The following is a 222,521-nucleotide window of genomic DNA, read 5'->3' as shown; positions in this document are numbered from 1 at the left end:
GATCGGGGCCGGAACCACCGGCTCCGGCAAGGGTTCCGCGTCGTCGAAGTGGCGCCCGGCAGCGCCACTTCGACGACGTGACACCTTCTGCTCCCCCTACTCCTCCGGCGGGAAGACGGGTTCGCCCGTGGCGGCCAGGGTGATCAGGATGGCCTCCACCGGGCAGCCCTCCGCCGCCGTGAGGATCGGTTCGTTCGCGTCCGACTGCGCGGTGCGGGGGTGGGACTGGCGCGCCGAGTCCAGGACGAAGCCGTCCGGGGCGTGGTTCACGCACATGCCCGAGCCGATGCAGACCCCCCGGTCCACCTCGACCTGCCAGCGGTCACCCATCAGGCACCCGCCTCGTAGCCTGCCGGGAGGTGGATCATCTTGTGCTCCAGGTACTCGCTCAGCCCCTCCGGGCCGAACTCGCGGCCCACACCGCTGTTCTTGTAGCCGCCGAACGGGCCGAGCATGTCCAGGCTGAAGGTGTTGACGTTGAAGGTTCCGGTGCGGATCCGCCGCCCGAAGTCGATGCCGTGCTCGACGTCGCCGGTCCAGACGCTGCCGCTCAGGCCGAACTCCGAGTCGTTGGCCACCCGTACCGCCTCCGCCTCGTCCCCGTACGGGATCAGGCAGACGACCGGACCGAAGATCTCCTCGCGCGCGATCCGCATGGAGTTGTCCACGTCCCCGAAGAGGGTGGGCTCCACGTACCAGCCGCGGTCCAGGCCCGCCGGACGGCCGCCGCCCGACAGGACCTTCGCGCCCTCCTCCTGGCCGATCCGGATGTAGTCCAGGGAGCGCTGCTGCTGCCGCTGGGCCACGAGCGGGCCGAGCTGCGTCGCCGGGTCGAGCGGGTCGCCGACGACCAGCGCACCGGCCGCCGCCGCGAGGGCCTCGGCCACCTCCTCGTACCGGCTGCGCGGGGCGAGGATCCGGGTCTGGGCCACGCACGCCTGGCCGTTGTTCATCCAGGCCGCGGGCACGATCCCGGCGACGGCCGTGTCGAGGTCCGCGTCGGGGAGGATCACGGCGGCGGACTTGCCGCCGAGTTCGAGGGTGACGCGGGTCAGGTTGCGCGCGGCGACCTCCATCACGCGCTTGCCCGCGGCGACCGAGCCGGTGAAGGCGACCTTGTCGATGCCGGGGTGGCCGACCAGGTACTCGCTGACCTCGCGGTCGGCGGGCAGGATCGACAGCACGCCCTCGGGGAGTCCGGCCTCCCGCGCGATGTCGGCCAGGATGTAGGAGTCCAGCGGCGCCTCGGGGGACGGCTTGAGGATCACGGTCGAGCCGGTCAGCAGGGCGGGGGCCAGCTTGGCCGCCGCCACGAACTGCGGGACGTTCCACGGGATGACGGCGGCGACCACGCCCACCGGCTCCCGGCGCACCAGGATCGGCCCGAGCACGCCCTGGCGGTGCTCCTCGTACGGGTAGGCGCGCGCGACGGTGATCGCGGCGTCGTAGACCATCATCGGGCCGAGCGCCTGGGCGAGGACGCTCCAGGAGTACGGGGACCCGTTCTGGGAGCTGATCGAGCGGGCTATCTCCTCGTGCCGGACGGCGATGGCGTCCTTGATCCGGGTGACGACGGCGATGCGCTCGTCGAGCGTCATCCGCGGCCAGGGCCCCTCGTCGAACGCCTTGCGCGCGGCGGCGACGGCACGGTCCACGTCCCTCTTCGAGGCGTGCGGGACGGAGCCGATGACCTGCTCGGTGTGGGGGGAGACGATCCGGATCGTGTCGGTGCCCAGCGGATCCGTCCACTCCCCGCCGATGAACAGTTGTCCGTGTTCCACGAGCTCGGTCATGGCTGAGGCCTCCTGCGGCTTGGCGTTCCAGAACTGATACCAGTTCTAGTTCGAGGAGTCCACGGCCAGGACGGAACAGCAGAGAAGATCCAACGACTAGTCAGAAGGGCGTGAAAGTGGTCGACTTGGGCTACTACTGAAACACGTTCTCGTCAGAGGGCGGCGACGGGCGGAGGGCTCATGCCGGAGGACACGTCACAGGTCACCGATCACGGCGGAGGCGTGTGGGGAATCAAGGTGCCCATCCCCGACAACCCCCTCGGGCACACCCTCGTCCACGTCCTCGACACCGACCGCGGCCCGGTCCTCGTCGACACCGGCTGGGACGACCCCGAGTCCTGGGACACCCTCGTCGCCGGCCTCGCCGCACTCGGCATCGCCGTCGCCGACGTCCACGGCGTGGTCATCACCCACCACCACCCCGACCACCACGGGCTCTCCGGCCGGGTCCGCGAGGCGTCCGGCGCCTGGATCGCCATGCACGCCGCCGACACCGAGGTCGTCGTCCGCACCCGCGCCTCCGAGCCCGGCGTCTGGTTCGACTACATGAGCGCGAAACTCGCCGCCGCAGGAGCCCCCGAGGAGCACATCGCCCCGCTGCGTGCCGCCCGCGCGAGCGGCCGCATGCGGACCCTGCCCGGGCTGCGCGCCGCCGTCCCCGACCGGGAGATCGTCCCCGCCGAACTCCTCCCCCTCGCCGGGCGCCGGCTGCGCGCGATCTGGACCCCCGGCCACACCCCCGGCCACGTCTGCCTGCACCTGGAGGAGGCCCATCCGGCGAACCTGCCCGGCAACGGCCGCCTCTTCTCCGGGGACCACCTGCTGCCCGGGATCTCCCCGCACATCGGCCTGTACGAGGCCCCGGAGGACACCCGGGTCACCGACCCCCTCGGCGACTACCTCGACTCCCTCGAACGCATCGGCCGGCTGGCGCCCGCCGAGGTGCTCCCGGCCCACCAGCACGCCTTCACCGACGCACCCGCCCGCGTACGGGAACTGCTGGACCACCACGAGGAACGGCTGTCCGGGCTGTGGACCCTGCTCGCCGAACCGCTGACCCCGTGGGCGCTGGCGGAGCGCATGGAGTGGAACCGGCCCTGGGAGCAGATCCCGTACGGCTCCCGCAACATCGCCGTCTCGGAAGCGGAAGCCCACCTGCGGCGCCTGGTCAAGCAGGGCCGCGCGGAGGCCGTCCCGGGCACCGACCCGGTGACGTACCGGGCCGTGTGAGGACGCGGCGCGGCAGGTGAGGGGCCGGGGCGCGGCAGGTAAGGGCCGGAGCCCCCGGCGCCCCGGAGCCGGCAGGCTACGGGCCGGTAGAGTGAAGCCGTCGTCCACACTTCCGTACGGGGGGAAGCCGGTGCGAATCCGGCGCTGACCCGCAACCGTGACCCACTCCGGCACCGACCGGACGGGGAGCCGGAATGCCCCGTACCGGAAGTGCGCGGCTCGCGCCGCCGGATCCTCCGGCGGCCGGCACCGTCGAGGTAAACGGAGCCGGAGCCCGGTGCCAGTGCGTGCCCGCCTCCGGTTCCCCAGCAGGAGAGGCACCCTCCCCCATGAACGTCCGTCGCAGCGCAGCCGCGCTCGCCGCCTCCGCCGTGCTCTGCGTGGGTGTCGCCCCCGCAGCCCTCGCCGACACCGCGCCGCCCGCCTCTCCCTCCGCACCCCCGGTCATCCCCTCCGGGCTCTACGGCAAGGAGGACCCCATGTACGACGGCGTGTGGCGGCAGTCCTTCGCGCTGCTCGCCCAGGACACCGTGGGCGTCAAGCCCGCCGCGCAGGCCGTGCACTGGCTGGCCGGCCAGCAGTGCGCGAACGGCTCCTTCCCCGCCTTCCGCGCGGACACCGCCAAGGACTGCGACGCGACCGCGTACATCGACTCCAACGCGACGGCCGCCGCCGTACAGGCCCTGACCGCGGTCGGCGGCCACGGTGAGAGCGTCAAGAAGGCCGTCGCCTGGCTGAAGTCCGTACAGAACGAGGACGGCGGCTGGAGCTCCAACCCCGGCGGCGCCATGGACGGCGGCACCGACGCCAACTCGACCGCCCTCGTGATCAGCGCCCTGACCGCGGCCGGCGAGAAGCCCGCCGAGACCAAGTCGAAGGCGGGCAAGACCCCCTACGACGCGCTGCTCTCCTTCCAGCTGGGCTGCGCCGCCGAGCCGGCCACCGACCGGGGCGCCTTCGCGTTCCAGCCGGTCGGCGGCAAGCTGCTCGCGAACGGCGACGCCACGGCCGCGGCCGCACTGGCCGGCCTCGGCAAGGGCTCGGCCGTCGTCCCGTCCGGTACGGACACCCCCGCCGCGCCGCTGACCTGCCCGCCGGCGGGCACCGCCGACCCGGCGGCAGCGGCCCAGGGCGCGGCCGGCTACCTGGCCGAGGCCCTCAAGAAGGACGGCCACCTGACGGCCGTGACCCCGGGCTCCGACCAGCCGACCCCGGACACCGGCAACACCGCCGACGCGGTGATCGCCCTGGCCGCGGCCGGGCACAAGCAGTCGGCGGCGGGCGCGCTGGAGTGGCTCAAGGCCAACTCCGCCGAGTGGTCCAAGGGCAAGCCGGCCGCCCTCGGCACCCTGATCCTCGCCGCGCACGCCACGGGCACCGACCCGAAGTCCTTCGGCGGCACCGACCTCGTCGCCGCACTGAACGCGACGGGCCCCGCCCCGCAGGGCGCGGACACGGACGCGACGGCCGTGGAGAACGGGAAGGACGAGTCCTCCGGCGGCCAGAACCTCTGGTGGATCATCGGCGCGGGCGGCGCGGCCGGCGTCGGCATCGGCATCCTGCTGAGCGGCCGCCGGAAGAAGAACCAGCTCTGATGCGCCGCCGCCGTCCCGCTCTCGCCCTGGTTCTCTCCCTCGGGATCGTCCTGGCCGTGCTGGCCGCCGCTCCCGCGATGGCGGCGGGCTACCGCTACTGGTCGTTCTGGGACGGCTCGGGCGGCGGCCAGTGGTCGTACGCCACACAGGGCCCCTCGATGGCCCGCCCGGCGGACGGCTCCGTCCAGGGCTTCCGCTTCTCGGTGAGCAAGGACGCGGCGGCCGAGGCGGCCCGGCCGCGCGCCGCGGCCGACTTCGAGGCCGTCTGCGGGGCCACCGCACCGGCGGAGGGCCGCAAGCGGGTGGCGCTCGTCATCGACTTCGGCGTCCCCGCGGACGCCCCGGCGGGCGAGGCCCCGCCCCAGGAAGCCCCGCGCACGGCCTGCGCCCAGGTCCCCCCGGAGGCCACGGCGGCCGAGGCGCTGGCGGCGGTCGCGAAGCCGCTGCGCTACAACAGCGCGGCCCTGCTGTGCGCGATCTCGGGCTACCCGAGGCAGGGCTGCGGCGAACCGATGGCGGACACCCCGGCGCCGGGCGCGTCGGCGGCACCCGCCGCCGGGGCCCCGGACGACGGCGGCCCGTCGGCGGGCCTCCTGGCGGGCATCGCCGCCGTGGCCGCCCTCGCCGCAGCCGGCATCTGGCAGTCCCGCCGCCGCACCCGATGACGAACCCGACGCCGCCGGACCGGGCCGAGCCGGACCTGCCGGGCGCAGCCGCTGCGGCCCAGCCGGGCACGCCGGGCGAAGCCGAGGCGGGCGCGGCAGGCCCGGCCGACCCGGTCGAGCCTCGCAAGACCGGCCTGGCCCCACAGCGCGCGCCGCGCCCGTGCGCGGCGGGCGCAGCCGGGTCGTCGGCCGGACTCGGTGCGGTTCTGCCGGGCGGCGGTGGGCGGGCGGCGACGGCTGCCGACGGCACTCAGGCACCCACCGGCCCCGAGGCCATCCGCAGCCGGAGTGCGAACCGCACGGTTGGTGCGGGTGGGTACGCGGGCCGACCGCAGGTCAGGCGCACCCCCACCGGAGCCGCACGTGACGACGTGACCCCGGCCCGGCGGAGCCTGCCCGCGGCGCAGGGTCCGCCGCGCTGGTCGACGTACAAGAAAAGATGGCAGGCCCCGCTCGCCGGCCGGGCCACCGCCCTGCACGCCGGGGCCTGGTGGCTCTGGGCCCTCGGGCTCGCCACCGCCGCCTCCCGCACCACCAACCCGCTGCTCCTCGGACTGATCGTCGGCGTCGCCGGGTACGTGGTGGCGGCCCGCCGCACGGACGCCCCCTGGGCGCGTTCCTACGGGGCCTTCCTCAAGCTCGGCCTCGTCGTCATCGGCCTGCGCCTGCTCTTCTCCATGCTCCTCGGCTCCCCCGTCCCCGGCGCGCACACCCTCTTCACGCTCCCGGAGATCCCGCTGCCCGCCTGGGCGCAGGGCATCCGGTTCGGCGGGAAGGTCACCGCCGAGCAGCTCGTCTTCGCCTTCTACGACGGCGCGAAGCTGGCCGCCCTCCTCGTCTGCGTGGGCGCCGCGAACGCCCTCGCGAACCCGGCGCGGCTGCTGAAGTCCCTGCCGGCCGCCCTGTACGAGGCCGGGGTCGCCGTCGTCGTCGCCATGACCTTCGCGCCGAACATGGTCGCCGACGTGGTCCGGCTGCGGACCGCCCGCCGGCTGCGCGGCCGCCCCACCGGCGGGGTGAAGGCCATCCTCCAGATCGGCCTGCCGGTCCTGGAGGGCGCCCTGGAGCGTTCCGTCGCCATCGCCGCGTCGATGGACGCGCGCGGCTACGGCCGCACGGCGAGGGTCCCTCCGGCCGTCCGGCACACCACCAACGTCCTCACCCTCGGCGGCCTCCTCGGCATCTGCGCCGGCACGTACGGGCTGCTGGCCGCGCAGGGCGCCGCGTACGGGCTCCCCGTGCTCGGCATCGGCGCGATCCTGGCCCTCGCGGGCCTGCACCTCGGCGGGCGCCGGTCGGTGCGGACCCGCTACCGGCCCGACCGCTGGGGGCCGCGCGCCTGGCTGGTGGCCGGTTCGGGCGCGGCCGTCGCCGTGCTCCTCATCCGCGCGGGCACCGTCGACCCCGCCGCGCTGCACCCGGGCGTGGTCCCGCTGGTGGCGCCCACGCTGCCGCTGTGGCCGGCGGCGGCGATCCTGATCGGCCTGCTGCCCGCGTTCGTGGCACCCGTACCGCCCAAGGAGGCGTCGCTGTGATCCGCTTCGAGCAGGTGTCGGTCACCTACGAGGGCGCGGCCGGGCCCTCCCTCCAGGGCGTCGACCTGGTGATCCCGGAAGGCGAGCTGACCCTGCTGGTCGGCCCGTCGGGGGTCGGCAAGTCCACCCTGCTCGGGGCCGTCTCGGGGCTCGTCCCGCATTTCACCGGGGGCACGCTCCGGGGCCGGGTCACGGTCGCGGGCCGGGACACGCGCACGCACAAGCCGCGCGAGCTCGCGGACGTGGTGGGCACGGTCGGCCAGGATCCGCTCGCGCACTTCGTCACGGACGTGGTGGAGGACGAGCTCGCCTACGGAATGGAGTCCCTGGGCCTGCCACCTGCGGTGATGCGCCGCCGGGTGGAGGAGACCCTGGACCTCCTCGGCCTGAACGAACTCCGCGACCGGCCCATCGCCACGCTCTCCGGCGGCCAGCAGCAGCGGGTCGCGATCGGCTCGGTCCTGACCCCGCACCCGAGGGTCCTCGTCCTGGACGAACCCACTTCGGCCCTCGACCCGGCGGCGGCGGAGGAGGTCCTGGCGGTCCTCCAGCGCCTGGTCCACGACCTCGGCACCACCGTGCTGATGGCGGAGCACCGGCTGGAGCGGGTGGTCCAGTACGCCGACCAGGTGCTGCTCCTGCCGTCCCCCGGGGCGGCGCCCGTCCTGGGGCCCCCGGCGGAGATCATGGCCGTCTCCCCGGTCCACCCGCCGGTGGTCTCCCTGGGCCGCCTCGCGGGCTGGTCCCCGCTCCCCCTCTCGATCCGCGACGCCCGCCGCCTGGCCCCGCCCCTCCTGACCCGCCTGTCGGCTCCCGCCGGGGCCGCAGCACACCCCGCGTCCGCTCTGCCCGAGCCCAGCGCTCCCGCCGTCTCCCAGGGCTCCGCCCCGGACCCCGCGCCTCAAACGCCGGCGAGGCTGGATATGCGCCCCGCGCACCCCAGCCCCCTGGCCGAACAGCACCGCCCGACTCCAGCACTGCACCGTCCAACCTCGCCCCACCACCCAGCCTCGCCGCACCATCCAGCCCCTCCGGCGTTTGAGGAGCGGGGTCTGGGGCGGAGCCCCAGCAGCAGCGCGGCCGGGCTGCTTGCGCGGCTGCTGCGCCGGGGCGCGCCAGGCCCGACCCCCGCCCCCACCCCGACAGGGGGCCCGGCCCAGGTCCGCAACCTCGGCCTACGCCGCAACCGCAAGGACGTGCTCCGCGACATCGACCTCACCGTGGCGCCCGGCGAGACCATCGCCCTCATGGGCCGCAACGGCGCCGGCAAGTCCACCCTCCTCGCCACCCTCGTCGGCACGCTCGCCCCCACCACCGGCGAGGTGACCGTCGGCGGCCGCACCCCCCACCGCACGCCCCCGCCCGAGATGGTGCGCCGCGTCGGCCTCGTCCCGCAGGAGCCCCGCGACCTCCTCTACGCCGACACCGTCGCCGCCGAGTGCACCGCCGCCGACTCCGAGGCCGCCGCGGCCCCCGGCACCTGCCGCGCCCTGGTCTCCGCGCTGCTTCCGGACGTCCCCGACGACATCCACCCCCGGGACCTCTCGGAGGGCCAGCGCCTGGCCCTGGCCCTGGCGCTGGTCCTCACCGGCCGCCCGGCCCTGCTGCTCCTCGACGAGCCCACCCGCGGCCTGGACTACGCCGCCAAGGTCCGGCTGATCGAGATCCTCCGCGGCCTGGCCGCCGACGGCCACGCCATCGTCCTCGCCACGCACGACGTGGAGCTCGCCGCCGAGCTGGCCCACCGCGTGGTGATCCTGGCCGGCGGTGAGGTCGTCGCGGACGGCCCGACCGCCGAGGTCGTCGTCTCCTCGCCCGCCTTCGCGCCGCAGGTGGCGAAGATCCTGGCCCCGGGGCACTGGCTCACGGTGGGCCAGGTCGCCGCGGCCCTCGACGGGGCGGAGTCTCAGTGACCCGCCCAGCCCGTTCCACCCGCCCCAATCGCCCTGCCCGCCCCGTCCGTATCGGCCCCCGGGCCGCCGCCGCCCTGGTCCTCGTCACCCTCATCGGCATCGCGGCCTTCGGCTGGCCGCTCCTCGCCGACCGGCAGTCGGGCCTCGCCCACTCCCAGGACGCCCCCTGGCTCTTCGCCGCGCTCCTGCCCCTCCTCGTGGCCGTGGTCGTCGCGACCATCGCCGACAACGGCATGGACGCCAAGGCGGTGGCGATGCTCGGGGTGCTCGCCGCGGTCGGGGCTGCGCTGAGACCGCTGGGCGCGGGCACGGCCGGACTGGAGCCCATGTTCTTCCTGATGGTGCTCAGCGGCCGCGTCCTCGGTCCCGGCTTCGGTTTCGTCCTGGGCTCGGTGACGATGTTCGCCTCCGCCCTGCTGACGGGCGGGGTCGGGCCGTGGATGCCGTTCCAGATGCTGGCCATGGGCTGGTTCTCGCTGGGGGCCGGGCTGCTGCCGGGCCCGGAGAAGCTACGCGGCCGGGCGGAGCTGCTGATGCTGGCGGCGTACGGCTTCCTGGGCTCGTTCGCGTACGGCACGGTCATGAATCTGCAGGGGTGGGTGATCCTGCAGGGCATGGGGCAGGGCATCTCCTTCCACCCGGGGGAGCCGGTCGCCGCGAACCTGGCGCGCTTCGTCGCGTACTGCCTGGCGACCTCGGTGGGCTGGGACCTGGGCCGGGCGGCGCTGACCGTCGTCCTGACGCTCACGCTGGGGGCCACGCTGCTGAAGGCGCTGCGGCGGGCGACGCGCAAAGCCGCCTTCGACGCACCCGTCTCCTTCGACTCGGGGGCCGTCACCGGCCGCGAGCCTGCCCTCGAAAAGGGTACGAACAGTGGCGGAGGGTGAGATTCCGGGCCCTCGGCGGTGAGGCGCCCCACAGGACCCAGGTCACATACGAATCGGGATAGTCGACCGTAGAGGGCCCGCTCCGACCCCCCTCACACCTGCCCCCACGTGCACGGACGTTGATCGCGGCGGAGGGGTGCCGTTCCGCCCCGGCTGCGAGGCCGGCTAGTAAGCGGGGGCTTTGCCAGGCCGCCGGGCCATCGGTAGAACTGGATGAGTCGCCGGGCGGCACGGGTGCTTCACCCGCCGCCTGCGGATCCCCTCTCCACTGCGTGAGTGGTTCACGCATGTCTTCGGCATGCCGCGACCGCCCTTGTCCCCTTCGGAAGGTCAATCCGTGTCCAACACCGTCATCCGCCGCATCGCCGCTTCCAAGAAGGCCCTCGCGGGTTCCGTCCTCGCCCTGGGCGTCGCCGGTTCCATGCTTGCCGCGGTCCCCGCGCAGGCTGCCCCGATGAGCGCCAAGGCGATCGCGCAGCAGATGATCAAGGACCCGGCCCAGTTCGCCGCCTTCGACAAGATCATCTCGCACGAGAGCGGCTGGGACCACACCGCGACCAACGCTTCTTCCGGTGCTTATGGCCTGGCTCAGGCCCTGCCGGCGTCGAAGATGGCCTCCGCGGGTGCGGACTGGAAGACCAACCCGGCCACGCAGATCAAGTGGGGCCTGGACTACATGAACGAGCGCTACGGCAGCCCCGTGGGCGCCTGGAACTTCTGGTCCGCCAACCACTGGTACTAAACCACCAGCAGACATACGAAGGCCCCGGTGGCCGGCCTCCCCAGGTCCGGCCGCCGGGGCCTTCTGCATCCCATCCCACGGGGTTCAGAGGCGCCTGCGCGCACAGCTCACAGGCGCTGGATGATCGTGCCGGTCGCCAGCGCGCCGCCCGCGCACATGGTGATCAGCGCGAACTCCTTGTCGCGGCGCTCCAGCTCGTGCAGCGCCGTGGTGATCAGCCGGGCGCCGGTGGCGCCGACGGGGTGGCCGAGGGCGATGGCCCCGCCGTTGACGTTGACCTTCTCCAGGTCCTGGTCGAAGACCCGGGCCCAGCTGAGGACGACGGACGCGAAGGCCTCGTTGATCTCGACGAGGTCGATGTCCTTGAGGGACATCCCGGCCTTGCCGAGCACGGCCCGGGTCGCGTCGATCGGCCCGTCCAGGTGGTAGTGGGGGTCGGCGCCGACGAGGGTCTGGGCGACGATCCGGGCGCGCGGCTTGAGCTTGAGCGCGCGGGCCATCTTGCGGGAGGCCCACATCACGGCGGCGGCCCCGTCGGATATCTGCGAGGAGTTGCCGGCGGTGTGCACGGCGGTGGGCATGACCGGCTTGAGCCGGGCCAGCGCCTCCATGCTGGTGTCCCGCAGGCCCTCGTCCCGGTCGACCAGGCGCCACATGCCCTGCCCGGCGGCCTGCTCCTCCTCGGTCGTCGGCACCTGCACGGCGAAGGTCTCTCGCTTGAACCGCTCCTCGGCCCAGGCGATCCCGGCCCGCTCCTGGGAGAGCACGCCGAGCCGGTCGACGTCCTCGCGGCCGAGGCCCCGGTGGCGGGCGATCCGCTCGGCGGCCTCGAACTGGTTCGGGAGGTCGACGTTCCACTCGTCCGGGAAGGGCTTGCCCGGGCCGTGCTTGGAGCCGGAGCCCAGCGGCACCCGGCTCATGGCCTCGACTCCGCAGGCGATGCCGATGTCCATGACCCCGCCGGAGATCATGTTGGCGACCATGTGGTTGGCCTGCTGCGAGCTGCCGCACTGACAGTCCACCGTCGTCGCGGCGGTTTCGTACGGCAGGCCCATGGCGAGCCAGGCGTTGCGGGCGGGGTTCATCGACTGCTCGCCGGCGTGGGTGACGGTGCCGCCGACGATCTGCTCGACGCAGTCGGGCTGGATTCCGGTACGGGCCAGCAGCTCGCGGTAGGTCTCGCCCAGCAGGTAGGCGGGATGGAGGTTGGCGAGCGCGCCCCCGCGCTTGCCGATGGGGGTGCGTACGGCTTCGACGATGACGGGTTCCGCGGCCATGAGCTCGTCCTCTCCTGCACAGCGCCAGCGCGGCGGGCCGTCCCGGCGCCCCGCCCGAACTAGTACGCGTTCTAGTTCTCCCCGCAGTCTTATGACCTGGGGCCCCGCCACGCAAGGGTCTTGCACGCGCCCTGCACGGATTCCACACGCAACAGTTGGCGCCGCGACCCTTGTCACTTCTAGAACTCGTTACTACCTTCAAGCCAACTTCTGATGGGCCGTCAGACTTTGGAGTTGCCCCGATGACCTGTCCCGCGCTGCCCGAAGGCTTCGACGCCACCGACCCCGACCTGCTCCAAAGCCGGGTCCCCCTGCCGGAGTTCGCGCAGCTGCGGCAGACCGCACCCGTGTGGTGGTGCCCGCAGCGGCGGGGCGTCACCGGCTTCGACGACGAGGGCTACTGGGTCGTGACCCGGCACGCGGACGTCAAGTACGTCTCCACGCACCCGGAGCTCTTCTCCTCCACCACCAACACGGCGATCATCCGCTTCAACGAGCACATCCAGCGTGATGCGATAGATGCCCAGCGACTGATCATGCTGAACATGGATCCGCCGGAACACACCCGCGTCCGCCAGATCGTGCAGCGCGGCTTCACCCCGCGGGCCATCCGCGGGCTGGAGGACGCGCTGCGGGACCGCGCCCGGAAGATCGTCGAGGAGGCCCTGGCCGTTTCCGCCGACGGCAGCTTCGACTTCGTGACGCAGGTGGCGTGCGAGCTCCCGCTGCAGGCCATCGCCGAGCTGATCGGCGTACCGCAGAAGGACCGCGCCAAGATCTTCGACTGGTCGAACAAGATGATCGCCTACGACGACCCGGAGTACGCGATCACCGAGGAGGTCGGCGCGAACGCGGCCATGGAGCTCATCGGCTACGCGATGAACCTCTCCGCCCAGCGCAAGGAGTGCCCGGCCAAGGACATCGTCACCCAGCTCGTCGCGGCCGAGGGCCAGGGCAACCTCGGCTCGGACGAGTTCGGCTTCTTCGTCCTCCTCCTGGCGGTCGCCGGCAACGAGACCACCCGCAACGCCATCAGCCACGGCATGCACGCCTTCCTGACCCACCCCGACCAGTGGGAGCTCTACAAGGCGACCCGGCCGTCCACCGCCGCGGAGGAGATCGTGCGCTGGGCCACCCCGGTGGTGTCCTTCCAGCGCACCGCCACCCAGGACACCGAACTCGGCGGCCAGAAGATCAAGGCGGGCGACCGGGTGGGGATGTTCTACTCCTCCGCCAACCACGACCCCGAGGTCTTCGAGAACCCGGATGTCTTCGACATCACCCGCGACCCGAACCCCCACCTGGGCTTCGGCGGCGGCGGCCCGCACTTCTGCCTCGGCAAGTCCCTCGCGGTCATGGAGATCGACCTGATCTTCAACGCACTGGCCGACGCCCTGCCGGACCTCCGCCTGACGGGCGAGGACCCGCGCCGCCTGCGCGCGGCCTGGCTCAACGGCATCAAGGAACTCCGGGTCACCCACGAAGGCTGACCCGGCCCCAGGACGGCAGGGGCCCCCTCCACCCACGCCCCGGCCCCTGCCGCCCCCTGGAACGTCCAGCCCCGCCAGCACATCCCGGCTGCGCCGGCCAAATCCAGCCCCGCGCCCCAAACCAGCCCCGCCGCACCAAATCCAGCCCCGCCGGCGTTTGAGGCGCGGGGTCCGGGGCGGAGCCCCGATCTTTGAGCCCCGCCGGCGTTTGAGGCGCGGGGTCTGGGGCAGGGCCCCAGCAACGGCGCGGCACCCGTTCGAGTGGCGGGCAGGCCCGATCAGGGCGATCCTGACAGACAGCGGCGATCCAGCCGAAGGGGCGCCGGGGCCACCTATGCCCCGGCGCCCCTTCGGCCCGAAACAGGCCCGGCCGAACCCACGGGCGAGGCCACGCCCCCGGTGCCAAACTAAAGACATGGCCACGCTCAGCCAGTCCTTCCGGGGCCGGCTCGTGCGCCCCGGAGACCCCTCGTACGAAGAGGACCGGCGGGTGTGGAACGGCTCCGTCGACCGCTCCCCCGCCCTCATCGCCCACTGCACGGGCGTCGCCGACGTCATCGACGCGGTGCACTTCGCAGCCGGCGCCGGCGCCGCCTCCGGCCTCCCCCTCGCCGTCCGCTCCGGCGGCCACAGCTTCCCCGGCCAGTCGGTGTGCGACGACGGCATCGTCATCGACCTCTCCCCGATGCGCGGGATCCGGGTGGACCCCGAGGCCCGTACCGTCCGGGCACAGGCGGGGGTGCTCCTCGGCGAGCTCGACCGGGAGACGCAGGCGTTCGGGCTGGCCGTCCCGGCCGGGATCGTCACGCACACCGGCCTGGCGGGGCTCACGCTCGGCGGCGGCATCGGCTGGCTGATGCGCAAGTACGGGCTCACCATCGACCAGCTGCTCTCCGTGGACCTGGTGACCGCCGACGGAACGTTCCTGAAGGCGAGCGCGGACGAGAACCCGGACCTCTTCTGGGGCGTGCGCGGCGGCGGCGGGAACTTCGGCATCGTCACGGAGTTCGAGTTCCGCCTCAATCCGCTGGGGCCGGTGGTGCTGGCCGGGCCCGTGGTGTGGCCGATGGCCGAGTCGGCGCGGCTGATGCGCTTCTACCGCGAGTGGATCACCGACGTACCGGACGAGCTGACGACGGCGATCGTCCACCGCAAGGCGCCCGCCGTCGACTACGTACCGGCCGAGCTGCAGGGGCAGCCGGTGGTGATGGTGGTCTGCTGCTACGCGGGGCCCGTCGAGGAGGGGCAGGAGGTGCTGCGGCCGCTGCGCGAGTCCGGCACGCCGCCCGTCCTGGACCTGTGCGCACCCAAGCCGTTCACCGAGCACCAGGCGATGTTCGACCCGTCCTTCCCGCACGGACGCTGGTACTACTTCAAGTCCTGCGACGTCGACCGGCTCACCGACGAGGTCATCGACCGTACGGCCGAGCACGCGGCCCGGATCGTCTCGCCGCTCACCGCCTTCCCGATCTTCCAGCTCGGCGGGGCCATCGCCCGCGTCGGGGAGGACGAGACGGCCTTCGGCGGGCGCGGCGCCGGGCACACCTTCAACATCAACGGGACGACGGAGGGCGCCGAGGGCTTCGAGGCCGAGCGGACGTGGGCGCGCGGCCTGTGGTCGGCGCTCGCCCCCCACCACACCGGGGTCTACTCGAACTTCCTGATGGAGGAGGGCGAGGAGCGCGTCGAGCAGGCGTACGGGGCGGAGAAGTACCGGCGCCTGCGCGAACTGAAGCGACGCTACGACCCCGGCAACCTCTTCCGCCTCAACCAGAACATCCCGCCAGCCCCCTGAGGGTGCCGACGGGATGCGCCTGCGAGGTCAGACGAACGAGGTCCGACGAGCGACGTCCGGCGAGTGGCGTCCGGCCAGCGGCGTCCGGCCAGCGGCGTCCGCCTAGGAACTCCGCGCCCCGGCCCGCACCGGCTGCTCCTCGTCGATCCGGCGCTGCCCCGGCAGGCTCACCTGCAGCCTCCGCGGCCCGGACAGCACGTACACGAGCCCGAAGCCGGCGGTCACGACGACCGCGCCGCCCACCGCGTCCAGCACCCAGTGGTTGGCGGTGGCGACGATCGCGCACACCGTGATCAGCGGGTGCAGCGCCCCGAGCAGCTTCTGCCAGCCCTTGGGCGCCAGCACGACGATCACGATCCCGCACCACAGCGACCAGCCGAAGTGCAGCGAGGGCATCGCCGCGTACTGGTTGGAGATCGCGGTCATGGCCCCGTACGAGGGGTTGGCCAGGTCCTGCGGTCCGTGCACGGTGTCGATGAAGTCGAGGCCGGGCATCAGGCGCGGCGGCGCGAGCGGGTACAGCCAGAAGCCGACGAGCGCGAGGACGGTGGCCAGGCCCAGGGAGGCGCGGGCCCAGCGGTAGTCGCCGGGGCGCCGCCAGTACAGCACCCCCAGGATCGTCAGCGGGACCACGAAGTGGAAGGAGGTGTAGTAGAAGTTGAAGAACGCCTCCAGCCAGGGCGTGTTCACGACCGCGTGGTTCACGGCGTGCTCGATGTCGATGCCCAGGGCCCGCTCGATGCCGTGGATCTGGCTGCCGTTGCCCTCGGCGAGGGTCCGGCTGGTGGGCGCGGCGGCCCGGATGTGCGAGTAGAGCGAGTAGCCGACCCGTATCAGCAGGAGTTCCAGCAGCAGGTTCGGGCGGGACAGCACGCGCCGCCAGAACGGCAGCAGCGGCACCCGCTGCCAGCGGGCGGCGGCGGGCCGTCCGTAGGCGGTCGGCACGGGCTCGCGCCAGTACGGCGACGAGCGCGGCAGGAACGGCACCGCGCAGGCCGCGGCGAGCGCGGCGAGCAGCAGCACGTTGTCGCGTACGGGGGCCAGTGCGGCCAGGTTCGGCAGCAGCACGGAGCTCGGCAGGGTCAGGGCGAGAACCACGGCCACCGGCCACACGCGCCGGTCGGCGGCGTGCTTGCCCACCTTGCCGGCGACGGCGAGCAGCACCCACAGCAGCTGGTGGCGCCAGCCGGTCGGGGCCACGGCGACGGCCACGCAGCCGGTGACGGCGACGGCGAGCAGTACCTGGCCGTCGCGGGCGTAGCGGACCGCGCGGCGCAGGCCGAACCAGACGACGGCGCCCGCGAGGGCGGCGTAGAGCAGGATCTCGACGGGACCGCTCAGGCCGAGGCGCAGCAGCGCGCCGTGCAGGGACTGGTTGGAGAGGCTGTCGGGGGCCCCGCCGAGGCCGGTGCCGGCCAGGTGCTCGGCCCAGTACGTCCACGAGTCGCGCGGCATGGCCGCCCAGGACAGCGCGGTGGCTCCGGCGAAGGTCACGGCGGCGGTCCGTGCGGCGGGGCGGCGCCCGGTCAGCCACAGCAGCGGGGCGAACAGCAGCAGGGCGGGCTGCAGCGCGGCCGCGAGGCCCACGAGGAAGCCCGCGGGGCGGTCGCCGGGCACGCGGAAGACGGCCAGCAGCACCAGGAGCACGGGCAGGACGGCGGTCTGGCCCGGTGAGGCGGCCTCGCGGACGGGCAGCGAGACCATCATCAGGGCCGTCAGCACGGGCGCGGCGAGCAGCGCGGTGCGCCGCGGCACGGGATCGGGCAGGCCGCGCGCGGCGACGAGTCCGATGGCGGCGACGCACAGCAGCGTCACGCAGGTCCAGGCCACCTCCAGGGAGGGGGCGGCGAAGCCGACGAGCGGCTTCAGGACCAGCCCGGCGAAGGGGGTGCCGGAGAACTGGCCGGAGTCGTAGAGCGAGCCGGGGAGGGCGTCGGGAAGGTGCAGGCCGCTCAGCCACTCTCCGGGTGGCACCCGCAGTACCGCGGCCGCCTGTCTGACGGCGAGGGCGCCCGCGAGCGCCCACAGCAGGAGGCGTGCCGCCCCGAGCCTGCCGTTATCGCCTATGACCCCGGCATGTCCGTTCGCACCACTGTGCTCTGCCGCGTTAGCCACGCCTCGCCGGCCTCCCGCCCTGTTGACCGCAACCCTGACTTCGCCTGGCTGCCGCGCTCCATTACCCGCACGACGATATCTCCCGCGGGATACCTAGGATGGCTCCCATGAGCATCGTGAAGATCAACGCACTGACCGTCCCCGCCGAGCAGCGGGAGGTTCTGGAGCGGCGCTTCGCCTCTCGGGCCGGGACGGTGGAGGGTTCGGACGGGTTCGAATGGTTCGAGCTGCTGCGCCCGGTGGAGGGCACCGACCAGTACCTCGTCTACACGCGCTGGCGTTCGGAGGAGGACTTCCAGGCGTGGATGGAGGGGCCGATGAAGGCCGCTCACCAGGGCGGCGGCGCGGGCGGTGCGGGCGGCGGCGCGGGCTCCGAGGGCGGCGAGGGCGGCGGCGAGCGGCCGAAGCCGGCGGCTTCGGCGTCGACGGTGTGGTCGTTCGAGGTCGTGCAGCAGGCCGCGCCGAAGAAGGCCTGACCCGACCGGGGCGCGGGGCCCGTCGGGCCCGCGCCCCACCACGGCCGAGCGACTCGCCGGGTGTGTCAGCTCCAGAAGGCGTCTTCCTCGTCGATGTCCGCGGTGCACTGGTCGATGTCGGTGATCTTGTGGCCGACGATCGTGAAGAAGAGTCCTTCGCGGATCTCGATGCCGCGGTCGCCGCGGTCGCCTCGCGCCGTGTGGAAGCTCATCACGTGCCCGCGCCCGTCCGCCAGGACCGACTCCAGGTGGACCTGGAAAGTGCCCTTCGTCTCCTCGCCGAGCCGGCGGTAGAAGTCGAGGACGTTGTCCCGCCCCTTGTGGTGCCCGGACATGGGGTTGTTGCCGGGCACGTGGTGGATGACATCGGCCGTCAGCAAGGTGCTCATCGTCTCGAGGTCGCCCCTGCCGAAGGCCTCGTAGCCGCGGCGGACCAGGGCACAGTCGGGATGCTCTGACATGGCGTTTCACACCCTCCGGGTACGCGGGATTTGTCCTTTTTCCTATCATCGGCCCGGCGTTGTGGATATTCCACGCGGCAGATCCGCCGCGAACTCCACAATGACGCCATGAACACTCACAGCAACCAGCTCGGCGGCCATCTCGGCGGCCGGCTCGGCAACCACGTCGGCAACCACCTGGGCACCCACCTCGGCGACCGCGGCACGGCCGCCTCGTCGTGGACGGTGACCCCCGAACCGGTCACCTCCCGTGACGCCACCCTCCTGCGCCGCGCCTACTACGCCGAGGTCGCCGGCCGGTACTGGAAACGGCAGGTCACGGAGGCCGAGATCGACCAGGGGCTGCTGGACTTCCCGGACGGCGACCTGGACCCGCCGACGGGCCGGTTCGTCGTGGGGCGGCGCGGCGGCGAGCCGCTGGCGTGCGGCGGCCTGCGCCTGCTCGACCCCGTCACCGCCGAGCTCACCAAGGTGTACGTCGACCCGCGCGCCCGCGGTACCGGCGGCGGGGCGGCGCTGCTCGAGGCGCTGGAGGCGCAGGGCCGTGCGCTGGGCGCCGAGCGGGTCCGGCTGGACACCCGGACGGATCTCGTCGAAGCCCGCGCGTTGTACGCGCGCCACGGGTACGCGGAGATACCCGCCTACAGCTCGGGCCCGTATGCACAGCACTGGTTCGAGAAGCGCCTGGCCTGAGCTCTGCTGGAGCGTGTCGGCCGGCCCGTCAGGTGGTCCAGATGTCCAGCAGTTGGTTCGCCGCACGGAAATTGTCGGGTGAATCCGTGTTGCACACCACGGCGACCGCGGTGTTCCGGTCCGGGCTCACCTTGAAGGTGCTGTGGAATTGCTCCCAGTCACCGCGGTGCACCAGGCTCTTGTCGGGGAGCAGGAGGATGCCGGCCCCGTACCGGCCTGCTTCGATGCCGCGCTGACGCAGGACGTCGCCCACGCTCACCGCCCCCTCCGTGACTCCGGCGAGCAGTTCCGTTCCGCCGATGCGGCCGGTGCGGTAATTGTCGGCCCAGCGGACGAATTCCCCGGGAGTGGTCTGGACGGACCCGTCTCCGTACTGCTTCCAGGGGGAGGAATTGGGGGTGAAGGAGCCGTCCTTCTCGTCGTAGGACTTCGCCTTGCCGGGAACGTCCACCGCCGGGGACAAGGTCATGCGCAGGTGCAGCGGGGTGAAGAATTCCTGCTGGAGGAACGCGGGGAACGGCGTGCCGGTGACCCGTTCGACGACATGGGCCAGGAGGAGGTAGTTGGAGTTGGAGTAGGAGAAGCGCTTGCCCGGGGGATCCTCCGGCTGTGAGGCGAGGATGGCTGCGATCGCTTCCTGCTGGCCGGCCGGATCCGCCACCTCGATGCCCTTGGCCTCCAGCAGGTCCTGGTAGTCGGGAATGCCGCTGGTGTGACGCATCAGGTCGCCCAGGGTGACGTCCCGGGTCCAGGCGGGCGGGTCGTCGAGGAAATCGGACAGGGGGTCGTCCAGTGCGAGTTGGTGCCGCCCGGCCAGCAGAAGAGCGGCATCTGCGGTGAATTGCTTGGAATTGGATGCCATGTCGAAGACCGTCTGCGGGGTAATGGCACGCCCGGTCGCCAGGTCGGCTTTCCCTCTGCCCGCCTCCCAGACGACATCACCGCGTTTGCCGACCGCGGCCGCGCAGCCCGGCCCGCCGGCGGAAGGCACCAGCTCCTGGAGAACCGCCGCACTGCGTTTCTCCCGGTCGTCGCCGGCCGCGTAGGCCTGCGGGCCCATGACGCCGGACAGCGCGACCACCATCACCGCTCCGCACGCCGCACCCAACGGCGCCGTCCGATTCACGTAGACCACCTGCTTCCCTACCGTCGAGACTCCTCCGGCGGCCATGCCCCGCCCCGGCCCATCGTCAGTGCGCGGCGTGGTCCCGTCGCGGCGACGCGTCGTAGGGCTCCTCCGCATCGGATCCGCACAGCTCCGTGTTGATCTCCTGGACCAGCTTGACCAGGTCGGTCGGGCGGTCCGGCCCCCACCAGTCGCCGAGCAGCGCGGCAAGGGACTCCTGCCGGGCCTCTGCGAGCTTCGCGGCGCTCTCGCGTCCCCGGTCGGTCAGGACCAGCGCCAGCCCCTCCCGGGCGGCGAGCCCGCGCTCCTCGACCTGGCGGGCGGCGTCCGTGACGACCTTCAGCGGCACGTTGGCGCGCTCGGCGAGGAGGGCCGGCTCGGTGGAGCCGTACTTGTTGATCCGCAGCAGCAGCCAGCTGGAGGCGGGCAGCAGGTCGTAGCCCGCCTTCTCGGTGATCTTCTCGTAGACGTGGCGGCGGCCCTCGCGGGTGCCGAGCACCGACAGGGCGCGGGCGACCTCGTCGCGGGAGGAGCGATGCACCGGGTTGGAGGCCAGGGTCTCGGTCACATCGGGTGCGGTGACGGAGGTGCGGAGCTTGTCCTCCTTCAGGAAGCAGGCGATCACGAAGGCGACCAGGACGATCGGCACCGCGTAGAGGAAGACGTCCGTGATGGCGGCGGCGTAGGCGTCGAGCACGCGGGGACGCAGACCGGCCGGGAGTGCGGCGATGGCCCGCGGGTCGGCCTCCAGCTGCGTGACGCCGGCCCCGGCCGGCAGCTGGACGCCCGCGAGGGAGGCGGCGAGCTTGTCGTCGAGCCCGTTGGTGAAGACCGTGCCGAAGATCGCGACGCCGAAGGATGCACCGATGGAGCGGAAGAAGGTGGCACCGGAGGTGGCGACGCCGAGGTCGGCGTAGCTGACGGCGTTCTGCACGACCAGGACGAGTACCTGCATCACCAGGCCGAGACCGAAGCCGAAGACGAAGAAGTAGACGCTCATCTCCCAGGTGGAGCTGGTGCGGTGCAGCTGGTGCAGCAGGAGCAGGCCGATGGCGGTGACGCCGGTGCCGGCGATCGGGAAGACCTTCCAGCGGCCGGTGCGGCTGACGATCTGGCCGGAGGCGGTGGAGGAGATCAGCATGCCGATCACCATCGGCAGCATGTGGACACCCGACATGGTCGGCGAGACGCCTTGGACGACCTGGAGGAAGGTCGGCAGGTAGACCATCGCGCCGAACATCGCGAAGCCGACGACGAAGCTGATCGCCGAGCAGAGGGTGAAGGTGCGGATGCGGAACAGCCCCAGCGGCAGGACGGGTTCGGCGGCCTTGCGCTCCACGAACAGGAAGGCGGCGAGCAGGACGGCGCCGAGGACGGCGAGGCCGACGATCCGGGCCGAGCCCCAGCCCCAGGTGCCGCCGAGGGAGGCGATGAGGACGAGGCAGGTGGCGACGCAGGCGATGAGGAAGGTGCCGAGGTAGTCGATCGTGTGCTTGGAGGGGCGTGCCGGGATGTGCAGGGCGGCGGCGATGACGACGAGCGCGACGAGACCGATGGGGAGGTTGATGTAGAAGACCCAGCGCCAGGACAGGTGGTCGACGAAGAGACCGCCCAGCAGCGGGCCCAGCACGCTGGTCGCACCGAAGACGGCGCCGAAGAGGCCCTGGTACTTGCCGCGTTCGCGGGGCGGGACGATGTCGCCGACGATCGCCATAGACAGGACGATCAGTCCGCCGCCGCCCAGGCCCTGGAGGGCACGGAAGCCGATGAGCTGGGGCATGTCCTGGGCCAGCCCGCACAGTGCCGACCCGATCAGGAAGATGACGATGGCGTACTGGAAGAGCTTCTTGCGTCCGTACTGGTCGCCGAGTTTGCCCCAGAGGGGGGTGGCCGCGGTGGAGGCGAGCATGTAGGCGGTGACGACCCAGGCCAGGTGCGCCATGCCGCCGAGCTCGCTGACGATGGTCGGCAGGGCGGTGGAGACGATGGTCTGGTCGAGCGCGGCGATCAACAGGCCCAGCAGCAGGGCGCCGATGGAGACGAGGACCTCGCGGGAGGCGTGTTCGGTGGCGGGGCCGGACTTCTGCGGGCCGGAACCGGGGTCCACGGCATCCGCGGTCACATCCTGAGCCATCGATACCTCCTCAGGCCGGATCAACATCTCCATACTGAGCGGTGTGTCCGGTTATGGCCTCTCGGGCCGGTTGGGAGGGCCCCGGCGGGTCTGCATAATCGCAGGCAACAGCCAGGGAGGGAGTCCAGTGAGCGGTGAGCACTGTCCAGATTGCGGCGCTGTCGGCGCCGGCTGCGGGTGTGTGCCGGGTGTGGGTTTCAACCCCTTGCGCATCCGTCCGTACGTGACGCTGTCCGACCCGGGCGAGCGTGACCCCGACATGTCTCCGCCCCCGGTATCGGGCGTGGTCACCCCGGACCCCGGCCCGGTGCCGCCGCCTGCACCGGCATCGGACGACACCCCGGCGTACGGGATACCCGTGACGCCGGCAGCGGGACCGTGGCAGGACGGGCCGGCGGGGCGCGCCCCGTACCCGGCCGAGACGGCCCGGCTCCGGGCGATCCCGGAACCGGACCACATGTCCGGAGACGGCGGAGGGGGTGGGGGCGGGGGCGGGGGCCCGGAGAAGCGGACCGGCTCCGGTGCGCGCCGGCCGCTGGCGCTGCTGATCGGGGCCGCGGCGGTGGTCGCCCTCAGTGGGACGGCCATGGCAGTGTGGGTGCTGCCGAGCCCCTCGGGGAGCGACGCCGCCCTGGTCGACGCGAAGGCGCCGGCCCCCGCGGCGAGCGCCGCCCTGCCCGCGCCGTCCTCGTCCCCGACCCGGACCCCGGCCTCGGCCAGCCCGTCCGCTTCGGCCTCCCCGTCGCCGAGCGCCTCGAAGTCGGCGTCGCCGTCCCCGTCACCGAGCGCGTCCCGCTCGTCCGCGCCGCCGTCCGCGAGCCCGTCGCCCAGCGCGAGCCGCTCGTCGGCCCCGCCGCCGGCCTCGCAGGCCCCGATCCTGCGGTACGGGGACTCGGGTCCGGAGGTGGAGAAGCTGCAGCGCCTGCTGTCGGCGCAGGGTCTGTACCGGGGCAGGATCCACGGGAAGTTCGACTGGAGGGTGGAGGACGCGCTGTCGGAGTTCCAGTACGAACACGGCATCGACGACCAGGAGTGGGGCATCTACGGCCCCGTGACCCGCAAGGCGCTGGAGGGATAGGGAAGGGATAGGGAACGGACGGAGGGGAGGGACAGGGGGAGGGCAGGAACAGGGGAGGGACAGGGGTCACACCTCGGCTGGTGGCGCGGACCGCACTTTGTTTTGTATCGTGTAGGAACAAAGTGGTTCCGTCCTCATTCCCTGACCGGTGGACGGAACCACTTGTTCTCTTTTCCCGCCCCGTCTGGAGCCCCGCCGATGTCGGCCAGCACCACCACCGCACCCGTCGTCCTCACCGCCAGGGCCCTGCTCCTGGACATGGACGGCACGATCGTCAACTCCGACGCGGTGGTCGAGCGCTGCTGGCGCGACTGGGCGCTGTCCCACGGTCTGGACCCGCAGGAAGCCCTGAAGGTGGTGCACGGTCGCCAGGGCTACGCCACCATGGCCGTCCTCCTGCCGGACCGCCCGATGGAGGTCAACCACGCCGAGAACGCGGAGATGCTGGCCCGCGAGACCGCCGACACCGACGGCGTGGTCCCGGTCGCGGGCGCCCCGGCGTTCATGGCGGCGATCGCCGCCCTGCCGCACGCCCTGGTCACCTCCGCGGACGCCGCCCTCGCAACGGCCCGCATGACGGCCGCCGCCCTCCCGATGCCCGCGGTACGGGTCACGGCCGAGTCCGTCCAGGCCAGCAAGCCCGACCCCGAGGGCTTCCTCCAGGGCGCGGCCGCACTGGGCGTGGACCCGGCCGACTGCATCGTCTTCGAGGACTCGGCCGCAGGCATAGCCGCCGGCCGCGCGGCGGGCATGCGCGTGATCGGCGTAGGCCCCCGCGCCGCCGCCCACGCCCCGACAACCCACGTCCCGGACCTGACCCGCCTGTCCGTGACAACCACCCCGGACGGCACGATCCAGATCACGGTGGGAACGGGCCCGGAGGCCTGAGAGCTGGGGCAGGGCTTCGGGGTAGCGAAAGCCAGCGTGGCGGCCCCGCCCGAGCGTCCAGCGACGCCCGGCTGATGTGCTGCCGGCCGAAGCCCCCGCCCCCACCCTCTACTGCCCCACCCGCCCGTCGATGCGTTCCCGTAGGAAGTCCGCGTGGCCGTTGTGGCGGGCGTATTCCTCGATCATGTGGACCAGGACCTCACGGAGTTCCATCGGCTCGTCGCCCGCGCCCTCCGGTCCACCCGCGTCCCCGGTGATGTCCAGGCTGGGGGCCTGCGCGACGAGTTGTTCCGCGAAGGCGACCTCGGCTCGCCAGGTCGCCCATGCGTCCGCGACCACCGCCGGGTCGGCCACCGCGCCGGTGAACTCGCCCGCGGGGGCTTCCTCCGAGCGGTAGTGGCGGCGTACGTCCTGGCCCGCCATGACCTGCCGGAACCAGTGCTGCTCGACCCCCGCCAGGTGGCGTACGAGACCCAGGAGGGACAGGTTGGACGGTTCCACCGAGCGCCTCGCGAGGGCCTCCGCGTCGAGCCCCGCGCACTTGAGCTCCAGCGTCAGCCGCTGGTCGCGCAGGTAGCCGGCGAGTACGGCCCGTTCGCCCTGGAAACCCCCGTCGGTCCGGGCGTCCTCGTCGGGGTGGACGAACATGTTGGACCAGCCGAACTGCCGGTCCGATGAGGACGCCGGTACGGGCTGGGGCGCGGGCTGGGTGGCGGGGCCCGTGGGGGCGGCGGTGTCGGTCACGCGCCCGAGCGTGACCCGTACACGTACAGCACGCAATGGAATATCCCCCGCCGCACCGCCCGGTCCCAGACCCGGCCCCGGGCCCGCGCCCGCAGCGTCAGCCAGCAATCGCCTCGTACAGGGAGAACACGGCCAGGGCCGCCATCACCGCGGCCGCGATCTTGGTGATCAGTCGCAGCGGCACGTACTTCATCAGCGTGCGCCCGCCCAGGATGCCGATGCCCGCGACCGCCCACAGGGCCAGCACGGCGCCGATGCCGACGGAGACGGGGTCGTCGTACCGCGCGGCGAGGTTGGCGGTCATGATCTGGGTCAGGTCACCGAACTCCGCCACCAGGATCAGCATGAAGCCGGCCCCCGAGACCTTCCAGAAGGACTGGTCGGCGGGCGGCTTGACCTCCTCCTCCCCGTCGTCCTTCTTCAGGAGCAGCATGGCCGCGCCCACGAGGAAGAGGATGCCGACGACGGCCTGGACGAGGCGGTGCGGGAGCAGGGTGAGTACGCTGCCGGCGGCGATCGCGAGGGCGACATGTACGGCGAAGGCGGCGGCGACGCCCGCGAAGACGTAGGAGGCGCGGTAGCGCGTGCCGAGCATCAGGCCGGCGAGGGCCGTCTTGTCGGGGAGTTCGGCAAGGAAGACGACGCCGAAGGCGATCGCCGTGATGCTGAAGCTGAACACGGGGGTGGAAACCTCAATCGGTCGGGCAGGACGCCATCGGTACCGAGAGACCTGGGGTGTTTCAGGGGTCGCTTCGGCTCGGCGGCGCCCTGGCGTGCGTGTGCGCGTACGAAACGCGTCCACGCGGGGACAGGACACTGCGGCCGAAGGTCTCGCTGGCCGACCGCTGTGCGCGATCTGCCTCCGGGCGCCGGCTGGGGTGACCCAGCAGTATGTCGACGGTCCGGCGAAGAGCTACTCCCCTTCTGCTCCGAACAGACTACGCGACGCCCACGGCGGGCCGGAATGGGCCTTTGGTCCCGCCCTGACCACACGCCAAGCCCGCTCCAAGCCCCTCCAATCACACGCCAACCCTCCGGAACCTCAACTTCCATTTAAATCAGGGCCATTGCTCCACTTGATGTGACGTGCCCATGTCGCCACGCTGTCACCTGGCGCCCTTCCCCGCGACATCCGGCGCCGTCAGCATGGCCACGCCCCGCCGGGGTCGTACGGCCACACCCCCCGCACCCAGGGAGCCCTTCATGGCACTCATGTCCAACGTCTACGCGCGTCGAATTGGCGTGCTCGCATCAACTGCCGCCCTTGCCGCGCTCACCTCCCTCGTCAACGCCCCGGCCGCCCAGGCCGCCCCGCCCACCCCCATCAGCGCCTCGGCCGCCCGCGCGTACCTGGCCACGGTCACACCGAAGACCGAAGGATCCACCAGCGGCTACAGCCGCGACCTCTTCCCGCACTGGAGCACCGTCTCGGGCAGCTGCAACACCCGCGAGACCGTCCTCAAGCGGGACGGCGTGAACGTCGTCCAGGACTCGTCCTGCGCCGCGGTGAGCGGAAGCTGGTACTCCGAGTACGACGGGGCCACTTGGACCGTTGCCTCCGACCTCGACATCGACCACGTCGTCCCGCTCGCCGAGGCCTGGCGTTCCGGCGCCAACTCCTGGACCACCAGCAAGCGCCAGCAGTTCGCCAACGACCGCACCCGCCCGCAGCTCATCGCGGTCACCGACAACGTCAACCAGGCCAAGGGCGACCTCGACCCCGGCAAGTGGCTGCCCCCGCGGACGGCCTACCGTTGTACGTACGCACGGATGTGGGTCGACGTGAAGCAGTACTGGGGCCTGAGCATGGACTCGGGTGAGAAGACCGCCCTGGTCAACATCCTGAACGGCTGCTGACCCGAGTCGGCCGATCTTTCCCCCGCCAGGGGGAGGCGTCGCTCCCCCCTCCCGTCGTACCGTGATCGAAGGGGCTACGGAGGAGGGGGAGTTGCATGGCCGGACTGCGTCTGGGGCCACTGCTGCGCCACGTCGACTGGGACACGGGCGGATCGGCCACGATATGGGTCGAGGCGGACCGCCCGTGTACGGCCGAGGTGCGGTGCGCCGACGGGGCGGGCGGCAGTGTGCGCACCTTCCAGATAGCCGGTCACCACTACGCGCTGGTGCCGGTGACCGGCCTGACCCCGGGCGCGACGACGGCGTACGAGGTGCTGCTCGACGGCCGCCGCGTGTGGCCGCTGCCCGACAGCGGCTTCCCGCCGAGCACGATCACCGCTCCGGCGGTGGCGGGTCCCGGCCGGCCCGGGCCCGGGCTGCGCGTCACCTTCGGCTCCTGCCGGCAGGCCGCGCCGCCCGCCGGCCGGCACGGGCCGCACGGCGCGGACGCGCTCGACACCCTCGCGGCGCGGCTGGCGGCCGATCCGGAGGCGGTCCGCCCGGACGTCCTGCTGCTGCTCGGTGACCAGGTGTACGCCGACGCGCTGTCCAAGGAGACCCGGCAGTGGCTCGCGGCCCGGCGGGATCTGCGGGAGGCGCCCGGCGCCCAGGTCGCGGACTACGAGGAGTACACGCGGCTCTACTACGAGTCGTGGCTCGATCCGGAGATCCGCTGGCTGCTGTCGACCGTGCCGAGCCTGCACATATTCGACGACCACGACGTGATCGACGACTGGAACACGAGCGCGGCGTGGCTGGCGGAGATGCGCGCGACGCCGTGGTGGCGGGAGCGCGTGCTCAGCGGGCTGATGTCGTACTGGGTGTACCAGCACCTGGGCAATCTCTCGCCGTCCGAGCTGGCCGCCGACGAGCTGTACGGGGCGGTCCGGGGCACCCCCGACGGCACGGACGCGCTACGGGCCTTCGCGTCCGCGGCGGATGCCGATCCGAGCACGGTGCGCTGGAGCTACCGGCGCGACTTCGGCCGGACCCGGCTGCTGATGGTGGACACCCGGGCCGCGCGGGTGCTGGCCGAGGACGGGCGGGCGATGCTCGATCCGGCGGAGCAGCAGTGGCTCCGGGAGAACGCCCTCGCCGGGCACGGGGGTTATGACCACCTGCTGATCGGGTCCTCGCTGCCCTGGCTGATGCCGCCGCTGATCCACGATGCCGAGACGTGGAATGCCGCGCTGTGCCGTGGGGACCGGGGGCCGCGGTGGGCGCGGATCGGGGAGGATCTGCGCCGGCGCAGCGATCTGGAGCACTGGGCGGCGTTCCCGGCCTCGTTCGCGGCGCTGACCGATCTGATCGAGGAGGTGGGCACGGGGCCGCGGGCGCCGGCGACGGTGTGCGTGCTCTCGGGGGACGTGCATCACGCGTATGTGGCCGAGCCTCGAATACCGAGCACGGCGCGGGTGTTCCAGCTGACCTGTTCGCCGGTTCACAATTCCATCCACACCGCAGTGAAGTGGGGATTCCGGCTGGGCTGGTCGCGGACGGGCCGGTGGCTGGGGCGCGGTTTCTCGCTGCACGGGCGGACGGGGCGGCCGCCGCTGAACTGGCGGCGTACGGGCGGGCCGTGGTTCGGGAACCAGCTGATGACGCTGGCGCTGTCCGGGCGGTCGGCGCGGCTGCGGCTGGACCAGGCCCGGAAGAGGCGCGAGGGTGCCCGGCTGGTGACGGTGCTGGACCGGGAACTCACCGCGGCAGAGTAGGGGACCGGCCGACCGGGGCGTCACAGGCAGGGGTGACGGCAGGGTCGGCAGAGGTGGCGGAGTAGAGGGATCCGACGGGTTCGGAGGGGTTCGGGCGGGTTCGGTCTGTGGAGGCGGCTCGGGCAGCGGACCGCGATGGCGGTGGAGTTGACGCGGCGGCGGTGTGGCAACCGCCCCGGGCACCCGGGGTACGGGGGCCGGGCGTACGCTGTATGGCTGTCAGCCGCTCCTGCCGCTCCCCCGCGACGTCGCGGCGCTTCATGCCGCAGCACGTCAATCGGACTGGGGAGTCCCGCTTTGTTGGAGACGCTGGGGTCGCTGACCGCGAGCCCATGGATCTACGCCCTGGTGGCGGTGTCCGTCGTGCTCGACGTCTTCCTTCCGGTGCTGCCGAGCGGGGTCCTGGTGATCACCGCTGCCGCGGCCGCCGCGGCTGCCGGTGCGGCGGGACCCGTGCCGGTGCCCGCGCAGGTGCCGGACATCCTGCTCCTGCTCGTCATCGCCACGACGGCTTCGGTGCTGGGTGACATGGCCGCGTACCGGCTGGGCCGGCGCGGCGGAGCCCGGCTGGACCGTGCCATCGCCCGCTCCCGCCGGCTGACCCGGGCCCATGAGCGCCTCGGCACGGCCCTGGCACGCGGCGGCGGCGCCCTCGTGGTGATCGCCCGGTTCGCCCCGGCCGGGCGCTCGGTGGTGTCCCTGGGCGCGGGCAAGACGCAGCGCAAGGTGGCGGAGTTCCTGCCCTGGTCGGTCCTGGCGGGCATGGCCTGGGCCGGCTACAGCGTCGCCCTGGGCTACTTCGGCACCCAGTGGCTGGGCACCCAGTGGCTCGGCACCGCGCTCTCGCTCGTCGCCCTCTTCGCGGCGGGCGCCCTGGCGGCCTTCCTCGTCCGCCGCCCGACCGCGACGACGGCTCCCGCGGCGTAAGCCCGCTTCTCGCCCGTGGGCATCCACGGGCTGATGCCCACGGGCGGACGTTGCGGACATCCATGTGCACGACTTCCGCGGGCAAGGTGCCGTGGGCGGGCGAGCCGCCCGCCCACGCAGGACATCCACAGATCCGCAGATCCACAGAGGAGGGGCGACACCGTGAGCGGGACGCCCGTCCGCAAGGGCGTGTGCGCAAGGGGCCCGTGGCGCGGGAAGTCCGTGGCTCCCTCCCCCGGGCGGAGCAGTGGCTCACCCGTTCACCCGGCCCCGATCGCCGCCCCCGGCCAGGGCTCCTAGCGTCCAGAGAACGGTGCGCGATCGAATCCGGGTCATATCCGTGGCCCGGCCGCGCCGTTTCGACGAGCCGAGGAGTCCTCTCCATGCCCGCCACACCGCCCGCGAAGGCGCCCGCCGCACCGCCGACGGCAGCGCGCCGCCTGGTGACCGTCGCGGCCGCGGCCCTCATCGCCGCTGCCGCCGCTCCCGCCACCCTCGCGTACGCCGCCCCCTCCGCCACCCTCTCCCCCACCGCTGTCGCCCCGGGCGGCCGGGTCGCACTCAATGTCACGGGCTGCGGAACGCAGGTCGCCAGGGTCACGTCGACCGCCTTCGGCGAGGTCCGGCTGACCCCTGGCAACCAGGCCGCCGCCAACCTCATCGGCAGCGCCAACGTCTTCAACAACGCGAGCCTGGGCGCGCACCGTGTCCTCTTCGAGTGCGGTGGCCCGGGCGGCGAGAGCGTCACCCTGTCTCTGCAGGTCAGCTCGGGTGCGGCTCGTGGCGGTACGGGCGGCAGCATCGGTTCGATGAGCCCCGGGCAGATCGCCGTCGGCGGCGCCCTCGCCGCGGGCGCGCTCGGCGCCGGGGTCTGGGTGCTGCGGCGCCGCGCCACGAGGACCGGGACCGTCTAGGCGGCGTAGGCCGGGTCCGTAGGCCGGGTGCTGGTTACGCCGGGGCGGCCTGGCCCCGTACGTGCACCCCGTCGAGCAGCGCCGCGGTGGCCTCGGCGACGGCGTCCACGGCCGCGTCGAACACCTCGCGGTTGTGCGCGGCCGGCACCCGGAACCCGGACACCTTCCGTACGTACTGCAGGGCGGCGGCGCGGATCTCCTCCTCGGTGGCCTTCTCGGGGATGGCGGGCGGGCGCAGGGTCTTAATGGAACGGCACATACCCCTACTATCCCGCTGCCGGCGCAGCTCGACCCCGCCCGGTTTCATGATTCGGGCCGCCGCCGGGGCGGAGCTGATGCGTAGGTGTCGGGCCGAATCTAGACTGGCGAAGTCATGAAAAGTCACCAATTGAGGGAGACTCGCACCATGGCCAAACGAGGCAACAAGCGTCGGGCCCGCAAGAAGAAGAAGGCCAATCACGGCAAGCGCCCCAACGCCTGAACCGCCCCACCGAAAGACCCCCGACCGCCACCGGCCGGGGGTCTTCGCACGAACCGGCCCCGCACTCCTCCGCCGCCGTCCTCCACGGGCTCCTTCACGTACTCCCTTACCCGGATGGCCCAGGGGTGTCGGACCGTTCCAGGAGTTCCAGAGCGCGGTTGTGGACCGCCCCCACACCGTGACAGTCGCGATCCACGGCACCCCTCCCCTCCGCGGAGACTGCCCTGTCAAGTCACGAAATCCGGCGACATGACCTGCCGGGCGTGCAACGGGCTTACTGGAATCTCCCAGCTCGACCCATTCCCACAGAAGGAGAACTCTTATGATCCGCACTTCCCGGAAGCAGCGTTTCACCATGCTGGCCGTTTCGGCCGCGCTCGTCGGAGGAGGCGCGCTGCTGCCCACCAGCGCATTCGCCGCCACGACCTCGCACACGAACGAGGTGACCAGCGTCGCGGCCAGTCACTTCGACTACGCCAAGGGCGACCACGGCGGAAAGAGCAAAAAGAACAAGTACGGGAAGAAGAAGAACAAGGGCAACAACAGGCCCAAGGACGTAGAGAACATGCCGGGCTGCAAGTACTTCAAGAACAAGGTGTACTGCGAGCACAAGCCGGAGCCCAACCCGGCCCCGGAACCCGCACCCGCACCCGCACCGGCGCCCGCCCCCGCACCGGGTACGGACACCCCTCCGGCCCCCGCCCCGGCACCAGCACCCGCCCCGGGCACGGACACCCCGCCGGCCCCCGGCCCCGAGACTCCTCCCGGTACGGATACGGACACCCCGCCGCCCCCGGGCACGGACACTCCCCCGGCCCCGGAAACCGAGACCCCGCCCGACACCGGCACGGGCACGGACACCCCGCCGGCCCCGACCGAGGGCGAGCACTAGTGCCGGACACCACGGCCGCCCCCTGAAGTCCTTCAAGAAGGCCCCCGACCGATACCGGTCGGGGGCCTTTCACCTGCCCGGGCGGGATGCGAAGGCGGACGTCACGCCGCCGCCGGCCCCGACCACTTCCCCCGCGGCTTGGCGGCCTTCCTCTCCTCCTCCCGCCGTCCTCGCCTGGTCCATTTGCCCTGGTGCCGCCAGCACCGGGACGTGCCCTTCAGCGTCAGGTTGGAACAGCGCTTTCCGCCCTCGACGGGCCACCCGCACTTCCCCTGCTTCCACTCGGTCAAGAGAACCCCCAACAGTCGCCGCTCATCCGCTCGTCCTCTCGGACCACCAGGATGGGCGGCGCCGGAACGGGCGCGGAGAGCGCACGCTCGGCGCCCTGCGACAGCCCCGGGGCAAGAAGGAACGACAGCTACGCCCAACCCCCTCCCGCGAGCCTGCCCACCCACCCCCGGACACCTACCGACCTGCGATGACACCCCGCAGGGGGACATGCAGCACGGCACATCCACCAGTGCTCCCGGCGTGGCAGACACGACGAGAGCCCCCCACCGCAAACGGTGGGGGGCTCTCACAGATGGGCCAGGACGCTTCCTGAGCCTCGGCGACGTGGCCCTCACCCGCCGCCCGCCGGCTCACACCCGCCCATGTCCAGCCGGAACGGCGGGTACTCGTCGGTCATGAGGGACGCGTAGACGAGCACCCGCAGCGTCCAGCGCACCAGGCCCATGAGCAGGTCGAACAGACCCCTCGGATAGCTCCCGGTGCACGTCAGGATCACCACCGCGACGAGGGTGAGCAGACCTATGAGACCGGAGGAGAACGGGCTGTAGTCGTCGAGGTACCGGTACGCCTTCCAGCCACTCGTGAGCATCAGCGTGATCACCAGCACCTGCGGGATGACCAGCAGCCACTTGACCAGGACCAGTCCGCGGGACAACCGCTCGGGATAGACCATCCCGACACGGATCGGGTAGCCGGGCACGTCTTGGAGGGTGAACGGCGGATACGCATCGGTGCCCATCACCGATGAGCAGTAGTAGCTGACGCGCATGGTCCACCGTATGACGCCGACATTGAAATCGAAGAGCCGCCGTGGATAACTGCCGGTGATGAGGATGCTGAAGAACGCGACGATGCTCAGCAACAGGAACGCGATCTGCAGGAAGAACAGAACGATGTAGTGCGGAATGGCAAGGATCCATTTCACCAGCCACTTCCATCGGGTGAGCCGGGGATCCAGCGTCGCTTCGACGCACAGGGGATGGGCGGGAGCAGGGAACATCGCTGCCACGTCCTTTCGCGCGGGGATGGGGAAGGTGCCCCGCGCATCGGCCATTGCAGACAGCGCACACGGGCCACCACCGGCTCCGCATGAGCCGTATCGCCATTACGCCCCGGCGACCGAACCGCGTCATGACCCGAATGTCCGTGGCAGGAAAACACGTGACTTGACGACCGAACCGACACCAGCCCCCATGACCGACGCGCGCCGTGATCGACGGGCGGGGCTTCATGCTGGTGGGCTCAGCACGCACGGTCAGCCGTGGATGTCAGCTCCGCGCCCGGCTCCACTACAACGACCGGGCGCCCTCACTCGTCGTCGCAGCGCTCCAGGACCAAGGCCACGGAGCCGTCCTCCAGACCGTTGCCGTCTTCAAGGTGCAGGTGACTCCCATCGCGCACCCCCTCCCCGGCAAGCACGAGCAGATGCCCTGCAAGCGTCCTGAGACCGGCCGCATTCGCCTCGATCACGACCTCTCCCCCGAGGGCCCGCACCTCGATCCGCGCGTCCGCCTCCCACGTGAAGACTTGCCCGACACCATCGGTCACGGCCGTAACTCGGGTGCTCTCAACGGGTGCGCTGCTGGATCCAGATGTCATGAGGACCATCATCCCGCACCGCGCATCTCACTCGTTCCGCTCGTTCTCGCATGGGGAACGCGTCCTCAGAGCTCGATTCGCTCCCTCGCCACGGTGTCGGCAGGCTCTCCGTATCGCAGCACCACGTGCGCCGGCCGAAACGGAAGCGCGCGCAAGCCAGGCTCCATCACCCGGTAGAGAGCTTCCGCATCAGGACCGTAAGCAAAGATCACAACTTCACCCCCGCCGAACTCATCGCCATCGACCTCGCCGACACCGGCAGCCTCGACCGCCGCCCCCATGGCCCGCTCGGCTTCGAACACCAGCGACCACTGGTCAGGCTCGCCGCGGTCGTCGCCGCCCAGCGTGAAGCGGGCGATCACAGCGTGCTCTGGGTCTGGCTCCGGCAAGTCAAACAGTGCGTCCTGCATGCCAGCACCCTCCCACTCGGCACTGACAGTCAGGCCCCTGGTCCGGGCGACGAGCGCGGGCCCGAGGAGGCCGGCAATCCGCTCGATGGCGTCACTTCAGACGTTCCGTGCTCAGGAAATTCGACTCCCACTTCACTTCACACGAACGGCCCCTGACCAGGCGAAACGGTCAGAGGCCGCGCTGCGGGTGCGGGCCTAGTCGCGTCAGCAGCAGCGGTCGCAGTAGTCCACCCATGTTCGCGCGGTCGCTGTACTTCACCGCTGTACCAGCAGCGAGCCGGAGCGGACGGCTCTCAGGAGAAGAGCGTCCAAATGATCACGGCACCGATCGCGGCGACAGCCACGGTACCGACGAGCAAAGCGCCGGGAGGCGTCGCAACGAATGCCCCGGCCGTCTGCACCACAGCGACAAGCGACGCTCCAGCGCCTATAGCGACTTCCTTGATCATTTTCTGGTTCTCGGGCTTCTTCGCCCACTCAGCGACGAACGAGGCGGCTTCTCGCCCCAGCTCGTTCGCGAACCCCTTACCGAACTCCCCAGCCATAGAGCTTGACATGAAGAACCTCCTTTGCAGCCCTCTACCCGCGTCGGCACCGTCACAACGGGGCGCGAAGTAGTGCGAAGGCGCACTCAAGCGCGCGGGTCGGTGGCGGCTCCACGTCGGGCCAAGCTCTTTGACCGGCCGAGTACGACTGCGACTGACCCGACTGCGGGGCTTCAACCACCACACGCCCCGTAGGCGCCGTGCCAGGCCTCCGTCATGTGCTCATGTTGGCGTCAGTGCCCGATGCCAGCCGGCGCCGGCACCCCCCAAATCCCGTTGCCCGCCCGGCGGATCGCCAGGAGTCAGCCGTCCCGGCTCAGGACCGCCCCGGCGACGGACACGCTATGACTCCCGCCGGGGTACCGCGCCTGCGCGCGATGGAGATCCCGAGGCAGCCGTAGACCGCGGTCACGATGAAGGTCCATGCCCGCAGAGCGAGGCGATCGGGCAGCGGCGCAGTAGTCCGAATGTGGATGCAAAAGGCCCCCGACCATTGCTGGTCGGGGGCCTTTTCACTGGTGGGCGCGGACGGTTTCGAACCGCCGACATCTGCTTTGTAAGAGCAGCGCTCTACCCCTGAGCTACGCACCCGTGGATGAGTGGACAGCCTACATGGCGTGCACGCCCCCCACGCAAACCCGTTGCCGTGGGGGAGAATGGATCGGGGCATGGCGGACGCGGTACGGGAGAGGGATTGTGACAACGGCATCCCGGCGGTGGTTCGGTGGGCGGGACGAGAGTCGGCGGGCGGATGCGCAGGCGGCGAAGGATGCCGCCGCCGCCGCGTTCTACGAGCTGGATACGGCGCAGCGGGATCTGCGGATCTCGATCGAGACGATCGCCGCTGCGGACGGGTCGCCCGCCGCGCGGCAGGCGACCGAGGGGTTCGCCGCGCTCGGGCAGCGGATCGACCAGGTCAGCCATGTCTACATCGAGGCGGTCGACGCGCACGATCTGGACCGGCCCGAGCTGGAGGGTGCCGTGGCGACGCGGGCCCGGGAGGAGCTGACGCGGGCGCGCGACGAGCTGGTGCGGGTCAAGGGGGAGCTGGACCGGTTCGCGCAGGGGCTGCAGCCGCTGCTGGACAAGGCCGAGACGCAGCTCGCGCGGGTCGCGCCGGCTCGGGAGCGGGCGCGGGCCGCGCTGATCGGAGCCAGTGACGCGCTGGACGCCGTACGGGCCAAGGGCATGCGGGCCGATGATCTTGCGGCGCGGCTGGCGGCGCTCGGTCCGGAGCTGACCAAGCTGAACCAGGGTGCGGCGCAGCACGGGGTGCAGGAGACGGTGCAGCGCGCCGACCGGATCCTGCGCGACGCGGAGGCGATACGGGCCGAGGTGGCGCGGTTGCCGGAGCGTGCGGCGGAGATCGACCGGCGGCTGGTGAGCCTGCGGACGCGGGCGCAGGCCTTGCGCAACCGGGCGGACCGGGTGGATCCGGTGCTGAGCGAGTTGCGCCGGCGGTTCAGTGCGGCGTGCTGGCAGGACCTTCAGCACGTGCCTGACCAGGCGGTACGGGATGTCGCCGAGGCGGAGGACCGGCTCAAGGAGGCCGGCCGGGCGCGGGACGAGCAGCGCTGGGCGGACGTGGGGGTGCTGATCGAGGCGGTCCGCGGCTCGCTGGACGCGACGGACGAGGCGGTTTCGGCGGCGCAGGACCGGCTGACGCGGCTGGAGGCCGTGGCCCGGGATCCGCAGGCGGAGGTGGACCGGACCCGGTTCGCGATCCGGGACGCGCAGCGGCTGGCGATGGCGGGCCGCAGTGTGCCGGATCCGCGGCACGCCCGGCCGCTGGACGATGCGGTGGCGCGGGTGGGCCGGGCGCTGGAGGGGCTGGAAGGCCGACACCCCGACTACTGGGCGTTCCTCCATGAGATGGAGGACGTACGGGCTGCCGTGAACCGGGTGGTGGGCGGGATCCGGGCCGAGCGGGGGCAGGGGTAGGTAGCGGACCGGGGCAGGCATGCGGGTGGGCAGCGGAAGTGGCCCCGTTTGTTTCGTGGCGTCCGGCGGCGGATGCTGGGAGGTGCCGGGAACGGACCAGAGGAGGGCACCATGGCTGCCCACACCTTCCACAAGCCCCCTACGCCAGCGGCCCAGGAGCCGGGGCCGTACGTGGCCCACGCGGCGTACGGGTGCACCGAGCCGCATGAGCACTACGCGCCCTACGTGGCTCACGAGCCCGATCCCGATGCCCCCGCTCCGCCGCGCCTCGCCGACACGGTCTCCCGGCGCATGGAGCGCGCGCTGCATCCCGTCAATGCCCGCCTCGACGACCACCTGCCCGCCGATCACAAGCTCGGCAAGGTCTACCGGGTGGGCGCCGGCCTGACCGGGCTGCTGCTGATCGTCTTCGGCGTCCTCGGGCTCGTCAACCAGATCGGGTTCTTCGACACCGGCGGGGACACGGTGCTCGCCCTGAACACCAACGGAGCCCTCAGCGTCCTTTCGATCTGCATCGGCGCGCTGCTGGTCGTCGGGATGGTGATCGGCGGGACCTTCGCCTCCACGCTGAACATCGTGCTCGGGGTGGCGTTCATCGCGAGCGGGTTCATCAATCTCGCGCTGCTGGACACGGGGCTGAACTTCCTGGCCTTCGAGATCCAGAACGTGCTGTTCAGCTTCGTCGTCGGCGTGATGCTGATGTGGTTCGGGATGTACGGGCGGGTGGGCAGCGCACTGCCGCACGACAATCCGTACTGGCGTGCCCGCCACCCCGAGCAGGCGGCCCGGGAGGACCGGGCGCGGCGGGCTCAGGGGGCCGCACGGCACTCACCCGTGGCGCACGGCCGCTGCCCGTAGCCTCGCCGCAGGGCACATAGCCGCGCCATACGTACGCAGCCGCGCCGTACGTAGCGCGCGGCAGCCGGGCCCGCTTAGCCTGTGCGCATGCCTCGATACGAATTCCGCTGCCGGACCTGCGACGACACCTTTGAGGTCAGCCGGCCCATGGCCGAGTCCTCCGCACCCGCCGACTGCCCCTCCGGGCACGCCGACACCGTGAAGCTGCTGTCCGCCGTCGCCGTCGGCGGGACCAGCAGTGCCCCCGCGCCCGCGATGGGTGGCGGCGGGGGCGGCTGCTGCGGTGGCGGCGGCTGCGGCTGAGCCCGGGCGGGAACGGGAACGGAAACCGGAACGGGAACGTCAGCGCTTGCGCGAGAGGGTGAGGCCGTCCGAGATCGCCAGGAGGACGGACTCCATGCGCGGGTCCGCCGCGACGTGCTCGTTGTAGGCGCGGACGCCCGCGGCCGCGCCCGTGGCCGACTCGTCGAGAACGGTGCCGTGGTAGAGCGTGTTGTCCGTGACGATCAGGCCGCCCGGACGCAGCCGCGGCACCAGCTCCTCCCAGTAGTCGATCTGGCTCTGCTTGTCCGCGTCCACGTAGGCCATGTCGATGTGGGGTTCGGTGGGCATCGCCCGCAGGGTCTCCAGGGCCGGTGCGATCCTCAGCTCGATGCGGTCCGCGACGCCCGCCTTCTCCCAGGCCTCCCTGCCGTACGCCGTCCACTCCTCGGAGACGTCGCAGGCGATGAGGCGGCCGTCGGCGGGCAGGGCCTGGGCCATGGACAAGGCCGAGAAGCCGGTGAAGGTGCCGACCTCGACGATGTGGCGCGCGCCCGTGAGCCGGACCAGGAAGGCCAGCAGCGGCCCCTGCTCCTCAGCCGACTGCATTCCGGCGACGTCGGGGAACTTCGCGTACGTCGTCGCCACCAGCCCCCGCTGGACCGCGTCCAGCGGGGGGTTGTGGCCGAGCACGTACTGGTAGAGCTCGTCCGTGATCTTGGTGCTGTTGCCCTTGGTCATGCGCCCAGTCTGCCGAGTCGGCCCGCCTCACGGGTGAACGCGCGGAGTATTTCCTCACCGGCCAGGACGCCCGCCGTGGTCAGGGCCGTCACCGAAGGCGCGATCCAGGCGGCGTCGGCCAGTTCGCCGTGGCCCGGGCGCCAGCCCGCGTCCGCCGCCAGCAGCAGGTCCGCGTCCAGCAGCGAGTCGCCGGCGGCGAGGGTGGTGGTCGCTCCCGTCCGGCGGGCGACCTCGTGCATCGCGGCGCTCTTCGTGAGCGGACGCGGGACGGCGTAGATCTTCCGGCCCTGGAGCGACACCGACCAGCCGCGCGCGTCGGCCCACTCCGACAGGGCCTTCACCCACTCGTCCGGGACCAGGGCCCGCTCGACGACGAGGTACGCGAAGAGGTCCTCCGCCACCCGGGCCTTGCGCAGCCACGCCGGGTCGGCCGTGGCCAGCAGGTGCTGGTGGACCTCCTCCAGCGGGGCGCACTCCCGGGCCAGGCGCGCCGCGACCTGCCGCCGCCAGTCCCGGTCCGGCACCCCGTCGACGAGCAGCTGCCCGCCGTTGGCGCAGATCGCGTAGGGGGCCGGGCGGCCGGGGAAGCGGATGCGCTGGTACTGCTTGCGGGTGCGGGTGGTGGTGGGGACGAAGACCACCGTGGGGTCGGCCGTCAGCTCCGTCAGCAGTCCCGCCGCCGTCTCGGTCATGTAGGACAGCGGCTTGCTCTCGTGGACCTCGACGCACAGCAGCCGCGGGGCCACCGGGTCGGGCATGGTCAGGCCGAGGGCGGCCGTCGAGTAGATGAGCGTACGGTCGAGATCACTGGCTACGAGGACAGTCACTTCGAGGCCACAGCCTTTCCGTCGGCGCCGGTGGCACCGCGCGTGAATCGGGGGTGGATGAGTCCTACGCAGGTGTAGGGAAGCCCGTCGACTTCTTCCACCGGGACCCCGCGCTGCTCGGCGAGCAGCCGTACGTGGTCCAGGTCGGCCCCGGCGCCGCGCTGCGCCAGGATCTTCCACGGCACCCGGCGCAGCAGCACGCGGGTGGTCTCGCCGACGCCGGGCTTGACGAGGTTCACGTCGTGGATGCCGTACTCCTCGCTGATCCGCTCGACCGCCGCCCAGCCCTCCCAGGTCGGGGTGCGGTCGGCCGCGAGCAGTTCCTTGACCTCTTCGTCGACGGCGTCGGCCACCTCGTCGAAGTGGGCGGCGACGGTGTCGACGAACGCGACGGAGACGTCGGCTCCGGCCAGCTCGCGGTAGAACTTCCCGCCGTGGAAGTCGTCGGGACCGACCAGGTCGGACCTCAGAACCGTACGCGAGATGAGACCGGAGACGGTGGAATTGAGACAGGCGGAGGGGATCAGGAAGTCCTCGCGGGTGCCGTACGTGTCCACGCACGAGCCCGGGTCGGCGAGGACCACGATCTCCGGGTTGAAGCCCTCGAACGCGGCGAGGGCGTCGCGCAGCTCGCGGGTGATGGCACCCTTGCCCGTCCAGCCGTCCACGAAGACGACGTCGGCGGGGTCGTGGTGGGCGGCGAGCCAGCGCAGGGCGTTGGCGTCGATGCCGCGGCCGCGCACGATGGAGACGGCGTAGTGCGGCAGGTCGAGGCCGTGCCGGGCCTGGGCCCAGCGGCGCATCAGGACGCCCACCGGGGTGCCGGCGCGGGCGAGGGAGACGAGGACCGGGGAGGGGGAGCGCTCGGCGAGGACGGTCTCGGTGACGGTGCCGACGGCCCGGGCGATGCGGGCGGCGGAGGCCGTGAGGGCGCTCTGGTAGAGCTCCTGGTACTGGGGGGACGGCTGGTACTCGACGGGCAGCGATTCGGCGTAGTGGGCGCCGCCCGCCTGGATGGCCTCCTCGCGCTCCTCGGTCGGGGCCTCCAGCTCGACGTCGGAGAAGTCCTGGAGCAGCCAGCCGACGTCCTCGGGGGCGTACGAGGAGAAGGCGGGGCCGCGCAGGGGCTCGGGCATGATCGGCTCCTGCCGCTCGGATGTGCCGGACGTTCCGGACGTGCCGGATGCTGCCGATATCGCTGATGTGCCGGGGGTGTACGACGGGACGACGGCCAGTACGACGCGGCCGGTGTGCGGGGCGAGGGCCGTGAGCAGCCCGTCGTGGAGTTCGGGGGTGTCGCCGGCCGAATCGACGACGGCGACGACGGTGTCGAAGCCGGCGCCCGCGACGTTGTAGGCGTAGCGGTCGCCGGGGCCGTCGGCGGGAGCGTCGTGGGCCGGGAAGACCAGCCGGGTGCGGATGGCGTAGCCGGGGTCGTCGACGGCGAGCACCGGTGAGCGGGTGGTGGTGGAGAAGCGGACCTCGCGGGCCGCGCCCGTCTCCTCCAGGGCCTTGGCGAGGCGCAGCGGCGCGTACATCAGCTCTTCGTTGCCGAGTACGAGGATCCGGCCGGGTTCGTCGCCGAGCGCGGCGGTGAGCCGGCCGGCCATGTCCGGCAGGGCCGCCTCCAGTGCCGTGCGGTGGGCGGGGGTGAAACCGTGGCGGCCGCCGTCGGGGAGCCCGGAGGGCCAGTTCAGCTCGACGCGCGTGACCGGCTGCGGGCCGTCTGCCGGGGCTCCGCCCCGGACCCCGCTCCTCAAACGCCGGAGGGGCTGGATGCGTGCCTCGTGTTCTTCGACCAGGGCCTGGCCCTTGGCCAGGACGCCGTCCGGGAGGGAGACCGTGCCCGAGGCGAGGGCGATGAGGTCCACCCGGGCGCCCAGCTCGGCGGCGAAGGCGGTGAGCCGGTCGCGGTCGGCCGGGGAGCGCATGTCGACGAGGGCGACGACCACGTAGTGCGGGCGGGGATGGCGGGCGTGCAGGTCGCGGATGGTGTTCAGGACGGTGTTGCCGGTGGAGAACTCGTCGTCGACGAGGACCAGCGGACCGCTGCCCGCGAGCAGCCGCGGGTCTTCCGGCAGCAGCAGGTGCGAGGTGGCGTGCGAGTGTGCCTCCTCGAAGCCGCCGGCCGGCTCCACGCCCGGCACGGGCCGGCGGGTGGAGTGCAGGTAGGGGGCGCTGCCGAGGCCGTCGGCCACGCAGTGGCCGAGCCCGGTGGCGGTCTCGGCGTAGCCGAGGACCACCGCCGTGGCGGCCCCGTCCTCGCCGAGCAGCGCCCGGACACGTTCGCCGAGCCCGTACCCGGCGGCGTACACCGTCTGCGGGGACTGCGGGACGTGCTTGCCCAGCACCTGCGAGACGAGCAGGTGCGCCCGCTTGGGGTTGCGCCTCAGGGCCAGCCCGAGCAGCTCCGTCAGCCGCGGACCCCCTTCGGAGTCCTCCAGGCTGACGCCCAGCCGCTCCGCGACCCAGGTACCCGACCACACTGCTTCGATCGTCTTGCCTTTCCTCGTCGTCCGCGCGTCCGCCGGCGGACGCGCGTCCCTTTCCAAGGGCCTGCTCACACCTGGAGCCCGGCCGTGAGGAGGTCGACGAAGCCGACCTCCTCCTTCGCCACGCCGAAGACCTCGGCGCGCAGCATGGTGCGCTCGGCCCAGGCCCGGTGGGGCTTCACCTCGTTCATCTTGTTCGTGTAGGCGGAACGCATGACTCCGCCGCCGCCGCGCTCCGGGCGCAGGATGTCCTGGGCGTCGCAGAACTCCTCGTGCGAGACCACGGACAGTGCGTGCACGGGCGTGACGTGGGCGGGGTGGATGCAGGTCTTGCCGAGCAGCCCGTTGGCCTTGTCGAGTTCGATCTCGCGCAGCAGGCCGTCCAGGTCGTGCTCGATGAGGGCCGTGCGCAGCTCCTCCACGCCCTCTTCCAGGAAGGGGCTGCGGCGCAGCTGGGGCTTGAAGAGGCGCTGCTGGCTGCGGAAGTACTCCCAGACGGGGCCGGTGACGGTGAAGCCGGTGCCGTCGGCGCGGCTGAGGACGTTCACGACGTCCGCGATCACGCCGGCCACGATCTGGACGTCGTAGGCGGTCATGTCGGGGGTGCGGCGCAGTCCGTAGGCCGAGCAGAAGTCGGTCACGCCGAGCCGCAGGGCCAGGACCCGCTCGCGGTGGCTGTTGACCGTGCGGGAGATGCCGGCGAGGGCTTCGACGCGGGTTTCGAGGTGCAGGAGGTCCGGGGTCTCCAGGACGGGCATGGCATACAGCCGGGACAGTCCGCTCACGGCCTCCGCCTGGGCGACGGCTTCGAGGAAGGCGATTCCGCGGCTCTCGTCGAACTTCGGGAGTACGAATCCGGCCAGGCGCCGCACCGAGCCTCCCAGGCGGCGCACCAGGTCGGGTATCTGCTCGGGCGTGCGGACGCGGATGAAGAGGAGCGGGAGCTCCGCTTCGCCGGTGCCGAGCTCGGTGAACTGCCGGACGAGGTTCTCCTCGGCTCCGGAAACATCGGCGTCGCTGATGGAATCCTCCAGGCAGAGGACCATGGAGACGACTCCGCGGCCGGCCTGCTTGCGGATGTCCGCGGCGAGTGCGGGGCGGGTGGCCGGGCTGTAGAGGGTGGCCCCGAGGGCGGCGGCGAGGACGCGGGCGGGTGAGGCTCCGGTGAATTCCGCCGGTTCCTGGTGGAAGAGGTCCTTACGGACGGTGGGCGTTATGTGCCCAAAGTGACGCATGTGCTTCCCCCGTACTGCCTCGGCGGCCCAACTGGCATGGCCGGTAATAGTACGTACGAACGTGAGTCAAGAGTTCCTCAAGCACATGAAGTTCAGGTAACCCTCTTGCACCATGCCCAGGTCTCTCGTTCGAGACAAGGCCCTACGGGGGGCCGCATTGTCCCGCTCCACCCCGGGAGGGCAGGATGACGTGCATGACGCACGCGATGCAGAAGGGCTCGAACATCCCGGTGGCCCCCGTGGCGGTCCGGGCGGTGCTGCGCTGGACCGGCGGCCCCGATGTGCCGGACGTGGACGCCTCCGCGCTGCTCGTGGGCCCGGACGGCCGGGTGCGTTCGGACGAGGACTTCGTCTTCTACAACCAGCCCCGGCACCCCTCGGGGGCCGTCTGGCGCCTCGGCAAGAAGCAGATCGGTGACGCGATCACCGACGCCGTCCAGGCGGACCTGCGGACGGTGACGCCGACGGTGGACCGGATCCTGGTGGTCGCCTCCGCCGAGGACGTCCCCTTCGAGCGGGTCCACGACCTGCGGATCCTCCTCTACGACGCCACCGCGACCGGTGGCTCCGAACCGCTGGCCTACTTCGACGTACGGCCCGAGACCGGCGCCGAGACCGCGCTGATCTGCGGGGAGCTGTACCGCCGGGGCGAGGGGTGGAAGTTCCGCGCACTGGGCGAGGGCTACTCCGACGGGCTGGTGGGCCTGGCCACCGACCACGGGATCTCGGTCGACGAGAACGCCGCCGAGGCCGCCGCGAGCCCTGCGACGGGGCCCACCTCCGAGCAGACGACGGCGATGGCCCCGCCGGCTCCGCCCACGCAGGCCCCGCCGGCCGTCCAGCCCGCCTACGGGTACCCGCAGCCAGTGTCCCCGGCGCCGGTGCCGGGTCCGGGCGGCGATCCGTCCTTCCGGCTGCCGGTGCAGGGTCCGCAGTTCATCCGCCGCTGAGCCGGTACCGCCCCAGCGGCCACGCCGCCGGGGCTCCGGTCAGCCCTTGGTGCTCTTGTAGCCCCGCCCCCACTGGAGCCCCCAGCCGTACAGCCGGTCCAGCTCGGCCTGGAACCCGTACACGAACTTCACCTCGCGCCGCACGACCAGCTCGCCCTTGACCTTCTCCAGGGAGACCACCGCGCAGGAGCGGGCCTGCGGGTGCCGCTCGTCCAGCGGGATCTCGATCCGCGGCCCCGTGACGGGGAAGAGGGTCACCATGGCGTGCGTCCGGTCGAAGGCCGGCGTCTGGTCGTAGATGTAGACGAAGACCAGCAGCCGCTTGATGTCGTCGGCGTGGTCGAGATTGACGTAGAGGGTCTCCCCGGAGGCCGAACCGAACCGGTCGTCCCCGCTGAGCTTGACGAACGGCGGGTCGTTGAGGTCGCCCAGCAGGTTCCCCAGCGGCTGTACGGCGCCGCGGGTGCCGTCGGTCAGCTCGTACAGGCAGCCCATGTCGAGGTCGACGTTGACCATGCCCTGGGTGTGCGCCTGCACCATGTCCGGCTTGAACAGTTTGAACGGGTGCCGGAAGAGCTGGCCGCTCTGGCCGGAGCGGCCGCCGATGTCCGAGGTGCGCATGCGCCAGGACAGATTGACGCGCAGATTGCCGTGGACGGCCCCCTGTTTGGTGAGCGACACCGTCGGGTGCCGCTTGGTCAGCTCGATCGCGTTCGACGAGGCGCTGCCCGACTGGAACTGCACGGCGCGGCTGCCCATGATGCCGTCGAAGAAGCCCATCCCCCTACCCCCCTGATCCCCTGGTCCCCTGATCCCTGTGGCGCCTGCGGAAGCGGGGCGGCCCGCCGGGTCCGTGGACCCGGTGGACCGCCCCGCATTGGAGCGTTCCGCATTACCGCCGCGGTCATGCCTCGGCGGTGGAACCCTCCAGTTCCAGGCGCTTGTTGCGGCGCACCGAGGACCAGAAGGACCATCCGATGAGCAGCACGCCGATGAGACCGGTGATGATCTCGTTGATCTCGTACTGGATGGTGATGAGCAGGATCACGGCGAGGGCGCCGATGGCGTAGTGCGCGCCGTGCTCCAGGTAGACGTAGTCGTCGAGGGTGCCCTGACGGACGAGGTAGACCGTCAGCGAACGGACGTACATGGCACCGATGCCGAGGCCGAGGGCCATGAGCACGATGTCGTTGGTGATGGCGAAGGCGCCGATGACCCCGTCGAAGGAGAAGGAGGCGTCGAGGACTTCGAGGTAGAGGAACATGAAGAAGGCGGCCTTGCCGGCCATGGCGACGGCCGAGACGGGCTTGCCGGTCCTCTTGGCCTCTTCCTCCGCCTCGTGCTCGGCCTCCTCCTCTTCCTCGAGCTTGTTCTCGAAGTAGCCGGAGAGGCCGCCGACGATCATGTAGGTGATCAGGCCGAGGACGCCGGAGATCAGGACGGTCTGCGCCTTGTCCACGTGGATGCCGCCGTGCTGGTGGGCGTTGGCCCCGACGGTCATGGAGGCGATGACCAGGACGATCAGCGCGATGCAGGCGGACAGCATGTCGATCTTGCCGAGCTTGGCGAGCGGACGCTCCAGCCAGGCGAGCCACTTGATGTCACGCTCCTCGAAGATGAAGTCGAGGAAGATCATCAAAAGGAACATGCCACCGAACGCGGCGATGGACGGGTGCGCGTCGGTGACGAGCTGCTCGTACATCTCCTTGTCGTTGATGGCCAGTTCCACGGCCTCGATGGGCCCGATCTTGGCGCTGATCGCGACGATCACAACGGGGAAGACCAGTCGCATACCGAAGACCGCGATGAGTACGCCGATGGTGAGGAAGATCTTCTGCCAGAAGGCATTCATCTTCTTCAGGATTCCGGCGTTGACCACCGCATTGTCGAAAGACAGCGAGATCTCGAGGACCGACAGGATCGCCACGATGCCGAAGGCCTGCCACCCCCCGTAGAACACCGCTGCGACCAGACCGAGCGCAGTGATTGCGAACGACCAGCCGAAGGTTTTGAGAACCACTGGCACCCCATCGTCTTGTACGGCTTTACGAAACGTTGACCCCGAAGTCTAGAGCGATGCCCCTGAGCCCCGACGCGTACCCCTGCCCCACCGCTCGGAACTTCCATTCGCCCCCGTACCGGTAGACCTCGCCGAAGATCATCGCGGTCTCGCTGGAAGCGTCCTCGGAGAGGTCGTAGCGGGCCAGTTCCTGTCCGTCGGCCTGGTTCACGACGCGAATGAAGGCGTTGCTGACCTGGCCGAAGCTCTGCCGACGGCTGTCCGCCTCGTGGATGGAGACCGGGAAGACGATCTTGTCCACCTGGGCCGGCACCTTGGTCAGGTCGATGATGATCGACTCGTCGTCGCCGTCACCCTCGCCGGTGAGGTTGTCCCCCGTGTGTTCGACGGAGCCGTCGGGGCTCTTCAGGTTGTTGTAGAAGACGAAGTACTCGTCCCCCAGCACCCGGCCGCTGTTGCACAGCAGCGCGCTGGCGTCGAGGTCGAAGTCGGCTCCCGTGGTCGAGCGCGCGTCCCATCCGAGACCGATCAGCACCCTGGTGAGGTTCGGTGCGGCCTTGGACAGGGAGACATTGCCCCCCTTGGCGAGTGTGACACCCATGTTGTGTTCCTCCCCGACGACGGTGTGGCGATGCGATGTGGCGGTGTGGCGGTGCAGCGGTGTGGCCGTTCATGTGTACGGCGATGTGGTGAACCGCGTCCGGCGCCGTACACACAGTGCACGGCGCCGGACGGATGGACTGCTCGGGGTCAGACGTTGACGCCGAAGTCCTGCGCGATGCCGCGCAGGCCGGAGGCGTAGCCCTGGCCGATGGCACGGAACTTCCACTCCGCGCCGTTGCGGTACAGCTCGCCGAAGACCATGGCGGTCTCGGTCGAGGCGTCCTCGGAGAGGTCGTAGCGGGCGAGCTCGGTGTTGTCGGCCTGGTTCACGACGCGGATGTACGCGTTGCGGACCTGGCCGAAGCTCTGCTGGCGGCTCTCGGCCTCGTAGATCGAGACCGGGAAGACGATCTTGGCCACGTCGGCCGGAACGCCGGCGAGGTTGACCTTGATCGCCTCGTCGTCGCCCTCGCCCTCACCGGTGGTGTTGTCACCGGTGTGCTCGACCGAGCCGTCGGGGCTCTTCAGGTTGTTGAAGAAGACGAAGTTCGCGTCGCTGGTGACCTTGCCCTGGTCGCTGGTCAGGATCGCGCTGGCGTCGAGGTCGAAGTCGACGCCGGTGGTGGTGCGAGCATCCCAGCCCAGACCGACGATGACCGCCGTCAGGTTAGGCGCGGCCTTGGTCAGCGAGACGTTGCCGCCCTTGCTGAGGCTGACTCCCACGGGTCCTCCATTGGGTTCTGTGTGGGGCGGTGCCCCGTCGTGCGGTTGCTACCGGATCAACGTTTCGATCCTAGTGACGGGTTCCCGCCCGTAAGCGGTTTTCGCAGGGAACTGCGCGTACTGGCCCTGGCAGACTCGCTCAGAGGCTGTCGAGCGCCTTGATGTACTCGTTCAGGTCACGTGCGTCGGGCAGACCGTTGACCACGGTCCAGCGCACCACGCCGTCCTTGTCGATGACGAAGGTGCCGCGGACCGCGCAGCCCTTCGCCTCGTCGAAGACGCCGTACGCGCGGGAGGTCTCCCCGTGCGGCCAGAAGTCCGACAGCAGCGGGTACTCCAGGCCCTCCTGCTCCCCGAAGACCCGAAGGGTCGGCACGGAGTCGTTGGAGACCGCGAGGAGCTGCACGTCGTCGTTCTGGAAGCGCGGCAGCTGGTCGCGCAGCTCGCACAGCTCGCCGGTGCAGACTCCGGTGAAGGCGAAGGGGTAGAAGAGCAGCACCACGGCCTTCTCCCCCCGGAAGTCGGAGAGCCGCACGGTGGCGCCGTGGTTGTCCTTGAGCTCGAAGTCCGGGGCCTTGTCGCCGACCTCGATCGCCATCTGTCGCATCCCTTCGTTCCTGCATCACTGCGTTGGGCTGTTCGGGTGAGACACAGCTTAGGGCGGCCGGAGCCGGTGAACGCGTACACCCCGCCGACCGGGGCCGACGGGGTGTACGAGATGTCCTCGAAGGACGCTGCTCAGCGCTTCTTGGCGGCAGTCTTGGGCGTCACCAGCTTGGTGGCGGCCCACTCCTTGCCGACGGGGGCGCCCTTGGCCAGCGAGAGACCTGCGGTCTCCGCGGCTTCCTGGATGTCGCTGGCCTCGACGTAACCGGGACGGCCCGTCTTGGGGGTCAGCAGCAGGATCAGTGCGCCGTCCTCGATCAGCTCGGTGGCATCGACCAGTACGTCCGCCAGATCGTCGGCGTCGGGTTCCTCTCGGAACCACAGCAGTACGGCGTCCGCGACGTCGTCGTAGTCCTCGTCGACGAGTTCGCCGACGAGCTCCTCGACGACATCACGGAATTCCTGATCGACGTCGTCGTCGTAGCCGATCTCCTGGACCACCTGTTCGGACTGGAAACCCAGCCGGGCGGCCAGGCTCTCCGCGTGGTCCGCGGTCGCGCTCACGGGGTGCCTCCTGCTCATGTTCGGTGAATGTCTTCGGCGGCGCGCGTACGCGCAGCATTGGGCGTAGTCCACACGGGCGCGGCGGATCGCGCAAGTACCCGGCCGCCGAGACCGTCGAAACGGTGACGATTGCGGCCGTCTCGCCGCAACTTTCAGCCTTCCCGTGTGGACCTCTGGTGATTCATCCCACACCATTCCAGCTCATTCGGCATCATCGGCGGCCCTCGACTGCTTTCCTACCTGTTTGAGCGACGGACGGTCTCCCGGGGCCGGCGCCCGGCTCGGGCGTAAGATCGCGTTTTGTCCGGACCCGCCACCGATCTTCCGGCCATTACCCGGTGGTAAAGATGAAGATTTCGGTCGAGCGTAAGAGCATGGGAGGCGCCGCACCCAAGGCACGACTCCCCCGACAGCGAAGGAACAGCGTGGCTTCCGCATCCGATCGCAATCCGATCATCATTGGCGGCCTGCCGAGTCAGGTCCCGGACTTCGATCCGGAGGAGACGCAGGAGTGGCTCGACTCCCTGGACGCCGCAGTCGACGAGCGGGGACGTGAACGCGCCCGCTACCTGATGCTGCGGCTGATCGAGCGGGCTCGCGAGAAGCGCGTGGCCGTGCCCGAGATGCGCAGCACGGACTACGTCAACACGATCGCCACCAAGGACGAGCCGTTCTTCCCCGGCAACGAGGAGATCGAGCGCAAGGTTCTGAACGCCACCCGGTGGAACGCGGCCGTGATGGTCTCGCGCGCCCAGCGTCCCGGGATCGGGGTGGGCGGCCACATCGCCACCTTCGCCTCCTCCGCCTCCCTCTACGACGTGGGCTTCAACCACTTCTTCCGGGGCAAGGACGAGGGCGACGGCGGCGACCAGATCTTCTTCCAGGGCCACGCCTCCCCCGGCATCTACGCCCGCGCCTACCTCCTGGACCGGCTCTCCGAGCAGCAGCTCGACGCGTTCCGCCAGGAGAAGTCGAAGGCCCCGTACGGCCTTTCCAGCTACCCGCACCCGCGGCTGATGCCGGACTTCTGGGAGTTCCCGACCGTCTCGATGGGCCTCGGCCCGCTCGGTGCGATCTACCAGGCCCGGATGAACCGGTACATGGAGGCGCGCGGGATCGCGGACACCTCCAAGTCCCACGTTTGGGCGTATCTCGGCGACGGCGAGATGGACGAGCCGGAGTCGCTCGGCCAGCTGTCGATCGCCGCCCGCGAGGGCCTGGACAACCTGACCTTCGTGGTCAACTGCAACCTGCAGCGGCTCGACGGCCCGGTGCGCGGCAACGGCAAGATCATCCAGGAGCTGGAGTCGCAGTTCCGCGGGGCCGGCTGGAACGTCATCAAGCTGATCTGGGACCGCTCCTGGGACCCGCTGCTGGCCCAGGACCGCGACGGCATCCTGGTCAACAAGATGAACACCACCCCGGACGGGCAGTTCCAGACGTACGCCACCGAATCGGGCGCGTACATCCGTGAGCACTTCTTCGGGGACGACCAGCGGCTGCGCGCGATGGTCGCGAACATGACCGACTACCAGATCCAGCACCTGGGCCGTGGCGGGCACGACCACAAGAAGGTCTACGCGGCGTACGCGGCGGCCAAGGCCCACAAGGGCCAGCCGACGGTGATCCTGGCGCAGACGGTCAAGGGCTGGACGCTCGGCCCGAACTTCGAGGGCCGCAACGCGACGCACCAGATGAAGAAGCTGACGGTCGACGACCTCAAGCGCTTCCGCGACCGCCTGCACATCCCGATCACCGACCAGCAGCTGGAGGGCGGGGCGCCGCCGTACTACCACCCGGGCCGCAACTCCCCTGAGATCCAGTACATGCACGACCAGCGCAGCTCGCTGGGCGGCTACGTGCCGACCCGGGTGGTGCGCGCCAAGCCGCTGGAGCTGCCCGGCGACGCGACGTACGCGGCGGCCAAGAAGGGCTCGGGCCAGCAGTCGATCGCCACCACGATGGCCTTCGTCCGCATCCTGAAGGACCTGATGCGGGACAAGGAGATCGGCAAGCGGTTCGTGCTGATCGCGCCCGACGAGTACCGCACCTTCGGCATGGACGCGTTCTTCCCGAGCGCCAAGATCTACAACCCTCTGGGCCAGCAGTACGAGGCGGTCGACCGCGACCTGCTGCTCGCGTACAAGGAGTCGCCGACCGGCCAGATGCTGCACGACGGCATCTCGGAGGCGGGCTGCACGGCCTCGCTGATCGCCGCGGGTTCGGCGTACGCGACGCACGGCGAGCCGCTGATCCCGGTCTACGTCTTCTACTCGATGTTCGGTTTCCAGCGCACGGGTGACCAGTTCTGGCAGATGGCCGACCAGCTGGCGCGCGGTTTCGTCCTCGGCGCGACCGCCGGGCGGACCACCCTGACGGGTGAGGGCCTGCAGCACGCCGACGGTCACTCCCAGCTGCTGGCCTCGACGAACCCGGGCTGCGTGGCGTACGACCCGGCCTACGGCTACGAGATCGCGCACATCGTCCAGGACGGTCTGCGGCGCATGTACGGGCCGGAGGCGGAGGACGTCTTCTATTACCTGACCGTCTACAACGAGCCGATCCAGCACCCGGCCGAGCCGGCGGACGTCGACGTGGACGGCATCCTCAAGGGCATCCACCGGGTGTCGCGGGGCACCTCCGGCATCGTCGGGGCGCAGCTCATGGCCTCGGGCGTGGCGGTGCCGTGGGCGCTGGAGGCGCAGCGGATCCTGGCCGCGGAGTGGAACGTCCGGGCGGACGTCTGGTCGGCGACCTCCTGGAACGAGCTGCGCCGGGAGGCGGTCGAGGCGGAGGAGCACAACCTGCTCCACCCGGAGGAGGAGCAGCGCGTTCCGTACGTGACGCGGAAGCTGTCGGGTGCGGAGGGGCCGTTCGTGGCGGTCTCGGACTGGATGCGGGCGGTCCCGGACCAGATCTCGCGCTGGGTGCCCGGCCCGTACACCTCGCTGGGCGCGGACGGCTTCGGTTTCGCGGACACGCGCGGCGCGGCCCGGCGCTTCTTCCACATCGACGCGCAGTCGGTGGTCCTGGCGACGCTCACCGAGCTCGCGAAGACCGGTCAGGTCGACCGTTCGGTGCTGAAGCAGGCCGTCGACCGGTACCAGCTGCTGGACGTGGCGGCTGCCGACCCGGGCGCGGCGGGCGGAGACGCCTGACGCCTGCGGCGGGCCCGGCGGGGTGAGGGCGGGCCGTACGGTCCCGGTCCGCCCCGCCTCCCGCGCACGGCGTGCGGTCCCGCGCGGGTCCCGGCTCCGGCCGGGGCCCGCGTTTCTTTACGCGTTGCTTACGATGCTCGGCATGAAGGAACCCTCCCGTCAGGTGCAGTGGGAACGCCGTACGCAGGCTCCGCTGCTGGTGCTCGCCGTGGCCTTCGCCGTGGCGTACGCCGTGCCCATCGTCGCCCCCGACGCGACCTCGGACGTGCACCGGGCCTGCTCCCACGTGGAGTGGCTGGTGTGGGGTGCCTTCGCCCTCGACTACCTGGTGCGGCTGGGCCTCTCGACGAACCGCAAGCACTTCGTCCGGACCCACTGGCTGGACCTGGCCGCCGTGGTGCTGCCGCTCGTGCAGCCGCTGCGGCTGCTGCGGCTGGTCGCCACGCTGATGCTGGTGGGCCGGCGGGCCCGGATGGCCCCGCAGATCCGGCTGACGACGTACGTGGCCGGGGCGGTCGTGGGGCTGCTGATGTTCGGCTCGCTGGCGGTGCTGAGCGTGGAGCGGGACGCCCCGGACGGGAACATCAGGAACCTGGGCGACGCCGTGTGGTGGTCGTTCACCACGATGACGACGGTCGGGTACGGGGACCACTCACCCACCACCGGACTCGGCCGGGTCCTGGCCGTGGGCCTGATGCTGTCGGGGATCGCCCTGCTCGGTGTGGTGACCGCCAACATCGCCGCCTGGTTCATCTCCCGCTTCGAGCGCGACGACCAGGTGGAGCGGCTCCAGCTGGCGGCCATCCGGGAGCTCCGTGAGGAGGTGCGGGCGCTGCGCGGCGAGGTCGCCCGGCTGGGCGGCACGGCGGCCACGGCGGGGGCCGGGGCCGCGACCGGCACCCCGACCTCGCCCGCGACCGCGCCTGCGACCGCGCCTGCGACCGCGACCGCGCCTGCGACCGTGACCGCGCCCGACCAGCCGAGCGCCCCGGCGCAGCGGGAAGCTACCTCTCCCACACCTTGAACGCCCGCACCTGGTAGGGCGACTGGGGCAGCCAGACCCCGTCGCCCGGGTAGGTCTGGAACTCGCCGGTCTCCGCGCACTCCGCCGACTGGTACGTGGTCACCGGCCGCCCGGTGCGGTTGCTCAGCGACTGGGCGCTGGTCCCGGCGGGCAGCGCGGTGCAGCTGTCGACGGCCAGGGTGCTGAGCTCGTGGGTCCGCTTGGTGCCCTTGAACTCCGGTTTCGCCCACAGGCACAGCTGCCCGGTCGCGCAGGCCCCGAGGGCCGGCGGGCCCGCGGCCTGGGCCGTGGTGACGGTACTCGGGATGAGGGCGGTGAGGGCCAGGACGGTCGCGGCCAGGACGGTGGTGACGCGCGTGGTTCCACACGTACGCATGACGGGTCAACTCCTTGTGGACGGCGGGCGCCCGGACCGATTCCGGGGCCTCGCAGACACCACGCTGACCTGCGGTGACGGGCGGGCGGAAGGGGCCCCGGGCGGGTCCACCCGGATAGGCGACGGCCCCGCCGGAACCGTCCGGCGGGGCCGTCGTACGTACGGAGTTGACGCTTCCGGGAGCTGTCGGAGCGCGCCCGCGCCCGCCCCGGCAGGGGTGGGGCCCCGGACGGCGGCCGACCCGAACGTGTCATGCGCGGCCGGCCGCACGCACGGGCCCGGGACGGCGGAACGGCCCTTCGCAAACGGCTTAACGCGACGGTCGCGGCCCGCCGGTCACCGGTACGCTGACCGCCCACTCGGCGTCGGAAGGGAGCCCCGGAGTGATGATCGACGAGCGGTCGGCGCCGGCGGCACCGGTGCCCGGACTGCGGGAACGCAAGAAGCGCCGCACCCGGAACGCGCTGCTGCGCGCCGCGCTGCGGCTCTTCCTCTCCCAGGGCTACGAGCGCACCACCGTCGACGAGATCACCGACGCCGTGGACGTGTCCCAGCGCACCTTCTTCCGCTACTTCGCCAACAAGGAGGAGGTCGTCTTCGCCGTCCAGGATCTGACCGAGGCGCACTTCGTCGCCTCCCTGCACGCCCGGCCGGCCGCCGAGGGCCCCCTGGAGGCCATGCGGGGCGCGGCGCTCGCCGCCTGGGACACCGTCGAGGAGGCCCTCGCCGACGTGGTCCCGGTCGACCTCTACATGCGCAGCTACCGGCTGATCGAGTGCACCCCGGCCCTGCTCGCCGTCCACCTGCGGCGCTCCACCGAGCTGGAGGAACGGATCTCCCTGCTGATCGCCGCCCGCGAGGGCCTGGACGTGGACGCGGATCCGCGGCCACGGGTGGCCGTCGCCGCGTTCTGCGGCGTGATGCGGGTCACGGGGCGGCTCTGGGGGCAGGGGGAGGACACCAGCGTGGCCGCGATCCGGCGGCTGACGGAGGCTTACCTCGACCGCATCGGCCCGTCGCTGGCCGCGAGCTGGCGTCCGGAGGCCGCCGGGGCCTGATCGCCGGGACTCCCCGGGGAGTTGTAGCGGATCACCCGCGTTCCGTAAGGGGTCCCACGGTCGGCCGTGAGTCCTGTCACCCAGGGCGCCACGGCCGGTGGAGGTCTCCTACGCTGGTCCCAGTGAATCTGTCCGGCCTCGCCCATCCCCCCGTCCCAGGCGCCGACCCGCGCCCTGCCGCCCTGCGCGCACTGCTCGCGCTGGCGGTGGTCTTCATCATGCTGGCGACCACCGGCTGGACGGCCGTGCACCGGCCCGAGGGGGGCACCCCACTGCGGGCCGCCGCGCTCCAGGCCTGGGCCAAGGCCAGGATCGACGGCCGGCCGGTACCGCCCGCCGACGCCCCCGTACGGACGGTGGCCCGGTACTTCGCGGCTCTCGACGGGGCGCAGCGGGCCCGGCTCGCCGACGGCTATCCCTTCGTCGTGGGCAACCTGGAGGGGGTTCCGGTCGCCACCCGCTACCGGGCCAACCTGCACGGCCTGGAGCATGCCCGCGGGGTCGAGGACGCCCGGAGCCGGGACGTGTCCCTGACCCCGGCCGACCGGGCGGAGGCCATCCGGCGCTCCCACCGCTTCGCCTCGCTCGCCGCCCCCGGACGACAGATCCTCGCCTTCGATCCGACCGGCGGCGGCCGCGTGGCCGAGGTCTTCGGTGACCTCGACCGGGCCCGCCGGGTCTCGGTGATCGTGCCCGGTGTCGACACCGACGCACTCACCTTCGAGCGCACCCAGCGCCGCCTGACCTCACCCGTCGGCATGGCCGAGTCCCTGTACGCGGCGCAGCGCGCGGCGGCGCCGGACGGCCGGACGGCGGTGATCGCCTGGGCCGGCTACACCGCGCCCGCCGGGGTGGGCATGGACGCCGCCACGGGCCGGATGGCCGTCGAGGGTGCGGTCCGGCTGAAGGCGCTGACCACGTCCCTGCCCGGGGGCTCGGGCGTGGCGCTGTTCTGCCACAGCTACGGATCGGTGGTGTGCGGGGTCGCCGCGCACGAGCTGCCGGCCCGGGTGACGGACGTGGTGGTGGCGGGCAGCCCCGGGATGCGCGCTCCGAACGTCGAGGGCCTGCGCACCTCGGCCCGGGTCTGGGCGACGCGGGACGAGGGCGACTGGATCGCGGACGTACCGCACCTGGAGGTCGGCGGGGTGGGTCACGGCGCCGACCCGGTGTCCCCGGAGTTCGGGGCGCGGCTGCTGTCCTCGGCCAGGGCCCGGAGTCACACCGGCTATTTCGCGCCAGATACGGACTCGGTGGAGAACTTCGCCAAGATCGGAACCGGCGCGTTCGCTTCCGTTGTCTGCGCGACCGGGGACGACGCCTGCCGACGTGGAATTTCCGGGACAGAGGCGGACCGACGCGCGTAGAGGCGCGAAAAACGGGCCCGGCACCGAGGGGCGACGCGCGGGGGCGCCGCCCTTTACGATGTGCCGCATGGGTGACGTACTGGCCGGAAATCATGCCGTCTGGGAGTTCGACTCGGACTCGGTGCTCATCCGCTTCTCACGGGGGATACGAACGCCGAGAGTGCCGAGGCTCCTGCACGCCCTCGGATCGCGCCGGATCCCCTTCGAAGCGGTGTCCGAGGTGACCGTGACCGCCGGGAAGCGGGACACGGTGGTTCTGCGTGCCGTCCCGCGGCCGGGCGCGGATCCGCTGATCGAGGCCGCCGCCGGGCAGCTGAAGGAGAACTGCGACCCGTACCGGCTGGTGCTGCCGGGCGACCGGGCACCGCACGCCGCCGCTTTCGCGGACGCCCTGCGGTCCCGGCTGGGGCCGGATACCGCCGAGCCGGCCGACCGCTTCCTGGTCGAGGCGGCGCAGCCGCCGGTCCACCTGAAGGCGTTCGACGCCCGGGTGGACTTCGACGGATCGGCGGTCACCTTCCACTGGTCCCGTACGGGTGCCACCGGCACCAAGTGGAAGGCCGGCGACCAGCGCGTCCCGCTGGCCTCCCTCACCGGCGTCGAGTGGTGCTCCCCGGAGGGCCCGGGCGGCCACCTGAGGCTCCACGTGCGGGACACCCCCTCCGATCCGCGCCCGGACCACGACCTGACGGCTGCCGTCTTCGGCGTGGGCTACGGGGCGGTGCACGAGTCGCTGCCGTTCGCGGCCGCGGTCCTGGCCGCGGTGCGCGGCCGCGCCCGGGTCGGCGCCGTGAACTCGGTCCCGGCGGCCCGCACCGGCGGCGACCGGATGCGGCACCTGGACGAGCTGCACAGTGCGGGGCTCCTCACGGACGCCGAGTACGTGGAGCTGCTGGACCGCTTCCGGTCCTAGGGGGACCTCACCAACACGCCGGGCACAGGGGCCCGTTGACATCGTCCGTTCCGTGCAGCACCCTTTCACTACTTAACTAGTGAAAGGGTGCTGCACGTGCTCGAGTACCGCATCGACCGGCGCAGCGGCATGGCCACCTACCTGCAGATCGTCCACCAGACCAAGCAGGCCCTGCGCCTTGGCCTCCTGGAACCGGGCGACAAGCTGCCCACCGCGCGCGAGGTCGTCGAGGCGACGGCCATCAACCCGAACACCGTGCTCAAGGCCTACCGGGAACTGGAGCGCGAGGGCCTCGTGGAAGGGCGGCGGGGCATGGGCACCTTCGTACGGAAGTCCCTGGGCAGCGCCCCGGCCGACTCCCCCCTGCGGGCGGAACTGGCCGACTGGGCACGGCGCGCGCACGCCGCCGGGCTGGAACGGGACGACGTGGCCGCGCTCTTCACATCGGTACTGGACCAACACTTCAAGGGGGAAGACACGTGACGGACGATCCGGTGATCGAGGCGTCCCGGCTCGGGGTGCGCTACGGACGGCGGCGCGGCTGGGCGCTGCGCGACTGCTCCTTCCAGCTGCCCGCCCGGCGGGTCTGCGCGCTCGTAGGCCACAACGGAGCCGGCAAGTCGACCCTGCTGGCCCTCGCGGCGGGACTGCTCCGGCCGACCGAGGGAACCATCGACGCGCCGCCGCGCGAGGAGACGGCCTACGTGGGCCAGGACAAACCCCTCTACCCGCAGCTGACCGTCGACGAGACCCTGCGCATGGGCCGCGAGCTCAACCCGGGCCGCTGGGACGCGAAGAGCGCCGAGCGGATCGTCGATGAGGGCGGACTCGACCGCGGTGCCAGGGTCCGGACCCTCTCGGGCGGCCAGCGCACCCGGGTCGCCCTGGCCCTCGCCCTCGGAAAGCGCCCCGCCCTGCTCCTGCTGGACGAACCGATGGTCGATCTCGACCCGCTCGCCCGGCACCGGCTCATGGGGACGCTGATGGCCGACGCCGCCGAGAACGGCACGTCCGTGGTGATGTCCTCGCACATCCTCACCGAGCTGGAGGGCGCCTGCGACCACCTGCTGCTCGTCGACGGCGGCCGGATCCGCCTCTCCGGCCCCGTCGACGAGGTCGTCGCGGCCCACAGCCTGCTCACCGGGCCCGCCACGGCCCTCACCGACCTCGCCGTGCACACCGTCGTCGAGTCCCGCACGGCGGGCCGCCAGCTGACCGCCCTCGCGAGGCTGAGCGGCCCGGTCGACACGGACACCTGGCACACGGCCCACCCGTCCCTGGAGGAAGTCCTGCTCGCCCACCTGCGCTCTCCGGACGCTCCGGCCCTCACCATCCGTCCCTTCGCCGCCGAGGGGGCTCGAGCATGAGCGTGCCGATCTTGAAGGGCCCCCGCTGGGTCACGGTCCGCCAGCACCGGCGCGCCCTGTGGGCGCTGCCCGCCGCGGTCGCCGCGAGCCTCGCCGTCGTCAGCGCGCTGCGCTGGTGGGCGGGCAACCCCGCCCGCCTGCTCTGGACCGTCCCGGACGGCCCGCTGCGGGTGGCGATGGACTACGGCGGCAAGGGGATGCTGCTCCTGCCCCTGCTGGTGGGGGCCTTCGTCGCCGGCCCGATGGTCGCCCGCGAGCTGGAGAGCGGCACCTACCGCCTCGCCCTGACCCAGTCGACGACACCGAGGGCCTGGCTCGCATCGAAGATCACGGTGGCGGCGGCGGCCGCGGTGGCCTGCTCGATCGCCCTGGCCGGGGTCTACCGGCTCGGCTGGGCCCCGCTCGAAGGCACGTACCGGTTCTCGTGGGCGGACCGGGGCCCGTACGAATCGCTCGGCACGGTGCTCGTCGCGTACTGCCTCCTGGGCGTGGCCGTCGGAGCCCTCGTCGGCCAGCTCGTACGGCGCACGCTCGCCGCCATGGCGGTCACCGGGCTCGTCACCGGCCTGGTGATGGCGGCGCTCGGCGCCCTGCGGTGGTCCTTCCTGCCCGTACGGACCGTGACCGGGCCGACCGCGGGAGGGCCGCCGTTCATCGGCGACGCCCTCATGATGGACCTCGGACTCACCACGGCCTCGGGCGGGCGCCTGCCCGAGTGGGCCTGCTTCGAGCGGACCCACAACCTCAGCGGGTGTCCCGACGACCTGAACGTGACCGGGTGGTACGTCGACCACCACCCGGCCTCGCACTACTGGCCGACCCAGTCCATCGAGACGGCGGCGGTCCTGGCCCTGGCCGCCCTCGCCCTCTGGGCGGCCTTCGCGGTCCTGCGCACCCGGTTCCGCTGAGGCGCACCCGACGCCCGGGAGACCCGCTCCTAGCCCTCGCGGGCCTCCGAGGTCGCGCTCATGTCCGGGTAGCGGTCGCCCGCGACCTGGGCGGCGATCGGCTCCAGGCGGGCCAGCTGCGCCTGCGTGAGGGTGATCCGGGTCGCGGCGGTGTTCTCGCCCAGCCGGCCCGGCTTGCGGGTACCCGGGATGGGGATCACGGTCAGCCCGTGCACCTGCGCCCGCTGCTGCACCCAGGCCAGGGCGATCTGCGCCGGGGTCGCCCCCAGCTCCCCGGCGATCTCCCGGACCGGGGCCAGCAGCGCCGCGTTGGTCTTCGCGTTCTCGCCGGTGAACCGCGGCTGGTGGCGCCGGAAGTCGTTCTGCGACAGCTCCGCGGTGGCGTCGGCGAAGGCGCCGGTCAGGAAGCCCCGGCCCAGCGGGGAGTACGGCACCAGCGCCACGCCCAGCTCCGCCGCCGCGCCCACCGCGCTGCGCTCCACGCTCCGGCTGAAGAGCGACCACTCCGACTGGAGCGCCGCGATCGGGTGGACGGCGTGCGCCTCGCGCAGTTCGGCGCCGGTGACCTCGCTGAGCCCGAGGTGGCGCACCTTGCCCTCCCGCACCAGCTCCGCCATGGCGCCGACCGACTCGGCGAGCGGCACGGCGGGGTCGCGCCGGTGCATGTAGTAGAGGTCGATGACGTCCACGCCGAGGCGGCGCAGGCTGTCCTCGACGGCCCGGCGGACGTACGCGCGGTCGTTGCGCACGCCCCGGTAGGCGGGGTCGTCGGTGCGCTCTATGGCGAACTTCGTCGCCAGGGTGATCTCCTCCCGGTGCGCGGCCACGAACGTGGCGAGGAACTCCTCGTTGCGCCCCCGCCCGTAGATGTCCGCGGTGTCGAAGAGGGTGACCCCGGCGGCCAGCGCCGCGTCCAGGGTCGCGCGGGCGGCCGCCTCGTCGGTGTCCCCGTAGAACTCGCTCATGCCCATGCAGCCGAGGCCCTGGACGCCGACCAGCGGGCCGCCCTTGCCGAGTTCGACCTGGTCGATCTTCGTGGCTTCCGTCATGGCTGTGCCTTCCCCGAGTAGATGTCGATCTTGTAGTCCAGTACGGCCAGCGCGTCCGTAAGCTCCGAGATCCGCGCCCGCACCTCGTGCCGCGTCCGCTCCAGCAGCTCACGGCGCTCCCCGACGGTGTGCGCGCCCTCACGGACCAGTTCGGCGTAGCGGACCATGTCCGCCACCGACATCCCGGTGGCGCGCAGCTTGCCCACGAAGGCCAGCCAGTCGAGGTCCTTGTCGGTGAAACGCCGCTGTCCCGCGTGGGAGCGGTCCACGTGCGGCATCAGGCCGATCCGCTCGTACCAGCGCAGGGTGTGCTGGGTCAGACCGGTCCGGGCCTCGACCTCGCTGATCGTGTACCGCGTCTGCGTCAGGCTCTGGCTCATGACCCCACGCTAAAACCCTGGAGTGCACTCCAAGCAAGTAGGCTCGGCCGCATGGAGAGCATGGAGGCCGGCAACGGCATGGAAAGCCTGCGGATCATCGAGACCTGGCCGGTGGACACGGCCGCGGCGGCCGTCGTACGCGCCGACGGGAGCCTCGCCGGCGCCCACGGGCCCGTCGACCACCGCTTCGCGCTGGCCTCCGTCACCAAGCCGCTCGCCGCGTACGCCGCCCTCGTCGCGTACGAGGAGGGGGCGATCGAGCTGGACGAGCCGGCCGGCCCCGAGGGGTCGACGGTCCGTCACCTGCTCGCGCACACCAGCGGCCTGGCCTTCGACGAGCACCGGGTGTCGGCCCCGCCCGGCGAGCGCCGGCTGTACTCCAACGCCGGATTCGAGGTCCTCGGCGACCACATCGCCAAGGCCACCGGCATCCCCTTCGCGGAGTACGTGCACCAGGCGGTCTTCGAGCCGCTGGGCATGGAGCGGACCACCCTGGAGGGCTCGCCCGCCAAGGACGGCGTCTCCACCGTGTCCGACCTGCTGCGCTTCGCCGCCGAACTGCAGGCTCCCCGGCTGCTGGACGTCCGCACGGTCGCCGCGGCCACCTCCGTCGTGCACCCCGGGCTCAAGGGCGTCCTGCCGGGGTACGGGCACCAGTCCCCCAACGACTGGGGCCTCGGCATGGAGATCCGCGACGGCAAGTCCCCGCACTGGACGGGCCTGTCCTCCTCGCCCCGCACCTTCGGCCACTTCGGCCAGGCCGGCACCTTCCTGTGGGTGGACCCGGACGCGCGCGCCGCGTGCGTGGCGCTGACGGACCGCGCCTTCGGCCCGTGGGCCGTGGCCGCCTGGACCCCGTTCACGGACGCGGTCCTGGCCGAACTGCGCGCGGCCTAGGGCAGTTCCCAGATCAGCAGTTCCCCCGGGGACCCGGCGGTGATCTCCAGGTCCCGCTCGGCGGTGATCCGCACCGAGTCCCCGGGGCCCAGTTCCTGCCCGTCCAGGCGCAGGTCGCCGCGCACCACGTGCAGGTACACCCGCTCCGCCGCCGGCACGGCCACCCGCTCGCCTGCGCCGGGCCGCCGCACGTGCAGGACGGCGCCGGCCGCGGGGACCTCGTAGGGAGTGCCGTCGGCGATGTCCCGGACCACCTCGTACGAGGGATCGCCGCCCGCGGCGAGGGGCGCGAGCCACATCTGCACGAAGCGCAGCCGTCCGGCGCCGTCGTTGCGCTCCACGTGCCGCGCGCCGGACCCGGCGCTCAGCCGCTGCACGTCCCCGGCCCGGACCAGGCCCTTCTCGCCGGTGCTGTCCTGGTGGGTGAGCTCTCCCTCGACGACCCAGGTCACGATCTCGGTGTGACTGTGCGGGTGCTCGTCGAATCCGGCGCCGGCGGCGAGGACCTCCTCGTTGCAGGCCAGGACGGGGCCGAAGCGCAGATTGTCCGGGTCGTAGAAGGACCCGAAGGAGAAGGCGTGCCGGGTGGTGATCCCGGCGGCCGGGTCCCCGCCCTCGTAGCGGTCGGCGCCTCGGCGTACATCAATCATGGGGGCCACGGTAGACCCAGTCGCGGCACGGGGTCGCGGGCCCGGCCCGGTACCGGACTCCGCGCACCCGTCCCGATAAGGCAGTCTTGTCACGTGCCCCAACCCGAACGTGAGCATTCCCCCGCCACACACGCCGCGCATCCCGCTCCCGCCCATCCGCACACCGCGACGCTGCGCCGACTGGAGAAGTCCTCCGGCCGGCTCGCCGCCAACGCGATCGCGCGGATGGACGAGACCCTGCCGTGGTACCGGGCGATGCCACCCGAGAACCGGTCCTGGATCGGCCTGGTGGCGCAGGCCGGCATCGCCGCGTTCACCGAGTGGTTCCGGCACCCGGAGACCCCGCAGGCGATCTCCACCGACGTGTTCGGGACGGCTCCGCGCGAGCTGACCCGGGCGATCACCCTGCGCCAGACCGTCGAGATGGTCCGCACCACGATCGAGGTCATGGAGACCGCGATCGAGGAGGTGGCGGCTCCCGGCGACGAGCAGATCCTGCGCGAGGCGCTGCTCGTGTACGCCCGGGAGATCGCGTTCGCGACGGCCCAGGTGTACGCGCAGGCCGCCGAGGCGCGCGGGGCGTGGGACGCCCGGCTGGAGTCCCTGGTCGTCAACGCGGTGCTGTCCGGCGAGGCCGACGAGGGTGCACTCTCCCGGGCGGCGGCGCTGGGCTGGAACTCCCCCGAGCACGTGTGCGTGGTGCTCGGCACCGCGCCGGAGGGGGACAGCGAGCTGACGGTGGAGGCGATCCGGCGCGCGGCCCGCCACCACAAGCTGCAGGTCCTCACCGGAGTGCTCGGGGACCGGCTGGTCGTCATCGCGGGCGGCAGCGACAACCCGATGCAGGTGGCGAAGTCGCTGATCGGGCCGTTCGCGGCCGGTCCGGTGGTGGCTGGCCCGGTGGTCTCCGACCTGCTGAACGCGACGAAGTCGGCGCAGGCCGCGGCGGCCGGGCTGAAGGCCTGCACGGCCTGGCAGGACGCCCCGCGTCCGGTTCTTGCGGACGATCTCCTGCCGGAACGCGCGATCGCCTCCGATCCCGCTGCCAGGGAACAACTGGTGGAGGAGATCTACAGACCACTGGAGGAGGCCGGGTCTGCGCTGCTGGAAACGCTGAGCGTCTACCTGGAGCAGGCGAGCAGCCTCGAAGGGGCGGCACGGATGCTGTTCGTGCACCCCAACACGGTGCGCTACCGGCTGCGACGTGTGACCGACGTCACCGGGTGGTCACCCTCCGATGTCCGCTCGGCGTTCACGCTGCGAATCGCCCTGATTCTCGGGCGTCTGGCCGACGGCGATCTCCAGTCCTAGACTTTTGTCGGACATCAACAATTACCCCGACGGTTCTTCGTCCCTGTCCCCACGGGCGGCCGGGACCATCCACAAGAGAGAGTGTGAGGGTGCTCGTACTCGTCGCTCCCGGCCAAGGCGCTCAGACGCCCGGCTTCTTGACTCCCTGGCTCGACCTCCCCGGTGCCGCTGACCGCGTCGCCGCCTGGTCCGACGCCATCGGGCTGGACCTTGCCCACTACGGCACGAACGCCGACGCCGACGAGATCCGCGACACGGCCGTGGCCCAGCCCCTGCTGGTCGCCGCGGGCCTGCTGTCCGCCTCGGCGCTGCCGGCTGCCCCGACCTTCGGTGCCGTCGCGGGCCACAGCGTCGGCGAGATCACCGCCGCCGCCTACGCCGGCGTACTGTCCGAGGCCGACGCGCTGTCGTTCGTCCGGACCCGCGGGCTCGGCATGGCCGAGGCCGCCGCCGTCACCGAGACCGGCATGGCCGCGGTCCTCGGCGGTGACCGCTACGTGGTCGTCGCCCACCTGGAGAAGCTGGGCCTGACCCCGGCCAACATCAACGGCGCGGGCCAGATCGTGGCCGCCGGCACCATGGAGCAGATCGCCGCTCTGGAGGCCGACAAGCCCGAAGGCTCCATGAAGGTCGTCGCCCTCAAGGTCGCGGGCGCCTTCCACACGCACCACATGGCCCCCGCGGTGGCCACGCTGGAGAAGGCCGCCGAGGCCCTCTCCCCGGCGGACCCAGTGCTGAAGTACGTCTCGAACAAGGACGGCCTTGTCGTCACCACGGGCGCCGACGTCGTCGCCCGCCTGGTCGGCCAGGTCGCGAACCCGGTCCGCTGGGACCTGTGCATGGAGACGTTCGCCGAACTGGGCGTCACGGGGATCATCGAGCTCTGCCCCGGTGGCACCCTGACGGGTCTGGCCAAGCGCGCGCTGAAGGGCGTACCGAGCGTGGCTCTGAAGACCCCGGACGATCTCGACAAGGCCGCGGCGCTCGTCGCCGAACTGACGGCCTGAGAGAAGGAGCCCACACAGCATGTCCAAGATCAAGCCGGCCAAGGGCTCCCCGTACGCCCGCATCCTCGGAGTCGGCGGCTACCGCCCGACCCGCGTGGTGCCCAACGAGGTCATCCTCGAGACCATCGACTCCTCCGACGAGTGGATCCGCTCCCGCTCGGGCATCGCGACCCGCCACTGGGCCTCGCCCCAGGAGACGGTCGCCGCGATGTCGGTGGAGGCCTCGGGCAAGGCGCTGGCCGATGCCGGTGTCTCCCCCGAGCAGATCGGTGCCGTGATCGTCTCGACGGTCTCGCACTTCAAGCAGACTCCGGCCGTCGCGACCGAGATCGCGCACCGGATCGGCGCGGTCAAGCCCGCCGCCTTCGACATCTCCGCGGGCTGTGCCGGTTTCGGCTACGGTCTGACCCTGGCCAAGGGCATGGTGGTGGAAGGTTCGGCGGAGTACGTCCTCGTCATCGGCGTGGAGCGGCTCTCGGACCTGACGGACCTGGAGGACCGCGCGACGGCCTTCCTGTTCGGCGACGGCGCCGGCGCCGTGGTCGTCGGTCCCTCGGCCGAGCCGGCCATCGGCCCCACGGTGTGGGGTTCGGAGGGCGACAAGTCCGACACCATCAAGCAGACCGTGCCGTGGGACGAGTTCCGCACCAAGGACACCGCCGAGAAGTTCCCGGCCATCACGCAGGAGGGTCAGGCGGTCTTCCGCTGGGCCGTCTTCGAGATGGCCAAGGTGGCCCAGCAGGCGCTCGACGCCGCCGGGATCACCGCGGATGACCTGGACGTCTTCATTCCGCACCAGGCGAACATGCGGATCATCGACTCGATGGTGAAGACTCTGAAGCTGCCGGAGCACGTCACGGTCGCCCGTGACGTGGAGACCACCGGCAACACCTCGGCCGCCTCGATCCCGCTCGCCATGGAGCGGCTCCTGGCGACCGGAGCGGCGAAGAGCGGCGACACCGCGCTCGTCATCGGCTTCGGGGCGGGACTCGTCTACGCCGCGACGGTCGTTACCCTCCCCTAGGGCCGGGATCCACATCCCGGTCCTGTTCTACCCAGTTACCCAGAGAAGGAGCGCCACATGGCCGCCACGCAGGAAGAGATCGTCGCCGGTCTCGCGGAGATCGTCAACGAGATCGCGGGCATCCCGGTCGAGGACGTCCAGACCGAGAAGTCCTTCACCGACGACCTGGACGTCGACTCGCTGTCCATGGTCGAGGTCGTCGTCGCCGCCGAAGAGCGCTTCGACGTCAAGATCCCGGACGAGGACGTCAAGAACCTCAAGACGGTCGGCGACGCCGCGGACTACATCGCGAAGCACCAGGCCTGAGCCTGACGAGCGTTTGTCGCCACCTGGCGGTGGCGCCGTGACAATTCAGCACCCCCTGAGACGTGGAGAAAGAATTCCTGTGAGCCCGACCAATCGCACCGTGGTCGTCACCGGTATCGGCGCAACCACTCCGCTGGGTGGCGACAGCGCTTCGACCTGGGAAGGTCTGCTTGCCGGCCGTTCCGGCGTGACGCCCCTGGAGGGCGAGCGCTTCGCCGAACTCCCGGTACGCATCGCCGCCCGTGCCGCCGTGGACCCGAGCGAGGTCCTGCCCCGGCCGCTGGCCCGCAAGCTCGACCGCTCGGCGCAGTTCGCCGTCATCGCGGCGCGCGAGGCGTGGGCCGACGCCGGCTACACCGCCCCGGCCGGCGAGGACGAGAAGATCCGCCCCGAGCGCCTGGGCACGGTGATCGCCTCCGGTATCGGCGGTGTCACCACCCTGCTCGACCAGTACGACGTACTGAAGGAAAAGGGTGTGCGCCGGGTCTCCCCGCACACCGTCCCCATGCTCATGCCGAACGGCCCGTCGGCCAACGTCGGCCTGGAGGTCAACGCCCAGGCGGGCGTGCACACTCCGGTCAGCGCCTGCGCCTCCGGCGCCGAGGCCATCGGCTACGCCGTCGAGATGATCCGTACCGGCCGTGCCGACGTGGTCGTCGCGGGCGGCACCGAGGCGGCGATCCACCCGCTGCCCATCGCCGCGTTCGCCAACATGATGGCGATGTCCAAGAACAACGAGAACCCCGAGCAGGCCTCCCGTCCGTACGACAAGGGCCGTGACGGCTTCGTACTGGGCGAGGGCGCGGGCGTCGTGATCCTGGAGTCCGCCGAGCACGCCGCCGCGCGCGGCGCCCGGGTCTACTGCGAGGTGCTGGGCCAGGGTCTGTCCGCGGACAGCCACCACATCGCGCAGCCGGAGCCGACCGGCCGCGGTGTCGCGGCCGCGGTGCAGAACCTGCTCGACAACACGGGTCTCGACCCGGCCGAGCTGGTCCACCTGAACGCGCACGCCACGTCGACCCCGCAGGGCGACACGGCCGAGCTGAAGGCCCTGCGCAAGGTGCTGGGCGACGACCTCGACCACATCGCGATCTCCGCGACCAAGTCGATGACCGGTCACCTGCTGGGCGGCGCGGGCGGTATCGAGACCGTCGCGACCGTGCTGGCGCTCTACAACCGGCTGGCCCCGCCGACGATCAACGTCGACGAGCTCGACGAGGACATCGACGCGGACATCGTGCGCGGCGAGCCCCGCAAGCTGCCGGCCGACGGCCCGATCTCCGCGATCAACAACTCCTTCGGCTTCGGCGGTCACAACGTCACCCTGGCGTTCCGCACCGTCTGATCCCGTACCGCACGGCGAAGGGCCCCGCACAGCGACTGCTGTGCGGGGCCCTTCGCGTCGTACGGGTTCAGACCACCTGGTGGAGCCAGCGGACCGGGGCGCCCTCGCCCGCGTAGCGGAAGGGCTCCAGTTCGTCGTCCCAGGGCTTGCCGAGCAGTTTGGAGATCTCCGCCTCCAGGTCGGTCTCGCCGCGTGCGGACCGGGCGAGGGCGGCGCGCAGCCGGTCCTCCGGGATCAGGATGTCGCCGTGCATGCCGGTGACGGCGTGGAAGATGCCGAGCTCCGGGGTGGAGCTGTAGCGCTCGCCCTCGGCGTTCGCGCACGGCTCCGCGGTCACCTCGAAGCGCAGCAGGTGCCAGCCGCGCAGCGCGGAGGCGAGTTTCGAGGCGGTGCCCGCTTCGGCCTGCCAGGAGAACTCGGCTCTCCAGGTGCCCGGGGAGGCGGGCTGCCTGATCCAGTCGAGGTTCACCCGCACCCCGAGCACGCCCGCAACAGCCCATTCCACATGCGGGCAGAGCGCGCGCGGTGCGGAATGCACGTACAGAACTCCACGTGTCGTCACCGGGACCTCCAGTGGTGGACGAGGTCGGGAATAAACTCCAGAAAACGGACAGTATGTGACGTGATGTAATGTAACGGAAATTATTTGACATTGCGCTACGGGACCTGCGGCCGAAACGCCACGGGAAAAAGCTACCGTGCGCCAGGGGTCATGGTGTGACGTACGGTCGCTACAAGACCCGTAAACACAGAGCTTTCACTCAGCAGGACCCCCCGAACGATGAGGGGGCGACAAGGAGGAGCCCTTCCCATGCGCACCACCGCTCCGCGCCGCCGCGCGCGCCGGATCCTCGCGGGCGCGGGTGCGGCGGCCGTGCTGCTGGCCGGCACGGCGACGGGGTGCAGCTCGGGCGGGTCGCACGGCGAGGGCGAGCGGGGGGCGCAGGCCGCTCCGCGCTGGAACACGGCGCCGGCCTCGGTCGCGGCCGTGGGCGACTCCATCACACGCGGTTTCGACGCCTGTTCGGTCCTGGCCGACTGCCCGGAGGTCTCCTGGGCCACCGGGAACGACCCCGCGGTCCGCTCCCTCGCCGCCCGGCTGCTCGGGGACGCCGAGGCGCCCTCCCGCAGCTGGAACTACGCGGTGACCGGCGCCCGGATGGCGGACCTGCCGGGGCAGCTGACGGGGGCCGCCGCACACAAGCCCGACCTGGTCACGGTCATGGTGGGCTCGAACGACGCCTGCCGGCCCACGGCTTCGTCGATGACGCCGGTGGCGGAGTTCCGGGACGGGTTCGAGAAGGCCCTCGCCGGGCTCCGGGCCGCGTCCCCCTCCTCCCAGGTGTACGTCTCCAGCGTGCCGGACCTCCAGCGGCTGTGGGAGCAGGGCAAGGACCTCCCGATGGTGCGGCAGATCTGGAAGCTGGGCATCTGTCAGTCGATGCTCGCCGACCCGCTGTCGGCGGCGACGGGGGCGACGGCCCGTCGCGAGCAGGTGCGGGCGCGGGTGGTCGAGTACAACGAGGTGCTGCGCGAGGTCTGCGGGAAGGACGCGCTGTGCCGCTACGACGGCGGGGCGGTGTTCCAGTACCCCTTCGCGGCGGATCAGTTGAGCCGCTGGGACTGGTTCCATCCGGGCAAGGACGGGCAGGCACGGCTGGCGGAACTGGCGCACCGCCAGGTGACGGCTGCCGAACCGCCACGTTGACGCCACTGTGCACGGAGGGTCCGGGGGTGAGGGTCAGGCCTCGCCCCCGGACCGGCTTTCAGGGGTGATTCAGGGGTGATTTCCAGCCATTTCCGATGGTTACGGTGTGTTACGCGATGTCGAGCGTGGCCGTCAGCCGCGTGTCACCGTGCGAGTGGCTCGCGCGGACCTCGTAGGCACCGCCGATCCGCTGCCAGTCGGAGGCCTCCTGGTCCCAGATCTCGAAGGCCCGGGCGGGCAGGTCGATCACGGCCTCGACGGTCTCGCCGGGTCCCGCCGTGACGCCCGCGAAGGCCGCCAGCCAGCTTGCCGGGCGCTCCACAGTGTCGTCGACCGGGGCGAGGTAGACCTGGACGACCTCGCGGCCGGGCCGGGTACCGGTGTTGGTGAGGCGGACCCGGACCGTGTCGGCGGTGGCCTCCAGGGACTCGTACGCCCAGTCGGTGTAGCCGAGGCCGTGCCCGAAGGGGAAGGCGGGGGCCACGCCGTGCTTCTCGTAGGCCCGGTAGCCGATGAAGAGCCCCTCCCGGTACTCCAGGCGCCCCTCGGTGGGGACGACTTCGGTGACGGGCGCGTCCGCGAACCGCGCGGGCCACGTGGTGGGCAGCCGCCCGCCGGGCTCCGCGTCGCCGAGGAGTACGTCGGCCAGCGCGGCCCCGCCCTCCTGCCCGGGGAACCAGGTCAGCAGCACGGCGGCGACGTCCTCGCGCCACGGGAGCTCCACCGGGGAGCCCGCGTTGACGACGACCACGGTGTTCGGGTTGACGGCGGCGACGGCGCGCACCAGGTCGTCCTGGCGGCCCGGGAGCGTGAGGTCCTGCCGGTCGAAGCCCTCGGACTCCACGCGCTCGGTGGTGGCGACGACCACGACGGCGGTGTCGGCGGTGCGGGCGGCGGCCACGGCCTCGGCGATCAGCTCGTCGGCGTCGCTCCGCGGGCCGAGGTGGAGCAGCGAGAACATGATCGCCTTGAGCGGCAGCGCGGACACGTCGGGGACCTGGTAGGTCAGCGACACCTCGACGGGCTCGCCCTCGGTGACGATGACGCGGGCGCGCTCGCTGGGGGCCCCGAAGAAGGCCTCGAAGGGGTCGGCCTCGTTGCCCATCTCCTGGACGCCCTCCCAGAGGGTCCGCCCGTCGACCGCGAGGCTGAAGGCGCCCAGTCCGCGGGTGCCGAAGGCGTGCTCGCCGCTCTCGCGCGGGAGGAACGTACCGGTGACCTCGATGCTCGCCATGGTCTCGTACGTGGCGCCGGCGGGCAGGTCGTCGCCGATCCACTGGACCTGGCCGGTCGGCAGGCTGCCCTCGCCGACGACGGCGCCGGAGGCGTCGCGGCAGACGGCGCGGAGCTCGAAGCCCTTGTCGGCGGGGACCAGTTCGTCGGAGGGGTCGGCACCGACGGTGAAGGTCAGGGCGCCCTCCGGGAGGGCGGCGGTGAGGCCGTCGAGCGGGGAGACGATCCGCTCGGGGAAGACGGTGGCGCTGCCGCCGCCGAGGACGCGGGCATCGCGGGCCGCGGCGCCGGAGAGGGCGACGGTGCGGCCGGCGGAGGCGTCGAGCGGCAGGGCGGCCCTTCCGCCGGGCGCGGTCTCGTTGCGCACGAGGACGAAGCCGCGGGCGGCGAGCTCGCGGGCCAGCGCCTGCCCGTCGACCGGGGCCGGGGCGGTCTCGACGACGGCGGGCGCGCCCTCCAGGGCTCCGACGCGGGCGGCGAGGCGCAGGACGTTGCGCACGGCGTCGTCGACGAGGGACTCGGAGACCTCCCCGGCACGGACCGCCTCGGCGAGGGCGGGTCCGTAGACGGTGGTGGGGCCGGGCATGGCCACGTCCAGGCCGCCTTCGATGTCGCCGGTGGTGGAGCGGGCGGCCATCCAGTCGGAGACGTTGTACCCGTCGAAGCCCCATTCGCCGCGCAGGACTTCGTTCACCAGGTACCGGTGCTCGGTCATCGTCGTGCCGTTGACCTGGTTGTAGGCGGTCATGATGCCCCACGGGTGGGCGTTCGCGACGATGGCCTCGAAGGGCGCCAGGTACAGCTCGCGCAGCGGGCGCGGCGCGATGACCGAGTCGACGGTGAACCGGTCGGTCTCGGCTTCGTTGCCGACGAAGTGCTTGACGGTGGTGCCGACCCCGCCGTCCTGGACCCCGTTCACGTAGCCGCTGCCGACGGCCCCGGTGAGGTACGGGTCCTCGGAGTAGCACTCGAAGTGGCGGCCGCCGAGCGGGGAGCGGTGCAGGTTGACGGTGGGTGCGAGCAGGACGTGGACGCCCTTGCGGCGGGCCTCCTGGGCGAGGAGCCGGCCGGCGCGGCGGGCGAGCTCGGGGTCCCAGGCGGCGGCGAGCGCCGTCGGGGAGGGCAGGGCGATGGACGGGTCGTCGGCGGTCCAGCGCACGCCGCGGACCCCGATGGGGCCGTCGGACATGACCAGGGACTGCAGCCCGATCTCCGGGATCGCGGGCAGCGACCACATGTCCTGCCCTGCCAGCAGTCGGGCCTTGGTGTCGAGATCGAGCTTCCCGAGCGCCACTTCGACGACGCTGGTGCGGACCTGATCGGCATCGGTCACGGCCGTGCCTCCTCGTTGAGTGCGGTGGTGCGGTGCGGTGCCCCCATCGTGGACCCGTTACCTGTTGAACGGTAGGGTTCGTAATCTTTTCGTGATATCAAGATGACGTACGGTCCTGCTGGCAGGAGTCGTACGGGAAGGGGTGGCGGGGCGATGGTCAGGGCGAGGAGCGAGGAGCGCCGCGGGGAGATCGTCCGCGCGGCCGTCGAGGTGATCGCGGAGCGCGGCTACCGGGGCGCGTCCCTGGGCACGGTCGCCGAACGCGTGGGCCTGACCCAGCAGGGGCTGCTGCACTACTTCCCGACCAAGGAGGCGCTGCTGGTCGCGGTGCTGGAGGAGCGCGACCGCTGGGACACCGGCGGCGGCTCGCGCGCCGCGGCCGAGACCTGGCGCCTCGACCTGCTGGCCTCGCTGGTGGAGTACAACGCGATGCGCCCGGGCATCGTGCAGACCTTCTCGGCGCTGCTCGGCGAGAGCGTCACCGACGGGCACCCGGCACGGGAGTTCTTCACCGAGCGCTACGCCCAGGTCCGTGCGGAGATGGCGGCGGTGCTCCGCGCCGAGTTCGGCGACCGCCTCCCCTCGGGCCTGACCCCGGAACAGGCGGCTCCGCTGCTGACGGCCGTCATGGACGGCCTCCAGTACCAGTGGCTGCTCGCCCCCGAGTCGGTGGACATGCCCGCCGCCTTCCGCTCCTTCCTGGCCCTCCTGCGGGGCCCTGCGGACTCCTAGCGGGCGGTCGGGGCTAGGGCGGGCCGAGCAGCGGGTCGTGGACCGGGCAGGACGGCCGGCGGCGGGGCACCCGGTAGTACGCCCGGTCGCGGAGCCGGCCCGTCCAGGGCCCCGCGGTGGACGGCCGTTTGACGAGGAGGTGCCGGCTGCTGCCCGCCTCCAGGTGCCCTCGGTACTCGCCCAGCAGCGGGTCCACCGCCCCGAGGAAATCCCGTATCTGATCCTCCACCAGGCAGAACGGGCAGTCCGGGCCGGGCGGCAGGTGGAACTGCCGGCCCTCCGGCCGGGCGTCGTTGCCGAAGGCGGTGAGGACCAGCGCGCCGGTGTACGTCACGCACACGCCCATCACCTGGGGCCCCTCGGAGCCCGCCACGTGCCCCACGAGCTCCCGGAAGCGGGCGGTGTCCACGCGCTCGATGCGTTCGAGCGCGGTCCGGGCCGCGGCCACGATGTTGACCACGGCCGCCACCAGGGAGACCGCGACGACCGCCGGCACCGCCCACGGCGGCCCGTCGTCCCACAGCAGCCACAGCATTCCCGCGTTCAGCACGACCATGAAGGCCACGGCCGCCCGCAGACCCGCGCCGGACGTCCGCACGACGCGGTACGCGAGGACCAGGAAGGCCCCGGTGAGGACGGGCTGGACCCAGTCGGGGGCCGTCACCAGGCTGAACCGTCACGTCGCATCGGATACCCCCCGCACGCCGGAACCGTCGACCGCGCTGCGTGAGCGCGTCGTTACAGCATCCCTCCGCCCCGCCGGTACGTCGACCCCCCGGAAGGGCCCGGGCACCACCCGGCTGGCATCCTCGGCCGAATGAAGATCGCCGCAGCCCAGATGACCTGTGTCCCCGCCGATGTCCACGCCAACGTCGCGCGGGCCGCCGCTCTCGCCGCCGCGGCCCGCGAACAGGGCGCCGCACTGGTGGTGTTCCCCGAGTTCACGCTCACCGGTTACGAACCGGACGCGCTGGCGGCCGACCCCGGCCTGTGGACGGCAGCCGACGACCCGCGCCTGGACCCGCTGCGCTCCGCCGGCATCGCCACGGCCGTCAACGTCGCCCTGCCCACCGCCGGCCCGCGCCCCGCCATCGCGACGCTGGTGCACGACGCGGACGGCGCGCACGTGACCACGTACGCGAAGCAGCACCTCTTCCGGCACGAGCAGGACGTCTTCGCGCCCGGCACGGGCGACGGGCGCTTCGAACTCGGCGGGATCCGCTTCTCCTTGGGCATCTGCTACGACAACCACTTCCCCGAACTGCCCGGCCGGGGCGCGGCCGACGGCTGCCGGGTGCACCTGGCGAGCTCCCTGTACGGGACGGGCGACGGGATCGGCGAGCGCGCCACCGTGTACCCGGGGATCGCGAAGGAGCACGGCCTGTACGTGGTCCTCGCCAACCACGTCGGCCCGGCGGGCCCGTGGACCGGCTGCGGCCGCGCGGCCGTGTGGGCCCCGGGCGGCTCCCTGCTCGCCGAGGCGGACGACCGTACGCCGTCGGTGGTGACCGCCGAGGTCGGCCCCGCCGCCTGACGTGGTGTGCGGGCCAGGCGGGGTGCGCGTGGCGGGCGGGGTGCGTCAGGCGGTGCTTCAAGCCGTGCTTCAGGCCGGCTCGGGCACCTTCACCTCGCGGTCCGGACGCGGGGCGTCGAGGTCCGGGAGCTGCGGCGCGGCGGCCTTGCGGTCCGAGACCAGGGCGGGCACGACGAGGGCGAGGGCCGCCACGGCGTACACACCGGTCCAGAAGACCCAGCCGCCGGGCGGGGCCCAGTGCGCCGAGGTCGGCACCCACGAGGCCTTGTTGCCGACGGCGAACCGGCGCAGCGTCCAGTAGAACGCCGCCACGTTGGCCAGCGCCAGGCCTCCGACGCAGAGGCCGACCAGCCGCCGCCAGGGGAAACCGCGGGCGGGGACGCGCGTGGCGCAGATCAGCACGGCCATCAGCGGCAGGCCGACGGCGAAGGGCAGCAGGTAGCGGCCCTGCCACACCATGCCGATCCGCTCCGCCTCCGAGGCCTGCGCGGCCACCGGCACCATCACGATGGCCACCAGCATGCCGACCACCGCCAGCACGTCCCGCTTGTGGCCGTAGACCAGGGCCAGCGCGACGAGCGTCGCGAGCACCCCCATCCACACCAGGTACAGGAGGGCCGGGCCGGGGGTGTCCAGCCAGCCGAAGAAGCCGACCATCTGCTTGATGTACCAGTCGGTGTTGCCGAGGGTGCGCTTCGCGGCCACGCCCGCGGTGAGCGAGTCGGGGATGTCTATCTTCGAGCGGTCCGGGTGCCTCGCCGCCCAGTACAGCGCACCGGCCGTCGCCAGGCCCAGCAGGGCCGTCCAGAGCCACAGGGCCTTGCGGCGCAGCACGGATCCCAGCACCCCGCGCCGCTGCGTCAGCAGCAGGCAGAAGACCACCGCTCCGCCGAACCAGATCAGTCCGAGGGGCCGGATGTTGATCAGGACCAGGCCGCCGGTGCCCAGCCTGGCCAGCCGCCGGTTCAGCAGCACCGGGTCGGGTGACAGGACGATCGACAGCAGGGCCGTCCACACCAGGATCCCGGCGGCGATCTCGCCGCCGCTGGGGTTGAGCATGCCGGACATGTAGAGCGTCATCGGCGTGGTGGCGGCGAGGACGCCGAGCACGGCCAGCGAGCGGCGCCGCCATTCGGCGGCCGTGACCACCGCGCTCGCCAGCAGGGCCGAGCAGAGCAGCGCCGACATGAAGCGCATGAGGTACAGCCCCTTGGGGCCGTCGGCGAGCAGGCTGGGCCAGCCGGTCGCCAGGTAGTACGCCGGGTGGTAGCGGCCGGCCGCCGTGGGGACCTGGACGATCTTCTCGGAGTCGCCGAGCGAGGGCGCGCAGGACGCGGGCTGGGACTGGCGCCACGCGTAGCACTCGTGCACCGTGGCCAGGTTCCCGTACCACTCCGGGAGCTGCATCCCGGCCTCGGCGAACTGCCCGTCGATTCCCGCCACCCGGTGCGGGACCATCACCAGGGGTCCGCTGATCTGGCCCCGGGCGGCGGCCGCGGCACGGATGAAGTGCGCGTGTTCGTCGGGCGAGCCGCCGATGGGGCTGGCGGCGGACCAGGAGCCCGTGAGCGCGAAGAACAGCGCGAACGAGATCAGCCAGAGCCGCCTGGGTGTGCCGGCGGACCAGTCGGCCAGCCGCGTCAGTGCGGAGTTCATCGGTTCCCCCGGGTCATCGGATGAAGCTCAGCCAGCTCTGGTCGCCGTCCTTGGAGCAGGTGCCGCCGGGCGCGTACTTCGGGCAGCTGCCGTCCTGCTCCGTGATGGTGTGCGAGACCCACGGCAGGATTCGGTACGTGTTCTCCTTGGCCGGCATGTAGCGGTCGGCCATCGAGGAGGAGACGGTGCCGAGGAGCAGCAGCAGGGCGCACAGGGCTCCGATCACCGCGCCCTCGCGGCCCGGGAAGCCGGTGCCTTCCGTGGTGCTCGCGGATTCGGCGCGGCGCGCGGCCATCCGCTGCGAGACCAGGTGGACGACCAGTGCGCACAGCAGCAGCCCGCAGTAGAGGAGCTGGTTGTTCGTGCGGGTGTAGAGCTGGACGGTCTGCGTCTCGTACATGTGCGAGGCGATGTACATGCGCATCACCCAGGCGCTGATGAACATCGCGGCGACGGTGACCACCATCGGCCTGCGGATGCCCAGCCAGATCGCGGCGCCGAGGCAGACGAAGGTGACCAGGGCGAACAGGCCGACCCCGCCGTACTCGCCGGGCGGCGGCCACTCGCCGACCTTGCCGGGCATGTCCGTGCGCCACATGAGGTAGTACGCCGGGTCGGTGAAGTTGTCGAACCGGAAGTTGTAGTCCTTGGTGGTCTGGCCCTCGGTCAGCATGACCGCGAGGTAGCGGCCGGCGACCACGAGGAAGGCCCCCAGGGAGGCGCCGAGGAAGGCGGCGCCCTTGAGCCGGCCGAGCCGGCCGGTCCGCCACGGGAAGTACAGCAGCGCGGCGAACAGGACACCGGCCGCGCTCCACAGGAACCAGCCCGAGTAGGTGAGGAACAGCACGCCGAGCAGCGCGCCGAATCCGGCCCCCTTGAGCAGGAGCGGCCGCCAGCCCTGCGTGCCGCTGCGGCTCAGCGACACCACCATCGCCACCAGGACCGGCACGAGCACCACGAGCACGGTCTGGCTGTACGGCTTGTACGCGTCGATCAGTGCGAAGGCCGGGGCCACGCCGAAGGCGAGGGCCCGGACCGGGCCGAGCAGCATGCGCCAGCAGAGGTAGACCAGCGGCCCGAAGGCGGCGGCGCCGAGGATCTGGAGGTCCTTGAACGCGTACGCGGTGTTGCCGCCGCGGAACCACTCGGCGTAGTAGCCGAGGGTGTAGAGGGGGGCCGGCGGGTAGACCGGCGAGCCCGAGGGGCGGCCGTTGGCGACCGCGTGGGCCCACTCGACGATGCGGCCGCTGTCGCCGTTGAGGCCGAACATCGGCCAGGGCGTCCCGTGGAGGGCGACGACCGCGCCGGCCGCGACGAAGCCGCTGGCCAGGCCCGCGAGGGCGGCGGCAGCGATCCGGGCGGCCAGGTCGAAGTGCCGGCCTCCCCGCAGCCGCATGGCCAGCGCCACCGCGCCGATGAACAGCAGACCGACGAGCGCGAACCGCAGCTGGATCGCGGCGAGGCCGCTGACCTGCGCGATCCGGTCCAGGGGGTTGAGCTTGAAGCGGACGGCCAGCAGCGGGAGCACGAGCGCGGCGCCGAACGCGACGACGGCTTCGAGGAGCAGGAGCGTGCCGCGGGAACCGAGACCGCGCCGGACGGCGGGTATCGGGCGGTCGGGCGCGGCCGGTCCGCCCGGGGGCAGCACGGCGACCGTGCCCTCGGTACTGACTGTCACTGCTGTGTCCCTACTGCTGGTCGGTCCTCGGCCCGGTGGCCGGTCGTGGCTCGGCAAGCCGCTGCCCGGCTCCGGGCTTCTCCCCGAAGCTGCGGGCCGGGGCGGACTCAAGGGCAGTGGGAGACGGCCTCGGCACTTGCTGCCGCCATGCATACTACGGGCCCACCGGGGGGTGACGGAGGCCGGTGGCTGATCACGAGTCGGCTACGCGGAGTCCGGTAGCAGATGCTTTGTACCCCACTCCCCCAGGGACTCCAGGGCCGCGTTCAGGCTCTGGCCCAGCGGGGTGAGGGAGTACTCGACGCGCGGCGGAACCTCCTCGTGCACCTCGCGGTGGACGATGCCGTCCGATTCCATCTCGCGCAGCTGCGCGGCGAGCACCTTCTCGGAGACGCCGGGGACGAGCCTGCGCAGTTCGCCGAAGCGGCGTCTCGGGCTCTGCTCCAGCTCCCACAGGAGCGAAACCTTCCATTTGCCGTCGATCACCGACATCGCCGCGGCGATCCCGCAGTGATCGGCACCGGGCCTTCGTGTCACCGCCATCGCGCACCCCTCCCCACCTGTTCGCTCACCTTGGGGTAACCACCCACTCCAAAGTGCGTACTTGAGCGCCTCACAGCCTGCCAGCAGGCTAAACGCCATGACTGACAACACACCTCGGAACTCGCTCACCCTGCTCGGACTCGGCGACATGGGCACCGCCCTCGCCCGCACCTGGCTCGCCGCCGGACACCGGCTCACCGTCTGGAACCGCACCGCCGCCAAGGCCGGGGCACTGGCCGCCGAAGGGGCCACCGTCGCCGCGAGCCCCGCCGAGGCCGTCGCCGCGAACGGGCTCGTCGTGGTCTGCCTGCTGGACGACTCCTCCGTCGGCTCCGCCCTGGACGGCGTCGACCTGACCGGCAAGGACCTGGTGAACCTGACCACCGGCACCCCGGCCGAGGGCCGGGCGCGGGCCGCCTGGGCCGAGGAGCGCGGGGCCCGGTTCGTGGACGGCGGGATCATGGCCACGCCGAGCATGATCGGCGCGCCCGAGGCCGGCGGGTACGTCTTCTACAGCGGCTCGCGCGCCCTCTTCGACACCCACCGGACGACCCTGGAGGTCCCGGCCGGGGCCCGTTTCGTCGGCGAGGACGCCGGTCACGCCGCCCTGCACGACGTGGCGCTGCTCAGCGCGATGTGGGGGATGTTCGCCGGCATCTCGCACGCCTACGCCCTGATAGAGGGCGAGGACATCGCCCCGAAGGACCTGGCTCCGCTGCTGTCCGAGTGGCTGGGCGCGATGGGCTTCTTCATCGGCAACGCCGCCGAGCGGCTGACCTCGCGGGACTTCACCTCGGGCGTGGTGTCCAACCTGGCCATGCAGGTCACGGGCACCGGCACGATGCTGCGCACCTCCGAGGAGCAGGGCGTCAGCACCGAGCTGGTCTCCCCGTACGTGGACCTGCTGCGGCGCCGGCTGGCCGCCGACCCGGCCGCGCACGGCGGGGAGGACACGACGGGGGCCATCCTGCTGCTGAAGCGGTAGCGGGCCCGGGCCGCGGCCCGGCGGTTACGAGTACGCGGGCGGCGGCGGTCCGAAACCCGCGGGAGCGGTTTCGGCAGCCGGAGCCTCGTCGGTACGCAGGAGGTCGCGCGCCATGAGGGTGGCCCCGGCCACCGCGCCCGGCATGAGGAACACCGCGACCAGCGGTACCAGGAACGACAGCACCAGCGGCACCCCGAAGCCGAGCACCAGCATCCGCCGCGACCGCAGCAGCTCCAGCCGCTCGGGCAGCTCCACCTTGCGCCGCTGCAGGGCCACGGCGGTGAGCTCCTGGGTCAGGAAGTACCCGGAGACGCAGAACCCGAGCGCCGGGACCACGGTCTGCCCGATCACCGGGATGAAACCGAGGGCGAAGAGCAGGATCCCGTACAGGAGCACCCTCGCGAGCACCTTCACGCTGTCCCGTGCCGAGATCCACAGCTCCAGCCAGAGCGGCAGCCCGGACTTCGGGACCTCGCCGCCCTCGCTGCGGTCGACCTGCTCCGAGAGGGACTCGTAGAAGGGCTGGCCGATCAGCAGGGTCACGGCGGTGAAGGTGATCACCGCGAGGAAGAGCCCGAGGCCGAAGACCAGCGTGGTCAGGAAGCCGCGGAAGAGCCCGAGCCACGGCTTGGACCAGTCGTCGGCGAACGGGGTCGCCCAGGCGGTCAGGTCGTCGGCCCCGTAGCCGAGCCCGATCAGCGCGCCGGCGTAGAGGACCAGCGAGACGAGCCCGGGCAGCAGCCCGAAGCCGAACCACCGGCCGTGCCGGAACACCCATCGCTGTCCGGCCAGCAGATACCGGAAGCCCCCCGCAAGATCGCGCATGGGGCCAGTTTACGGCTGCGGTCCACGGCGAAGGCCGCACCCCTGACGGGGTGCGGCCTTCGCTGAGCGGTGCCGGATCAGACGGCGAGCTCAACGGTGATGTTGCCGCGGGTCGCCTTGGAGTACGGGCAGACCTCGTGGGCCTTCTCGATGAGGTCCTTGGCGGTGGCGGCGTCCACGTTGGGGATCACGGCGGAGATCTTGACGATCAGGCCGAAGCCCTCGTCGTTCTTGCCGATGCCGACCTCGGCGGTGACCGTGGAGCCGGAGATGTCGGCGTTCACGTTCTTGGCGACGACACCCAGGGCGCCCTGGAAGCAGGCGCTGTAGCCGGCGGCGAACAGCTGCTCCGGGTTGGTGCCGGCGCCGCTGCCGCCGAGCTCCTTCGGCGGGTTCACGACGACGTCGAGCTGGCCGTCGTGGGTGGCGACGCGACCGTCACGGCCGTTCTCGGCGGTGGCTACGGCGGTGTACGCGACGTCGGACTGCTGGATGGACATGTAAGGAAATCCTCCTGGTAATCGCCGCGACTCGCGCCCACGGTCACGACGGTGTGCAGTGAGCCTAACCGGTGAAGGAAACGATCATCTTTCCGGTGTTCTCGCCGCGCAGCATGCCGAGGAAGGCGGACGTCGCGTTCTCGACGCCCTCGACGACCGTCTCGTCGTACCGGAGCTCACCGGAACGCAGCCATCCGGCGACGTCCTGGACGAACTGCGGCTGCAGGTCGGCGTGGTCGTTGACGAGGATGCCCTGGAGCCGCAGCCGCTTGCCGATGACCTGCATCAGGTTGCGCGGGCCGGGGGCGGCCTCGGTGTCGTTGTAGCCGGCGATCGCGCCGCACAGGGTGGCCCGGCCGTTCACGTTCAGGGAGGAGATGGCAGCCTCCAGGTGGTCGCCGCCGACGTTGTCGAAGTAGACGTCGATGCCCTCGGGGGCGGCGTCCCGCAGCTGCTCGGCGACGGGGCCGTTCTTGTAGTTGAAGGCGGCGTCGAAGCCGTACTTCTCTGTGAGCAGCGTCACCTTCTCGTCCGAGCCGGCGGAGCCGATGACCCGGGAGGCGCCCTTGATCTTGGCGAACTGGCCGACGAGGCTGCCGACCGCACCGGCCGCGCCGGAGACGAAGACGGCGTCGCCCTCCTTGAAGGAGGCGACCTCGAAGAGGCCGGCGTAGGCGGTCAGGCCCGGCATGCCGAGGACGCCGAGGTAGGCGGAGAGCGGGGCGAGCGAGGCGTCCACCTTGACGACGTGCGCGGCGTCGAGGTCCGCGTACTCGCGCCAGCCCAGCATGTGCAGGACGTGGTCGCCGACGGCGAAGCCCTCGGCGGCGGAGGCGACGACCTCACCGACGGCACCGCCCTGCATCGGCTCGTCCAGCTGGAACGGCGGGACGTAGGACTTCACGTCGTTCATCCGGCCGCGCATGTAGGGGTCCACGGACATGTGGAGGTTGCGCACGAGAATCCGGCCGGCGGCGGGCTCCGCGGACACGGGGACCTCGCGCAGGGCGAAGTCCTCGGCCACGGGCCAGCCCTGCGGGCGACGGACGAGGTGCCACTCGCGGCTCACGGCGGGGATCTCAGACATGGGGCGCTCCTCGTAAGAACGAATTTGCTTCACTAGGTGAAACAACCATGCGCCTGGATATTTCATGTTGTCAAGTAAATGGGTACGCTGGTTCCATGCCCAGTCGTCGCACAGACCCAGTGACCGTCGAGGTCGTCGAGCTCATCGGCGACGTCGTGGCCCGCTACCACATGGAGTACGAGCACGCGGCCGCCAGCCACCAGCTGACCGGCGCGCAGGCCAAGGTGCTGAACATGCTCTCCCTGGAGCCGACGCCGATGCGCCGCATCGCCCAGAAGCTGAGGTGCGAGCCCTCGAACGTGACCGGGATCGTCGACCGGCTGGAGACCCGCGGCCTGGTCGAGCGCCGCCCGGACCCGGCCGACCGGCGGGTCAAGCTGGCCGCGCCCACCGAGGAGGGGCTGCAGACCGCGGAGCGGCTGCGCGAGTCGCTGGACTTCGCGCGCGAACCGCTGGCCGGACTGTCCCCGGCGGAGCGGGCGATGCTGCGGGACCTGCTCAAGCGGATGCTCGACGGGTAGGGGCTCGGAGAGCAGGGGGCCGGGAGCAGGGGGCCGGGAGCAGGAGGCCGGACGCCTCTGGTCAGTCGCCCCAGCAGAGCATGCCGAGGAAGCCGCAGTCCTTGGTCGGCGTGGGCGAGGGCTTCGGCGGGACCGGAGGCGGCGGCGTCTGCGTGGTCCCGGTGATGCTCTGGGAGGGCCGGCCCGACGTACTGGGCTGTACGGATCCCCCCGGGCCGGGGGTGCCGGAGGCCGGCCCGGACGTCGCGGGGGCGGGGGCGGAGGGGCTCGGACCCGGCTGGGTGACGCCCCCGGAGGGCGCCCCGGACCCGGACTTCTTGGTGCCCGCGGGGGCGGCCTTCGTGGTGGTCTTCCCGGACCCGGTGGGCGCCCCGGCCGTCGGCGCGTCCGGCAGCGGGGCGGGCTGCTGCGGGCCGTCGTCGGTCAGCACCACGGTGGCGGCCCGGTCGGTGCGCTGCCCGTCGGTGGCGATGTGGGCCACCGCCAGCGACCCCCCGAGCGCGACCGCCAGGCCGAGCCCGATGGTCAGGACGGTCCGGCGGCGTCTGCGGTGGGTGGCCCGGCGGCGCGCGCCCTGCCTGCGCTCGTTCGGCGCCGACAGCACGACCAGCGAGTCGGCGTACACGTCGGCCAGCACCGGCGGCGGCTCCGCTGCGGGCGCCACGGGGGCGGCCTGCGCGGCGGCGGGCGCGGCGGGTATCAGGTACTCGGCGGGCGTTCCGCATCCGGCGCACGCCAGTGCGCCGTTGAGGTGCCTCCGGCATGCGTGGCAGTAGTTCATGGCGCCCGCAGGCTACGTGGTGAGCGGCAACATCCGTATTCCGAGAACGTAAGGATCCTGTGTGGAATCGTTGCTTCCATGACTTTCTTCGGTCCGGCGGCCTTCCAGTTGGTGCTGTTGCGGCGGATGTCGGATTTCCAGCCGGAACTCGCCGACGAGGCCCGCCGCCGGCTCGGCGCCTCGCTCGCGGACCAGCGGGAGGCCAACAAGCACTGGCAGGCGATGGTCCGGTCGCCCCGCTCCCGAGGCGCCCTGGCCCGGTACCGCTCGGTGCTCGGACCGGCGGAGTCCGCCGAGCGCCGCACGATCGGCGATCTGGAGTGCGAGGCCCTGCTGTGGCCGCTGCCCCTCTGGCCGGACCTGCGCTTCGAGGTGCTGGCCGCGCCGGACGGGGCGGTGTGGAACGAGTGGCTGGTGCGGGCGCCGGGCGCGCGGGGGCCCGTACTGGAGACGCCGGACGACCTGCGGCCCTGGTCGGCGACGGTCGACGAGGTGGCGCGGGCCTTCGCCCCGGTCCGGCCGATGGAGGGCACCGCCCCGACGCGCTGGCGCCTCGCCTTCGCCGCGCGGGGCAGGCCGTGCGTGGCGGAGTTCACGTACGGCCTGCTCCAGCGGGTCGCGGTCGAGGGTGCTTAGTCCCGTACGGGTTCAGGAGGCGAGGAAGGCGCGGACGCCCGCCGAGGTGCCGTCGTCGCCGAGCAGGTCGTTGTGCTTGAGGCAGCCGACCGGGGTGTTGGCGGCGCCGGTCAGCGGCACGCTGTCGTCCGGGTTGACCACCTCGTCGCAGTTCGACCAGAAGGTCGCGTACTTCACCGCGCCCGGGGTCTCGTCCCCGCCGTTCAGGTTCTTCACCACGTACGACCCGGGGGTCATGTCCCGGCAGGCCTGGTCCCACAGGGCGCAGGCCCACGCGGTGGAGGTGCCGCGGTTGGGGCCGGCCAGCGACACCCAGTGGTCCACGGTGGCCGTGCCGCCGCCGAACTTCACGTACCAGCGGCTCACGAGCGAGCCGAAGGAGTGCGCGACGACGTCGACGCGGGCGGCTCCGGTGTCCCGGCGGACCTGGTCGACGTAGGCGGCGAGCCGCCCGGCGAGGACCTCGTTGACGGACTGGTGGGTGTCGTAGCCCCAGGAGAAGAGCTCGGAGTCGGCGTATCCGGCGGCGCGCAGGTCCCCGCGCAGGGCTCCCCAGACGCCCGGATCGGCGTTGTAGCCGTGCACGAAGATCACCGGATTGCGCGATGACGCCTGGTCAGAGGCGGGGGCGGGGACCCGGTCGGCGGCATGGGCCGAGATCGGCGCCGTCAGCGCCAGGCAGAGCGTCAGGAGTGCCGGCAGTCTCTGTCGGGCCGTCAGCATCGGGTCCCCTTTACCTTGTTACGCGTGAGTAGCGCGTGCGGTGCGGGCATGGTGCTGCCTGTCGGTACAGAAATCCACCCCCATGCAGGCGCGCCGCACCCCCGGCCGGAGCAGCCCAACAAGCGGTGAGACCCATATGTCCGAGATGATATGGAAAGTGACCGGCATTTCCGCCGGTCCTCTTGCGTCAGCGCTCTCGGGAGGATCTGCCGTGACCGTCAGTCTTGAGCAGTTGCGCCGCTGCCACGTCGCCGTCGACCTGGGGGCGGCAAGGACCCGCGTGTACGTCAAGGGCGCCGGCCTCGTGGTCGACGAGCCCAGCGTCGCCGCGGTCAACACGCGCACCGGCGCGCTCATCGCCGTCGGAACCTTCGCCGAACGGATGACCGGCCGCACGCCCGACTACATCCGGGTCGTACGCCCCGTCTCCGGCGGCACCGTCGTCGACATCGAGATGGCCCAGCGGATGCTGCGTCACCTCCTCGGCGAGAAGCTCCGGCGCGCCCTGCGCCGCAAGCCCCGGCTGCGGGCCGCCGCCTGCACCCCGCACGACGCGGACCCGCTGGCCCAGCGGGCCACCGTGGAGACCCTCGTCGGGCTCGGCGCCCGCCGCGTCGAACTGGTCGACACCCTGATCGCGGCGGCCGTCGGCTGCGGACTGCCCGTGGAGCAGCCGACCGCGACGATGATCATGGTGTGCGGGGCCGCGGCCACCCAGGTCGCCGTCCTCTCCCTCGGCTCGATCGTCACCGCGGAGCGGATCCCGGTCGGCGGCGAGGCCATCGACCACGCGGTCGTCCAGCACCTGCGGCACGCGCACGAGCTGATGCTGCCCAGCCAGGCCGTCCGGCCGCTCCAACTGGCCCTGCACGGCAACGGCATCACCGACGAGGGGCCGGCCCACACCCTGATCCACGGCCGCGACGTGGCCACCGGACTGGCGCGTTCCGTCCACGTGGACACCGCCGCCGTACGGGACGCCATCCACACGCCGCTGACCGCCGTCCTCGACGGCATCGGCAAGGTGCTGCGGGACTGCCCGCCGGACCTGGTCGCGGACCTGACGGACCGGGGGATCATGATGGTGGGCGGCAGCGCCCTGCTGCCGGGCCTGGACCAGATGCTGCGGGACGCCACCGGAATGCCCGTCGCCATCGCGGAACGGCCGGACGTGTGCGCCGTACTCGGTCTCGGCGCGATGCTCGAAGGGAAGATCGCCCCCATGGTCCTCAACCCGCTGGCCGAATGACGGACTCCGGGCAGGAGCCCGAGGAGGACACGAGGTTCGAAGAGGAGTCCGACAAGGAGTTCGACGAGGAGGGCGCGAGCCTCCCGGTGCTGCTGGATGCCGTCCTCAGCGTCGGCTCCGAGCTGGAACTGCAGGCCACCCTCCAGCACATCGTGGACTCGGCGACCGAGCTGTGCTCGGCGCGGTACGGCGCGCTCGGGGTCGTCGACCCCGAGCGCGCCCGGCTGACCGAGCTGTTCACGGCCGGTCTGACCGAGGCCGAGCGGGCCGCGATCCCCCGCTTCCCGGACGGGCGCTCCGGGCTGCTCGGAGCGCTCATCAGCGACCCGCGCCCGCTCGTGCTGGACGACCTCGCCCAGGATCCCCGGGCGGCCGGTTTCCCGCCGGGGCACCCTCCCATGCACAGCTTCCTGGGCGTCCCGATCCGGGTGCACACGGAGGTCTTCGGCAATCTCTACCTCACCGAGAAGCGCGGCGGCGGCCCCTTCACGGACGAGGACCTCGCCCTGGTACGGGTGCTGGCCTCGCAGGCGGGCATAGCGATCGGCAACGCCCGGCTGTACGAGACCGCGCGCCGCCGGGAGCGCTGGATCGACGGCGCCGCCGCGGTAACCACGACCCTGCTGGCCGGACGCCCCGCGGCCGACGCCCTGATGTGCGTGGCCGAACGGGCCCGGCTGCTCGCGGACGCCGCGGCCGGCGTGGTGCTCCAGCCGACCCCCGAGGGCGGCATGGAGATCGTCGCCGCCTCCACCCACGGGGACCCCGGTGACCTGGTCGGCACCGCGATCGCCCCCGGCAGCCCGGTCCTCACGCAACTCCTCGGCGGCGAGCCGGTCTTCATCGAGGACTCGGCGACGGACCCCCGGATGACCACCCACGTGCGGGAACGTTTCGGCCCGAGCATGATGCTCCCCCTCCAGAGCGGCGGCCAGCTGATCGGCACCCTGGCCCTGCCGCGCGCCCGGGGCGGCCCCCCGTACGACGCGGTGGACCGGCTGCTCGCCTCGCAGTTCGCCTCCCAGGCCGCACTGGCGCTCGTCCTCGCGGACGCCCAGCACGACCGGGAGCAGCTCGCCGTGTACGAGGACCGCGACCGGATCGCGCGGGACCTGCACGACCTGGTGGTCCAGCGGCTCTTCGCCACCGAGATGATGCTGGAGAGCACCCGGCGGCGCGCCGCGAACGCCCCGTCCGGAGACACGGTGGGCGAGGAACTCGGCCACGCCGTCGACGAACTGGACTCCACCATCCAGGAGGTCCGCACGGCCATCTTCGCCCTCCAGCAGCCGCCGACCGAGGCCCCGACCACCTTCCGGGGACGGGTCCTGCGCGAGACGGGCGGGGCGGCCGTCCTGCTCGGCTTCCAGCCGTCGGTGCACTTCGCGGGCGCGGTGGACGCCCTGCTGCCGGACCCGGTCGCGGCCGACCTCCTGGCCTCCCTCCGCACCGCCCTGGCCGCGGCGCACCGGCGCAGCGGGGTCACCTCCATCGAAGTGGTGGTGGACGCGACCCCGTCCCGGGTCCGCCTGACGGTGGCGGACGACGGGCGTACGGAGTCGGGCACCCGGGGCACGTCGGTGACGTGGGAGTCGGCGCTGTAGGAGGCCTGGCGGGGCGGGGGCTGGGGCGGGGGCTTACGTCTGGCCGGGGCGCTTGGCCGCGCGGAGGGCGAGCCGGGTGTTGGACTGGGCCACGCCCGCCTCCCGTTTCAGCCGGCGGAGCAGCCCGTCGAGGGCGGCGGGGTCGGCGGCCCGGGCGCGTACGAGGTAGTCGTGCTCGCCGGTCACGTGCACGGCCTCGGTGATCCCCGGGAGCCTGGCGACCTGCCGCTCGAACTCCTCGTTGGTCGTGTCCTGGCGCAGGGTGACGTCGATGAAGACGACGAGCCCGCCGGCGGTGTCGGCGGCCGGATCCACCACGACGGTGAACCCGCGGATCACCCCCTCCCGGCGCATCCTCCGCACCCGGTCGGCGGTGGCGTTGGCACTGAGGCCGACGCGGACGCCGAGGTCCCGGTACGAGATCCGCGCATCCTGCTGCAGGATGCCGAGGATTTCCCTGTCGAGGCGGTCCATACCGCGATTCTCGCAGCCGGGCCCGGTATTCGCGCGCATCCGTCGGGTACCGGGGCCGACCCTCGCCCTATGAGCGAACTGATGACACCGGCCCTGGCGGGCGCGGTCGCGGGCCTGGGCGTGGCGATGCCGATGGGGGCGATGAGCGTCCTGCTGCTCCAGGAGGCCATGCGGCACCGCCGTACGGCGATGGCCGCGGCCGCGGGCATCGCCGTGGTCGACCTCGGCTACGCGGCGCTCGCCACCGCCGTCGGCCCGTGGGTGGCCTCGTACGTCTCCCCGGTGGAAGCCTGGGTCCGCCTGATCTCGGCCGCCATCCTCCTCACCATCGCCACCCACGGCCTCTCCACTTCAACCCGCCCAACCCCAGCCCTGCCGCAACCCCCGGCTCCACCGACACCTCCAGCCCCGCCGCCACCTCCAGCCCCTCCGGCGTTTGAGGAGCGGGGTCCGGGGCGGAGCCCCGGCAGCGGCGTCGCGCCCGGCACGGGAACCCGCACGCACCCCGCAGCCAAGGCATTCGCGCGCTACCTCGGCCTCACCGCCCTCAACCCCACCACCGCCCTCTACTTCGCCGCCCTCACCACCGCCCAGGGCGCCACCCTCCGCACCGGCCCGGCCGGAGCCGCCTTCCTCCTCGGCGTCGGCGCGGCCTCGCTCCTCTGGCAGCAGGCCCTCGTCGTCCTCGGCTCGCTCGCCGGCACCCGCATCTCCGACACCGCCCGCGCCTGGACCTTCCGCCTCGGCTACGGCCTGGTCGCCGCCTACGCCCTGAAGATCGCCTTCCCCCTCCCGTCCCTCGGGTGACCAGGCCCCGCGGGACGGCTCGGAGCGGCCCGGGGGTGACCTGCGGGTGCCCACGGGGCGATGCCGGATACGGCGCCGCGGCCCTGTTCCCCCCGGTCCGCCCCCTGGCCGCCCCCCTGCCCCTGCGCAGCGCCCCTCGCGGCCGGCACCGCACCCCCTAGGGTGACCCCGTGACGACGACCCGCCTCTCGGCCCGCGCGGCCATCGCCTCCGTGACCGACCCCGGCAGCTTCGCCGAACTCCCCGCCCTCCGGCGGGAGTCCCCCGCCGACGGCCCCCTGGCCTGGACCGGCTACGACGACTCCCGCGCCCGCGCCGCCGACCGCACGGGCGAGCACGAGTCCGTCGTCGTCGGCACCGCCCTGATCGGCGGCCACGAAGCCACCGTCGTCTCCTTCGAGTTCGGCTTCCTCGGCGGGTCCCTCGGCGAACGCACCGGAGACCGGCTCGAAGCCGCGTACATCCACGCCCGCGCGCACCGCCTCCCCCTCGTCTCGCTCATCGCCACCGGCGGCTCCCGCATGCAGGAGGGCATGCTCGCGCTGACCCAGCTCCAGCGCGTGGCCCGGCAGAGCGTCCTGACGCGGGCCGCGGGCCTCCCCCAGCTGGCCGTCCTGCGCGATCCGACCACCGGCGGCGGCTGGGCCACCCTCGGGGCCGGGGCCGACGTCGTCCTCGCGCTGCCCGGTGCCCAGGTCGGCTTCGCCGGCTCCCGGGTGCGCCCGGCCGACGCGGATCCGGCTGCCTACTGCGCCGAGGGGCAGTTCGCCGCCGGTCACGTGGACGCCGTGGTCCCCGCCGCCCATCTGCCGGGCACCCTCGCGAACTGGCTCCGCGTCCTGGCCGCGCCCCGCTCCGGCGGGCCGGTCGAGCCGCCGGCCGCGCTGGCCGACGTAGCTCCGCCCGCCACCGGCTGGGACGCCGTACGGCAGGCCCGCGACCCCGGCCGGCCGCGCGCCGAGGCGTACCTGGACGCGTACTTCGACCTCCGCCTGCACCTCTCCGGGGACCGGGCCGGCGGCACGGACCCGGGCATGCTGTGCGGTTTCGGGCTGCGGGAGGGCCGGGCCGTTGCCTACGCCGCCCAGTGCGGCACCGCCACCCGCCCGGCGGGCTACCGTACGGCCGCCCGCGTCATCCGCCTCGCGGACCGGCTCGGCATCCCCGTGCTCACCCTGGTGGACACCCCGGGCGCGGCCAACGACGCCGCCGCCGAACACGCGGGCGCGGGCGCGGCCATCGCCGACACCTTCGCGGCGCTGGCCGGCGCCTCCGTCCCCGTCACCACCCTGCTGATCGGCGAGGGCGGCTCGGGCGGCGCCCTCGCCCTGGCCGCGCCGGGCAACACCTGGGTCACCCCGGACAGCTACTTCTCGGTCATCGCCCCGGAACTGGCCGCGGCCATCCTCAAGCGCCCCCCGTCGGCCGCCCCGGCCACCGCGGACCAACTCCGCATCCGCCCCCAGGACCTGGTGGCCCTGGGGGTCGCCCGCGGCATCGTCGGCGTGAAGCAGGGTTAGCGGTTCCGGCGCGCCGGCAGCCGGACGTCCATCCGGTACAGCCGCGTCACCTGCTGCGCGAGCTCGTTGTCGTCGCTGACCAGCAACAGCCGTACCCGCCCGGGACCAGTGTGGTCGGTCACCACCATGCCCTCGACGTTGTCCACCAGCGGGTGGTTCTGCGGGAGCTTGGACGGCGCCCCGAGGGTCGGGCAGGCGTCGAAGTCCCCGAGCGCGGTCTTGCGGGCGACCCGCAGCCCCGGCCCCTCGGCCAGCGCGTCCACCTTCGAGGTGTCCGTCGCGCCAAGCGGGTCGGCGACGTACAGCCGTGCGGTGATCTTGAACTGCTGGGTGAAGCCCCCCTCCAGGACGATCAGCCGGCCGTCGCGGGTCGGCGCGAGCTCGACGAGGCCGTGCCCCGCGTCGACCGGGTAGGCGTACTGGCGCCCGAGCCGGAACTCACCGTTCCGGCCTCGCTCCCAGGTCTGGATCCGCTGGAGGGTGCGCCCCTGCGCGTCCTTGCCGTCGCCTGCCAGCGGCCCCTCGACGCCCGCGACCAGCGTGTGCCCTCCGGGCAGCAGCGTCAGCGACTCGAAGGTCTGGTTCACGGTGGCCCGCCCCTGCGGCGCGAGCCGGAACGCGTCCGGGACCGGGAGCACGCCCAGCACCTTCCCGTCCCGGCCGTAGCGGCGGATCGCGGGGGCGAACTCGTCGGTGACCAGGTAGGACCCGTCCCGGTCGACGACCACGCCCTCCGAGTCGACGGCCTTCCCCGCGCCGTCCGTGAGCGGGAGCCGCGCGGTGGCCCGGGCGGCCGGGGTGTCCCCGCGCCCCACCTTCAGCGAGTAGAGCGCCGACCGGTCGGAGACTCCCGCGACGGTGCCGTCCTTGTCGACCGCGAGGCCCGAGATGCCCCCGACGAGACCCCCGTCGAGCGTGGTCTTGTCGAGCGCGTCGGAGTAGCCCGCGACGGAGAGGTACGGCGAGCAGGACTGGTTCTCCTTCGGGGCCGCGACGGCGGGCGGCACGAGCATGCCGGAGAGCGCGGCGGCGGCTGCCGCGGTGGTGGCGAGCGTACGAAGGCGCATGTGGCCTTCCTCCCGAGGATGGACCGAGGGCGAGTACGAGGACTTCTGAACTGCCATATGACTATTCGAAAGAAATCGGAAGGTCCGGCAACGAGACCGCAACGAACCGGCCAACTCGGCGCCACACCCCCTGCCCGGACGACAGCACCCGACACGACGAACACCGGTTCCGCGGGCGCCTCTTGCACGCGCGGAACCGGTGGACGCCGTTCGCTCAGGAGCCCGTCACCACTGGCCGGTGAGGGGGGTGTCGCCGGGGACCCCGAAGCGGACGCTGTAGATGACGGTGTCGGAATCCTTGCCCGCACCGACGAAGTCCGAATTCGCGGCCTGATAGACACCGACCTTGTCCGTACCGTCCCCGTTCCAGTCACCCTTGATCGGAACATCACCCGGGTTACCGAACTTGACCTGGTGATGCACCGGCGCACTCGTCTGAGAATCCGTCAGATAGAACGTCTGATCCGAACCCCGATACACACCAACGGTGTCCTTGCCATCACCGTTCCAGTCACCCGTCATCGGAGTGTCACCCTCGACACCCATCTTCACCGCATACGCAGCAACACGATTGTCATTGCTCAGATAGAACGTCTGATCCGCCGGGTGATACACACCGATCGTGTCCGTACCATTCCCGTCCCAGTCACCCACCAACGGAACGTCCCCGGGATTCCCGTACTTCACCGACACCGCAACCGTGCCGTTGTCATTGCTCAGATGAAACGTCTGATCCTCCGGACGGTACACACCAAACGTGTCCTGACCATCACCGTTCCAATCACCCGTCAACGGCTTGTCACCCGGCACCCCAAAACCAGCCCACCCATACAAACCACCACTACGATCCGCCACATAGAACTTCGCCTCATCCGACCGGAACACACCCGCATTCGTCGGCTTGGCGTCCTCGATGATGTTCTTGTAGCGGTAGGGGACGTAGGAGCTGGCGTTGTTGAAGTAGGCGTAGGGGATGACGCGGCGCACGGCGTGCGGCGGCGTCTGCTCGATGCCGATGTAGGACGTGTGGGAAGAGTCGGTCCACTGCTCGAAGATGGTGACGTGCGAACCGCGCTCCGGGTTGGAGGGGTTGTGGAAGAGCAGCATGTCGCCCTTGCGCAGCTCGTCCTTCGATATGCGGTCCGCGAAGGTGTCGAGGCTGCCGGTCCAGGCGCTGGTGCCGAGGTTCCAGGCCATGGAGACCAGGCCGGAGCAGTCCGTGCGGTAGCCGTCGCGGTAGTTGTTCATGCTGTACGGGACCTTGGCGTCGACCCAGGTCTTGGCCCGGGCGATGACCTCGCTGCGAGTGACCGGAGCGGCGGCGCTCTGCGCGGCCGCCGCGCCGGAGAAGGTTCTCTTGCCGGCCCCCTCGGTCTTGAGGGGCTCCGGCTTGCCCTGCGGACGCTCGACGTCCGCGGCGGACGCGGCCGCGGCCGCCGCGACTGCGGCGGCGGACGGCGAGTCCAGCTGAGCGGCGTTGGCGTGGACGGGTGCGGAGGCGAGGACGGCCGTGGCGATGGAGAGGGCCACGATGGCGCCGGTGGCGCGGGCCACGTTGGACTTGCTGGGCATGAAGTCTCCTGGAAGGCATGGCGGATCGACGCGCCGGCCGATGGGCCTCGGCGCCGTTGGAAGAGCGAGGGAAGGAAGCGGAGGAAGGAAGCGAGGGAAAGAAGCGGGAGAAAGGCAGGCCGGCCCTCGTGGGGCGGACGGACCGCTGTGTACGGGGCCTCGCTCAGCGGTGGAGCGTGACGGAGTAGCCGTGCGTGCCGGTGCCGCCCGAGGCGAGCATGTCGGTGACGAGGCGGCCGGCCTTGGCCTGTGCGATGTCGGTGCTGGGGGCGCGCATGTAGAGGACGATCCCGATGCCGTCCGGGCCCGTGCGCGCCCGGACGTGTTCCATGCCGCACTCGGGTGTGGCGTGGGCCCACAGGGCGTCGACCAGGGTGTGTGCCTGACTGTCGGTCGGCGGGGCTCCTCCCGTCGGCATCAAGGTGAGATGGACGGGCAACACTGCGGGGTCAGTCCCAGCCGATGCCGTTGTCCGACGCGCCCGCCGCGGACGCGGACACCGTCGCCCGGGCCGGGATCACGTCCCAGCCGATCCCCGTCGGGCCGGTCACCGCCTGGGCGGCCGCCACGCCGGACAGGGCCGAGGTGACGAGTACGGCGGTGAGCAGGCGGGCGGTCGTGGACATGACTGTTTCCCCCAGTGGTGGCGTGCGCAGGAAGTTCGGGACCCGGCGTCGGCGCCGTGGCCCCCGGGTCCGGCCGGGAGTTGCCTCCCCCGCCTTTCCGGTGAGCACTATCCTGCCGACCCCGCAGACCCCCGGGAAGCCGATCCGGACGTCAGCATTAGGACTGGCCGCATCAGGACGCGGACCCTGCCGACCTGCGGCGATGCCCCTACCGGACCTCCTGGCCGCCTTTGCGCCCGCGCTCCTGTCCGTGGCCGGGCGAGGGTCGGCCGCCAGGCGGCCGGCCACCCGCCCCGGCCGGCCGCGGCATCGCCGTGGCACCCCCGCGGGGCAACTGCCCGTAGGCCGCGGCGACCTTGAGCAGCCATGCGACCTCCTCGGCGGGTGTCCTGCTGTCCGCCAGGGGCGGCGCGGCGGCCCGGCCCTGGTCCGGCTCCTCGTGGAGCACCGAGAACAGCCACTCGGCCTCCGCCCGGGCGGTCGGCACACCGCCCCCGAAGGGAGCCTCGTCGGCCGCCTCCGCGGGGCGCTCCGCCACGGTCGCCGCGGACCGGTCTCGAAGGACGAGGCAGGCATCGCGGATCTCGAAGGCCCGGTGGGCCACGTCGAGCGTGCGGTCGCCGGCGACGAACAGATCGCGCGTCCGGCCCATGCGCGGTCCGAAGGCCACCGACGGGACGGCGTGCAGCAGGTCCGACCACAGCTGATGCAGCCGCCACAGCGCGTACTGGTCGCGGACGTAGCGGACGAGCGTTCTCAGCGGCGGCAGGCCCACGCCCACGACGATCAGGAGGAGGGATATCACCGGAAGGATCTCGGAGAGGGCATCGGGGGTCCCGCGCCCCGGGACGTCCGGTCGGCTCTCCTGGCGGGCGAGGAACACCACCCGGTACAGGGTGTAGACGAGCCCCATCGCGCCGCCGCCGGCCAGGCACACGACTCCGGTGCGCAGGAGACCCGCGGGCACGCTGTGGCGGTTCGACCAGAAGAGTTTCGCCGACAGGGCTGTGGCGGTACCGAGGTAGACGTAGACGATGCCCTCGTACAGGCGCACCGCCGGGTCGCCGAGGTGGGCGTCGGTCACCCGGCTCGGTGGAGCTCCGGGGTCGTGCTCGAAGAAGAAGACGAACAGTACTGTGAGGGCCAGTGCGGCGGCCGCCACGAAGACGAGGCGCAGCCACGCGGCCGCCGCCCGTCGCGGTCCGCGGCCGTGGACCGCGATCACGTATTCCACGACGCAGTAGTTCGACGCCAGCCCGGCGAGGTGTTTGACCAGCACGGACAGGTCGGGCGACCCGGTGAGGCTCCGGATGAGGTGATCCACCTCGGGCGGTCTGGTCGTCAGCGCGACGGCGATCGCGGCGAGGAAGCCCCACAGGAACCGGGAGGCGCGCGTGCCGCCGAAGGCGGAGGGCGCGCGCCAGATCACCATCGTCCACATGAGGGCGGGCAGGGTGAACTGGTAGATGGAGTACATCAGTTGCCCCGCCAGCGGCGCAGACGGCGTACCGGGTGGGCGAGACTGGTGGCCAACCGGCGCGAGGAAGGGGTGCCGACCCGGTCGGCGCCGGCGAGGTCGGCCAGGAGCACGGCGATCACCTCGGCCTCCTGTTCCTCGACAGAGGCGAAGTTGGTGCGCGCGGCGCCGAGCGTCCGGACGACGAGGTCCGGGGTCAGCTCGGAGAGTGCCTGCGCCAGCTGGGCCAGTTCGACGTTGTGGGTGTGGCCGCACAGGACGTGGCCGAGTTCGTGGAGCTTGATCAGATCCTGGTGGGCCGGACTGGTCTTCTGCTCGTAGAAGATGACGTCCAGGCTGGGCAGGCCGATCCACGCCCCGCACGGTGAGGCGAACCCGAGTTCGGGCAGCGGCTCCATCACGATCGGACGTCCGCGGTGACGGGCCAGCGCGTCCCGGAAGGAGTCGACCGTGAACGGGTCGGGCAGCTCGATCTCGGCCAGGATGCCCTCGCACCGCCTTCGCAGACCCCGCGGTACAGGCATGGCGGCAGCGAATCCTTCGGTCAGCGGTAGGTCAGCGGTCCGTGCGACGCCCTCAGACTACTAACGATCGCTCTCAGCAGCCGTCTTGGAATGCGCGGGCGGTGGCGCCGCCGTCCCCGGCCGCCTCCGCCTCGAGCGCGCTCAGCCGGTCCGCGAGCGCGGCCAGCATGTGGAGGCTGTTGTCGGACAGACCAGAGGCGCGTTGGGCGAGCCCGATGACGCCGGCGTTCCCGGCGGCCGCGCGGATGTTCGCCAGCGCGTCCAGGGCGAGCAGCTGCTCGTCCACGACAGCGGCCTTGGCGTCGTCGAGGAAGTAGGTCGCCCCGCAGCGGATCCCGAACGCGAGTCCCAGCCAGTCCAGGGTCTCCACGGTGGGGTTCGGGGACTGGCCCTTCTGCGTGGCGGCCTGGTGCAGATTGCGGATCGTGTCCCGGGAGATGACGCTGCGTCCGGCGATCCGGTTGACCCGGTCGGCCAGCTCCCGGTAGGCGGGCGCCTTCCCGCCCGCCCGGGCGGCCTCCTGGGCGATCAGCCCGTCGAGCCGCTCGGAGATCTTGTGAGCGCGGTCGGGTAGCGGTGCCGGGTACTCGCGGCCTCCGCCTGCTCCTGTGTTCATCCCAGCCGACTCCGATCCGTCGGGAAAATACGATACCCGCAACCATGCTGGCGATTTTACTAGCGGCACCATCCACCGCCCATTGCGAGTGGGTTGGGACACTTTCTGGCTGGAAGTCGTCAGGTTGTTTGGTGCCTTGCAGGGTGGACCGTAGGCTCGTGGCGATTCAAATCGTCGCATGGCCGGGGGGCTGAGCGGATGCTTGACGTGCTGGGGCTGGACCGCGGGGTGGAAGCTGTGTACCGGGCGATGCTGGCCCATCCGGAGGGCAGCGTGCAGGATCTCTGCGACCAACTGGGCGTGCCGGAGAGCACGGTGCGCGACGCCCTGGACAAGCTCGCCGACCTCAGACTGCTGCGCGCCTCCCGGGATGTCCTGGGCGAGATGCGGCCGGTCAGCCCCGAGCTCGGCCTGGAGCTCCTGCTGCGACGCCAGGAGGAGGAACTCCTGCGCCGGCGGCAGGACCTCGAACTCGGCAAGGCCGCCGCCGCGCTGGCGATCGCCGAGTACGCCGACCTGCGGCCGGCCACCCGGACCGCGACCAGCGAGCGCCTGATCGGCCTCGACGCCATCCAGGCGCGGCTGGAGGGCCTCGCACGGGAGATGTCCGGCGAGTGCCTCTCGGTGATGCCCGGCGGAGCCCAGTCGCAGGCCAGCCTCGACGCCTCCAGACCCCTGGACGACGCGGCCCTGTGCAGGGGGATCTCCATGCTGACGCTCTACCAGGACAGCGTGCGGCACGACCCCGCCACCCTCGCGTACGCGCGGTGGATGACCGAGCGCGGCGGCATGGTGCGCACCTGCCCGACGCTCCCGCCGCGCATGCTCGTCTTCGACCGCCGGGTCGCCGTCGTGCCCATCGACCCGGCCGACACCAAGCGCGGCGCGATCTGCATCAGCGAAGCCGGGGTCGTCGCCTCCCTGGTCGCCCTGTTCGAGCAGACGTGGCACTCCGCGGTCCCGCTCGGCGCCGACCGCTCCAAGGACGCCCGCACCGGGCTCAGTACGTCCGAGCAGGAACTGCTCACGCTGCTCGCGTCGGGACTCACCGACGAGGTCGCGGGGCGGCGGCTCGGCATCTCGGCCCGCAGCGTGCGGCGGCAGATGGCGGGGCTCATGGAACGCCTGGACGCGTCGAGCCGGTTCGAGGCCGGGCTGAAGGCGGCCCAGCGCGGCTGGCTCCGCTGACGAACCGCGCCGGGCTGATCCCCACGTGCCGCCCGAAGTGCCGTGTCAGGTGCGCCTGGTCGTAGAAGCCCGCGGCCGTCGCCACCTCGGCCGGCCGCATCCCCGCCAGCAGCAGCCGCCGCGCCAGCGCCACCCGCCGCCCGGTGAGGTAGGCGTGCGGCGGCAGCCCGTACGCCGTCCGGAAGCTCCGGATCAGGTGGGTGGGGTGGACGTGCCCCAGCTCCGCCGAGGCCTCCTCCAGGCCGATCCCCTCGGTCACGCGCGCGTCGAGCAGCTCGCGCAGCCGTACGGCGAGCCCGGCGCCCGGAGCCCCGTACGCCGCCGGCGCGCGCCCCGCGAGCCACCGGTGCAGCCGTTCCCGCACGAAGGCCAGCCGCGACTCGGCCTCCAGCCGCTCGACCGCCCCGGCCGGCAGCTCCGGCGTGCCGAGCGCCCGGTGCAGGCCGTGGACGCGTTCCCGCAGGGCCGGGTCGAGCAGCAGGGGGGCGTCGACGGCGGCGCCGGTGAGGCTCTCGGGCAGGACGAAGGCGTCGAGGTAGAGGTTGCGCTTGCGGAAACCGGCCTCGGTGACGGTCCGCCCGTCGTGGACCACCCCGGGCGGCAGCAGGATCACGGAATCCCGGACCCCGGCGCCGTGCCGCTCGCGATCCAGCGCGAAGTCGACCCGCCCGCCGTCCAGGATCATCAGCGTCCAGGTGTCGTGGACGTGCGCCGGATAGGCGTGGTCGGTGAACCGGGCGTGGAAGACCTCGGCGATCCCCGGGACCGGCGGCTGCCAGGCGGAGACGGTGCTGCGCGGACGTATCGCGGGCATGTCAGGAACGTACAAGACCGCCCGCGCTCGCTCCGGCAGGCTGCCCGCATGACGACATACAAGGTCAACATCGCCGAGAAACTGGCCGGTTTCACCGAGCAGTGGGCCCCGCGCCGCATCGCCCGAGTCAACGACTACGAGGTCAAGGCCGCCAAACTGCAGGGCGAGTTCGTGTGGCACAGCCACGAGGACACCGACGAGCTCTTCCTGGTGGTCGGCGGCACCCTGACGATCCGCTTGCGCGACGGGGACGTGGTGCTGGGGCCCGGCGAGATGTACGTGGTCCCGCGGGGGGTGGAGCACTGCCCGGCGGCGGACGAGGAGGCGTCGATCCTCCTGTTCGAGCCCGCGGGCACCCCCAACACGGGCACCGCCGGCGGCTCCCGCACCCGCGCCCCGATCGACGCCTAGCCCGTCTCCCGCCACTGGGGTCCACCCCAGCCCCCGCGCCTCAAACGCCGGAGGGGCTGGATAGTGCGGCGAGGCTCGAGGGTGCAGCGGGGTGGAACAGCGCAGCTCAAAGATCGGGGCTCCGCCCCGCACCCCGCTCCTCAAACGCCGGAGGGGCTGGATAGTGCGGCGAGGCTGGATGGTGTGCGGCGGAGTGGGAGGGCGCGGCGGAGTGGGAGGGCGCGGCGGAGTGGGAGGGCGCGCTCAAAGATCGGGGCTCCGCCCCGGACCCCGCGCCTCAAACGCCGGCGAGGCTGAAGTTTGCCGGGGGCGGGTGTGTGCAGGGGCGCTCCCCGCAGGGCGTCGAACACAAGGTGCCCCGGCCCGCCGACCCCCCGACACGTTCGACGCCCGAGGAGACGCACCGGAACACACCCGACCCCACCCGCACCGGCGCAGCCAACCGGCCCGGCCCGGCCCGGCCCGAGCGGCGCAGCCAACCCGTACAACCGGCCCCCGCCCGTACGGCCCAGCGGTCACAGCGACAAGGCGGTCGCAGCGGCTACGCCTGCGGCGACCTCGCGTCGTACCGGGCGAAGTTCCGCCATCGCAGTGCGAGCAGGCCCAGTACGAGCACGCACGCCAGCCCACCGCCCGTGACGGCCACGGTCGGGGAGGTCAGGTCGGCGGTGCTGCCGGCGATGAAGTCCCCGAGCCGGGGCCCGCCCGCGACGACCACGATGAACACGCCCTGGAGGCGGCCGCGCATCTCGTCGGGCGTGGCGGCCTGGAGCATCGTGCTGCGGAACACCATCGAGACGGTGTCCGCGGCCCCCGCGAGGGCCAGGAAGAACAACCCGAGCCACAGGTTCCGGGTGAGTCCGAACACGGCGATGGCCAGTCCCCATCCGGCGACGGAGAGCAGGATCGCCAGCCCGTGCCGACGGATGCGGCCCTGCCAGCCGGAGAACAGCCCGCCCAGCAGCGCCCCGGCGGCGATCGCGGCCACCATCAGGCCGACCGTCTTCGCATCGCCGCCGTACCAGAGCACGGCGGCGGCCGGGAACAGCGCCTTCGGCTGCGCCAGCACCATGGCGGCCATGTCGGTGAAGAAGGTCATCCGGATGTTCGGCCGGGTCCCGAGGAAGCGCAGTCCGTCGACGACGGAGGCCCTCCCCCGCGCCTCCTCGCCGCGCTCGGGCTTCATCGACGGCAGCCGCCACATCGCGTAGAGGGCGGCGGTGAAGGTCACGGCGTCGATCAGGTACGCCCACTGGTAGCCGCCGAGGGCGACGATCAGCCCGCCCAGCGCGGGCCCGACCATCGTCCCGAAGGTCATGGTCACGGAGTTCAGGGCATTGGCGGCGGGCAGCTGCTCGGCCGGCAGCAGCCTCGGGATCATGGCGGACCGCGCCGGTCCGGTGAGCGCCCCGCACACCGCCTGGAGGGCGACGACCCCGTACAGGAACCAGACCCGGTGGTAGTCGAGCAGCGCGGCCCCGGCCAGTGCGACCGACAGCGCGGCGGCGCCGAAGGAGCTGTAGAGGCCGAGCTTGCGCCGGTCCACGGTGTCGGCGATGGCGCCGCCGTAGAGCCCGAAGACGACGAGCGGGACGAGCGAGAAGAGTCCGACGAGCCCGACGGAGAAGCTGGACCCGGTGATGTCGTAGACCTGGAGCGAGATCGCGAGGGCCGTCATCGCCTGGCCGACCCAGGAGATCGTGCCGCCGACCCACAGCCGCCGGTAGTCCGCGGACGTGCGCAGAGGGGTGAGGTCGGCGAATATTCGCCGCCGGGGGCGGGTGGGAGCGGTCGTCGGGGGCACAGGTGATCTTAACCGCCGGCCGTCCGGCGCTCCGAGGGGATATTCCGGGGCTTCACACACCGGCAACAGTCGCCCCTCCCGGCCCCGCGGTCCCGCCACGGATGGCCTCTTGCCGGTAACTCGCCACTATCACCGGACATTTGACTGAATCGACGTGCGCTCCTCACCTCGTGTTCAGCTCATGATGAAAAGACTCGTATGTCCAGGGAGGCGTAGTGATCGAACCTGGCAACAGCACCACGAGCACCGGCAGGACGCAGAACACGGTGCGCCCCACCGTCCCCCTCACCGTCGGCGTCGAGGAGGAGTTCCTGCTCGTCGACCCCCGCACGTTCCGGGTGGTCCCCGCCGCCCCGCTGGTCCTCGCGACGGCCGGCGGGCTGCCGGGCGAGCTGCACCCCGAGGGCACCCGCTACCAGGTGGAGATATCCACTCCGATAGCCCACTCGGCGGCTTCGCTGCGCGCCGAACTCGCCGCCCTGCGACGCACCCTCGGCCGGGCGGCCCGCGCCCACGGCTGCCGGCTGCTGGCCGCGCCCTCGCCGGTGGTCGCCGTGGAGGGGCCGCTGCACCTGACCGACGACGAGCCGCGCCAGCGCGAGCAGCACCGCCGCTTCGGCGCGCTCACCGACACGCTGGTCAGCTGCGGCCGCCACATCCACATCGGCACGCTCGACGTGGACACCGCCGTGGCGGTGTCCAACCGGATCAGACCGTGGCTGCCGACACTGATCGCCCTGGCGGCCAACTCGCCGTTCTGGGGCGGGCGCGACACCGGTCACGCCAGCTGGCGGGCGATGGCCTGGTCCGGCTGGCCCTCGGCGGGGCTGCCGCCGCACTTCACGTCCACGGCCCACTTCCGGCGCTCGGTGCAGACCCTGCTCGGCTCCGGGGCGGCCCTCGACATCAAGATGGTCTATTGGGACCTCCGCCCGTCCGGGCACTGGCCGACGCTGGAGATCCGGGCGCCCGACATGTCCCCGAACATCGACTCGGCCATCCTCCAGGCCGAACTGGCCCGCGCGCTGGTCTCCACGGCCCTGCGCGAGATCGACGAGCACCACCCCGAGCCGGCCGTACGGGACGACGTACTGCGCCTCGCGCGCTGGCGGGCGGCGCACGACGGACTGGAGGGCTTCGGGCTGGACCCGTACACGGGCACGGAGCTCCCCGCGGCCGACCTCGCGGAGGCCCTGCTGGACCTGGTCGCACCGGACCTGGCCGCCGCCGGCGACCTCGACCACGCGGCCAAGACCCTGGCCGGCCTCCTGCGCGACGGCTCGGGCGCCCATCGCCAGCGCGTGGCCTTCGCCCGCCGCCAGGACCTGACGGACGTCCTGCGCCACCTCGCGGACGAAACGGAGGACTTCTAGCCGGCGCCGGAAGCCCCCGGAGACGCCCGGGCCGCAGGAGCGACCGGTTTCTGCACCTGCGGCTCGCAGGAGGACGGGCGGGCCCGCCCGCCACGGAGCAGCCGCTGTCCGGTCGACAGTGCGGCGGGTCGGCCTTCCGGGCCCATGGGCGGCTGGGACCATGCGTCCATGTCATCCCGGGCAGGCACGACCGAGAGTTCAGCGAAGGCGGGAGTCGTCCTGTTGACGCTCGCGTCCGGTCAGTTCCTGATGGCGCTCGACAGCTCCGTCATGAACGTCTCCATCGCCACCGTGGCCGAGGACGTGGGCACGACGGTGACGGGGATCCAGGGCGCGATCACCGCCTACACCCTCGTGATGGCGATGTTCATGATCCCCGGGGGCAAGGTCGGGGCGCTGATCGGCCGCAGACGGGCGTTCATGATCGGCTGCTGCATCTACGGGGCCGGCTCCCTCACCACGGCGCTCGCGCCGAACCTCACCGTGCTGCTGCTGGGCTGGGCGTTCCTGGAGGGAGTCGGAGCCTCGCTCATCCTCCCGGCGATCGTCGCGCTCGTCGCCGGCAACTTCGCCGTCGAACGCCGCCCCGCCGCTTACGGGCTCGTCGTGGCGGCAGGGGCGATCGCGATCGCGGTGGGACCTCTCATCGGCGGCATCGCGACGACGTACTTCTCCTGGCGGTGGGTCTTCGCCGGGGAGGTTCTGGTGGTGCTCGCCATCCTCGTGCTCGCGCGCCGCGTCGCGGACGCCCCGCCGGGTGAACGCCGGAGCATCGACTTCGTCGGCGCCCTCCTCTCCGCGCTCGGGCTCGGGACCTTCGTCTACGGCGTGCTCCGATCGGACGAATGGGGCTGGTTCCAGCCGAAGTCCGATGCCCCCGCGTGGCTCGGGGTGTCCCTGACGACGTGGCTGATGCTGGCGGGTCTGGCGCTGCTCTGGCTCTTCCTCCGCTGGGAGGCGAAGGTCGTCGAGCGGGGCGGGGATCCCCTCGTCGATCCCGGGATGTTGCAGAACAGGCAGCTCACCGGCGGCCTGACGATGTTCTTCTTCCAGTACCTCGTGCAGATGGGTGTGTTCTTCGTCGTCCCGCTCTACCTGTCCGTCGCCTTGGGCCTGTCGGCACTGGAGACCGGGGCCCGCCTGCTGCCGCTGTCGGTGAGCCTGCTGGCGGCCGCGGTCCTGATCCCGCGCTTCCTCCCGGACGTCTCGCCGCGGCGCGTGGTGCGGCTCGGCATCGTCGCTCTGCTCGCGGGAGCGGTGGTCCTGATGGCCGCGCTCGACCTGGACGCCGGTGCGGAAGCCGTCACCGTCCCCCTGCTGCTGATCGGGCTCGGCATGGGGGCGCTGGCGTCCCAGCTGGGGTCGGTCACCGTGTCCGCGGTGCCGCAGGCGCAGAGTGCGGAGGTCGGCGGCGTGCAGAACGCCGTCACGAACCTCGGCGCCTCGATCGGCACGGCACTCGCCGGATCGATCATGATCGCCGCGCTCACCACCTCCTTCCTGACCAACATCGCGGCGAATCCGGCGGTCCCGGACAGCGTCACGAGCCAGGCGACCGTGCAGCTCCAGAGCGGCGCACCGTTCCTGTCCGACGCCCAGCTGGAGACCGCCCTCGACGAGGCCGGCACGAGCCCGGAGGTGTCCCAGGCGGCACTGGACGCGAACGCCGAAGCCCGGCTCGACGGCCTGCGCGCGGCGCTCGCCATCCTGGTCCTCGCCGCGCTGATCTCGCTGTTCTTCGTCCATCGGATCCCGTCGGCCCAGCCGCGCTCGCCGGAGCCGTAGCCACCGCCCGCGTGCGCCAGGTCCCGCACTGTCCGGGGAGCCCGGCACCGCCCGTTGCCGGAAACGCCGAAGCCGCAGGTGCAATCGTTTCTGCACCTGCGGCTCGCAGTGGGGCGGGTGGGACTCGAACCCACGGCCGACGGATTATGAGTCCGCTGCTCTAACCGGCTGAGCTACCGCCCCTTCACGGCGTGGCGCGTACACGTGTGCGCGCCGTCTGCCGCAGCATAGCCGCTCATACGATCTCCTGCCTCGGATGCCTCGCATGATCGGCTTCGCCTGTTCAGAGAGACCGCGCTGAGGGCTGCCCGGTTCCCAAATGGGTCAACAAAGAAAAGAAGAGGACCCCGTGGGGCCCTCTTCTTCTTCCTTGCTCCCCCGGCTGGACTCGAACCAGCAACCCTCCGGTTAACAGCCGAATGCTCTGCCAATTGAGCTACAGGGGACTGCGCTCCCCCGACTGGACTCGAACCAGTAACCTGCCGGTTAACAGCCGGCTGCTCTGCCAATTGAGCTACAGGGGATTGCTGCGGTGCATCGAACAGCCCACCTCCGGCCTTGCCGGGGGGCGAGTGCCCGTTGCGAGTCATAGATTAGCGCAAGCAGGGGGGTGCTCCGCCAATCGGTATCGACAGCAGGCCGGGCACCACACGACGAAGGGTGGCAGGCATGCGGTACAAGGTCACGTTCCTGGTCGGACTGGCCCTCGGGTACGTGCTCGGAACCCGGGCCGGGCGCGAGCGCTACGAGCAGATGAAGAAGTCCGCTCGCGAGTTCACGCAGAACCCGGCGGTGCGCAATGCCGCCGAGACCGCGGGCCACACCGGGCGCGAGTACGCCGGCAAGGCCTTCGCCGTGGTGAGCGAGAAGGTCGGCGACGCCGTGCCCGCCTCGCTGGCCGGGCGGGTGCGCGGGCTGCGGGACCGGTCCGGGGCCGGCGAGGACGACTGGGGCACGAGCAACACCTGAGGTGTCCGAAGTCCGCGGCGCGGGGTTCCCGGGACCTGTGAGGTTCCGGGGGCTCCGGAACGGTCGAGACGGGCCCCGCGTGCGGCAGAATCCTCCACATGGGGATAGTCGCCGGGCTGGACAGCTCTTCCGCCTTCACACGCATCGTCGTCTGTGACACCGAGACCGGCGCCGTGCTGCGCCAGGGGTACGCCCCCCATCCGCAGCCCGCGGGCGAACCCGACGGCGCGAACCCCCACGAGACCGATCCGCAGGCCTGGCTGCTCTCCCTCGGCGAGGCCGCCGGCGGCGGGCTCCTCGAAGGGGTCCAGGCCATCGGGGTCTCCGCACAGCAGCACGGCCTGCTGCCGCTGGACCCGCAGGGCGGCCTGGTGCGCCCCGCCCTCGTCGGCAACGACAAGCGCCCTCAGGTCGCCGCCGCCGACCTCACCGAGGCCCTCGGCGGCCGGCACGCCTGGGCCGAGGCGGTGGGCTCGGTCCCGCACGCCGCACAGCCGGTCGCGAAGCTCGCCTGGCTCGCCCGCACCGAGCCCGAGGCGGCCCGCCGGATCGCGGTGCTGATGTCCCCGCACGACTGGCTGGTCTGGCAGCTGCTGGGCCGTCCGGCCCGGCGGACCACCGACCGGGGCGGCGCCTCGGGCACCGGGTACTGGTCGGCGGCCTCCGGATCCTGGCGCCCCGACCTGGTGGAGCTGGCGCTCGGGCACCGTGCGCTGCTGCCCGAGGTGCTCGGCCCGGCCGACGCCGCCGGGACCACGCCCGAGGGGCTGCTCATATCCGCCGGCACCGGAGAGACGATGGCCGCCGCGCTCGGGCTGGGGCTGGCCCCCGGCGACGCGGTGGTCTCGCTCGGTGCCTCCGGTTCGGTGATGGCGGTGCACCACGAGGCGCTGTCGGAGCCGGGCGGGCTGATCACCTCCCTGGCCGACGCCACCGGCATGCACCTGCCGGTGGTGAACACCTCCAACGCGGTACGGGCCCTGCGCGGCACCGCCGAGCTGCTCGGCACCGATCTGGAGGGGCTGTCCGAGCTCGCGCTGAAGTCGACGCCGGGCGCGCACGGCCTCGTACTCCTGCCGTACCTGGAGGGTGAGCGGACGCCGAACCTGCCGCTCGCCGCCGGGACCCTCACGGGGCTGCGGCGGGACTCCATGAAGCCGGAGCACCTGGCCCGGGCCGCCTTCGAGGGCATGCTGTGCGGGCTCGTGGACGCGCTGGACGTGCTGCGCTCGCGCGGCGTAGAGATCCGCCGGGTGTTCCTGCTGGGTGCGGCGGCCGAGCTGCCCGCCGTACAGGCCGCGGCTCCGGGGCTGTTCGGGACGCAGGTCGTCGTACCGGCGCCGGCGGACTACGCGGCGCTGGGCGCGGCGCGCCAGGCGGCCTGGGCGCTCGGGGTGGCGCAGGGCACGCTGGCCCCGCACTCCCCGCCGGTGTGGCCGGGGCCCTCGGCGCAGGTCTTCGAACCGGGCGAGGAGTTCCCGGCGTGGCAGGGGGTGCGCCAGCAGTACATCGCGACGCGGGAGCAGATCCACCCCGGGGCCTTCTAGGGGGCGCGCACGGGGGCTCGGCCCTGGGGTCCAGGGCCCGAGACCGGTGGCCTACTCCTTTTGACCGGCCTTTGCGAAATCCGGTGGGGATCGATGGGCCGGTTGGCCCAAGATGGGGTGAACCCCCTCGATCATGCCGACCGGAGCCTGCGCGTGCTCATACGACTTCTGCGGACCCATCTGGGTGCGTACCGGAAACCCATCGCGGTGCTGGTCCTGCTGCAGCTGCTGCAGACCAGCGCCAGCCTCTACCTGCCCACGCTGAACGCCGACATCATCGACAAGGGCGTCGTCAACGGCGACACGGGCTACATCCTGCGCTTCGGCGCCCTGATGCTCGGCGTCTCCCTCGTCCAGCTCGTCTGCAACGTCGGAGCCGTCTACTACGGCGCCCGTACGGCGGCGGCCTTCGGCCGGGACGTCCGCGCCGCCGTCTTCGACCGCGTGCAGAGCTTCTCCGCGCGGGAGCTCGGCCAGTTCGGCGCCCCGTCCCTGATCACCCGTACGACGAACGACGTCCAGCAGGTCCAGATGCTGGTGCTGATGACCTTCACCCTGATGGTCTCGGCTCCGATCATGTGCGTCGGCGGCATCGCCATGGCGCTGTCGCTGGACGTGCGGCTGTCGGGCGTGCTGCTCGCCGTGGTCCCGGTGCTCGGGATCTCGGTCGGCGCCATCGTCTTCAGGACGCGGCCGCTGTTCCGCCAGATGCAGGACCGTCTGGACACCGTGAACCGGGTGCTGCGCGAGCAGATCACCGGCAACCGGGTGATCCGGGCCTTCGTCCGCGACGACTACGAGAAGGACCGTTTCCGCGAGGCCAACGCCGACCTGACCGGCGTCTCGCTGGCCTCCGGCAAGCTCCTGGCGTACATGTTCCCCACGGTCATCGTGGTCGTGAACATCTCCAGCGTCGCCGTCATCTGGTTCGGTGCGATGCGCGTGGACAGCGGCGGCATGGAGATCGGCCAGCTGACGGCCTTCCTCGCCTACCTGATGCAGATCGTCATGGCCGTGATGATGGCCACCTTCATGTTCATGATGGTGCCGCGCGCCGAGGTCTGCGCCGAGCGCATCCAGGAGGTCCTGGACACCGAGTCCAGCGTGGTGCCGCCCACCGACCCGGTGCGCGAACTCGCCCGCCGCGGGCGCCTGGAGCTGCGCGGCGCGGACTTCCGCTACCCGGGCGCCGAGGCCCCGGTGCTGCGCGGGGTGGACCTGGTGGCCCGCCCCGGCGAGACCACGGCGGTGATCGGCTCCACCGGAAGCGGCAAGTCCACGCTACTGGGCCTGGTGCCGCGGCTGTTCGACGCGACCGGCGGCGAGGTGCTGGTCGACGGGGAGGACGTACGCCGGCTCGACCCGGAGCTGCTGGCCCAGACGGTCGGCATGGTTCCGCAGAAGCCCTACCTGTTCTCCGGAACCATCGCCTCCAACCTGCGCTACGGGCGCCCGGACGCGAGTGACGAAGAGCTGTGGCAGGCGCTGGAGGTGGCGCAGGCCAAGGAGTTCGTGTCCGCGCTGGAGGGTGGCCTGGAGGCCCCCGTCACCCAGGGCGGAACCAACGTCTCCGGCGGCCAGCGCCAGCGCCTGGCCATCGCCCGCACCCTCGTGCAGCGGCCGGAGATCTACCTCTTCGACGACTCCTTCTCGGCCCTGGACTACGCGACGGACGCGGCGCTGCGCGCAGCACTCTCCCGCGAGACCGAGGACGCGACCGTGGTCATCGTCGCCCAGCGGGTCTCCACGATCCGCGACGCCGACCGGATCATCGTCCTGGACGAGGGCCAGGTCGTGGGCGAGGGACGCCACCACGAGCTGATGGCCGGCAACGAGACCTACCGGGAGATCGTGCTCTCCCAGCTGACGGAGGCGGAGGCCGCATGAGCGGGCCCGGAGGACGGATGATGACGGGACCGGCGAGCCGGTCCATGGACTTCAAGGGCTCGGGCAAGCGGCTCCTGCGCCAGCTCGCGCACGACCGGGCCAAGATCTGGGGCATGGTCGCGGCCGTGGTCGGCAGCGTCGGCTGCGCGGTGGTCGGCCCGAAGATCCTCGGTGAGGCGACCGACCTGGTCTTCGCCGGGATCGTCGGCCGGGAGATGCCGGCCGGGATCACCAAGCAGCAGGCGCTGGACGGTCTGCGGGCCAAGGGCCAGGACGGCATGGCGGACATGCTCGCCGGCACCGACTTCACTCCGGGGCAGGGCATCGACTTCGGCGCGGTCGGGGTCGTCGCGCTCTGGGCGCTGGTGGTCTTCACCCTGGCCGGCCTGCTGATGCTGGTCGCGACACGGCTGTCGAACCACGTCATGAACGGCACCGTCTACCGGATGCGCGAGGAGCTCCAGGCGAAGCTGTCGCGGCTGCCGCTGTCGTACTTCGACCAGCAGAAGCGCGGCGAGGTGCTGAGCCGGGCCACCAACGACATCGACAACATCGGCCAGACGCTCCAGCAGACGATGGGGCAGCTGCTGAACTCGCTGCTGACGATCGTCGGCGTGCTCGTGATGATGTTCTGGATCTCGCCGCTGCTGGCGCTGGTCGCGCTGGCGACCGTGCCGCTGTCGGTCTACGTCGCGGCGAAGATCGGCAAGAAGTCGCAGCCGCAGTTCGTGGCGCAGTGGAAGACGACCGGGGCGCTCAACGCCCACGTCGAGGAGATGTACTCGGGGCACAGCCTGGTCAAGGTCTTCGGCCGGCAGAAGGAGTCCGCGGCCGTCTTCGCCGAGCAGAACGAGGCCCTCTACCGGGCCTCGTTCAAGGCGCAGCTGGTCAGCGGCATCATGCAGCCGGTGATGTTCTTCATCTCGAACATCAACTACGTGCTGATAGCCGTCGTCGGCGGGCTCCGGGTCGCCTCGGGCACCCTGTCGATCGGTGACGTGCAGGCCTTCATCCAGTACTCGCGGCAGTTCTCCATGCCGCTGACGCAGGTCGCCTCGATGGCGAACCTCGTGCAGTCCGGTGTCGCCTCGGCGGAGCGGGTCTACGAGCTGCTGGACGCGTCGGAGCAGGACGCGGACGCCGATGTCCCGGAGCGTCCGGAGGAGCTGCGCGGCCAGGTCACCTTCGACAAGGTGGCCTTCCGCTACGAGCCGGACAAGCCGCTGATCGAGAACCTCTCGCTGTCGGTCGAGCCGGGTCACACCGTCGCGATCGTCGGCCCGACGGGTGCCGGCAAGACGACGCTCGTGAACCTGCTGATGCGGTTCTACGAGGTCACGGGCGGGGAGATCGCCCTCGACGGGGTGGACATCGCGAAGATGACGCGCGAGGAACTGCGCGCCGGCATCGGCATGGTGCTCCAGGACACCTGGCTGTTCGGCGGCACCATCGCGGAGAACATCGCCTACGGGGCCTCGCGCCAGGTCACGCGCGCGGAGATCGAGGAGGCGGCGCGGGCCGCGCACGCGGACCGTTTCATCCGCACCCTGCCGGACGGCTACGACACCGTCCTGGACGACGAGGGCGCGGGCGTCAGCGCGGGCGAGAAGCAGCTGATCACCATCGCCCGGGCGTTCCTGTCGGACCCGGTGATCCTGGTGCTCGACGAGGCGACGAGCTCGGTGGACACCCGTACCGAGGTGCTCATCCAGAAGGCGATGGCGCGGCTCGCGCACGGCCGTACGTCCTTCGTGATCGCGCACCGGCTGTCCACGATCCGCGACGCGGACGTGATCCTGGTGATGGAGAGCGGCTCGATCGTGGAGCAGGGCACGCACGAGGAGCTGCTGGCGTCGGACGGTGCGTACGCGCGGCTGTACGCGGCGCAGTTCGCGCAGGCGGTCGTCGAGGTCGAGTAGCGCGGGCGGCCGTCGGGGCCGGGGGCCCGGGCCGGTGGGGGGGCGCCTTCCGGGGCGCCCCCTGCCGCACTCAGTCCAGGTAGCCCCTGAGCTGGTCGGCGAAGGCGTGGTCGCGGAGCTTGTTGAGGGTCTTCGACTCGATCTGGCGGATCCGTTCGCGGGTCACGCCGAAGATCCGGCCGATCTCCTCCAGGGTCCGCGGCCGCCCGTCGGCGAGCCCGTAGCGGAGCTGGACGACCTTGCGTTCGCGTTCGCCGAGGGTCGACAGGACGGCTTCCAGGTGCTCGCGCAGCAGGAAGAACGCGGCCGATTCCACGGGGGAGGCGGCGTCCCCGTCCTCGATGAGGTCGCCGAGGGCGACGTCGTCCTCCTCGCCGACCGGCGCGTGCAGGGAGACCGGCTCCTGGGCGAGGCGGAGCACTTCCATGACCCGCTCGGGGGTCAGTTCCAGGTGGACGGCGACCTCTTCGGCGGTGGGCTCGTACCCGCGCTCCTGGAGCATGCGGCGCTGGACGCGCACGACGCGGTTGATCAGCTCGACGACGTGGACGGGCACGCGGATGGTCCGGGCCTGGTCGGCGAGGGCCCGGGACATCGCCTGCCGGATCCACCAGGTGGCGTAGGTGGAGAACTTGTACCCGCGGGCGTAGTCGAACTTCTCGACGGCCCGGATGAGCCCGAGGTTCCCCTCCTGCACGAGGTCGAGCATGGTGAGCCCGCGGCCCACGTAGCGCTTCGCGACGGAGACGACGAGCCGCAGGTTCGACTCGATGAGCCGGCGTTTGGCCATCCGCCCCATGACGACGAGCTTGTCGAGGTCCAGGGCGAGCCGGGAGTCGAGGTCGGGGGTGTTGCCGAGCTTCTCCTCGGCGAACAGCCCGGCTTCGACGCGCCGCGCGAGGTCCACCTCCTCGGCGGCGGTCAGCAGGGGGATCCTGCCTATCTCGCGGAGGTACTGCCGGAACAGATCGGCGGAGGGCCCCGCTCCGCCCCCGCCTTCGCTGTTGCTCCGCCTGCGCGGCGCGGGCACCGGATCGATCAGCTCCAGTACCTCGGGCTCTTCGTCCACGGCCTTGGCCTCCGAGGACTCGCTCACGTTCACGGTCAGGGTCCGGGTCTGCACGGGGGCGACCTCCAGGGCTCCGAGGACGGGGGCACCGCCCTCAGTGTGGGGTACGACACATCGCGGCCACGAGGGGCGTGCGAGCACTTTCTGAGCCCCCTACGTAACGGATGGTTACCCCTGGGCGGGAACCCCGATGCGGATCGGACGCATGTCCGAGATGACCGGCCCCTGTCCGAGTACGCAACGACCTCCGCGGACGCCCGGTGATCAGGCCGGCTCCACGCGGACCGCGCACACCTTGAACTCCGGCATCCGGGAGACCGGGTCGAGGGCCGGGTTGGTCAGGGTGTTGGCGCGGCCCTCGCCCGGCCAGTGGAAGGGCATGAAGACGGTGTCCGCGCGGATGGTGTCGGTGATCCGGGCCGGGGCCACCGCGCGGCCGCGGCGGGAGGTCACGGCGAGGGGGCTGCCGTCGACCGCGCCGATGCGGGCGGCGAGGCGCGGGTGGAGTTCCACGAAGGGGCCCGGGGCGGCCGCGTTGAGCTCCTCCACCCGGCGGGTCTGGGCACCGGACTGGTACTGGGCGACCACGCGCCCGGTGGTGAGCAGCACCGGGTAGTCCGCGTCGGGGACCTCGTCGGCGTCGCGGTGGGAGACGGGGACGAAGCGGGCCCGGCCGTCCTCGGTGGGGAAGCGGTCCAGGAAGAGCCGCTCGGTGCCCGCGGAGCCCTCGGGGCAGGGCCAGAAGACGCCCTGCTCGGCCTCGATGCGGGCGTAGGTGATGCCCGAGTAGTCCGCCGGGCCGCCGGCGGAGGCCCGGCGCAGTTCCTCGAACACCTCCTCCGGGGAGGTCGGGAAGCCCTTCTCGACGCCCATGCGGGCGGCGAGCCCGTGGAGCACGTCCAGGTCGCTGCGGACGCCCGCGGGCGGGGTCAGGGCGCGGCGGCGCAGCAGGACGCGGCCTTCGAGGTTGGTGGTGGTGCCGGTCTCCTCGGCCCACTGGGTGACCGGGAGGACCACGTCGGCGAGGGCCGCCGTCTCGGAGAGGACGACGTCGGCGACCGCGAGGAAGTCCAGGGAGCGGATGCGGTCCTCGATGTGGGAGGCGCGGGGGGCCGAGACCACCGGGTTGGAGCCCATCAGGAGCAGGGCCCGGACGTCCGTGCCGAGGGCGTCGAGGAGTTCGTAGGCGCTGCGGCCGGGGCCGGGGAGGTCGTCGGGGTCGACGCCCCAGACCTCCGCCACGTGCGCGCGGGCCGCGGGGTCGGTCAGCTTGCGGTAGCCGGGGAGCTGGTCGGCCTTCTGGCCGTGTTCGCGGCCGCCCTGGCCGTTGCCCTGCCCGGTGAGGCAGCCGTAGCCGGAGAGCGGCCGACCGGCCCGGCCGGTGGCCAGGCAGAGGTTGATCCAGGCGCCGACGGTGTCGGTGCCCTTGGACTGCTGCTCCGGGCCGCGGGCGGTGAGGACCATGGCGGATTCCGGGGCGCAGAACATCTCGGCCGCCGCGCGGAGCTTGGGGACGGGAACGCCGGTGATGCGTTCGACCAGTTCCGGCCAGTGCGCCATGGCGGCGGCCCGGGCCTCCTCCCATCCGGTGGTGCGGGCGGCGATGAACTCCTCGTCGGTGCGGCCTTCGGCGACCACCAGGTGCAGCAGGCCCAGGGCGAGCGCGAGGTCGGTTCCCGGGCGCGGGGCCAGGTGCAGGTCGGCCTGGTCGGCGGTGCGGGTGCGGCGCGGGTCTATGACGATCAGGGTCCCGCCGTTGGCCTTGAGCTCGGTGAGGTAGCGCAGGGCGGGCGGCATGGTCTCGGCCAGGTTCGAGCCGACGAGGATCACGCAGCCGGTGCGCGGGATGTCCTCCAGCGGGAAGGGCAGCCCGCGGTCGAGCCCGAAGGCCCGCTGGTGCGCCGCTGCGGCCGAGGACATGCAGAACCGGCCGTTGTAGTCGATCTGCGAGGTGCGCAGGGCGACGCGGGCGAACTTGCCGAGCGCGTACGCCTTCTCGTTGGTGAGCCCGCCGCCGCCGAAGACCCCGACCGCGTCCGGGCCGTACGCGCGGCCCGTGCGGGCGAGGCCCTCGGCGACGGCGTCGAGGGCCTCCTCCCAGGTGGCCGGCTCCAGCTGCCCGGCGTGGGTGCGGACGAGCGGCTGGGTCAGACGCACCCGGGAGGAGAGCAGGGCGGGGGCGGTGCGGCCCTTGCCGCACAGCGCGCCCCGGTTCACGGGGAAGTCGCCGCGCTCCTCCACCGTCACGCCCGCGCCGCCCGGCTCGGGGCGCAGGTTCATCCCGCACTGCAGCGCGCAGTACGGGCAGTGCGTGGCGGTGGCGGCGGTGGCGGCGTCCGACGGGTGCATGACGCCAGCGTGAGTCGGTGGTGTTACGCCGGCCGCCACCCCGCGTTACGAGTCGGGGTGCTCTGCCTCAGCGGCCCGCCCCGGCCGCGGTGAGGCCCGGCCCGGGCCCGCTGTCCCCGGCTCACCCGCTCGCCGGCCCACCACCTCACTGGCCGGTGAGGTACTTCACCGTCAGGCCCGCCGTCCAGCCGCCGTCGACGGCGAGTTCGGCACCCGTCATGTAGGCCGCGGCGTCCGAGAGCAGGAAGGCGACCGCGGCGGCGATCTCCTCGGGGGCGCCGACGCGGCCCATCGGGGTGCCTGGGTAGTTGCCCTCGCCGGCCTGGATGCCGATGGGGGCGGTCATCGGGGTCAGTGTCATGCCGGGGTGCACCGAGTTCACGCGGATCCCGGCCTCGGCGAGTTCGACCGCGCCGATCTTCGACAGGCCGCGCACGCCCCACTTGGAGGCTCCGTAGCCGGCGGTGAGGGCGAGGCCGGTCAGGCCGGCGGCGGAGGAGATGTTGACGATGGAGCCGCCGCCGTTCGCGCGCAGCAGCGGGACGGCCGTCTTGATGCCGATGAACACGCCGACCAGGTTGATCTCCACGACCCGGCGGAAGTGCTCGACGCTCTCGTGCTCCAGGAACTGGCCGGTGCTGATGCCCGCGTTGTTCACCAGGCCGTCCACGCGTCCGAACTCGGCGACCGCGTACTCCAGCGCCGCCCGCCAGTCCTCCTCGCTGGTCACGTCGTGCCGCAGGAACCGCGCCGCCCCGCCGAGCTTCGCGGCCGTCGCGGCGCCCTCCGCCTCCAGCACGTCGGTGATCAGCACCTTGCCGCCGCCGTCCACGACGGCCTGCGCGGCCGCGGCGCCCAGGCCGCGGGCCCCACCGGTGATGACGACGACCTTGCCGCTCAGATCCACAACAGCCACGGCTGCACACCCCTGACGCTCGTACGGACGGACGGACGGACGGACGGACCGGACCGGACCGGACCGGCTCCCGTATATGACTATTCGAAATAGCCGGTGCGCGCGTCAGTCTGCCAGAGCGGCCAGCGCCCGCGACACCCCCTGCTCCTTCGGTCCCAGGAACCGCGGGGCGGGCTTGAAGGCCGCGTCCAGCGCCGCCTTGCCGGCCGCGAAGACCTCGCGGGTCTCGCCGTAGTACCAGGTGGCGTCGTGCACGTCGGCCACCCCGACGCCGTACGAGTCCAGGCCCGCCGCCTGGCAGAGGGCGACGGCCCGCCGGATGTGGAAGCCCTGGGTGACCAGCACGGCCCGCTCGACCCCGAAGATCTCCTTGGCCCGCACGCAGGAGTCCCAGGTGTCGAAGCCGGCGTAGTCGCTGACGATCTGCGTGTCCGGCACCCCCTGCGCCGTGAGGTACGTCCGCATCGCGTTCGGCTCGTCGTACTCGGTGCGGCTGTTGTCCCCGGTGACCAGTACGACCTTGACCTTGCCGGTGCGGTACAGCTCGGCGGCGGCGTCGAGCCGGTCGGCCAGGTACGGCGTGGGCCGGGTCCCGAGCAGGCCGGCCCCGAACACCACGGCGACCTCGGACGCCGGTGCGTCGGCCGTGGTGTGCAGCCGGTCGGCGGCCACCGCGTGCATCCACGCCGAGGGCAGCAGCGCCAGCACGCAGCCCGCCATGACGGTCTGCACCGCCAGCCTCCGGGTCCGTACGGTGCGCAGCGCGGCCGCCGTCCGGCTCCACGTGACTCTCGGCAGGCGCGGTCCGCGCATCATCCATCCCCTGGTGTCTCGACTGCTGGTCCCCTGGTCAGGACGCCGCGCGGGGCCGCTTGGTTCGCCCGGCCCGCCCGGTGCGGACCCGCCCGGCCCCCGGCGCAGGCGCTCCCGGCTGCCCGGCGCAGGCCTGCGCGGCCGCCCCACAGCCGTGCGGCCGGGTCTGTGAGCACCCGGCAAACACCCGTCACCCCCGCGCAACGCACCGGCAATGTCCGGCGCGCAGGATCGGTTCATGACGGAGCCGGTGCACCCTCCCGAGTTTCCCGCCCTCCCCTTCGACAGTGCGGCCGAGCTCCTCGGCCGCATCACCCTCCAGCTGGGCACCCAGCTCAGCGGCCTGCGCCGACCCGGAGTCCGCCCATGCAGCCCACCCTCGTCGCCGTGGCCCACGGCAGCCGTGACCCGCGCGCCCTGCACACCGCCCTCGCCCTCCTCGAACGGGTCCGCGAGCTCCGTCCGCGGCTCGACGTCCGGCTCGGCCACATCGAACTGAACGAACCGCTGCTCGACTCGGTCCTCGGGGAGCTGCACGGGTCGGCGGTGCTCGTCCCGCTGCTGCTCGGCCGGGGGTACCACGTCAAGCGCGACCTGCCCGCGGCCGCCGCCCGCGCCACGCACCTGCGCACCCGCATCGCCGCCCCGCTGGGCCCGCACCCGCTGCTCGTCGAGGCCCTGTACGAACGGCTCGTGGAGGCCGGCTGGACCGCCGGCACGGCCGTGGTGCTCGCCGCCGCCGGCTCCCGCGACCCCGACTCCGCGGCCGACACCCGCCGCACCGCCGCCCTGCTCGCCGAACGCCTCGGCGGCGTCCCGGTGGTCCCCGCCTACGCCTCCGCCGCCGCGCCGAGCGCCCCCGAGGCGGTCCGCGCCCTGGCCGCCCGCGGCCACCACCGCACCGCCGTGGCCTCGTACTTCGCCGCTCCCGGCCGGTTCGCCGCGCAGACCGCCGCCGCGGCGCCCGACCTCGCCGCCGCCCCGCTGGGCGACCACCCGGCCCTGGCCCGCCTCTTGCTGCGCCGCTACGACGAGGCCCGTGCCCGGCGCGCGCGGCCCGCCCTGCCCGTGCGGCCGGAACTCGTCTCCGCCTGATCCCGGTTTGTCAGTCATTCCGGTTACCGTCTCTTCCATGGAAGGCACCGCGCACGCCCCCGCAGACGACCACGACGACCTCTACGACGCCTCCGCCACCGAACGCTGGGCCGCCGAGCCCGACAAACGGCCCGGCCGGACCGCCTTCCAGCGCGACCGCGCCCGTGTGCTGCACTCCGCCGCGCTGCGCCGCCTCGCCGGGAAGACCCAGGTCGTCACCCCCGGCACCCGCTCGTACGACTGGGACGCGAGTCCCCGTACCCGTCTCACCCACTCCCTGGAGTGCGCCCAGGTCGGCCGGGAGCTCGGCGCCGCGCTCGGCTGCGACCCCGACCTGGTCGAAGCCGCCTGCCTCTCGCACGACATGGGCCACCCGCCCTTCGGTCACAACGGCGAGGAGGCGCTCAACGAGTTCGCCAAGGACTGCGGGGGCTTCGAGGGCAACGCGCAGTCGCTGCGCCTGCTGACGCGGCTGGAGCCCAAGCGGTTCGTGCCCGACCCGGCGAGCGGCGAACTCGTCAGCGTCGGCCTCAATCTGACCCGGGCCTGCCTGGACGCCGCCACCAAGTACCCGTGGGCCCGCGGGGACCACCCCACCGACCCGGGCTCGGTGAAGTTCGGCGCGTACGAGGACGACCTGCCGGTCTTCGCGTGGCTGCGCCGCGGCGCGCCCGCGGACCGCAAGTGCTTCGAGGCCCAGGTCATGGACTGGGCCGACGACGTCGCGTACTCCGTCCACGACTTCGAGGACGGCCTGCACGCCGGTCACCTCGACCCCAACCTCCTCTTCGCCGAGCCCGAGCGCACCGCGATCTGGCGGGTCGCCATCGGCCGCTACGTGCCCGCCGACACCGAGCCGGAGGAGCTGCGGGCCGCCCTCGACCGGCTGATGGAGGAGGAGTGGTGGCCGCACGGGTACGACGGTTCGGCCGTCGCCCAGGCCCGGCTGAAGGACGCCACGAGCCAGCTGATCGGCCGCTTCTGCCTGGCCGCCGAGGGCGCCACCCGTGAGGCGTACGGTTCCGGCCGCCTCACCCGGTACGGTGCCGAACTGGTGGTCCCGCGCGAGGCGCGCAACGAGTGCGCGGTGCTCAAGGCGGTCGCCGACCTGTACGTCATGCAGCGCGACGAGCAGGAGCGGATCCGCGCCGACCAGCGCATCGTCCTGGCCGAACTGGCGGAGGCGCTCAGCGCCCGGGCTCCCGAGGGGCTGGACCCGCAGTTCCGGGCGATCTTCGACGCGGCCCCGGACGACAGGGCCAGGAAACGGGCGGTCATCGACCAGATCGCGTGTCTCACCGACGCATCCGCCCGTTCCCTGCACGCACGTCTCACGCGGCGCACCCGACGCGCCGAAGGGTGAGCCGATCGAGCCACTCCCCCTTCACGCGGCAGGCTCAGTGCGGGACGCTCGCATGTGGTCGCATGTGGCGGAGAGGTTATGAGGAGGCATCAGGTGGTCGACGCACACCGGACATTCGTCATCGTCGGCGCAGGGCTCGCCGGAGCGAAGGCGGCCGAAACGCTGAGGTCCGAGGGGTTCACGGGGCGGGTGATCCTGATCGGCGACGAGCGCGACCATCCGTACGAACGGCCCCCGCTGTCCAAGGGCTACCTGATGGGCAAGGAGGACCGGGAGAGCGTCTTCGTCCACGAGCCGTCCTGGTACGCGGCCGCCGACGTCGAGCTGCACCTCGGCCAGCCGGCGGTCCAGCTCGACCGGGACGCCAAGAAGGTGGTCCTCGGCGACGGCACGGTCCTGCACTACGACAAGCTGCTGCTGGCCACCGGCGCCGAGCCGCGCCGCCTGGACATCCCCGGCACGGGTCTCGCCGGGGTGCACCACCTGCGGCGCCTCGCGCACGCCGAGCGGCTGAAGGGGGTCCTCGCCGGACTGGGCCGGGACAACGGCCACCTGCTCATCGCGGGCGCCGGATGGATCGGCCTGGAGGTCGCCGCCGCGGCCCGCGGGTACGGCGCGGAGGTCACCGTGGTCGAGCCGGAGGCCACCCCGCTGCACGCGGTGCTCGGCCCGGAGATCGGCCGGCTCTTCGGTGACCTGCACGCCGATCACGGGGTGCGGTTCCACTTCGGGTCGCGGCTGACCGAGATCGTGGGCCACGACGGCATGGTGCTGGCCGCCCGTACGGACGACGGGGAGGAGCACCCGGCGCACGCGGTGCTCGCCGCGATCGGGGCCGCGCCGCGGACCGCGCTCGCCGAGACCTCCGGGCTGGCCCTGGTGGACCGGGAGCACGGCGGCGGGATCGCCGTGGACGAGTCCCTGCGCACCTCCGACCCGGACATCTACGCGGTCGGGGACGTGGCCGCCGCCCACCACCCGGTGCTCGGGACCCGGCTGCGGGTCGAGCACTGGGCCAACGCGCTGAACGGCGGTCCGGCCGCCGCGCGGTCGATGCTGGGCCACGAGGTCAGCTACGACCGGGTGCCGTACTTCTTCTCGGACCAGTACGACGTGGGTCTGGAGTACTCGGGGTACGCGCCGCCCGGCGGCTACGACCAGGTGCTGATCCGCGGCGACGCGGGCAAGCGGGAGTTCATCGCCTTCTGGCTGTCCGAGGGGCGGGTGCTGGCCGGGATGAACGTGAACGTGTGGGACGTCACCGACCAGATCCAGGCGCTGATCAGGTCGAAGGCGCCGGTGGACCGGGAGGCCCTTGCGGATCCGTCGGTTCCGCTCTCCTCGCTGATCGGAGGCTAGGAGCCACCCGGGGGGCTGACGGGATTGCCGGCGCCCGGCCGTAGACTTCACGGGTGGCTGGACGGATCAACGACGACGACGTGAAGGCGGTACGGGACGCGGTCCCGATCGACGCCGTGGTCTCCGAGTACCTCCAGCTGCGCAACGCGGGCGGCGGCAACCTCAAGGGCCTCTGCCCCTTCCACGACGAGAAGTCCCCGTCCTTCCAGGTCAGCCCCAGCAAGGGCCTGTACCACTGCTTCGGCTGCCAGGCGGGCGGGGACACCCTCGACTTCGTCATGAAGATCGACCACCTCTCCTTCTCGGAGGCCGTCGAGCGCCTGGCCGGCCTGGCCGGCATCACCCTGCGGTACGAGGAGGGCGGCTACACCTCCGGCACCAGCGGCCGCGGTGACCGCATCCGGCTGGTCGAGGCGCACAAGGCCGCCGCCCAGTTCTACGTCGACCAGCTCGGCAGCCCCGAGGCGGAGATCGGCCGCAAGTTCCTCGCGGAGCGCGGCTTCGACCAGGCCGCGGCCGCGCACTTCAGCGTGGGCTACAGCCCGGCCGGCTGGGACCACCTGACCCGCTTCCTGCGCGGCAAGGGCTTCACCGACAAGGAACTGATCACCTCCGGGCTCGCCCAGGACAGCCGCAGCGGCAAGCCGATCGACCGCTTCCGCGGCCGGCTGATGTGGCCGATCCGCGACATCAGCGGCGAGGTGGTCGGCTTCGGCGCGCGCAAGCTGCGCGACGACGACAACGGACCGAAGTACCTGAACACGCCGGAGACGGCGATCTACAAGAAGTCCCAGGTCCTCTACGGCATCGACCTGGCCAAGAAGGAGATCGCGAAGACCTCGCGGGCCGTGGTGGTCGAGGGCTACACCGACGTGATGGCCTGCCACATGGCCGGGGTCACCACCGCGATCGCCACCTGTGGCACCGCCTTCGGCGGGGACCACATCAAGATCCTGCGCCGGCTGCTGATGGACAACGCCACCGCCGAGGTGATCTTCACCTTCGACGGTGACGCGGCGGGCCAGAAGGCGGCGCTGCGCGCCTTCGAGGACGACCAGAAGTTCGCCGCGGAGACCTCGATCACCATCGCCCCCGGCGGGATGGACCCCTGCGACCTGCGCCTCGCGCAGGGGGACGCGGCCGTGGCCGGCCTGGTGGAGGCCCGGACGCCGCTGTTCGAGTTCGCCCTGCGGCACATCGTGTCCCGGCACAACCTGGAGAACCCGGCGGGGCGGGCGGCCGCGCTGGCCGAGGCCGCGCCGGTCGTCGCGAGCATCAAGGACCTCTCGATCCAGCACGAGTCGGCGGTCCAGCTGGCGGGGATGCTGGGCATCCTCGACGAGCCGTTCGTCGTCAAGCGGGTCGCGCAGCTGGCGCGGTGGGCCCGGGACCGCGGCAACCAGCCCCCGCAGCAGGGCCGCGGCCGCCCCCAGGAGCCGGCCCCCGCCGCCGCGCCGCCGGCCGGTGGCGGACCCGCCCTGAACCTGCGCAGCCCCGCCCACCGCACCGAGCGGGAGCTGCTCAAGCTGGCGCTGCAGCGGCCCGCGCTGGTCTCCCCCGCGTTCGACGCGTACGGGATCGACGAGTTCACCGCCCCGCCCTACGCCGCGGTCCGCCAGGCCATCCAGGACGCGGGCGGCGCCTCGCAGGCCGGCGACGACTACCTGGCCCGGGTCCGCGACGCCGCCCCGAACGACACCGTCCGCGCGATGGTCACGGAGCTGGCGGTGGAGGCCATCCACGCCAAGACGGTGGACGAGGTCTATGCCGGGGTCCAGCTGGTCCAGGTGCGCCTGCGCGCCGTCGACCGCCGGGTCCTGGAGATCCAGGGCGCCATGACCCGTCTGAGCCCGCAGGCCCCGCCGGAGCAGCACGCGGCGGTCCAGGAGGAGCTGTGGGTGCTCCAGCAGTACGGTCAGCGGCTGCGCAACCGCGGCGCCGAAGGCCTCTGACCGGGGCTACGTGGCGGACGCGCCCCGGCGCCTGAACCAGTCGCCGCTCGGTATCTCGCTGCCCGATTCCCGCAGGTCGCGGGCGAGCAGCGGGGCCGCCAGATAGACCCAGGCCCGGACCGGGGTGCCGTCCGGGCGCAGGGCCGGGCGGGCGATCCGGTCGTAGACGTTCCCGGGGCGGCCCGGGCCCCCGTACTCCTCCAGCACGTCCAGCGCGGCCAGCAGCTCCCCGTACGCACCGGGCGCCGGCGTGATCAGCTCGCCGACGACGGCCGAGCCGGGCCGGTGGACCGCGTACGGGTATCCGGGGCCGTCGTAGAGCACCGCGTCCGGGAGGGTGGCGGGCTCCTCCGAGGCCGTGCGGCCGCGCAGGAACAGGCCGTGGTTGACCTCGCCGGGGCGCAGGGTCCCGTAGACGAAGAACGGGAGCGGGGCGGTCGGGTCTTGTGGCCGTTCGACCGATGTCACGGGGCCCTCCCTCGGGGTAGGGCGCAGCCTCCGCCGGCCGGGCCGAAGGTCCCGACTTCGCTGCGCCCCACCACCGTACGCACCGCTGTTACACAACCTCCCGGTGCCCGTGACCCGTGCCGTCTAGCGTCGGCCTCCTCCCCCTCCCACCTCACGGTTCTGCGCCCATGACACCTTCGTCCCGCCGCCCGCTCGCCGCCCTGCTGTGCGCCTGCGCACTCGCCGTCGGCGGCTGCGCCGCGCCCGGCGGCGGGCTCGGGACCGGCACGCCCGCGCCGCCCGTGTCGGCCCAGCCGCACCCCGAACCGCTGTGGCCCGCCTGGGCCTCGGCGCCCGGCGCGGCGGTGGGCCGGCAGGAGCCCGCGCCGACGCCGTTGAAGAACGCGCCCGAGGTGGGGGCGGACGGGCTCCTCGGAGTGGACCCGGCGGAGGTGGCGGGCGCCGACCCGCGGATGCGGCCGTACCTCGGCAGTGGCTCCTCCCTCCAGGAGCCGGGCCGGGCCGGCGTCCGGCCGCCCGTCCACCGGGACCTGACGGGCGACGGGCGGCCGGAGCTGATCGTCGCCGCCGACACCGCCACCGGCCGGTCGGCGCTGAGCGTCTACTCGGTGGTGGGCGGCCGGATCGTCTCCGTGCTGTTCACGATGGGCCGTCAGCTCGCGGCCGAGACCATCGGCCCCGACCTGCTGGTCCGCATCGCCGCCGACGACGGCTCCGAACAGGCCGTCCGCTACCACTGGAACGGCGAGCGGATGACCGTGGTCAACGACGAGCGCCGGTTCCGCAAGTCCGGCCCGCGCTGCGACCCCGAGGAGAGCCCGGCGCCCGCCGCCGCGCCCTGCTGCGCCACCACGGACGGGCGGAGCGCCCCGTGAACCGTGTGAGCCCCGGGGGCCCCGTGAGAGCTGTTCTGGCCAGCTGCCGGCGTCTCCCGCAGGCCCTCGGCCTGCGCTGGAAGATCGCCATCCTGCTCGCCGTCGGCTGCTCCCTCGTCGCCGTCGCCATCGGGATCCTGATCCACGGGGCGCGCGCCCGCCAGATCGGCGACGCGGCCCGCGCGAGCGCCACCGCCCAGCTGATCAGCGTACGGAAGGTGTACGAGCTGACCGGCCGGCTCGACGCCGACAAGGTCGGCGAGGCCGACGCCCGGATCGACTGCCCGCAGCTGCCGGCCCCGCTGCGGACGGAGGCCCTCGCCGGGCAGCGCTCCACCTACCTCGACATGTCCGGCCCGGACCCGGTGGTCTGGGCCGCCCGGCCGGTCGGCGGCGAGCACGTGCTGTCCGTACGCCTGTCGCTGGCCGACGAGCGCGCCGAGCTCGCCGAACTGGACCGGCAGCTGGTGGCGTACGGGGTCTCGGTCGTGGCGCTCGCGGCGACGGGCGGGGCGCTGATGGCCAGCCGGCTGAGCCGGGACCTGCGGACGGCGGCGGAGACGGCCCGCCGGATCAGCGCGGGCGAGCTGGACGCGCGCATCGGGCCGCCGGGGGCGCCGGGCGCGCGGGACGAGGTCGCCGAACTGTCCTCGGCGGTCGACACGATGGCGGCCAGTCTGCAGCAGCGGCTGGAGGCGGAGCAGCGGTTCACGGCGGACGTGGCGCACGAGCTGCGGACCCCGCTGACGGGGCTGCACACCGCCGCCGAGCTGCTGCCTCCGGGACGGCCGACGGAGCTCGTCCGGGACCGGGTCGCGGCGCTGCGGACGCTGACCGAGGACCTGCTGGAGGTGGCCCGGCTCGACGCGGACCGGGAGGAGCCGCAGTGGGAGGCCCGCCGGCTGGGGCCGCTGGTGGAGTCGATCACGCGGCGCTCCGGGGTGGCCGCGGAGGTCATCGGCGCGCAGGGGACGGACCTGGTGCGCACCGACGTACGGCGGCTGGAGCGCATCCTGGCGAACCTGCTGGCCAACGCCCGGCGGCACGGCGGGGGGCCGGTCACGGTGACGGTGTCGGGGACGGCCGTGACGGTCCGGGACCAGGGCCCCGGTTTCCCGGAGAAGCTGCTGCGCGAGGGACCGCAGCGGTTCCTGACCGGCGCGCCCGAACGCGGTCAGGGCACGGGGCTGGGCCTGACCATCGCCCTCGGTCAGGCCCACGTGATCGGCGCCCGGGTCACCTTCGCGAACCCGCCGCCCTCGGGTGCCTCGGCGACGGTGGCGCTCCCGCCGGCCTGAGCGGACACCGGCCCGGCCGGCGCCGGGTGCGGGCCGGCCCGCGCCGGCCCGCACCCGGCGGGAGTCACCCGGACGGCGCGGACGGCCCGGATGGCCGCACGACCCGCCTTGACCTGCGGATACGGCTCGCGCGCGGACCGCGTACGGGCACACCTGACGGGACATCAGCAGGCGGGCGACGGGCGGGCCGGGTTATCTCGGAGGCACGACCCCGTGTCTTCAGGAGAGTCCCCATGCGCCGACGTACCGCACACGTGCTGACCGCGACCGCGCTGACCGCCGCCGCGTTCACCGGGCCGGTCGCGGGCGCGGTCGCCGCCGTGGACCTGGGCATGGTGGGCTTCGCGCCCGGGGACTTCGCCCGGCTGGAGGTGTGGCCCAAGTCCGCCGCCCCCGGCGCCACCGTCACCGTGAACACCACGGCCTGCGGGTCCGGCAGCCACGCCGAGGGCGATGCCACCACGGTCGGCGGCGGCCGGTTCAAGCTGGTCCCGGGCACCCACAAGGAGGTGGTCGTGGGGCAGTTCCAGGTGGCCCACGGCACCCGGGCCGGCACCTACGGCATCGGCGCGACCTGCGCGAACGGCAAGTTCGCCACCGGCGACCTCGTCGTCACCGAACGCGGCCCGCAGGGCCACGTCAACACCGGGGTGGGCGGTGGCACGACCACCACCACGAACCCCGCCAAGATCGCGGCGGGGGCGGCCGTACTGGCCGTCGCCGCCGTCGGCGGTACCTGGCTCCTGCGTCGCCGGGCGAGCGGCACGCGGAGCTGACGGACGCCCACCGCGGCTCCGGCCGCGGTCCGACCGGTACCGTCCCCCGTCGCCCGCCCCGCGAGGTCCCCCCCGTTCGCGGGGCCGGGCGACGGCCAGTCACCCCGAAACGGAAGCCGAGGGGGTACACATGGGTGGCGAATTCGGTGGTGCCCGGGGCCCCGGCCGGCAGCCCTGGCCCCCACCCGCCGACCGCCCCGGATCAGGCGCGCGGCCCCCGGCCCGGGCCGTCCGCACCCCGACCGCCCGCCACGGGGGACTCGTCGCGCTCGCCGCCTGCATCGGCATCTGGCTCGTCACCAGCGGTTCCCGGGAGCCGGTCGGGCCGCCGCTGCCCTCCCCCGCCGAGGCCCTGACCGCAGCCGGAGTCGTGGGCCCGGGCATCGCCCCGCTCCCCGGCTCCCCGCCCGGCCGGATCCGGATCCCGTCCATCCGGGTCGACGCCCCGCTGACCGGACTGGGCCTGGAGCGGAACGGCAGCCTCGAAGTGCCGCCGCCCGACCGGCCCGACCTGGCCGGCTGGTACCGCGAGGGCACCACCCCGGGGGCCACCGGCACGGCCGTCGTCGCCGGGCACGTGGACGACGCCGCCGGGCCCGGGGTCTTCTACCACCTGGGCGCGCTGCACCGGGGGGCCGCGATCGAGATCCCGCGCGCGGACGGCCGTACGGCCGTGTTCACGGTCCACGCGGTCGAGGTCTACGACGCCAAGGCCTTCCCCGACACCCGCGTGTACGGCCCCTCGGCGCGGGCCGAGCTGCGGGTGATCACCTGCGGCGGCGGCTTCTCGCCGCGCACGGGCTACCGCGGCAACGTGGTCGTCTTCGCGCACCTCACCGGGACGTACTGAGGACCGGTCAGCCCCACTGCTCGAGGCCGAGCTTGACCACCAGCGCGCCGACCACCGTCAGCAGCACCCCGCGGACGAAGCCGCTGCCCTTCTTGAGCGCCATCCGGGCGCCGACCATGCCGCCGGCCAGGTTGAAGACCGCCATCAGCGCGGCCAGCTGCCACAGCACCATGCCCTGGTAGGCGAACATCGCGAGCGCCCCCGCGTTGGTGCAGCAGTTGACGATCTTGGCGGTCGCGGAGGCGGTGACCAGGTCGAGGTGGAGCAGCGCCGTGAGCGCGAGCACCAGGAAGGTGCCGGTGCCGGGCCCGATGAGGCCGTCGTAGAAGCCGATGCCGAGGCCGGCGAGCCCGATGGCGAGCAGCACCCGCTGCCGGCTGACGGGCGCGGTCGAGGGGGCGGTGCCGAAGCCCGGCTTGAAGATCACGACGCCCGCGACGATCACGAGCACGCCCATGATCAGCGGCCGGAGCGCGTCCTTGCTGATGCCGCCGGCGAGTGCGGCGCCGCCCATCGAGCCGGCGAGCGCGGCCAGGCCGATGCGGACGGCGAGCTTCACGTCCACCGGGGCCTTGCGCACGTAGGTGACCGCCGCGCCCGCCGTGCCGACGATGGCCACGGCCTTGTTGGTGCCGAGGACGGTGGCGGGGTGGGCGTTCGGCAGGCCGAGCAGGAGCGCGGGCAGGAGCAGCAGGCCCCCGCCGCCCACCACGGCGTCGATCCAGCCGGCCGCCGCCGCTGCCACGCACAGGACAATGATCATGGTCGTTGATATGTCAGGCACGAGATGACCCTATGGAGCTGTCAGGTGCATGGGCCATCAATCCCCGGAAACTTGCGCAAAGGTTGAGCTTTCCCGGGCCGGCACCCGGTCCGGGGCCACCGGAGCCGCCGGGTTCACCGTCGCCGTGAGCACGGTCGCGGCCAGCACGCTGGCCGCCCCCAGCCCCGCCGCCAGGCGCCGCGCCGGCGGTACGGAGGCCAGTGCGGCCAGCCCGGCCCGCACCGCCGAGGGCGTACGGGGCTTGCGGTGCCGGGCCGCGGCCGGCGCCTTGGCCCCGACGGGTACGGACAGGGCGACGTGCAGCGGGTGACGCATGGGGCGGTGACTCCTCGGGGAACGCCGGACGGAAGATCAGAAGCTGAAGCACTCGGAATGGATGCGTCCGGCCGGCACCCCGGCCCGCAGCAGCGCCGCCCGGGTCGCCTCGGCCATCCCCGGCGGCCCGCACAGGTACACGTCGTGCTCGGTCAGCTCCGGCACCAGCGCGGCCAGCGCCTGCGGAGCCAGCGGATCGTATGCCGCGCCCGACGGCCCCAGCAGGTAGTGCAGCCCCGCCCGCCGCTCGGCGGCGATGGTCTCCAGCTCGCTGCGCAGGACGAGGTGCTCCTCGGCCCCGGCCCGGTACAGCAGGGTGATGTCCCCGGGACCGCCGGGCAGCGTCTCGAACAGCGCCCGCATCGGGGTGATCCCGACCCCGCCCGCGATCAGCAGCACCTTGGTCCGGGTCCGCCGGGCGGCGGTGAGCGCCCCGAACGGCCCGGTGGCGAGGACCCGCGTGCCGGGGCGCAGCCGGCGGATCCGGCGGGAGTGGCCGCCGAGCCCCTTGACCGTGATCCGCAGGGCGTTCCCGCGGACCGGCGCGGACAGCGAGAACGGCAGGGCGGTGTGCCACAGCCCCCGCTGGAGGAACCGCCAGCGCAGGAACTGGCCCGGCTCCGCGCGCAGTTCCGCGAGGTGCTCCCCGTACATGACGACGGAGACCACCCCGGGCCCCTCCACCCGGACGTCCGCGACCCGCAGCGCGTGCCGCAGGGCCTGCCGTACGGGGACCACGGCGCGGTACCAGACCAGCAGCACGGCGACGACGGTGTGCGCGAGCGCCCAGAACCAGGCGGCCGCGGCGAGATCGGGCCCGGCGAGCTGGTGGCCGAAGGCGAGGGCGGCGGCGAGGTAGACCAGCAGGTGCACCCCGCGCCAGGTTTCGTGCGACACCCGGCGGCGTACCGCCCGGGCGGAGGTCACACCGACCGCGGCCAGGAGGACGGTCCCGGCCGCGGCGGCGGCGAGCGCGGGGTAGCCGAGCAGCTCCCGGACGGCGGAGACCACGTCGACACCCTCGTGCACGGCGTATCCGAGCAGGGCGAAGAGCCCGTGCCCGAAGCAGAGGAGGAGCACGTACCGGCCGCCGAAGGCGTGCCAGCGGGCGAGCCGGTCGGCGCCGACCCCGTGCTCGACGGCGGGCACCCGGGCCATCAGGAACAGCAGCACGAGGACCCCGTAGCCGGCGAGCAGACCGGTCAGGTGCGCGGCGGTGGCGAACAGCGCGTCGGGCCGGGCCGAGGGCCGCACCTGCGCCGCCCAGAGCAGGGTCACCACCCCCGCCCCGCCCAGCATCCCGCGCCTGACCCGCACCGCCGCATCTCGCATACGGAGCACGCTAAGGGCCCGGACCGCCGCCCTGATGATCCTTAAGTCGGCCTTGAGGAAGGCCTCACCGACCCTTAACCCCGGCGCTGAGGTCGGCGTTCCGTCCGGGTAACAACAGCGATGCGGAGGGGAAACAGCGGCCGCGCACGCTCGTGCCATGACCTCGAATCAGCGTGTGGTGGTGATCGGCGGCGGCCTCGCGGGCCTGCGACTGGCCGCGCGCCTGACCGGTGCGGCGGAGGTGACCGTCCTCGGCGAGGAGCCGCACGTCCCCTACAACCGGGTCCTGCTCGCGGAGGTCCTCGCCGGCCGCTACGCGCCGGAGGTCACCGCCCTCCCGGCGCCCGGCCCGGCCCTGCGCCGGGGCGTCCGTGCGGTACGGATCGACCGCGCGGACCGGACCGTGCTGTGCGACGACGGCACGGTGGCGCAGTACGACACGCTGGTGCTGGCCACGGGTTCGAACGCGGTGCTCCCGCCGCTGCGCGGGCTGTTCGAGCCGGAGGGCCGGGACCTCCCGGACGGGGTCCACGCGTTCCGCACGATGGACGACTGCCTGGCCCTCTCGGCCGCCGTACGCCCCGGAGTGCGGGCGGTGGTGATCGGCGGGGGCCTGCTGGGCGTCTCCGCGGCCCGTGCGCTCGCCGCGCGGGGGGCGGTGGTGGTCCTGGCCCAGCAGGGCGAGCGCCTGATGGAACGCCAACTGGACTCCGACGCCTCCGCCCTGCTGGCCACGCACCTGACCGACCTCGGCGTGGAAATCCACACGGAATGCCGCGTCCGCGGTCTGATCACATCTGACGCACCGCTGCCGGGGGCTCTGCCCCCGGACCCCCGCGCCTCAAACGCCGGCGAGGCTGAAATTGCAGGCGAGGCCGGGCAAAATCCAGCCCCTCCGGCGTTTGAGGAGCGGGGTCCGGGGCGGAGCCCCGGCAACGGCGCCGCACGGGGGCCGCGGCGGGTCACCGGGGTCGAGCTCGCCGACGGCTACCGGCTGGAGGCCGATCTCGTCGTGCTCGCCTGCGGCGTCCGCCCCCGCGTCGGCCTCGCCAAGGCCGCCGGCCTCGACGTCCGCACCGGCATCGTGGTCGACGACCACCTCCGGACCAGCGACCCCCGCATCCACGCCATCGGCGACTGCGCCGAGCACGCCGGCCAGGTGTACGGCCTGGCCGGCGCCGCCCTGGAGCAGGCCGACGCCCTCGCCTCGGTCCTCACCGGGACCCCCGCGCGCTACACCGGCACCCGCGCCCTCACCCGCCTCACCCTCGGCGGTGCCGAGAACCGCTCCCTGGACCTCGCCGCCTTCGGCGAGACCACCCCCCGCCCCGGGGACGACGTGGTCCGCCTAGCCGACGCCACCCGCGGGACCTACCGGAAGGTCGTCGTCCGCGACGACCGGCTCGTCGGCGGGGTGCTGCTCGGCGAGCTCTCCACCGTGGGCGCCCTCGCCCGCACCTGGGAGGGCGACGAGTCCCCGCACGACCTGTTCCACCTGCTCACCGACGACGGAGGCCACTGACATGACCGAGCCCCTGCCCACGATCGTGCTCATCGGGCACGGCATGGTCGGCCAGCGCTACCTCGAAGCGCTCGCCGAGCGCGGAGTCACCGCCACGCACCGGATCACCGTGCTCTGCGAGGAGCCCCGGCCCGCCTACGACCGCGTGCACCTGACCTCGTACTTCTCCGGCAGCACCGCCGAGGACCTGTCCATGACCCCCGCCGGGTTCATGGAGGAGCACGGCATCGCCCTCCACCTCGACGACCCCGCCGAGCACATCGACCGGGCCGCCCGTACCGTCACCTCCCGCTCCGGGCAGGTGTTCCCGTACGACGTGCTGGTCCTGGCCACCGGCAGCTATCCCTTCGTGCCGCCCGTCCCCGGCAAGGACGCCCCCGGCTGCTTCGTCTACCGCACGATCGAGGACCTCCTCGCGATCGAGGAGTACGCCAAGACCCGGACCAGCGGCGCGGTCGTCGGCGGCGGGCTGCTCGGCCTGGAGGCCGCCGGCGCCCTGCAGGGGCTCGGCCTCACCACCCGCATCGTCGAGTTCGCCCCGCGGCTGATGCCCGTCCAGGTCGACGAGGGCGGCGGCGCCGCCCTGCTGCGCACCATCGAGTCCATGGGCCTGACCGTCCACACCGGGGTCGGCACCCAGGAGGTGGTGACCGGCGAGGACGGCCACGTCAGCGGCATGCGGCTGTCCGACGGCTCCACCGTCGACACCGACCTCGTCGTCTTCTCCGCGGGGGTCCGCCCCCGCGACCAGCTGGCCCGCGACTCCGGGCTGGACGTCGGCGAGCGCGGCGGCATCGCGGTCGACGCCCGCTGCCGCACCTCCGATCCCCACGTCTACGCCATCGGCGAGTGCGCCCTCGCCGTCGACGGCCGGGTCTACGGCCTGGTCGCGCCCGGCTACGAGATGGCCGAGACCGCCGCCGAGGACCTGCTCGGCCGGGAGAAGGAGTTCACCGGCGCCGACCTCTCCACCAAGCTCAAGCTGCTCGGCGTGGACGTGGCCTCCTTCGGTGACGCCCACGGCAACGCCCCCGGCAGCCTCGACGTCGTCTGGTCGGACTCCCGCTCCGGCGTCTACAAGAAGCTGGTCGTCTCCCCCGACGGGGTCCTGCTCGGCGGGGTCCTGGTCGGCGACGCGGACTCGTACGGGCTGCTGCGCCCGCTCACCGGCAGCGTCCCGCCCGTCGCCCCCGAGCAGCTGGTGCTGCCCGCCGGGGTCGGCGCGCCCGTCGCGCTCGGCCCGTCCTCGCTCCCCGACCACGCCGTGATCTGCTCCTGCCACAACGTCACGAAGAAGGCCATCGCCGCCTGCGCCACCCTCGCCGAGGTCAAGAAGTGCACGAAGGCGGGCACCGGCTGCGGCAGCTGCGTCAAGGTGATCGGCCAGCTGCTGCCGGCCGCCGCCGACAAGGGGCTGTGCGGCTGCTTCCCGTACACCCGCTCCGAGCTGTACGAGATCGTCCGCACCCGGCAGCTGACCTCGTACGAGGAGATCCTCGACGGCCACGGCCGCCCGGAGGCCCGCGGCGGCGACGGCTGCGAGGTCTGCAAGCCCACCGTCGGCTCGATCATCGCCTCGCTCGCCCCGACCCTCGGCGCCAGCGGCTACGTCCTGGACGGGGAGCAGGCCGCCCTCCAGGACACCAACGACCACTTCCTGGCGAACATGCAGCGCAACGGCTCGTACTCGGTCGTCCCGCGCATCCCCGGCGGCGAGATCACCCCCGACAAGCTGATCGTGATCGGCGAGGTGGCCCGCGACTTCGGCCTCTACACGAAGATCACCGGCGGCCAGCGGATCGACCTCTTCGGGGCGAGCGTGGACCAGCTCCCGCGGATCTGGGCGCGGCTCGTCGACGCCGGGTTCGAGTCCGGGCACGCGTACGGGAAGGCCCTGCGGACGGTGAAGTCCTGCGTGGGGCAGACCTGGTGCCGCTACGGGGTCCAGGACAGCGTCAGGATGGCCATCGACCTGGAGCTGCGCTACCGGGGCCTGCGCGCCCCGCACAAGCTGAAGTCGGCGGTGTCCGGCTGCGCCCGCGAGTGTGCGGAGGCGCAGAGCAAGGACTTCGGCGTCATCGCGACGGCGAGCGGCTGGAACCTGTACGTGGGCGGCAACGGCGGGGCCACCCCGCGCCACGCCGACCTGCTGGCCCAGGACCTGTCGGACGCGGAACTGGTCCGCCTGATCGACCGCTTCCTGATGTTCTACATCCGCACCGCCGACCGGCTGGAGCGGACCTCCACCTGGCTGGAGCGGCTGGAGGGCGGTCTGGCGCACCTGCGGGACGTCATCGTGCACGACTCGCTCGGGCTGTGCGCGGAGCTGGAGTCCCTGATGGCCGACCACGTGGCGCACTACCGGGACGAGTGGGCCGAGACGCTCCAGGACCCGGAGCGGCTGCGCCGGTTCGTGTCCTTCGTGAACGCGCCCGGCGCCCCCGACCCCACCGTGAAGTTCGTCCCCGAGCGCGACCAGGTCAAGCCCGACCTGGCCGTCCTGACCATAGGAGGTGCCGTCCGATGACCGTGGAACTGCAAGTGGCGCAGGGCTGGCTGACGGTGTGCGAGCTGTCCTCGCTGGTCCCCGGGCGCGGAGTGGCGGCCCTGCTGCCCGACGGGACCCAGGCCGCGGTGTTCGTCGACCGCGCGGGCCGCCCGTACGCGATCGGCAACCAGGACCCCTTCACCGGGGCGCACGTGCTCTCGCGCGGGCTGGTGGGGGCCGTGGCGGGCCGGCCGTTCGTGGCCTCGCCGCTGCTGAAGCAGCGCTTCGACCTGGAGTCGGGGCGCTGCCTGGACGACGAGGAGGTGGCGGTCCGGACCTACCCGGTGCGGACCGCCGCGACCTCGTGACCCCGTGGTCCGGGGCGGTCAGCCCTGGACCACGGACGGGTCCATCCACATGATCTCCCAGGTGTGGCCGTCGAGGTCGTCGAAGGCGCGGCCGTACATGACGCCGTGGTCCTGGGCGGGGCGGGGCTCGGTGGCGCCGGCCGCCAGGGCCCCGTCCACCAGCTCGTCGACGGCGGTGCGGCTGGGGGCGCTCAGACAGAGCAGCACCTCGGAGGTCTTCGTGGCGTCCGCGATCTCCTTGTGGGTGAAGTCCTTGTAGCGGTCCTCGGTCAGGAGCATCGCGACGATGGTGTCGCTGATGACCATCGAGGCGCAGTTCTCGTCGGTGAACTGGGCGTTGAAGGTGTAGCCCAGCTTGCCCCAGAAGGTCTTGCTGGCCTCCAGGTCCTTGACCGGCAGGTTGACGAAGATCATGGTGGCGGACATCGAGGTCCCTCTTCTCTCGGGTGCGGTGCTCGGTGCGTGCTGTTCGGTGCTTTCGGGAGGTAGACCGCGGGGCCGGGAGAAACTCATCGCTCCCCCGAGAAGTTTTTTCCGTACGCCCACCACGGCACGGCCGGAGGATTGAACGTCGAGCGGTCGCTCGTGCGTAATGAGGAGTTGGCGCCCCGGCAACTGGCGCCTCCTAGGTTCCTCGACGCGTGCGACCCCGCGCTCGACCGGGTGCGGGGGCCTTCCTCCCACAGGAGTGACCGTGGAACGTCGTACCTTCCTGCGCGGCGCCGTCATCGGCTCCTCGGCCGCCGCCTTCGGCGGCACGTTGATGCACGGCGCCGCCTACGCGGCACCCGCCCAGCCCGGCGCCGGCCCCTACGGGGCACTCGGCGCCGCGGACGCCAACGGCATCATGCTCCCCAGCGGCTTCAGCAGCCGGGTGATCGCCCGCTCGGGCCAGACCGTCAGCGGCACCTCGTACACCTGGCACAACGCCCCCGACGGCGGCGCGTGTTTCGCCGACGGCTCGGGCTGGATCTACGTGTCCAACTCGGAGATCAACCCCTCCGGCGGGGCGAGCGCGGTGAAGTTCAACTCGTCCGGCACCGTCACCGGCGCCTACCGGATCCTCTCCAACACCCGGCAGAACTGCGCGGGCGGCAAGACCCCGTGGAACACCTGGCTGTCCTGCGAGGAGGTCGACCGCGGCTTCGTCTACGAGACCGACCCGTACGGCGTGAACGCGTCCGTACAGCGCCCCGCGATGGGCCGCTTCAAGCACGAGGCGGCCGCCGCCGACCCGGTGCGGCAGGTGATCTACCTGACCGAGGACGAGTCGAGCGGCTGCTTCTACCGCTTCATCCCGACCACCTGGGGCAACCTCTCCTCCGGCACCCTCCAGGTCCTCAAGGCCGGCACCGCCACCTCGGGCTCCTTCACCTGGGCCAACGTCCCCGACCCGGACGGCTCGCCGACCGCGACCCGCAGCCAGGTGTCCGGCTCGAAGAAGTTCAACGGCGGCGAGGGCTGCCACTACGCCAACGACACGGTCTGGTTCACCACCAAGGGCGACAACCGCGTCTGGCAGCTCAACCTCACCAACAACACGTACGAGCTGGCCTACGACGACTCCCTCGTCCCCGGCGGAGCGGCCCCGCTGACGGGCGTCGACAACGTCACCGGTTCCTCCTTCGGCGACCTGTACGTCGCCGAGGACGGCGGCAACATGGAGATCTGCGTGATCACCCCGGACGACGTGGTGGCGCCCTTCCTGCGGATCACCGGCCAGTCCTCCTCGGAGATCACCGGCCCGGCCTTCTCCCCGGCCGGCAACCGCCTCTACTTCTCCAGCCAGCGCGGCACCACCGGCAGCTCCTCCGCCGGCATCACCTACGAGGTAACGGGCCCCTTCCGCACCTAGAACCCCGCCGCACCACTCCAGCCCCGCCGGCGTTTGAGGCGCGGGGTCCGGGGCGGCGCCCCGGCAACGGACCCGCACAACCGGCCGCACCCCCACGGGCAACCCCGCAGGGGTGCGGCGGCCACCGTCACGAAGCCACGGCCCCGCCCTTCAGCAGCGCGGCACCCAGCGGCGTCACCGTGTGCAGCACCGCGTTCCCCCGCCGCAACGTGGTGACCAGCCCCGCCTCCCGCATCACACACGCGTGCTGACTCGCGGAGGCCAGCGAGACCCCGGCCCGGCGGGCCAGCTCACTGGTGGTCGCCCCGTCCCCTATGGCCCGCAGCACCACCGACCGGGTGTGCCCGACCAGCTTGCCGAGGGTGCGCTGGCGCTGCTCCTCCACGGGCCGCGCCGCCTCACCCCCCGCCGGCGCCGAGGCCAATTGCGCCGCCGCCGGATAGACCAGCACCGGCGGCAGCTCCGGATCGTGCAGCGTCACCGCGGTGCGCCGGCAGAAGAACGACGGCTGGAGCAGCAACCCGCGCCCCCGCAGCCGTACGTCCCGGTCCACCGGGTAGTCGCATTCCAGCACCGGCGCCCGCCAGCGCAGCATCGGCGGCAGCGAGGCCAGGAGTTCGTCCGCGCCCCCGTCCAGCAGGGCCCGGCCGCGCGCGGCCCGTTCGGCCTCGATCTGGGCCTGGATATGCGTCCAGTACGGCTCCACGGCCGCCCGGTGGTACGCGCGCAGCTCGCCCATCAGCCTCGGCAGGTGCTTGGCTCCGCCGTCCATGAACTCCCGCAGGCGCGGCGTCATCGCCGCACCGGCGGCCAGCAGCTTCAGCTCGTGCCGCATGCGCTCGGGACGGATCCCGCGCAGCGCGTCGAGGCCCACGTCCCACCCGTACTGCCCCTCCACAGGGGTCAGGAAATCGGGAAAATAACCACGGCTCGGTATGAGCATACCGAGCGTGCGTGTTTCACTATTCAACCTGCTCCGGGTTTCCGTACGCCATTCACCGAACAACCGGGCATCGCGCCGGTCTCTTAAGCGGTGAAAGCTGAGAATCGTTTCCCACAACGCATCGGGACGCCCTGCCATCCGTACGCGTGCCAGGTCCACTCCAGTGAAATGGATACGCAGCACCGAACCCCCACCTGTGCAACCGCAATCCCCCCGCCCCATGAGTATGCACGCCGTCACACGTGGTCACCACGCCCTTTCGGCCACAGTTGAAACCCCTTTCGGCAGGGGCGTGACAACCGAAATCCTGTACTCCGCCGGGCACACTCCGATGCGACCGAAACGCTCCGTGAAGGCCGTGGGGGGCTTTGCGGGGCCTGGCGGTCGGTCGCACCGGGAAGCGCCGACGTGCCCGGCAGAATGACAGCGGCGGTGGACGGGTGGGGATCCGTCCACCGCCTGCTGGCGTAAAGATTTGTTGAACAACGGAAATAGGCGCGCCCGCCGCCGGGCAGTCAGGGAACCCGGGGGCAGGCGCGGTCTATGGGAGCCCTTGGCAGGGCCGGGGGTCAGCGGCTGTCGCTGCCCTTCGCCTCGGCGGCCGCGCGACCGGCCTCCAGGCGCGCCACCGGAATCCGGAAGGGCGAGCAGGAGACGTAGTCGAGGCCGACCTCGTGGAAGAAGTGGACGGACTCGGGGTCGCCGCCGTGCTCACCGCAGACGCCGAGCTTGAGGTCGGGGCGAGTGGCCCGGCCCAGCTTGGCCGCGTGGCGGACGAGCGAGCCGACGCCGTCCTTGTCGATGGTCTCGAAGGGCGAGACCCCGAAGATGCCCTTCTCCAGGTACGCGGTGAAGAAGCTGGCCTCGACGTCGTCGCGGGAGAAGCCCCACACCGTCTGGGTCAGGTCGTTCGTGCCGAAGGAGAAGAACTGCGCGGCCTCGGCGATCTGGTCGGCGGTCAGCGCGGCGCGCGGCAGCTCGATCATCGTGCCGATGGTCAGCTTGAGGCTGGTGCCGGTGGCGGCCTCGACCTCGGCGATGACCGCGTCGGCCTCGTCGCGGACGATCTCCAGCTCCTGGACGGTGCCGACGAGCGGGACCATGATCTCGGCGCGGGGGTCGCCCTTGGCGTTCTTGCGCTCGGCCGCGGCCTCGGTGATCGCCCGGACCTGCATCTTGAACAGGCCGGGGATGACCAGGCCGAGGCGGACGCCGCGCAGACCCAGCATCGGGTTCTGCTCGTGCAGCTTGTGCACGGCCTGGAGCAGGCGCAGGTCGTTCTCGTTCGCGTCCTGGCGGGACTCGGCGAGGGCGACGCGCACCGACAGCTCGGTGATGTCGGGCAGGAACTCGTGCAGCGGCGGGTCGAGCAGGCGGACGGTGACGGGCAGACCGTCCATCGCCTCGAACAGCTCGACGAAGTCCTTCTTCTGCAGCGGCAGGAGGGCACTCAGTGCCTCCTCGCGCTCGCCGTCGGTGTCCGCGAGGATCAGTCGCTCCACCAGTTCGCGGCGCTCGCCGAGGAACATGTGCTCGGTGCGGCACAGGCCGATGCCCTGGGCGCCGAAGCGGCGGGCGCGCAGCGCGTCCTCGGCGTTGTCGGCGTTGGCGCGCACCCGCAGGCGGCGGACGCGGTCCGCGTAGGCCATGATCCGGTGCACGGCGGCGACGAGCTCGTCGGCGTCGTCGGCGCCGGCGTGCATGCGGCCCTCGAAGTACTCGACGACCGGGGACGGTACGACGGGTACCTCACCCAGGTACACCTTGCCGGTGGAGCCGTCGATGGAGACGACGTCGCCCTCTTCGATGACCGTGTCGCCGACCGTCATGCGGCGGCGCTTGGTGTCGACGTCGAGCTCCTCGGCGCCGCAGACACAGGTCTTGCCCATGCCGCGGGCGACGACGGCCGCGTGCGAGGTCTTGCCGCCGCGCGAGGTCAGGATGCCCTCGGAGGCGATCATGCCGTCCAGGTCGTCCGGGTTGGTCTCGCGGCGGATCAGGATGACCTTCTCGCCGGAACGGGACCACTTGACGGCCGTGTAGGAGTCGAAGACGGCCTTGCCGACGGCCGCGCCCGGGGAGGCGGCGATGCCGCGGCCGAGCAGGGTGGTCTTGGCACCCTCGTCGAAGCGCGGGAACATCAGCTGCGCCAGCTGGTGACCGGTGACGCGCTGGAGGGCCTCGGCCTCGTCGATCAGGCCCTGGTCCACGAGCTGGGTGGCGATGCGGAAGGCGGCGCCGGCGGTGCGCTTGCCGACACGGGTCTGGAGCATCCACAGCTGGCCGCGCTCGATGGTGAACTCGATGTCGCAGAGATCCTTGTAGTGGGTCTCCAGCGTCGTCATGATCGTCATGAGCTGGTCGTACGAGGCCTTGTCGATGGCCTCCAGGTCCGCGAGCGGCACGGTGTTGCGGATGCCCGCGACCACGTCCTCGCCCTGGGCGTTCTGGAGGTAGTCGCCGTAGACGCCCGCGTGGCCGCTGGCGGGGTCGCGGGTGAAGGCGACGCCGGTGCCGGAGTCGGGGCCCAGGTTGCCGAAGACCATGGAGCAGATGTTGACCGCGGTGCCCAGGTCGCTCGGGATGCGCTCCTGGCGGCGGTAGAGCTTGGCGCGGTCGGTGTTCCACGAGTTGAAGACGGCCTCGACGGCGAGGTCCATCTGCTCGCGGGCGTCCTGCGGGAAGGGGCGGCCGGCTTCCTTCGCCACGATCTTCTTGAAGCGGGTGACCAGCTTCTTCAGGTCGGCGGCGTCGAGGTCGGTGTCGACGGTGACCTTCTTGGCGGCCTTGGCCTCGTCGAGGGCGTCCTCGAAGAGCTCGCCCTCGACGCCGAGGACGGTCTTGCCGAACATCTGGATGAGGCGGCGGTACGAGTCCCACGCGAAGCGCGCGTCACCGGCCTGGGAGGCAAGGCCGGTCACGGACTCGTCGGAGAGACCGATGTTCAGGACGGTGTCCATCATGCCGGGCATCGAGAACTTGGCGCCGGAGCGGACGGAGACCAGCAGCGGGTCGTCCGACTGTCCGAGCTTCTTGCCCATCTTCGCCTCGAGGGCCGCAAGGTGGGCACTGACCTCTTCGCGCAGCGCGGCCGGGGCCGTGCCGCTCTCGAGGTAGACCTTGCACGCCTCGGTGGTGATGGTGAAGCCGGGAGGGACCGGCAGACCCAGGTTGGTCATCTCGGCGAGGTTGGCTCCCTTGCCGCCGAGAAGGTCCTTGAGGTCGCGGTTGCCCTCGGTGAAGTCGTAGACGAACTTCTGATCTTTGTTTTCCGACACGGGTCTCGACTCCTCGAGGCTCGGTGGCTGCCCTGACGGCCAGGAACATACCCAGATCGAAGGCTTCTGGGTACGTCCACTTGGTCGTCATACGGCTGTAACCACCCGTGCGCCAGCAGATCGAAAGTAACTCATGGGTAATCAGAAAGTACGAACAGCCTTCACCTCTCGAAGGATGAGGGGGCTCTTGAGGCCTGATCACGCTCGGATGAGCGATCATCGATCCATTTGCGTTCAAGAGTTGAACGCACAAAGGGTGGCACCCAGTGCCACCCTTTGAAAGTCTTACCCGTGACTTTAGTGCTCATCTGAGCGAAACCCTTCCCATGCGTGGCGTATATCACGCGCCACGGAGGGCGATTTGTCAGCCTCCGGAGGTGTCCAGTTCAGCGTCCTCGCTCACACCCGCGCAGTCGTACGGGTCCTTCAGCCAGCCGTCCGGCAGGACAACTCGGTTGTTTCCGGACGTCCGGCCGCGTGGCCCGTCCGCACTCTCCGGCCATGCTTGATCCAGATCGAGCTCGCTCAGATGAGCGTCCAGCTCGGCCAGGGAAGAGGTGACCGCGAGCCTCTTGCGCATCTCGGAGCCCACCGAGAAGCCCTTGAGGTACCAGGCCACGTGCTTACGGAAGTCGATCACCCCGCGCGCCTCGTCGCCGATCCACTCCCCCAGCAGCTGTGCGTGCCGGTGCATGGTGGCCGCGACCTCGCGCAGCGTCGGCTTGTGGAAGTCCTCCGGGCGGCCCTCGAAGGCCGCCACCAGGTCGTTGAACAGCCACGGCCGCCCCAGGCAGCCGCGGCCCACGACCACGCCGTCGCAGCCGGTCTCGCGGACCATGCGCAGGGCGTCCTCGGCGCACCAGATGTCGCCGTTGCCGAGCACCGGGATCTCCGGCACGTGCTCCTTGAGCCGCGCGATGGCGTCCCAGTCGGCGGTGCCGCCGTAGTGCTGGGCCGTGGTGCGCCCGTGCAGGGCTATGGCGGTGACCCCCTCCTCGACGGCGATCCGGCCGGCGTCGAGGTAGGTGAGGTGGTCGTCGTTGATGCCCTTGCGCATCTTCATGGTCACCGGCAGGTCGCCGGCGCCCGCGACGGCCTCGCGGAGGATCGCGCGGAGCAGGTTGCGCTTGTACGGGAGGGCCGAGCCGCCACCCTTGCGGGTGACCTTGGGGACCGGGCAGCCGAAGTTGAGGTCGATGTGGTCGGCGCGGTCCTCTTCGACGATCATCCGGACGGCCTTGCCGACCGTCGCCGGGTCGACCCCGTACAGCTGAATCGAGCGGGGCTTCTCGGTCTCGTCGAAGTGGATCAGCTGCATGGTCTTCTCGTTGCGCTCGACCAGGGCGCGGGTCGTGATCATCTCGCTCACGAACAGCCCCTTGCCGCCCGAGAACTCCCGGCAGAGGGTACGGAACGGGGCATTGGTGATGCCGGCCATGGGCGCGAGCACCACCGGGGGCTGCACGGTGTGCGGGCCGATCGCGAGAGGCGGAGGGAGCGTGGTCATCCGCCCATTGTCCCGCATGCCGAGGGGGTGGGGCAGACGTAGCATCGGCGGCATGATCGAGTCGAGTCCCCGGCAGCGCATGCTCGTCCTGGCGATCTGCTGCATGAGCCTGCTGATCGTCAGCCTCGACAACACCGTCCTCAACGTCGCGCTGCCGTCGATGCGCCGTGAGCTCGACGCCTCGGTCGCGGGGCTGCAGTGGACCATCGACGCGTACACGCTGGTCCTGGCCTCGCTGCTGATGCTCGCGGGCTCCACGGCCGACCGGATCGGGCGCCGCAAGGTGTTCGTCGCCGGCCTGCTGGCCTTCACGGCCGGTTCCCTGCTGTGCTCGCTCGCCCCCAGCCTCGGCTGGCTCATCGTCTTCCGGATGGTGCAGGCGATCGGCGGCGCGATGCTCAACCCGGTGGCGATGTCGATCATCACCAACACCTTCACCGATCCGGCCGAGCGGGCCCGGGCCATCGGCGTGTGGGGCGCGGTCGGCGGCGTCTCCATGGCCGCGGGGCCCCTGATCGGCGGAGTGCTCGTGGACTCCGTGGGCTGGCGCTCGATCTTCCTGATCAACCTGCCGATCGGTCTGGCGGCGCTCGTGCTGACCCTGCGCCACATCCCCGAGTCCCGGGCGGCCCGGCCGCGGCGTCCGGACCCGGTGGGTCAGGTGCTGGTCATCGCGCTGCTCGGCAGTCTCACGTACGGGATCATCGAGGCCCCGGCGGCCGGCTGGCGCTCGCCGCTGATCATGGGGTGCGCCGTGGTGGCGGTGGCCTCGCTCGTGGGGCTGCTGGTCTACGAGCCCCGGCGCGAGGATCCGCTGATCGATCTCCGGTTCTTCCGGAGCGCGCCCTTCAGCGGCTCGACCGTGATCGCCATCAGCGCCTTCGCCGGACTGGCCGGCTTCCTCTTCCTGAACACGCTGTACCTCCAGGACGTACGGGGGCTCAGCGCCCTGCACGCCGGGCTCTACATGCTGCCGATGGCGGCGCTGACCGTCCTCTTCGCGCCGCTGGCGGGGCGGCTGGTGGGCAGCCGGGGGCCGCGGATCTGCCTGCTGATCGCGGGCGTGGCGATGGCGGCGAGCGGGCTGCTGTTCGCCCTGTTCGAGGCCGAGACGTCCAACCCGCTGCTGTTCACCGGGTACGTGCTGTTCGGGCTCGGCTTCGGCATGGTGAACGCGCCGATCACCAATACGGCGGTATCGGGGATGCCGCGCTCCCAGGCGGGCGTCGCGGCCGCCATCGCCTCGACCAGCCGGCAGACCGGCGGCACCCTGGGCGTCGCGGTCATCGGCTCGGTCCTGGCGGCGGGGCTGGCCGGCGGCTCCGACTTCTCCGGGGCGGCCCAGCCGGCCTGGTGGATCATCACGCTGTGCGGGCTGGCGGTGCTGGTCGTGGGTGCGGTGACGAGCGGGAGCTGGGCCCGCGCGACGGCGGAGCGCACGGCCCGCACCCTGGAGGAGCCCGCCGCTCCGTCCGCGGCCGCGGGTTCGCCGCGCGCCTGACCGCCGGCACGGCCGCGCTCCTGGCCGCGATCCCGGCCGCGCGTCTGGACGCGCGGCCGGCCCGTACGGCGCCTACTCGCCGCAGCTGAAGTCCTCGGCCGAGGTGTTGACCCGGTCGAGGAGGCCGCGCAGGAGCTCGCGCTCCTGGTCCGACAGCCTCGCGAAGATGCCGCCTTCGACCTCGTCGAGGGCGGCGTTCGTCTTGTGCAGGGCGGCCTCCCCCGCGGTGGTGATGGCCACGTTGTGACGGCGCCGGTCGGCCGGGTCCCGGCGGCGTTCCGCCAGGCCGTCGCCCTCCAGGTCGTTCAGGATCCCGACGAGCACGCTCGGGTCCACCTCCAGCCGCTCGGCGAGCGCCCGCTGGCTCATGGGCCCGCCCTCCAGGTGCATCAGCGTCATCGCGTGCCGCGGGGTGAGCCCGGCGGCGCTGAGCGCCCTCTTCATCCGGGTCTGGGTGACCGATCCGTGCCAGGCGAGCAGCAGGCCCAGCCGCTGCGGGGGGTGCGATCCGTCCTGATCTGCCGTCATGGTCCACATCGTAGCAATCGAGAAATGATTGCGCTGGAGATATCGTTGATGGTATTCAATGGTTTCACATCACCGATCGTTGGAGTTCTTCATGTTCATCGCCTACGCCGTCGTCGGCGGCCTGCTCGCCCTCGCCCTGACCGCCTCCGCCACCTTCACCCTCCAGCGCAACGACCAGATCGTCGCCAGCATGCAGAAGGTCCAGGTCCCGGACGCGTGGCTGCCGCGGCTGGCCGCCCTCAAGGCGGCCGGCGCGATCGGTCTGGTCGCCGGGCTCTGGGTGACGCCGCTCGGCGTGGCCGCCGCCATCGGCGTGACCCTCTACTTCATCGGCGCGGTCATCAGCCACCTGCGCGTCAAGGACTACGAACTCGCACCCGCGGCCGTTCTCGCCCTGGTCGCGGCGGCGACCCTGGCCCTGCGGATCCTCTCGTGACACTGACGGGTGACAGATATTGAAATCTGTCACCCGTCATGCCATTCTCGTTTCATGACGAAGAACGAGAACACCCAGACGACCACCCTCGGCAGCACCGGCCCCTCCGTCTTCCCGCTGGGGCTGGGCTGCATGGGGATGTCCGCCCTCTACGGGGAGGCCGACCGCGCCGAGTCCCTCGCGACCATCCACGCCGCCCTGGACGCGGGCATCACGCTGCTCGACACCGGCGACTTCTACGGCATGGGCCACAACGAGCTGCTGATCAGCGAAGCCCTGCGCACGGCGCCCGCCGCGGCCCGCGAGCAGGCGCTGACCAGCGTGAAGTTCGGCGCGCTGCGTACGGTGGAGGGCGGGTTCACCGGCTATGACGGGCGCCCCGCGGCCGTGAAGAACTTCCTGGCCTACTCGCTCCAGCGGCTCGGCCGGGACCACATCGACATCTACCGGATCGCCCGCGTGGACCCGGACGTGCCGATCGAGGAGACCGTCGGGGCCATCGCCGAGGCGGTCCAGGCCGGGCACGTGCGCCACATCGGCCTGTCCGAGGTCGGCGCGGACACCCTGCGCCGGGCCGCCACCGTGGCCCCGATCTCCGACCTCCAGATCGAGTACTCGCTGATCTCCCGCGGCATCGAGGACGAGATCCTGCCGACCGCCCGCGAGCTCGGCATCGGGATCACGGCGTACGGAGTGCTCTCCCGCGGCCTGATCAGCGGCCACTTCACCCGCGACCGCGCACTGGCCCCGGGCGACTTCCGCGGCATGAGCCCCCGCTTCCAGGGCGAGAACCTCGACCGGAACCTCGACCTGGTCGACGCCCTGCGCAAGGTCGCCGCGGACAAGGGGGTGAGCGTCGCCCAGACCGCGATCGCCTGGGTGCTCGCGCAGGGGCCCCGGCACGGCGTCGACATCGTGCCGCTGGTGGGCGCCCGGCGCCGGGACCGGCTCGCCGAGGCACTGGGTGCCATGGACATCACGCTCAGCCCTGCCGACCTGGCCGCCGTCGAAGAGGCCGTGCCCGCCGGGGCCGCGGCCGGAGAGAGGTACCCGGAGGCCCAGATGGCCCACCTCGACAGCGAGCACTGAGCTGACGGTACGGTCGTACCCATGCCCCCCGCTGCCGCCGAGCCCCTGACCCCCGAGCGCATCCTGGAGACCACCGAGGAGGTGCTGCGCCGCTTCGGCCCCACCAAGGCGACCGTGGTGGACGTGGCACGCGCGCTCGGTGTCAGCCACGGCAGTGTGTACCGGCACTTCCCGTCGAAGGCGGCGCTGCGGGAGGCCGTCACGGACCGCTGGCTCGCCAGGAGCGTGGTCCTGCTGGAGGAGATCACCTCGGCGCCCGCCGAGAGCGCCCCCTCCAAGCTGGAGGCGTGGCTCGGGGCGCTGTTCGAGGCCAAGCGCCACAAGGCGGGCGCGGATCCGGAACTGTTCGCCACCTACACCGTGCTGCTCGCCGAGAACAGCGGCGTGGTGGACGCGCATCTGGCCGAGCTGATCGACCAGCTGGCCCGGATCATCGCGGAGGGTGTCGCCGCCGGGACGCTCGCCGCCGAGGACGTGCCGGCCGCCGCCCGGGCGGTCTTCGACGCCACCGGCCGCTTCCACGACCCGCAGTACGCGGCCGACTGGCTCTCGCCCACGATCTTCACGGAGTTCGAGGCGGTCACCACGCTGATCATCCGGGGCCTGCGCGCCTGACCGGACCCGGCCCGGTCTGTCCGGAACCAGTCGGTCCGGAGAACTTGATGATCATTTGGGGCACGCTCGTCTTGTCCATGTCATCTCGATGTCCCTACGTTCCCCCTACCGCACTTCATCAGGCACGTTCCAGGGGGAACCTTGTCCACCCACGTAGCACGACCCGCGCCTCCCGCCCGCTCGGGGGCCGCGACCGCCATCGGCTGGATCCTGACCATCGGCCTCAACGTGGTCGCGCCGATCCTCACGTACAACACACTGGTCGACGACCACGGCTGGAGCGAGTTCTCGGCGCTGCTCCTCAGCAGCGCGTGGCCGGTGCTCGACAGCGCCATCAGCATCGCCTGGCGCCGCAAGCTCGACGAATTCGCCGTGGTCACCCTGGTGTTCATCGTGATCACGGCCGGGGTCTCGCTCGTCGGTGACCCCTCGGCGCGGGCCCTGCTGGTCAAGGACTCCGCCGTGACCGGGCTGTTCGGGCTGCTCTGCCTGTCGACGCTGCTGGCGCCGCGTCCGCTGATGTTCTACTTCGGCCGCAAGTTCGCCACCGACGGCACTCCCGAGAGCACCGCCTGGTGGAACGGCCTGTGGCAGTACGAGGGCTTCCGGACCACGATGACCCGCATGACCCTGGTCTGGGGCGTCGCCTACGTCATCGAGGCGGCCGTCCGCATCGCCCTGGCGTACACGCTGAGCACCAAGACCATGGTGACCCTCAGCCCGGTCATGATCTACGGGGTGCTCGGCGCCCTGGGCGTGTGGACCGCCCTGTACGGCAAGCGCTCCCAGGCGGAGGGCGAGCGCCGGGCCGCCGAGACCGCCGCGGCGGAGGCCGGGGGCTCAGCCGCCTGACCCGCCGCGAAGACGAAGGCGAAAGACCGGTGGCCCGGTGCGCTCGTCGCGCACCGGGCCACCGGTCTTCGTGCGTCCTGACCTAGCAGCCGAGCAGGCGGCTGCCGAGGTAGCTCTGGATCTGGTCCAGGGAGACGCGCTCCTGCTTCATGGTGTCGCGCTCGCGCACGGTCACCGCGTTGTCGTCCAGGGTGTCGAAGTCGACGGTGACGCAGAACGGCGTACCGATCTCGTCCTGGCGGCGGTAGCGGCGGCCGATGGCGCCCGCGTCGTCGAACTCGATGTTCCAGAACTTGCGCAGGTCGGCGGCGAGGCCCTTGGCCTTCGGCGACAGCTGCGCGTTGCGGGACAGCGGCAGGACGGCGACCTTGATCGGGGCCAGGCGCGGGTCGAAGCGCATCACGGTGCGCTTCTCCATGACGCCCTTGGCGTTCGGGGCCTCGTCCTCGACGTACGCGTCGAGCATGAAGGCGAGCATGGCGCGGTTCACACCGGCCGCCGGCTCGATGACGTACGGGGTGTAGCGCTCCTTGGTCTCCTGGTCGAAGTACACGAGGTCCTGGCCGGAGGCGGCGGAGTGGGCCTTGAGGTCGAAGTCGGTGCGGTTGGCGACGCCTTCGAGCTCGGAGAACTCATTGCCACCGAAGTTGAAGCGGTACTCGATGTCGGCGGTGCGCTTCGAGTAGTGGGACAGCTTCTCCTTCGGGTGCTCGAACCAGCGGATGTTCTCCTCGCGGATGCCGAGGTCGCGGTACCAGTTCCACCGCTCCTGCATCCAGTACTCCTGCCACTGCTCGTCCTCGCCCGGCTTGACGAAGAACTCCATCTCCATCTGCTCGAACTCGCGCGTGCGGAAGATGAAGTTGCCGGGGGTGATCTCGTTGCGGAAGGACTTGCCCATCTGCGCGATGCCGAACGGGGGCTTCTTGCGCGCGACGGTCTGCACGGTGGCGTAGTTGGTGAAGATGCCCTGGGCGGTCTCGGGGCGCAGGTACGCCTTGGAGCCGGTGTCCTGGGTCGGGCCGAGGTGCGTCTCCAGCATGCCGGAGAACTGCTTGGGCTCGGTGAACTGGCCCTTCACGCCACAGTGGGGGCAGTTGATGTCGGCGAGGCCATTGGCGGGAAGGCGGCCGTGCTTGGCCTCGTACGCCTCTTCAAGGTGGTCCGCGCGGTGCCGCTTGTGACAGGCGGTGCACTCGGTCAGCGGGTCCGAGAAGGTCGCGACGTGGCCGGAGGCCACCCACACCTCGGGGGCCAGGATCACGGACGAGTCGATGCCGACGATGTCCTCACGCCCGGTCACCATCGCCTTCCACCACTGGCGCTTGATGTTCTCCTTGAGCTCGACACCCAGCGGGCCGTAATCCCAGGCGGCCTTGGAGCCGCCGTAGATCTCACTGCACGGGAAAACGAAGCCACGGCGCTTGCTCAGGCTGACGATGGTGTCGATCTTGTCGGCGGCCACGGTGCTCTCTTCATTACGAGGACGAACGGCGAAGTCTTTAGGTTACCGGCGCCCGCACCCCCCCTTTCAAATCGGATCCCCCTCCACGGCCGCCCGCCCGGCCTCCCCACCAGCGTTTTTGACAACCGTTTCCATTTTTGATGAAAATGGATGTCATGAACGTACGACGCCTCATACCCACCGCCGCTCTTGCCGGAGCCGTCGCCCTCGGCGCCACGGCCCTCACCGCCTGCTCCGGAGCCGGCGCGACCGGCAGCAAGGACGGCAAGCTCGGCGTGACGGCGTCGTTCTATCCGCTGCAGTTCCTCGCCGAGCAGATCGGCAAGGAACACGTGAAGGTCGACGTCCTGACCAAGCCCGGTGTCGAACCGCACGACCTGGAGATCACCCCGCGGCAGACCGCCCAGCTCGGCGAGGCCGGCGTGGTCCTCTACCTCAAGACCCTGCAGCCCGCCGTCGACAAGGCCGTCGCCCAGTCCGGCGTGAAGAACGTCGTCGACGCCGCGACCCTCACCAAGCTGGAGGCCCACGCCGCCTCCGGCCACGACCACGGCAGCGAGCCGGGCCACGGCGAGGAGGGCCACGCCCACCAGGACGGCGACGAGCACGCCGGGGAGGCCGGCCACGACCACAGCCACGGCGAGGCCGGCACGGACCCGCACGTCTGGCTCGACCCCGCCAAGTACGCGGAGATCGCCAAGGGCGTCGGCGCCGCCCTGGAGAAGGCCGACCCGAACCACGCGGCCGACTACAAGAAGAACACCGACGAGCTGGTCGGCAAGCTGACCGCGCTGGACACCGAGTTCAAGGACGGCCTGAAGAACACGGCCTCCCGGACCTTCATCACCACCCACTCCGCCTTCGGCTACCTCGCCGAACGCTACGGACTGGACCAGGAGGGCATCTCCGGCGTCGACCCCCAGTCCGAGCCGAGCCCGGCCCGGATGAAGGAGCTCCAGGAGATCGCGAAGAAGGAGAACGTCTCCACCGTGTTCTTCGAGACCCTGGCCAGCGACAAGACCGCCAAGGTCCTCGCGACGGACACCGGTCTGAAGACCGACGTCCTCGACCCGCTCGAGGGAATCTCCGACAAGTCCCAGGGCGCTGACTACTTCGAGGTCATGCGGTCCAACCTGAAGAACCTCCAGAAGGCACTCGGTAGCAAGTGATGGCAGTAGCAGCATCGGAGGCGCGAGCCATGCAGTCCACGCCCCGCCCGGCGGACGACCAGCCCGTCATATCCCTGCGCGGGGCCACGGCCTCGCTCGGCTCGCGCCCCGTGCTGCGCGGGATCGACCTCACCGTCCACCGCGGTGAGGTCGTCGCCCTGCTCGGCGCCAACGGCTCCGGCAAGTCCACGGCCGTCCGCGCCGTGGTCGGCCAGGTCCCGCTGACCGACGGCGACCTGTCGCTGTTCGGAACGGAGTTCAAGCGCTTCCGGGACTGGTCGCGCATCGGCTACGTCCCGCAGCGCACCACCGCCGCCGGCGGGGTCCCCGCCACCGTCCGCGAGGTCGTCTCCTCCGGCCGGCTCGCGCGCACCCGCTTCGGGCTCCTGCGCAAGGCCGACAAGGCAGCCGTCGAGCGCGCCCTGGCCCTCGTCGACATGGAGTCGCACGCCGACGCCTCGGTCGACGCCCTCTCCGGCGGCCAGCACCAGCGCGTCCTCATCGCCCGGGCCCTCGCCGTCGAACCCGAACTTCTGATCATGGACGAGCCGATGGCGGGCGTGGACCTCGCCAACCAGGAGGTCCTCGCGCACGCCCTGCGCGAGCAGGTCGCCGCCGGCTCCACCGTCCTGCTCGTCCTGCACGAGCTGGGCCCGCTGGAGCCCCTGATCGACCGCGCCGTCGTCCTGCGCGACGGCTGCGTCGTCCACGACGGCCCGCCCCCGGAGGCCGTGGGCCAGCACGCCCTGCCCGGCCACGACCACGTACACCCCCACGCGGCGCACGACGCCGGGCCCCTGCGGACGGGACTGCTGAGCTGATGGACATCCTCGACTACGCCTTCATGCAGCGGGCCCTGATCGCGGCCGCCCTGGTCGGCATCACGGCCCCCGCCATCGGCACGTACCTCGTCCAGCGCCGTCAGGCGCTCATGGGCGACGGTCTCGGCCACGTCGCCATGACCGGCGTCGCCCTCGGCCTCGTGCTCCACACCAGCCCGGTCTGGATGGCCACCCTCGTCGCCGTCCTGGGCGCCGTCGGCATGGAGCTCATCCGCGCCCGCGGCAGGACCAGCGGGGACGTGGCCCTCGCCATGCTCTTCTACGGCGGCCTGGCCGGCGGCGTCATGATCATCAACCTCGGCGGCGGCCAGACGGCCAGCCTCCTGGGCTCCATGTTCGGCTCGATCACCACGGTCGCCGCCGAGGACGTGACCGCGATGGCGATCCTCGCCGCGTTCGTCCTCGCCGTCGCCATCGGCCTGCGCAGGCAGCTCTTCGCCGTCTGCCAGGACGAGGAGTTCGCCCGGGTCACCGGCCTGCCCGTGCGCGCCCTGAACCTGCTGATCGCCGTCACCGCGGCGGTCACCGTCACCGTCGCCATGCGCATCGTCGGCCTGCTGCTGGTCAGCGCGATGCTGGTGATCCCGGTCGCGGCCGCCCAGCGGCTGACCCGCAGTTTCGCCACCACGCTGGGGCTGGCCATGGCCATCAGCGTGACCGTCTCCCTGACCGGCACGGCCGCCACCTACTACATGGACGTGCCCTCGGGCGCGACGATCGTCCTGCTCGCGATCGGCGTCTTCATGGTGATGACGGCCCTCTCCGCTCCCCTTGCCCGGCGCCGGGCGAAGGCGGCCCGCGCCGCCGAAGAGGTGTGCACGCGGGACGACGTAAAGGTCTAGGGGCCTCGACCGCCTGGCACAATGGCGGCAGGCCGATACGAGGAGGAACCGGTGGCGACTGCGCCTGGCGAGATGAATACCGCGCCAGTACGAGGGCGATCCACCCGGCAGCGGGCGGCCGTGGCCGCGGCGCTGGACGAGGTGGACGAGTTCCGCAGCGCCCAGGAACTCCACGACATGCTCAAGCACCGTGGCGATTCCGTGGGCCTGACCACCGTCTACCGCACCCTCCAGTCCCTCGCGGACGCCGGCGAGGTCGACGTCCTGCGGACCAGCGACGGCGAGTCCGTCTACCGCCGCTGCTCCACCGGGGACCACCACCACCACCTGGTCTGCCGCAAGTGCGGCAAGGCGGTCGAGGTGGAGGGCCCGGCCGTGGAGAAGTGGGCGGAGTCCATCGCGGCCGAGCACGGCTACGTGAACGTGGCCCACACGGTGGAGATCTTCGGCACCTGCGCCGACTGCGCCGCCGCCGCGTAGCGGCTCAGAGCCGCCGCAGGTTCCGGGCGTGGATCTCCCGGGCCCGGTCCAGCTCGGCGTCGGTCAGGGCGGCGCGCTTGGGCAGCCACAGCACCGCGCCGGTCTCCTTCACCAGCAGGACGAACAGGTTCCGGGTCTCGCCGAACCCGGCGCACCAGTCCCACGCGACCTCGCCCGAGGTCCCGTCGGGCAGCCGGGTGACCACCCCCGTGTCGGAGAGCGTGCAGCGGTACTCGGGGTACCGCGCCGCCTGCCGGTACATCCGGTGCGCCCGCCAGTCCAGGCTCAGGTAGGCCCCGTACCAGCCGACGGCGGGCACCAGCACGGCCAGCGACGCCGTCTGCTCCACCGGAATGCCCCGGGCCGCACCCAGCGCTGCGGGCACCAGGGGCAGCCCCAGCCACAGGAGCAGCCAGATGCGGCCCCGGAACGTCTTGCGGATCCGCCATCTCAGCGCCTCTCGGGCATCGCCGGGGCGGGGGCGGTAGTAGACCTCGACCGCCCCCGGGCCGGCGCCCCGCACCTCGCCTGTCGTGTTCATGACGGCAGAGCGTACCCGCGGGTCAGCCCGGTTCAGCCCGTCGGGCCCTCGGGCTGGTTGGGGACGGCGCCGCCGAAGCGGCGGTCGCGCTGGGCGTACTCCAGGCAGGCCGCCCACAGGTTGCGCCGGTCGAAGTCCGGCCACAGCACGTCCTGGAAGACCATCTCGGCGTACGCGCTCTGCCAGAGCAGGTAGTTGGAGGTGCGCTGCTCCCCGCTCGGGCGCAGGAACAGGTCCACGTCCGGCATGTCCGGGTAGTACATGTACTTCGCGAAGGTCTTCTCGTTGACCTTCGACGGGTCCAGCCGGCCGGCCGCCACGTCGCGGGCGATCGCCTGCGCCGCGTCCGCGATCTCGGCGCGGCCGCCGTAGTTCACGCAGAAGTACAGGGTCATGGCGTCGTTGTCGACGGTCTGCTCCTGCGCGATCTGGAGCTCCTGGACGACCGACTTCCACATCTTCGGCATGCGGCCGACCCAGCGGATGCGGATGCCCAGCTCGTTCATCTCGTCGCGGCGGCGCCGGATGACGTCGCGGTTGAAGTTCATCAGGAAGCGGACCTCGTCGGGCGAGCGCTTCCAGTTCTCCGTCGAGAAGGCGTACAGGGAGAGGTTCTTGACGCCCATCTCCAGGCAGCCCTTGAGCACGTCGAGCACGACGCCCTCGCCGACCTTGTGGCCCTCGGTGCGCGGCAGACCGCGCTCCTTGGCCCAGCGGCCGTTGCCGTCCATGACGACCGCCACGTGGTTCGGGACGAGCTCGCCGGGGATCTTCGGCGGGCGCTCACCGGACGGGTGCGGCTCGGGAACCTTGTACTCGCGGCGAGAGCGCCCCAGAATCCCGCGTCGTGCCATGTGCCCAGCTCCTATTTCTCGACATATCGCAGGGAGCGTAGCCCGCGCTCCAGATGCCAGTGCAGATAGGCGGAGACCAGCCCGCTGCCCTCCCGCACGTGACGCGCCTCGCACGCGTCGGCATGCCCCCAGTCGCCCGTCAGCAGGGCGCTGAGCAGGGCGATGGCCTCAGACGAGGGTACGACGCTGCCGGGCACCCGGCAGTCCCCGCATATGACCCCGCCCGCGGCGACGGAGAAGTGCCGGTTGGGGCCGTGGATGCCGCACTTCGCGCAGTCGTCGAAGCTGGGCGCGTAGCCGTTGACGGCGAGGGAGCGCAGCAGGAAGGCGTCGAGGATGAGGTTCGGTTCGTGTTCGCCGCGCGAGAGCGTGCGCAGGGCGCCGACGAGCAGCAGGTACTGCTGTACGGAGGGTTCGCCCTCGTTCTCGGTGAACCGCTCGGCGGTCTCCAGCATCGCGGTGCCGGCGGTGTAGCGGGCGTAGTCGGTGACGATGCCGTTGCCGTACGGGGCGATGATCTGGGTCTGGGTGCAGAGCGGGAGGCTGCGGCCGATCAGTTCGCTGCCGCGGGCGAAGAACTGCACGTCGGCGTGGGAGAAAGGTTCCAGCCCGGCGCCGAACTTGGACTTCGTACGCCGGACCCCGCGGGCGACGGCCCGGACCCGGCCGTGGCCCCGGGTGAGCAGCGTGATGATGCGGTCCGCCTCACCCAGCTTCTGGGTGCGCAGCACGATGCCGTCGTCGCGGAACAGACTCATGCGCCCATTGTCGCCTGTGCGGGCACCCGCGCGGGGACAGCAATGGCCCCTCGTCCGGACCCTGGTCCGGACGAGGGGCCACCACCCCTTGGGAGGATCAGCCGGCGGAGGACGTCTCGCTGTCTTCCGCCTTCTCGGTGCCGGCCGCCTTCTCGGCGCCGGCCGGGGCGGCCACGGGCTGGGCGGGCAGCTCGGCCTTGGGGGCTTCGGCGGCGCCGTGGGCGTCGTCCTTGGCCAGGCCGTTGAAGACCAGGTTGAGGACGATGGCGGCCGTGGCACCGAGGGTGACACCGCTGTTGAGGAGCGAGGCGAGGTCCGCGTCCATGTACTTGGTGAAGAAGACCGGGACGGTCGCGGGGAGCAGGGCGAAGGCGAGGGAGACGCCGACGATCAGCGCGTTCTTCTCCTCCTTGAGGTCCACCTTGGCCAGGGTCTGGATGCCGGCCAGGGCGACCATGGCGAACATGACGGTCGCGGCGCCGCCGAGGACTCCGTGCGGGACGGAGGCGACGATCGCGGCGGCCTTGGGCAGCAGGCCCAGGATGATCATGAACACACCGGCGGCGACGACCACGAACCGGCTCTTCACCTTCGTCATCCGCACCAGGCCGACGTTCTCGGCGAAGGCGACGTACGGGAAGGAGTTCAGGACACCGCCGAGGGCGGTGGCGGCGCCGTCGGCCCGCAGGGCGCGGGCCACGGTCTCGCTGTCGACGTCCTTGCCGACGATGTCGCCGACGGCGTAGGTGTCACCGGTCGTCTCGACCATGGTGATCAGCATGACGATGAGCATCAGGACGATCGGGAACCACTCGAACTTCGGGACGCCGAAGTGGAACGGGGTGGTGACACCGACCCAGTCGGACTTGCTCACGTCGCCGAACTTCGCGTCCCCGAGGAGGAAGGCGACCCCGGTGCCGACCACCAGGCCGAGCAGGATCGAGATGCTGGAGAGGAACTGCTTGCCGAGCTTCATCAGGATCAGGATGAAGAGCATCGTGCCGCCGGCGTAGGCGAAGTTCTTCGGGTCTCCGAAGTCGGGGCTGCCGAGGCCGCCGGCCGCGTCGTTGAGACCGACCGGGATCAGGACGATGCCCAGCACCGTGATGACCGTGCCGGTGACGACCGGCGGGAACAGCCGCATGACCGCCCGGAACGCCTTGGCCGGCAGCCAGGCGAAGGCGAAGGTGGCGATGCCGGCGGTGATGACCGCGCCGTAGATGACCAGCAGGGCGGCGGTTCCACCGCCCGCGCCGAGGCCGATGGCGATCATCGGGGACACGGCGGTGAAGGTCACGCCCTGGATCAGCGGCAGGCGCGCACCGATCCGGCCGATGCCCCAGGCCTGGATGATCGAGGCGATGCCGCAGGTGAAGAGGTCTGCGTTGATCAGGTAGACCAGCTGTTCAGGGCTCAGCTTCAGCGCGTTGCCGACGATGATCGGGACGATCACCGCGCCGGCGTAGAAGGCGAGTACGTGCTGGAAGCCGTACAGCGCGAGCTTGGGGAGGGGGAGCACCTCGTCGACCGGGTGCGTGCTCCGCTCTCCATCGGTGGAAAGCCGGGCGGCGACACGTGCCATCTCTGCCTTGCCCTTCAAAAGGTAGGTAACTGAGAGGAATCTCTGGTTATCCCTGGCCGGAGTGGGTCGCTATCCCGTTTTCCGCCAGGGTTGTCAGTACGTTCACGCGAATCGAAGCCCGACTGTGTTACCGGCCGCGTCTCCCCGTGTGACCGGAATTGAACGCCTGTGGGGACGCTCACAGATATCGTCGACTTCCACAAAGTGTTGAGGCTTGGCGATCTTCGCTTTGGAGGGTTCTCCCATGGCGCACAGCGCATCGGCGGAGTATGGCCAGATTCTGCCGAGATGTCCGTTCCGGATGCGCGACTGCGAATACCACCCGCCGCGACCAGCCAGCGCACGGTTCACGTCATTCCGTGGCGCAAATCTGAGCGCATGATTCCGGCCACTCGGTTGGGTGATCCACCGAGCGCTGAGGGTGCGCCTCCGCCCATTGCACGAGCGCCGGCGGAACTCGGTTCACGTGCGCGAAGCCGGATCGTTACCGGAATTCGCCGCAGTTCGTACGGATTCCGGTATGAGTTGTACGGTTTCCGGGACATGCTCCCCCCGCGAGAGGAGAGGGGGTCAATTCCGGAGCGCCGCGGACACGATCGCGGCCGCCGCCGAAGCCGCCGTGATCACCGGCTCCGGGGAACGGTTCGCGCGGCCGAGCATGAAAGCCCCTTCCAGGAGGGCGATCACCGAGGTCGCCGTGGCCCGCGCGGAGTCGATGCCGCAGGAGGCGTAGGAGCCGGCCAGGGCGTCGATCCAGGAGGCGAACACCTCCGCCGTGGCCCGCCGCAGGCCCTCGTGCGTACTGGCCACCTCCAGGGCGACCGTGGCGATGGGACACGGGTCGGCGAAGTCCAGCGACTCCAGGGTCGCGGCCGCGCCCAGGAAGGCCTCGCGGGTGGCGTCCACGGGATCGGGTGCCGCACCCTCGCCGAACAGCTCCCCGATCAGGGCCAGATAGGCCGCCCCCGAGGTGCGTACGACCTCCTCCCCCAGCTGGGCCTTGCCGCCCGGGAAGAAGTGGTACGCGGATCCGTACGGGGCCTCGGCCGTCGCCACGATCTGCTTCATGCCGGTGGCCGCGTAGCCCTGGCGCCGGAACAGCTCGGTCGCCGCGGTCAGGATGCGGGCTCTGGTATCGCCTGTCGTCGTCATCACGGCTAGCCTCTCACTAGATCGGTCTATCTAGAACCTGTCCAGTGGGGGAAGCGTGCCTGTCATCGAGCTCACCTCGGGTGTCATCGACTACACCGACACCGGCGCGGACCCGGCGCGCCAGACCGTCGTCCTCGTCCACGGGCTCGGCTTCGACGAGTCCCTGTGGCAGCCCGTCGTGGCGGACCTGCGCGCGGACTTCCGCGTCGTCGTCCCCGTCCTGCCCCTCGGTAGCCACCGCCGCGCCATGCGCCCGGGCGCCGACCTGTCCGCCCACGGGATCGCAGCCCTGCTCGCCGAGTTCATGGACCGCCTCGACCTGCGTGCGGTCACCCTCGTCCAGAACGACGCCGGGACCGCCCAGCTCCTCGTCGGCGACCACGACGACCGCATCGGCCGCCTGGTCCTCACCTCCTGCGAGGCGCTCGACAACTACCCGCCGGGCGTCCAGGGCCGGACCCTGCAGGCCGCCGCCCGCGTCCCGGGCGGGGTCTTCCTGCTCCTGCAGTCCTTCCGGTCGCCCTTCCTCGCCGGCCTGCAGAGCTCGCTGGGCGGCATGGCCAAGCGGCCGATCCCGCACGAACTCGTCCGCCGCTGGTACCGCCCCCTGCTGACCGATCCCGCCGTCCGCCGCGACTTCACCGCGTTCCTGCGCAGCACCCGCAAGGACACGTACCTGCGGGCCGCCGAACGGCTGCGCTCCTTCGACCGTCCGGCCCTGGTCGCCTGGGGAGCGGAGGACCGCATGATGCCGCCCGAGACCGGCCGCCGGCTCGCAGGTCTGCTGCCGCACGGCCGGTACGAGGAGATCCCCGACGCCCGCACGCTGATCCCGCTGGACAACCCGGCGGGCCTCTGCACGGCTCTGCGCCGGTTCATCGCGCAGACGCCCCTCGCCGGGGCCGAAGGCACCCCCTGAGCCCCTTAGGGCGCGCGCACCGCCGACAGCAGCCGCTCCACCTCGTCCGCGTCGATCCGCAGCGCCGCGCCGACGGTGGCGAGCACCTCGCGCTCGGCCGGGGTGTACGGGCCGTCCGCGAGCGCGATACGGGCGCCCTGCAGCAGGATCGACTCGCGGCCCGGGCCCGCCAGGTGCGGGGCCAGCGGCTCCAGGGCCTCGTGGAGCTCTATCGACAGCGCGGCCCCGCAGCACTCCGGGACGTCGTACAGCCCGAGCCGGCCCTCGTCGGTGGACAGGGCCTCCACGAGGGACTCCAGCTGTTCCTCGGTGCAGTCCGGGAAGCCCGCGGCCCGTACGGCGCCCACCGCGGCCTCCAGCGCGCTGCGCGAGGCCGTCCCGCCCGCGGTCAGCACGGCCAGCGCGACGGTGTGCACGGCGTCGCGCAGCAGGGCCGTGAAGCGGGTGGTGGTCAGGTGGTCCAGGACGTCGGTGTCGAAGCGGGCGCGGCAGCCCTGGCACTCGACGACGGGCCCCGCCTGCCCGCGCGGCAGCAGCGGCACCCCGACGACGGTGAACCGGCGTCGCCCGGTGCGCCTGCGGTAGTTGCGGTCTCCACCGCAGGCGGGGCAGAAGAACTCCCCGTCGCCCACGGTGCTCCAGGTGGTACGGATGCCCCAGACCGTCAGCTTCCGGCCGTCCCCACCCCGAACTGGCAGCACGTCGCACCTCCGTAACTCCCCCGTCGCCCCGCGGGCACGGGAGGGACCACCACGGCAGCATCGCCGGGTTGGCGTGATGTTAGCCACATCGGTGAGGATGCGTCAGTCGTGTGACAAGACAACATGTGCCGGGGCGCGCACTTGGCCGATCTGCGCCCCCGCGCCCGCCCCCGTCCTCCCCGTGCTCCCGTCGCGCTCCCCCTAAGGTCGGCCGCATGAACGAGAAGTCCTGTCTGGTGACCGGCGCCGCGAGCGGGATCGGCCGGGCCACCGCCGTGCTGCTGGCCCGTTCCGGGGCCAGGGTCACCGCGGCCGATATCAACGGCATCGGGGTGGAGTCCCTGCGTACGGAACTGGCCGCCGAGGGGTGCGCCGTCACGGCGGTCGCCGGTGACGTGTCCGATCCGGAGGCCAACCGCGCGATGGTCGCCGCCGCCGTCGAGGCGTACGGGCGCCTCGACGTCGCCGTGGCGAACGCGGGGGTGCTCCCCCTTTCGGACGTACGGGAGACCAGTCCGCAGGACTGGGACCACGTCATGGCCGTCGACGGCCGGGGCATGTTCCTGACCTGCAAGTACGCCATCGAGGCGATGATCTCGCAGCCACGGCCCGGCGGGGCGCTGGTCTGCGTGTCCTCGATCTCGGGGGTGGCCGGGCAGGCGCGCCAGGCGGCGTACGGACCGGCGAAGTTCGTCGCGTCGGGGCTGACCAAGCACCTCGCGGTGGAGTGGGCCGCGCGCGGGATCCGGGTCAACGCGGTGGCACCGGGCACCATCCGTACGGAGCGGGTGATCGCTCTGAAGGACGAGCCGGGCGGGCCGGAGTACCTGGAGGAGATCGCGGGGGCGCACCCGATGGGCCGGCTCGGCGAGCCGGAGGAGGTGGCCCGGGTCATCGCCTTCCTGGCCTCCGACGCGGCCTCGTTCGTGACGGGCGTGGTGCTGCCGGTGGACGGCGGCTACCTGGCCCGCTGAGCCCGGAACGACGCGGCCCCGCCCCTCCGGTAGGAGGGACGGGGCACACGTACGGGCGATGGGCTGCGGGGGATCAGCGGCCCGCGCGGTTGACGGCGGAGATGACCGCCTTCAGGGAGGCGCGGGTGGTGTTGGCGTCGATGCCGATGCCCCACAGGACGCGGCCGTCGATCGCGCACTCGATGTACGAGGCGGCCACGGCCGAGGCGCCCTCGCTCATGGTGTGCTCGGTGTAGTCCAGCAGGCGGGCGTCGATGCCGATGCCGGCCAGTGCGTCGAAGAAGGCCGAGATCGGGCCGTTGCCGGTACCGGCCAGGACCATCTCCACGCCGTCCACGACCGCCTCGACGGTCAGCGTGTCCGTGCCGTCCTTGTCGGTGGCCGTCGAACCGGAGCGCAGCTGGATCCGGCCCCACGGGTTCTCCGGGTTGGGCAGGTACTCGTCCTGGAAGACCGACCAGATCGCCTTCGGCGTGACCTCGCCGCCCTCGGCGTCGGTCTTGGCCTGGATGATCCGGGAGAACTCGATCTGCATGCGGCGCGGCAGGTCCAGCTTGTGGTCGTTCTTCAGGACGTACGCGATGCCGCCCTTGCCGGACTGCGAGTTGACCCGGATGACGGCCTCGTAGGAGCGGCCGACGTCCTTCGGGTCGATGGGCAGGTACGGAACCGCCCACTCGATGTCGTCGACGGTCTTGCCCTGGGCGGCCGCATCGGCCTCCATGGCGTCGAAGCCCTTCTTGATGGCGTCCTGGTGGGAGCCGGAGAAGGCGGTGTAGACCAGGTCGCCCGCGTAGGGGTGGCGCGGGTGGACCTCCATCTGGTTGCAGTACTCGCTGGTGCGACGGATCTCGTCGATCTGCGAGAAGTCGATCTGCGGGTCGATGCCCTGGGAGAACAGGTTCATGCCCAGCGTGATCAGGTCGACGTTGCCGGTGCGCTCGCCCTGCCCGAACAGGCAGCCCTCGATGCGGTCGGCGCCGGCCATCAGGGCCAGCTCGGCGGCGGCGACGGCGGTGCCGCGGTCGTTGTGCGGGTGCACGGAGATGCAGACGTGCTCGCGGCGGGTCAGGTTGCGGGCCATCCACTCGAAGCGGTCCGCGTGCGTGGACGGCGTGGAGCGCTCCACGGTGGCGGGCAGGTTCAGGATGATCTCGCGGCCCTCGGCCGGCTGCCAGACGTCACAGACGGCCTCGCAGACCTCCAGGGCGAAGTCCAGCTCGGTGTCGGTGAAGATCTCCGGGCTGTACTGGTAGCCGAAGGTGGTCTCCGGGCCCAGCAGCTTCTCGGCGTACTCCATGACCAGGCGGGTGCCGTCGACGGCGATCTGCTTGATCTGCTCCTTGGAGCCGCGGAAGACGACCCGGCGGAAGGTGGGCGCGGTCGCGTTGTACAGGTGCACGGTGGCCCGCTTGGCGCCCGCCAGGGACTCCACGGTCCGCTCGATCAGGTCCTCGCGGGCCTGGGTCAGTACGGAGATGGTGACGTCGTCCGGGATCGCGCCCTCTTCGATGATGGAGCGCACGAAGGCGAAGTCGGTCTCGCCGGAGGACGGGAAGCCGACCTCGATCTCCTTGTAGCCCATGCGCACCAGCAGGTCGAACATCTCGCGCTTGCGGGCGGGCGTCATCGGGTCGATCAGCGACTGGTTGCCGTCGCGCAGGTCGGTCGACAGCCAGCGGGGAGCCTTGGTGACGCGGGCATCGGGCCACGTGCGGTCCGGGATGTCCACCTGCTCGTACGAGCCGTACTTGTGGATCGGCATCCCGGAGGACTTTTGGGTGTGGGTCGCGTTGGTGATGGGCGTGGGGCGACCGACAAAAGGCTGCTGGCTCATGGCGTTGGGCTCCTCGCGTGTCCGCGTGTAGTTCGCTGGAACGGCCGACGGCGGTCGTAAAAACCGCAACACCAAACTCCGCGGGGAGGGGGCCGGCCTACGACTACAGACCCTCGCCGCGGCAGCTAAGGAGAAGCAGCCCGAAACGCATGATGGGCCGAGCCTAGCCGAGCCGCGCGGTGACGCGAGGACCTGTTTCAGTATGCAAGACCCGGGCGTCCGATTTGCACCAAATGTGAGCTAAGCCTCTTTCAAAGCACCCGGGTCAGGGCGATCCGTCAATTCGGCGCCACCACTTTCAGACAAGCGAATGAATCATGGTCGCAGGTAGTGACACCGCCATGACTCACTGCCACATTGCCGGGCATGGATGCCTCCCACGCTCGCCGCCACCCCGTCTTCTGCACCGTCGTGCCGCCGCACCTCCTCGACAAGGCCGCCCTGTCCGGGGACTCGCGGCGCGCCGATCTCGCCCAGCGCACCCTCGAACGCGACTCCCTGCTGCGCACCCGGCGCCGGGTCACCGCCGTCCGCGGGATCGTGCCCACGCTCGGTGCGCCGGCTTCCGACGCACCGGACCGGACCCTCTACGACGCCCAGCACCGCACCCAGCTGCCCGGGAAGAAGGTCCGGGGAGAGGGCGATCCGCTGAGCAAGGACGCCACCGTCAACCGCGCCTACGCGGGGCTCGGCGCGACGTACGACCTGTTCCTGAAGGGCTTCGGGCGGCGCTCGATCGACGATGCCGGGCTGCCGCTGGACGCCACCGTCCACTACGGCGAGGACTACAACAACGCCTTCTGGGACGGTCAGCAGATGGTCTTCGGCGACGGGGACGGGGACCTCTTCCTCGACTTCACCGTGTCGGTGGACGTCATCGGGCACGAGCTGGCCCACGGGGTCACCCAGTACACGGCGAACCTGAGGTACCGCGGGCAGTCGGGCGCCCTCAACGAGTCGATGTCCGACGTCTTCGGCTCGCTGATCAAGCAGTACTCGCTGGAGCAGACGGCCGACCAGGCCGACTGGCTGATCGGGGCCGGACTGCTGGGGCCCAACGTGACCGGGGTCGCGCTGCGCTCGATGAAGGCGCCGGGGACCGCGTACGACGACGACGAGCTCGGCAAGGACCCGCAGCCCGCCACGATGGACGACTACGTGAACACCCACAGCGACAACGGCGGGGTCCACATCAACTCCGGCATCCCCAACCACGCCTTCTACATCGTGGCGACCGAACTGGGCGGCAAGGCCTGGGAGCGGGCCGGGCAGATCTGGTACGACACCCTGACCGGCGGGGAGCTCGCCTCGAACGCCGACTTCGAGGACTTCGCCCGGCTCTCGACGGCGGCGGCCGTGACCCGGTACGGGGACGGCGGCGCGGAGCACCAGGCCTTGCAGAAGGCGTGGTCCGCGGTGGGCGTCCCGCTCGCGGGGTAGACCGCTCCCATGCGCATTCAGGTGGTACGGACGGGCGGCTTCGCGGGCATCGAGCGCCGGGCCGAGGTGGACACCTCGGGCCGGCCGGACGAGGACGAGTGGCGGGCCCTGGCCCAGCTCGCGCTGCGGCCCGGCCCGCCGAGCGATCCGGCGGACCGGGTGCGGGACGGTTTCTCGTACCGGATCACGGTGGACGGGCGGACGGTCTCCTGCGCCGAGCCGGGCCTGTCGGAGGCGCAGCGGACGCTGATCTCGCGGGTCCTGAAAGAGGGTGCCTGAGCAGCACCGTTTTGCTTGGATGTCCGGATGACCGACCACATGATCGATTCGACGCTGTCCGAGCTGGAGCGGTACTACGACACGGTGCCGCGGGTGGGCGGGGCGCGGGCCGAGGACTTCGGCCCGCTGACCCTGTTCGTCCAGGAGGGCAAGGGCTGGCCGTACTACGCGCGGCCCGTGCTCGGCGGCTCCGGCGACGCGACCGCCACCGCCACCGCCACCGCGGAGGACGTCAAGCGGGTGCTGTCCCGTCAACGGGAGCTCGGGATCCCCGAGGCGTTCGAGTGGGTGGCCGAAACCAGCCCCTCGCTGCGGGCCGCCGTGGAAGCGGCGGGACTGTACGTCCACGCCCATCCGCTGATGGTGCTGGACCCCTCGGCCGACGCCCTCCCCCCGCATCCGGAGGTCCGTCTGCTCGGCGCGGACGACCCGCTGCTGACCGCCGCGGTGACGGTCCCGGCCCTGGCCTTCGCGGCCCCGGGCACGGCGGTGGGCGAGGCGGGACCCGCGGAACTGGCCGCGGCGACGGCGGAACCCTCGGCCGAGGAGGGCCGGTCCCGGGTGTCCGGAAAGCTGGCGGCGGGCACCGGGGCCATGGCCGCGGCCGTACGGGACGGCGTCGTGCTCTGCTCCGGCATGTTCAACCCGGTCGGGGACATCGCGGAGGTGGTGGGCGTCGGCACCCTGCCGTCGGCCCGCCGGCAGGGCCTGGCCCTCGCGGTCACGGCCGCGCTGGTGGTGGAGGCCCGCGCGCGGGGCGCCCGTACGGTCTTCCTCTCGGCGGGCGACGAGGACGTGGCCCGCATCTACGCCCGGATCGGCTTCCGCCGGGTGGCGACGGCCCTGATCGCGGAGCCGCCGGCCGGCGCCGCGTAGGGACGGTCGCGCGGGGTGGTTTTGCCGGACCGGCAACAAGGTTTGCCGTGAGCGCCGGTCCGGGCGGAGCATCGGGACCACCGAGACCCGTAGCGGAAGAGGCCCCCATGCCGAAGTACGAACCCGAGCACACGCACGAGCACACGCACACGCAGGCGCACGGCTCCACCGCCCCCCGCGAGGGCGACGAGCAGTTCTGGGACGAGCGCTACAGCGAGAGCACGCGCATCTGGAGCGGCAACCCCAACGAGGCCCTGGTCCGGGAGGTCCAGCACCTCACCCCCGGCCGGGCCCTGGACCTCGGCTGCGGCGAGGGCGCCGACGCCGTCTGGCTCGCCCGCCGGGGGTGGCGGGTCACCGGCACCGACATCTCGAAGGTCGCCCTCGGCCGGGCGGCCGAGCACGCCGCCGAGGCGGGGGTGGGCGACGCGGTGGAGTGGCAGCGGCACGACTTCACCGAGTCCTTCCCCGACGGGGAGTTCGACCTCGTCTCGGCGTGCTTCCTGCACAACTACGGGGACTTCCCGCGCGCCCGGGTCCTGCGCACGGCCGCCGACGCCGTGGCCCCCGGCGGGGTCCTGCTGGTGGTCGGCCACGCGGGCGGGCCGTCCTGGGACCCGGACCGGCTCGCGGGCATCGGCTTCCCCACCCCGGACGAGGTCCTCGCGCAGCTGGAGCTGGCGGAGGGGGCGTGGGAGGTCCTCCTCGCGGAGGAACACGTACAGGCCCTGAACGGGCCCGACGGCCGGCCCGGGACCCGTCCGGACAACGTGGTGAAGGTGCGGCGGCTGCGCTGACGCGCCCCGGCCCGAAGACCGCCGGACGGAGTCCGGCGCGTCGAACAGGTCAGAAGCCGAGCTTGCGGAGCTGCTTGGGGTCCCGCTGCCAGTCCTTGGCGACCTTCACGTGGAGGTCGAGGAAGACCGGGGTCCCGAGCAGTGCCTCGATGTGCTTGCGCGACTTCATCCCGACCTCCTTCAGGCGGGAGCCCTTCGGGCCGATGATGATGCCCTTCTGGCTCGGCCGCTCGATGTAGACGTTGGCGTGGATGTCGAGCAGCGGGCGGTCGGCCGGGCGGTTCTCCCGCGGGATCATCTCCTCGACGACCACGGCGATGGAGTGCGGGAGCTCGTCCCGTACGCCTTCCAGCGCGGCCTCGCGGATCAGTTCCGCGACCATCACCATCTCGGGCTCGTCGGTGAGGTCGCCCTCCGGGTACAGCGGCGGGCTCTCCGGCAGCAGCGGCGCGATCAGGTCGGCCAGCAGCTGGACCTGGCTGTCGCCGACCGCCGAGACGGGGACGATCTCGGCCCACTCGAAGCCCAGCTCCTCGGCGAGCTGGTGGACGGCGATCAGCTGCTCGCCCACCACCTTCGACTCGACGAGGTCGGTCTTGGTGATGATGGCGATCTTGGGGGTCTTCTTGATCCCCGCGAGCTCCTTGGCGATGAACTTGTCGCCGGGGCCGAGCTTCTGGTCGGCCGGCAGGCAGAAGCCGATGACGTCGACCTCGGCCCAGGTGGTCCGTACGACGTCGTTGAGGCGCTCGCCGAGCAGCGTGCGCGGCTTGTGCAGGCCGGGCGTGTCGACGAGGACGAGCTGCGCGTCGGGGCGGTGCACGATGCCGCGGACGGTGTGGCGGGTGGTCTGCGGCCGGTTGGAGGTGATCGCGACCTTGGTGCCCACGAGTGCGTTGGTGAGGGTCGACTTCCCCGCGTTGGGGCGGCCGACGAAGCAGGCGAAGCCCGCACGGTGCGGGCTGGTGGACTCGGGGGAACGATCGCTCATACGGGCCATTCTCCCCGATGCCGCTCCCAGCGCCGACCAGATCACGGCAGTGAGGGCCAGCACAGCCGTGAGCAGGGGGTGCGCGGCGTGGGCCGCGCGGCCCTGAGCTGTGGTTCCGTCGGCCCTGGCGCGCACCGTCACCTCCGCCCATTCCGCGGCGGGCGGACCCTCCCAGCGGGTGCCGAGGCGCACTTCCTGACCCGGCAGCAGTTCGGCGGGCAGGCCGGTGAGCTCGCGGTTCAGGAGGGTGCGGCCGAGGGCTCCGGAGGCGGTGAGGGCCGCGCGCGGGCGGAGGGTGACGTTGCCGGTGTTGCGGAGCGTGTACGAGATCTCCGCGCCCGCGCCGCGGCGGTGCACGGAGACCCCCTCGACGGCGAGGGCGGCCGCGGTCGGGCCGGTCACCCGCAGGTACACCCGGGCGGCGACGGCCTGCTGGACGCCGATCCCCTGGGCGGTGGCGGCGGCGGGCCGGTCCTCAAGGGCCACGATGGCGCCGGGGTGGTCCCCGGGCTCCGCCCGGTCGGGGACGGTGACGGTGAAGCCGACGCGGACCGCCCCCCGGGCCGGTACGGTCACCCGCTCCCGGTCGAGCTCCGCCCAGGCGGCGGTGGCCCGGCGCGGCTCGTCGGGGCCGCGCAGCGCGAAGCCGCCGTCGCGGGCGGTGTTGTAGGCGTCGGCGGGGTAGAGCCGGAAGGTGCGGGGGCGGTCGGTGCGGTTGGTCACGGTGACGGTGTCGGTGACGGCCTGGCCGGGCGCGGCGGCGAGGTAGAAGTACGGCCGCTGGCCGACGCCTGTCGCGGCGGGCAGCACGGACCACTGGCCGTTGTCCGCGGATTCGGCCGGCGCGGCGAGCAGGAGGACGACCCCGGCCGCGACGAGCAGGGCCCCCGCCGCACGGGCTGCCGCTGCGCGGAGCCTGTCCCCCACCCCGCCCCTTCCCGAAACCGGGCTCCGCCCGGACCCGGTCCTCAAACGCCGGACGGGCTGAAATACAGCCCCGCCGGCGTTTGAGGCGCGGGGTCTGGGGCGGAGCCCCAGGAGACGGGGCGTCACGAAAGGGTGAGGGTCAGGACCGCCGTGTACGCGCCCGGCGGGGTGTACGGCGGGACCCGCAGCGTCACCGTGGCGTCGACCGTGAAGGTGCCGCCGACCAGCGGGGCGTCGGCGGTGGAGGCCAGGAGGGCCCCCTCCGGGCCGACCACGCCCGCGCTGCCCGGCGTACAGGCGCTCGTGCTGCCCGCGGCCGCCACGCAGGTCGGGGTCCAGGACAGGGACGCGCCCGGGATGCGCACGCCGCCCGGCCCCGTGAAGTCGGTGACCTTGCCGGTCAGGGACCAGCCGGCCGGGCCGCCGCGGGCGTCGGTGACGGTCACGGTCCCGATCCGGCCGGGGGCGGCGCCGCCGTCGCCGTACGGGACGGCGCCGAGGGTGATGTCCTCGCCGGCCTGGGTCATGCCGAGGGCGCCCGGTTCGACGGTGGCCGTGATCTTGCGGGTGCCCGCCGTCGTCGGGGTGGTGTCGACGACGGTGTACGCGGCCGGGCCGGAGCCCCGGCTCGCCGACCAGGCCGGGCCCTCGTAGGCGATCACGGCGGTGGTGGCCTTGTCCGTGACGGGCAACTCCACCAGGGCCGTGCCCCGTTCGTCGGCGGTGGCGCTCGCCCGGTCGGCGGTTTCGGCGGCGCCGGCCCGTCCGGCCACCGTCACGGCCGCGCCCGGGGGGAAGCCGGCGGCGGTGACCTTGACCTTGGTGCCCGGCTTTCCGTGGGCCGCCGCGAGGAAGACGCTGCGCAGGTTGGCCGTGGGCAGCGCGGTCGCGGTCAGGCGTGCGGAGACGGGGGTGGCGGACGGCCCCGCGGCGGTGCAGGTGGTGTCGAGGTCCAGCAGGTGACTGGTGTGCAGGGTGTAGCCGCCCGGGGCGAGGGTGATCTCACCGGGTGCGGTGACGGTGAAGGTGCCGGTCATGGTGACGGCAGGAAGGGGCTCGCCCGCGCGGACGGGGTCGTTGCGCTTGGCCCCGACGACGGTGACCTCGCCGCTCTGGGCGCCCGCCAGCACGATCCGGCCGGTCGGGGTCAGCACGTCGGCGGGGAGTTCGCCGCCGGCCGCGTTCGGATCCAGGGGTGCCACGGCGGGGGTCCGGAGCACCTGGTAGGTCACGGTGACGGTGTCGCCGACCTGTGGAGCCGGGTCGTCGACGGTGATCCGGGCGGTGGTCGGCCCGTCGGCGGGCGGGAGTCCGGCCTCCTGGGGCGGCAGGCAGTGCGTCGGGAACTCCACCTGGCCGGGGGGCGTCTCCCCCTCGGCCGCGGCTGGTGCGCTCAGGGCGCCCCCGGTCGTGGCGGCGAGCACCGCCATGCCGACGGCGGCCGACCATCTCCGCTTCCGCGCCCCTGTTCGCACTGCCCGCCCCCTGGGTTCCCTCGCGCCCGGCCCCTGCGCAGGGGGCCATTCACGAGCGGGCGGCCGGAGAAGTCAATGCACGGATCCGGCATCAACTGATGGCCCATCAGGAGATGGCAGAGTGCCGGCCTCACTCTCCCCTCCGCCCGCGTCCCCGCCCGCCGCGCGGAACGTGCGCCGGTACGCCGTCGGGCTCACCCCCAGCGCCGCCTGCACGTGCTTGCGCAGCGACTGCGCCGTCCCGAAGCCCGTCTCCCGCGCGACCTGTTCCATCGGCAGATCCGTCCGCTCCAGCAGCCGCCGGGCCCGTTCCACCCGCTGTCCGACGATCCACTCGCCGGGGCTGATCCCGGCCTCCTCGCGGAACCTGCGCGTGAACGTCCGTACCGACATGGCCTCCTGCCGGGCCAGGTCGACCAGCCGCACCGGCTCGTGCAGCCGGTCCAGCACCCAGGCGCGGGCCGCCGCGGTGCTGGCCAGCTGCGGCTGCGGCACCGGGCGTTCGATGAACTGCGCCTGCCCGCCGTCCCGGTGCGGCGGTACGACGGTCCGCCGGGCCACGTCGTTGGCGACGGCCGCGCCGTGGTCGCGGCGCACGATGTGCAGGCACAGGTCGATGCCGGCGGCGACCCCGGCCGAGGTCAGCACGTCCCCGTCGTCGGTGTAGAGCACGCCGGCGTCCACCCGCACGGCCGGGAAGAGCCGCTGGAAGTGCTCGGCGTGGAACCAGTGGGTGGTGGCCGGGCGGCCGTCCAGGAATCCGGCGGCGGCCAGCACGTACCCGCCCGTGCAGATGGAGACGAGCCGCGTCCCGGGCCGGATGTGCGCGAGCGCCGCGGCGAGCTCGTCGCTCAGCCGGCCCTCCTCGTATATCGGCCCCAGCTCGTACGAGGCGGGTACCACCACGGTGTCGGCCGTGGCCAGCAGCTCGGGGCCGTGCTCGACCTGGACCGCGAAATCGGCGTCCGTGCGCACCGGCCCGGGGGCCAGGGCGCAGGTGAGGATCTCGTACAGCGGCCCTCCGGCGGGATCCTTCGCCCGGCCGAAGATCCGGTGCGGGATGCCGAGCTCGAAGGGCAGCAGCCCGGTGAGCGCGAGGACGACGACACGGTGGAGGGCCATGGCCCAATCGTATCGAAGGGTGTCGGTCAGGCCACTGTCGTGCGGGGCCCTCCCCGCCGGAAGCTGTCCGGGTGACGCAGACAGCCCCTATCCCCGCCCCCACGACCACGCCTCCGGCCACCCCGGGACGCGTCCACCGCGCCTGGTTCGTCGCGGCCGTCGCCTTCGTGACGATCATCGGCGCCGCCGCCTTCGCCTCGCTGCCCGGACTGCTCATCGAGCCGCTGCACGAGGAGTTCGACTGGTCGCGCGGCACGATCGGCTTCGCCGTCTCGGTGAACCTCGCGCTGTACGGGCTCACCGCCCCCTTCGCCGCCGCGCTGATGGACCGCTTCGGCATCCGCAGGGTGGTGGCTCTGGCCCTGCTGGTCATATCCGGCGGCACCGCGGCCACCGTGTGGATGACGGCGTCCTGGCAGCTGGTGCTGTTCTGGGGAGTGCTGGTGGGCCTGGGCAGCGGCTCCATGGCGCTGGCCTTCGCGGCGACGGTGACCAACCGCTGGTTCACCGCCCGGCGCGGGCTGGTCACCGGCATCCTGACCGCGGCCGGGGCCTCCGGCCAGCTGATCTTCCTGCCGCTGCTGTCGTGGCTGGTGGAGCACCACGGCTGGCGTCCGGCGGCGGTGACGGTGTCGCTGGCGGCCCTGGCCGTCGTCCCGTTCGTGTGGCTGCTGCTGCGCGACCACCCGGCGGACGTGGGCCTCGCGCCGTACGGCGGCACCTACGCGGAAAAGCCCGCCCCGGTGACGGGCGCGGCGCGGCGGACGGTGACGGTGCTGTTCAAGGCGGCCCGGACCGGCCCCTTCTGGCTGCTGGCGGGGACCTTCGCGATCTGTGGGGCCTCGACCAACGGGCTGGTCAAGACCCACTTCGTGCCGGCGGCCCACGACCACGGCATGCCGGTGACGGCGGCGGCGGGCCTGCTCGCGGTGATCGGGGTGTTCGACGTCGTCGGCACCATCGCCTCCGGCTGGTTCACCGACCGCTTCGCGGCGCGCCGCCTGCTGGCGGTGTACTACGCGCTGCGCGGGATCTCGCTGCTGTTCCTGCCGATGCTGCTGGCACCGTCCGTGCACCCGCCGATGATCTTCTTCATCGTCTTCTACGGGCTGGACTGGGTCGCGACCGTCCCGCCGACCATCGCGCTCTGCCGTGAGCACTACGGGGAGGACAGCGCGATCGTCTTCGGCTGGGTACTGGCCTCGCACCAGGTCGGCGCGGCGCTGGTGGCCTTCCTGGGCGGTCTGGCCCGGGACGCCTTCGGCTCGTACGACGTCGTCTGGTACGCCTCGGGCGCGCTGTGCGCGATGGCTGCGCTGATGGCGATGGTCATCCGCCGCCGGCAGCCTCCCGGCGGGGCAGCCAATCCCACCAGCGGCACCCGACACACCTGACGGCTCGCCCGGACAACTTCAGCCTCGCCGGCGTTTGAGGCACGCCCGGGCCAATTTCAGCCTCGCCGGCGTTTGAGGCGCGGGGTCTGGGGCGGAGCCCCAGGAAACCCGGCTCCGCCGGGCACCGGGCTCCGCCCGGACCCTCCCCCAGCTACCGCTGGGAGGTGCCCCCTGCTCAAACGCCGGAGGGGCTGGGTTTGGCCGAGCCAGGCTGCATTTGCCCGGCAAGGGTGGTTGGCCCGGGCCAGGCTGGATGTGGTCCGGCTCCGGTGGACCGGCAAGGCCCCGCCGGGAGGCTAGGCGCCGGCTGGGGTCGTCGACTTCAGGGTGCCGTCCGGGGCTGCCAGCAGCACCGGGGTGTCCGGGCCGCCCAGGTCGCGGACGGCCGCGCGGTCGGCCTCGGCGGGCGCGTCGGCCGCGCTGACGACGGCCGCGGCCTCCAGGGAGCGCGCACCGCTCGCCACGGCCATCGCGACCGCGGTCTGCAGCGCACTCAGCTTCAGGGAGTCGAGCTCCACCGTCCCGGCGACGTACGTACGGCCCGTCTCGTCACGCACCGCCGCCCCCTCCGGCACGCCGTTGCGGGCCCGGGCGCTGCGCGCCAGCGTGATGATCTTGCTGTCCTCGGGGTCGATCCCGGTGCTCTCGGTCATGGTCGAAAGCATAGGGAGCCCCCCGGCCGGGCTCGCAGGCGGCTCACGGCCGGTCGAGCTTCAGCCGCTCCGCCCGCGGCAACCCGGCCACGACCAGGTCGTACGAGTCCTCGACGAGCTCGCGCACCGTCGCGTCGGGGAGCCCGCCCACCGTCACCGTGTTCCAGTGCCTCTTGTTCATGTGGTAGCCCGGCACGATCGCCTCGTGCTCCTCGCGCAGCCGCACCGCCAGCTCCGGCTCGCACTTGAGGTTGACCTTCAGCGGCTGCGCGTCCAGCGCCGAGAGCGCGAACACCTTGCCCAGCACCTTGAAGACCGAGGTCTCGGGGGTGAAGGGGAACTCCTCCACCGCCGCGTTGAAGCCCAGACAGAATTCCCGCAGCTCCGCCGGGGTCATTCCCCCTCCTCCCCCACGGCTCCCGCCGCGGCCACCGGTTCCACCAGCACCGTCACGATCTTGTTCCGCCGTCCCGCCGGGGACTCGGCCGTCAGCCGCAGCGGACGCCCGTCCGGCAGTTCCACCACCGCCGAGGCGCCCGCGATCGGCACCCGGCCCAGCGCCTTCGCCAGCAGGCCGCCGACCGTCTCCACGTCCTCGTCGTCGAAGGCCTCGACCTTGAACAGCTCACCGAGGTCGGTGATGTCCAGGCGGGCCGTGACCCGGTAGCGGTCCTCACCCAGGTCCTCGACGGGCGGGAGCTCCCGGTCGTACTCGTCCGTGATCTCGCCGACGATCTCCTCGAGGATGTCCTCGATGGTGACGATGCCGGCCGTGCCGCCGTACTCGTCGATGACGACGGCCACGTGGTTGCGCACCTGCTGCATCTCGCGCAGCAGGTCGCCCGCGTTCTTGGTGTCCGGCACGAAGACGGCCGCCCGCATCGCCGTGGAGACCAGGTCGGACTCCGCCTCGCGGCTGATGTGGGTCTTGCGGACCAGGTCCTTCAGGTAGACGATCCCGACGATGTCGTCCTCGTTCTCCCCGGTCACCGGGATGCGCGAGAAGCCGGACCGCAGCGCCAGCGTGGTCGCCTGACGGACCGTCTTGTACCGCTCGATGCAGACCAGGTCGGTGCGCGGCACCATCACCTCGCGCACCAGGGTGTCGCCGAGCTCGAAGACCTGGTGCACCATCCGGCGCTCGTCGTCCTCGATCAGCGATTCCTTCTCCGCGAGGTCCACCATCGCGCGCAGCTCGGCCTCGGAGGCGAACGGCCCCTTGCGGAAGCCCTTTCCGGGCGTGAGCGCGTTGCCGATGAGGATCAGCAGCTGCGGGATCGGTCCCATCACCCGGGCGAGCGGTACGAGGACGTACGCGGCCGCCGTCGAGGTGTTCAGCGGGTGCTGGCGGCCGATCGTGCGCGGGGAGACGCCGACGGCGACGAAGGAGACGAGCACCATCACGGCGATGGCCACGAGCAGCGCGGTCCAGTTCTCGCCGAACTCGTCGAGGCAGACGTAGGTGACGAGCACCCCGGCCGCCATCTCGCAGGTGACCCGGACCAGCAGCGCCACGTTGAGGTAGCGGGTGGGGTCGCCGGCGACCTGGGCGAGCTTCTCGCTGCCGCGCCGGCCCTCCCGTACGGCCTGCTCGGCGCGGAAGATCGAGATGCGGGCGATGCCGGACTCCGCGCAGGCCGCGAACCAGGCCACGACCACCAGCAGCACCGCTCCGGTGATCAGCTGCGCGGCGTTCACGAGACCGTGGGCGCCGGCGAGGGACCCGTCATGCCGCGCTCACCGCGCCAGCCGTCGACGATGGCCGCCTGCAGGCCGAACATCTCGGCCTTCTCGTCGGGCTCCTCGTGGTCGTAGCCGAGCAGGTGCAGCACTCCGTGGACGGTCAGGAGCTGGAGCTCCTCGTCCATGGAGTGCTGCGTGGCGGCTTCCTCGCCCTGCCTCTTCGCGACCTCGGGGCAGAGCACGATGTCGCCGAGGAGCCCCTGCGGGGGCTCCTCGTCGTCCTTCGTCGGCGGACGGAGCTCGTCCATCGGGAAGGACATGACGTCGGTCGGGCCGGGCAGGTCCATCCACTGGATGTGGAGCTGCTCCATCGCGTCCTCGTCGATGACGATGACGGACAGCTCGGAGAGCGGGTGGATCCGCATCCGGGTGAGCGCGTAGCGGGCGATGTCGAGGATCGCCTGCTCGTCGACCTCGGTTCCGGACTCGTTGTTGACGTCGATCGACATGGTGCGCTGGGTTCTACTTCCGCTGGTGGCCGTTCGCGGCCTGCTGGCCGTCGTCGTACTTCTCGTACGCGTCGACGATACGGCCGACCAGCTTGTGCCGGACGACATCCTCGGACGTGAGCCGCGAGAAGTGGATGTCGGGCACCCCGTCGAGGATCTCCTGGACCTGACGCAGACCGCTCTTGGCGCCACCCGGCAGGTCGATCTGCGTGACGTCGCCGGTGACGACGATCTTCGAGTCGAAGCCGAGCCGGGTCAGGAACATCTTCATCTGCTCGGCGGTGGTGTTCTGCGCCTCGTCGAGGACGACGAACGCGTCGTTGAGCGTGCGTCCGCGCATGTACGCCAGGGGCGCCACCTCGATGGTCCCGGCGGCCATGAGCCGCGGGATCGAGTCGGGGTCGAGCATGTCGTGGAGCGCGTCGTAGAGCGGGCGCAGGTACGGGTCGATCTTGTCGAAGAGGGTGCCCGGCAGGAAGCCGAGCCGCTCCCCCGCCTCGACGGCGGGCCGGGTCAGGATGATCCGACTGACCTGCTTGGACTGCAGGGCCTGCACCGCCTTGGCCATGGCCAGGTAGGTCTTTCCGGTACCGGCGGGGCCGATGCCGAAGACGATCGTGTTCTTGTCGATCGCGTCGACGTACCGCTTCTGGTTGAGGGTCTTGGGTCGGATGGTGCGGCCGCGGCTGGAGAGGATGTTCTGGGTGAGCACCTCTGCGGGCGTTTCCTCGGGCCCGTTCCCGTTTCCGTTGCCGCTCGCCTTGAGCATGGCGATCGAGCGTTCCACTGCGTCCTCCGTCATCGGCTGCCCGGTGCGGAGCACCAGCATCATCTCGTCGAACAGGCGCTGGACCAGTGCGACTTCCGCCGCATCTCCGATCGCGCTGACCTGATTGCCCCGAACATGGATGTCGGCCTTCGGGAAGGCCTTCTCGATCACGCGCAACAGGGCGTCACCGGATCCGAGCACCGTCACCATCGGGTGCCTGGCCGGGACGGTGAAGTGGGCTCGCGCCTGCCCCGGCACTGGAATGTGGGCTGTGGGTGTCTGAGTCATGGGCCGGCACTGTGGCCTGCACATACCTCCCGCTGAGGGGCCGCGCCGATCGACGACCTCCGGAATACCAAGCCTACGTCGCCGCCGCGGCTTCCCCGAGAGGTTTTACGCCCTCCCAGCGCGGCCCCCGGGGCGCCGCGGCCCCGCGGTCGTCCGGTCACGCGGAGTGCCGGAAGCCGATCGTCGGCACGGCCCTGCGCCGGGACGCCGGGCCCGAGCCGGGCGGGATCAGGTCGTCCAGGAAGCCGTAGCGGCCGCGCAGCTCCTGCGGGGCGGACCGCCACCAGTGGGCCACCTCCGGCCAGCCCGGGGCCGACAGGGAGCCGCCGAACTCCTGGACCGACAGGGCCGCCGTCAGCCCGGCGAAGGCGAGCCGGTCCGCGAGGGGCCAGCCCGCCAGGGTGCCGGTCACGAAGCCCGCCACGTAGACGTCGCCCGCGCCCGTCGGGTCGAGCTCGTCCACCGTGATCCCGGGGACGTGCGCCGTCTCCCCGGTGCGCCCGTCGACCGCGTACGAGCCCTCCGCGCCCATCGTGACCACCGCGATCGGCACCTTCTCGGCCAGGGCCCGGGCCGCGGCTCTGGGACAGTCCGTCCGCGTGTACCGCATGGCCTCGCCGGCGTTCGGCAGGAAGGCCTCGCAGTGCTCCAGGTCGGCCAGGGCCCCCAGGTCCCACCGCCCGCTCTCGTCCCACCCCACGTCCGCGAAGATCCGCGAGCCGCGCCGGGCGGCCTCGCCGATCCACTCCTCGCCGCGGCCGGGACCGAGCGCGGCCACCGCCGCGCGGGCGAGCGGCGGGCACTGCGGGAACGGCCCGGTGCCGGCCGGCGGCGGGGCCTCGTGGCCGTGCGAGACCATCGTGCGCTCGCCCTCGTAGGCCATCGAGACGGTGACGGGGCTGTGCCAGCCGGGGATCGTGTGCGACATGGACAGGTCGATGCCCTCGCCCTGCTCCAGGGCGTCCCAGCAGTACTCGCCGTAGTGGTCGTCCCCGAAGGCCGCGGCCAGCGAGGTGCGCAGCCCGAGCCGGGCCAGGGCGGTGGCCATGTTGGCGACGCCGCCCGGGCTGGAGCCCATGCCGCGCGCCCAGGACTCCGTACCGCGGACCGGCGCCGAGTCCAGGCCCGTGAAGATGATGTCGAGGAACACCGTGCCGGTCAGGAAGACGTCGCAGCCCGGTTCCTGTGGATCGCGCAGCGGACCGAGCGGGTCCACGGCGGCTGCGCGGCTGTCGAAGTCCCTACTGGTCACGGTGTACTCCCCGATGTGTTCCTACGGAAAGCTGCCAGCCCTGCCCGTCCGGTGCGGGGCCAAACCCCAGTGTGGCGCAGATCACCTACACGTTCAGCCCCGCTTGGGCAGCGGAACGCGCACCAGGTCCTCCGCCACCGTCAGCTCGCCCTCGAAACCCGCCGCCCGCGCCTGCCGCTCGAACTCGGACGGGTCCGTGTACCGCTGCGAGAAGTGCGTCAGCACGAGGTGCCGGACGCCCGCGTCCCGCGCCGCCCGCGCCGCCTGGCCGGCCGTGAGGTGCCCGTGGTCGGTGGCCAGCCGCTCGTCCTCGTCGAGGAAGGTCGACTCGATCACGAGCATGTCGCAGCCCTCGGCGAGCGCGTACACCCCGTCGCAGAGCCGGGTGTCCATGACGAAGGCGAACCGCTGCCCGCGCCGGGGCTCGCTGACCTCCTCCAGCGTGACCTCGCCGAGCCGCCCGTCGCGCTGGATCCGGCCCACGTCCGGCCCCTTGACGCCGTGCCGCGCGAGCAGCTCCGGCACCATGCGGCGCCCGTCGGGCTCGGTGATCCGGTAGCCGAAGGACTCCACCGGGTGCGAGAGCAGCCGGGCCTCCAGGACGTACGTGGCCCCCTGCGCCAGCGTCCCGTCCGCGGCCACCGGTTCCTCGCGCAGCGGGACGGTCTCGCGGTAGGCCGTGGCGTACCGCAGCCGGTCGAAGAACTTCTGCCCGGAGGCCGGGTAGTGCGCGGTGACGGGGTGCGGGACCTGGTCGAGGTTGATCCGCTGGATCACCCCGGCCAGCCCGAGGCTGTGGTCACCGTGGAAGTGGGTGACACAGATCCGGTTGATGTCGTGCGCGGCGACCCCGGCCCGCAGCATCTGCCGCTGCGTGCCCTCGCCGGGGTCGAAGAGGATGCCCTCGCCGTCCCAGCGCAGCAGGTAGCCGTTGTGGTTGCGGTGGCGGGTGGGCACCTGGCTGGCGGTGCCCAGCACCACGAACTCTCGTACGGACACGTGCTATCCGGGGGGCCACTGGAGGCCGCGGCCGCCGATGACGTGCGCGTGCGCGTGGAAGACGGTCTGCCCGGCGCCGGAGCCGGTGTTGAAGACGACGCGGTAGCCGTGCTCGACGATCTTCTCGTCGAGGGCGACCTGGCCGGCCTCGCGCAGTATGTCGGCGGCGACGGCCGGCTCCGCGGCGGCGAGGGAGGCCGCGTCGGGGTAGTGCACCTTGGGGATCACGAGCACGTGCGTGGGCGCCTGCGGGTTGATGTCCCGGAAGGCGACCGTGGTCTCGGTCTCGCGGATCACGGTCGCGGGGATGTGCCCCTCGACGATCTTGCAGAACAGGCAGTCTGCCTGCGGTTCCCCGGCCATTGCTGAGCCTCCCGTGACGTTGATCGGTCCGGGCATCGTATCCAGCCGGGCGCCTGCCGCGGGCGGGCATTTCGGCCGGGCGGAAGCCCGGGGCCCGCCGGGCCGGACGGCCGGCCGGGACCGGGCACGGCCGGACCGGGGGGCGGAGCGGACCGGGAGGCGGAGCGGGCCGCGGACCAGCAGGCCGTCAGGACCGGCGGCCCGTCAGGACCAGCGGCCCGTGCGGGCCAGCAGGACCGCCGTGGCCGCGGTGCCGGCCGTGGAGGTGCGCAGGACGGAGCGGCCCAGGCGGTGGGGGTGGGCCCCCGCCGCGGCGAAGACCGCCAGCTCCTCCGGGGAGACCCCGCCCTCCGGGCCGACCACCAGGACGACGGAACCCGAGGCGGGGAGCGCCGCCGCGGCCAGGGCCTCGGAGGGGGTGTCGCGGTCCTCGTGCAGGACCATCGCCAGGTCGGCTTCGGCCAGCAGCGCCGCGACCTGCTTGGTGGACATGGCCTCGGCCACCTCCGGGAAGCGGACCCGGCGGGACTGCTTGCCCGCCTCCCGGGCGGTGGCCCGCCACTTGGCCAGGGACTTGGCGCCCCGGTCGCCGCGCCACTGCGTGATGCAGCGGGAGGCCTGCCAGGGCACGATCGCGTCCACGCCGGTCTCGGTCATGGTCTCGACGGCCAGCTCGCCGCGGTCGCCCTTGGGCAGGGCCTGGACCACGGTGATGCGGATCTCCGGTTCCGGCTCCAGCCCGGCCGAGGACACCGACACGACGAGGCGGTCCTTGCCCTCCGCGGCCTTCACGACCGCCTCCGCCCAGCCGCCCCGGCCGTCGGTCAGGACCACCGCCTCGCCCGGGTTCAGCCGTTTCACGGACACCGCGTGCCGGCCCTCCGGGCCGTCCAGGACGAACTCCGGCCCCGCGGGGACCTCTTCGACCACGAACACCGGGGCGGTCATGACGCACTCCTCATCTGCATTGCCTTCAACGTGCTCTGTGCCTCGGCCAGTTCGGCCGCCAGCACCTCCACCAGCTCCCCCGCCGGCAGCGCCCGGGCCAGCCGGTGCCCCTGGCCCGCCCACAGGGCCATGCCCTGCGCGTCCCCGGCCGCGGCGGCCGCCCTGCGCAACCCCGAGGTCAGGTGGTGGACCTGCGGGTAGGCGGCCGGGGCGTACGGCCCGTGCTCCCGCATGAACCGGTTCACCAGCCCCCGCGCCGGCCGCCCGGAGAACGCCCGGGTCAGCTCGGTCCGGACGAACAGCGGATCGGTCAGCGCCTTCTTGTGCACGGGGTCCGCCCCCGACTCGGGGCAGGCCAGGAAGGCCGTCCCGAGCTGCGCCGCCTCGGCGCCCGCCGCCAGCAGCGCCGCGATCTGCGAGCCGCGCATGAGGCCGCCCGCCGCGATGATCGGGAGGGCCACGGCCTCCCGCACCTGGGCCACCAGCGCGAGCAGCCCCACGGCCGCCGTGCCGTCGGCCTGGGGGTCGTCGCGGTGGGTGCCCTGGTGGCCGCCCGCCTCGACGCCCTGGACGCACACGGCGTCGGCGCCCGCCTGCTGGGCGGTCCGGGCCTCCTCGACGGAGGTCGCCGTGACGACCGTGTACGTACCGGCCTTGCGCAGGGCGGCGAGGGCCGCGGAGGAGGGACAGCCGAAGGTGAACGAGACGACCGGCACCGGGTCTTCGAGGAGGATGGCGAGCTTGGCGTCGTAGCCGTCGTCGCTGGTGCCGATGATGTCCTCCTCGGCGAGCGAGATCGCGTACCAGCTCGCCTCACCGGCCAGCTGCCCCCGGTACGCCTCCACGGCGGCCGGATCCACGAAACCGGTCTGCGGCAGGAAGAGGTTGACGCCGAAACGGCGCCGGGTGAGGGCCCGCACCTGCTTGATCTCCTGGTACATCCCGTCGGCGGTCTTGTACCCGCCGGCCAGGAAGCCCAGCCCGCCCGCCTCGCACACGGCGGCGACGAGGGGCGGACAGGAGGCGCCGCCCGCCATGGGAGCCTGCACGATCGGGTAGGGGGAGAGACCGTTCGGTGCGGAGGACATGGACTGCATCGTGCCACGTCCCGCGCATGGGGCCGAATCATCGCATTCGCCTGGCATAGTCCGCTTCCGGCCCCGGTCACGGGCCCCCGCCGGACCCATGCGAAGAGCCCGGCAGGGAATCCCCTGGCCGGGCTCTCGGCGGTGTCCGCCGGTCGCTCAGCGACCGTTGAACGCGTCCTTCAGGCGGCTGAACAGCCCCTGCTGACCTGGCGCGAACTGGCCCATCGGCCGCTCCTCGCCGCGCAGCTTCGCCAGCTGGCGCAGCAGGTCCTCCTGCTGGGCGTCCAGCTTGCCCGGGGTGGTGACCTCGACGTGGACGATCAGGTCGCCGCGCCCGCCGCCGCGCAGGTGGGTGACGCCGCGCCCGTGCAGCGGGATCGCCTGCCCGGAGCCGGTGCCGGGCCGGATGTCGATCTCCTCCAGGCCGTCCAGCGTCTCCAGCGGGCACTTGGTGCCCAGTGCGGCCGCCGTCATCGGGATCGTCACCGTGCAGTGCAGGTCGTCCCCGCGCCGCTGGAACGTCGGGTGCGCCAGCTCGTGGATCTCCACGTACAGGTCGCCGGCGGGGCCGCCGCCGGGGCCGACCTCGCCCTCGCCCGCGAGCTGGATCCGGGTGCCGTTCTCGACACCGGCCGGGATCTTGACCGTGAGGCTGCGGCGGGAGCGGACCCGTCCGTCGCCCGCGCACTCGGGGCACGGGGTCGGGACCACGGTACCGAAGCCCTGGCACTGCGGGCAGGGCCGCGAGGTCATGACCTGGCCGAGGAAGGACCGGGTGACCTGCGAGACCTCACCGCGGCCACGGCACATGTCACACGTCTGCGCGGCGGTGCCGGGAGCGGCACCCTCGCCGGAGCAGGTGGTGCACACGACGGCCGTGTCGACCTGGATGTCCTTGGTCGTCCCGAAGGCCGCCTCGTCCAGCTCCAGGTCCAGGCGGATCATGGCGTCCTGGCCGCGCCGGGTCCGCGAGCGCGGGCCGCGCTGCTGACTCTGGCCGAAGAAGGCGTCCATGATGTCGGAGAAGTTGCCGAAGCCACCGGCCCCGAAGCCGCCCGCGCCACCGCCGCCGCCCGAGGAGGACAGCGGGTCGCCGCCGAGGTCGTAGACCTGCTTCTTCTGCGGGTCCGAGAGGACCTCGTAGGCGGCGTTGATCTCCTTGAAACGCTCTTGCGTCTTGGGATCGGGGTTCACATCCGGGTGCAGCTCGCGCGCGAGCCGACGGAATGCCTTCTTGATCTCGTCCTGCGATGCGTCGCGGCGCACGCCGAGAACGGCGTAGTAGTCCGTGGCCACTTACGACTCCGCCAGGATCTGTCCGACGTAACGTGCCACTGCGCGTACCGCTCCCATCGTTCCGGGGTAGTCCATGCGGGTCGGTCCGACCACGCCGAGTTTGGCGACTGCTTCGCCGCCCGAACCGTAACCGACGGAGACGACGGACGTGGAGTTCAGTCCCTCGTAGGCATTCTCATGCCCGATCCGTACGGCCATTCCCGACTCGTTGGCCTCGCCGAGCAGCTTGAGGAGCACGACCTGCTCCTCCAGCGCCTCGAGCACCGGCCTGATCGTCAGGGGAAAATCGTGTCCGAAGCGGGTGAGATTGGCGGTGCCGCCGATCATCAGCCGCTCTTCGGCTTCCTCGACCAGGGTTTCGAGGAGGGTGGAGAGCACGGTGGAGACGGTGCCCCGGTCCTCGGCCTCGAAGGATTCGGGCAGGTCCTGGACGAGCGGGGGCACATCGGTGAAGCGCCGTCCGACGACCCGGCTGTTGAGCCGGGCCCGCAGGTCGGCGAGCGAGGCCTCGCTGAAGGGGCTCGGGCAGTCGACGAGCCGCTGCTCGACCCGCCCGGTGTCCGTGATCAGTACGAGCATCAGGCGCGCGGGAGCCAGCGAGAGCAGCTCCACGTGCCGGACGGTCGAACGGGTCAGGCTCGGGTACTGGACGACCGCGACCTGCCGGGTGAGCTGCGCGAGCAGCCGCACCGTGCGGCCGACGACGTCGTCGAGGTCGACGGCGCCGTCGAGGAAGTTCTGGATGGCCCGGCGCTCGGGCGTCGACAGCGGTTTGACCCCCGCCAGCTTGTCGACGAAGAGGCGGTAGCCCTTGTCGGTGGGGATCCGGCCGGCGCTGGTGTGGGGCTGGGCGATGTAGCCCTCGTCCTCCAGCACGGCCATGTCGTTGCGCACGGTCGCGGGCGAGACGCCGAGCCGGTGCCGCTCGGTGAGCGCCTTGGAGCCGACCGGCTCCTCCGTCCCGACGTAGTCCTGGACGATGGCGCGCAGCACTTCGAGTCTGCGTTCGCTGAGCATCGCGCGCACACCTCCAGCTGTGGTCCGTTGCCGTGTTCTGCCGTGTTGGTTGGCACTCTGATCGTTCGAGTGCCAGAGATCCCCCGCTCAGTGTACGGCCGGGCGGTAAGCCCCTGGCAAGGGAGGCCCGCCAGGGTAGCGTCGCCGCATGGACGTGCGTTGGGAAGAGGAAGGCTGGGAACGGCTGACCGGACGGGCCGGCCGGCGACGGCTGCCGGTGTGGGACTGCACCGTGGGGCTGGTGGTGGGGGACGAGTCGGTGCTCCTGATCGACCCCGGTTCGTGTGTCCGGGAGGGCGCTCAGGTGCGGGCGGAGGCGGAGCGGCTGACGGGCCGGCGCGTGACCCATATCGCATTCACGCACGGCCATTTCGATCATGTCCTGGGCGTCGCGGCCTTCTCCGGGGCCGAGGTGTTCGGGGCGGTCGGACTGGACGCGCTGCTGTCGACGGGCCGCGAGGAGCTGCGCGAGGACGCGGTGCGGCACGGCCTGGCGGAAGCGGAGGCGGCCGAGGCGGTGGACCTGCTGGTGCCGCCGAAGCACCTGGTGTCGGGCGAGTGGACGCTGGAACTGGGCGGGCTGCAGGTGCTGCTGGCCAATGTGGGGCCCGGCCACACCGGACACGACCTGGCCGTCTTCGTGCCGGGCGGGCGCGAGACGGTGTTCTGCGGGGACCTGGTCGAGGAGTCGGGCGAACCGTCGGCGGGTCCGGACGCGGCGCCCCGGCAGTGGCCCGCCGCCCTGGACCGGCTGCTGGCGCTCGGCGGGGACGACGCACTGTACGTGCCGGGTCACGGAGCGGTGGTCACGGCGGCCTTCGTCCGTGCGCAACGCGCCACACTGGCAGCCCGTTTCGGCGTGTCGGAGACATGACGCGGGCGGCTCTCCTACTGTCGGCCGGATGCGCGAGTACTCCCCCGACCTGACCCCGCAGTGGAAGCGCCCCAAGGCAGTGCCGGAGGTGGCGGCCGAGCCCGATCTGGTGGTCGAGGTGGCGGGTACGGACTTCTGCGGCGCGGTGGTGGCCTGCGAGGCGGGCACGGTGACCCTGGAGGACCGCTTCGGCAAGCGGCGGGTGTTCCCGATGGAGCCGCGGGGCTTCCTGCTGGAGGGCGCGGTGGTCACCCTGGTCCGCCCTTCGCGGGCCCCTGCCACGCCCTCCCGTACGGCCTCGGGCTCGATCGCCGTCCCGGGGGCCCGGGCCCGGGTGGCGCGGGCGGGGCGCATCTACGTGGAGGGCCGCCACGACGCGGAACTGGTCGAGAAGGTCTGGGGTGACGACCTGCGCATCGAGGGCGTGGTGGTGGAGTACCTGGAGGGCATCGACGACCTCCCGGCCGTCGTGGCCGACTTCGCCCCGGCCCCGGACGCCCGCCTCGGCATCCTGGTCGACCACCTCGTCCCGGGCTCGAAGGAGTCCCGTATCGCGGCCGCGGTGACCTCGCCGGACGTCCTGATCGTGGGCCACCCGTACATCGACGTCTGGCAGGCGGTGAAGCCGTCCGCCCTGGGCATCCCCGCGTGGCCGGTGGTCCCGCGCGGCCAGGACTGGAAGACGGGCGTCTGCCGGGCCCTGGGCTGGCCGGAGAACACGGGCGCCGCCTGGCAGCACATCCTGTCCCGGGTGACGTCCTACAAGGACCTGGAGCCGACGCTGCTGGGCCGCGTGGAGGAACTGATCGACTTCGTCACGGCACCGGTTTGAGCTACGGCAGGGTGCCGAACTCCGTGGTGTCGAGCGTGACACCGAGGACGTCGAGCGGGACCGGTTCACCGAACTTGCTGGTCCGCTCGGTCCGGTAGTCGGCTTCCTCTCCGGCGCCGAAGGGTTCGGTGAGCACCACGCACTTGGCCTTGAAGGGGTCGATGATCAAATAGGTGGGGATGCCGCCCGCCGCGTAGATGGAGCGCTTCGTCACGTAGTCGCGCAGCTTGCTGGTCTTGGAGACGACCTCGACCACCATCGCCAGAGCCGAAGCGGGCACCAACCGGCCCGACTCGGGCGCTGCCTCGCTCGGCAGGACCACGAGGTCCGGCTGCGGCTCGGACGACTCCGCCGGAATGTCCACGTCCTGCGTCTGGAGCGGGTACCAGCGTCCCACGGGGATCTGCCGCTGGACGAACAGGACGATCAGGTTGTGGACCACGTCGGGCCCCGCCATCATCACGATTTCCCCCCTGAGGAGCTCAACCTTGACCCCCTCGGGAGCCTCGAAGCTCTCGAAGTACTCGGTCATCCGGCGATCGTCCACAGCGGTCATCTCCGTGCCCTCCACTTCTGCCGCCGGGTATGCGACAGAAGGCTACGAACAGGCTAGGCCGCGCCTGCCCTCATTCGCAGCGGTTCACTCCGTGGAGTGATCAGTCGACCAGGTCGCGGACCACCGCGTCGGCCAGGAGCCGCCCGCGCAGGGTCAGGACGGCCCGCCCGGCCTCGTACGGCCCCGCGTCCAGCAGGCCGTCTGCGAGGGCCTTGCGGGAGGCGGCCAGCCCGGCCGGGGCGAGCAGCGACAGCGGGACGCCGTCCACGAGGCGCAGCTCCAGCAGGATCCGCTCCACCCGCCGGTCCTCCTCCGACAGGAGCTCCCGCCCCGCGCCCGGGGAGCGTCCCTCCGCCAGCGCGGCGGCGTACGCTCCCGGGTGCTTCACGTTCCACCACCGGACCCCGCCCACGTGGGAGTGCGCGCCCGGCCCCGCGCCCCACCAGTCGGCGCCGCGCCAGTACAGCTCGTTGTGCAGGCAGCGCCCGGCTTCCGAGGTGGCCCAGTTCGAGACCTCGTACCAGGAGTAGCCGGCCCCGGCCATGACCTCGTCCGCGATCAGGTACCGGTCGGCGTGCACGTCGTCGTCCGTCATCGGGACCTCGCCCCGGCGGATCCGGCGGGCCAGCTGCGTGCCCTCCTCCACGATCAGCGCGTAGGCGCTGATGTGGTCCGGGCCGGCGCCGAGCGCGGCGGCCAGGGAGGCCCGCCAGTCCTCGTCGGACTCCCCCGGGGTGCCGTAGATCAGGTCGAGGTTGACGTGCTCGAAGCCCGCCGCCCGCGCCTCCGCGACGCACGCCTCCGGGCGGCCCGGGGTGTGGGTGCGGTCCAGCACCTTCAGGACGTGCTGCTTCGCGCTCTGCATGCCGAAGGAGATCCGGTTGAAGCCCCCGGCGCGCAGCTCGGCCAGGTACTCCGGGTTCACGGACTCCGGGTTGGCCTCGGTGGTGATCTCCGCGTCCTCGGCCAGGCCGAACTCGTCCCGGATCGCCGCGAGCATCCGTACGAGGTCCCCGGCGGGCAGCAGCGTGGGCGTGCCGCCGCCCACGAACACCGTCCGGACGGCCCGCGGGTCGTCCCCGAGGACCTTCCGCGCGAGGCGGACCTCGTCGATCAGGGTGTCGGCGTAGTTCTCCCGGGAGGCGAGCACGCCTCCGGTGCCCCGCAGCTCGGTGGCCGTGTAGGTGTTGAAGTCGCAGTACCCGCAGCGCGTGGCGCAGTAGGGGACGTGCAGGTAGAACCCGAGCGGCCGCTCCCCCGCGCCCTCCAGGGCATGCGACGGCAGCGAGCCGTCTTCGGGCATGGGTTCACCATCGGGCAGTGCGGAAGGCATACCCCCATCATCCCGCACCCCGCCCATGGTCAGCCCCGCCCGGCACCACTCCAGCCCCGCCGGCGTTTGAGGCGCGGGGTCTGGGGCGGAGCCCCGGGAGGCCGGCCCGCAGGGAGGCACGTCACCGCAGGCCCCCGGGGCGGGAGGCCAAAGGCCCGGCCCCGCCCCGCCGAGCCCGCGGCAGGCGTCACGCCTCGCGCGACCCCTCGTACATCTCCTCGATCAGGTGCTTGAACTCACGCTCGACCACCGGCCGCTTCAGCTTCAGGCTGGGCGTCAGGTCCCCGTGCTCGACGTCGAGGTCACGCGGCAGCAGCCGGAACTTCTTGATCGTCTGCCAGCGCTGGAGGCCCTCGTTCAGGGTCTGTACGTACGTCTCGATCAGGCGCTCGGTCTCCGGCGCGGCCAGGACCTGTCCGTACGTCTTGCCCTCCAGCCCGTTGTCGGCCGCCCAGGTGAGGATCGACGGCTCGTCGAGGGCGATCAGGGCCGAGCAGAAGTTCCGGTCGGCGCCGTGCACGACGATGGTCGACACGTACGGGCAGATCGCCTTGAACTGGCCCTCGATCTCCGCCGGGGCGACGTACTTGCCGCCCGAGGTCTTGATCAGGTCCTTCTTGCGGTCGGTGATGCGCAGGTAGCCGTCGGCCGACAGCTCGCCGATGTCGCCCGTGTGCAGCCAGCCGTCGGACTCCAGGACCTCGGCGGTCTTCTCCGGCTGCTGGTGGTAGCCCTGCATGATGCCGGGGCCGCGCAGCAGGACCTCGCCGTCGTCGGCGATGCGGACCTCGGTGCCGGGGAGCGGCTTGCCGACGGTGCCGGTGCGGTAGGCCTCGCCCGGGTTGACGAAGGAGGCCGCGCTGGACTCCGTCAGGCCGTAGCCCTCCAGGATGTGGATGCCGGCGCCGGAGAAGAAGTAGCCGATCTCGGGTGCCAGCGCGGAGGCGCCGGAGACGGCGGCGCGCAGGTTGCCGCCGAAGGCCTCGCGGAGCTTGGAGTAGACGAGCGCGTCGGCGATCTTGTGCTTGGTGGTGAGGCCGAAGGGGGCGCTCGCCTGACCGGTGCGGCGGAAGTTGTCCTGGGTGACCTTCGCGTACTCGCGGGCGACGCCGACCGACCACTGGAAGATCTTGTACTTGGCGCCGCCGGCGGCGCGGGCCTTGGCGGCCACGCCGTTGTAGACCTTCTCGAAGATGCGCGGAACGGCGGCCATGTAGGTGGGCTGCACGATCGGCAGGTTGTCGATGATCTTGTCGATCCGGCCGTCGACGGCGGTCACGTGGCCGGCCTCGATCTGCCCGGAGGTCAGCACCTTGCCGAAGACGTGCGCCAGCGGCAGCCACAGGTACTGGACGTCCTCCCGGCCGATCAGGCCGGTGGCGACCATGGCCTTGGCCATGTACGACCAGTTGTCGTGCGGCAGCCGCACGCCCTTGGGGCGGCCGGTGGTGCCGGAGGTGTAGATGAGGGTGGCGAGCTGGTCGGAGGTGATGGCCGAGACCCGCTCCTTGACCGCCTCGGGGTGCTTGACCAGGTACTCCTTGCCGCGCGCCTCCAGATCGGCGAGCGAGAGCACCCAGCCCTCGGGGTCGCCGTCGGCCGCGACCGCGTCCGCGGCGTCCAGGACCACGACGTGCGCCAGCTTCGGCAGGTCGGCGCGGCGCTCGCGCGCCTTCGCCAGCTGCTTGGCGTCCTCGGCGATGAGCACCCGGCTCTCGGAGTCCGCGAGGATGAAGGCCGACTCGTCCGCGTTGGTGCTGGGGTAGACGGTGGTCACCGCGCCGCCCGCGCACATCACGCCGAGGTCGGAGAGGATCCACTCGACCCGGGTGTTGGAGGCGAGCGCGACGCGCTCCTCCGTCTGCAGGCCGAGGGCGATCAGCCCGGCGGCGATGGCGAAGACCCGCTCGGCCGCCTGGCCCCAGCTGAGCGACTTCCAGTCGTCGGCGCCCTGGCCGCCGGCAGCGGGCACCGGGAACCGGTAGGCCTCCGCGTTCGGCGTCGCTGCGACGCGCTCAAGGAAGAGCACCGCCACGGTGGGCGGGCGGTTCTCGAGATAGGCCTGTGTGTCGCTCACGACATCCTCCGGACCGATCCACGCGGTAGTGCGTGGGCGTGGGGCGCTTGGGGGCGCTGGGGACTGGCGGGTTTGAGACGTACCAGCTAGTGACTGGCGAGTAACCATCGAGCAGTGATCAGACTAAAGCCCGTCCGGCGCCTGCGTAAGAGCTCGCGAGCGGCCGGTTCATAACGAAACAGGCCCCCACGCCGGTGCGTGGGGGCCTGGTTCCGTCGAGTGGCGGGGCGGCTCTACTTCTTCTTGCCGCCGGACTCGTCGCTGGACAGCACGGCGATGAAGGCCTCCTGCGGGACCTCCACGGAGCCGACCATCTTCATCCGCTTCTTGCCTTCCTTCTGCTTCTCCAGCAGCTTCCGCTTACGGGAGATGTCACCGCCGTAGCACTTGGCGAGCACGTCCTTGCGGATGGCGCGGATGGTCTCGCGGGCGATGACGCGGGAGCCGATCGCGGCCTGGATCGGCACCTCGAAGGCCTGCCGCGGGATGAGCTCGCGCAGCTTGGCGACCAGGCGCACGCCGTAGGCGTAGGCGGCGTCCTTGTGCGTGACGGCGGAGAAGGCGTCGACCTTGTCGCCGTGCAGCAGGATGTCGACCTTGACCAGGCTGCCGGACTGCTCGCCCGTGGGCTCGTAGTCGAGGGAGGCGTAACCGCGCGTCTTGGACTTCAGCTGGTCGAAGAAGTCGAAGACGATCTCCGCGAGCGGGAGGGTGTAGCGGATCTCGACCCGGTCCTCGGAGAGGTAGTCCATGCCGAGGAGGGTGCCGCGGCGCTGCTGGCACAGCTCCATGATCGCGCCGATGAACTCGGTCGGGGCGAGCACGGTGGCCCTGACGACCGGCTCGAACACGTCCGAGATCTTGCCCTCGGGGAACTCGCTCGGGTTGGTGACGGTGACTTCCTTGCCGTCCTCCATGACCACCCGGTAGACCACGTTGGGCGCGGTGGCGATCAGGTCGAGGCCGAACTCGCGCTCCAGGCGCTCGCGGACCACGTCCAGGTGGAGCAGGCCGAGGAAGCCGACGCGGAAGCCGAAGCCGAGCGCCGCCGAGGTCTCCGGCTCGTAGACGAGCGCGGCGTCGTTCAGCTGCAGCTTGTCCAGGGCCTCGCGCAGGTCCGGGTAGTCCGAGCCGTCGAGCGGGTACAGGCCCGAGAAGACCATCGGCCGCGGGTCCTTGTAGCCGCCGAGCGCCTCGGTGGCGCCGTTGTGCAGGCTGGTGATGGTGTCACCGACCTTGGACTGACGGACGTCCTTCACGCCGGTGATGATGTAGCCCACCTCGCCGACGCCGATGCCGTCGGACGGGGTCATCTCGGGCGAGGAGACACCGATCTCCAGCAGCTCGTGCGTGGCGCCGGTGGACATCATCCGGATGCGCTCGCGCTTGCTCAGCTGCCCGTCGACCACACGCACGTACGTCACGACACCGCGGTACGAGTCGTAGACGGAGTCGAAGATCATCGCGCGGGCCGGGGCGTCCTTGACGCCGACCGGGGCCGGGACGGTGGCGACGACCTTGTCGAGCAGCGCCTCGACACCGAGACCGGTCTTCGCCGAGACGCGCAGGACGTCCTCGGGCTGGCAGCCGATCAGGTTCGCGAGCTCCTCGGCAAACTTCTCCGGCTGGGCCGCCGGCAGGTCGATCTTGTTCAGTACGGGAACGATCGCGAGGTCGTTCTCCATCGCCAGGTACAGGTTGGCGAGGGTCTGGGCCTCGATGCCCTGGGCGGCGTCCACCAGGAGGACCGTGCCCTCGCACGCGGCGAGGGAGCGCGAGACCTCGTAGGTGAAGTCGACGTGCCCGGGCGTGTCGATCATGTTGAGGATGTGGGTGCTGCCCTGGCCCTCGCCCGTGGTGGGCGCCCAGGGCAGCCGGACCGCCTGGGACTTGATCGTGATGCCCCGCTCACGCTCGATGTCCATGCGGTCGAGGTACTGGGCGCGCATCTGCCGCTGGTCGACCACACCGGTGATCTGGAGCATCCGGTCGGCAAGCGTGGACTTACCGTGGTCGATGTGCGCGATGATGCAGAAATTGCGGATCAACGCCGAGTCGGTACGGCTCGGCTCGGGCACGTGGCTGGGGATCGCGGGCACGCAGTGTCCTGATTCTCGGTCGCAGTCGGAACTCGGAACGAAGTCTGAGTCCTCCCATCGTCCCATGGACGGGGCAGTGCGCTCGGTTTGGGCCGCCAGGAGCGTGCCTGGTAGCCTGGGCAGCTGTGTCTCGTATGCCCTCTCAGCTGTCGAGGCGCAATCCGAAGAACAAAACTCTGAACCTGAAAAGGCTCTTTCGTGGCGAACATCAAGTCCCAGATCAAGCGGAACAAGACGAACGAGAAGGCGCGCCTGCGCAACAAGGCCGTCAAGTCCTCGCTCAAGACCGCGATCCGCAAGGCCCGCGAGGCCGTCGTCGCCGGTGACGTCGAGAAGGCCACCGTGGCTTCTCGCGCCGCCGCGCGTGCGCTCGACAAGGCTGTCTCGAAGGGTGTCATCCACAAGAACGCCGCCGCCAACAAGAAGTCGGCGCTGGCGATCAAGGTTGCCTCCCTCCAGGGCTGAGCTCTCGATGTGAATCGCCGGTAAGGACCCAGCGGGCCCTCTCTTCCGCTCCTTCACCGGCACACCGCGCCGCACGCGGCCTGCGTTCGCCACGCGGGTGCGGCGCACCAATGCAGTGACCGAAGGCCCCGGCCTCCACCCTTCCCCAGGGTGGCGACCGGGGCCTTCGCGTTGCCCCCGGGCGGTTCCCCGCTAGTCCCAGAACTCGCCGTCGTGCGGCAGGGCCGCGAAATGGCCGGGGTCGTGGGAGAGGAACACCGGGATGCCGGCCCGGGACAGCGCGCGCAGCCGGCCGTGGCTGAGCAGCTTCTCCTCGATGTTCCAGTCGCTGGGCATGGGCACGTTCCGGTCCAGGCCCTCCTGCAGGTGCGCGGCGTCGCCCATGAGGCCGATCCGTCCGTAGTTGTCGAGGTCCAGGACGACGCCCTGGTGACCGGGCGTGTGACCGGCGGTGTGCAGGAGGGTGAGCGTGCCGTCGTGGAACAGGTCCATGTCGCCCCGGAGCTCCAGGAACTCGTAGTCCCGGCTGCTCGCGTAGTCGTTGAACGCGTAGCCCCGGGCGGTCCAGCGGTCCGGCCACCAGGCGTGACGCAGCTCCTCGTGCTGGACCACGTGCACGGCGTGCGGGAAGTAGGTCATCCCTCCGGCGTGGTCGAGGTGCAGGTGGGAGTAGAGGACGTACCTGACGTCGCCGAGCCGGTAGCCGAGGCGCTCCAGCTGCGCGTCGACGGCGTGCGCCCGGGTGAACCCCTCGGCCCCGTACGCCGCTCGCAGCCCCGGACCCCAGTGGGCCTCGGCGGCCTCGGGATCCGCCACGCGGTGGTTGATCCCCGTGTCGAAGAGGACCAGCCCGTGAGTGGCGTGCTCGATGACGGCCACGGTCGAGGGCACGGTGACCATGCCGGAGGCCCCGTACAGGAGGCCGCTCTTCGGCATGGAGAAGGGCCCGGCGTTCACCGTCGTCACCCGTAGTCTGCCGGCCACGGCACCTCCCTACCGCCCGCCGGACGCCGCTTCCGTCCGCTGGTGGAGGCGGCCTGACCGGCGGATTCCCCGTGTCCAGGCTAACCCTGGCGCGACGGACCCACGCGCCGACGGCCGGCAGCGGGCGGGCCGGCCGGCGGGCCGATCCGTGGGCCCGGCAGCATCCGGTGGGGGAGACGACCTGCCTAGCGGCGCTGCGGGCGGGCCGCGCGGGCCACCGCCACGACCGCCTTCTCGAGGGCGTACTCGGGGTCGTCGCTGCCGCCCTTGACCCCCGCGTCGGCGGCGGCCACGGCGCGCAGCGCGTCCGCGACCCCGTCCGCCGACCAGCCCCGCATCTGCTGGCGGACCCGGTCGATCTTCCACGGCGGCATGCCCAGGTCCCGGGCGAGGTCGCCGGGGCGGGCCCCGCGCGGGGCGGAGGCCAGCTTGCCGATGGCGCGCACCGCCTGGGCCAGCGCGCTGGTGATCAGGACCGGCGCCACCCCGGTGGACAGGGACCAGCGCAGGGCCTCCAGGGCCTCGGCCGCACGTCCCTCGACCGCCCGGTCGGCGACCGTGAAGCTGGAGGCCTCGGCCCGGCCCGTGTAGTAGCGGCCGACCACGGCCTCGTCGATGGTGCCCTCGACGTCCGCGCACAGCTGCGCCGCCGCACTCGCCAGCTCCCGCAGGTCGCTGCCGATCGCGTCGACCATGGTCTGGCAGGCCTCCGGGGTCGCCGCCCGGCCCAACGTGCGGAACTCGCCCCGTACGAACGAGAGCCGGTCGGCGGCCTTCGTCATCTTCGGGCAGGCGATCTCCCGCGCGCCGGCCTTCCGCGCCGCGTCCAACAGTCCCTTGCCCTTGGCGCCGCCCGCGTGGAGGAGGACGAGGATGATCTCCTCGTAGGGCGCGTCGAGGTAGGCCTTGACCTCCTTGACCGAGTCCGCGGACAGGTCCTGCGCATTGCGCACGACCAGCACCTTGCGCTCGGAGAAGAGCGAGGGGCTCGTCAGCTCGGCCAGCGTGCCGGGCTGGAGCTGCTCGGAGGCGAGGTCGCGGACGTCCGTGTCGGCATCGGCGGCGCGGGCGGCCGCCACCACCTCCCGCACGGCACGGTCGAGCAGCAGCTCCTCCTGCCCCACCGCGAGGGTGAGCGGGGCGAGCGGATCGTCGGTGGGGTTCTTCCTGGTGGCCATCGCCTCCAGCATCCCATGCCGCACTGACAACCCCCCGCGCCGCGGGCCCCCTCACCGGATGCTCGAGAATGGTCGCGTGAACGTGCGACATGTACTCGTCCTGCCCGACCGCGACGCCGCCGAGGAGGTGGCGCAGGAGGCCGTGGACCGCTTCGGCCTCCCGGAGGAACCGCAGTTGGTCCGCGACGCGCTGGCCGGCGAGGACGACGCCGAGGACGCCCAGTGGCTGGTGGTCGTGGAGGACCCGCAGGAACGGCTCGACGCCACCTCGCTGGACGGCCTCGCCGCCGAGTACGAAGGCTGGCTGGAAGCCCCGTAGGGGAGCGTCCGGGATCAGGCCTTGTGCACGATCTGGACGTCCAGCGTCACGTCCACGCTCGTACCGATCGCCGCGATGCCGTGCGCCAGCACCGACTGCCAGTTCAAGGTGAAGTCCTCGCGGTTCAGTTCGGTGGTGGCCCGGCAGGCCGCCCGCGGCTCGCCCTCCAGGCCGGTGCCGAGACCCAGGTACTGCGTGTCCAGGGTGACGGAGCGGCTGACCCCGTGGAGGGTCAGGGCGCCGGCCACGGCCCAGCGGCTGCCACTGCGGTGGATGAACCGTTCGCTGTAGAACTCCACCGTGGGGTACCGGACGGCGTCCAGGAAGTCCCCCGACCGCAGGTGGTCGTCGCGCAGCCGCACCCCCGTGTCGATGCTCGCCGCATCGATGATCACGTGCATGGAGGAGTCCTCCATGCGCTCGGCGATCCTCACCGCCCCGGCGAACGTGTTGAACCGGCCCCGGATCCGGGCCATCCCGATGTGCCGGGCCGTGAAGGCGATGGAGGAGTGCGTCGGGTCGAGCTCCCAGTGACCGGGCTGCGGCAGCAGCGGAGGCTCCACCGCGTCGAGGACGATCTCCCCCGTGCCCGGCTGCGCCGGGTCCCCCACGAGCGTCGCCCCGTGGAACGGCGTGTACCCCTCGGCGGTGACGGAGAGCCGGTACTCCCCCTCCGGCACGGCCGCGGTGAAACCGCCGTAAGGGTCGGTCTCCCCGCTGACGATCCGGCGCCCGATCGGGTCGGTCACCTCGAACGCGGCCTGCCTGATCGGCTGGTGGACGGTGTCGAGGACCCGGCAGCTGAGAAGTCGCGCCGTCGGCGGGAGCGTCAGTGTCGCGGATGTGTGCGGGCTGGAACTTCCGGCTGGCTCCATCCCCCGTCTGCGACCGAACATGGCTGATGCACCCCCGTGCTGTGTGGACTTGGACCGTTCTGGCGAAAACGCATTCGATCATGCTGTCGGGTTGTGGGCAAACAGAGCGGTCGCGCCCGGTATGCCCGCACCGGATCCGGCGCCGGCCGGCCGGAAACGCACGCATCCGAACTCCGGTTCCACTGACGGCGATCGAGCCGTCGGTGTCGGTGCGCAGCACCGTCGCCCCCACCGCCCGCAGGCGTGCGAGCGTACCGGGCGCAGGGTGCCCGTAGCGGTTTTTTGTGCCGACGGGAACAATCGCGAGCCGCGGCCGCACCCGGGCGGTCAGCTCGGGATCCTGGTGCGCGGAGCCGTGGTGGGCGACCTTGAGGACGTCCACCGGACCCAACTGCGGATGCTCCCTCAGAAGTGCCTGCTGTGCGGGTGGTTCGAGGTCACCGAGCAGGAGCAGGGTCAGACCGGCGGCGCGTACCAGCAGGGCGACGCTCGCGTCGTTGGGCCCCTCGGGCGGCGGTCCGGCCACCGGGGGCCAGAGCACCTGCCACTCCAGCGGGCCGGCCCTTCGCCTCTCCCCCTGCGCCGCCCGCACGACGGGAACATCCGCGGCCGCGGCCGTCCGGCGGACGAACTCGGCCTGCGCCGATGGCTCTTCCAGGGTGGTGGCCTGGATCACACCCACGGACCGGCCGCGCAGCACCCCGGCCAGCCCTCCGACGTGGTCGGCGTGAAAGTGCGTCAGCAGCAGCATCGGCACCCGGTGCACACCCAGCGCGCGCAGGCAGCGGTCCACGGGGCCGGGCTCCGGTCCGGCGTCCACCACCAGGGCCTCGCCCGGGCCGACCGCGAGGACGGCGGCGTCCCCCTGCCCCACCGCGCACTGGACGTAGCTCCAGTCGGGCGGGGGCCAGCCGGTGACCGTACGGGTGAGCTGCGGCGGCCGCAGCACGGCGAGGAGCAGCAGCACCGCCAGCGCGGAGCAGAGCCACCGCCGCCGCCCGATCCTGGCACCCACGGCCACGACGGCCACGGTGGCCGCGGCCAGCAGCAGGCCACCGGTGAGCCCGCCCGGCCAGGGCAGCTCCGCCCCCGGCACCCGCGCCCCGGTCCGGGCCACGGCCGCGATCCACCCGGCCGGCACCCCCGCGCACCAGGCGAGCGCCTGAGCGGCGGGCATCCACAGCGGGGCCGCGGCGAGCGAGGCGAAGCCGAGAACCGTCGCCGGACCCGCCGCGAGCTCGGCCAGCAGGTTGCACGGCACCGCCACCAGGCTGACCCGGGCCGCGAGCACGGCCACGACCGGCGCGCACACCGCCTGGGCGGCCCCGGCGGCCCCGAGGGCGTCGGCGAGCCGGGGGCCCATCCCGCGCCGCCGCAGGGCTTCGCTCCACCGGGGAGCGAGGGTGAGCAGCGCCCCGGTGGCCAGCACGGAGAGCAGGAAGCCGTAGCTGCGGGCCAGCCACGGGTCGTAGAGCACCAGCAGCAGGACGGCCGCGCCCAAGGCCGGGATCAGGGACCTGCGCCGCCCGGTGGCGATGGCCAGCAGGGTGACCGCCCCGCAGGCCGCGGCCCGCAGCACGCTGGGCTCCGGCCGGCACACCACCACGAACCCCAGCGTCAGGGCCGCCCCGCACAGGGCGGTCACCCGCAGCGAGAGCCCGAGCCGGGGTGCCAGCCCGCGCCGCTCGGCCTGCTGCGCGCGGGCCGGGGGGCCGATGAGCAGGAAGAGCACCACGGTCAGGTTGGACCCGGAGACGGCCAGCAGGTGCAGCAGGTCGGTGGCGCGGAAGGCCTCGTACAGATCGGGCGGCACCCTGGACGTGTCCCCGACCACCAGCCCCGGCAGCAGGGCCCTGGCGTCCGGCGCGAGCCCCTCGGTGGCCTCGCGCAGCCCGGCCCTCAGCCGCCCCGCGAGCCGCTGCGCGGCGTCCGGACCACAGGTCACCCGGGGCGGGGTGTCAGCGGCCGGACGGAGCAGCGCCACGGCCCGCTCCCCGTCCCGATTCGGGGACAGCCGGGCGACCACCGCCACCCGGGTCGACGGCTGCAGCCGGGCCCATCCCGCGTGCCCGGCCAACACCCGCACCGGGGTCTCGACCCGGGTGCTCGTCCCGTCGGGCCCGGTCACCCGGGTCACCACCGCGTCCAGCACCACCACGGGCGGCCCGCTCCCACCGCGGGCGGTCCTCGGATCGGAGCCGACGGTGAGCTCGGCGAGGACCCGGGCATGTTCCCGGGCGAGCCCTGTGACCGGCCCGGCCCGCGCCTCGGCCCGCTGGAGCCCCGCCACCCCGGCCCCGGCCGCCGCACACAGCAGGGCCGCCGCCACGGCCGGGGCGACCTGCCACCGCGGGCCCGGGCGCCGGCACCCGGCCAGGACCAGCAGTCCCGCGCAGAGCACCCCCAGCCCCACGCCGAGGGCGGTACGGCCGGCGGGCGCGTCCAGGGCGAGGGCCGCCGCCGCCCAGGCGGCCACGGCCGGCACCGCCAGGCGCAGATCCACCGGGCCCGGCGGCCCTTCGGAGCGGTTCACGGCCGCACCCGCGTCCGCAGGTCGGCGAAGCGCCGTTCGCCGATGCCATCCACCTGGCGGAGCTCCTCCACGGACCGGAAGCCGCCGCGGGCGGTGCGGAAGTCGACGATGTGCTGGGCCAGGACCGGCCCGACCCCCGGCAGACCGTCCAGCTGCGCGACCGTGGCCGAACCCAGACTGAGCGGCCCAGGCCCAGGTCCCGGGCCCGGACCGGCGGCGGCCCCGCCCGGCGCAGGCTGCGCCGGAGCACCCACCAGTACCTGCTCGCCGTCCACCAGCACCCGGGCCCGGTTCAGTCCGGTGGTGTCGGTGCCCGGGCGCACTCCCCCGGCGGCGGCCAGCGCGTCCTCCACCCGCGAGCCGGCGGGCAGCCGGCGCACTCCGGGATCCCGGACCTTGCCGCTGACGTCGACGACGATCCGCGCGCCGCCACCGGCGCCCCCGCCACCACCCGCGGCCGGCGCGGCAGCCGGTGCCGTGGCCGCCGCCGGGACCGCGCCCGGGGTGACCAGCGCGGGGACGGTCACCGGCCGCGGCCGGGCCGCCATGTACTGATGCCCGGCGAAGCCGACGGCGGCGGCCAGCACCACCGCGACGGCGGCCACCGTGCGCGGCTGCACCCCGCACCGGGCCTGCAGCCACAGCGGCAGCCGCTCCCGCACGGCCAGCCTCCGCGCGGCCCCGGAGGACAGCCCAGCCGCCCCGGGCCCGGCCGCGGCCTCGTCGGGCAGGGTCCCGGGATCCGCCCCGGCTGGCGGCGGTGCCGGCGGCGGACCGCTGCCACCGAGCAGGGCTTCGGCCCGCCGGCGCACCGCGCCGGGCTCCGCAGGGGGAACCCGCAGACCCGGGCGCCCGCCGCGGCCACGGCGGTGGCGGAGACGACCACCCGGGAAACGACGGTCGGAGAGCCGGCCGTCGGAGAGACGGCTGTCGGAGAGACGGCTGTCGGAGAGACGGCTGTCGGAGAGACGGGAGCGGCCCGGGCCACTGGTGGCGCCGCCCGACGGATGCGAAGTACGCGTTCGAAGAGTCATGCCACGACGGTAGGGGCCCACCCCGACCCCCGTTCGGAGCCTTCAATTCCGGTGGATGACCGGCCCGTTGTGGATAACCGGGCCACTCGTTCCGGTGATCAGCGAGGGGAGACGACCGCCGCCAGCAGCCCCGGCCCGGTGTGCGCGCCGATCACCGCACCGACCTCGCTGACGTGCAGCTCGACCAGTCCGGGGATGCGCTCACGGAGCCGCTGGGCGAGCTTCTCGGCCCGCTCCGGTGCCGCCAGGTGGTGCACGGCCACGTCGACGGCCGCGGACCCGGCCCGCTCGACGGCCAGCTCCTCCAGGCGGGCGATGGCCTTGGAGGCCGTACGCACCTTCTCCAGCGGCTCGATCCGCCCGCCCTCCAGCGTCAGCAGGGGCTTCACCGCCAGCGCCGAGCCGAGGAGGGCCTGCGCGGCCCCGATCCGGCCGCCGCGGCGCAGGTAGTCGAGGGTGTCGACGTAGAAGTACGCGGACATGTCCGCCGCCCGCTTCTCTGCGGCCGCCACGGCCTCGTCCACGGAACCGCCCGCGTCGGCCACCTCGGCGGCGGCCAGCGCACAGAAGCCGAGGGCCATCGCGATCATGCCGGTGTCCACGACGCGCACCGGTACGGGTGCGGTCTTCGCCGCGAGCGCCGCGGCGTCGTAGGTGCCGGACAGCTCGGCGGACAGGTGCAGGCTGACGATGCCGGTGGCCCCGGCGTCCGCGGCCGCCCGGTAGGCGCGGACGAACTCCTCCGGGCTGGGCCGCGAGGTGGTCACCGACCTGCGCTTCTGCAGGGCCACGGCCAGGCTGCGCGCCGAGATCTCGGTGCCCTCCTCGAGCGCCTCGCCGCCCAGGACCACGGTCAGCGGGACGGAGGTGATTCCGTGCCGCGCCATGGCCGGTTGGGGCAGGTAGGCCGTGGAATCGGTGACGATGGCGACATGGCGGGACATGAGGCGGAGGTTACCGCCAGTGGGGGTGTGACGGCAGCCTGGGCCCCTCGCCGGCGCCTGCGGCGGGCCGTGCGGGGCCGCTCCCCAGCCCCCACCCCTCCCCGAAAACCGGGGCTCCGCCCCGGGACCCCGCGCCTCAAACGCCGGCGAGGCCGGATCGTCAGGTCGTGCTTTCCGGTCGGCGGGTCTTCTGCCAGGGGTATTCGGGCGCCGGAGCGGCCGGGTTCAGTGCCGCCTTCTGAGGCTGCTCACGTGGCGCTGCCTGCTGCTGTCCCTGCTGCGGGTCCTGTGCTGGCTGCGCCGGGTGCACCGGCTGCGCCGCGTCCCACTCCGCGGCCGCCGCCGCCAAGTGGTCCACCGACTCCCGAGACCAGTCCCGCAGGGCGCCGGACTCCATCTCGATCTGGGCCGACAGGTCGGACATGTCGTCCTGCGCGAAACGGCTGGCACGGTCCCGCGCGGCCCAGCGCAGCGAGTCCGCGGCCTGTGTGATCTTGGCCGTGCGCTCCCGCAGGTCGGGCATGCGCTCCGCGATCCGCGCGCGGTCCGGATCCTGCTCCAGCCGCTTCAGCTCGTCGTCCAGCTCGTGCCCGTGCGCGCTCAGCCGCTCGAACAGGGCGATCGACTCCCGCAGCGAGGCGTCGAGCCGGACCCCCTCGTGCAGCGCCTGCTGCGTGGACCGCATCGACGTCCGCAGGTCCAGCCGCAGCTGCGCCAGCGCACCCGTGACCCCGACCTGGCCGAAGCTCTTGGCCCGCAGGGTGGTGTCCTCCACCGTCCGTCGCGCCTGGGTGATCGTCCGGTCCACTCCGCGCTTGGTCGCCTGCACCACCTTGACGGTCGCGTACGCGCCCAAGCCCAGGAAGGCGAAAAGCACCATCAGCGCGAAGATGATCAACGCGGCCTCCATGAGTGTCCCTTCCCCAGTCCCCGCCGGCTTACTGCCGTCACCTCAACCGTAAACGCCACAGGCAGGCTGGGGGTTCCATTCGAACCCCCAACCTGCCCGTACGGGATCTCCCCGATGTAGGGGTCAGCCGTCCGACCGCGGTCAGATGACGATGTTCACCAGCTTCGGAGCACGCACGATCACCTTGCGGATCTCCGCGCCGCCCAGCGCCGCCACGACGCCCTCGTCGGTCACGGCCAGCTGCTCCAGCTCCGCGTCCGAGATCCCCGGCGACACCTCCAGCCGCGCCTTGACCTTGCCCTTGACCTGCACCACGCACGTCACGGTCTCGTCCACGACGTACGCCGGGTCCGCGACCGGGAAGTCCTGGTGGACCACCGACTCACCGTGGCCCAGGCGGCTCCACAGCTCCTCGGCGATGTGCGGGGCCAGCGGGGCGATCAGCAGCACCAGCCGCTCGGCGACCGAGCGCTCCAGCGGGCGGCCCGCCTTCGTCAGGGCGTTGTTCAGCTCGGTGATCTTCGCGATGGCGGTGTTGAAGCGCAGCCCCGCCATGTCCGCGCCGGCCCCGTCGATCGCCTTGTGCAGCGCGCGCAGGGTGTCCTCGGCCGGCTCCCCGTCCACGACGGTGACCCGGCCGGTCTCCTCGTCGACGATGTTGCGCCACAGGCGCTGCAGCAGGCGGTACTGGCCGACCACGGCGCGCGTGTCCCACGGACGCGAGACGTCCAGCGGGCCCATCGCCATCTCGTACAGGCGCAGGGTGTCCGCGCCGTACTCCTCGCAGATCTCGTCGGGCGTGACGGCGTTCTTCAGGGACTTGCCCATCTTGCCGTGCTCACGCTTGACCGGCCGGCCCTGGTGGAAGTAGCCGCCGTCGCGCTCCTCGACCTCGGCCGCCGGGACGTAGACGCCGCGCTCGTCGGTGTACGCGTAGGCCTGGATCATGCCCTGGTTGAACAGCTTGTGGAACGGCTCGGCCGAGGAGACGTGACCCAGGTCGAACAGCACCTTGGACCAGAAGCGCGCGTACAGCAGGTGCAGCACGGCGTGCTCGGCGCCGCCCACGTACAGGTCGACACCGCCGTGCGGCGCGCCCTCACGCGGGCCCATCCAGTACTGCTCGATCTCCGGGTCCACCAGGGCCGACGCGTTGTTCGGGTCCAGGTAGCGCAGCTCGTACCAGCAGGAACCGGCCCAGTTCGGCATGGTGTTGGTCTCGCGCCGGAAGGAGCGGACACCACGGCCGTCGCCCAGGTCCAGCTCGACGTTGACCCATTCCCCGTTGCGCGACAGCGGGGTCTCCGGCTTGGAGGCCGCGTCGTCCGGCGCGAAGGTACGAGGCGAGTAGTCCTCGACCTCCGGCAGCTCCAGCGGCAGCATCGACTCGGGCAGCGGGTGCGCGACGCCGTCCTCGTCGTAGACGATCGGGAAGGGCTCGCCCCAGTAGCGCTGCCGGCTGAACAGCCAGTCGCGCAGGCGGAAGTTGACGGTCCCCTCGCCGATGCCGCGCTCGGTCAGCCAGTCGGTGATGGCGGCCTTGGCCTCGACGACGCCCAGGCCGTCCAGGGAGATGCCCTCGCCCGTCGAGTTGACCAGCGTGGCGTCGTAGGAGACGAAGGCGTCGTCCCACTCGGCCGGGTCGATGTCGCGGCCGTCGGTCGGCTCGACCACGCAGCGGACGGGCAGCTCGAAGGCGCGCGCGAACTCGAAGTCGCGGGCGTCGTGCGCCGGGACCGCCATGATCGCGCCGGTGCCGTAGCCCATCAGCACGTAGTCGGCGATGAAGACCGGGACCTTCTGGCCGCTGACCGGGTTGACCGCGTACTCGCCGGTGAAGACACCGGTCTTGTCCTTGGCCTCGGCCTGCCGCTCGACGTCCGACTTGGCCGCGGCCTGCTTGCGGTACGCGGCGACGGCCTCGGCCGGGGTGGCGTATCCGCCGGTCCACACCGCGTGGGTGCCCTCGGGCCAGGCGGCCGGGATGAACTTCTCGACCAGCGGGTGCTCGGGCGCCAGCACCATGTAGGTGGCGCCGAACAGGGTGTCCGGGCGGGTGGTGAAGACGGTGATCGCCTCGTCGCCCAGCGCGAAGTCGACGCGCGCGCCCTCGCTGCGGCCGATCCAGTTGCGCTGCTGCAGCTTGATGGCCTCGGGCCAGTCCAGCGCGTCCAGGTCGTCGATCAGCCGGTCGGCGTACGCGGTGATCCGCATGTTCCACTGGCTCAGGCGCGACTTGAAGACGGGGAAGTTGCCGCGCTCGGACCGGCCGTCCGCGGTGACCTCCTCGTTGGCCAGTACGGTGCCCAGCCCGGGGCACCAGTTCACCGGCGCGTCGGAGGCGTAGGCCAGCCGGAAGCCGTTCAGCACGTCGGCGCGCTCGCCCGCGGTCAGCCCGGCCCAGGCGCGGCCGCCGGGGACCTCACGGGAGCCGCTCTCGAAGGCGGCGACCAGCTCGGAGATCGGGCGGGCCTTGCCCGCGTCGGCGTCGTACCAGGAGTTGTAGATCTGCAGGAAGATCCACTGGGTCCACTTGTAGTAGTCCGGGTCGATCGTCGCGAAGGAGCGGCGCTTGTCGTGGCCCAGGCCCAGCCGGCGCAGCTGGACCTTCATGTTCTCGATGTTCGCCTCGGTCGACACCCGCGGGTGCGTGCCGGTCTGCACGGCGTACTGCTCGGCCGGCAGGCCGAAGGCGTCGAAGCCCAGGGTGTGCAGGACGTTGTGGCCGGTCATCCGCTGGTGGCGGGCGAAGACGTCGGTGGCGATGTACCCGAGCGGGTGACCGACGTGCAGTCCCGCACCGGACGGGTACGGGAACATGTCCATGATGAACTTCTTGGGCCGTGCGACCACGTCGGCGTCCCCGGCCAGGTCACCGGTCGGGTTCGGGGCCTCGTACGTGCCCTGCGCGTCCCATACGTCCTGCCAGCGTGCCTCGATGTCGGCGGCCATGGCAGCCGTGTAGCGGTGCGCCTCGGCCGCCTCGGGGGCCGGGGTGTTCGTCTCGCTCATGATTTCTGAAGCTCCATCGATCGTCTTCGCCGTCTCTGCCTGCCCAAACGAAAAAACCCCTCGCACAGGAGGGGACGCCGCGCCGATGCCGACCTCTCGAAGGTCGGCGCTGATCAGCGCGGCTCGGTAAGCAGAAGGCGTACGGCACGCATGGCGTCAGGGTACCGCAGCACCCGCGGCGGCCGCTCGGACGACCGCACAACGAGAAGCGGGCCACCCGATCCGGGTGGCCCGCTTCTTCACTGTGGAGCTAAGGAGAATTGAACTCCTGACCTCCTGCATGCCATGCAGGCGCTCTACCAACTGAGCTATAGCCCCTTGTTCTGCTTGCCGCTTCGGTTTCCCTTGCCGGTTCCCCTTGGCGACGTCCCAAACATTACACGGTCATGGCCCTGGTCCAAAAATCGGTTTCCGCCGACCCTGGGCCATGTCCGATTTGATCCAACTTGTCACGCTCTCGCGAACTGATAGAACCGCTTGAGCGTGCAGTGCTCGTCGAGCAGCCGGCCGTAGATCGGCTCCCCTTCCAGCTCACGGTACGTCTCGATCGGGTCGCCCTTTATGATCAGCGCCCGCGCGCATTCCTCGCACCAGTACTGGTAGTCGGGGTTGACCGGGTCCATGTCCCGCACGATCGGCGTGCCGTTGTTGCACCAGTCGCACCGGCGCCGGTGTGCACCCATCCGTCAGCGACTCCCTCCCGCGTCGGGCCGTCGTCTCCCCCCTCCGGCGGTCCGATTCTGCCATGCCGGTGCGGGCCAGGTCAGCAAACGCAAAGGGTACAAAAACAAGGATCCCGCCCCCTGTTGGGGACGGGATCCTGATTGTGGAGCTAAGGAGAATTGAACTCCTGACCTCCTGCATGCCATGCAGGCGCTCTACCAACTGAGCTATAGCCCCGCTCTCCGCCGCGCTCCCCCCGTCTCCGGTGTTCTGCGCTGCGAACAAGAAGAACTCTAGCCTGTGACCAGCCGGAAAGTGAAATCCGGGTGGCAGCCCCGGCAGGGAGCGGCAAGGAGCGGCGGGAAGCAGCTCAGTCGTCGTCGCCGAGCACCGGTTCCGGCAGGGTGCCGGCGTTGTGCTCCAACAGGCGCCAGCCGCGCGCGCCCTCGCCGAGGACGGACCAGCAGCAGTTGGAGAGCCCGCCCAGGCCCTCCCAGTCGTACGCGTTCAGGCCCAGCAGGCGCCCGATCGTCGTACGGATGGTGCCGCCGTGGCTGACCACGACCAGGGTGCCGCCCTGCGGCAGCCGGTCGGCGTGCGCCAGGACCACCGGCGCGGCGCGGTCGGCGACCTCGGTCTCCAGCTCACCGCCGCCGCGGCGGACCGGTTCGCCGCGCTTCCACGCCGCGTACTGCTCGCCGTACTTCTCGATGATCTCGTCGTGCGTGAGGCCCTGCCACTCGCCGGCGTACGTCTCGCGCAGCGCCGCGTCGTGGTGCACGGGCAGCCCCGTGACGGAGGCCAGTTCGGCCGCCGTGGCGGAGGCGCGCTGCAGGTCGGAGGCGACGATGGCATCCGGCTTCAGCGAGGCGAGCAGCCGCGCGGAGCGGCGCGCCTGCGCCACACCCGCCTCGGTCAGCTCGATGTCCGTGGAGCCCTGGAAGCGCCGCTCCAGGTTCCACGCCGTCTGGCCGTGCCGCCAGAGGACGATCTTGCGTCCGGACTTGCCCGAGGTGCTCGTGCTCAGAACAGATCACCGTCCAGTTCGTCGTCGCCCGCCGCCTCGCGCAGCTTGGCGTGCTCCTCGGCCTTGCCGATGGTGAGCTTGGCGTCCTCGGGGAGCTCGATCTCGGGGCAGTCCTTCCACAGGCGCTCCAGCGCGTAGAAGACCCGCTCCTCGCTGTGCTGGACGTGGACGACGATGTCGACGTAGTCGAGCAGGATCCAGCGGGCGTCGCGGTCGCCCTCGCGGCGCACCGGCTTGGCGCCGAGCTCCTTGAGCAGGCGCTCCTCGATCTCGTCGACGATCGACTTGACCTGGCGGTCGTTGGGCGCCGAGGCGAGCAGGAAGGCGTCGGTGATCGACAGCACGTCGCTGACGTCGTACGCGATGATGTCGTGCGCGAGCCGGTCGGCCGCGGCCTGGGCGGCGGCGGTGATGAGCTCGATGGAGCGGTCCGTGGCGGTCACTGGCCATGCTTTCGGGTTGGCGGGCAGATCCTTACAAGGGTCTCATGTACCGCCGACGCCGCCCGCGCGGAACGGCCCGCGCGGGCGAAAGCACTTCCCGGGACCGGGCCGGGGCCCGGTCAGGACGCCTTGTAGTCCTTGCCCAGGATCACCACGACCTCCGCGTTCACCACGTTCTCGGCCTTCTTCACGACCGTCTCGGGCAGCCCCAGCGTCTTGGCGACCTCGATCGCGCGGTCCCGCTGCGCGTCGTCCTGGTACGTGATCTGGGAAGCGACCGCGGTCTTGTCGGCCTTGCCGCCGTCCACGAAGGTGTAGCCGCCGTTCAACAGCGCCGCCTTCGCCGCGACCTGCGTCTTCTCGTCGCCGGTGGCGTCCTTGAGGCCGACGCGCGGGGAGGCGCCGGGCTGCGCCGCGGCGACGGAGCCGCCGAGCACCTCCTTGACGATCTTCTTGTTGGCCTCGTCCGTGAGGGTGCCGTCCGCCTTCACCGCGAGGAGGTCGGTGCGGTACGCGCCCACCTTGGCGTGTTCGCCGAGGCGGGCCAGCAGGGCGCCGAGGGTCTGCGCGTTCAGGGCCGGGTCGAGGATCTGGCCGATGCTCTCGACCGTCACGGCCGCCGCCTTCGGGTCGCTCGGGACCTTGCGCAGGACTGCCTGGAGCACCTTGCCCACGCGCTCCAGCTGTTTGGTCTCCGGTTCGCCCTGGCCGCGGTGCGTGGCGTACGCGACGGCCATGGGGCCGCTCAGGCTCTGCTTCTGGCCCTGGGCCACGGCCGGGGTCTTGGCCGCGTCGTCGGCCGGGACCGCGGTGTCGGTGTCGACCTCGATGCCGCCGACCAGCTCGACCAGGTTCTCCAGGAAGGGGGTGTCCAGCCGCCAGGTGCCGCCGATCTGGGTGCCGAGCACCGCGTCGAGGGCCTCGCGGGTGCCGAGGCCGCCCTCCTCGACCGCCTTGCCGAGCGCCGTCGCGGAACCGTCCTGGCTGGTGACGCCGAGGGCGTTCGGGAGGAGGACGGTGGCGCCCTGCTTGGTGGTGACGTTGTCGACGAGCAGCACCGAGGAGGTGCCGCCCTTCTTGGTGTTGTGCAGGTGGACGACGATCATGTCGCGCTTCTGCGCCCCGGCGGCGGCGGTCGCGCCGCTCTTGTCCTGGCCGGGGCCGTCGAGGAAGGGCAGCTTGCCCGCGTACCAGAGGTAGCCGAGGCCGCCGGCGACGAACAGGGCGAGGACGACGATCAGCGCCACCACCCGGTTGCGGCCGCGGCGGCGGGCCTCCTCGCGGCGCTCGGTCCGGCTCTCGGTGAACTTGAGCCAGTCGATGACGTCCTCGGAGTCCTCGTCCGGCTGGTCGATGAAGGAGAACATCTCGGTGCGGTAGTCCCGGCCCGCCTCGGGCTCGCCGTCGGGCCGGCGCGGCTCGGGGACCTGGGCGGTCCGGCGCTCGGCCGGGGCCGGGGGCTCGGGGGCGGCCGGCTGCGGCGCGGGCTGCTCAGGGGCCTGCTGGGGGGCGGCCTGCTGCGGGATCCACTGCTGGGTCTGCTGCGTGTCGTAGCCGTAGCCGGGGGCCTGCGCGTAGTCCTGCTGGCCGTACTCCTGGGCGGCCGGCTGCGGCGCGTAGTACTGCTGCGGCTGCTGCTGGCCGTAGCCCTGGTAGTCGTAGCCGTACTGCTGCTCGTACTGCGGCGCGGGCGGAGCGGGCTGCGCGGGCACCTGGCCGTACACCGGCCGCCCGTACGCGTCGTAGCCGACGAGCTGCTGCTCCTGGGCGGCATACGGGTCGTACGGATCCTGTCGGTCGTTCACCGCGGGGCCCCTCTCTCCGGAAGCTCAGGCTCCCCGGTACAGCTCACGCTTGTCGATGTAGCGCACGACGCCGTCCGGCACCAGATACCAGACGGGATCCCCCTGGGCCACCCTCGCACGGCAGTCCGTGGACGAGATCGCCAGCGCGGGCACCTCGACCAGGGAGACGCCGCCCTCGGGGAGCCCGTCGTCGGTGAGGACGTGGCCCGGCCGGGTGACGCCGATGAAATGGGCGAGCGAGAAGAGCTCGTCGGCGTTCCGCCAGGTCAGGATCTGTGCGAGAGCGTCGGCACCCGTGATGAAGAACAGGTCGGCGTCGTCGTTCAGCGCCTTCAGGTCCCGCAGGGTGTCGATCGTGTACGTCGGCCCGCCGCGGTCGATGTCGATGCGGCTGACCGAGAACTGGGGGTTCGAAGCCGTGGCGATGACCGTCATCAGGTAGCGGTCCTCGGCGGGCGAGACGGCCCCGTGCGACTTCTGCCACGGCTCGCCCGTCGGCACGAACACCACCTCGTCGAGGTGGAAAAGGGCGGCCACCTCGCTGGCGGCCACCAGGTGTCCGTGGTGGATCGGGTCGAACGTCCCGCCCATCACGCCGAGCCGGCGCTTGACCGGACCGGTAGGCCTCTCCTGCTCTCCCATGAGCGCAGAGCCTACTGGCCCGGCGGACCGGCCGGTCTAGCGGTCGCGGTTCAGGCGCGTGGTGACCCAGAGCATCAGCATCAGGATGACGAAGGCGCCACCGCCGGTCAGGTACGGGTTCAGGCTGTCGTGGTTGCCGCCGTGCTGTTCGGCCCCCTCCGAGGCGAGGACGACCAGGTTGTGGGCGGTGGAGGCGAGGCTCATCAGGCAGGTACCTATCGAGTCGGGGAGCGGGCGGAGATTTCGCTCACATCGTATGCGGGGGCCTGGGGCACGCTCACGCCGACTCAGGCGTTGGAGAGGATAGACGCACGGCCAAGCAGGCCGTTCCAGGGGAGGGCGCTATGACGGAGACGGGTTTCGAGAAGGCACCGGCGCGGGACCGCAGGCGGTTCCCCGGCATCTCCTCGCGGGCGTACGAGCATCCGGCGGACCGCTCGGCGCTGGTGGCGCTGCGCAAGCTGACCGGGTTCGACACCGTGTTCAAGGCCCTGAGCGGGCTGCTTCCGGAGCGGAGCCTTCGGCTGCTGTTCCTGTCGGATTCCGTACGGGTGGGCGAGACGCAGTTCCCGCACCTGTACGCGATGCTGCGCGACGCCTGTTACATCCTGGACCTGGAGAAGGTCCCGCAGATGTACGTGCAGCAGGACCCGAAGCCCAATGCCATGTGCATCGGGCTGGACGAGCCGATCATCGTGGTGACCACGAGCCTCGTCGAGCTGCTCGACGAGGAGGAGATGCGGGCGGTGGTGGGCCACGAGGTGGGCCACGCCCTGTCGGGGCACTCCGTGTACCGCACGATCCTGCTGTTCCTGACGAACCTGGCGATGAAGGTCGCGTGGATCCCGCTGGGCAATGTGGCGATCACGGCGCTCGTGACCGCGCTGCGCGAGTGGTTCCGCAAGTCGGAGCTCTCGGCGGACCGGGCCGGCCTGCTGGTGGGGCAGGACGTGACGGCCTCGATGCGGGGGCTGATGAAGCTCGCGGGCGGCAACCACCTGCACGAGATGAACGTGGACGCCTTCCTGGAGCAGGCCGACGAGTACGAGAAGGGCGGCGACCTGCGCGATTCCGTCCTGAAGATCCTCAACATGCTGCCGCGCACGCACCCCTTCACCACGGTCCGGGCGGCCGAACTGAAGAAGTGGTCGGAGAGCCGGGACTTCCAGCGGATCATGGACGGCCACTACCCGCGCCGCGAGGAGGACAAGGACGCCTCGGTGACCGACTCCTTCCGGGAGTCGGCCGCGCACTACGCCGACGCGGTGCGCACCAGCAAGGACCCGCTGTTCAAGCTGGTCGGCGACATCGCGGGCGGCGCGGCCGACATGGGCGGCAAGCTCCGCGACAAGTTCACCGGCGCCGGCAGCGGATCCGGCGCGGGCACCGGGCCGGATGCCAAGGGCGGGGCTACGGAGCAGGGCTGACCGAAGTCTCCCCGGGGGCCGCGGAGGGCGCCAGTACGCCGCACAGCCCGGCCGCGCGCCGCGGCTCGCCGGTGGCGTACGGGTCGCTCGCGGGCGGGCCCACGGTGGTCGGGCCGGCTCCGGCCAGCAGCGGACGGAAGCCCCCGGCCGGGTCGCTGGAGCAGTCCTGCGGCCCGGCCATCACGTACGCCGCGGCCAGCTCCAGGCGCCGGGCGCCCAGGTCGTCCCGGTCGAAGCGCAGCCGCAGCTCCCGCCGGACGGTGAAGAGCGAGGCGCCGTCGGCCGCGGCCGGGGCTCCGGTGGCCGGCCGCACGGCGTACACGAAGGTGTGGTCGGTGATCACCTCCAGCACGTCCGGGTTGACCTCCGCGTAGGCGAGGGTCCCGCTCACCCGGACCCGGGAGTCGGCCACGACCGCGGTGGCCGGGTCGAAGCGGACCAGCCAGCCGGTGATCGCGTGCCGGCCGTCGCCGGCGGGCGAGGTCATGCTGTGGTCGAACTGCGCCAGCTGGTCGGGGTCGAGCAGAACGCGCACCGGCCGGTTGGCGGATCCGGCCAGGACGTCGGGGTCCAGCGAGGAATTCACCAGGTAGTCCTTGGCAACGGACAGCGCGGTGACGATCTGGACGTCGGTGAAGTGCTGCGTGCGGCGCACGGCGGGCAGGGTGATCCCGGCCGCCCCGACGCGGTAGTCGGCGGCGGGGCTCTTCGCGTACAGGTCGGCGGGCCGCCCGCCGGACACGGCGGTGGTCGGCGCGAGCGGGACCACGGTGCTGCTGAGCGCCTGGGCGGGCCCGTCGGGCGGGGGCACGTAGGGGTTGCGCAGCCCCATGTAGACGGCGGCTGAGAAGGCCGTGGCGATGAGCAGCACGAGCAGCATGCCCTGCCGGGCGCCCCGGCCGGGGGTGCCGGTGCGGGGTCCGGAGCCGCTGCCCGACCAGATGGAGCGGCTGCGGACGGCCCTGGCGTGTTCGCCCATGCGTTCCTGTGCCGAGTACTCCTGGAGCCGGGCAGCCCGGACGAAGTCCTCGTCGAACACCACCGATCGGTACTCGTCCGACCGGAAATCGTCCGACCGGAACTCGTCGTCGGCGCCGCCCGTGCCTTCAGGGGTGCCGTTGGGCGGATCTCCTGGAACGGCCATCGCTTCTCCCCGCTGTCCCCGCTTCAGAGAAGCCCCCTACCCGGGCGTACGCGAGTGGGGTCGTACCTTCAGGGTTGGCGGACGGAGGGGTACGTAAACGCGCCGACGCCGGTGACTTCGCGCCCGGGGGTGCTGGCGGGCGCCGGGGCGGGGTCCGCCTCGCCCGAGGCGCTGCGGTAGACGGCGCTGAAGGCGAGCGCGACCATGCCGAGGCCCATCACGAAGGCGAGCACCCAGGCGACCGGGCGCAGCCAGGGCGACCGGCCGCGGTACGGGCGCAGGCTGCCGCCGTAGGCCCCGTACGGGCCGTACGTGCCGTCGGGGTAGCCGGGGCCGCGGTCGTCCCAGCCGTGTTCGTCGTCCTCGTAGCCGTCGGGGTGGCCGTAGGCGTATCCGTCGTAGTCGTCGTCGCCCGTCCAGCCGCCGGCCACGGCGCGGGCGGCTTCCGCCTCCGCGCGTGCCCGGTCCGCCGCCCGCTGGCGCTCGGCGGCACTCGGTTCATGGATCTCGGCGTTCCGGACGAAGGCCTCGTCGAACACCACGGAGGCGAAGTCCTGATCCGCGCCTCCGCGGTCGTCGTCGGGCTCCCCGTCGTCCGGGAACGGCTTGCCCCCCACGTCGTCCGGCACGGGACCAGCCTAGACCGGGGGGACGCCTTTGGGCAGGGTGTCCGCCGAATTCCGGCCACACCGCGTCCAGGCTTCGACTACCGAACGTGACCGTCGCCGGTGACGATGTACTTCGTGGAGGTGAGCTCGGGAAGCCCCATCGGGCCCCGGGCGTGCAGTTTCTGGGTGGAGATGCCGATCTCGGCACCGAATCCGAACTGGCCACCGTCCGTGAACCGAGTGGATGCATTCACGGCGACCGTGGTCGAGTCGACCAGCTGGGTGAAGCGGCGCGCTGCGGCCTGCGAGGTGGTGACGATCGCCTCGGTGTGGCCGGAGGTCCAGCGGCGGATGTGGGCGACGGCGTCGTCGAGGGAGTCGACGACGCCCGCGGCGATGTCGTAGGAGAGGTACTCGGCGGCCCAGTCCTCGTCGGTGGCGGGCAGGGCGGTGACCTTGCCGCCTTCGGCCGCGGCCAGGACCCGGGCGTCGCCGTGCACGGTGACGCCGGCCTCGGCGAGCGCGTCGAGGGCGCGGGGCAGGAAGGCGTCGGCGATGTCCCGGTGGACGAGGAGGGTCTCGGCGGAGTTGCAGACGGAGGGCCGCTGGGCCTTGGAGTTGACGAGGATGTCCACGGCCATGTCCAGGTCGGCCTGGGCGTCGACGTAGACGTGGCAGTTGCCGGTACCGGTCTCGATGACCGGGACGGTGGACTCCTCGACCACGGTCTTGATGAGGGAGGCGCCGCCGCGCGGGATCAGCACGTCGACGAGGCCGCGGGCGCGCATCAGCTCGCGGACGGAGTCGCGGGACTCGCCGGGGACGAGCTGGATCGCGTCGGCGGGGAGGCCCGCCTCGGTGATGGCGTCGCGGAGGATGGCGACGAGCGCGGTGTTGGAGGCGTAGGCGGAGGAGCTGCCGCGCAGGAGGACGGCGTTGCCGGACTTGAGGCAGAGGGCGGCGGCGTCGACGGTGACGTTGGGGCGCGCCTCGTAGATGATCCCGACGACGCCGAGGGGGACCCGGATCTGCCGGAGGTCGATGCCGTTGGGGAGGGTGGAGCCGCGGACGACCTCGCCGACGGGGTCGGGGAGGGCGGCGACGTCACGCACGTCGGAGGCGATGGCGGCGACGCGGTCGGGGGTGAGGGTGAGGCGGTCGATGACGGTCTCGCTGGTGCCGGCGGCGCGGGCCTTGTCCGTGTCCACGGCGTTGGCGGTGATGATCTCGGCCGTACGGGCCTCCAGCGCGTCCGCGATCGCCAGCAGGGCCGTGTCCTTGGCGGACCGCGGGAGTGGCGCGATGGCGGCGGCCGCGGTGCGGGCCGCTTGCGCGGTGGCGATGACGGGCGAGGTGGCGGTGGCGGCATCGAGCGAGGTCATGCCGCCCAGGGTAATCCCCCGCCGGTGGCCCTTCGATGGGGTTCCACCCCGCGAGACGCTGCCGCGGGCTCGTCTGTGCCCGGGCCCGGTCCTCAAGCGCCGGACGGGCTGAAAGACCCTGGGGCTCCGCCCCAGACCCTCCCCCAGACTCCGTCCGGGGGACCCCCACCCCTCAAACGCCGGCGGGGCTGAAGAGGCCGGGCTGCGTCAGTACGGGTGCACGCCCACCGGGTGGGCCGGGGGTGGGCCGTAGCCTTCGGCTACTCGTTGGTGGTAGGTGGCGCGGTCGATGACCTCCAGGCCGACGATCTCCCAGGGCGGGAGCTGCGCCGAGGAGCGGTGTTCGCCCCACAGCCGCAGGGCGACGGCCGCCGCGTCGTGGAGGTCGCGGGCCTCTTCCCAGTAGCGGATCTCCGCGTGGTCGTCGGCGTACCGGCTGGTCAGCAGGAAGGGGTGGTCGTGGGCCAGTTGCTCCAGCCCGCGCCGGACCTCGGACAGCGGGGCCGGCCTGCCGGAGACGCTCAGGGTCACGTGCCACAGGCGCGAGGCGTGATCCTGCTCCTCCCCGCCACCGCCGCCGTCACCGTCCCCCGGACCGACGCTGGTCAGCGCTCGTCTCACCAGCCGCCTCCTGTCTCCGCTGCGCGTGTCCGCCCGCCCCTCACAGTTGACCAGTCCCCGGCCCGCCGCGTTGCGCTTTTGCCGAACCTCAGCCCTGCAGCAGGACCAGATCGTCGCGGTGGACGACCTCCCGCTCGTACGCGGGTCCGAGTTCCCGTGCGAGCTCGCGAGTGGAGCGGCCGAGGAGCTGCGGGAGCTCCTTGGCGTCGAAGTTGACCAGGCCCCTGGCCACCGCGCGGCCGTCGGCCGCACGCAGCTCCACGGGGTCGCCGGCGACGAAGTCGCCCTCGACCGCGGCGATGCCGGCCGGGAGGAGCGAGCTGCCGCGTTCGGTGACGGCGCGCACCGCGCCGTCGTCCAGGACCAGGTGGCCCTGCGGGGTCGAGGCGTGCTGGAGCCAGAGCAGCCGGTCCGCCGAGCGGCGTCCGGTGGCGTGGAAGAGGGTGCCGGTCCCGCGCCCGGCGAGGGCGTCGGCGGCCTGGCTCGCGGAGGTCAGCACGACCGGGATCCCGGCGGCGGCCGCGATCCGGGCCGCCTCGACCTTGGTGACCATGCCGCCGGTGCCGACGCCCGCCTTGCCGGCGCTGCCGATCGAGACGTGCGCGATGTCCTCGGGTCCGTGGACCTCGTCGATGCGGGTGGTGCCGGGCAGGGACGGGTCGCCGTCGTAGAGGCCGTCCACGTCGGAGAGGAGGACGAGGAGGTCGGCGCGGACGAGGTGGGCGACGAGGGCGGCCAGCCGGTCGTTGTCGCCGAAGCGGATCTCGTCCGTGGCGACGGTGTCGTTCTCGTTGACGACCGGGAGGGCGCCCATGGCGAGCAGCTGGTCGAGGGTGCGGTACGCGTTGCGGTAGTGCGCGCGGCGGCTGGTGTCGTCGGTGGTGAGCAGCACCTGGCCGACGCGCAGGCCGTAGCGGGCGAAGGAGGCGGTGTAGCGGGCGACGAGCAGGCCCTGGCCGACGCTGGCGGCGGCCTGCTGGCGGGCCAGGTCCTTGGGGCGGCGGCGCAGGCCGAGCGGGGAGAGTCCGGCGGCGATGGCTCCGCTGGAGACGAGGACGATCTCCTTCTCGCCGCCGCTGCGGACCTTGGCCAGGACGTCGACCAGCGCGTCCACCCGGTCGGCGTCGAGTCCCCCGGCCGCGGTGGTCAGGGAGGAGGAACCGACCTTGACCACGATCCTGCGGGCGTCCACGACACCTTGCCTAGCCGCTGACACGTCTGTCCCCTTGCCCCTTGCCGAAATGCCTGCCACCTCAATCTACGGGGTGGTCCCGAAGGGCTGCTCGGGGGTTTCAGACCCTGGACGGGCCGTCGTGCGCGTGCTCCGGCTCGGGGGCCCGTGCGGCGCCCGGGACGAGGATCTTGCGGGAGAGCAGGAAGGTGAACGGGATGGCCACGATCGCCGCGACCAGCGGGGCGATCCGGGTGTCCATCCCGGCCCAGGTCACCAGGGCGTAGAGGCCGGCCGACTGGATCACGTAGTTGGTGACGTTCGTCAGCGGGAAGAGGAAGAACTTCTTCCAGGTGGGCCGGGTCCGGTAGGTGAAGTAGGTGTTCATGAAGAACGAGCCGACCATCGCCAGCACGAAGGCGAGGGAGTAGGCCGCGAAGTACGGCATCCACGGGTGCAGCAGGAGGTAGATGCCGAAGAAGGTGCCGGTGTTGACCCCACCGACGAGGGCGAAGCGGAAGATCTGGCCGAGCTGGTCCCTGCGGCTCATCGGGCGCTGCGCTCCACGATGGCGGGCTCCGCCGCCGGAGCGGTCCGGCCGTCGCGCGGGGTCTGCTCCGTGCCGTGCGACTCCTTCACCAGGAAGTGCGGGCGGCGCTTGGTCTCGTAGTAGATGCGGCCGATGTACTCGCCGATGAGGCCGAGCATGATCAGCTGGACGCCGCCCAGGCCCGTGATGATCGCCACGAGGGTGACGTATCCCGGGGACTCGACGCCGTTGGTGATCGCCATGATCGTGATCCACAGCGCGTACAGGCCGGTCAGGGCGACCAGCGACACGCCGAACCAGATCCCGATCCGCAGCGGCCGGTTGTTGAAGGAGATCAGGCCGTCCATGCCGTAGTTCAGCAGGGATCCGAACTTCCACTTCGTCTCGCCGGCCTCCCGCTGCGCGTTGCGGTAGTCGAAGTGGACGGTGTCGAAGCCGATCCAGGAGAAGAGGCCCTTGGAGAAGCGGTTGTACTCCGGGAGCGACAGCAGGGCGTCCACGGCCGGGCGCGACAGCATGCGGAAGTCTCCGACGCCGTCGGTGAGCTCCACGTCGACCCAGCGGTTGACGCCTCGGTAGTAGAGGCTGCTGAGGGCGGAGCGGAGCTTCTTGTCGCCCTCGCGCGTGCGGCGGGCGATGATCTGGTCGTGGCCCTCCTGGTAGAGCTCCAGCATGCGGGCGATGAGCTCCGGCGGGTGCTGGAGGTCGGCGTCCATGATCACGACGGCGTCGCCGGTGGCCTCGCGCAGGCCGGCGAGCATGCCGGCCTCCTTGCCGAAGTTGCGGCTGAAGGAGACGTAGCGAGTCCGGTCGCCGTGCTCGGCGGCGATCTTCCGCAGTTTGCCGAGGGTGCCGTCACGGCTGCCGTCGTCGACGTAGCAGATCTCGTACGCGACGGGGAGGGTGTCCAGGACCTTGCGGACCTCCGCGTCGAAGCTGTCGATGACGGCCTCTTCGTTGTAGCAAGGGACAACTACGGACAGCTTCGTCATGAACACTTCCTGCTGGGTCCGAACGGGTGATTGTCGGCGACCGGACCGGCCTCTCACCTCTTCCTTAGAAGTATGCACGGCGAGGGTGGAGCGTCGGTCGGCCTGCCGGTGCCGAGAGCGGTACACGGTAGCTTTGACGAGATAAGCGGAATGAGCTGAACGAAACGCAACGAAACGAAGGGATCGAGGTGCACGTGCCCGACGTCTCCGTGGTCGTCATCGTCTACAACGACGCAGAGCGTCTGTCGACAGCAGTCCAGTCCGTTCTGGACCAGACCCTGCACGGGGTCGAAGTCGTGATCGTCGACGACTGCAGCAAGGACCGTTCCTACGCGGTCGCCCAGGAACTGGAGGCCGCGCATCCGGGGAGAGTGCGCGCCTTCCAGCTGCCGGAGAACAGCGGTGGCTGCGGCGCGCCGCGCAACCACGGCATCCGGCAGGCCACCGGAACGTACGTGATGTTCCTCGACAGCGACGACGTCCTGGAGCGCAACGCCTGCCGGAACATGCTGCAGGCCGCCGAGCGGACCGGCTCCGACCTGGTGTCGGGCATGTGCGTCCGCGTGCACCTCGACAACCGCTGGGGGAAGACCACCGAGTGGTACCCCTGGATCTACTCGCGCACGCGCACGCTGGAATCGATCACCGAGTTCCCCGACCTGCTGGTCTACGACACCCTCTCCACGAACAAGTGCTACCGGCGCGCGTTCCTGCTGGAGCAGGGCCTGGAGTTCCCGGTCGGCATCCACTACGAGGACCTGCTCTTCTCCGCGCAGGCCTACGTGGCGGCCCGCCGCATCACGCTGATCCCGAACCACGTCTACTTCTGGAACGTGGTCGAGAAGGCCTCCGCCCTGTCGATCAGCAACCGGCGCCACGAGATCGCGAACTTCGTCCACCGGATGGAGATCCACCGCCGCGTCGACCAGCTGCTGGCGGCGAAGGGCCACGCGGACATCAAGTCCGCGAAGGACGCCAAGTTCGTCAAGCACGACCTGGTGCTGCACCTGCGCGACCTGCCGCTGCTGAGCGACGAGTACCGCCAGGAGTTCGCCCGGCTGGCCAACGGCTACCTCGCGGGGATCGACCCGACCGCGTACGAGAACGTCACCTACCTCCAGGCGATCTGCGCCTACCTGCTGGGCAAGGAGGACTGGGAGAACCTGCTCCCGGCCGCCGACGCCATGACCAACAAGGGCCGGCTCACCTCCCCGCTCGCCGAGCGCGACGGCCGCGTCTACTGGTGCGCGCGACACATCGACGGCCCCGACCCCGCCGAGGCCGCCGAGGCCCGCCGGATACTGGACGTCACCGAGCAGGCCTTCCACACGACCCCGCTCACCTCGCTCACCATCGGCAACCGCCTGACCTCGTACGAGGACGACGGCCGCGGCACCGTCACACTGTCCGGCTCGGTCGTGAATCCGCTGGGCCGGATCCCCGCCGACGCCGATCTGAAGGCCACGCTCGAGTTCAGGGCCCGCCGGCAGATCGGCGTGCGTTCCTTCGCCTTCCCGGTGGCAACCGTGCGCCACGCCGGTGACACGATCGAGTGGACCGGCACCGCCGACGTCGCGAGCACCGTCCGCCCCCTTGGCATCGTCGACGCCGTCTGGGACGTCCGCCTCAAGCTGACCGCCGGAAGCGAGCGGATCACCACCCGCGTCTCGGTCGGCGGCGTCGACCTGGACTCGGCGGCCCGGCTGCGCGTGCGCCCGCGGCTGACCCGGCTGGTCTCCGACCGCTTCGGGCCCGAGGTGACCAAGAAGGGCAACCTCAGCTACGTCCTGTCCGCCGAGGGCGCCGCCGCCGTCCGCACCCAGTCGCTGATCAACAACGCCATACAGGGCAAGGCGGCCGGCGTGGTCAAGCGGGGCCTGCGCAAGGCACTGCGGGCCCGCCGGAACATGGGCTCCGGCGAGCAGAAGGTGAAGCTCTACCACGAGGTCTTCTCGAAGCTGCCGATCAAGAAGGGCACGGTTGTCTTCGAGAGCCACATGGGCAAGCAGTACAGCGACAGCCCGAAGGCGATCTACGAGGAGATGGTGCGCCAGGGCGTGCCGTTCGAGGCGATCTGGTCGTACGCGGGCGCCAAGCCCACCGGCTTCCCCAAGGAGGCCACCCTGGTGCGGCGCTGGAGCTGGCCGTACCTGCGGGCCCTGGCCCAGGCCGAGTACTGGGTCGACAACCAGGGCTTCCCGCTGGCGCTGGCCAAGCGCCCGGGCACCACGTACATCCAGACCTGGCACGGCTCCGCGCTCAAGCGGATGGGCTTCCACGAGCCCCGCACCAAGGCACAGGGGCGGGCCGGCCAGAAGCGCTTCCAGGAGGCGGTCGACCGCTTCGACCACTTCCTGATCCGCTCCGAGCACGACACCCGCACCCTCGCCAAGGGCTTCCGGCTGCGCGACGAGGTGCTGCTGCGCACGGGTTACCCGCGCAACGACGCCCTCGTGGAGGCGCACCGGACCGAGGTGCAGAGCGGTGAGCGGGTCCGCGGACCCCTGGCCGCCGAGCTCGGCATCGACCCGGACAAGAAGGTGCTGCTGTACGCGCCGACCTTCCGGGCGGGTGCGGACGGCGCGGTGGAGGGGTTCACCTTCCCCTTCGACGTGGAGGAGTTCGCGGACCGGCTCGGTGACCGCTTCACGCTGCTGGTGCGGACCCACTACCTCAACAGCGTCTCGCTGCCGCCGTCGGTGGCCGGCCGCGTCCTCGACGTGTCCCGGCACCACGACATCACCCCGCTGCTGGCCCTCGCCGACGGACTGATCACCGACTACTCGTCCGTGATGTTCGACTACGCGGTCCTGGACCGGCCGATGCTGTTCTTCGCGTACGACTACGAGAAGTACGCGACGGACATCCGCGGGACGTACTTCGACCTGAAGGAGAAGGCCCCGGGCCCGGTGGTGGCCACGGCGGACGAACTCCTGCAGGCGATCGCCGCCTTCGAGGAGGCGGACGCCAAGTACGCCCAGGCGCGCGAGCGCTTCCTCGCCGAGTTCGGCGAGTACGACCGCGGGGACGCGGCCCGCCAGATCGTCGAGAAGTTCTTCACCAGGAGCGGCAAGTGAGCCAGGAGACCACCACCCCGGGCGGCCGTGACATCTTCATCGTCTCCAACAACGTGGACGAGCTCGGCGGCGTGACCACCTGGTCGCACCAGATGGCACGGCTGTTCACGGACCGCGGCCACCGCGTCCACATCGTCGGCATCGCCCCGGTCGCCGAGGAGATCCGGCAGAAGCTGCCGCAGGACCTGCCGTACGCGATGACCACGCTCTACGACGCCCACCCGCCGTCGGCCCGCCGACTGCGCGGGATCAAGGGCCGGCTGAACGCACCCGAGCGGCGCCGTCAGGCGGCCCGGCGGGCGAAGATGCGGGTCAAGGCGGAGCAGCTGAGCGAGCTGCTGCGCACGGCCCGTCCGGGCGGTGTGGTCATCGTCACGCAGGTCTGGGCGATGGAGTGGGTGGCGCTCGCCGACACCAAGGGGCTCACCGTCATCGGCATGAGCCACGAGTCGTTCGAGGCCAGCCAGAAGTCCACCCGCGGCGAGCGGGTCCGCCGCCACTACCCCGAGGTCGACCGGCTGCTGGTGCTGACGGCCGAGGACGCGGACCTGTGGATCCGGGCGGGCATGGAGAACGTCGGCAGCATGCCGAACCCGCTGCCCTTCATGCCCGACGCCCCTGCCCCGCGCACGGAGAAGGTCGTGGCCTGCGTCGGCCGCCTCGCCTTCGAGAAGGGCGTCGACCTGCTGCTCGACGCGTGGGCGGACGCCGCGCCGCTCCACCCCGACTGGGTCCTGCGGATCTACGGGGCGGGCGCGGAGGAGCAGGCACTGCGGGCGCACTGCACCTCGCTGGGCCTGGACGACTCCGTGGAGTGGATGGGCAGCACCGACGACGTGCTGGGCGCCCTGCGCGGAGCCTCGGTCTTCGCCCAGGCCTCGCGGGCCGAGGGCTTCCCGATCACGCTGCTGGAGGCGATGGCCGCGGGCGTTCCGGTGGCCGCCTTCGACTGCGCGCCGGGCGTACGGGAGATCGTCGAGCACGGCGAGGACGGGCTGCTGGCCCGGCTGGGCAACACGATGGAGCTGGCCGGCCACCTGCACGCGCTGATGTCCGACCGTGAACTGCGCGACCGGCTCGGCGACAACGCCTTCCACGCGGTGAAGCGGTACTCCAGCGCCGACATCACCGACCGGTGGGAAGAGCTGTTCACGTTCCTGGAGCGCTGACCGCTCCCGCCGCGCGACACGCGAAGCAGCCCGCCCCGGACGCGTCCGGGGCGGGCTGCTTCGTACGTGGCCTTCGCCGGCCGGTCAGGCCTTGTGGACGTCCGCGTGGCGGTCCGTGCGGGCGGCCTTGTTGGCCTCCCAGCCCGCCCAGGCGGAGGTGACCATCTCGCGGACGTCGTGGCGGGCCTTCCAGCCCAGCTCACTGGTGATCCTGTCGGCCGAGGCCACGACCTTCGCCGGGTCGCCGGCCCGGCGCGGGCTGATCACCGGCGGGTAGTCGTGCCCGGTGTTCTTGTTCAGGAGGGCCACCATCTCGGCGACCGAAACGCCCTCGCCGCGCCCGATGTTGACGGTGAGGTCCTTGTACTCCCCGGCCGCGCCCCACTCGGCGAGCTTGCGGGCCGCCGCCACGTGGGCCTCCGCGAGGTCCTCGACGTGGATGTAGTCGCGGATGCAGGTGCCGTCCGGGGTCGGGTAGTCGTCACCGAAGATCTTGGCGCCCTCGCCGGCGTCGTAGCGCTCGAAGACCATCGGGACCAGGTTGAAGACGCCGGTGTCGGCGAGCTCGGGGGTCGCCGCGCCCGCCACGTTGAAGTAGCGCAGGCAGGCCGTGGAGATGCCGTGCGCCTTGCCCGCGGCGCGCACCAGCCACTCGCCGGCCAGCTTCGTCTCGCCGTAGGGGCTCAGCGGCGCGCAGGGGGTGTCCTCGGTGACCAGGTCCACGTCGGGCATGCCGTAGACGGAGGCGGAGGAGGAGAAGAGGAAGTTGCGGATGCCGGCGTCGGCCACGGCCTGGAGCAGGACCGTCAGACCCTGCACGTTCTCGTGGTAGTAGTACAGCGGCTTCTCGACGGACTCGCCGACCTGCTTCTTGCCCGCGAGGTGCACCACGCCGGTGATCTTGTGCGCGCGGAGGGTCTTGTCCAGCGTCAGCCGGTCCAGGACGGAGCCGACCACCAGCGGGACGCCCTCCGGGACGCGGTCCTCCTTGCCCGTGGAGAGGTCGTCGAGCACGACGACCTTCTCCCCCGCGAGCAGCATCGCGCGGACGACGTGCGCGCCGATGTAACCGGCGCCACCGGTGATCAGAAACGTCATGTGTAACTCCTTGGTCCTGTCCGACTTCGGTGGAGAAAAGCGCAGCGGTGTGGAAGCGGCCGTCAGCCCGCCCCGCGGCCCGCCCGGGCCCGGTGGAGGCGGTTGCGCACGAGGTACAGCGCTCCCTCGGCGCCGGGCGCGAGGCGCAGCGCGAGGGCGCCGGCCCCCGTCCGGTAGGGCTGCGCCAGCAGAACACCGTACCGGCTGCTGGGCAGGGCCCGGCGGCGGAGCAGACTGCCCCCGGGGCGCAGGGAGGTGAACACCGAGCTCCCGTCGGCGCACTCCACGCGCACCCCCACGTTCCAGGCCTGCATCCTGCGCAGGCCCTGGCGACGGCCCGTGACGGCCAGATCGGCCAGGCGGAAGGGCAGCACGGCGATCCAGCCGCCGCCGCGGTCGGGGCGCAGCTCGACCGGCTGGGCGAGGACCGGCTCGGCCCCCGCTCGCGGGATGAAGCTCAGCTGCACGGTCCGGGGCCCGGCCTCGGCGAGGCGCCCGTACAGGTCGTGCAGGCGGACCCGGACGGCGCCGCGGCCGGCCGGTTCGGCGTCGACGGTGACGGGCAGTTCGGCGACCGGCAGCCCGGCCAGTCCGTCCAGCTCCACCGGGAGCTCCTCGCTCCACACCGGGGCGCCGGTGGGGCCGACCGCGTACGGGGGCAGCAGCCGCGGAGGTTCGGCGGCCAGCCGGGTGAGCCGGCCGACGTCGGCGGGCGGGGTCGCGGTGGCGCGCAGCACCCGTACGATCCAGCGGGCGTGGGCGGCGGCGGACTCGACGTCGGCGTCGGCGAAGGTGTCGAGGTACTCGCGGGTGAGGGTCCACCAGTCGGCCTGGTACCCGGGGTCCTTGCCGAGCTCGCGCAGGTACATGCGCAGGTCGTACTCCAGGAACTTCACCTGGCAGGCGCTGCCCAGCTCCGGGGAGGCGGCGGCGAGGGTCCGGGCCGCCGTGCGGTGCGCCTCGACGCGGGAGCGCCAGTTCCCGACGTCCTTGCGGTCCAGGGAGATCGACACCTGGGCGGCGCTGCGCCGCACGTGCCACACGTAGACGAGGTCGCCGGTGACGGCGATGCGGGGGGCCGCGGCCAGGACGCGCGCGGTGAAGACGAAGTCCTCGTAGACGAACCGGCCGTCGGGGAAGCGCAGGCCGTGCTCCTCCAGGAAGGCGCGGGCGTAGAGCTTGTTGACGCAGAGGGTGTCGCGGACGAGCTCGGGCCGGTCCGCCGGCCGCTCGATGACGTCGCCGGGCGTGTAGAGCCCGGGCATCCACGGCACGTCGTGCTGCTGGGGCAGCTCGCGCCGGACCGCCGCGCCGACGGTGACGGGGGCGCCGTGCTGCTCTGCGGTGCGCACCAGGGCGTCGGCCGCACCCGGTGGCAGGACGTCGTCGCTGTCCAGGAAGAGGACGTACTTCCCGGACGCGACCGCGATCCCGTCGTTGCGCGGGGTGCCGCACCCCCCGCTGTTCTCCGTGCGGTGCACGACCTTCAGGCGGGGGTGCGCGGCCGCCAGCTCGTCCAGCACCCGCGCGGTGCCGTCGGACGAGGCGTCGTTCACCGCGATGACCTCGGTGACCACCGGGCCCTGGGCGAGGGCCGAGGAGACGGCCTCGCCCACGAGCCCGGCGTCGTTGTACGCGATGACCACGACGGAGACCGTGGGGAGGTTGCTGCTGTTCACCCGAAGGATCCTAGGCGACCCACATAAAGACGCCTTCAAACCCTCCGGGTCGGATTCCCTCGGAAGGGGACTAGAACGGCCGGAATTCGTCGTACTCCTTCTGCGCCGAGTCCCCGCGCTGGGCTTCCTTGTCCTTGCGGCGGGTGGTGGCCGGACGCGGGGCGTCCAGACGGTGGTCCTCGCCGCGGCGGCCCAGCATCTCGGCGCCGGCCATCACGGTCGGCTCCCAGTCGAAGACGACCGCGTTCTCGTCGGAGCCGATGGCCACGCCGTCACCGGCGCGGGCGCCGGCCTTCTTGAGCGCCTCCTCGACGCCGAGGCGGTTGAGGCGGTCGGCGAGGTAGCCGACGGCCTCGTCGTTGTTGAAGTCGGTCTGGCGGACCCAGCGCTCCGGCTTCTCGCCGCGCACGTTGTAGACGTCCTCGACCTCGTCGTAGGTGACGGTGAAGCCGGCGTCGTCCACGGCCTTCGGACGGATGACGATGCGGGTCGCCTCCTCCTTCGGCTTGCGGGCGCGGGCCTTGGCGATGCCCTCGGCGAGGAAGTAGGAGAGCTCCTTCAGACCCGTACGGGCGACCGCGGAGACCTCGAAGACCTTGTAGCCGCGCGCCTCCAGGTCCGGGCGGACCATGTCGGCGAGCTCCTGGCCGTCCGGGATGTCGACCTTGTTCAGGACGACGAGGCGCGGGCGCTTCTCCAGGCCGCCGCCGTAGAGCTTGAGCTCCTCCTCGATGACGTCGAGGTCGGCGATCGGGTCGCGGTCGGACTCCAGGGTGGCGGTGTCCAGGACGTGCACGAGCACCGAGCAGCGCTCGACGTGGCGCAGGAACTCCAGGCCCAGGCCGCGGCCCTGGCTGGCGCCGGGGATCAGGCCGGGGACGTCGGCGATCGTGTAGACGGTCGAGCCGGCGGTGACGACGCCCAGGTTCGGGACCAGGGTGGTGAAGGGGTAGTCCGCGATCTTCGGCTTGGCCGAGGAGAGCACCGAGATCAGCGAGGACTTGCCGGCGCTCGGGAAGCCGACCAGCGCCACGTCGGCGACGGTCTTGAGCTCCAGGACGATGTCGCCGGTGGTGCCGGGGACGCCGAGGAGCGCGAAGCCGGGCGCCTTGCGGCGGGCGGAGGAGAGCGCGGCGTTGCCGAGACCGCCGCGGCCGCCCTCGGCGGCCACGTAGGTGGTGCCCTGGCCGACGAGGTCGGCGAGGACGTTGCCCTCCTTGTCGAGGACGACGGTGCCGTCCGGCACGGGCAGGATCATGTCCTGGCCGTCCTTGCCGGAGCGGTTGCCGCCCTCGCCGGGCTTGCCGTTGGTGGCCTTGCGGTGGGGGCTGTGGTGGTAGTCGAGCAGGGTGGTGATCGCCTGCTCCACCACCAGGATGACGTCGCCGCCACGGCCGCCGTTGCCGCCGTCGGGGCCGCCGAGCGGCTTGAACTTCTCCCGGTGAACGGAGGCGCAGCCGTGGCCCCCGTTACCCGCGGCGACGTGCAGCTCGACGCGGTCCACGAAGGTGGTCATGGTTGTTCCTCCAGTTACATGCGGGAATGTCCCGGACAGGCCTTGCTGTCCATTAAAACGTCTGTACGTACCAACGCGCCGAGGGCGGACCTCTCTTCCCGGCTGACGCCGGGAAGAGCTGAGATCCGCCCTCGGGAAGTTACGAACGCTTGATCAGCCGAAGCTGGATCAGGCGGCCGGAACGATGTTGACGACCTTGCGGCCACGGTGCGTGCCGAACTGCACAGCACCCGCCTGCAGCGCGAACAGCGTGTCGTCGCCACCACGGCCGACACCCGAACCCGGGTGGAAGTGGGTGCCACGCTGGCGGACGAGGATCTCGCCGGCGGAGACGACCTGACCGCCGAAGCGCTTCACGCCGAGCCGCTGGGCATTGGAGTCGCGCCCGTTCCGGGTGGACGATGCGCCCTTCTTGTGTGCCATGTCTCAGTCCCTCTTACTTCGCAGCCGCGGGGATACCGGTGACCTTGATCGCCGTGTACTGCTGGCGGTGACCCTGGCGACGGCGGTAGCCGGTCTTGTTCTTGTAGCGCAGGATGTCGATCTTGGCGCCCTTGTGGTGGTCCACGACCTCGGCCGTGACCTTGATACCGGCCAGCACCCACGGGTCGCTGGTCACGGCTTCGCCGTCGACAACGAGCAGGGTCGAGAGCTCGACCGTGTCGCCAACCTTGGCAGTGGAAATCTTGTCAACCTCAACGATGTCGCCGACAGCAACCTTGTGCTGGCGACCACCGCTGCGCACGATGGCGTACACGCGGATCTCTCTCTCACTCGGGACGGATGCTCCTGAAGCCAGCCGCTCAGGCGGGCCGGGGCCCACGCTGATCCGGATTGGACGAGCGGCCTCTCCCGTACGGCGCTTGCGCGCGGAGTAGCGGGAGGAAGGTGCTCAGGAGCGCGGCGCACGCTGGACGGATTCGTCCAAGACACGCCGACGGTCTAGGTTACGGGGCCGGTTCCGGAGGGTCAAACCGGGCCCCGCACGGCCGTGGGCCCCGCCGCTCGGCGGGGCCCACGGTCACGTGACGGATCAGGCTTCGGCCGGAGCCGAGACGGACGGGGCAGCCTGCTGCTCCGCCGCCGCGGTCTTCTTCGTCGCCCGCTTCGTCGCGGTCTTCTTGGTCGTGGCCGTCTTCTTGACCGCGGTCTTCTTGGCGGCCGCCGCCTTCTTGGCCGGGGCCTTCTTCGCCGCGGTCGCCTTCTTGGCCGGAGCCTTCTTGGTGGCCTTCTTCGCCGGTGCGGCCTCCTCGGCCGGTGCGGCCTCCTCGACGGGCGCCGGGGCCTCGGTCACCGGAGCGGCCTCGAGGACCACCACGGCGGCCTCTGCCGCGCCCGCCGGGGACCCCGCGGGTGCGGTGGCCTTACGGGTGGCACGCCGGCGCGGACGGGCCGGTGCGGCCTCCGCCACGGGGGCCTCCTCGACCACGGCCACGGGCTCGGGCTCGACGACGGCCGGCTCGGGCTCGACGACGGGCTCGGGCTCCGGTACGACGACCGGCTCCGGGGCCACCTCGGCCGCGGGGGCCGGGGCGCCCGCCGGGGCGGTGGCCTTACGGGTCGCACGGCGACGGGTACGGCCCTTGGGGGCCTCCTCCGCCACCGGCTCCGCGACGGCCTCGGCCACGGGCTCGGCCACGGCTTCGACGACGGCCTCCGCCTCGGGCTCGGGCACCAGCACCGTGTCGGCCGGCTCGATCACCGGCTCGGCCTCGGCCACCGGGGCCTGCTCCGCGGCGACCGCACCGCGCGGGGCGCCCGCCGGAGCGGTCGCCTTGCGGGTGGCGCGGCGCCGGTTGCGGCGGCTGCTGATGCCCGCGGCGGCCTCGGCCTCGGCCGGGCTGCTGTAGAGCTCCTCGTCCGCGACGAACTCCGGCTCGGGCAGGGCGCGGGGCGCGGCGGCCTCGGCGGCCACCTCCGCCTCGGACTCGAACGCCTCGGTGTCGACCGCCTCGACCGTCTCGACCTCGTGGTCGTGCTGGTCGAACTCACCGCGGCCACCGCGGCGCTTCGAGCGCTTGCCGTTGCCACCGCCGCCGATCGCGGTCGGCGTCTCCATGTGCACGATGACACCGCGGCCGTTGCAGTGGACGCAGGTCTCGGAGAAGGACTCCAGCAGACCCTGGCCCACCCGCTTGCGGGTCATCTGGACCAGGCCCAGCGAGGTGACCTCGGCCACCTGGTGCTTCGTACGGTCGCGGCCCAGGCACTCCAGCATGCGCCGCAGGACCAGGTCGCGGTTGGACTCCAGGACCATGTCGATGAAGTCGATGACGACGATGCCGCCCAGGTCGCGCAGCCGCAGCTGGCGCACGATCTCCTCGGCCGCCTCCAGGTTGTTCCTGGTGACGGTCTCTTCGAGGTTGCCGCCCTGACCGGTGAACTTGCCGGTGTTGACGTCGATGACGATCATCGCCTCGGTCTTGTCGATCACAAGCGAGCCGCCCGAGGGCAGCCACACCTTGCGGTCGAGCGCCTTGGCGAGCTGCTCGTCGATCCGGTACGTCGCGAAAACGTCGACCTCGGAGGTCCAGCGGGACAGCCGGTCGGCCAGGTCCGGGGCCACGTGGTTCACGTAGCCGTGGATGGTCTCCCATGCGCCGTCACCGCTGACGATGACCTTCGAGAAGTCCTCGTTGAAGATGTCGCGCACGACGCGGACGGTCATGTCCGGCTCGCCGTAGAGCAGGCTCGGCGAAGAGGTCGAGATCTGCTTCGACTTCTTCTGGATGTCCTCCCACTGGGCCTGCAGACGCTCGACGTCGCGGCGCAGCTCGTCCTCGCTCGCGCCCTCGGCGGCGGTGCGCACGATGACGCCCGCGTCCTCGGGGACGATCTTCTTGAGGATGGTCTTCAGGCGCGCGCGCTCGGTGTCGGGCAGCTTGCGGCTGATGCCGGTCATCGAGCCCTCGGGCACGTAGACCAGGTAGCGGCCGGGCAGCGAGACCTGGCTGGTCAGGCGGGCGCCCTTGTGGCCGATCGGGTCCTTGGTGACCTGCACGAGGACCGACTGGCCGGACTTGAGGGCGGACTCGATGCGGCGCGGCCCGTTGGCCATGCCGAGCGCCTCGAAGTTGACCTCACCGGCGTACAGGACCGCGTTGCGGCCCTTGCCGATGTCGATGAAGGCGGCCTCCATCGACGGCAGCACGTTCTGGACCTTGCCCAGGTAGACGTTGCCGACGTACGAGGTGGCTTCTTCCTTGTTGACGTAGTGCTCGACGAGCACGTTGTCCTCGAGGACGCCGATCTGGGTGCGCTCGCCGGACTGGCGGACGACCATGACGCGCTCCACGGCCTCACGGCGGGCCAGGAACTCGGCCTCGGTGATGATCGGGACGCGGCGGCGGCCCTGCTCGCGGCCCTCGCGGCGGCGCTGCTTCTTCGCCTCCAGGCGGGTCGAGCCCTTGATGGACTGGACCTCGTCGGACGGCTCGGCCTTCTCGCGCGCCGGGCGGGGCTCGCGGACCTTGACGACGGTGCGGACACCGTCGTCCTCGCCCGCTTCGGCGGCCTCGCCGGCGGTGTCGCCACTGCGGCGACGGCGACGGCGGCGACGGCGGCTGGAGCTGGAACCGAGGGCCTCTTCGGCCTCGTCCTCTTCCTCCTCGTCGGCCTCCTGCTCGGCGGACTCGGCCTCTGCCTCGGCCTCCTCCTCGGCGGATTCGTCGAGGTCGGCGGCCTCACCGCGGCGACGGCGACGGCCTCCACGGCGGCGGCGGCGCGACGGGCGCTCGCCCGACTCGTCGCCCTCCTCGAACTCCGCGGACTCCTCTTCGAGCTCGGCCTCGGGCTCCTCCTCGGCGAGGACCTCGGGGAGGGAGACCGGCGCGGACTCGGCGGCCGGGGCGGGCTCGGCGGCGCCGCGACCACGGCGACGGCGGCGGCCGGCCGGCTGCGGGGCGGGGGTCTGGACGACCTCGGCCTCGACCTCCGTCTCCTCCTCCTCGACCTCGTCGGCCGGGGCGGCGGCGCGGGCGGCCGCGGCGGCCATGGCGGCCGTCTCGGGGGTCTGGAACATCGGCTCGGCGAAGACCGGGGCCTGGAAGACGGCCACGGCGGGGCGCGCGGCGCGGCGGGCGCGGGCCGGGGCGGCGGGCGCCTCGGGCTCGGCGGCGGCGGGCTGCGCGGCGGCGGCCGGGGCGGTGGTGGAGCGGGTGGCGCGGCGGCGGCCGCCGCGCTTCGGGGAGTCCAGGGCGTCGGCGACGGTGAAGGCGCGGGAGGCGGCCTTGGGGGGCTCCTCCGCGACCGGCTCGGCCTCGGCGGCCGGGGTCTCGACGACGGCGGCGGCCTCGGCGGCCGGAGCGGCCGGGGCGGTCACGGCGCGGGTGGCACGGCGACGGGCACGCGGAGCGGGAGCGGCCGGGGCCTCCTCCTCGACCACGGGCGCGGCCTCGGCCACCGGGGCCTCGACGACGGCGGCGGCCTCCGCAGCCGGAGCGGCCACGGCACGGGTCGCACGACGACGGGCACGCGGAGCCGGAGCGGCCGGGGCCTCCTCCTCGACCACGGGCGCGGCCTCGACCACGGGAGCCTCGACGACGGCGGCGGCCTCCGCAGCCGGAGCGGCCACGGCACGGGTCGCACGACGACGGGCACGCGGAGCCGGAGCGGCCGGGGCCTCCTCC

205 protein-coding genes, 6 tRNA genes, 2 pseudogenes and 1 riboswitch are annotated in these 222,521 nt (G+C 72.1%); of the genes and pseudogenes, 90 read left to right on the top strand and 123 right to left on the bottom strand.

Features of this window, described 5'->3' with window-relative positions:
• Positions 1 to 96 precede the first annotated feature (96 nt).
• Both ACIPYQ_RS02930 and ACIPYQ_RS02925 read right to left on the bottom strand, forming a co-directional pair.
• On the bottom strand, positions 97 to 330 hold the full coding sequence (locus ACIPYQ_RS02930) for a ferredoxin (RefSeq protein WP_319723360.1): 234 nt from the start codon (positions 328 to 330) through the stop codon (positions 97 to 99).
• Positions 330 to 1,793 (bottom strand): aldehyde dehydrogenase, encoded by a 1,464-nt coding sequence (locus ACIPYQ_RS02925; protein ID WP_362234227.1) that lies wholly within the window; start codon positions 1,791 to 1,793, stop codon positions 330 to 332. The genes ACIPYQ_RS02930 and ACIPYQ_RS02925 overlap by 1 nt, the downstream gene beginning before the upstream one ends.
• A 180-nt stretch (positions 1,794 to 1,973) precedes the next feature.
• Between ACIPYQ_RS02925 and ACIPYQ_RS02920 the strand changes: the two genes are divergently transcribed.
• From ACIPYQ_RS02920 to ACIPYQ_RS02890, 7 genes are all read left to right on the top strand, one after another.
• On the top strand, positions 1,974 to 3,023 hold the full coding sequence (locus ACIPYQ_RS02920) for an MBL fold metallo-hydrolase (protein ID WP_361769809.1): 1,050 nt from the start codon (positions 1,974 to 1,976) through the stop codon (positions 3,021 to 3,023).
• 120 nt (positions 3,024 to 3,143) lie between these two features.
• Positions 3,144 to 3,223, top strand: a riboswitch (cobalamin riboswitch).
• A 129-nt stretch (positions 3,224 to 3,352) separates the two neighbouring features.
• On the top strand, positions 3,353 to 4,618 hold the full coding sequence (locus tag ACIPYQ_RS02915; RefSeq protein WP_401245525.1) for a prenyltransferase/squalene oxidase repeat-containing protein: 1,266 nt from the start codon (positions 3,353 to 3,355) through the stop codon (positions 4,616 to 4,618).
• Positions 4,618 to 5,283: an SCO2322 family protein gene (locus ACIPYQ_RS02910; RefSeq protein ID WP_401245523.1), complete on the top strand. Its 666-nt coding sequence runs from the start codon at positions 4,618 to 4,620 to the stop codon at positions 5,281 to 5,283. Before ACIPYQ_RS02915 ends, ACIPYQ_RS02910 begins: the two co-directional genes overlap by 1 nt.
• Before the next feature lie 392 nt (positions 5,284 to 5,675).
• Positions 5,676 to 6,818: an energy-coupling factor transporter transmembrane component T gene (locus tag ACIPYQ_RS02905; protein WP_401246098.1), complete on the top strand. Its 1,143-nt coding sequence runs from the start codon at positions 5,676 to 5,678 to the stop codon at positions 6,816 to 6,818.
• Positions 6,815 to 8,731 carry an ABC transporter ATP-binding protein gene (locus tag ACIPYQ_RS02900; RefSeq protein WP_401245521.1) on the top strand — a complete coding sequence of 639 codons (1,917 nt, stop codon included), beginning with the start codon at positions 6,815 to 6,817 and terminating at the stop codon, positions 8,729 to 8,731. Before ACIPYQ_RS02905 ends, ACIPYQ_RS02900 begins: the two co-directional genes overlap by 4 nt.
• Positions 8,728 to 9,618: an ECF transporter S component gene (locus tag ACIPYQ_RS02895; RefSeq protein ID WP_401245519.1), complete on the top strand. Its 891-nt coding sequence runs from the start codon at positions 8,728 to 8,730 to the stop codon at positions 9,616 to 9,618. The genes ACIPYQ_RS02900 and ACIPYQ_RS02895 overlap by 4 nt, the downstream gene beginning before the upstream one ends.
• A 298-nt stretch (positions 9,619 to 9,916) precedes the next feature.
• The gene (locus tag ACIPYQ_RS02890) at positions 9,917 to 10,360 is read left to right on the top strand and encodes a transglycosylase SLT domain-containing protein (RefSeq protein WP_361771095.1); all 444 of its coding nucleotides are present in this window, start codon (positions 9,917 to 9,919) and stop codon (positions 10,358 to 10,360) included.
• A gap of 107 nt (positions 10,361 to 10,467) precedes the next feature.
• On the opposite strand, the gene ACIPYQ_RS02885 is transcribed toward ACIPYQ_RS02890, so the two are convergent.
• Positions 10,468 to 11,637 (bottom strand): steroid 3-ketoacyl-CoA thiolase, encoded by a 1,170-nt coding sequence (locus ACIPYQ_RS02885; protein WP_351302906.1) that lies wholly within the window; start codon positions 11,635 to 11,637, stop codon positions 10,468 to 10,470.
• 242 nt (positions 11,638 to 11,879) lie between these two features.
• Between ACIPYQ_RS02885 and ACIPYQ_RS02880 the strand changes: the two genes are divergently transcribed.
• The gene (locus tag ACIPYQ_RS02880) at positions 11,880 to 13,127 is read left to right on the top strand and encodes a cytochrome P450 (RefSeq protein WP_361771091.1); all 1,248 of its coding nucleotides are present in this window, start codon (positions 11,880 to 11,882) and stop codon (positions 13,125 to 13,127) included.
• A 415-nt stretch (positions 13,128 to 13,542) separates the two neighbouring features.
• Positions 13,543 to 14,922, top strand: a complete 1,380-nt coding sequence (locus ACIPYQ_RS02875; RefSeq protein ID WP_401245516.1) for an FAD-binding oxidoreductase — start codon at positions 13,543 to 13,545, stop codon at positions 14,920 to 14,922.
• A 102-nt stretch (positions 14,923 to 15,024) separates the two neighbouring features.
• Here the strand turns inward: ACIPYQ_RS02875 and ACIPYQ_RS02870 are convergent, their stop codons facing one another.
• Positions 15,025 to 17,037 (bottom strand): bifunctional glycosyltransferase 87/phosphatase PAP2 family protein, encoded by a 2,013-nt coding sequence (locus ACIPYQ_RS02870; RefSeq protein ID WP_401245514.1) that lies wholly within the window; start codon positions 17,035 to 17,037, stop codon positions 15,025 to 15,027.
• Between the two features lie 107 nt (positions 17,038 to 17,144).
• On the opposite strand from ACIPYQ_RS02870, the gene ACIPYQ_RS02865 reads away from it, so the two are divergent.
• On the top strand, positions 17,145 to 17,513 hold the full coding sequence (locus ACIPYQ_RS02865; RefSeq protein WP_401245512.1) for an antibiotic biosynthesis monooxygenase family protein: 369 nt from the start codon (positions 17,145 to 17,147) through the stop codon (positions 17,511 to 17,513).
• 65 nt (positions 17,514 to 17,578) lie between these two features.
• Here the strand turns inward: ACIPYQ_RS02865 and ACIPYQ_RS02860 are convergent, their stop codons facing one another.
• Positions 17,579 to 17,974: a nuclear transport factor 2 family protein gene (locus ACIPYQ_RS02860; RefSeq protein WP_401245510.1), complete on the bottom strand. Its 396-nt coding sequence runs from the start codon at positions 17,972 to 17,974 to the stop codon at positions 17,579 to 17,581.
• A 108-nt stretch (positions 17,975 to 18,082) separates the two neighbouring features.
• On the opposite strand from ACIPYQ_RS02860, the gene ACIPYQ_RS02855 reads away from it, so the two are divergent.
• The gene (locus ACIPYQ_RS02855) at positions 18,083 to 18,667 is read left to right on the top strand and encodes a GNAT family N-acetyltransferase (protein ID WP_401245508.1); all 585 of its coding nucleotides are present in this window, start codon (positions 18,083 to 18,085) and stop codon (positions 18,665 to 18,667) included.
• A gap of 28 nt (positions 18,668 to 18,695) precedes the next feature.
• On the opposite strand, the gene ACIPYQ_RS02850 is transcribed toward ACIPYQ_RS02855, so the two are convergent.
• On the bottom strand, positions 18,696 to 19,802 hold the full coding sequence (locus ACIPYQ_RS02850) for a serine hydrolase domain-containing protein (protein WP_401245506.1): 1,107 nt from the start codon (positions 19,800 to 19,802) through the stop codon (positions 18,696 to 18,698).
• A 55-nt stretch (positions 19,803 to 19,857) separates the two neighbouring features.
• Positions 19,858 to 21,927, bottom strand: a complete 2,070-nt coding sequence (locus ACIPYQ_RS02845; RefSeq protein ID WP_401245504.1) for a DHA2 family efflux MFS transporter permease subunit — start codon at positions 21,925 to 21,927, stop codon at positions 19,858 to 19,860.
• Positions 21,928 to 22,132: 205 nt separating this feature from the next.
• Here ACIPYQ_RS02845 and ACIPYQ_RS02840 point away from each other — a divergent pair, with 205 nt between their 5' ends.
• The gene (locus tag ACIPYQ_RS02840) at positions 22,133 to 23,005 is read left to right on the top strand and encodes a peptidoglycan-binding protein (protein ID WP_401245502.1); all 873 of its coding nucleotides are present in this window, start codon (positions 22,133 to 22,135) and stop codon (positions 23,003 to 23,005) included.
• Positions 23,006 to 23,203: 198 nt separating this feature from the next.
• Positions 23,204 to 23,893, top strand: a complete 690-nt coding sequence (locus ACIPYQ_RS02835) for an HAD-IA family hydrolase (protein ID WP_401245500.1) — start codon at positions 23,204 to 23,206, stop codon at positions 23,891 to 23,893.
• Positions 23,894 to 24,001: 108 nt separating this feature from the next.
• Here the strand turns inward: ACIPYQ_RS02835 and ACIPYQ_RS02830 are convergent, their stop codons facing one another.
• Both ACIPYQ_RS02830 and ACIPYQ_RS02825 read right to left on the bottom strand, forming a co-directional pair.
• Positions 24,002 to 24,541 carry a DinB family protein gene (locus ACIPYQ_RS02830; protein ID WP_401246096.1) on the bottom strand — a complete coding sequence of 180 codons (540 nt, stop codon included), beginning with the start codon at positions 24,539 to 24,541 and terminating at the stop codon, positions 24,002 to 24,004.
• 193 nt (positions 24,542 to 24,734) lie between these two features.
• Complete coding sequence (locus tag ACIPYQ_RS02825; RefSeq protein ID WP_361768862.1) at positions 24,735 to 25,316, bottom strand: TMEM165/GDT1 family protein; 582 nt, start codon at positions 25,314 to 25,316, stop codon at positions 24,735 to 24,737.
• 533 nt (positions 25,317 to 25,849) lie between these two features.
• Here ACIPYQ_RS02825 and ACIPYQ_RS02820 point away from each other — a divergent pair.
• From ACIPYQ_RS02820 to ACIPYQ_RS02805, 4 genes are all read left to right on the top strand, one after another.
• Entirely contained in the window at positions 25,850 to 26,494 is a 645-nt protein-coding gene (locus ACIPYQ_RS02820) for an HNH endonuclease family protein (RefSeq protein ID WP_401246094.1), read from the top strand.
• A gap of 95 nt (positions 26,495 to 26,589) precedes the next feature.
• Positions 26,590 to 28,248 (top strand): alkaline phosphatase D family protein, encoded by a 1,659-nt coding sequence (locus ACIPYQ_RS02815; protein ID WP_401245498.1) that lies wholly within the window; start codon positions 26,590 to 26,592, stop codon positions 28,246 to 28,248.
• A 297-nt stretch (positions 28,249 to 28,545) separates the two neighbouring features.
• Entirely contained in the window at positions 28,546 to 29,175 is a 630-nt protein-coding gene (locus ACIPYQ_RS02810; RefSeq protein ID WP_361768858.1) for a VTT domain-containing protein, read from the top strand.
• 383 nt (positions 29,176 to 29,558) lie between these two features.
• A complete protein-coding gene (locus ACIPYQ_RS02805; protein ID WP_401245496.1) occupies positions 29,559 to 30,089 on the top strand; it encodes a hypothetical protein in 531 nt (176 codons plus the stop codon).
• Positions 30,090 to 30,123: 34 nt separating this feature from the next.
• Here ACIPYQ_RS02805 and ACIPYQ_RS02800 read toward each other — a convergent pair whose 3' ends face one another.
• Positions 30,124 to 30,348, bottom strand: a complete 225-nt coding sequence (locus tag ACIPYQ_RS02800) for a DUF2277 domain-containing protein (RefSeq protein ID WP_046775049.1) — start codon at positions 30,346 to 30,348, stop codon at positions 30,124 to 30,126.
• A 147-nt stretch (positions 30,349 to 30,495) separates the two neighbouring features.
• Between ACIPYQ_RS02800 and ACIPYQ_RS02795 the strand changes: the two genes are divergently transcribed.
• On the top strand, positions 30,496 to 30,570 hold the full coding sequence (locus ACIPYQ_RS02795) for a 50S ribosomal protein bL37 (protein WP_100661309.1): 75 nt from the start codon (positions 30,496 to 30,498) through the stop codon (positions 30,568 to 30,570).
• 322 nt (positions 30,571 to 30,892) lie between these two features.
• Positions 30,893 to 31,462 carry a hypothetical protein gene (locus ACIPYQ_RS02790; protein ID WP_401245494.1) on the top strand — a complete coding sequence of 190 codons (570 nt, stop codon included), beginning with the start codon at positions 30,893 to 30,895 and terminating at the stop codon, positions 31,460 to 31,462.
• Between the two features lie 622 nt (positions 31,463 to 32,084).
• On the opposite strand, the gene ACIPYQ_RS02785 is transcribed toward ACIPYQ_RS02790, so the two are convergent.
• The 5 genes from ACIPYQ_RS02785 to ACIPYQ_RS02765 form a co-directional block, all read right to left on the bottom strand.
• Positions 32,085 to 32,753: a DUF4389 domain-containing protein gene (locus ACIPYQ_RS02785; RefSeq protein ID WP_401246092.1), complete on the bottom strand. Its 669-nt coding sequence runs from the start codon at positions 32,751 to 32,753 to the stop codon at positions 32,085 to 32,087.
• A 308-nt stretch (positions 32,754 to 33,061) separates the two neighbouring features.
• A complete protein-coding gene (locus ACIPYQ_RS02780; RefSeq protein ID WP_361768850.1) occupies positions 33,062 to 33,301 on the bottom strand; it encodes a hypothetical protein in 240 nt (79 codons plus the stop codon).
• A gap of 116 nt (positions 33,302 to 33,417) precedes the next feature.
• The gene (locus tag ACIPYQ_RS02775; RefSeq protein WP_361768848.1) at positions 33,418 to 33,762 is read right to left on the bottom strand and encodes a hypothetical protein; all 345 of its coding nucleotides are present in this window, start codon (positions 33,760 to 33,762) and stop codon (positions 33,418 to 33,420) included.
• Positions 33,763 to 34,055: 293 nt separating this feature from the next.
• Positions 34,056 to 34,319, bottom strand: a complete 264-nt coding sequence (locus ACIPYQ_RS02770) for a hypothetical protein (RefSeq protein WP_401245492.1) — start codon at positions 34,317 to 34,319, stop codon at positions 34,056 to 34,058.
• A 504-nt stretch (positions 34,320 to 34,823) separates the two neighbouring features.
• Positions 34,824 to 34,898: transfer RNA gene (locus tag ACIPYQ_RS02765), tRNA-Val, on the bottom strand.
• 105 nt (positions 34,899 to 35,003) lie between these two features.
• On the opposite strand from ACIPYQ_RS02765, the gene ACIPYQ_RS02760 reads away from it, so the two are divergent.
• From ACIPYQ_RS02760 to ACIPYQ_RS02750, 3 genes are all read left to right on the top strand, one after another.
• The gene (locus ACIPYQ_RS02760; RefSeq protein ID WP_361768844.1) at positions 35,004 to 36,248 is read left to right on the top strand and encodes a hypothetical protein; all 1,245 of its coding nucleotides are present in this window, start codon (positions 35,004 to 35,006) and stop codon (positions 36,246 to 36,248) included.
• 291 nt (positions 36,249 to 36,539) lie between these two features.
• Positions 36,540 to 37,106 carry a DUF4383 domain-containing protein gene (locus ACIPYQ_RS02755; protein ID WP_401246090.1) on the top strand — a complete coding sequence of 189 codons (567 nt, stop codon included), beginning with the start codon at positions 36,540 to 36,542 and terminating at the stop codon, positions 37,104 to 37,106.
• 87 nt (positions 37,107 to 37,193) lie between these two features.
• The gene (locus ACIPYQ_RS02750; protein ID WP_401245490.1) at positions 37,194 to 37,409 is read left to right on the top strand and encodes a zinc ribbon domain-containing protein; all 216 of its coding nucleotides are present in this window, start codon (positions 37,194 to 37,196) and stop codon (positions 37,407 to 37,409) included.
• A gap of 39 nt (positions 37,410 to 37,448) precedes the next feature.
• Here the strand turns inward: ACIPYQ_RS02750 and ACIPYQ_RS02745 are convergent, their stop codons facing one another.
• The 4 genes from ACIPYQ_RS02745 to ACIPYQ_RS02730 all read right to left on the bottom strand — a co-directional run bounded on the left by ACIPYQ_RS02745 (position 37,449) and on the right by ACIPYQ_RS02730 (position 42,662).
• Positions 37,449 to 38,108: a class I SAM-dependent methyltransferase gene (locus ACIPYQ_RS02745; RefSeq protein WP_361768840.1), complete on the bottom strand. Its 660-nt coding sequence runs from the start codon at positions 38,106 to 38,108 to the stop codon at positions 37,449 to 37,451.
• On the bottom strand, positions 38,105 to 38,935 hold the full coding sequence (locus tag ACIPYQ_RS02740; protein ID WP_401245487.1) for an HAD family hydrolase: 831 nt from the start codon (positions 38,933 to 38,935) through the stop codon (positions 38,105 to 38,107). The genes ACIPYQ_RS02745 and ACIPYQ_RS02740 overlap by 4 nt, the downstream gene beginning before the upstream one ends.
• Positions 38,932 to 41,430 carry a phosphoribosyltransferase gene (locus tag ACIPYQ_RS02735; protein ID WP_401246088.1) on the bottom strand — a complete coding sequence of 833 codons (2,499 nt, stop codon included), beginning with the start codon at positions 41,428 to 41,430 and terminating at the stop codon, positions 38,932 to 38,934. The genes ACIPYQ_RS02740 and ACIPYQ_RS02735 overlap by 4 nt, the downstream gene beginning before the upstream one ends.
• A 65-nt stretch (positions 41,431 to 41,495) precedes the next feature.
• Positions 41,496 to 42,662: an HpcH/HpaI aldolase/citrate lyase family protein gene (locus ACIPYQ_RS02730; RefSeq protein ID WP_401245485.1), complete on the bottom strand. Its 1,167-nt coding sequence runs from the start codon at positions 42,660 to 42,662 to the stop codon at positions 41,496 to 41,498.
• A 194-nt stretch (positions 42,663 to 42,856) separates the two neighbouring features.
• Here ACIPYQ_RS02730 and ACIPYQ_RS02725 point away from each other — a divergent pair, with 194 nt between their 5' ends.
• A complete protein-coding gene (locus ACIPYQ_RS02725) occupies positions 42,857 to 43,612 on the top strand; it encodes a TerD family protein (protein ID WP_401245483.1) in 756 nt (251 codons plus the stop codon).
• Positions 43,613 to 43,651: 39 nt separating this feature from the next.
• Here ACIPYQ_RS02725 and ACIPYQ_RS02720 read toward each other — a convergent pair whose 3' ends face one another.
• From ACIPYQ_RS02720 to ACIPYQ_RS02695, 6 genes are all read right to left on the bottom strand, one after another.
• The gene (locus tag ACIPYQ_RS02720; protein WP_401245481.1) at positions 43,652 to 44,392 is read right to left on the bottom strand and encodes a Tellurium resistance; all 741 of its coding nucleotides are present in this window, start codon (positions 44,390 to 44,392) and stop codon (positions 43,652 to 43,654) included.
• 124 nt (positions 44,393 to 44,516) lie between these two features.
• The gene (locus tag ACIPYQ_RS02715) at positions 44,517 to 45,632 is read right to left on the bottom strand and encodes a DUF475 domain-containing protein (RefSeq protein WP_401245479.1); all 1,116 of its coding nucleotides are present in this window, start codon (positions 45,630 to 45,632) and stop codon (positions 44,517 to 44,519) included.
• A gap of 25 nt (positions 45,633 to 45,657) precedes the next feature.
• Positions 45,658 to 46,233, bottom strand: a complete 576-nt coding sequence (locus ACIPYQ_RS02710) for a TerD family protein (protein ID WP_319721464.1) — start codon at positions 46,231 to 46,233, stop codon at positions 45,658 to 45,660.
• Between the two features lie 149 nt (positions 46,234 to 46,382).
• Positions 46,383 to 46,958, bottom strand: coding sequence for a TerD family protein (locus ACIPYQ_RS02705; protein WP_030009302.1), 576 nt, complete (start codon positions 46,956 to 46,958; stop codon positions 46,383 to 46,385).
• Between the two features lie 139 nt (positions 46,959 to 47,097).
• Positions 47,098 to 47,556 carry a peroxiredoxin gene (locus ACIPYQ_RS02700; protein ID WP_351291141.1) on the bottom strand — a complete coding sequence of 153 codons (459 nt, stop codon included), beginning with the start codon at positions 47,554 to 47,556 and terminating at the stop codon, positions 47,098 to 47,100.
• Between the two features lie 140 nt (positions 47,557 to 47,696).
• Entirely contained in the window at positions 47,697 to 48,128 is a 432-nt protein-coding gene (locus tag ACIPYQ_RS02695; protein ID WP_319721465.1) for a DUF3052 domain-containing protein, read from the bottom strand.
• A gap of 425 nt (positions 48,129 to 48,553) precedes the next feature.
• Here ACIPYQ_RS02695 and aceE point away from each other — a divergent pair, with 425 nt between their 5' ends.
• Positions 48,554 to 51,286 (top strand): pyruvate dehydrogenase (acetyl-transferring), homodimeric type, encoded by a 2,733-nt coding sequence (gene aceE / locus ACIPYQ_RS02690; RefSeq protein WP_361769404.1) that lies wholly within the window; start codon positions 48,554 to 48,556, stop codon positions 51,284 to 51,286.
• Positions 51,287 to 51,428: 142 nt separating this feature from the next.
• Positions 51,429 to 52,310, top strand: coding sequence for a potassium channel family protein (locus tag ACIPYQ_RS02685; protein ID WP_401245476.1), 882 nt, complete (start codon positions 51,429 to 51,431; stop codon positions 52,308 to 52,310).
• Here the strand turns inward: ACIPYQ_RS02685 and ACIPYQ_RS02680 are convergent.
• Entirely contained in the window at positions 52,291 to 52,686 is a 396-nt protein-coding gene (locus ACIPYQ_RS02680; protein ID WP_401245474.1) for a peptidase inhibitor family I36 protein, read from the bottom strand. The genes ACIPYQ_RS02685 and ACIPYQ_RS02680 overlap by 20 nt on opposite strands.
• Before the next feature lie 386 nt (positions 52,687 to 53,072).
• On the opposite strand from ACIPYQ_RS02680, the gene ACIPYQ_RS02675 reads away from it, so the two are divergent.
• The 6 genes from ACIPYQ_RS02675 (at position 53,073) to ACIPYQ_RS02650 (ending at position 58,299) form a co-directional block, all read left to right on the top strand.
• Complete coding sequence (locus tag ACIPYQ_RS02675; protein WP_401245472.1) at positions 53,073 to 53,744, top strand: TetR/AcrR family transcriptional regulator; 672 nt, start codon at positions 53,073 to 53,075, stop codon at positions 53,742 to 53,744.
• 218 nt (positions 53,745 to 53,962) lie between these two features.
• Positions 53,963 to 55,111 (top strand): alpha/beta hydrolase, encoded by a 1,149-nt coding sequence (locus tag ACIPYQ_RS02670; protein ID WP_401246086.1) that lies wholly within the window; start codon positions 53,963 to 53,965, stop codon positions 55,109 to 55,111.
• A 67-nt stretch (positions 55,112 to 55,178) separates the two neighbouring features.
• Positions 55,179 to 56,024, top strand: coding sequence for a DUF4429 domain-containing protein (locus ACIPYQ_RS02665; protein ID WP_401245470.1), 846 nt, complete (start codon positions 55,179 to 55,181; stop codon positions 56,022 to 56,024).
• Between the two features lie 96 nt (positions 56,025 to 56,120).
• Positions 56,121 to 56,507, top strand: coding sequence for a GntR family transcriptional regulator (locus ACIPYQ_RS02660; protein WP_401245468.1), 387 nt, complete (start codon positions 56,121 to 56,123; stop codon positions 56,505 to 56,507).
• Positions 56,504 to 57,391, top strand: a complete 888-nt coding sequence (locus ACIPYQ_RS02655) for an ATP-binding cassette domain-containing protein (RefSeq protein ID WP_401245466.1) — start codon at positions 56,504 to 56,506, stop codon at positions 57,389 to 57,391. Before ACIPYQ_RS02660 ends, ACIPYQ_RS02655 begins: the two co-directional genes overlap by 4 nt.
• Positions 57,388 to 58,299, top strand: a complete 912-nt coding sequence (locus ACIPYQ_RS02650; protein WP_401245464.1) for an ABC transporter permease — start codon at positions 57,388 to 57,390, stop codon at positions 58,297 to 58,299. Before ACIPYQ_RS02655 ends, ACIPYQ_RS02650 begins: the two co-directional genes overlap by 4 nt.
• A gap of 29 nt (positions 58,300 to 58,328) precedes the next feature.
• On the opposite strand, the gene ACIPYQ_RS02645 is transcribed toward ACIPYQ_RS02650, so the two are convergent.
• Both ACIPYQ_RS02645 and ACIPYQ_RS02640 read right to left on the bottom strand, forming a co-directional pair.
• Positions 58,329 to 59,348: an aldo/keto reductase gene (locus ACIPYQ_RS02645; RefSeq protein WP_401245462.1), complete on the bottom strand. Its 1,020-nt coding sequence runs from the start codon at positions 59,346 to 59,348 to the stop codon at positions 58,329 to 58,331.
• Complete coding sequence (locus tag ACIPYQ_RS02640; protein ID WP_401245460.1) at positions 59,345 to 59,728, bottom strand: MerR family transcriptional regulator; 384 nt, start codon at positions 59,726 to 59,728, stop codon at positions 59,345 to 59,347. The genes ACIPYQ_RS02645 and ACIPYQ_RS02640 overlap by 4 nt, the downstream gene beginning before the upstream one ends.
• Positions 59,729 to 59,806: 78 nt before the next feature.
• Between ACIPYQ_RS02640 and ACIPYQ_RS02635 the strand changes: the two genes are divergently transcribed.
• The gene (locus ACIPYQ_RS02635; protein WP_361769436.1) at positions 59,807 to 60,625 is read left to right on the top strand and encodes a serine hydrolase domain-containing protein; all 819 of its coding nucleotides are present in this window, start codon (positions 59,807 to 59,809) and stop codon (positions 60,623 to 60,625) included.
• On the opposite strand, the gene ACIPYQ_RS02630 is transcribed toward ACIPYQ_RS02635, so the two are convergent.
• Positions 60,622 to 61,275 carry a pirin family protein gene (locus tag ACIPYQ_RS02630; protein WP_401245458.1) on the bottom strand — a complete coding sequence of 218 codons (654 nt, stop codon included), beginning with the start codon at positions 61,273 to 61,275 and terminating at the stop codon, positions 60,622 to 60,624. The genes ACIPYQ_RS02635 and ACIPYQ_RS02630 overlap by 4 nt on opposite strands.
• A 93-nt stretch (positions 61,276 to 61,368) precedes the next feature.
• Here ACIPYQ_RS02630 and ACIPYQ_RS02625 point away from each other — a divergent pair, with 93 nt between their 5' ends.
• The 5 genes from ACIPYQ_RS02625 to fabF all read left to right on the top strand — a co-directional run bounded on the left by ACIPYQ_RS02625 (position 61,369) and on the right by fabF (position 66,268).
• Entirely contained in the window at positions 61,369 to 62,586 is a 1,218-nt protein-coding gene (locus ACIPYQ_RS02625; protein ID WP_327413786.1) for a helix-turn-helix domain-containing protein, read from the top strand.
• 89 nt (positions 62,587 to 62,675) lie between these two features.
• Complete coding sequence (locus tag ACIPYQ_RS02620; protein WP_401245455.1) at positions 62,676 to 63,593, top strand: ACP S-malonyltransferase; 918 nt, start codon at positions 62,676 to 62,678, stop codon at positions 63,591 to 63,593.
• A 19-nt stretch (positions 63,594 to 63,612) separates the two neighbouring features.
• Positions 63,613 to 64,617: a ketoacyl-ACP synthase III gene (locus ACIPYQ_RS02615; RefSeq protein WP_361769430.1), complete on the top strand. Its 1,005-nt coding sequence runs from the start codon at positions 63,613 to 63,615 to the stop codon at positions 64,615 to 64,617.
• A gap of 57 nt (positions 64,618 to 64,674) precedes the next feature.
• Positions 64,675 to 64,923: an acyl carrier protein gene (locus ACIPYQ_RS02610; RefSeq protein WP_327413789.1), complete on the top strand. Its 249-nt coding sequence runs from the start codon at positions 64,675 to 64,677 to the stop codon at positions 64,921 to 64,923.
• Positions 64,924 to 65,002: 79 nt separating this feature from the next.
• Entirely contained in the window at positions 65,003 to 66,268 is a 1,266-nt protein-coding gene (gene fabF, locus ACIPYQ_RS02605; protein WP_361769432.1) for a beta-ketoacyl-ACP synthase II, read from the top strand.
• A gap of 67 nt (positions 66,269 to 66,335) precedes the next feature.
• On the opposite strand, the gene ACIPYQ_RS02600 is transcribed toward fabF, so the two are convergent.
• Positions 66,336 to 66,830, bottom strand: a complete 495-nt coding sequence (locus ACIPYQ_RS02600; RefSeq protein ID WP_361769104.1) for a DUF3145 domain-containing protein — start codon at positions 66,828 to 66,830, stop codon at positions 66,336 to 66,338.
• A gap of 249 nt (positions 66,831 to 67,079) precedes the next feature.
• Here ACIPYQ_RS02600 and ACIPYQ_RS02595 point away from each other — a divergent pair, with 249 nt between their 5' ends.
• A complete protein-coding gene (locus tag ACIPYQ_RS02595; protein WP_401245452.1) occupies positions 67,080 to 67,976 on the top strand; it encodes an SGNH/GDSL hydrolase family protein in 897 nt (298 codons plus the stop codon).
• Positions 67,977 to 68,085: 109 nt separating this feature from the next.
• Here the strand turns inward: ACIPYQ_RS02595 and ACIPYQ_RS02590 are convergent, their stop codons facing one another.
• The gene (locus ACIPYQ_RS02590) at positions 68,086 to 70,542 is read right to left on the bottom strand and encodes a beta-glucosidase (protein WP_401245450.1); all 2,457 of its coding nucleotides are present in this window, start codon (positions 70,540 to 70,542) and stop codon (positions 68,086 to 68,088) included.
• 153 nt (positions 70,543 to 70,695) lie between these two features.
• Here ACIPYQ_RS02590 and ACIPYQ_RS02585 point away from each other — a divergent pair, with 153 nt between their 5' ends.
• The gene (locus ACIPYQ_RS02585; RefSeq protein WP_361769110.1) at positions 70,696 to 71,274 is read left to right on the top strand and encodes a TetR/AcrR family transcriptional regulator; all 579 of its coding nucleotides are present in this window, start codon (positions 70,696 to 70,698) and stop codon (positions 71,272 to 71,274) included.
• A 13-nt stretch (positions 71,275 to 71,287) separates the two neighbouring features.
• On the opposite strand, the gene ACIPYQ_RS02580 is transcribed toward ACIPYQ_RS02585, so the two are convergent.
• Positions 71,288 to 71,938, bottom strand: a complete 651-nt coding sequence (locus ACIPYQ_RS02580) for a hypothetical protein (protein WP_401245448.1) — start codon at positions 71,936 to 71,938, stop codon at positions 71,288 to 71,290.
• A gap of 153 nt (positions 71,939 to 72,091) precedes the next feature.
• Here ACIPYQ_RS02580 and ACIPYQ_RS02575 point away from each other — a divergent pair, with 153 nt between their 5' ends.
• Positions 72,092 to 72,808 carry a carbon-nitrogen hydrolase family protein gene (locus tag ACIPYQ_RS02575; RefSeq protein ID WP_401245446.1) on the top strand — a complete coding sequence of 239 codons (717 nt, stop codon included), beginning with the start codon at positions 72,092 to 72,094 and terminating at the stop codon, positions 72,806 to 72,808.
• A 69-nt stretch (positions 72,809 to 72,877) separates the two neighbouring features.
• Here ACIPYQ_RS02575 and ACIPYQ_RS02570 read toward each other — a convergent pair whose 3' ends face one another.
• From ACIPYQ_RS02570 to ACIPYQ_RS02560, 3 genes are all read right to left on the bottom strand, one after another.
• Positions 72,878 to 74,464: a DUF2142 domain-containing protein gene (locus ACIPYQ_RS02570; protein WP_401245444.1), complete on the bottom strand. Its 1,587-nt coding sequence runs from the start codon at positions 74,462 to 74,464 to the stop codon at positions 72,878 to 72,880.
• Between the two features lie 13 nt (positions 74,465 to 74,477).
• Positions 74,478 to 76,142: a hypothetical protein gene (locus ACIPYQ_RS02565; RefSeq protein WP_361769118.1), complete on the bottom strand. Its 1,665-nt coding sequence runs from the start codon at positions 76,140 to 76,142 to the stop codon at positions 74,478 to 74,480.
• Between the two features lie 204 nt (positions 76,143 to 76,346).
• The gene (locus ACIPYQ_RS02560) at positions 76,347 to 76,685 is read right to left on the bottom strand and encodes a helix-turn-helix domain-containing protein (protein ID WP_361769120.1); all 339 of its coding nucleotides are present in this window, start codon (positions 76,683 to 76,685) and stop codon (positions 76,347 to 76,349) included.
• 97 nt (positions 76,686 to 76,782) lie between these two features.
• Here ACIPYQ_RS02560 and ACIPYQ_RS02555 point away from each other — a divergent pair, with 97 nt between their 5' ends.
• Positions 76,783 to 77,670 carry an NAD(P)-dependent oxidoreductase gene (locus ACIPYQ_RS02555; protein WP_401245441.1) on the top strand — a complete coding sequence of 296 codons (888 nt, stop codon included), beginning with the start codon at positions 76,783 to 76,785 and terminating at the stop codon, positions 77,668 to 77,670.
• A gap of 24 nt (positions 77,671 to 77,694) precedes the next feature.
• Here the strand turns inward: ACIPYQ_RS02555 and ACIPYQ_RS02550 are convergent, their stop codons facing one another.
• The 3 genes from ACIPYQ_RS02550 to ACIPYQ_RS02540 form a co-directional block, all read right to left on the bottom strand.
• Positions 77,695 to 78,495 carry an EI24 domain-containing protein gene (locus ACIPYQ_RS02550; protein WP_401245439.1) on the bottom strand — a complete coding sequence of 267 codons (801 nt, stop codon included), beginning with the start codon at positions 78,493 to 78,495 and terminating at the stop codon, positions 77,695 to 77,697.
• Between the two features lie 77 nt (positions 78,496 to 78,572).
• Positions 78,573 to 78,995, bottom strand: a complete 423-nt coding sequence (locus ACIPYQ_RS02545; RefSeq protein ID WP_327413801.1) for an organic hydroperoxide resistance protein — start codon at positions 78,993 to 78,995, stop codon at positions 78,573 to 78,575.
• Positions 78,996 to 79,059: 64 nt separating this feature from the next.
• Positions 79,060 to 80,082, bottom strand: a complete 1,023-nt coding sequence (locus ACIPYQ_RS02540) for an NADP-dependent oxidoreductase (protein WP_361769126.1) — start codon at positions 80,080 to 80,082, stop codon at positions 79,060 to 79,062.
• Positions 80,083 to 80,177: 95 nt separating this feature from the next.
• Here ACIPYQ_RS02540 and ACIPYQ_RS02535 point away from each other — a divergent pair, with 95 nt between their 5' ends.
• Positions 80,178 to 80,603, top strand: a complete 426-nt coding sequence (locus tag ACIPYQ_RS02535; RefSeq protein WP_361769128.1) for a MarR family transcriptional regulator — start codon at positions 80,178 to 80,180, stop codon at positions 80,601 to 80,603.
• A gap of 61 nt (positions 80,604 to 80,664) precedes the next feature.
• On the opposite strand, the gene ACIPYQ_RS02530 is transcribed toward ACIPYQ_RS02535, so the two are convergent.
• Entirely contained in the window at positions 80,665 to 81,384 is a 720-nt protein-coding gene (locus ACIPYQ_RS02530) for a hypothetical protein (protein WP_401245436.1), read from the bottom strand.
• 78 nt (positions 81,385 to 81,462) lie between these two features.
• On the opposite strand from ACIPYQ_RS02530, the gene ACIPYQ_RS02525 reads away from it, so the two are divergent.
• On the top strand, positions 81,463 to 82,020 hold the full coding sequence (locus tag ACIPYQ_RS02525) for a hypothetical protein (RefSeq protein WP_401245434.1): 558 nt from the start codon (positions 81,463 to 81,465) through the stop codon (positions 82,018 to 82,020).
• Between the two features lie 12 nt (positions 82,021 to 82,032).
• On the opposite strand, the gene ACIPYQ_RS02520 is transcribed toward ACIPYQ_RS02525, so the two are convergent.
• Complete coding sequence (locus ACIPYQ_RS02520; protein WP_401245432.1) at positions 82,033 to 82,743, bottom strand: esterase/lipase family protein; 711 nt, start codon at positions 82,741 to 82,743, stop codon at positions 82,033 to 82,035.
• 211 nt (positions 82,744 to 82,954) lie between these two features.
• Between ACIPYQ_RS02520 and ACIPYQ_RS02515 the strand changes: the two genes are divergently transcribed.
• On the top strand, positions 82,955 to 83,992 hold the full coding sequence (locus ACIPYQ_RS02515; protein WP_361769136.1) for a rod shape-determining protein: 1,038 nt from the start codon (positions 82,955 to 82,957) through the stop codon (positions 83,990 to 83,992).
• The gene (locus tag ACIPYQ_RS02510) at positions 83,989 to 85,596 is read left to right on the top strand and encodes a GAF domain-containing protein (protein ID WP_401245430.1); all 1,608 of its coding nucleotides are present in this window, start codon (positions 83,989 to 83,991) and stop codon (positions 85,594 to 85,596) included. The genes ACIPYQ_RS02515 and ACIPYQ_RS02510 overlap by 4 nt, the downstream gene beginning before the upstream one ends.
• A gap of 33 nt (positions 85,597 to 85,629) precedes the next feature.
• Here the strand turns inward: ACIPYQ_RS02510 and ACIPYQ_RS02505 are convergent, their stop codons facing one another.
• Positions 85,630 to 86,070: an Lrp/AsnC family transcriptional regulator gene (locus ACIPYQ_RS02505; RefSeq protein WP_361769140.1), complete on the bottom strand. Its 441-nt coding sequence runs from the start codon at positions 86,068 to 86,070 to the stop codon at positions 85,630 to 85,632.
• 69 nt (positions 86,071 to 86,139) lie between these two features.
• Between ACIPYQ_RS02505 and ACIPYQ_RS02500 the strand changes: the two genes are divergently transcribed.
• Both ACIPYQ_RS02500 and ACIPYQ_RS02495 read left to right on the top strand, forming a co-directional pair.
• Entirely contained in the window at positions 86,140 to 86,877 is a 738-nt protein-coding gene (locus ACIPYQ_RS02500) for a LysE family transporter (RefSeq protein ID WP_401245428.1), read from the top strand.
• Positions 86,878 to 87,047: 170 nt separating this feature from the next.
• On the top strand, positions 87,048 to 88,397 hold the full coding sequence (locus ACIPYQ_RS02495) for a carboxyl transferase domain-containing protein (protein WP_401245426.1): 1,350 nt from the start codon (positions 87,048 to 87,050) through the stop codon (positions 88,395 to 88,397).
• Here ACIPYQ_RS02495 and ACIPYQ_RS02490 read toward each other — a convergent pair.
• The 7 genes from ACIPYQ_RS02490 to ACIPYQ_RS02460 form a co-directional block, all read right to left on the bottom strand.
• A complete protein-coding gene (locus ACIPYQ_RS02490; RefSeq protein WP_401245424.1) occupies positions 88,394 to 89,464 on the bottom strand; it encodes an esterase-like activity of phytase family protein in 1,071 nt (356 codons plus the stop codon). The two genes, ACIPYQ_RS02495 and ACIPYQ_RS02490, sit on opposite strands and share 4 nt — an antisense overlap.
• Before the next feature lie 225 nt (positions 89,465 to 89,689).
• The gene (locus ACIPYQ_RS02485; protein WP_401245422.1) at positions 89,690 to 91,036 is read right to left on the bottom strand and encodes an NlpC/P60 family protein; all 1,347 of its coding nucleotides are present in this window, start codon (positions 91,034 to 91,036) and stop codon (positions 89,690 to 89,692) included.
• A 163-nt stretch (positions 91,037 to 91,199) separates the two neighbouring features.
• Positions 91,200 to 91,454 (bottom strand): hypothetical protein, encoded by a 255-nt coding sequence (locus ACIPYQ_RS02480; RefSeq protein WP_401245421.1) that lies wholly within the window; start codon positions 91,452 to 91,454, stop codon positions 91,200 to 91,202.
• 31 nt (positions 91,455 to 91,485) lie between these two features.
• Complete coding sequence (locus tag ACIPYQ_RS02475) at positions 91,486 to 91,662, bottom strand: hypothetical protein (protein ID WP_401245419.1); 177 nt, start codon at positions 91,660 to 91,662, stop codon at positions 91,486 to 91,488.
• Between the two features lie 208 nt (positions 91,663 to 91,870).
• Entirely contained in the window at positions 91,871 to 93,139 is a 1,269-nt protein-coding gene (locus ACIPYQ_RS02470) for an MAB_1171c family putative transporter (protein WP_401245417.1), read from the bottom strand.
• Entirely contained in the window at positions 93,139 to 93,663 is a 525-nt protein-coding gene (locus ACIPYQ_RS02465; protein WP_401245415.1) for a regulator component, read from the bottom strand. The genes ACIPYQ_RS02470 and ACIPYQ_RS02465 overlap by 1 nt, the downstream gene beginning before the upstream one ends.
• A gap of 73 nt (positions 93,664 to 93,736) precedes the next feature.
• Entirely contained in the window at positions 93,737 to 94,279 is a 543-nt protein-coding gene (locus tag ACIPYQ_RS02460; protein ID WP_401245413.1) for a hypothetical protein, read from the bottom strand.
• Positions 94,280 to 94,477: 198 nt separating this feature from the next.
• Between ACIPYQ_RS02460 and ACIPYQ_RS02455 the strand changes: the two genes are divergently transcribed.
• Positions 94,478 to 95,467, top strand: a complete 990-nt coding sequence (locus ACIPYQ_RS02455; protein WP_401245411.1) for a LuxR C-terminal-related transcriptional regulator — start codon at positions 94,478 to 94,480, stop codon at positions 95,465 to 95,467.
• Here the strand turns inward: ACIPYQ_RS02455 and ACIPYQ_RS02450 are convergent.
• Positions 95,394 to 96,281 carry an AraC family transcriptional regulator gene (locus ACIPYQ_RS02450; protein ID WP_401245409.1) on the bottom strand — a complete coding sequence of 296 codons (888 nt, stop codon included), beginning with the start codon at positions 96,279 to 96,281 and terminating at the stop codon, positions 95,394 to 95,396. The two genes, ACIPYQ_RS02455 and ACIPYQ_RS02450, sit on opposite strands and share 74 nt — an antisense overlap.
• Positions 96,282 to 96,329: 48 nt before the next feature.
• On the opposite strand from ACIPYQ_RS02450, the gene ACIPYQ_RS02445 reads away from it, so the two are divergent.
• Complete coding sequence (locus ACIPYQ_RS02445) at positions 96,330 to 96,692, top strand: cupin domain-containing protein (RefSeq protein ID WP_401245407.1); 363 nt, start codon at positions 96,330 to 96,332, stop codon at positions 96,690 to 96,692.
• Positions 96,693 to 97,233: 541 nt separating this feature from the next.
• On the opposite strand, the gene ACIPYQ_RS02440 is transcribed toward ACIPYQ_RS02445, so the two are convergent.
• The gene (locus tag ACIPYQ_RS02440; RefSeq protein ID WP_401245405.1) at positions 97,234 to 98,496 is read right to left on the bottom strand and encodes an MFS transporter; all 1,263 of its coding nucleotides are present in this window, start codon (positions 98,494 to 98,496) and stop codon (positions 97,234 to 97,236) included.
• A gap of 215 nt (positions 98,497 to 98,711) precedes the next feature.
• Between ACIPYQ_RS02440 and ACIPYQ_RS02435 the strand changes: the two genes are divergently transcribed.
• Both ACIPYQ_RS02435 and ACIPYQ_RS02430 read left to right on the top strand, forming a co-directional pair.
• Positions 98,712 to 99,869 carry a glutamate--cysteine ligase gene (locus ACIPYQ_RS02435; protein WP_362232827.1) on the top strand — a complete coding sequence of 386 codons (1,158 nt, stop codon included), beginning with the start codon at positions 98,712 to 98,714 and terminating at the stop codon, positions 99,867 to 99,869.
• Between the two features lie 168 nt (positions 99,870 to 100,037).
• Positions 100,038 to 101,654 carry an MFS transporter gene (locus ACIPYQ_RS02430; protein WP_401245403.1) on the top strand — a complete coding sequence of 539 codons (1,617 nt, stop codon included), beginning with the start codon at positions 100,038 to 100,040 and terminating at the stop codon, positions 101,652 to 101,654.
• Positions 101,655 to 101,763: 109 nt separating this feature from the next.
• On the opposite strand, the gene ACIPYQ_RS02425 is transcribed toward ACIPYQ_RS02430, so the two are convergent.
• From ACIPYQ_RS02425 to ACIPYQ_RS02415, 3 genes are all read right to left on the bottom strand, one after another.
• Positions 101,764 to 101,837, bottom strand: a tRNA-Ile gene (locus ACIPYQ_RS02425).
• A gap of 190 nt (positions 101,838 to 102,027) precedes the next feature.
• Positions 102,028 to 102,100: transfer RNA gene (locus ACIPYQ_RS02420), tRNA-Asn, on the bottom strand.
• A 5-nt stretch (positions 102,101 to 102,105) separates the two neighbouring features.
• Positions 102,106 to 102,178, bottom strand: a tRNA-Asn gene (locus ACIPYQ_RS02415).
• Between the two features lie 145 nt (positions 102,179 to 102,323).
• Here ACIPYQ_RS02415 and ACIPYQ_RS02410 point away from each other — a divergent pair.
• From ACIPYQ_RS02410 to ACIPYQ_RS02395, 4 genes are all read left to right on the top strand, one after another.
• Positions 102,324 to 102,623 (top strand): YtxH domain-containing protein, encoded by a 300-nt coding sequence (locus ACIPYQ_RS02410; RefSeq protein ID WP_361761233.1) that lies wholly within the window; start codon positions 102,324 to 102,326, stop codon positions 102,621 to 102,623.
• A 98-nt stretch (positions 102,624 to 102,721) separates the two neighbouring features.
• Positions 102,722 to 104,170 (top strand): FGGY family carbohydrate kinase, encoded by a 1,449-nt coding sequence (locus tag ACIPYQ_RS02405; protein WP_401245401.1) that lies wholly within the window; start codon positions 102,722 to 102,724, stop codon positions 104,168 to 104,170.
• Between the two features lie 153 nt (positions 104,171 to 104,323).
• Positions 104,324 to 106,057, top strand: coding sequence for an ABC transporter ATP-binding protein (locus tag ACIPYQ_RS02400; RefSeq protein WP_401245399.1), 1,734 nt, complete (start codon positions 104,324 to 104,326; stop codon positions 106,055 to 106,057).
• Positions 106,054 to 107,976, top strand: a complete 1,923-nt coding sequence (locus ACIPYQ_RS02395) for an ABC transporter ATP-binding protein (protein WP_401245397.1) — start codon at positions 106,054 to 106,056, stop codon at positions 107,974 to 107,976. Before ACIPYQ_RS02400 ends, ACIPYQ_RS02395 begins: the two co-directional genes overlap by 4 nt.
• 70 nt (positions 107,977 to 108,046) lie before the next feature.
• On the opposite strand, the gene ACIPYQ_RS02390 is transcribed toward ACIPYQ_RS02395, so the two are convergent.
• The 4 genes from ACIPYQ_RS02390 to ACIPYQ_RS02375 all read right to left on the bottom strand — a co-directional run bounded on the left by ACIPYQ_RS02390 (position 108,047) and on the right by ACIPYQ_RS02375 (position 113,123).
• On the bottom strand, positions 108,047 to 109,099 hold the full coding sequence (locus tag ACIPYQ_RS02390; protein ID WP_401245395.1) for an RNA polymerase sigma factor: 1,053 nt from the start codon (positions 109,097 to 109,099) through the stop codon (positions 108,047 to 108,049).
• Positions 109,100 to 109,309: 210 nt separating this feature from the next.
• A complete protein-coding gene (locus tag ACIPYQ_RS02385) occupies positions 109,310 to 111,394 on the bottom strand; it encodes a molybdopterin oxidoreductase family protein (protein ID WP_401245393.1) in 2,085 nt (694 codons plus the stop codon).
• A gap of 145 nt (positions 111,395 to 111,539) precedes the next feature.
• Entirely contained in the window at positions 111,540 to 112,310 is a 771-nt protein-coding gene (locus ACIPYQ_RS02380; RefSeq protein ID WP_401245391.1) for a glucose 1-dehydrogenase, read from the bottom strand.
• Positions 112,311 to 112,415: 105 nt separating this feature from the next.
• Positions 112,416 to 113,123, bottom strand: a complete 708-nt coding sequence (locus ACIPYQ_RS02375; protein ID WP_361761381.1) for an ElyC/SanA/YdcF family protein — start codon at positions 113,121 to 113,123, stop codon at positions 112,416 to 112,418.
• 366 nt (positions 113,124 to 113,489) lie between these two features.
• Between ACIPYQ_RS02375 and ACIPYQ_RS02370 the strand changes: the two genes are divergently transcribed.
• The 4 genes from ACIPYQ_RS02370 (at position 113,490) to dnaG (ending at position 118,892) form a co-directional block, all read left to right on the top strand.
• Complete coding sequence (locus ACIPYQ_RS02370; protein ID WP_401245388.1) at positions 113,490 to 114,218, top strand: sirohydrochlorin chelatase; 729 nt, start codon at positions 113,490 to 113,492, stop codon at positions 114,216 to 114,218.
• Positions 114,219 to 114,255: 37 nt separating this feature from the next.
• The gene (locus ACIPYQ_RS02365; protein ID WP_401245386.1) at positions 114,256 to 115,581 is read left to right on the top strand and encodes a deoxyguanosinetriphosphate triphosphohydrolase; all 1,326 of its coding nucleotides are present in this window, start codon (positions 114,256 to 114,258) and stop codon (positions 115,579 to 115,581) included.
• 93 nt (positions 115,582 to 115,674) lie between these two features.
• Entirely contained in the window at positions 115,675 to 116,940 is a 1,266-nt protein-coding gene (locus tag ACIPYQ_RS02360) for an NAD(P)/FAD-dependent oxidoreductase (RefSeq protein WP_401245384.1), read from the top strand.
• Between the two features lie 53 nt (positions 116,941 to 116,993).
• On the top strand, positions 116,994 to 118,892 hold the full coding sequence (gene dnaG, locus ACIPYQ_RS02355; protein ID WP_401245382.1) for a DNA primase: 1,899 nt from the start codon (positions 116,994 to 116,996) through the stop codon (positions 118,890 to 118,892).
• A gap of 6 nt (positions 118,893 to 118,898) precedes the next feature.
• On the opposite strand, the gene ACIPYQ_RS02350 is transcribed toward dnaG, so the two are convergent.
• Positions 118,899 to 119,360 (bottom strand): gamma-glutamylcyclotransferase family protein, encoded by a 462-nt coding sequence (locus ACIPYQ_RS02350; protein WP_401245380.1) that lies wholly within the window; start codon positions 119,358 to 119,360, stop codon positions 118,899 to 118,901.
• A 167-nt stretch (positions 119,361 to 119,527) separates the two neighbouring features.
• Between ACIPYQ_RS02350 and ACIPYQ_RS02345 the strand changes: the two genes are divergently transcribed.
• The 4 genes from ACIPYQ_RS02345 to ACIPYQ_RS02330 all read left to right on the top strand — a co-directional run bounded on the left by ACIPYQ_RS02345 (position 119,528) and on the right by ACIPYQ_RS02330 (position 123,159).
• Entirely contained in the window at positions 119,528 to 120,235 is a 708-nt protein-coding gene (locus ACIPYQ_RS02345; protein ID WP_401245379.1) for a hypothetical protein, read from the top strand.
• 23 nt (positions 120,236 to 120,258) lie between these two features.
• Positions 120,259 to 121,533: an ATP-binding protein gene (locus tag ACIPYQ_RS02340; protein ID WP_401245377.1), complete on the top strand. Its 1,275-nt coding sequence runs from the start codon at positions 120,259 to 120,261 to the stop codon at positions 121,531 to 121,533.
• Between the two features lie 233 nt (positions 121,534 to 121,766).
• Complete coding sequence (locus tag ACIPYQ_RS02335) at positions 121,767 to 122,309, top strand: hypothetical protein (RefSeq protein WP_401245375.1); 543 nt, start codon at positions 121,767 to 121,769, stop codon at positions 122,307 to 122,309.
• A 130-nt stretch (positions 122,310 to 122,439) separates the two neighbouring features.
• Positions 122,440 to 123,159: a class F sortase gene (locus ACIPYQ_RS02330; RefSeq protein ID WP_401245373.1), complete on the top strand. Its 720-nt coding sequence runs from the start codon at positions 122,440 to 122,442 to the stop codon at positions 123,157 to 123,159.
• Between the two features lie 7 nt (positions 123,160 to 123,166).
• Here the strand turns inward: ACIPYQ_RS02330 and ACIPYQ_RS02325 are convergent, their stop codons facing one another.
• The 3 genes from ACIPYQ_RS02325 to ACIPYQ_RS02315 are packed head-to-tail and all read right to left on the bottom strand — an operon-like array spanning position 123,167 to position 125,590.
• A complete protein-coding gene (locus ACIPYQ_RS02325; RefSeq protein ID WP_401245371.1) occupies positions 123,167 to 123,943 on the bottom strand; it encodes a sulfite exporter TauE/SafE family protein in 777 nt (258 codons plus the stop codon).
• Positions 123,944 to 123,979: 36 nt separating this feature from the next.
• A complete protein-coding gene (locus ACIPYQ_RS02320) occupies positions 123,980 to 124,258 on the bottom strand; it encodes a hypothetical protein (protein ID WP_401245369.1) in 279 nt (92 codons plus the stop codon).
• A 36-nt stretch (positions 124,259 to 124,294) separates the two neighbouring features.
• Entirely contained in the window at positions 124,295 to 125,590 is a 1,296-nt protein-coding gene (locus ACIPYQ_RS02315; RefSeq protein WP_401245367.1) for a ferric reductase-like transmembrane domain-containing protein, read from the bottom strand.
• A gap of 157 nt (positions 125,591 to 125,747) precedes the next feature.
• Between ACIPYQ_RS02315 and ACIPYQ_RS02310 the strand changes: the two genes are divergently transcribed.
• Genes ACIPYQ_RS02310 through nirD form a run of 3 tightly spaced genes read left to right on the top strand, consistent with a single transcriptional unit; the run spans position 125,748 to position 129,968 of the window.
• Positions 125,748 to 127,112 (top strand): NAD(P)/FAD-dependent oxidoreductase, encoded by a 1,365-nt coding sequence (locus tag ACIPYQ_RS02310; protein ID WP_401245365.1) that lies wholly within the window; start codon positions 125,748 to 125,750, stop codon positions 127,110 to 127,112.
• A 1-nt stretch (position 127,113) separates the two neighbouring features.
• Positions 127,114 to 129,639 carry a nitrite reductase large subunit NirB gene (gene nirB, locus ACIPYQ_RS02305; protein WP_361761287.1) on the top strand — a complete coding sequence of 842 codons (2,526 nt, stop codon included), beginning with the start codon at positions 127,114 to 127,116 and terminating at the stop codon, positions 129,637 to 129,639.
• On the top strand, positions 129,636 to 129,968 hold the full coding sequence (gene nirD / locus ACIPYQ_RS02300) for a nitrite reductase small subunit NirD (RefSeq protein WP_361761290.1): 333 nt from the start codon (positions 129,636 to 129,638) through the stop codon (positions 129,966 to 129,968). Before nirB ends, nirD begins: the two co-directional genes overlap by 4 nt.
• An 18-nt stretch (positions 129,969 to 129,986) precedes the next feature.
• Here the strand turns inward: nirD and ACIPYQ_RS02295 are convergent, their stop codons facing one another.
• Positions 129,987 to 130,394 carry a VOC family protein gene (locus tag ACIPYQ_RS02295; protein WP_401245362.1) on the bottom strand — a complete coding sequence of 136 codons (408 nt, stop codon included), beginning with the start codon at positions 130,392 to 130,394 and terminating at the stop codon, positions 129,987 to 129,989.
• A 268-nt stretch (positions 130,395 to 130,662) separates the two neighbouring features.
• On the opposite strand from ACIPYQ_RS02295, the gene ACIPYQ_RS02290 reads away from it, so the two are divergent.
• Positions 130,663 to 131,823 carry an alkaline phosphatase PhoX gene (locus ACIPYQ_RS02290; RefSeq protein ID WP_361761294.1) on the top strand — a complete coding sequence of 387 codons (1,161 nt, stop codon included), beginning with the start codon at positions 130,663 to 130,665 and terminating at the stop codon, positions 131,821 to 131,823.
• A gap of 127 nt (positions 131,824 to 131,950) precedes the next feature.
• Here ACIPYQ_RS02290 and ACIPYQ_RS02285 read toward each other — a convergent pair whose 3' ends face one another.
• From ACIPYQ_RS02285 to dusB, 3 genes are all read right to left on the bottom strand, one after another.
• Positions 131,951 to 132,949 carry a winged helix-turn-helix domain-containing protein gene (locus ACIPYQ_RS02285; RefSeq protein WP_361761297.1) on the bottom strand — a complete coding sequence of 333 codons (999 nt, stop codon included), beginning with the start codon at positions 132,947 to 132,949 and terminating at the stop codon, positions 131,951 to 131,953.
• A gap of 386 nt (positions 132,950 to 133,335) precedes the next feature.
• Positions 133,336 to 136,044, bottom strand: a complete 2,709-nt coding sequence (ppdK, locus tag ACIPYQ_RS02280; protein WP_401245360.1) for a pyruvate, phosphate dikinase — start codon at positions 136,042 to 136,044, stop codon at positions 133,336 to 133,338.
• Between the two features lie 364 nt (positions 136,045 to 136,408).
• A complete protein-coding gene (gene dusB / locus ACIPYQ_RS02275; protein ID WP_361761303.1) occupies positions 136,409 to 137,551 on the bottom strand; it encodes a tRNA dihydrouridine synthase DusB in 1,143 nt (380 codons plus the stop codon).
• A 52-nt stretch (positions 137,552 to 137,603) separates the two neighbouring features.
• Here dusB and ACIPYQ_RS02270 point away from each other — a divergent pair, with 52 nt between their 5' ends.
• Complete coding sequence (locus tag ACIPYQ_RS02270; RefSeq protein ID WP_361761306.1) at positions 137,604 to 139,052, top strand: MFS transporter; 1,449 nt, start codon at positions 137,604 to 137,606, stop codon at positions 139,050 to 139,052.
• Between the two features lie 72 nt (positions 139,053 to 139,124).
• Here the strand turns inward: ACIPYQ_RS02270 and ACIPYQ_RS02265 are convergent, their stop codons facing one another.
• Positions 139,125 to 139,580 (bottom strand): MarR family winged helix-turn-helix transcriptional regulator, encoded by a 456-nt coding sequence (locus ACIPYQ_RS02265; RefSeq protein WP_361761309.1) that lies wholly within the window; start codon positions 139,578 to 139,580, stop codon positions 139,125 to 139,127.
• Positions 139,581 to 139,671: 91 nt separating this feature from the next.
• On the opposite strand from ACIPYQ_RS02265, the gene ACIPYQ_RS02260 reads away from it, so the two are divergent.
• From ACIPYQ_RS02260 to ACIPYQ_RS02245, 4 genes are all read left to right on the top strand, one after another.
• Positions 139,672 to 140,016, top strand: a complete 345-nt coding sequence (locus tag ACIPYQ_RS02260) for a DoxX family protein (RefSeq protein ID WP_401245357.1) — start codon at positions 139,672 to 139,674, stop codon at positions 140,014 to 140,016.
• 54 nt (positions 140,017 to 140,070) lie between these two features.
• Positions 140,071 to 141,105, top strand: coding sequence for an aldo/keto reductase (locus ACIPYQ_RS02255; RefSeq protein ID WP_401245355.1), 1,035 nt, complete (start codon positions 140,071 to 140,073; stop codon positions 141,103 to 141,105).
• A 21-nt stretch (positions 141,106 to 141,126) separates the two neighbouring features.
• Positions 141,127 to 141,720 (top strand): TetR family transcriptional regulator, encoded by a 594-nt coding sequence (locus ACIPYQ_RS02250; protein ID WP_361761319.1) that lies wholly within the window; start codon positions 141,127 to 141,129, stop codon positions 141,718 to 141,720.
• Positions 141,721 to 141,861: 141 nt separating this feature from the next.
• The gene (locus ACIPYQ_RS02245) at positions 141,862 to 142,572 is read left to right on the top strand and encodes a VC0807 family protein (protein ID WP_401245353.1); all 711 of its coding nucleotides are present in this window, start codon (positions 141,862 to 141,864) and stop codon (positions 142,570 to 142,572) included.
• An 82-nt stretch (positions 142,573 to 142,654) separates the two neighbouring features.
• On the opposite strand, the gene ACIPYQ_RS02240 is transcribed toward ACIPYQ_RS02245, so the two are convergent.
• Positions 142,655 to 144,037 (bottom strand): glycine--tRNA ligase, encoded by a 1,383-nt coding sequence (locus tag ACIPYQ_RS02240; RefSeq protein WP_401245351.1) that lies wholly within the window; start codon positions 144,035 to 144,037, stop codon positions 142,655 to 142,657.
• Positions 144,038 to 144,192: 155 nt separating this feature from the next.
• Here ACIPYQ_RS02240 and ACIPYQ_RS02235 point away from each other — a divergent pair, with 155 nt between their 5' ends.
• The 4 genes from ACIPYQ_RS02235 to ACIPYQ_RS02220 are packed head-to-tail and all read left to right on the top strand — an operon-like array spanning position 144,193 to position 147,370.
• On the top strand, positions 144,193 to 145,206 hold the full coding sequence (locus tag ACIPYQ_RS02235) for a metal ABC transporter substrate-binding protein (protein ID WP_401245349.1): 1,014 nt from the start codon (positions 144,193 to 144,195) through the stop codon (positions 145,204 to 145,206).
• A 29-nt stretch (positions 145,207 to 145,235) separates the two neighbouring features.
• Positions 145,236 to 146,027, top strand: coding sequence for a metal ABC transporter ATP-binding protein (locus ACIPYQ_RS02230; protein ID WP_401245347.1), 792 nt, complete (start codon positions 145,236 to 145,238; stop codon positions 146,025 to 146,027).
• Positions 146,027 to 146,890 (top strand): metal ABC transporter permease, encoded by an 864-nt coding sequence (locus ACIPYQ_RS02225; protein WP_361761333.1) that lies wholly within the window; start codon positions 146,027 to 146,029, stop codon positions 146,888 to 146,890. The genes ACIPYQ_RS02230 and ACIPYQ_RS02225 overlap by 1 nt, the downstream gene beginning before the upstream one ends.
• A gap of 51 nt (positions 146,891 to 146,941) precedes the next feature.
• The gene (locus ACIPYQ_RS02220) at positions 146,942 to 147,370 is read left to right on the top strand and encodes a Fur family transcriptional regulator (RefSeq protein WP_078892882.1); all 429 of its coding nucleotides are present in this window, start codon (positions 146,942 to 146,944) and stop codon (positions 147,368 to 147,370) included.
• Between the two features lie 4 nt (positions 147,371 to 147,374).
• Here the strand turns inward: ACIPYQ_RS02220 and ACIPYQ_RS02215 are convergent, their stop codons facing one another.
• The 5 genes from ACIPYQ_RS02215 to ACIPYQ_RS02195 all read right to left on the bottom strand — a co-directional run bounded on the left by ACIPYQ_RS02215 (position 147,375) and on the right by ACIPYQ_RS02195 (position 152,257).
• On the bottom strand, positions 147,375 to 147,911 hold the full coding sequence (locus ACIPYQ_RS02215; RefSeq protein ID WP_401245345.1) for a hypothetical protein: 537 nt from the start codon (positions 147,909 to 147,911) through the stop codon (positions 147,375 to 147,377).
• Between the two features lie 32 nt (positions 147,912 to 147,943).
• On the bottom strand, positions 147,944 to 148,765 hold the full coding sequence (locus ACIPYQ_RS02210) for an isoprenyl transferase (RefSeq protein ID WP_361761339.1): 822 nt from the start codon (positions 148,763 to 148,765) through the stop codon (positions 147,944 to 147,946).
• An 11-nt stretch (positions 148,766 to 148,776) separates the two neighbouring features.
• Positions 148,777 to 149,523 (bottom strand): DNA repair protein RecO, encoded by a 747-nt coding sequence (gene recO / locus ACIPYQ_RS02205; RefSeq protein WP_351598787.1) that lies wholly within the window; start codon positions 149,521 to 149,523, stop codon positions 148,777 to 148,779.
• A gap of 97 nt (positions 149,524 to 149,620) precedes the next feature.
• Positions 149,621 to 151,105, bottom strand: coding sequence for a nucleobase:cation symporter-2 family protein (locus tag ACIPYQ_RS02200; protein WP_401245342.1), 1,485 nt, complete (start codon positions 151,103 to 151,105; stop codon positions 149,621 to 149,623).
• A 570-nt stretch (positions 151,106 to 151,675) separates the two neighbouring features.
• Positions 151,676 to 152,257 (bottom strand): TetR/AcrR family transcriptional regulator, encoded by a 582-nt coding sequence (locus tag ACIPYQ_RS02195; RefSeq protein ID WP_401245340.1) that lies wholly within the window; start codon positions 152,255 to 152,257, stop codon positions 151,676 to 151,678.
• Between the two features lie 55 nt (positions 152,258 to 152,312).
• On the opposite strand from ACIPYQ_RS02195, the gene ACIPYQ_RS02190 reads away from it, so the two are divergent.
• Positions 152,313 to 153,176: an alpha/beta fold hydrolase gene (locus tag ACIPYQ_RS02190; RefSeq protein ID WP_361761349.1), complete on the top strand. Its 864-nt coding sequence runs from the start codon at positions 152,313 to 152,315 to the stop codon at positions 153,174 to 153,176.
• A gap of 5 nt (positions 153,177 to 153,181) precedes the next feature.
• Here ACIPYQ_RS02190 and ACIPYQ_RS02185 read toward each other — a convergent pair whose 3' ends face one another.
• Positions 153,182 to 153,877, bottom strand: coding sequence for a TerB family tellurite resistance protein (locus ACIPYQ_RS02185; RefSeq protein ID WP_327413949.1), 696 nt, complete (start codon positions 153,875 to 153,877; stop codon positions 153,182 to 153,184).
• Between the two features lie 215 nt (positions 153,878 to 154,092).
• Here ACIPYQ_RS02185 and ACIPYQ_RS02180 point away from each other — a divergent pair, with 215 nt between their 5' ends.
• The gene (locus ACIPYQ_RS02180; protein WP_401245337.1) at positions 154,093 to 154,851 is read left to right on the top strand and encodes an SDR family NAD(P)-dependent oxidoreductase; all 759 of its coding nucleotides are present in this window, start codon (positions 154,093 to 154,095) and stop codon (positions 154,849 to 154,851) included.
• Positions 154,852 to 154,924: 73 nt separating this feature from the next.
• Here the strand turns inward: ACIPYQ_RS02180 and leuA are convergent, their stop codons facing one another.
• Complete coding sequence (gene leuA / locus ACIPYQ_RS02175; protein WP_361761355.1) at positions 154,925 to 156,688, bottom strand: 2-isopropylmalate synthase; 1,764 nt, start codon at positions 156,686 to 156,688, stop codon at positions 154,925 to 154,927.
• Positions 156,689 to 157,054: 366 nt separating this feature from the next.
• Here leuA and ACIPYQ_RS02170 point away from each other — a divergent pair, with 366 nt between their 5' ends.
• The 4 genes from ACIPYQ_RS02170 to ACIPYQ_RS02155 all read left to right on the top strand — a co-directional run bounded on the left by ACIPYQ_RS02170 (position 157,055) and on the right by ACIPYQ_RS02155 (position 160,080).
• Positions 157,055 to 158,128 carry a M4 family metallopeptidase gene (locus ACIPYQ_RS02170; RefSeq protein ID WP_401245335.1) on the top strand — a complete coding sequence of 358 codons (1,074 nt, stop codon included), beginning with the start codon at positions 157,055 to 157,057 and terminating at the stop codon, positions 158,126 to 158,128.
• Positions 158,129 to 158,137: 9 nt separating this feature from the next.
• Positions 158,138 to 158,407: a protealysin inhibitor emfourin gene (locus ACIPYQ_RS02165; protein ID WP_361761361.1), complete on the top strand. Its 270-nt coding sequence runs from the start codon at positions 158,138 to 158,140 to the stop codon at positions 158,405 to 158,407.
• Between the two features lie 27 nt (positions 158,408 to 158,434).
• Positions 158,435 to 159,283, top strand: coding sequence for a GNAT family N-acetyltransferase (locus ACIPYQ_RS02160; protein WP_401245332.1), 849 nt, complete (start codon positions 158,435 to 158,437; stop codon positions 159,281 to 159,283).
• 107 nt (positions 159,284 to 159,390) lie between these two features.
• Positions 159,391 to 160,080: a class I SAM-dependent methyltransferase gene (locus ACIPYQ_RS02155; RefSeq protein ID WP_401245330.1), complete on the top strand. Its 690-nt coding sequence runs from the start codon at positions 159,391 to 159,393 to the stop codon at positions 160,078 to 160,080.
• Positions 160,081 to 160,129: 49 nt separating this feature from the next.
• Here the strand turns inward: ACIPYQ_RS02155 and era are convergent, their stop codons facing one another.
• The 4 genes and pseudogenes from era to ACIPYQ_RS02135 form a co-directional block, all read right to left on the bottom strand.
• Positions 160,130 to 161,080 (bottom strand): GTPase Era, encoded by a 951-nt coding sequence (gene era / locus ACIPYQ_RS02150; RefSeq protein ID WP_319723838.1) that lies wholly within the window; start codon positions 161,078 to 161,080, stop codon positions 160,130 to 160,132.
• Positions 161,081 to 161,569: 489 nt separating this feature from the next.
• Positions 161,570 to 161,881 (bottom strand): annotated as a pseudogene (locus ACIPYQ_RS02145) (WxL protein peptidoglycan domain-containing protein); the annotation flags it as partial.
• A 239-nt stretch (positions 161,882 to 162,120) separates the two neighbouring features.
• On the bottom strand, positions 162,121 to 163,428 hold the full coding sequence (locus ACIPYQ_RS02140; protein ID WP_401245328.1) for a beta-xylosidase: 1,308 nt from the start codon (positions 163,426 to 163,428) through the stop codon (positions 162,121 to 162,123).
• A gap of 117 nt (positions 163,429 to 163,545) precedes the next feature.
• Positions 163,546 to 164,595 (bottom strand): GlxA family transcriptional regulator, encoded by a 1,050-nt coding sequence (locus tag ACIPYQ_RS02135; RefSeq protein WP_401245326.1) that lies wholly within the window; start codon positions 164,593 to 164,595, stop codon positions 163,546 to 163,548.
• A gap of 71 nt (positions 164,596 to 164,666) precedes the next feature.
• Here ACIPYQ_RS02135 and ACIPYQ_RS02130 point away from each other — a divergent pair, with 71 nt between their 5' ends.
• Positions 164,667 to 165,989: an MFS transporter gene (locus ACIPYQ_RS02130; RefSeq protein ID WP_401245324.1), complete on the top strand. Its 1,323-nt coding sequence runs from the start codon at positions 164,667 to 164,669 to the stop codon at positions 165,987 to 165,989.
• A gap of 296 nt (positions 165,990 to 166,285) precedes the next feature.
• Here the strand turns inward: ACIPYQ_RS02130 and ACIPYQ_RS02125 are convergent, their stop codons facing one another.
• The 12 genes from ACIPYQ_RS02125 to hrcA all read right to left on the bottom strand — a co-directional run bounded on the left by ACIPYQ_RS02125 (position 166,286) and on the right by hrcA (position 176,854).
• Positions 166,286 to 166,642: a cytidine deaminase gene (locus ACIPYQ_RS02125; RefSeq protein WP_361768480.1), complete on the bottom strand. Its 357-nt coding sequence runs from the start codon at positions 166,640 to 166,642 to the stop codon at positions 166,286 to 166,288.
• A gap of 43 nt (positions 166,643 to 166,685) precedes the next feature.
• The gene (locus tag ACIPYQ_RS02120; RefSeq protein WP_361768482.1) at positions 166,686 to 167,039 is read right to left on the bottom strand and encodes an MmcQ/YjbR family DNA-binding protein; all 354 of its coding nucleotides are present in this window, start codon (positions 167,037 to 167,039) and stop codon (positions 166,686 to 166,688) included.
• Complete coding sequence (locus tag ACIPYQ_RS02115) at positions 167,036 to 168,340, bottom strand: hemolysin family protein (RefSeq protein WP_401245322.1); 1,305 nt, start codon at positions 168,338 to 168,340, stop codon at positions 167,036 to 167,038. Before ACIPYQ_RS02115 ends, ACIPYQ_RS02120 begins: the two co-directional genes overlap by 4 nt.
• Complete coding sequence (gene ybeY / locus ACIPYQ_RS02110) at positions 168,337 to 168,834, bottom strand: rRNA maturation RNase YbeY (protein ID WP_361768486.1); 498 nt, start codon at positions 168,832 to 168,834, stop codon at positions 168,337 to 168,339. Before ybeY ends, ACIPYQ_RS02115 begins: the two co-directional genes overlap by 4 nt.
• Positions 168,835 to 168,847: 13 nt before the next feature.
• Positions 168,848 to 169,891 carry a PhoH family protein gene (locus ACIPYQ_RS02105; RefSeq protein WP_401245319.1) on the bottom strand — a complete coding sequence of 348 codons (1,044 nt, stop codon included), beginning with the start codon at positions 169,889 to 169,891 and terminating at the stop codon, positions 168,848 to 168,850.
• A 157-nt stretch (positions 169,892 to 170,048) separates the two neighbouring features.
• The gene (locus ACIPYQ_RS02100) at positions 170,049 to 171,143 is read right to left on the bottom strand and encodes a PfkB family carbohydrate kinase (RefSeq protein ID WP_361768490.1); all 1,095 of its coding nucleotides are present in this window, start codon (positions 171,141 to 171,143) and stop codon (positions 170,049 to 170,051) included.
• Between the two features lie 93 nt (positions 171,144 to 171,236).
• Complete coding sequence (locus tag ACIPYQ_RS02095; protein ID WP_361768492.1) at positions 171,237 to 172,142, bottom strand: ribonuclease Z; 906 nt, start codon at positions 172,140 to 172,142, stop codon at positions 171,237 to 171,239.
• Positions 172,143 to 172,145: 3 nt separating this feature from the next.
• Positions 172,146 to 172,505 (bottom strand): histidine triad nucleotide-binding protein, encoded by a 360-nt coding sequence (locus ACIPYQ_RS02090; protein WP_401245317.1) that lies wholly within the window; start codon positions 172,503 to 172,505, stop codon positions 172,146 to 172,148.
• 204 nt (positions 172,506 to 172,709) lie between these two features.
• On the bottom strand, positions 172,710 to 173,453 hold the full coding sequence (locus ACIPYQ_RS02085) for a 16S rRNA (uracil(1498)-N(3))-methyltransferase (RefSeq protein ID WP_401245315.1): 744 nt from the start codon (positions 173,451 to 173,453) through the stop codon (positions 172,710 to 172,712).
• The gene (locus tag ACIPYQ_RS02080) at positions 173,450 to 174,541 is read right to left on the bottom strand and encodes a nitronate monooxygenase (RefSeq protein WP_401245313.1); all 1,092 of its coding nucleotides are present in this window, start codon (positions 174,539 to 174,541) and stop codon (positions 173,450 to 173,452) included. The genes ACIPYQ_RS02085 and ACIPYQ_RS02080 overlap by 4 nt, the downstream gene beginning before the upstream one ends.
• Before the next feature lie 156 nt (positions 174,542 to 174,697).
• Positions 174,698 to 175,837 carry a molecular chaperone DnaJ gene (gene dnaJ, locus ACIPYQ_RS02075; protein WP_319720716.1) on the bottom strand — a complete coding sequence of 380 codons (1,140 nt, stop codon included), beginning with the start codon at positions 175,835 to 175,837 and terminating at the stop codon, positions 174,698 to 174,700.
• On the bottom strand, positions 175,838 to 176,854 hold the full coding sequence (gene hrcA / locus ACIPYQ_RS02070) for a heat-inducible transcriptional repressor HrcA (protein ID WP_361768502.1): 1,017 nt from the start codon (positions 176,852 to 176,854) through the stop codon (positions 175,838 to 175,840). It abuts the gene before it with no gap.
• 148 nt (positions 176,855 to 177,002) lie between these two features.
• Between hrcA and ACIPYQ_RS02065 the strand changes: the two genes are divergently transcribed.
• Positions 177,003 to 177,728, top strand: a complete 726-nt coding sequence (locus tag ACIPYQ_RS02065; protein WP_401245310.1) for an MBL fold metallo-hydrolase — start codon at positions 177,003 to 177,005, stop codon at positions 177,726 to 177,728.
• 28 nt (positions 177,729 to 177,756) lie between these two features.
• Positions 177,757 to 178,560, top strand: coding sequence for a DUF3097 domain-containing protein (locus ACIPYQ_RS02060; protein ID WP_401245308.1), 804 nt, complete (start codon positions 177,757 to 177,759; stop codon positions 178,558 to 178,560).
• Between the two features lies 1 nt (position 178,561).
• On the opposite strand, the gene ACIPYQ_RS02055 is transcribed toward ACIPYQ_RS02060, so the two are convergent.
• The 4 genes from ACIPYQ_RS02055 to lepA form a co-directional block, all read right to left on the bottom strand.
• On the bottom strand, positions 178,562 to 179,116 hold the full coding sequence (locus tag ACIPYQ_RS02055) for a Uma2 family endonuclease (protein WP_401245306.1): 555 nt from the start codon (positions 179,114 to 179,116) through the stop codon (positions 178,562 to 178,564).
• Positions 179,117 to 179,216: 100 nt separating this feature from the next.
• Positions 179,217 to 180,449 (bottom strand): radical SAM family heme chaperone HemW, encoded by a 1,233-nt coding sequence (gene hemW, locus ACIPYQ_RS02050; RefSeq protein WP_401245304.1) that lies wholly within the window; start codon positions 180,447 to 180,449, stop codon positions 179,217 to 179,219.
• A gap of 187 nt (positions 180,450 to 180,636) precedes the next feature.
• Positions 180,637 to 182,526 (bottom strand): AMP-binding protein, encoded by a 1,890-nt coding sequence (locus ACIPYQ_RS02045; protein WP_361768512.1) that lies wholly within the window; start codon positions 182,524 to 182,526, stop codon positions 180,637 to 180,639.
• A gap of 233 nt (positions 182,527 to 182,759) precedes the next feature.
• A complete protein-coding gene (gene lepA / locus ACIPYQ_RS02040) occupies positions 182,760 to 184,625 on the bottom strand; it encodes a translation elongation factor 4 (RefSeq protein ID WP_361768514.1) in 1,866 nt (621 codons plus the stop codon).
• 198 nt (positions 184,626 to 184,823) lie between these two features.
• Between lepA and rpsT the strand changes: the two genes are divergently transcribed.
• Positions 184,824 to 185,090 (top strand): 30S ribosomal protein S20, encoded by a 267-nt coding sequence (gene rpsT / locus ACIPYQ_RS02035; protein WP_319720709.1) that lies wholly within the window; start codon positions 184,824 to 184,826, stop codon positions 185,088 to 185,090.
• 192 nt (positions 185,091 to 185,282) lie between these two features.
• Here rpsT and ACIPYQ_RS02030 read toward each other — a convergent pair whose 3' ends face one another.
• On the bottom strand, positions 185,283 to 186,074 hold the full coding sequence (locus tag ACIPYQ_RS02030) for an N-acyl homoserine lactonase family protein (RefSeq protein ID WP_361768516.1): 792 nt from the start codon (positions 186,072 to 186,074) through the stop codon (positions 185,283 to 185,285).
• 185 nt (positions 186,075 to 186,259) lie between these two features.
• Entirely contained in the window at positions 186,260 to 187,252 is a 993-nt protein-coding gene (holA, locus tag ACIPYQ_RS02025) for a DNA polymerase III subunit delta (RefSeq protein WP_361768518.1), read from the bottom strand.
• 58 nt (positions 187,253 to 187,310) lie between these two features.
• Between holA and ACIPYQ_RS02020 the strand changes: the two genes are divergently transcribed.
• The gene (locus ACIPYQ_RS02020; RefSeq protein WP_401245301.1) at positions 187,311 to 187,571 is read left to right on the top strand and encodes a hypothetical protein; all 261 of its coding nucleotides are present in this window, start codon (positions 187,311 to 187,313) and stop codon (positions 187,569 to 187,571) included.
• Between the two features lie 14 nt (positions 187,572 to 187,585).
• Here the strand turns inward: ACIPYQ_RS02020 and ACIPYQ_RS02015 are convergent, their stop codons facing one another.
• From ACIPYQ_RS02015 to ACIPYQ_RS01950, 14 genes and pseudogenes are all read right to left on the bottom strand, one after another.
• Complete coding sequence (locus ACIPYQ_RS02015; RefSeq protein ID WP_401245299.1) at positions 187,586 to 188,467, bottom strand: YceI family protein; 882 nt, start codon at positions 188,465 to 188,467, stop codon at positions 187,586 to 187,588.
• 136 nt (positions 188,468 to 188,603) lie between these two features.
• Positions 188,604 to 190,979, bottom strand: a pseudogene (locus ACIPYQ_RS02010) (ComEC/Rec2 family competence protein); the annotation flags it as partial.
• Positions 190,976 to 192,013, bottom strand: coding sequence for a helix-hairpin-helix domain-containing protein (locus ACIPYQ_RS02005; protein WP_401245297.1), 1,038 nt, complete (start codon positions 192,011 to 192,013; stop codon positions 190,976 to 190,978). The pseudogene ACIPYQ_RS02010 and the gene ACIPYQ_RS02005, both read right to left, overlap by 4 nt.
• Before the next feature lie 98 nt (positions 192,014 to 192,111).
• Positions 192,112 to 192,957: a DegV family protein gene (locus tag ACIPYQ_RS02000; RefSeq protein WP_361768524.1), complete on the bottom strand. Its 846-nt coding sequence runs from the start codon at positions 192,955 to 192,957 to the stop codon at positions 192,112 to 192,114.
• Positions 192,958 to 193,117: 160 nt separating this feature from the next.
• Positions 193,118 to 193,867, bottom strand: coding sequence for a hypothetical protein (locus ACIPYQ_RS01995; RefSeq protein WP_401245294.1), 750 nt, complete (start codon positions 193,865 to 193,867; stop codon positions 193,118 to 193,120).
• A gap of 141 nt (positions 193,868 to 194,008) precedes the next feature.
• Positions 194,009 to 196,879 carry a leucine--tRNA ligase gene (leuS, locus tag ACIPYQ_RS01990; protein ID WP_401245292.1) on the bottom strand — a complete coding sequence of 957 codons (2,871 nt, stop codon included), beginning with the start codon at positions 196,877 to 196,879 and terminating at the stop codon, positions 194,009 to 194,011.
• 245 nt (positions 196,880 to 197,124) lie between these two features.
• Positions 197,125 to 197,197 (bottom strand) — tRNA-Ala (locus tag ACIPYQ_RS01985).
• A 131-nt stretch (positions 197,198 to 197,328) separates the two neighbouring features.
• Positions 197,329 to 197,562 carry a hypothetical protein gene (locus ACIPYQ_RS01980; protein ID WP_008738908.1) on the bottom strand — a complete coding sequence of 78 codons (234 nt, stop codon included), beginning with the start codon at positions 197,560 to 197,562 and terminating at the stop codon, positions 197,329 to 197,331.
• Positions 197,563 to 197,706: 144 nt separating this feature from the next.
• A tRNA-Ala gene (locus tag ACIPYQ_RS01975) sits at positions 197,707 to 197,779 on the bottom strand.
• A gap of 133 nt (positions 197,780 to 197,912) precedes the next feature.
• The gene (locus ACIPYQ_RS01970; protein ID WP_361760175.1) at positions 197,913 to 198,569 is read right to left on the bottom strand and encodes a histidine phosphatase family protein; all 657 of its coding nucleotides are present in this window, start codon (positions 198,567 to 198,569) and stop codon (positions 197,913 to 197,915) included.
• Complete coding sequence (gene rsfS / locus ACIPYQ_RS01965; protein WP_030008628.1) at positions 198,566 to 199,012, bottom strand: ribosome silencing factor; 447 nt, start codon at positions 199,010 to 199,012, stop codon at positions 198,566 to 198,568. Before rsfS ends, ACIPYQ_RS01970 begins: the two co-directional genes overlap by 4 nt.
• 119 nt (positions 199,013 to 199,131) lie before the next feature.
• On the bottom strand, positions 199,132 to 200,817 hold the full coding sequence (locus ACIPYQ_RS01960; RefSeq protein WP_401245290.1) for an LCP family protein: 1,686 nt from the start codon (positions 200,815 to 200,817) through the stop codon (positions 199,132 to 199,134).
• Between the two features lie 24 nt (positions 200,818 to 200,841).
• Entirely contained in the window at positions 200,842 to 201,459 is a 618-nt protein-coding gene (gene nadD / locus ACIPYQ_RS01955) for a nicotinate-nucleotide adenylyltransferase (protein ID WP_361760155.1), read from the bottom strand.
• 36 nt (positions 201,460 to 201,495) lie between these two features.
• Entirely contained in the window at positions 201,496 to 201,663 is a 168-nt protein-coding gene (locus ACIPYQ_RS01950) for a hypothetical protein (protein ID WP_184791954.1), read from the bottom strand.
• Positions 201,664 to 201,803: 140 nt separating this feature from the next.
• Here ACIPYQ_RS01950 and ACIPYQ_RS01945 point away from each other — a divergent pair, with 140 nt between their 5' ends.
• Positions 201,804 to 202,886: a M48 family metallopeptidase gene (locus tag ACIPYQ_RS01945; RefSeq protein WP_401245287.1), complete on the top strand. Its 1,083-nt coding sequence runs from the start codon at positions 201,804 to 201,806 to the stop codon at positions 202,884 to 202,886.
• On the opposite strand, the gene ACIPYQ_RS01940 is transcribed toward ACIPYQ_RS01945, so the two are convergent.
• The 7 genes from ACIPYQ_RS01940 to ACIPYQ_RS01910 all read right to left on the bottom strand — a co-directional run bounded on the left by ACIPYQ_RS01940 (position 202,870) and on the right by ACIPYQ_RS01910 (position 209,354).
• Positions 202,870 to 204,030, bottom strand: coding sequence for a hypothetical protein (locus tag ACIPYQ_RS01940; RefSeq protein ID WP_401245285.1), 1,161 nt, complete (start codon positions 204,028 to 204,030; stop codon positions 202,870 to 202,872). The genes ACIPYQ_RS01945 and ACIPYQ_RS01940 overlap by 17 nt on opposite strands.
• 68 nt (positions 204,031 to 204,098) lie before the next feature.
• Entirely contained in the window at positions 204,099 to 204,659 is a 561-nt protein-coding gene (locus tag ACIPYQ_RS01935) for a hypothetical protein (protein ID WP_361760145.1), read from the bottom strand.
• Positions 204,660 to 204,736: 77 nt separating this feature from the next.
• Complete coding sequence (locus tag ACIPYQ_RS01930; protein WP_401245282.1) at positions 204,737 to 206,020, bottom strand: glutamate-5-semialdehyde dehydrogenase; 1,284 nt, start codon at positions 206,018 to 206,020, stop codon at positions 204,737 to 204,739.
• Positions 206,021 to 206,227: 207 nt separating this feature from the next.
• Positions 206,228 to 206,695, bottom strand: coding sequence for a hypothetical protein (locus ACIPYQ_RS01925; RefSeq protein ID WP_319720729.1), 468 nt, complete (start codon positions 206,693 to 206,695; stop codon positions 206,228 to 206,230).
• A gap of 34 nt (positions 206,696 to 206,729) precedes the next feature.
• On the bottom strand, positions 206,730 to 207,857 hold the full coding sequence (gene proB, locus ACIPYQ_RS01920) for a glutamate 5-kinase (RefSeq protein ID WP_401245280.1): 1,128 nt from the start codon (positions 207,855 to 207,857) through the stop codon (positions 206,730 to 206,732).
• A gap of 76 nt (positions 207,858 to 207,933) precedes the next feature.
• A complete protein-coding gene (locus ACIPYQ_RS01915) occupies positions 207,934 to 208,362 on the bottom strand; it encodes a GtrA family protein (RefSeq protein WP_351592467.1) in 429 nt (142 codons plus the stop codon).
• A complete protein-coding gene (locus ACIPYQ_RS01910; RefSeq protein WP_401245278.1) occupies positions 208,359 to 209,354 on the bottom strand; it encodes a glycosyltransferase family 2 protein in 996 nt (331 codons plus the stop codon). Before ACIPYQ_RS01910 ends, ACIPYQ_RS01915 begins: the two co-directional genes overlap by 4 nt.
• A gap of 188 nt (positions 209,355 to 209,542) precedes the next feature.
• Here ACIPYQ_RS01910 and ACIPYQ_RS01905 point away from each other — a divergent pair, with 188 nt between their 5' ends.
• Positions 209,543 to 212,431, top strand: a complete 2,889-nt coding sequence (locus ACIPYQ_RS01905; RefSeq protein ID WP_401245276.1) for a CDP-glycerol glycerophosphotransferase family protein — start codon at positions 209,543 to 209,545, stop codon at positions 212,429 to 212,431.
• A complete protein-coding gene (locus ACIPYQ_RS01900; RefSeq protein WP_361760129.1) occupies positions 212,428 to 213,600 on the top strand; it encodes a glycosyltransferase in 1,173 nt (390 codons plus the stop codon). Before ACIPYQ_RS01905 ends, ACIPYQ_RS01900 begins: the two co-directional genes overlap by 4 nt.
• A gap of 84 nt (positions 213,601 to 213,684) precedes the next feature.
• Here the strand turns inward: ACIPYQ_RS01900 and galE are convergent, their stop codons facing one another.
• The 6 genes from galE to ACIPYQ_RS01870 form a co-directional block, all read right to left on the bottom strand.
• Positions 213,685 to 214,698, bottom strand: a complete 1,014-nt coding sequence (galE, locus tag ACIPYQ_RS01895; RefSeq protein ID WP_361760126.1) for a UDP-glucose 4-epimerase GalE — start codon at positions 214,696 to 214,698, stop codon at positions 213,685 to 213,687.
• A gap of 62 nt (positions 214,699 to 214,760) precedes the next feature.
• Positions 214,761 to 216,377 carry a glycosyltransferase family 2 protein gene (locus tag ACIPYQ_RS01890; RefSeq protein WP_401245273.1) on the bottom strand — a complete coding sequence of 539 codons (1,617 nt, stop codon included), beginning with the start codon at positions 216,375 to 216,377 and terminating at the stop codon, positions 214,761 to 214,763.
• Between the two features lie 70 nt (positions 216,378 to 216,447).
• Complete coding sequence (gene obgE / locus ACIPYQ_RS01885) at positions 216,448 to 217,893, bottom strand: GTPase ObgE (protein ID WP_361760120.1); 1,446 nt, start codon at positions 217,891 to 217,893, stop codon at positions 216,448 to 216,450.
• Between the two features lie 168 nt (positions 217,894 to 218,061).
• Positions 218,062 to 218,316, bottom strand: a complete 255-nt coding sequence (gene rpmA, locus ACIPYQ_RS01880) for a 50S ribosomal protein L27 (protein WP_030027134.1) — start codon at positions 218,314 to 218,316, stop codon at positions 218,062 to 218,064.
• A 13-nt stretch (positions 218,317 to 218,329) separates the two neighbouring features.
• Positions 218,330 to 218,650 carry a 50S ribosomal protein L21 gene (gene rplU / locus ACIPYQ_RS01875; RefSeq protein WP_030013082.1) on the bottom strand — a complete coding sequence of 107 codons (321 nt, stop codon included), beginning with the start codon at positions 218,648 to 218,650 and terminating at the stop codon, positions 218,330 to 218,332.
• A gap of 276 nt (positions 218,651 to 218,926) precedes the next feature.
• The coding region (locus ACIPYQ_RS01870) for a ribonuclease E/G (RefSeq protein ID WP_401245270.1) at positions 218,927 to 222,521 on the bottom strand (3,595 nt) is incomplete at its 5' end.

This window comes from Streptomyces sp. NPDC090045, assembly GCF_044747975.1.
GTDB lineage: Bacteria > Actinomycetota > Actinomycetes > Streptomycetales > Streptomycetaceae > Streptomyces.
The sequence above is the reverse complement of the archived record's forward strand: the minus strand, read 5'-3'. Positions and strand labels throughout refer to the sequence as shown.

What these genes read in the sequence shown, in the direction of transcription:
- ACIPYQ_RS02930 (WP_319723360.1), bottom strand. Translation starts at nt 330, where the DNA reads ATGGGTGACCGCTGGCAGGTCGAGGTGGACCGGGGGGTCTGCATCGGC.
- ACIPYQ_RS02925 (WP_362234227.1), bottom strand. Translation starts at nt 1,793, where the DNA reads ATGACCGAGCTCGTGGAACACGGACAACTGTTCATCGGCGGGGAGTGG.
- ACIPYQ_RS02920 (WP_361769809.1), top strand. Translation starts at nt 1,974, where the DNA reads ATGCCGGAGGACACGTCACAGGTCACCGATCACGGCGGAGGCGTGTGG.
- ACIPYQ_RS02915 (WP_401245525.1), top strand. Translation starts at nt 3,353, where the DNA reads ATGAACGTCCGTCGCAGCGCAGCCGCGCTCGCCGCCTCCGCCGTGCTC.
- ACIPYQ_RS02910 (WP_401245523.1), top strand. Translation starts at nt 4,618, where the DNA reads ATGCGCCGCCGCCGTCCCGCTCTCGCCCTGGTTCTCTCCCTCGGGATC.
- ACIPYQ_RS02890 (WP_361771095.1), top strand. Translation starts at nt 9,917, where the DNA reads ATGCCGCGACCGCCCTTGTCCCCTTCGGAAGGTCAATCCGTGTCCAAC.
- ACIPYQ_RS02885 (WP_351302906.1), bottom strand. Translation starts at nt 11,637, where the DNA reads ATGGCCGCGGAACCCGTCATCGTCGAAGCCGTACGCACCCCCATCGGC.
- ACIPYQ_RS02880 (WP_361771091.1), top strand. Translation starts at nt 11,880, where the DNA reads ATGACCTGTCCCGCGCTGCCCGAAGGCTTCGACGCCACCGACCCCGAC.
- ACIPYQ_RS02875 (WP_401245516.1), top strand. Translation starts at nt 13,543, where the DNA reads ATGGCCACGCTCAGCCAGTCCTTCCGGGGCCGGCTCGTGCGCCCCGGA.
- ACIPYQ_RS02865 (WP_401245512.1), top strand. Translation starts at nt 17,145, where the DNA reads ATGAGCATCGTGAAGATCAACGCACTGACCGTCCCCGCCGAGCAGCGG.
- ACIPYQ_RS02860 (WP_401245510.1), bottom strand. Translation starts at nt 17,974, where the DNA reads ATGTCAGAGCATCCCGACTGTGCCCTGGTCCGCCGCGGCTACGAGGCC.
- ACIPYQ_RS02855 (WP_401245508.1), top strand. Translation starts at nt 18,083, where the DNA reads ATGAACACTCACAGCAACCAGCTCGGCGGCCATCTCGGCGGCCGGCTC.
- ACIPYQ_RS02845 (WP_401245504.1), bottom strand. Translation starts at nt 21,927, where the DNA reads ATGGCTCAGGATGTGACCGCGGATGCCGTGGACCCCGGTTCCGGCCCG.
- ACIPYQ_RS02835 (WP_401245500.1), top strand. Translation starts at nt 23,204, where the DNA reads ATGTCGGCCAGCACCACCACCGCACCCGTCGTCCTCACCGCCAGGGCC.
- ACIPYQ_RS02830 (WP_401246096.1), bottom strand. Translation starts at nt 24,541, where the DNA reads ATGTTCGTCCACCCCGACGAGGACGCCCGGACCGACGGGGGTTTCCAG.
- ACIPYQ_RS02820 (WP_401246094.1), top strand. Translation starts at nt 25,850, where the DNA reads ATGTCCAACGTCTACGCGCGTCGAATTGGCGTGCTCGCATCAACTGCC.
- ACIPYQ_RS02815 (WP_401245498.1), top strand. Translation starts at nt 26,590, where the DNA reads ATGGCCGGACTGCGTCTGGGGCCACTGCTGCGCCACGTCGACTGGGAC.
- ACIPYQ_RS02805 (WP_401245496.1), top strand. Translation starts at nt 29,559, where the DNA reads ATGCCCGCCACACCGCCCGCGAAGGCGCCCGCCGCACCGCCGACGGCA.
- ACIPYQ_RS02800 (WP_046775049.1), bottom strand. Translation starts at nt 30,348, where the DNA reads ATGTGCCGTTCCATTAAGACCCTGCGCCCGCCCGCCATCCCCGAGAAG.
- ACIPYQ_RS02790 (WP_401245494.1), top strand. Translation starts at nt 30,893, where the DNA reads ATGATCCGCACTTCCCGGAAGCAGCGTTTCACCATGCTGGCCGTTTCG.
- ACIPYQ_RS02785 (WP_401246092.1), bottom strand. Translation starts at nt 32,753, where the DNA reads ATGTTCCCTGCTCCCGCCCATCCCCTGTGCGTCGAAGCGACGCTGGAT.
- ACIPYQ_RS02775 (WP_361768848.1), bottom strand. Translation starts at nt 33,762, where the DNA reads ATGCAGGACGCACTGTTTGACTTGCCGGAGCCAGACCCAGAGCACGCT.
- ACIPYQ_RS02770 (WP_401245492.1), bottom strand. Translation starts at nt 34,319, where the DNA reads ATGTCAAGCTCTATGGCTGGGGAGTTCGGTAAGGGGTTCGCGAACGAG.
- ACIPYQ_RS02755 (WP_401246090.1), top strand. Translation starts at nt 36,540, where the DNA reads ATGGAGCGCGCGCTGCATCCCGTCAATGCCCGCCTCGACGACCACCTG.
- ACIPYQ_RS02750 (WP_401245490.1), top strand. Translation starts at nt 37,194, where the DNA reads ATGCCTCGATACGAATTCCGCTGCCGGACCTGCGACGACACCTTTGAG.
- ACIPYQ_RS02745 (WP_361768840.1), bottom strand. Translation starts at nt 38,108, where the DNA reads ATGACCAAGGGCAACAGCACCAAGATCACGGACGAGCTCTACCAGTAC.
- ACIPYQ_RS02730 (WP_401245485.1), bottom strand. Translation starts at nt 42,662, where the DNA reads ATGCGTCACTTTGGGCACATAACGCCCACCGTCCGTAAGGACCTCTTC.
- ACIPYQ_RS02725 (WP_401245483.1), top strand. Translation starts at nt 42,857, where the DNA reads ATGACGCACGCGATGCAGAAGGGCTCGAACATCCCGGTGGCCCCCGTG.
- ACIPYQ_RS02720 (WP_401245481.1), bottom strand. Translation starts at nt 44,392, where the DNA reads ATGGGCTTCTTCGACGGCATCATGGGCAGCCGCGCCGTGCAGTTCCAG.
- ACIPYQ_RS02710 (WP_319721464.1), bottom strand. Translation starts at nt 46,233, where the DNA reads ATGGGTGTCACACTCGCCAAGGGGGGCAATGTCTCCCTGTCCAAGGCC.
- ACIPYQ_RS02700 (WP_351291141.1), bottom strand. Translation starts at nt 47,556, where the DNA reads ATGGCGATCGAGGTCGGCGACAAGGCCCCGGACTTCGAGCTCAAGGAC.
- ACIPYQ_RS02685 (WP_401245476.1), top strand. Translation starts at nt 51,429, where the DNA reads ATGAAGGAACCCTCCCGTCAGGTGCAGTGGGAACGCCGTACGCAGGCT.
- ACIPYQ_RS02680 (WP_401245474.1), bottom strand. Translation starts at nt 52,686, where the DNA reads ATGCGTACGTGTGGAACCACGCGCGTCACCACCGTCCTGGCCGCGACC.
- ACIPYQ_RS02675 (WP_401245472.1), top strand. Translation starts at nt 53,073, where the DNA reads ATGATCGACGAGCGGTCGGCGCCGGCGGCACCGGTGCCCGGACTGCGG.
- ACIPYQ_RS02670 (WP_401246086.1), top strand. Translation starts at nt 53,963, where the DNA reads ATGCTGGCGACCACCGGCTGGACGGCCGTGCACCGGCCCGAGGGGGGC.
- ACIPYQ_RS02665 (WP_401245470.1), top strand. Translation starts at nt 55,179, where the DNA reads ATGGGTGACGTACTGGCCGGAAATCATGCCGTCTGGGAGTTCGACTCG.
- ACIPYQ_RS02650 (WP_401245464.1), top strand. Translation starts at nt 57,388, where the DNA reads ATGAGCGTGCCGATCTTGAAGGGCCCCCGCTGGGTCACGGTCCGCCAG.
- ACIPYQ_RS02645 (WP_401245462.1), bottom strand. Translation starts at nt 59,348, where the DNA reads ATGACGGAAGCCACGAAGATCGACCAGGTCGAACTCGGCAAGGGCGGC.
- ACIPYQ_RS02640 (WP_401245460.1), bottom strand. Translation starts at nt 59,728, where the DNA reads ATGAGCCAGAGCCTGACGCAGACGCGGTACACGATCAGCGAGGTCGAG.
- ACIPYQ_RS02635 (WP_361769436.1), top strand. Translation starts at nt 59,807, where the DNA reads ATGGAAAGCCTGCGGATCATCGAGACCTGGCCGGTGGACACGGCCGCG.
- ACIPYQ_RS02630 (WP_401245458.1), bottom strand. Translation starts at nt 61,275, where the DNA reads ATGATTGATGTACGCCGAGGCGCCGACCGCTACGAGGGCGGGGACCCG.
- ACIPYQ_RS02615 (WP_361769430.1), top strand. Translation starts at nt 63,613, where the DNA reads ATGTCCAAGATCAAGCCGGCCAAGGGCTCCCCGTACGCCCGCATCCTC.
- ACIPYQ_RS02610 (WP_327413789.1), top strand. Translation starts at nt 64,675, where the DNA reads ATGGCCGCCACGCAGGAAGAGATCGTCGCCGGTCTCGCGGAGATCGTC.
- ACIPYQ_RS02595 (WP_401245452.1), top strand. Translation starts at nt 67,080, where the DNA reads ATGCGCACCACCGCTCCGCGCCGCCGCGCGCGCCGGATCCTCGCGGGC.
- ACIPYQ_RS02585 (WP_361769110.1), top strand. Translation starts at nt 70,696, where the DNA reads ATGGTCAGGGCGAGGAGCGAGGAGCGCCGCGGGGAGATCGTCCGCGCG.
- ACIPYQ_RS02575 (WP_401245446.1), top strand. Translation starts at nt 72,092, where the DNA reads ATGAAGATCGCCGCAGCCCAGATGACCTGTGTCCCCGCCGATGTCCAC.
- ACIPYQ_RS02570 (WP_401245444.1), bottom strand. Translation starts at nt 74,464, where the DNA reads ATGAACTCCGCACTGACGCGGCTGGCCGACTGGTCCGCCGGCACACCC.
- ACIPYQ_RS02560 (WP_361769120.1), bottom strand. Translation starts at nt 76,685, where the DNA reads ATGGCGGTGACACGAAGGCCCGGTGCCGATCACTGCGGGATCGCCGCG.
- ACIPYQ_RS02555 (WP_401245441.1), top strand. Translation starts at nt 76,783, where the DNA reads ATGACTGACAACACACCTCGGAACTCGCTCACCCTGCTCGGACTCGGC.
- ACIPYQ_RS02550 (WP_401245439.1), bottom strand. Translation starts at nt 78,495, where the DNA reads ATGCGCGATCTTGCGGGGGGCTTCCGGTATCTGCTGGCCGGACAGCGA.
- ACIPYQ_RS02545 (WP_327413801.1), bottom strand. Translation starts at nt 78,995, where the DNA reads ATGTCCATCCAGCAGTCCGACGTCGCGTACACCGCCGTAGCCACCGCC.
- ACIPYQ_RS02540 (WP_361769126.1), bottom strand. Translation starts at nt 80,082, where the DNA reads ATGTCTGAGATCCCCGCCGTGAGCCGCGAGTGGCACCTCGTCCGTCGC.
- ACIPYQ_RS02535 (WP_361769128.1), top strand. Translation starts at nt 80,178, where the DNA reads ATGCCCAGTCGTCGCACAGACCCAGTGACCGTCGAGGTCGTCGAGCTC.
- ACIPYQ_RS02530 (WP_401245436.1), bottom strand. Translation starts at nt 81,384, where the DNA reads ATGAACTACTGCCACGCATGCCGGAGGCACCTCAACGGCGCACTGGCG.
- ACIPYQ_RS02525 (WP_401245434.1), top strand. Translation starts at nt 81,463, where the DNA reads ATGACTTTCTTCGGTCCGGCGGCCTTCCAGTTGGTGCTGTTGCGGCGG.
- ACIPYQ_RS02520 (WP_401245432.1), bottom strand. Translation starts at nt 82,743, where the DNA reads ATGCTGACGGCCCGACAGAGACTGCCGGCACTCCTGACGCTCTGCCTG.
- ACIPYQ_RS02510 (WP_401245430.1), top strand. Translation starts at nt 83,989, where the DNA reads ATGACGGACTCCGGGCAGGAGCCCGAGGAGGACACGAGGTTCGAAGAG.
- ACIPYQ_RS02505 (WP_361769140.1), bottom strand. Translation starts at nt 86,070, where the DNA reads ATGGACCGCCTCGACAGGGAAATCCTCGGCATCCTGCAGCAGGATGCG.
- ACIPYQ_RS02500 (WP_401245428.1), top strand. Translation starts at nt 86,140, where the DNA reads ATGAGCGAACTGATGACACCGGCCCTGGCGGGCGCGGTCGCGGGCCTG.
- ACIPYQ_RS02490 (WP_401245424.1), bottom strand. Translation starts at nt 89,464, where the DNA reads ATGCGCCTTCGTACGCTCGCCACCACCGCGGCAGCCGCCGCCGCGCTC.
- ACIPYQ_RS02485 (WP_401245422.1), bottom strand. Translation starts at nt 91,036, where the DNA reads ATGCCCAGCAAGTCCAACGTGGCCCGCGCCACCGGCGCCATCGTGGCC.
- ACIPYQ_RS02480 (WP_401245421.1), bottom strand. Translation starts at nt 91,454, where the DNA reads ATGCCGACGGGAGGAGCCCCGCCGACCGACAGTCAGGCACACACCCTG.
- ACIPYQ_RS02475 (WP_401245419.1), bottom strand. Translation starts at nt 91,662, where the DNA reads ATGTCCACGACCGCCCGCCTGCTCACCGCCGTACTCGTCACCTCGGCC.
- ACIPYQ_RS02470 (WP_401245417.1), bottom strand. Translation starts at nt 93,139, where the DNA reads ATGTACTCCATCTACCAGTTCACCCTGCCCGCCCTCATGTGGACGATG.
- ACIPYQ_RS02465 (WP_401245415.1), bottom strand. Translation starts at nt 93,663, where the DNA reads ATGCCTGTACCGCGGGGTCTGCGAAGGCGGTGCGAGGGCATCCTGGCC.
- ACIPYQ_RS02460 (WP_401245413.1), bottom strand. Translation starts at nt 94,279, where the DNA reads ATGAACACAGGAGCAGGCGGAGGCCGCGAGTACCCGGCACCGCTACCC.
- ACIPYQ_RS02455 (WP_401245411.1), top strand. Translation starts at nt 94,478, where the DNA reads ATGCTTGACGTGCTGGGGCTGGACCGCGGGGTGGAAGCTGTGTACCGG.
- ACIPYQ_RS02450 (WP_401245409.1), bottom strand. Translation starts at nt 96,281, where the DNA reads ATGCCCGCGATACGTCCGCGCAGCACCGTCTCCGCCTGGCAGCCGCCG.
- ACIPYQ_RS02445 (WP_401245407.1), top strand. Translation starts at nt 96,330, where the DNA reads ATGACGACATACAAGGTCAACATCGCCGAGAAACTGGCCGGTTTCACC.
- ACIPYQ_RS02430 (WP_401245403.1), top strand. Translation starts at nt 100,038, where the DNA reads ATGTCATCCCGGGCAGGCACGACCGAGAGTTCAGCGAAGGCGGGAGTC.
- ACIPYQ_RS02410 (WP_361761233.1), top strand. Translation starts at nt 102,324, where the DNA reads ATGCGGTACAAGGTCACGTTCCTGGTCGGACTGGCCCTCGGGTACGTG.
- ACIPYQ_RS02405 (WP_401245401.1), top strand. Translation starts at nt 102,722, where the DNA reads ATGGGGATAGTCGCCGGGCTGGACAGCTCTTCCGCCTTCACACGCATC.
- ACIPYQ_RS02395 (WP_401245397.1), top strand. Translation starts at nt 106,054, where the DNA reads ATGAGCGGGCCCGGAGGACGGATGATGACGGGACCGGCGAGCCGGTCC.
- ACIPYQ_RS02385 (WP_401245393.1), bottom strand. Translation starts at nt 111,394, where the DNA reads ATGCACCCGTCGGACGCCGCCACCGCCGCCACCGCCACGCACTGCCCG.
- ACIPYQ_RS02375 (WP_361761381.1), bottom strand. Translation starts at nt 113,123, where the DNA reads ATGCGCGGACCGCGCCTGCCGAGAGTCACGTGGAGCCGGACGGCGGCC.
- ACIPYQ_RS02370 (WP_401245388.1), top strand. Translation starts at nt 113,490, where the DNA reads ATGCAGCCCACCCTCGTCGCCGTGGCCCACGGCAGCCGTGACCCGCGC.
- ACIPYQ_RS02365 (WP_401245386.1), top strand. Translation starts at nt 114,256, where the DNA reads ATGGAAGGCACCGCGCACGCCCCCGCAGACGACCACGACGACCTCTAC.
- ACIPYQ_RS02345 (WP_401245379.1), top strand. Translation starts at nt 119,528, where the DNA reads ATGACACCTTCGTCCCGCCGCCCGCTCGCCGCCCTGCTGTGCGCCTGC.
- ACIPYQ_RS02335 (WP_401245375.1), top strand. Translation starts at nt 121,767, where the DNA reads ATGCGCCGACGTACCGCACACGTGCTGACCGCGACCGCGCTGACCGCC.
- ACIPYQ_RS02330 (WP_401245373.1), top strand. Translation starts at nt 122,440, where the DNA reads ATGGGTGGCGAATTCGGTGGTGCCCGGGGCCCCGGCCGGCAGCCCTGG.
- ACIPYQ_RS02320 (WP_401245369.1), bottom strand. Translation starts at nt 124,258, where the DNA reads ATGCGTCACCCGCTGCACGTCGCCCTGTCCGTACCCGTCGGGGCCAAG.
- ACIPYQ_RS02315 (WP_401245367.1), bottom strand. Translation starts at nt 125,590, where the DNA reads ATGCGAGATGCGGCGGTGCGGGTCAGGCGCGGGATGCTGGGCGGGGCG.
- ACIPYQ_RS02310 (WP_401245365.1), top strand. Translation starts at nt 125,748, where the DNA reads ATGACCTCGAATCAGCGTGTGGTGGTGATCGGCGGCGGCCTCGCGGGC.
- nirB (WP_361761287.1), top strand. Translation starts at nt 127,114, where the DNA reads ATGACCGAGCCCCTGCCCACGATCGTGCTCATCGGGCACGGCATGGTC.
- nirD (WP_361761290.1), top strand. Translation starts at nt 129,636, where the DNA reads ATGACCGTGGAACTGCAAGTGGCGCAGGGCTGGCTGACGGTGTGCGAG.
- ACIPYQ_RS02295 (WP_401245362.1), bottom strand. Translation starts at nt 130,394, where the DNA reads ATGTCCGCCACCATGATCTTCGTCAACCTGCCGGTCAAGGACCTGGAG.
- dusB (WP_361761303.1), bottom strand. Translation starts at nt 137,551, where the DNA reads ATGACCACGCTCCCTCCGCCTCTCGCGATCGGCCCGCACACCGTGCAG.
- ACIPYQ_RS02270 (WP_361761306.1), top strand. Translation starts at nt 137,604, where the DNA reads ATGATCGAGTCGAGTCCCCGGCAGCGCATGCTCGTCCTGGCGATCTGC.
- ACIPYQ_RS02265 (WP_361761309.1), bottom strand. Translation starts at nt 139,580, where the DNA reads ATGACGGCAGATCAGGACGGATCGCACCCCCCGCAGCGGCTGGGCCTG.
- ACIPYQ_RS02260 (WP_401245357.1), top strand. Translation starts at nt 139,672, where the DNA reads ATGTTCATCGCCTACGCCGTCGTCGGCGGCCTGCTCGCCCTCGCCCTG.
- ACIPYQ_RS02255 (WP_401245355.1), top strand. Translation starts at nt 140,071, where the DNA reads ATGACGAAGAACGAGAACACCCAGACGACCACCCTCGGCAGCACCGGC.
- ACIPYQ_RS02250 (WP_361761319.1), top strand. Translation starts at nt 141,127, where the DNA reads ATGCCCCCCGCTGCCGCCGAGCCCCTGACCCCCGAGCGCATCCTGGAG.
- ACIPYQ_RS02235 (WP_401245349.1), top strand. Translation starts at nt 144,193, where the DNA reads ATGAACGTACGACGCCTCATACCCACCGCCGCTCTTGCCGGAGCCGTC.
- ACIPYQ_RS02230 (WP_401245347.1), top strand. Translation starts at nt 145,236, where the DNA reads ATGCAGTCCACGCCCCGCCCGGCGGACGACCAGCCCGTCATATCCCTG.
- ACIPYQ_RS02225 (WP_361761333.1), top strand. Translation starts at nt 146,027, where the DNA reads ATGGACATCCTCGACTACGCCTTCATGCAGCGGGCCCTGATCGCGGCC.
- ACIPYQ_RS02215 (WP_401245345.1), bottom strand. Translation starts at nt 147,911, where the DNA reads ATGAACACGACAGGCGAGGTGCGGGGCGCCGGCCCGGGGGCGGTCGAG.
- ACIPYQ_RS02210 (WP_361761339.1), bottom strand. Translation starts at nt 148,765, where the DNA reads ATGGCACGACGCGGGATTCTGGGGCGCTCTCGCCGCGAGTACAAGGTT.
- recO (WP_351598787.1), bottom strand. Translation starts at nt 149,523, where the DNA reads ATGAGTCTGTTCCGCGACGACGGCATCGTGCTGCGCACCCAGAAGCTG.
- ACIPYQ_RS02200 (WP_401245342.1), bottom strand. Translation starts at nt 151,105, where the DNA reads ATGGCACGTGTCGCCGCCCGGCTTTCCACCGATGGAGAGCGGAGCACG.
- ACIPYQ_RS02195 (WP_401245340.1), bottom strand. Translation starts at nt 152,257, where the DNA reads ATGACGACGACAGGCGATACCAGAGCCCGCATCCTGACCGCGGCGACC.
- ACIPYQ_RS02180 (WP_401245337.1), top strand. Translation starts at nt 154,093, where the DNA reads ATGAACGAGAAGTCCTGTCTGGTGACCGGCGCCGCGAGCGGGATCGGC.
- leuA (WP_361761355.1), bottom strand. Translation starts at nt 156,688, where the DNA reads ATGAGCCAGCAGCCTTTTGTCGGTCGCCCCACGCCCATCACCAACGCG.
- ACIPYQ_RS02170 (WP_401245335.1), top strand. Translation starts at nt 157,055, where the DNA reads ATGGATGCCTCCCACGCTCGCCGCCACCCCGTCTTCTGCACCGTCGTG.
- ACIPYQ_RS02165 (WP_361761361.1), top strand. Translation starts at nt 158,138, where the DNA reads ATGCGCATTCAGGTGGTACGGACGGGCGGCTTCGCGGGCATCGAGCGC.
- ACIPYQ_RS02160 (WP_401245332.1), top strand. Translation starts at nt 158,435, where the DNA reads ATGACCGACCACATGATCGATTCGACGCTGTCCGAGCTGGAGCGGTAC.
- ACIPYQ_RS02155 (WP_401245330.1), top strand. Translation starts at nt 159,391, where the DNA reads ATGCCGAAGTACGAACCCGAGCACACGCACGAGCACACGCACACGCAG.
- era (WP_319723838.1), bottom strand. Translation starts at nt 161,080, where the DNA reads ATGGCCCGTATGAGCGATCGTTCCCCCGAGTCCACCAGCCCGCACCGT.
- ACIPYQ_RS02140 (WP_401245328.1), bottom strand. Translation starts at nt 163,428, where the DNA reads ATGGCGGTGCTCGCCGCCACGACCGGGGGCGCCCTGAGCGCACCAGCC.
- ACIPYQ_RS02135 (WP_401245326.1), bottom strand. Translation starts at nt 164,595, where the DNA reads ATGGCCCTCCACCGTGTCGTCGTCCTCGCGCTCACCGGGCTGCTGCCC.
- ACIPYQ_RS02125 (WP_361768480.1), bottom strand. Translation starts at nt 166,642, where the DNA reads ATGACCGAGAGCACCGGGATCGACCCCGAGGACAGCAAGATCATCACG.
- ACIPYQ_RS02120 (WP_361768482.1), bottom strand. Translation starts at nt 167,039, where the DNA reads ATGACCCCGGCGGAGCTGCGGGAATTCTGTCTGGGCTTCAACGCGGCG.
- ybeY (WP_361768486.1), bottom strand. Translation starts at nt 168,834, where the DNA reads ATGTCGATCGACGTCAACAACGAGTCCGGAACCGAGGTCGACGAGCAG.
- ACIPYQ_RS02105 (WP_401245319.1), bottom strand. Translation starts at nt 169,891, where the DNA reads ATGACTCAGACACCCACAGCCCACATTCCAGTGCCGGGGCAGGCGCGA.
- ACIPYQ_RS02090 (WP_401245317.1), bottom strand. Translation starts at nt 172,505, where the DNA reads ATGGCCGGGGAACCGCAGGCAGACTGCCTGTTCTGCAAGATCGTCGAG.
- ACIPYQ_RS02085 (WP_401245315.1), bottom strand. Translation starts at nt 173,453, where the DNA reads ATGACCGCCCCGGTGTTCGTGGTCGAAGAGGTCCCCGCGGGGCCGGAG.
- ACIPYQ_RS02080 (WP_401245313.1), bottom strand. Translation starts at nt 174,541, where the DNA reads ATGTCCTCCGCACCGAACGGTCTCTCCCCCTACCCGATCGTGCAGGCT.
- hrcA (WP_361768502.1), bottom strand. Translation starts at nt 176,854, where the DNA reads ATGCTCAGCGAACGCAGACTCGAAGTGCTGCGCGCCATCGTCCAGGAC.
- ACIPYQ_RS02065 (WP_401245310.1), top strand. Translation starts at nt 177,003, where the DNA reads ATGGACGTGCGTTGGGAAGAGGAAGGCTGGGAACGGCTGACCGGACGG.
- ACIPYQ_RS02060 (WP_401245308.1), top strand. Translation starts at nt 177,757, where the DNA reads ATGCGCGAGTACTCCCCCGACCTGACCCCGCAGTGGAAGCGCCCCAAG.
- ACIPYQ_RS02055 (WP_401245306.1), bottom strand. Translation starts at nt 179,116, where the DNA reads ATGACCGCTGTGGACGATCGCCGGATGACCGAGTACTTCGAGAGCTTC.
- hemW (WP_401245304.1), bottom strand. Translation starts at nt 180,449, where the DNA reads ATGCCTTCCGCACTGCCCGATGGTGAACCCATGCCCGAAGACGGCTCG.
- holA (WP_361768518.1), bottom strand. Translation starts at nt 187,252, where the DNA reads ATGGCCACCAGGAAGAACCCCACCGACGATCCGCTCGCCCCGCTCACC.
- ACIPYQ_RS02020 (WP_401245301.1), top strand. Translation starts at nt 187,311, where the DNA reads ATGCTCGAGAATGGTCGCGTGAACGTGCGACATGTACTCGTCCTGCCC.
- ACIPYQ_RS02015 (WP_401245299.1), bottom strand. Translation starts at nt 188,467, where the DNA reads ATGTTCGGTCGCAGACGGGGGATGGAGCCAGCCGGAAGTTCCAGCCCG.
- ACIPYQ_RS02005 (WP_401245297.1), bottom strand. Translation starts at nt 192,013, where the DNA reads ATGACTCTTCGAACGCGTACTTCGCATCCGTCGGGCGGCGCCACCAGT.
- ACIPYQ_RS02000 (WP_361768524.1), bottom strand. Translation starts at nt 192,957, where the DNA reads ATGTCCCGCCATGTCGCCATCGTCACCGATTCCACGGCCTACCTGCCC.
- ACIPYQ_RS01995 (WP_401245294.1), bottom strand. Translation starts at nt 193,867, where the DNA reads ATGGAGGCCGCGTTGATCATCTTCGCGCTGATGGTGCTTTTCGCCTTC.
- leuS (WP_401245292.1), bottom strand. Translation starts at nt 196,879, where the DNA reads ATGAGCGAGACGAACACCCCGGCCCCCGAGGCGGCCGAGGCGCACCGC.
- ACIPYQ_RS01980 (WP_008738908.1), bottom strand. Translation starts at nt 197,562, where the DNA reads ATGGGTGCACACCGGCGCCGGTGCGACTGGTGCAACAACGGCACGCCG.
- nadD (WP_361760155.1), bottom strand. Translation starts at nt 201,459, where the DNA reads ATGGGAGAGCAGGAGAGGCCTACCGGTCCGGTCAAGCGCCGGCTCGGC.
- ACIPYQ_RS01950 (WP_184791954.1), bottom strand. Translation starts at nt 201,663, where the DNA reads ATGAGCCTCGCCTCCACCGCCCACAACCTGGTCGTCCTCGCCTCGGAG.
- ACIPYQ_RS01945 (WP_401245287.1), top strand. Translation starts at nt 201,804, where the DNA reads ATGACGGAGACGGGTTTCGAGAAGGCACCGGCGCGGGACCGCAGGCGG.
- ACIPYQ_RS01940 (WP_401245285.1), bottom strand. Translation starts at nt 204,030, where the DNA reads ATGGCCGTTCCAGGAGATCCGCCCAACGGCACCCCTGAAGGCACGGGC.
- ACIPYQ_RS01930 (WP_401245282.1), bottom strand. Translation starts at nt 206,020, where the DNA reads ATGACCTCGCTCGATGCCGCCACCGCCACCTCGCCCGTCATCGCCACC.
- ACIPYQ_RS01915 (WP_351592467.1), bottom strand. Translation starts at nt 208,362, where the DNA reads ATGAGCCGCAGGGACCAGCTCGGCCAGATCTTCCGCTTCGCCCTCGTC.
- ACIPYQ_RS01910 (WP_401245278.1), bottom strand. Translation starts at nt 209,354, where the DNA reads ATGACGAAGCTGTCCGTAGTTGTCCCTTGCTACAACGAAGAGGCCGTC.
- galE (WP_361760126.1), bottom strand. Translation starts at nt 214,698, where the DNA reads ATGACGTTTCTGATCACCGGTGGCGCCGGTTACATCGGCGCGCACGTC.
- obgE (WP_361760120.1), bottom strand. Translation starts at nt 217,893, where the DNA reads ATGACCACCTTCGTGGACCGCGTCGAGCTGCACGTCGCCGCGGGTAAC.
- rpmA (WP_030027134.1), bottom strand. Translation starts at nt 218,316, where the DNA reads ATGGCACACAAGAAGGGCGCATCGTCCACCCGGAACGGGCGCGACTCC.